A 220,505-nucleotide genomic window follows, 5' to 3' on the forward strand; every position below is an offset into this window, starting at 1 on the left:
TTAAACACATGTAATTTATTACGTAGTGTGATTAATAACGGGAGCCTAAGGGTTCCCATTTTTTACTATTACTATTAAAACAGTTATCAAAACTAAATGTGTTTCATCATGTATTAATTTAAAAAAACAGTTTATTTTTCTATTTAACGGTATTCACATTTTAAATTTAGAATTATAGTGTTTTTTACCTTAACCTAAATTTAATGGGTGAAACTCATGGATACGGAAAAGAAGATTCAAAAAACTATTCTAAGGTTATCATTGTGTAGTTTTCTTTTATTTATTAAAGGTAAGTATGAGTATGACTCAATTAATCACTCATGTTAGATAGTCTCTACGGGTTTACCATTTAATTAATGTCAAAAGCTAAAGGTTAGTAAAGAGAAACCTGATTTAGTAGAAACAAAAATAGCAGATAATGAAAAATAATGAATGTGCTACGAGCTAATTTTTAGAATGACACCATTATATTATGGCGTCATTCTAATTGAATATAGACGTTATTTTAATGAGTCAAAACTGGTCATTAAATTCCGATAGTCAGGTATATGGTTAGAGAATAGAGTACCTAAACCAACAATATCATTTCTCCAGTCCCTATGAAGTTCACAAGCCGCACCAAACCAGCTCATCATCTGAGCCCCTGCTTGGGACATTCTATCCCACGCAGCGTCTCGAGTGATTGGATTAAATGTGCCTGAAGCATCAGTGATAACAAACACTTCATATCCTTCCTCTAAGGCGGAGAGTGCAGGAAAGGCCACGCAAACTTCAGTAACAACACCAGCGATAATTAATTGTTTTTTTCCAGTTGCCTTCACGGCTTTTACAAAATCTTCATTATCCCAAGCATTGATTTGACCCGGTCTAGCAATATAGGGTGCATCAGGAAACATTTCCTTTAATTCAGGAACTAGCGGTCCGTTTGGACCATTTTCAAATGAAGTAGTGAGAATGGTGGGAAGATTAAAATATTTAGCTGAATCAGCTAAGGCTAATACGTTGTTTTTGAATTTATCAGGATCTTGGTCACGAACAAGGGAAAGCAGCCCAGCTTGATGATCTACGAGTAAAACAGCAGCATTATCTTTATCGAGTCGATTGTATTTAAAGCTCATGTTAATTCTCCTAATTACCAGCGTTGAAATAGAATATCAATCTTAATTAGCCCTGATTGATATTTATACATACTAGCGGAAGAAATTTAGAATAATAGCGAATAAAGGCAATCAAAGGATCCAAATAAATTGAATGACTTTTCCCTACAGACTAAATAATTAGCCTGAGCTCAATCGAACATCTACCTCAATAAGCTGCTTAGTGTGGCTTTTTAATGGATTAAAATATTCCAAAAAAATAAAAAAAGCCTTAACAGCAACAGCGGTTAAGGCAAAAAGGTTACAAAACCTCACATTTCCATTTGTACACAGCAGTTTCCATCTACACACTGAGTAATCAGTGCGGGATAAATATATTCAAGATTAATTTAGTTGTAAAACTGTTATTAATGGTAATTTAAATCACCAAAACAGGTAAGTGGTGAAAGTTCTCATTCAGACTCAACGTAACTGATTGGATTTATTATATATGCTACCTCATATTCCTCGCGCGTGCTGTAAGTACGGTTGAGGTAAGATAACCACTGGTCGTAGTGACCACTGGCTCTCTCATATGAACACAGGGAAGGAGTCTTACACGCTAGGTAAAAGCCGTCATGGCGTGAGTTTTATCCGTGTTCATATTGTTCCAAATGTATGTACCACACAATGATGATAGATGGGTTTTATAGAAACTGGTTATATGTATTTAATTACAATATAACTCGGAGTGTATAATGACTAGAGTTTCATTATCTAAGAATTCACCTAATGCCTATAATAAGTTGATTGAGATTAGTAATAATATTGATGAGCAAGCAATATCATTAGGATTAGATGTCGGTTTTATTCATTTGCTTAAATTGAGAATATCTCAAATTAACGGATGCGCATTTTGCGTGAGACTTCATACTCAAGATGCACAAAAGTGTGATGTTAGTATTGATAAAATCGCACTGGTTACAGTGTGGGAAGAAGCTGGTTATTTCTCACAAAAAGAAAAAGCGGCGTTCTTATTGGCTGAATCAGTCAATATGATCCATGCTGGGCATATACCTACCGAAATTTATGAAAAAGCCGCAGAATATTGGAGTGAGGAGCAGCTAGCATTAATCGAATGGTTATCTATTATCATTGGTTCTTTTAATCGTATTGCCATTGCTAGCCGCTATAGTGTGAAGCCATAATAATGTTTAGTTTTTAAACTCGGATGGCTGCCAGTGTGCAGCCTTTTTTAATAATAAAAATACTTAATCTATACACTCTAGCCCTTATTATTTCATTTATTAGGTAGATTTATAAAGGCTAGTCAATTTCCGATGGTTTTGACTTTTTATGTCAAGAATATTAGGAATAAAACTTGTAGCTAAATTATCGCATAGGCTTTCATTTCGGTAGGGCATTCTGCATGGATGAAATTATTAAGACGTAATTTTCATATTATCTAAAGATTATCCTAATACGAAATTTTCAAGGAAAAGATATACGTATAAGTACGTATTTTGATTTAGTATCAGATTGAAAATGACGCTGGAAGTTAGTTTGATAAATGTTAAGATGATAAAGAATATTTATAGTAAAAATAATAATGTAAACAAAAATTAGAAAAACAGCTTTAAACTTCAGAACACAGCAAATGAGCATATTGAGGTATAAGAATTATATGAATAACAAATGCATAGTTTCAATTATTCAATTCGCGCTATTTTCTGCCTCTTTCCAGTCACTGGCATTTCAAAAAGATGAGTATAATCCAATTGTATTTAATTTTGCTCAACTCTATGATTTTAATCCAGTTAAAGGTAATGTTAAAGAGTTAAATACGATGGTTTACAATGATGATGAAACCATTAATTATCAGTCAACTTTAAATATTGGTCGTGATGGTTGTGTTGATAGTTTTTCTTTCAGTCAAAAGAAAGATGAGCATTTAAATAGCATAGATAACTGGCTTTTAGTCAAACGCGAAAAAAACAAATTAGTGGGCTCAGATGCTAATGGTCCAGTCGAAATGGAAGTTGCAGCAAATTGTTTGATTGTTTCAAGAGCTGATAGTAATGGTAAGTTAATATACCAGTATAACAATGATGGAATCATCATAGGTTCGATGAATGCTGAGCCGAGAGTTCAATACAGTAAAAATACATACAATAAGAATAAACTGCCTGAGACTATAAAATATTATAAAGATAATGTTGTATTCTCTGAAACTATTCTTAGCTATGGAAACGATATTACAAAGCCATTTGACCTTCAAATGGAAATAAAAGCATTAGGTTTACCTATTCTATTTGTTGACTCCAAGTGTGATTATGACAAGCAAAACATTGCCCATAGGTGCAATTTTATACTTACGGTAGTATCTAATGGAAAAATGATGAAGTTACCGAAAAGAAGCACAACGGAAGCAGTATTTTACTAGTTGGAATCGACGAGAAAAATGAATAGAACAAAGAAAATCTTAATATGTGGGGAAATCGCCCCTTAAATTTATAAGGGGCAGTGATATTATGCTTTTGGATCTGGGCCAAAACGGTTATCGCCTTTAGTACCGTCTAAGCACATAAAAACGAGTAATACAATTCCACCAAAAGGAATGAAAGCTATCAGATACCACCAGCCTGATTTTTCAGTGTCATGCAAACGGCGTACAGAAACAGCAATAGATGGAACGATAGTGGCTAGTGCATAAATTCCCAGTAAAATTCCTACAATAATTCCTAAACCACCTACTTCACCCGTCGTGTAATCAATAGATGAAAACATTAATGAGTATAACACCATAATAATAATGGTATTGATTAAAGTGAACATCCAATATTCTTGACGTCTAGCGCGTCCTTCGAAATTAGCATAGTTATTTTTGATGACTTCTAAATACCAATTCATGTTTATTCCTTAACGAAGATTTGAGTTGTGAGTATAGGTAGAGTTTAAATTTGTGTAAATCAGCATTATCTGTATATTTCAACCTAACAGTAAGAAAACTCTCAATAAATCATTTTTTTATTAACTAGAACTACCTATTGAAAAATGCATATTTTCAAAACTTTACATTAATTTTAGCAGCTAATTCTGTTTTATTAAAAGATTATGCTGATTTTTTTTGTGAAAAATTCCCCTGTAAGAAGGAATAAAAATAGTGTAATCCTCGATTTGAGAAACAAACATAAATTAGGATGGTTGCGAGAAATAATAGGCTAAAACCCACAGCAATATGTAACCAAGTAAAATAGAACTCAATTCCTTCCGTTGGGATAACACCATTTTTGCTAACGAACATCCAATTACTAATGATGATCTGTGTAAAAACCAGAAACAGGATCAGACAGTGTGTTAATTGAACAACAGAGTTTGATAAAGACTAAAGAACTGCCAGATAGATTTAAGTAATTTCATATAATTCAATAAAATAATTAAGTTTTCTATGTTTTATCCCTTCTGTTTATGAGCTTCAACAGATTTATTGTAGTAATAGAAATTAGCTGAGTTAGCTTGTGAAAGGTAAGTGAGAAGAATTATTAGTTAATAGTGTTTAGATGGTTGAAAACGGGAGGAACGACCCGAATATAGTGTCAATAAATGAAGAAAAATATCTTACCAAAGGTTAATTATGGACAAAATAGCATTTGTAGAACGAGCATTAAACTCAGTTTTGGGTGAAAAGCTGGGGGATTTAGAGGTCATAAAACAATATTTCTCATCGGATTATGTACAAGTCGTTGATGGGAAGCAAATTGACTTTACTCTGTTTTATGCCCATATGAGAGCGTTAAAGGAAGCGACAGAAAATATCTCTATTGAAATAAAATCTATTGCGGAAGGTAAAAATTGCGTTCATACACAGCATATTGCTAGAGCGGTGAAAAAAGATGGCTCTACGAGTGAATTTGAAGTATTTGCTTGCTTTCAATTAATGAATGGAAAGATTATTCGTTGTGAGGAACTGACAAGAATGCTTGCAGGTTCAAAACATGATAATGATCTAGGCTCAAGAACATAAAAGAATACAGGTTCAATCAAAATAAAAAAATGCCGCTAATTAGCGGCATAGTGTAGAAATTCAATCATGCAGGATAGGTCAATTGCATGCCTGTTCCAACTTCTTGGACAGGTGCATGTCTGGACAAATGAATTTTAGCCGCCAAATCAGTACAATGACATGGGTGAATATGTAATAAATTCTGTTTTTTAAAATATTCGCTAGTCTGGTTTAGCAATTCATCAGAGGCTTTTTGTAAATGAAAACCGCCGATAACAGTCACTATTTTATCTATTTTAGTCACTCGCTTTGCATGTTCGACAATATTACAGATCCCTGAGTGTGAACACCCTGTAATAACGATTAACCCTTCAGAGGTTTTTATCGCTAGGGCGCTGTCATCGAGAACATAATCGTCAACACTATTGTTGTTATCATCAATTGTTTTTCCTACAGGCTCTTTTCCTTCAAAAGTGTTATCTCTCGGAATTTCACCTAAAAAAATGACATTCTCAGAGAGATAATAAGCTTCTTTAGTTTCAATTGTGTCAAAGTAGGCAGTTAGAACATTCTTGGGGGTATTCGCACCAATGACTTTGGAGTGATAACTTTTTGGTTGTAATGCATCTGGATGATAAATTAATTTTTTGGTTTGCTGTGATTCAACATTTCGACGATCTAAATACTGAATAAGGTGGTTAATGCCCCAAGTATGGTCATTGTGGCCATGGGAAAGAACAAGATCAGTAATTTGAGCAAGGTCGATATTTAAGATATTGGCATTATCGATGAAGACATCTGAATAGCCAGTATCAAATAGGATTTTCTTACCATCAACTTCAATGTGATAACAAACGGCGGGCTCGCCACAGAAATAGCTATCAATTAATGTGTTGTTATCAACCAGTACAGAAATTTTTATTGTCATTTTTATCTCTTAAGTTAGTTCTTAATCGAGGTAGTTATATCAGAATAAAAGCAAAAAATATTCAATGATGGATAAACATTGGGAACGTGAAAGATTAGGCGTTTAAATATGTGATCGAAGAAGGTATGTTTGCGAAAGTGATCTAGCTAGTGTGAAGGATTTAGAGTGATAATAAGTAAAAATACAATTGATAATGTAGAGTTTGCCATGTTTGCTTTATTAATAAAATGCTTGTTTGGCGCATTAGCCGTGTTGATTATTGCGGTATTATCACGCAGCAAAGTTTACTATATTGCTGGATTAGTGCCATTATTTCCCACTTTTGCTTTGATTGCTCATGTCATTGTGGTCCAAGAACAGGGCGTTGAAGCATTAAGAAAAACTGCACTATTTGGCTTGTGGTCGTTAATTCCATATGCCATGTACTTAGTCACCGTTTATGTATTTGCAACAAAATTAACCCCTTGGATTTGCTTAAGTTTAGCCACTTTAGTTTGGGTGATTACAGCAGCTGTTTTAGTTTATTTTTGGCAGATGACTCAGTAAATAGGGTAAGGCTGACGCTTTTCAGGTGTTAATTAAATAAAAAGTGCGATTCTTGACATTTAAATCTAAATACAATGATTATGTGTTTAATTTACACTCGAATTATTTTTTAGACAATTTATAATAATAGTCAGTGTTTCCCAATCAGTCATTTATAGAGAAAAATGTTACTAAGAGTCCTAGTATTATTACTAGTTGCTGGTTGTTCCTACATAGCGGGTGTGATGACAGAAGTTTCTTCAAATACTGAGATGGACGCCGAGAGTAAAGTTAAAAGCGCCGTTGAAGATTTTCTTATCTATCCTTCTACAGCAACATATAAAAATGTTAAGTATCATGTCCTGAATCAAAATGAGGAGGGGGATGAGACGGGATATTATTGTGGCGAGGTTTTTGGTTTTGAAGATGGTTTACCTTATGGATATAAACGATTTATTGTTCGCTTACATAAAAATGCAGAAGGTAAAACAATAGTATCCATCCCATTAGTTGAAAAAGTTGATGATATTGTACCTGTTGAGCAATTTGATCCTATTTGGGAGCGATATTGTAATCGGTAACAAATCAAAGAGGGCGGGTTAATTTTTTAGTATTTAACCTGCCTCTTCATTTTATGGTTTCATGGCTAACGTCGCTAGGAATGTAGGCAAAAAATTGTCGATAACAAAGCGAGGATTTGGCTGCCAGTCCTCTTGAAAACCTGTAATAGTAAAGCCTGCTTGTATTTGCCCACCAATTAAATCAGTGAGTGAATGACCAAAAACAAATGCCTCTTGCTTCTCTTGTTTTGCCGCTATCTGTTCTGAGGATAGATTATCTAATTCAGAAAATGGCATGGTGTAGCGAGGTTTAATAATGGTGTTTTCTTCTGGACGCTTTTCTCTATCATCAATAAAAACCACTGGATTGAAAAAGCTTGAAAGTAAACGACCTTGCGGTTTAAGCACGCGAAAACATTCCTGCCAGACAGGATTTACATCAGGAATATATAAGTTTGAAATAGGATGAAAAATAATATCAAACATATTATCTGCAAACACAGTGAGATTGCGCATATCTCCTTGTACAACATTCAATTCTAAATTATCCCGTTCAGCAACCATCTTATCTTGTTCTAATTGTTTCACGGATAAATCAAAAACAGTCACAATCGCACCTGCAGCAGCTAGAACTGGCGCTTGCTGACCACCAGCCGAGGCTAAACAAAGAATGTGTTTTCCTTTTACGTCACCAAGCCAAGTTTTATTCAGAGGGGAGGGTGTTAGATGGATTTGCCAGTTTCCCTTTTTTGCTTTTTCAATTGTTTTTGAATCAACAGGAATAGACCATGCTTGTTGCGATATTGCTTGTTTATCCCAAGCTTGTTGATTAGCGGTAATATAATCCGTCATAAATTGTACCTTTAAATACATTAATTGGTGTTATTGTAATCATGAAAAGATTAAAGTAAATCAAAATGTACTAATAAATACACTTTTATGTGTGGGAATAAATGCAATCTATGTGTGGCAGTGCTAGAAAATAGGGCGTGAATTTAATTAGATTGATTTAGGAAGGTGATTGAAATCATAGTGGGTTATTCGCATAATATGGGTCTATTCGAACTTTCAATTGGTTCATCATGTTAGCAAAATTTTATCCTGTCATATTATTGGTTATATCCAATGTATTTATGATGTTCGCTTGGTATGGGCATCTAAAATTTACTAATAAGCCTTTGTATATCGTTATTTTTGTCAGTTGGCTAATTGCATTTGTAGAATACTGTTTTGCAGTGCCAGCGAATCGCCTTGGTCATCAGTATTACAGTGCTGCTGAGTTAAAAACGATGCAGGAAGTGATTACATTATGTGTGTTTGTTGGATTCTCAGTGCTTTATTTGGGGGAAAGCCTGACAATTAATCACATTATTGGCTTCATCCTCATTTTTGCAGGGGCATTCTTTATTTTTAAAGGACCTTTTTAATTCAAAGCATCTTCTCAGAGTAGAAGATGCTTTGTCGATAAGTTAAGTGCTCTCTACACCCAGCCTTTTTGGCGAAATTCTTTCAGCACTGCTACGAATTGTTCCATTTCTTGTGGCGTTCCTAGTGTTAAGCGATTCCAGCCAACAACAGGTGGAAATTCTCTACCGACCATGATATTGGCATCTTGCATGTGTTGCTTATAAGCTTTTACATCACCTTTTACTTTATGGAAAATAAAGTTAGCTTGTGATGGTGCATATTCCAAGCCTAATTCATTCAACGCCGTTTCTACGATTTTTCGTGAAAGATTGTTGGATTGCAGGCTGTATTCGAGGAATTTATGATCTTTTAATGAGGCAATTGCAGCTGCTGCCCCTGCTGTATTGGTATTATCAATGGAGATAAATTCATCCACAGAAGCGATAACGTCAGGAGCTGCAATACCATAGCCTACACGCAGACCAGCTAATGCATAAATTTTTGAGAAAGTGCGCGTCACAATCAGATTTTTTTGTCCTGCCTTTACCAACTCAATCGCACTGATAAATTGAGGGTCTTGAACAAACTCTGCATAGGCTTCATCGACAATAAAGAATTGTTTATCTGACTCTTTTTTCATCCAACTATCAAGATGGCTATGAGGTGTGATCATTGCCGTTGGGTTATTTGGGTTACAAATATAGATAATGGAGAGACCATCGAAGCTATTTGCCAGCTGTTCCATTTTTACCAGGTCAAAACTGAGATCCGATTTTAGTGGAACTTTCGTGATTTCAACACCCAATGGTAGCGCATAGAGCTCAGCATAGTTAAAGGTTGGATCCGGCGTGACGAGCTGAATTTTTATGTTCTGTTTTCTTGCTTTATTCGCCAGCATAGCAACCGCTGCTTGAATGGTTTCTGATGAACCATTTCCTAAGGTGACGTTTTTACCTTCTAAACCATGTAGCGTACCGACGTTATTAATAAGTTCGGAACGTGCTGCATCAGGGTAACGGAATGCGCCAGGTAAAGCGTCAATGACAGCTTTTTGAGCGCTCGGTGACATTCCTAACGAATTTTCATTAAAGTTTAATAATAAAGGATGTTGAATACTCGGCGCTGCTAATGTCGCCGTTTTTGCACTTGCTTGATTTAAAACGGAATTTAGTGCTAGTCCACCTGCGATAAGTGAACTTGATCTTAAAAATGAACGACGATCCATAGTGTGTCCCTGAAATATATTTTTAAAGTCTAATTAGATTACTCGAAATAATTCAATTGTAAATAAATATATAGTTGAAGTGATTTTTTATTCACTGTGTTATGGGTATGTAAAGTTAAATTATTTTGGGTGGATTAATGATTCGCATATAATGAATTGATATTTATAGTAAATTTAGGTTATTGCTAAATTAGCCGTAAAAAAGCAATGATTGCATATTGAATTGATATGGTTGTATATTAATGTATATAATGATGGTCAATCATAGAGAGATAATAATGAAATTATTTATGTTTTATGTTGGTGGGAATGCTGGAAAATCAAACATTGAAGTACATGATGTACAGTTTGCTGCAGTCGATAAACCGGAAGAGGCTTGGCCACTATTACGAGATGCTTGGTTTGGTGATAAAGATAAAATTCATGTGGATGGGTATGCAGATGTAAATTGGGTTGATGGATTCGACATCAGTTTGAGCAAAGAGTCATCAGGTAGTGAGTATAAACTCTATTTTATCAATGTCGGAGGGTACACTTTATCAACACTTGCAGAATTGCATGAATTTGATTTGTTTGTGGCGAAAACGGCACAAGAGGCAAAACAAAAAGCCATTAGCCAATTATTAGTGGGGAGTCAGCAGCAACATAAAGACAATTTAAAAGATGTTGATGACTGTCTATTATTACAAAAAGTCGGTGAGTATTATATTCATTTAACTAAGAATGAAAATGGAAAAAAACCTTCGCCATTATGGCAAGGGTATTTACCGATAGGGACAAATAGCTGATTGATATTTAATAGCCAGTATATCGTAGATTTACTGGCTATATTTATTCAATGCCTTTTTATTGATTTTCTTGGGTGTTTACATTAGGCGTAATTTCAATTACCGCGACTTTTACCATATAGGTTTTATTATTTTCTCCTTTAGGGAGCTCGGCTGTAATTTTCTTTAAAGCCTCTTCTGGCTGTGCTGTTTGAACGGATGTCGAAAACTGCACCATACCTTGATTACGACCCATATACTGACCCCGATAGTGAGTGTCACAAGGACGGTCATACTGTGTTTGGTTCTGTCCATTACACCATGGTCCGTTAGCGTTGGCGCTACGATGAAATCCATTACCATGATAGGCAAATGTTGAGAAACTAATGGCTAATAAACTTCCAACTAGAATAAGTGATTTTAAATTTTTCATTGTGCTTCTCCTCTATATTTAATTCTAGTTTGTCATCAAGGGTTTTGATTTCAATTCAATTTACTTAAATATAGGGATGTTTCATATTTAGGACACAGTTATTCATTATTTCTTCACGATGATAAAAATTTGTTAAATAGGTAATGAAATATGAATTTATTTTTGCTTTTTAAAGGCTGCTTTTTATAAAATATAAATTTAAAAATGTAAAATCAATTAATTTTAATGACAAAAAACGTATAGAGCTTTTTGTGCGACATTGATCTCAGAGTGCTTATTATCAATAAAACAAAAGTGTTAACATAATGGTGTGTGCTAATCGCTGTAAGATAAGAAGGATTTAAGCGTGAAACGTATAAAAAGTAAGCTACTGATCGTTATTCTACTCGCCCTTGGGGCATTTGCTTATCAATTTTACACAACGATCGGTGATAGCGATGTCACTAAACAAGCTGAAAAGTTGATTGAAAGTAAGCTTGGTTCTACTGAACCATTGGTTTTTGAGAATGTAAACATCGTTCTAAAAAGTGAATTTAAAGAAGGCGAAAGTTATCGTGTTTGTGGTTCTTATCAAATCGCGAATCAAAGTGATAAATTGCCGTTTGTTGCCAGTGTTAATGTTCAGAATGGTAAATTTACAGAACATAACCAATTGATTACGAGTGATACACCAGAATTACGTGCAGCGATTGTAACATTGTGTGAAAAATCACAGTGATGCCTTATTTCACGCATTTCATGATTAAGGCGGCTATGTGTTTACCTGATTTTTCCCATAAAAAAAGCCAGTATAAATACTGGCTGCTATAAATTAGCAAAAGCAATGTAAATGAAAATTCGTTATATACATTATCATATAACGGTAAAAAGAAAAGGGCTTTTGGGCAAAGTTGGTTAGCATAATCGCTAACTATGATCTTGATCAGTATTTGAAATTAACCAGAAAGGTTTTTGGGGAGTACCAGCCTGATGAAAATGGCAGGCTGGTAAATAAAACGACGGAAATTAAGCCTTTAACCAATGACCGTGATGGAAGACATCTTCAACCAATTCATGCAAAACAATGTGTGCTTCTTTATCATCATGGAAACCTTTAGTGTCAAAGGTTGTTGCACCACTGTCATGTGTGATAACAAGGTTGCTACCAGGGTAGACTTCTAAAACCCTAGCGTGCAATTCAGCGGCAAATGCGTCATAGGATTTTTCGGCGAGTGTTGAAACGAGATCGTCAGAAACTTTAATGTGGATTTCCATATATTACCCTTTGATGTAAAAAGCAAATTAGCGATAAGTGTATTGTCATCATAAAATATTAGCAATAATCTTATTATGATGATACCAAAAAGATTATTTTGTGTGGGAATCTATCTAAAATGGCAAGTCTAAATAAGTGATTAAGCTAAAATAAAAGTTAATTTATACTTAATTTTTATCTCCCAAGTCTATTCGCTAAAATAATAAATATCCGAACTTAATTAACGATTTAATTTAAAAAACGCTTAATTTTATTTTTTTAAATATATTTTCATGTAATTAACATTTATTTTTTTTGATTAAAAAAAGATAAAGTTGGTTAAAAAATACCTTAATTTTAATCATATGATTAAAATTAAGTCTGACATCGTTGCGTTATCATTAATTCATTGATTTTAAATATTAAATTACTCATATATTTTGTATTGGTTAGCTTTTTTTACATCAGTATTAAGTCTTTCATAGAATCTGCACTAGAAAAAAATTTACAGAGAAAGCAAAAAAAATATAATCCATGGGTCTTGTTTAATAACATGGATTATACATGCTGAACCATTCATGGTTTGCGTTTTTATGTGTTTAATTACTTAAATGATATGGAGCTAAATAACTAACCGACTAATTACGTAATTAGTGGATACAATAAAAGGAGCATAATTTGATAGTATATATAAACTCAATCAGTAATTTTATTTGGACCTCAATATTAATTTATTTATTACTTGGCGCTGGATTATATTTTACAATACGATCTAAATTTATTCAGTTTAGACATTTTGGTCACATGTTTGGAGTGCTTAAAAATAGTACCCGTTCAGACAGCTCAGGTATTTCTTCATTTCAAGCATTGTGTACAAGTTTAGCCGCTCGAGTCGGTACTGGAAACTTAACGGGTGTTGCTATCGCTATTACAGCAGGTGGTCCAGGCGCCATATTTTGGATGTGGGTTGTTGCACTCTTAGGTATGGCAACGTCATTCATTGAATGTACATTAGCACAGCTCTATAAAACGAAAGATGATCAAGGCAATTATCGTGGCGGACCCTCTTATTATATGCAGAAGGGCTTAAAACAACGCTGGATGGGGGTCTTATTCTCTATTTTCTTAATCATTGCATTTGGTTTGGTTTTTAATGCAGTACAAGCGAACTCAATCGCACAAGCAACTGCTGTGGCATTTGATTTTAACCCACTCTATGTTGGAATTGCTTTAGTGATTCTCAGTGGCACCATTATTTTTGGTGGATTAAGATCAATTGCCAAAGTCGCTGAATTTGTTGTACCCATTATGGCGATTGCTTACTTACTGCTCGCATTTTGGGTGGTCGGGCAAAATATTGAGCGCTTACCCGATGTCTTTATGTTAATTTTCCGCAGTGCATTTGGCTTGCAAGAGGCCGCTGGTGGTGCACTCGGTTATGGGATTGCCCAAGCCATGACTCAAGGGATCCAACGTGGATTATTTTCGAATGAAGCCGGTATGGGATCTGCACCGAATGCAGCCGCATCTGCCTCACCTTATCCTCCGCATCCAGCTTCACAAGGCTATGTTCAAATGCTAGGCGTATTCCTTGATACCATTGTAATTTGCAGTGCAACCGCGATTATTATTTTAGCGTCGGGGGTATTAGATGGACCTGTAGATAAAATCAATGGCATTGAGTTGACTCAGATGGCGTTATCTTCCGCGGTCGGCAGTTGGGGAAGCATCTTTATTGCTATCGCAATATTCTTCTTCGCCTTCACCTCAATTATTGCCAATTATGCGTATGCAGAAAGCAATATGATTTTCTTGGAAAATAACCACACCGCAGGACTGTTTCTTTTCCGTTTAGCGACATTAGGAATGGTGATGTTTGGCGCATTAGGTGAGATGCCCCTTATTTGGAAACTTGCCGATGTTTCAATGGGCTTAATGGCGATCACCAACCTGATTGCAATTTTGTTGTTGTCAGGTGTCGCGTTCAAATTGGCAAAAGACTATAACCAACAATTGAGCGCAGGGAAGGTTCCAACATTTGATATTAATGATCATCCTGAACTGAAGAAACAGCTTAACGATGGTATTTGGGAAAAAGAGTCAGTTAAGCAATGGGTTAAGCATCAAGCTCATTAATTGATGATTAAACATAGGTATAAACGTAAAAGTGCCTGGGTGTATTCCTAGGCACTTTTTTATTGAAATAAAGGGTGGATAAATATAAAAAACTTGCTTTATTGCTCTCAAAGCGTAAGGTTTTGAAGGAAAATTGTCATCGATATAAATGCGAAATAAGGTGTTGATTAGGAAGATGAAACTCGGGCGACATGCAGCAACCTTTTATGGGGTAGTCTCTATTTTATTGTGGAGTACCATGGTAGGGCTTGTGCGTAGTACAAGCGAAAACTTTGGTCCCATTGGCGGTGCCGCATTGATTTATTCCATTGGTAGCCTTGTTTTAGTGGCTGTGATGGGGTTACCGAAAATTCACCTTTTTCCTAAACGCTATTTGTTCTGGGGCGCATTTTTATTTGTGAGTTATGAAATCTGCTTTATTTTAGCATTAGGGCTTGCAAATAACCGTCAACAAGCGATTGAACTCGGGATGGTCAATTATTTGTGGCCGAGCTTTACGATAGCCTTAGCCGTCTTATTTAACCGGCAACGTTTTAGCGTATTGTTGATTATTGGCTTAATTTTGGCATTCGTGGGACTGCTGTGGGTAATCTCTGGGGACCAACCATTATCGTTGAACGCGATTTTATCGAATATTCAAAGTAACCCTCTTAGCTATGCCTTAGCGTTTATTGGCGCTTTGTTATGGGCGTTTTATAGTAACATCACGAAACGCATGTCGAATGGCTGCAATGGAATGGTATTGTTTTTTATTATGACATCCATTGGGCTATGGATGCTGTTTATATTCTCGACGCCTGCGCCATTTAATATCAGTGTGAACAGTGTCAGCTTACTGCTCGTTACGGCGATTGCAACTGGTGGTGCAAATGCGCTCTGGACCGTTGCAATTATCAAAGGTAACGTGGCTTTTCTTGGTACGCTTTCTTACTTTACGCCGGTGATCTCTACAGCTTTTTCGTCGATGTTATTGAGTACGGCGTTAACATTAGGTTTCTGGCAAGGGGTTTTGATGGTGACGATAGGATCAATAACCTGTTTTATCGCCACAAGACGATGATTTAATTTTGGGCACTAACCTTTTTGCAAGCTAGCTTATTGGGTGCATAGTGCACGCCAATAGCGGCAAAAATGAAAATAATACCCAGTAGCTGCACGCTTATTTGTTCTGGCAAGCCATGTTGCACAATGTCAATCACCACACTGGAAAGCACCTGACCACTTATCGCAAAAATAGTGGTGAGTGTTGCGCCCAGTAATGGCAGTATATAGCTGTTAATCATCACAAAACATGCCCCAATGACACCGCCAGCAAATGCCATAAGCGGAATATTCTCGTAACCAATTTTAAATGGTATTTGTGCGAACCACATGATAATACTCAGAAATAAAAAGCCCACAACATGATTAATAAGGGAAGCATAAAAGGCATTACTGACTTGAGATAGGCATCCATTAAGGCTGCGGCTCAGGATAATACACATGCCATTAGACAGTGCAATCATAATAAAAAACAGTAACATATATTTATCTTCCCATAATGATCAATGTTGAGCCAAGCAGTAGAAATAACACCGTGAGATAATCCTTCTTGGCTATTTTTCGCTGGGCTAATCCTAAAAGTCCCATATGATCAATCAGTAATCCTGTCACGATTTGCCCTGTTAGCATCAATACAATTGAGCCTGAAAGTGAAAGTGGGCTATTGACAGTGATAGCCGCGAGTAACACCGTAAAGGCACCGGGGATCCCGCCGAGATAACTCCAGTGAGGTATTTTTTTAGCTGGCTTTCCTTTACCAAATCGTTTTTTCACGACCAACCAAATCAATACAGCAACCATACTGCCGATTCCATGGGTTAGCCAAGAGGCTTGTAACGGCGAGGTAAACGTAGACAAATAACTGTTGCTCATGATCATCAATGTCAGTAATACACCTGAAAATACAGCAACTAGAGAAAGCACAATATCTTTTTTCATTTTCATTAATACAGGACGAGTGATTGGCAAAGTATAGGGATTGTCAGCATGAAGAAAAACCGCTATAAAAGAAAAACTCTGTTTCCTAAGGATTGACAATGACTGGCGTGGATTATGCATTACTGCCCATTTTTATCGCGATTGTAGAGCAAGGCAGTTTAACTAAAGCTGCAGATTCCCTGCATATGACAAAGTCGGCAATCAGTAAAAAATTAATGGCGTTAGAGGCAAGTACGGGGATCCGCCTGATTACTCGCTCGACTCGACATTTACAACTGACAGAAGCTGGAGAGCTTTATTATGCTTACTTAAAAAAGGCTCATCGGGCTATTGATGACGGTAACGCAGCACTTTCCCGTTACAGTGGTGCGGTAGATGGAACCTTAAAAATCAGTGCGCCAACCGTTTTTGGTCATCTTCATCTGACGGCTCTGCTACCTGAATTTCTGAAATGTTGGCCGCAATTGAATGCTGAGCTCGTATTTGACGATAAGCTGGTGGATTTAGTCGGAGAGGGGTTTGATATGGCAATCCGAATAGGCGAATTAAAGGATTCCTCATTAGTCTCGCGAACCTTATCCCCCTGTCACAGTGTCTTGTGTGCTTCCCCCATATGGTTAGAAGAACATGGCAGCCCCCAGAACCTTGACGAATTAGCAGGACATAATTGCCTTTTATACAGTTATTATCAGGCGGGGCAAACATGGTTATTTACGCATCAGGGGAAAATGGTTCGATTTACACCCACAGGAAATTTCCGCGCAAATAATAGCTTAGCGTTGCACCAAGCTGCTTTACAAGGATTAGGTGTTTGCCAACTACCTCAATTTATTGCCGCGCCCGACATCTTGGCTGGGCGATTAATAACGGTACTACCGGAATACCATTTACCGCAGCATCATATTTATGCAGTTTATCCAAACCGAGAGTTTTTGCCTAAAAAGGTGTCAGCCTTTCTTGATTTTCTACAAGAAAAGTTGGGAAAAACAAGTGGCTATCAGAGACGGTATGAGCTGAATTTATCGCAAGGTAAGAAAGGTGATGAAAACGCCTAATGTCAGCAGCATCCTAACATTAGGCGGTTAACAATAAGCGTTAAGCTAAGTTTTGTTCAGCAATAGGCTCATCTTTAGCCATAAATTTACCGATAAACATCGAGAGAATAAACGCAATAATACCTGGAATTAACCAGCCCATACCTTGTTCAAATAGTGGTAAATAGGCAATGAGATGCGCTTTTACCGCAACACTGAGCAGTTCCATATTATTGAGCGTATCAAGCAAACTCATTAGGACCACGACTGCAACAGTGATGCCGTATGTAACGCGTGGTGAAGCCATAAATTTACGCGCAAATTGCAAAAATACGATGGTAATGGATGATGGGTAGATCATCAATAATGCAGGGATAGTGACACGTAATAAGGTATCGAGACCAAACGTCGACACAATGGTGGTTAGCATGGTGAAAAAGACCACCCAAAAACGGTATCCTAAACGGTGATGGAATGTGGCGAAATAATCCGCACATGCGCTGGTTACACCCACTAAAGTGGTCATACTGGCCAGCAAGACAATCCCACACATAATCCAAGTACCAACGGCACCAAATAATACATCAACATAACGAGAGAAAATTTGTCCACCGTTGGTTGCGGTATTGGCGACTTGCTCACTGGTTGCCCCTAAATAGAATAGGCAGATGTATAGAGCGGCGAGTAAGCTTACTGAAATCAATCCCGCTTTAATCGTAATTGTGGCAACTTGACGAGGTTCGGTGATTTGCTTAGAGGCTAGAGCGCGAGCGACAATTCCCCCAAATGCCATCGCAGAAAGCACGTCCATGGTTTGGTAACCATCGATCACCCCGCCAAAGAATGCAAATTCTGCATATTGCTTAACTGGTGCATTCATTTCAGAAAGTGGGTCAAGGACGACAGCGATACCCACAACGACTAATAAAACCAGTAGAGCAGGAGTCATAAACTTACCAATCGCGCTGATCATTGTGCCTTGTTTTAGCATAAAGAACATCGAGGTAAAGTTAAAAACCAATGCGAAGGTGAGATGTGAAAACGTATTTTTTTCAGCAAAACCTAATGGTAGGAAGCCCATTTCAAATGCGGTATTGGTGACCCTCGGCATGGCGAAGGTGGAACCCACAATTAAATAAAGTGCAACCCAGAAGATCACGGCGACCCATTTGGGTAAGTCAACGGAGAGTTTTTCCCCTCGACCTTTTACGGCAACGGTAACGAGGGTTAAGAATGGCAACAAAACACCCGTGATCAGAAACCCTAATGAAGTATTAAACCAGTCTGTCCCCGATTGATACCCTGCCATAGGCGGAAAGATGATGTTTCCCGCGCCTAAAAATAAGGCGAATACCATCATGCCCAGAATTAACATATCTTTAGTTGAAAACATTTAACTACCTGTTAGTGATGTCAGTTTTATTGTATTTGTCTATAGGTGACAATTTTTTGAAAGACGCAGATAGTATCAAATTTGGAAGAGTAAGTAAGGCAAAGGATAAAATAGTTCTGAAGGGGGGATAGAGAATGGATATGCCAAAAAGCTAATGTAGAGGCATATCCAGCAGAATTGTATTTTTGTGTAGGGATTTGAGCTTTAAATGAGTAATTATTTAGACAATAAATTTATTTAATGCCACAGCAACACCATCACAATCGTTGGTTGATGTGACAAATTTCACTATTTCACGAATATGTGGTGCTGCATTTCCCATTGCTACCGAAACACTCGAATATTGTAGCATCGTGACATCATTATTCTGGTCACCGATGCTCATCACTTTATCTGGGGTTAAGGCGAGTTTGTCACACAGCACCTTCAGCGCAGAACCTTTACTGGCATCTTTATTCGAAATTTCGAGGAAATAGGGACTAGTTTTGATTAACGAATAATTTTCAAAGGTATTCTCAGGAATGTAACTGATACCCACATCGAGTTTTTCTGGGTGATCAATCATCATGATTTTGGTGAAACTGAGTGAGCTTTCCATTTCGTTCACGGGACAATACACCAGTGGAGTATTGGTAATGTAAGCGTCATGAATGGTGTAACGACTAATGTGGCGATTGGCGGTAAACATCGTGTTATCTGCAAGTGCATGCATATGGACACCAACGTTACTCGCTAGCTCTGCAAAATATTGATAATCTGCGAAATCCAGCAGGTTTTCATATAAATGGCTGCCATCATTGGCTTGGTGGATAACACTACCATTGTTACTGATACAGTAGTTATTGGCGGTGTCTAAACCAAGTTCTTGAAGGTAAGGCTGAATACCAGAATAGGGGCGACCCGAGGCGAGGACAATTCGAACACCTTGTTCATGGGCACGCGTAATGGCTTCTTTGACTACAGGGGAAATTTGGTGCTGCGAATTGAGTAATGTGCCATCTAAATCAATGGCGACCAGTTTGATTGACATCAACGCCTCCTAAAATAGAACTTTTACACGTACCTTACTCTGATTATCGAGAATGTAAATTATCGAAGAGGGCAATAAATAGATTGCTCAGTAAATAGGATGAGAATGCTCATGTTTTATCGCATTAAAGCTAAGGGCGGTTAATGCGCGTAAAACAAATTCACTCGTCATCCGTCGTGAGATGCAGCGGTTCTTTGATGTCCAATTGAATTTGGTCATTCTGCCGAAAATCAAACGGAGTAATGCCGTACTCTTTGCGGAACATGTAGGTAAAGTGAGATTGGGAACCAAATCCAAAATCTAACGCGATATCAAAAATACTTTGGCTGCTATTTCGTAATAAATTTACTGCGCCAGCGAGTCGGCGTTGGCGAATATATTTACCTAAGGAGATCCCAGTGACTTCCTTAAAGATTTTTTGCATGTGCCAAAGGGAATACCCTGAATAGGCCGCGAGCTCTTCCAAATGGATGACTCTGCCTAAATGCTCTTCGATCCATTTACTTAGAGCATTAACAAGTGCTACGTGGTTATCTTGTGCCATCTCAAATTCATTCTTATTTTACGGTAACCGAAGTATACACAACTTCATTTCACCATGACAAAGGTTGGTTGTGCGGTATAACAGATTTGTGTATGAAAAACAGGCAATCCTAGCAAGTTATTTATCAATAGCTGCAAAAATGAACAATTGTTTTCTTGAAAACGATGAATTGCCCATTTTACACAAACTAATCATCGTAATATTGATTAATATTGGCAGATTAAGTGACTACTAAGAACCCCTATATTTATGCGAAATATGCTATTAATCATCATCATTGTGACCATTTGTGCTTTTTTATACCTACTGGCGATGAATAATCTCTGCGATCAAGGTGGTGATGACTTTCAGCTTGGGATCTGCCGAGTGACAGCTTTGTTACCATTTTGAGTTTGCATTTTAGAACGTCTTACTAGATATTAGTTTGTTATTATTTGGAAACATCGTAAGACAGGCAGAAAGCCAGCTTCACAGTGGTGTAATTGCGGGTGGAGTTCATGCAAAAATTCAAATAAACTTGCGTGATTATCACAACTGTGGACGATAACAAAAGCTAGAGGACGAAAAGGTAAAGATATGGCGCAACAGACGCTCAAGCGCGGATTGAAAAACAGGCATATTCAGTTAATTGCCTTAGGGGGCGCTGTCGGTACAGGGCTATTTTTAGGGATAGCAACCACGATTCAAATGGCAGGGCCGTCAGTTTTACTCGGGTATGCACTGTGTGGTTTTATCGCATTTCTGATCATGCGCCAGTTAGGTGAAATGATTGTTCAAGAGCCTGTTGCAGGGTCGTTTAGCCATTTTGCATTTAAATATTGGGGTGGTTTTGCTGGGTTCCTTTCGGGGTGGAACTACTGGGTCATGTTTATTCTCGTCGGAATGACTGAACTGACCGCCGCAGGTAAATATATGCAGCACTGGTGGCCTGAGTTACCTATTTGGGTTTCAGCGCTGGTATTTTTCATTGCTGTGAATGCCATTAACCTCATTAACGTTCGTTCTTACGGTGAAACTGAATTCTGGTTTGCATTGATAAAAGTGGTTGCTGTCATTGCGATGATTCTATTTGGTTGCTACCTACTCTTTAGTGGTCACGGTGGTCCCCAAGCTAAAGTTAGCAACTTGTGGGAATACGGTGGCTTTTTTGCAAAAGGGTATAATGGACTATTAGTTGCTCTAGCAATTATTATGTTCTCATTTGGTGGATTAGAATTAGTGGGCATCACTGCGGCAGAAGCGGAAGACCCAGACAAGAGTATTCCAAAAGCTATCAACCAAGTGGTTTATCGTATTTTAATTTTCTATATTGGTTCATTGGCGGTGTTGTTGGCACTTTACCCATGGGTACAATTGGATGGTAAAACCAGCCCGTTTGTCTTGATTTTCCATGAGTTGGGCGATTTGCTAGTCGCAAATGCGTTGAACGTGGTTATTTTGATTGCTGCACTGTCTGTGTATAACAGTGGCGCATATTGTACAAGCCGTATGCTGTACGGTTTAGCTCAACAAGGCAATGCCCCTCGATTTATGGCACAAGTGAACAAAGGCGGCGTACCTGTGATGGCGTTGATTGTTTCGGGGATTGCGACGTCTGGTGGTATTCTGATTAACTTTGTGATGGAAGGCAAAGCATTTGAATTGCTAATGTCCTTAGTGGTCACAACGTTAGTGCTCAACTGGATTATGATTTGTGTGTCTAACCTGAAGTTTAGAGCCGCAATGAATAAACAGGGCATTGAAACCAAGTTTAAGAGTATTTGGTACCCATTTGGTAATTACCTGTGCTTAGCATTCTTGTCTCTGATCTTAATTATTATTCTGACAATGGATGGGCTGCGTGTGTCGGTGCTGATTATGCCACTATGGATTGCAGTCCTGTGGGTAGGCTACCAATTCTCCGGCGCTAAAAAGCAAGGCATCGAAAGTAAAGTGTCATAACCTATTTGGTTAATCAAAGAGAATAAAAAAACCGGTGATATTGAATCTACCGGTTTTTTTTGCGCTGCTTTTGGTGGTTAAATGAATCGTAGAAGCGAGTGGTTTACCACTGCCAGCGTAACCATGCAAATAGCACGTTACCATTATTGTAAGTCCCAGGAATGTAGGTAGCTTGAACAGACAGTTTGTCATATTCAATTGAGACTAACGGCAGCGGTGCAGGAAGCGGAATATAACTGTACTCTTCACGAGCGGTAATCCCTAACGTGAAACCAGCCCCCATACGGAAGCCATCCATATCACCGGGGATCCACATTTTTTGGAAACCATATCCGACAATCGGTTCGACTTTATTATGAGAATCCATAAATGCCATTGCGTACAGTGCATGCCAATCATTATCTTCATCATAACGATATTTACCAATACCAAAACCCCATGGCTCTTCATTATAGGTATTGGTTTTTTCTTTATCGTACATAAAACGGTTATGCCAAGTAAAGAACGGGATATACAGCTCATACTTGTCAGAATCCCATGTGGTACTGACATTATTGGTGAATTTATCCCATAGACCAACTGACTGTTCTTCAGCCAATGCAGGTGATGACATGCAGATTGAAGCACCCAAAATTGCTGACGCGCTTACAACCAACTGTATGTTTTTATTAACTCTCATTGTAGATCCAATCTAGTTATATCTGATAAATAAGTAATGGTAGCCATTGACAATGATCACATCATTATCGCAATTGTAATAATTCTATTATCAATTATTTTAATAAAGATAAGCTAAATAAGACAGCAATAAATAGTTAAATTAGGATAATGACTATTGGGCGTGCAATTAGGTGCGTAAAATCAATTTGCTAAATCGATAAGTTTGATTAAATGGATTAACGTAATTCAATGATTAATTTAGTAAAATAAAAATTTGCATTTAAATGACAATTAATCGCATTTAATTTTTAAGTTTAATGGATCATTCACTAGTAATTGGCATGGCATATGAGACAATCCATTTTAAGTGATTATTTTTTTAACTTAATGATTTTAATTAAGTTAAAAAAATAAAATAAACGTAATATTACTAAGGTGAATTATCTTTCTGACGACAAAGGAGGGCATTAATGAGAGTGAATGCGTTAACGATTGCAGGAACGGACCCATCAGGCGGAGCGGGTATTCAGGCTGACCTTAAAGCCTTTTCCGCACTCGGTGCATATGGAACCAGTGTGATGACTGCGCTGGTGGCACAAAATACGCGAGGCGTTCAATCTGTTCATAATATCCCTCCTGAGTTTGTTGCTGCTCAATTGGAATCTGTTTTAAGTGATGTGCGTATAGATGCAGCCAAGATTGGTATGCTATCAAATCGCGATAATGTACATGTCGTTGCTGAAGCTTTGAAAAAAACACCTGTTCCCTATGTTGTGCTGGACACCGTGATGGTTGCGAAAAGTGGTGATCCACTTTTATTACCGGATGCTGTAGAGACGTTAAGGTTGCAACTATTGCCGTTAGTTTCATTGATTACCCCCAATTTACCGGAAGCGGCTGTGTTACTGGATGAACCCATGGCACAAACTGAGCAACAAATGCGTGATCAAGGGAAACGGTTATTACAGTTAGGCTGCCAATGTGTATTAATGAAAGGCGGTCACTTGATTGATACTGAAAGCCCTGATTGGCTGATCACGCCTGAAGGAGAATGGCGTTTCACTTCGCCACGTATTAACACTAAAAATACTCATGGCACAGGGTGTACATTATCGGCGGCATTGGCTGCATTACGACCACGTTATGCTGATTGGCAACAAACAGTCATTGAAGCTAAAGCTTATTTACAGGGCGCCCTTGAACAAGCAGACAGCTTAGAGGTTGGGAGTGGTTTCGGACCCGTGCACCATTTTTATCGGTGGTGGTAAGGATATTAGGGGCTAGAAAAAAGAAATGGCTAGCTCAAGGGAGATTGAGCCAGCCAAGGAGGTGGTTCCTAGTCTTAATTTATGACTTTCTAGTTCTTCGTTTTCGAGAGTGACTATACGATATAGAATAACCAATTGATGTGATCTGTTGCATAAAATTGGATATTGAGTGCATTTTTTAGTGAGACTGTCAATAACGAGAATGATTCTCAACTAAAACAAAGCACAAAATGAGCGTTTTTTACACAAAAACATAAGAAAAAGCCCACCGTCATCGACCATGGGCTTTTATTCAGAAAACGTGGTGAGTGGATAGCAAGCTACACTACCCGAAAATTACGCTTTTTCGACTTGAGCTTGATGAGGATCACGGGTTGTCGTTCCCGCCAAATTACGGATTAACAAACCAAAATTAACATCCACATCTTCAGGAATTGGTAGGTAAACCACATGCCCATTACCTGGCGCAACATCCACGGATTCGCCTTTGCGGTTGGTCAATGAATCCAGCGTAAAGACAATATTACCCGCGGGTGTCATGAGCTCTAAGCTATCACCGACGCTAAATTTATTTTTAACATCGACTTCCGCTAAGCCATTCACGCGGTTACCCGTAAATTCACCCACAAATTGCTGAGTATCTGAAACAGAATAACCATACTCATAAGTTTGGTAAGCATCATGGGTATGGCGGCGTAAGAAACCTTCGGTATAGCCACGGTGTGCTAACCCTTCAAGCGTAGAGAGCAGGCTCGGGTCAAATGGTTTACCTGCAACAGCATCATCAATAGCGCGACGATACACTTGGGCTGTACGTGCACAATAATAGAATGACTTAGTACGACCTTCGATTTTCAGTGAGTGAACACCCATCTTAGTCAGTGTCTCGACGTGCTCAATAGCGCGTAAGTCCTTGGAGTTCATGATATACGTACCATGCTCATCCTCAAAGGCGGTCATGTATTCGCCTGGGCGCATCGTTTCTTCAATCATGTACACTTTATCAGTTGGCGCACCTTCACCCAGTGTAGGTGCAACATTTTTCACTGGGATAGGCTCATGCATATGCACGATGTTGCCCACGTCGTCTTCTTTACCTTCTTGGACTTTATATTCCCAACGGCATGCATTGGTGCAGGTTCCTTGGTTCGGGTCGCGTTTATTAATATAGCCAGAAAGCAGGCATCGCCCTGAATATGCCATACACAGTGCACCGTGTACAAAGACTTCAAGCTCAATTTCAGGGACTTGCTGGCGGATCTCTGCAATTTCTTCCAAGGAGAGCTCGCGAGATAAAATGACGCGGGTTAATCCCATTTGTTTCCAGAATTTGACGGAAGCCCAGTTGACGGCGTTTGCTTGAACCGATAAGTGAATATCCATATCTGGGAATGCTTCACGCACCATCATGATAAGTCCTGGGTCGGACATAATGAGTGCATCGGGTCCCATTTCGATCACGGGGGTCAGGTCGCGAATAAACGTTTTTAGCTTGGCGTTATGCGGGGCAATGTTGACGACCACATAGAATTTTTTACCAAGTTCGTGGGCTTCGTTGATCCCTTTAGCGAGATTCTCATGGTTAAATTCGTTATTGCGCACACGTAGGCTGTAGCGAGGTTGACCGGCATATACCGCATCGGCACCGTAAGCAAACGCATAACGCATGTTCTTCAAGGAACCTGCTGGGGATAATAATTCTGGTGTAAACATGTTAGTTCTCAGTCTGATGTCAGGTCAGCACCATGCCGGATGGCATGGTGTAAAAATTCGAGGGTGGGGATTTTAACGCTAAATGCGGGGAATGCCAAATTTCCCTTGTAAAAAATATGGTTATAATTTTGTTACAAGGGAATGGCTTGAATTAGATATCGTCCCAGCGATAGCCTAAACCGTAGATAGAGCGAATAAATGTTTTTTCGTTATCTAATGATTCCAGCTTACGGCGTAAATTTTTAACGTGGCTATCAATGGTTCTGTCGGTGACCACGCGATGGTCGTCATACAAAATGTCCAGTAATTGATCCCGAGAAAACACCGTACCTGCGTTATCTGACAAAAACTTTAGCAGACGAAATTCTGCGGGGGTCAATTCCAGTAATTTATCCCCATAACGAACTTGGAAGGCATTTTCATCGATAACCAGCTGCGTCTCTTGGCTTCCCGCAGAAGAAGGGACTCTTTGGCAACGACGCAAAATCGTTTTTACGCGGGCAACCACTTCTCGCGGGCTAAAGGGCTTACAAACATAGTCATCGGCACCAATTTCTAACCCTAATAAACGGTCAATTTCTTCCGTTTTGGCTGTCACCATAATCACGGGGACGTCACTGAATTGACGCAGTTCACGACAGACCGAAATACCATCGAGTCCCGGTAACATCAAATCTAATAAAATCAGGTCAGGAAAGTGCTTTTGCACATAAGGGATGACTTCATCGCCGCGCATCAGCAAGGCGGGAACATAGCCAGCAGCTTGCAAATAATCAAACAGTAGCTGCCCAAGTTTGGGTTCATCTTCAACAATCAGAACATGGGCGCTATTGGCTCCCAATAAAGGGGATTCAGGCAAAGACACTATTGCTCCTCCTGCGTCGCAATGGGAAGTTGAATGGTTATCTTCACGCCACCGAGTGGGGATGGTGCCGCAGAAATAGTCCCGTTATGGGCCTCGACAATATTATAGCAAATCGCCAGCCCCAAACCTGAGCCACCACTCGCACGGTTACGAGAAACTTCCACACGGTAAAATCGTTCAAACAGACGCTGGCATTGTTCAACACTTAATCCCGGCGCGCTATCTTCCCACGTGATCACTAATTGTTGCTCATGTTGGCTCACGTTGACGGCAATTTTACCGTGAGGATCGGTATAGCGCAGGCTGTTTTCCATCAAATTATAAAACAGCTGGTTGATACGATCAGGATCAGCGAATAGATGGGAATGGGCTGAAAACTGAGTTTCTAACGCCAGCTGCCTATCCTCCAAGCGCCATTTAGCTTGCCCTAAATTCATCTCAATAATGGGAATAATATCGATGGATTGCATGCGATATACCAAGGAACCGCGATCGGATAAGGAGAGCTGGTGTAGGTCATTGACAAGCTTAATCAGCGTCTGTGTTTCATTGAGTAATGAGTTTATGGTTTCTGGAGTCGCTTGGCGAACACCATCCTGCACGGCTTCAAGTTCACCACGTAAGACGGATAGTGGGGTGCGTAGTTCATGGGAGATATCGGCCATATAATCACGGCGCATCTGCTCATTTTTTTCGAGTGTGGAAGCTAGGTGATTAAAATCCTTGGCGAGCTGTCCCAATTCATCTTGACCAACCTCTGAAACCCGCGCACTGAAATCGCCTTTTGCTAATTGGTGAGTGCCTTCCAATAACCGCTTGATGGGCTTTAAGAATCCGCGAGCCAAAAAGAGGGTAACTAACAGTGCAACAAATAGCGATAATCCTGCAATTAGCCAGCTAATATGCATCTGTTGAGTATCGAAACGCTGGTCTAACTGATTACTGATGCCACTTTCATAGCTGGCAATCAGCCAGCCTACCGTTGTCCCTTGGCTAGTTTTTACGGGAACTCGGATCACTTGCTCTGGAGGCCGTTCTCGCCCCCAAATAAGGTTGTCTTTAGCATCAAAAACCCAAAACATTCCGCGCATACGCTTATGTCCATGCCCTGGACCTGGACCTGGACCTGGACCTGGACCTGGACTCTGATGTTGGTTATCAACATTGCGTAAAATACGGAAAAACATGCGCTCATCACTCGCAAGAAATCGCCAACTTCCCTCTTCCTCATATTGTTCAGCGAGTGCGGAGGAAAGTAGCTCAGCACGTTGTTGGTCATTCTCTTTGATATAGTCAATAAAGCCGTGCTGAAATCCCATACGCACCCCTTGGTGCATTATTACAACCAGCAGCAAACAGGTGGCAAAAATCGCGATGAACAAACGGGTACTGAGGCTGGTAAGTTTAAGCTTCATGGGTTTTCTCCTGCACAGAATGCGCTGAACGTGAGAAACGCTGTCTTAGGCTATCGAAACTGAGGTACACCACGGGGGTTGTAAATAGGGTCAACAGCTGGCTCATGATTAACCCGCCCACGATGGCGATCCCCAAGGGCTGACGTAGTTCTGCGCCGTCACCGGTGCCTAACATCAAGGGGAGTGCACCAAAAATCGCTGCAAGCGTGGTCATGACGATAGGGCGAAAACGCAATAGGCTAGCGCGTAAGATGGCTTCGCGAGCGGATAAGTGGGCGTTACGTTGTGCTTGGAGCGCGAAGTCCACCATGATAATGGCATTTTTCATGACAATCCCAATGAGTAACATAATCCCAATTAAAGCAATCAAGCTAAATGGCGTATCAAACAATTCAAGGGCTAATAATGCCCCCACGCCTGCGGAAGGCAGGGTGGAAAGAATCGTAAGCGGGTGAATATAGCTTTCATACAAAATACCCAATACCAAATAGACGGTGACAATTGCTGCTAAAATTAAAAATAACTGTGATTTTAACGTTTCTTGGAATACCTGAGCGGTTCCGGCAAAAGTGCCTCGTACGGTAGAGGGGACACCCAGTGATGTCATGGTTTTTTCTACGGCATCAATTGCATCATTTAAGGTATAGCCATCCGCTACGTTAAACGAGATGGTGGACGCGGCAGATAATCCTTGGTGATTCACACTCAGCGGCGCATTGGCGGGTTGCCAGCGTGCAAAATAGGAAAGGGGAATGGCGTCTCCCTGTTTGTTGACCACAAACATTTTATCCAGTGAGCTCACGTCTTGTGTATATTCGGGTGCCACTTCCATCACCACTTTATATTGGTTCATCGCTTCATAGATAGTGGAGATCTGTCGCTGACCAAAGGCATTGTTGAGCAGATTGTTCGCATCACGCACATCGATCCCCAGTTGCGCCATCAAATCGCGGTCATAGGTTAATGCCATCTCCGCGCCTTTATCTTCTTTATCGGAGTTCACATCGGTTAACTGAGGTAAATCCCCTAGAGCTCGGCGAATAGCGGGCTCCCATGAACGTAATGCATCCAGCTCATCGGCTAACAGGGTAAATTGATAGCTAGCTTCGGATTGACGTCCTCCCACGCGGATATCTTGCACGGGCATCATAAATAAGTTGGCACCGGGTTCTTTCGCCAGTTTCATGCGCAAGCGGTTAATCACGCTGTTAGCACTCTCTTTGCGCTCATCCAGTGGCTTTAAGGAGATAAACATAGAGCCACTGTTGACGCGGCTGCCGCCCGTAAATCCAGTGACGCTATCCACGGCAGGATCCGCTTTTACTTGCTGCATAAAGCTCGTCATTTTTTGCTTCATTGACTGGAATGAGATGCTTTGGTCTGCACGGACAAAACCCAGTAACCGCCCAGTATCTTGTTCTGGGAAAAAGGCTTTAGGAATTGAAATATACAGATAAACATTTAAACCAATAGTTGCAATTAATACGGCTAATACACTGCGTCGATGAGAAAGCACCCAATTTAACGTGACGCCGTAACTTTCTTGTAGCCGAATAAGCACTCGACCAAAGCCTTGGCGCTTAGCATTAACTTTATCACCTCTCTTTTTCAGTAAATGTGCACACATCATCGGGGTTAATGTGAGGGAAATGACCAATGAAATCCCAATAGCGGTCGAGAGTGTGATGGCGAATTCCCGGAATAAGCGCCCGACTAGCCCGTCCATCAGGAGTAAAGGAATAAACACGGCGACTAAAGAAATACTCATGGAGACAACGGTAAAACCCACTTCAGAAACCCCTTTAATGGCGGCAATAAAGGGCTTGCGACCATTTTCGATATGCCGTGAAATGTTCTCCAAGACCACAATGGCATCGTCCACCACAAAGCCGGTTGCAACGGTCAGCGCCATGAGTGATAGGTTATTGAGGCTAAATCCGCATAAATACATTGCAGTAAATGTGCCTATTAGCGAAACAGGCACGGCAATAGCCGGAATAAGCGTGGCACGACCAGAGCGTAAAAAGAGCAGCACGACGAGAATAACAAGCGCGATCGCAATCATTAATGCCCTTTCTACTTCCGCAAGGGAGGCTTTAATGGTCGGCGTTCTATCTTGTGCGACTTGAAGATCGATGGCGGCAGGGATCATGTCCTTAAATTCAGGTATTTCTTCACGAATGCGTTTTACAGTCTCAATGATATTGGCACCCGCTTCTCGACGAATAATAATGAGGATCGCAGGTTCACCACTGGACATTCCCGCAGCTCGTACGTTTTGTACCGAATCTTTTACCGTTGCCACATCACTGAGTTTAACGGCATTACCGTTACTGTAATGGACAATAATCGGGCGATAATCTGCTGCTTTTTTCAGTTCATCATTGGTCTGAACTTGGTATCGGTTATCTGGGTTATTGATATAACCTTGGGGTTGACGCACATTGGCGCTACTGATTGCAGAGCGGACTGCATCCAGAGAAACCCCTTGATTGAATAATGCCGTGGGGTTGAGTTCCACTCGTACTGCGGGCAGGGAGCCACCACCCACAGTCACTTCACTGACACCTTCAATTTGTGCAATACGTTGTGCTAAGCGTGTCGATGCCACATCGTACATTTCCCCAGTGCTTAGGGTATTTGATGTGAGCGTTAAAATCATAATGGGGGCATCAGACGGGTTCGATTTATAGTAACGCGGGCGGCTTGGCATGCCGCTAGGTAATAGGTTTTGCGCTGCATTCAATGCAGCTTGTACTTCACGGGCGGCATTATTGATATCTTTTGTGAGATCGAACTCTAAGGTGATAGTGGTACTCCCTAACGAGCTGCTGGATGTCATCTCATTTAAGCCTGCGATACTGCCGAGTGAACGCTCAAGTGGGGTCGCAATCGAGGATGCCATTGTTTCTGGTGATGCACCGGGAAGTGACGCTGACACTCTTATTACTGGGTAGTCGACCTGTGGCAGGGGCGCCACAGGTAAAAATAGAAAGCTCAATGCACCGCATAAGGTAATGGCAACACTGATTAAGGTGGTTGCCACCGGACGGCTGATGAATAAAGCAAAGAAGCGTTTCATTAAGACTCCTGTGCCTTGCGCTCACGACGATTAAAGCGATGGGCTAAGCGGTCAAACATCAGGTAGATCACTGGGGTGGTGAAGAGCGTCAAAATTTGGCTCATGATCAGTCCACCGACCATACAGACTCCCAACGGTTGGCGTAATTCCGCACCCACACCCGTGCTTAACATTAACGGTAATGCACCTAATAAGGCAGCCATCGTGGTCATCAAGATTGGACGAAAACGCAGTAAACAGGCCTGATAAATCGCATCATATGGGGATAAACCTTGTTCACGCTCAGCAGCAAGCGCAAAGTCAATCATCATAATGGCGTTCTTTTTCACAATTCCGATCAGCAAAATAATACCGATGATGGCTATTACATCTAGCTCATTTCCTGCCATCATTAAGGCAAGTAGCGCCCCGACTCCAGCGGTTGGCAGAGTGGATAATATAGTGATTGGATGAATAAAGCTTTCATACAGAATGCCCAACACGATATACATGGCGATGATCGCGGCAAAAATAAGCCAAACTGTGCTACTCAATGCCGCTTCAAAGGCGAGTGTTGCCCCTTGGAATTGCGTGGTGATGGATTTTGGCATGGCAATGTTTTTTTCTGCCAGCTTAACCGCGTTAACTGCGGACTCTAATGAAGAGCCCTCTGCGACATCGAAAGAAAACGTGACAGAAGGGAACTGATCAAGGTGATTGATGGCGAGAGGGCCATAACCTTCTTGAATATTCACTAAGGTGTTGAGCGGCACCATGGCGCCATCCGTCCCTTTCAGGCGAATATCATTAAGTGCATCCATTCCATCACGGGTTTGGGTGTTATGCTCTAAAATAACGCGATACTGATTCGCTTGGGTATAGATAGTCGAGATCATGCGCTGACCAAAGGCGTTATACAGGGCATTATCGATATTTGACATCGTAATGCCAAAACGACTTGCGGTATCACGATCCACATTCACATAGGCGACTAACCCTTTGTCTTGCCAGTCACTACTGACATCCACAAGTTCGGGTTGTTGATTGAGCGCTTCAATTAACTTTGGTACCCAAGTGCTGAGCTCATCGAGGGAGCCGGCTTGCAGTGTAAATTGATACGGAGTACGAGAAACTTGCGTATCAATGGTTAAATCTTGCGAAGGTTGCAGATAGAGGTTCACACCCGCAACATTGCTAGTGGCTTGCTGTAGACGGGGAATAATGGTGGGTACTCGGTCATCACGTTCATCAAGGGGCTTCAATGTGATTTGAATACGGGCATTATTTAGCGTGGCATTATTGCCATCGATTCCCACATAGGTGGTGACGTTTTCAACGGCAGGGTCGGACAGAATAATTCCCGCCACTTCTTGCTGTTTTTTCGACATAGCCGCAAATGAAATGGATTGGCGACTCTCAATAGTGCCCTGAATAATACCGCTATCTTGCAGTGGGAAGAAACCTTTCGGGATCCACATATACAGCAGCACAGTCAGCACCAAGGTTCCTAGTGCGACACACAGTGTTAGCCATTGGTGGTTAAGAACGCGTTTTAACCATACTCCATAGCCCGCAATCATCCATTCAAAAAAGTGCTCGCAGGCGATTTCAAAACGGTTATGTTTATGCTGGGATTCTGGCTTGAGTAAGCGAGCACACATCATTGGGGTGAGTGTGAGGGATACCACGGCAGAGATCAAAATCGCCACCGCCAAGGTGATCGCAAATTCACGGAATAGACGCCCGACAATGTCTCCCATAAACAGCAGTGGGATCAGCACGGCAACCAATGAAAACGTCAGCGAAATAATGGTGAAGCCGATTTCTCCGGCGCCTTTTAATGCCGCAACGACAGGCTTATCGCCTTGTTCAAGATAACGGGAGATATTTTCAATCACCACGATGGCATCATCGACGACAAATCCCGTTGCGATGGTGAGTGCCATTAACGTCAGGTTATTGACAGAGAAACCACAGAAATACATCACCGCAAAGGTGCCGACGAGGGATAGCGGTACGGCAATACCGGGGATCAATGTCGCGATACCATTGCGCAGGAACAGGTAAATCACCATGACTACAAGGGCGATGGCAAGCATCAATTCAAATTGAACATCATTCACGGAGGCGCGTATCGTACTGGTGCGGTCCGTTAAAATATCCACGTTGACGGAGGCTGGCAGACTTTCAATGAGCTCAGGCAGTAAGGCACGAATGGTGTCTGTGGTGCTAATGACGTTAGCGCCGGGCTGGCGCTGAACATTGATGACAATCGCTTGCTGGCTATTTGCCCATGCACCGAGGTAAGCGTTTTCTGCTCCTTGTTCGATAGTTGCAATATCACCAAGACGTACAGGCGCGCCATTTTGGAATGCCACAATCAGCTTGCGATAATCATCAAGCGACTTCATTTGGTCATTGGCAGATAAAGTTACCGCACGAGTTGGACCATCAAAGCTCCCTTTTGCGGAGTTGACGTTAGCGTTATTAATCGCGGTACGAATCGTTTCGCTATCTAGCCCTTTAGCCGCCATGGCTTGGGGATTAAGATTCACGCGGACAGCAGGGCGCTGCCCACCGGCTAAGGTAACCAAACCGACACCCGTTACTTGAGATATTTTCTGCGCAACGCGAGTTTCAATAATATCTTGTACTTGAGTCAGCGGCATGGCATCGGAGGTGACGGCTAACGTTAAGACAGGGGGATCCGCAGGATTCACTTTATTGTAAATCGGTGGATACGGTAAATCAGAGGGTAATAAGCTGGTGGCAGAGTTAATTGCCGCTTGGACTTCTTGCTCTGCAACATCTAAAGGGAGCGAGAGCTGGAACATGAGCGTGATCACCGACGCGCCACCAGAGCTGCGTGATGACATTTGCTGTAAGCCAGACATTTGACCAAATTGTGTTTCCAACGGAGCGGTGATCGCCGATGTCATGACGTCAGGGCTGGCCCCCGGATACAGAGTGACGACTTGGATTGTTGGATAGTCAACTTCGGGCAATGCAGAAACAGGTAAAAAACGGTAGCCGATGATCCCTGCCAGTAAGATTGCCACCATAAATAATGTGGTCGCCACTGGACGCAGAATAAAGAGGCGAGACGGACCTCCGCCTTTAAGGGATTCAGGCTGCATTAGGCTTTCTCCGCACTATTGCGAGGTTTTCTCTCTACGGAAGCGGACTTTTTCTCGATGGATGACGCATTAACAACCTCCACCTTCGCGCCATCCGTGAGCTTATCAACCCCATCGGTGATGACTTTGGTATTGGCGGATAACCCACTTTCAATGACCACTTGCTGACTGTCTTGAATACCTACGGTGACAAGATGCTTCGCGACGGTACCTTCATCATTCAGAACCCAAACGTAGTGCCCTTCATTCCCCATTTGCAGGGCGGCGGTTGGGATAACGACTGCATTTTGTAACGTTTCTACTTGCATTTTGACGTTGACAAATTGGTTCGGAAACAGCTTTTGCTCTTCGTTGGTAAAGCGTGCTTTAATTTTGAGTGTGCCTGTTGCGGGGTCAATTTGGTTGTCGGTACTCAGTAATTCCCCTTGGGCAATCATAGCAATATTGTTGCGATCCCACGCTTCAATCAGCACTTTTTTACCCGCAGCTTGTGCTTGCTGTATGGCGGGAATATCGCCTTCAGGTAAGGCGAATAGAACGTCGGCAGGTTGTGTTTGGGTGATCACGACAATAGGGGTGGAAGTACCCGAAGAGATAAAGTTACCAACATCAACCTGTTTTAAACCCACCCGTCCAGCAATAGGGGCAGTGATTTTGCTGTAAGTCAGCTGCAGTTTGGCATTGTCGACGGCAGCTTGGTCAACTTTAATACTGCCTTCTGCCTGTAAAACCGTGGCACGTTGATTATCCAGCTCTTGTTGCGAAATGACTTTAGTACCTGCGAGTTTTTGGTAGCGAGTGAGATCTAAACGGGCATTGGCTAAGGCGGCTTTATCTTTTGCCAACTGACCTTCTGCTTGAGCGAGTTGAACCTCGAAAGGGCGAGGGTCAATTTGTGCTAATAAATCACCGGCTTTAACGGATTGGCCTTCAGTGAAGTAGATGTGCATTAACTGACCTTCAACGCGGCTGGTCACCGTCACCATGTTGGCGGCTTGCACGGTTCCTAAACCGGATAAGAAACGCGGAACGACTTTTTCTTGTGCCGTAGCAAACTGCACTGGGGCTAAGGGACGAGACGGTCTTCCACCTGCTTTTTTCGCTTGTCCACTCGGTGTTGCACTCGCTGTTGTTGGTACTTCATTTTGATTATTTTTATGGTAGACATACCACGTTGTACCAGCTACTGCGATTATCGCAACAAACAGGGCAGATCGAGTCCAAATTGTACGGCGTTTCTGTGTCGTCATGGTGGGTCATTCGCTTAACTCAAAAGAGTGGGTAAAATCCGTCAGGCTATAGGCTAAAAAACTAACGAAAAAGAGTTAGTTAGACATAATAATAGTTTAACTTGATAGGTACAAAGAAAAATGGAGGAATTATGAATAAGTGTCAATTTATGTACGTCCTGAGTATGCGTATATCTACTTGCCGTGACGTACCTATTTAATCAGCGTTAGTGCTAAATAAGTTTAGGACATAATACAATATAAACAAAAATCATTCTTCAGCTAATAATTCAATGAATTACCTGAGCTAAATTTGATTAAGAAATGAGTTGATCAAGCGTATATAAATAAAAAATTAGCGCAGTTAGCGTCGGGATTATAAAGTGAATTGGCTCACAGCAGAAAGAGTCAATAATCGTAGCTAATAAGTAATTACATTAAAAGGAATTTAATAGATGAACTTATCGAATACCACTGATTTATTTGAGCGGGTCTCTGAATCTGAGTTTGCATTGTCTGAGCCTTGTCTTAGCCCAAAATTTGAACAAGAAATAACGCTCGAGATGAAGATCAAAAAATTGGTTGATGGGGTACAACCTTTTGACCCGCTAGTTAAAGGTTATTTCGGAGCTCCACAATCTAAGTTTGCATTGTCTGAGCCTTGTCTTGGCCCAGACATTGAACAAGAAATAACGCTCGAGATGAAGGTGAAACAATTGGTTGATGAGGCACAATCTTTTGATCCGCTAGTCACAGATTGTTTCGGGTCATCACAAGCTGAAATGGTCGCTTCTGCTTTAAGCAGTTTTCCTCAGGCAGATATTATGACCTCAAATACTGTTGGGGATATTAATATCAAATATGGCTATGGCATGCCAATTGTGGGACACCATCCAATTATTTAGATAAAAACTGTACTCAGTACACTATGTGATTATTAATAATAAAAGCCACCATTAAGGTGGCTTTTATTGGTTTAGACTAATCGATAACTATTGAATTGTACTGGTATTTAAAACCGGTGCTTTCTCATTTTGCTGTGTTTCATTTGCACTCCAACCTTTCCATGACAGTGGAATAAAGGCTACCGCTACGGCTAATAATGAAACGCCTGCTACATAGTATGCTGGTGCCATGTGAGATTGTTGTAACCATGCACCCGTTAAGATTGGGGTTAATCCACCAAATACGGCATAAGCCAAGTTATAGGCGAATGATAAGCCGGAGAAACGAATTTCTGGTGGGAACGCACGAGTACTGATAATTGGCGTTGTTGCAATTGCACCCACAAAGAAGCCCATTAATGCATAGTTAAACGTTAAGGTACTCGCAGAAATATCGGATGATAAAGTCGAGTAGAAATAGATAGCTGTGACCGCTAATCCACCCCAAGATAACGTCATTGAGGTACGCGTTCCTGCTTTATCCCCTAACCAACCCCAGAAAATGCAGCCTAAAGTTAACGTTAATGTTGCCGCACAGTTGGCTTGCAAAGCCATGTTACGGTCAATGCCATAAATACCTTTTAACACCACGTCAGGCGTCATCAAGATGGTGACAACGATAGCGGTAGACAGTGACCACGTCAGTGCAGCGGTGATCATGCAAGCTTGTTTATGGGATTTAACCACGGTTTTTACTGGCAATTCTTTGGTTAACGCTTTTTTAGCCACCATCTCTTTGAAAATAGGCGTTTCTTGTAAGAAACGACGCAGATACACAGAGATAAAACCAAAAATACCGCCTAAAATAAATGGAATACGCCAAGCAAAATCATGCACTTCTTGAGTGGTATAAGAGCGTTCAATGATAATGGCAACGATAGATCCCAGTAAAATCCCACCGGTGATCCCGGAAGTTAACGTGCCAACACCTAATCCATAACGTTGTTTTGGGGTATGTTCGGCAATGAACACCCACGCACCCGGCATTTCACCACCGATAGCCGCACCTTGCATGATGCGCATTAATAACAGTAACAGTGGTGCAGCGGCACCAATGGTTTCAAATGTAGGCAAGAAACCAATAATAAATGTTGGGAAGGCCATTAAGAAAATACTTAAAGTAAACATTTTCTTACGACCGATTTTGTCGCCAAAGTGAGCCATGATAATACCGCCCAATGGGCGAGCAAGGTAACCTGCAGCAAACAGACCCAGTGTCGCCATTAGTGCGAGAAATTCATTATCACCCGGGAAAAAGAGTTGGGAAATAATTTTCGCGTAAAAGACGAAAATAACGAAATCATAAAATTCTAATGTGCCACCTAATGAGGATAAGCCCAATGTTTTATAATCTTCTTTGCCCAACGGTCTAGCCGCGGGCTGGCTGGTTGTTTGCGATGTCATAATTCTGTCCTTCTAAATACACAACATTTCAATATTAGCGCGATGGGGTTATTTGTAATAATAGGTACGTTAAATAGCGAAGTAATTAATATTATTTAGCAAAGGATAAGAGAGATAAAACGAGGGAAAATAAACCTAGGTAATACTCTGTATCTCTAACGTGCCTTCATTTATAGCAGAAAGTTTCATATTCTGTAAACTGCCACCCTTAAAACAAGCATAAGATTCTATTTAGTTTCCAAAGGTTGAATATGTATTCCGAGTGATAATCAAATGTCACGATATGATATTAATAAAATAATAATTACAGACGATTGTATATTTGAAGCGAAAAAATAAGGACAAAAAAAGCAATAAATAAAAGAACAGGGATCTATTTGGTAAGAAATTAATTAATATTAATAAATCTTATCAGTAAAAGAATATAATTATTTAACAGGGGATAAGGCTATTTATATAAATAATACACGTCTGTTTGAGTTGTTTCAGATTCGTGTTTTGGTGTATTTGAGAGGTTTTTAGAAAAAAAATGGATTTTTATAAACCCGCATACTTTTCATAAGGGGAAGTATGCGGGCTAGGTTATCAGACTAAGAACAGGGTGGCTAAACCTAAGAAAATAAAGAAACCACCAGTATCAGTAATTGCAGTGATCATGACGCTAGAGCCGATAGCAGGGTCTTTACCCATCTTAATCATAATCAACGGGATAAGAACGCCCATGATAGCAGCCATGAGTAGGTTCAGTATCATCGCAAGCGTCATGACGGCACCCATGGCGAGATCGCCGTAGAGTAAGTAGGTGACAACACCCATGATCCCCCCCCAGACAATACCGTTAATCAAGGCAACGCCAAGCTCTCTAAGCATTAGGAAAGAGAAGCTACCGTTTTGGATTTGGTGTAAGGCAATTGCCCGCACAATCATGGTAATAGTCTGGTTCCCGGTGTTACCACCGATACCTGCCACGATTGGCATCAAAGTGGCTAGGGCAACGAGCTGTGAAATAGTATCTTCAAATACGCCGATCACACGAGAAGCGACGAAAGCGGTACAGAGGTTAATGGCTAACCAAGTCCAACGTGTTTTAACCGCTTGACCCACAGGGGCGAATACGTCTTCTTCAGGACTCAACCCCCCCATACGGCGAATGCTGTTGTCATTTTCTTCGCTAATATTATCAACGATATCTTCAACCGTGAGTCGCCCCATAAGTAACCCATTACTGTCGACGACGGCAGCGGAAATTAAGTCGTAACGTTCGAACGCGCTTGCGGCGTCTTCACCTTTTTCATCGGGCAAAAAGGTGACGGTATCCGTTTTCATGACATCAGCAACAATACGTTCTGGTGCTTGAATCAAAATGGTGGTTAGCGGCAATTCACCTTGTAGGTAATTGTCTTTGTCGACAACGAAAATTTTATCTGTCGCTTCAGGTATTTTTCCACGTTGACGGAGATAGCGTTGTACTGTTTTTAGTGTGACATTGGAACGGACGGTGACGAATTCGAAATCCATCATCTGCCCAACGCTGTCTTTAGCATATTGCAGAACTTCGCGAATACGGCTTCGTAAGCTTGGATCTAAATAGGTCAGTAGGCGGCGCATGGTATCGCGCGGCAAATGTTCGGCGATATAAGCTTGTTCATCGACATGTAAACCCGCTACTGCTCGCAGCAGCTCTCGGTCTGACATATCTTTAATTAGGCTATCCCAGACTGACACCGACGCTTCAACTAACACTTCACCACGTTCGTTATTGTCAACTAAGCGCCATAGAGCGAGACGCTCATCGTAAGGCAGCATCTCAAGAATATCGGCGATATCAGCGGTGTGGAGATCAATGAGCAGTTCTTTGACAGCACTAATTTTTTCACTAAATGCTTTATCATCCATACTGACGTGTTGGTCTTTCTCGATAAGAGCATGGACAAACTCTTCGTCTTCCATGAATAACGTCAGTATTTGCTGGCGGATATACGCCAGTCTTTGTGAATGCGGATTGATTATTGTTGCCGCATCAGTTGAAAAAGCAGTTTGTGACATGTTAATCCTTAAACCATTCGGCGCCGAAGCGCTTTAAATTAATTCGCCTGCGAGGTGACGAAACATCTACCCAGTATTGTCGCTGATCCCGAAAAAATATCAAATCGGTTCATATTTCGAATAAGAAGAACAAAACAATACTGACCGCAAATCGCTATTTATTTGTTTCTATTTTTCTTAGTGGTAAAACGTTATGGCTCATTTTCTGCGCAAATAGTGAGTTTCCAGCCCGGAACCTCTTCCCAATAGGCACTTTCTTTTTCAAGATCAAGCAACATTAACGCGTTGTGTGCGAGATACTGTGCGGGTAAAAAAAGTGTCCAATGTCCATCGTCAGTTTCAATGCGCATAGACGATGGGGTTGTCGTTGATTGGCGCTGATTATTCAATAGGATGGATAAGCGCAAAATCTGAATCAACGGCATAAATTGTTTGCGTTTAAACAGGTTAAACTTTGGAATTTCATCGTACTTGATAGCGCGGCGATGGTTGCGTACTAATGTGGATAATAGCAACTGTTGTTCTTGGCTAAATCCCGGTAAATTGGTGTTTTGTAAGATATACGCGGAGTGGCGGTGCATCCCACTATGGTTAATGCTTAATCCCACCTCATGCAGCATAACCGCCCAAATTAAAATAGATTCTAATTGCGGGTTGGCTTGTTTGGGGTTCTGCTGGCGCCACTGATAATACAGCTCTTCCATGGTTTTCAAAACCCGTCGGGCTTGTTCTCGATCAATATTATAGTGCTCAGCAAGGCTGAGTGCAGTACGCTGCCGAATATCTTGGTGCCGAAAGCGACCCTCCATTTCATAGAGTACACCTTCACGTAAGGCACCATCAGAAAGACGTAATTCCTTGATTTCTAAAGAATCAAAAACAGCAATTAAAATGGCTAAGCCGGGTACAAATACTTGTTTTCTATCAGAAGAAAGACCTGGGATCTCTAATGAACGGAACGTTTTGTACTTCAGAGCCATCTGTTTGATTTTTTCGAGGCGCTCACGGGTAATGATACCGTCACGCTCCCCCATTTCCATAATGACCGCATGGGCAGCTTTGATAGTACCGGATGCCCCCATTGCCACGTCCCAAACCTGTTTCTTAAATAGTGTCGCGGTACTTTCAAGTTTTAAGCAGGCGGCTAAATAAGCGCGATTGAAATTTTCGGGTGAAATGGTTTCGTTTGGAAAATACTGACGCGCAAAACTAACGCAGCCCATGCGACGGCTTTCAATTAAAATCGGCTCAAACTTTTCGCCGATCACTAGCTCCGTTGAACCACCGCCAATATCGATGACTAATTTGCGACCTTTTTCTGGTTGGGTGTGTTCAACGCCCATGAAAATCAGGCGCGCTTCTTCTTGCCCTGAAATGATCTCAATAGGATAAGGCATGATAGCTTTGGCGCGGCGTAAAAATTCTTCAACGTTGGTGGCGACCCGTAGTGAATGGGTGCCGACAATGCAGACGTTCTCTGGCGTAAAACCTTGTAAACGCTCGGCAAATAACGATAGGCACGCCAGCCCTCGCTCCATGGCTTCTTCACTGAGTTCATTAGTATCACTCAGTCCATCCGCGAGGTGAACGCGTTTTTTTAAGCGGGTTAAAACTTGTAATGCCCCATTGACGATACGCGCAATAACCATGTGAAAGCTGTTTGAACCCAAGTCAATCGCCGCAATTTCTTGCGGTCTTGGCGTAGATGAATTAGCAATTGGCATAGTATCAAGCTCTTGTTTCAGGCATTTCGAGTGCTTTTAAAAATTCGTAGACAGCTAATTGAGCGCGAATTTTGCGCTTATTGCCGCGAGGAACATAATGATTACTGAGTTCTTTGTCAACAAAACGGGCTTTGACGGTATCGCTGAACTGTAATTCGAGGATGTCTAAGACTAACTGTTTCAGGCGCGGGTCCACTAAACGGACGGCGACCTCGATACGGTAGTCAATGTTGCGTGTCATCCAATCTGCTGAGGAGATAAACACTTTTTCATCTCCTGCGTTGGTAAAGACATAGACGCGGTCGTGCTCTAAGAAACGATCGACCACACTGGTGACTTGGATGTTTTCGCTATAGCCTTGTTGCCCTGAAACGAGGGAGCACATACCCCGAACTAGCAAGCGAATTTTCACGCCGGCATTAGAGGCATCGTACAGTTTGTCGGTCAGTTCTTTATCCACCAGATTGTTGATTTTTAGTGTAATGCCGCTAGGTAAACCCGCGAGTGCATTGGCAATCTCTTGGTCGATTAATTCGGTAATCTTGGTTCGAGTATTCTGTGGAGAGACCATCAAATTATCGAAAGTCACCGGACGATACGGGTTTTCAATAAAACTAAACACGCGGCGCACTTCATTGGTGATTTGCTCATTGCAGGTGAGTAATGAGTAGTCGGTGTAGAGGCGAGCCGTTTTTTCGTTAAAGTTACCAGTACCGATATGGGCATAACGAACAATTTGCCCTTCTTCCATGCGGGAGATAATAAATAGCTTAGCGTGAATTTTCAGTCCCGGCGCGGAGAAAATAACATGGACACCCGCTTCAGTGAGGCGTTTTGCCCAGTGAATATTGGCAGCTTCATCAAAACGTGCTTGCAGCTCCACGACCACGGTCACTTTTTTACCATTGTGGGCTGCGTGGATCACGGAGTCGATAATGCGAGAGTCTTTTGCGACACGGTAAATATTGATTTTGATGGATAACACATTCGGGTCAAACGATGCTTGGCGCAACAGTTCTAATGTATGCTCGAACGTGTAATACGGGTAGTAGAGCAACACATCGCGCTCGCGAATGGCATCAAATCCGTTACGGAAATTATCAAACCAGCGATGGCGAAGGCGGGGTAATGGTTTGTTGAGAAGGTTTTTATTTCCTTCATTTGGGAAGTTAATAAAATCCTTAAAATTATGGTAACGACCACCAGCAATCACCGAGTCATCACTCGATAATCCCAATTTTTCTCGTAACAAGGCGACCATTTCATCGGGCATATCACGTTGATACACAAAGCGAACCGGTTCTGCAGTTAAGCGCTGCTTCAAGGTCGATGACATGATTTCCAGCAGACTGGATTCCATTTCCGTAGCGATATCATATTCCGCATCACGGGTCATTTTCATGGAATAGGCGTTGAGTTTATCGTAATCAAAAAAGCCTTTGAAAATTTCATCAAGGGTATAACGCAGGATATTATCAATGAGGATCATTGATTTACGGCGCTTCGGCATTTCTGGTGGTAGATTCACAAAGCGCGGTACTTTATCGGAAGGAATTTCTAATAAGGCATATTGCACTTCAGTCCCATTAATAATTTCAACGGCGAGGTAAGTGTAATCGTCTTTGAGAAACTCGACCAAGTTAGTATCACGATTGATTAAAATTGGTGTGATATGTTGACGTAGATTCTGCCGAAAGTATTGGCGTAACCAGATTTGCTGACGAGGCGAAATTTGACGTTCGTTAATTAAGAAAATTTGGTTGCGCGCCATTTCAAGCAGTAGCTCATTATAAAGTACGTCAAACTCTTGCTCTTGCTTAGCAACTTTGGACTGAATGCGTTTGAGAAGATGGCGTGCGCCACTGGCTGAGCCGCGTTCTTCATTGATCAAAATACGGCGCTTAACATCTGCAAAACGAACTTTATAGAATTCATCTAAGTTATTGGAGTAAATGCCCAAAAAACGCATTCGTTCAATCAAAGGGTTACGCTTATCTGCGGCCTCTTGGAGAACTCGTTCGTTAAAAGAGAGCCAGCTGAGCTCTTTTTCATGATAGAGACGTTCTTGGGACATTGTTGCTCCGTATTCGACTGGTTAATGCTGATAAAAACTAATTATCACCGTTGACTTCTATCGCAGCGCTGTGATGGCAGCTTACGCGTTTTCAGACTGCTGTTTCATGGCGAAATATTGGTGCTGGAACACACACATACGGATTGCGGTGTGGTAGCGACCATTCACGAAAAACTCATCAATAAGCTCGCCTTCTGTGTGGAAACCAAGTTTATTATAAATATGGATAGCTTTGACATTTTCTTTATCTACAATCAGATAAAGTTTGTATAAATTTAGCACTGAAAAGGCGTAGTCCATTGCCAGTTTTGCCGCGCGACTTGCATACCCTTTGCCTTGGTGGCGGGGTGCAATGATAATCTGGAATTCAGAACGACGGTGAACATAATCAATTTCAACCAACTCGACTAAACCCACTTTTTCACTGTCATATTCGACAATAAAGCGGCGCTCGGATTGGTCATGAATATGTTTATCGTAAAGATCACTGAGTTCAACGAATGCCTCATAAGGCTCTTCGAACCAATAACGCATAATGTTGGCATTATTGTCCAGCTGGTGGATGAACGCTAAGTCTTCACGCTCAAGTGGGCGCAACTTAAACAGATGAGCTTGCCCGGTCGTCATAAAACACCTCGATTGTTGTTAATTATAAAACTATTTATGGCGAAAGTATCAATTAGAAAATTAATTACTTAGCGCTGTTATAAGGATACCACTTATTTGCAATAAAATAATGACAGAAAGCAGGGGGCGGGAGAGTTTGTCGAAGATTAGTTCGTTTAAGTGAAAATGGTTAGTAGTAGGTTGGTGATCGGTTGAAGACACAATACAGGGCAGAGATTATCTCCACCCAAAAATTGTACTCGCTTGGATTTGAATCTGGATGGCGGTGATGAACATCTAGTTTGGTGGGCTGCTTTGCGCCAAAAGCAGACATAATTCATTATTCATGCATTGAGTCTTAGTGTATCGTCACGTAAGTTAAAAACTCCATTAGGTTATAAGTGTTTTTTCATAAACATCGCAAATTAATAATAAAGATATGAAAGACTTATCTTTAAAAATAGGTTATGAACATAAAAATAATATTTACCATAATGTATATTTACATCATGGTGAAATAGCTTGCTAGAAAGGACTCTAATCGTAAAAATACAAAAGGAATACATCATGCTCAAAGATAACTTTAATGAATTGCAGATTTTTTTTGCTGTTGCGAGGGAGAGAAGCTTTACCAAAGCTGCGGCTAAACTGGGCGTTTCTCAATCCGCTTTGAGCCATGCAGTAAAAGCATTGGAAGAACGTTTAAATGCACGGCTCTTAACACGCACCACACGCAGTGTCGCGGCAACAGAAATGGGGGAAAAGATTATCGCTTGTCTTGAACCTCGACTGGCTGACCTTAATCACGAGTTAGAGGCAATCATTCAGCTTAATGGTGCCGCATCTGGCAATATCCGCCTTTCAACGGGGGAGCATGCAGCACGCAGTCTTCTTTGTCCCAAACTCAAACCATTTCTACGTGCATACCCTGAGATTAATGTCGAATTGGTGGTTGATAATGGGTTTGTTAATATTGTCGATGAAGGTTTTGATGCAGGGATACGTCTAGGGGAAAGTGTTGATAAGGACATGGTCGCCGTTAAGATTGGCCCTGATATGCGACTAGCGATTGTTGGTTCACCGGGATATTTCGATTCTCAAGGCATACCACGAACACCTCATGATTTACAGCATCATCGTTGCATCAATATGCGACTGCCTACTGCGGGGGGATTGTATCATTGGGAATTTGAGAAAGAAGGAAAATCGTTACGCGTTAGAGTGGAAGGACAGCTCACCTTTAATCTATTATCAGAGCGAATTGATGTGGCGCTGTCTGGGTTTGGTATTGCTTGTGTCCCCGAGGATACCATCCAAGAGTCTGTCAAATCAGGAAAGCTGATCCACGTTTTAAGTGATTGGAGCCCCGCTTTTTCAGGCTATTATCTTTATTATCCAAGTCGAAAGCAGCACCCTCCCGCGTTTGCATTATTGATTGATGCACTGCGTTACAGTGAGAAATAGAGGCTGGTAGTATGAGATAAATGTATTGATGCCTACCAGCCTAAGATAAGTTTATCGATTAATTAGTGCTTGCAACGCAGCAGGATAGCGTTCTCCAACAATTTTAACTGTTTCCAGCGCATGGGCAATTTTTTGCAAATCGTTATTCGTGAGTATGACATCGACAGCATTTAAATTTTCCTCTAAACGATGCAGTTTAGTTGTGCCAGGAATAGGAACAATCCACGGTTTTTGTGCCAATAACCAAGCCAGTGCAATTTGTGCTGACGTCACGCCTTTCTGGCTAGCGAGGTCAGCTAACAAAGTAACCAGTTGTGCATTCGCCTCTAACGCTTCTGTGTTGAAACGTGGGACTTTGCTACGAAAGTCATCATCGTTAAATGTGGTATTTGCATTAATTTCCCCAGTTAAAAAACCTTTTCCTAATGGGCTAAAGGGCACAAATCCAATACCTAATTCTTCAAGCACAGGTAATATTTCATCTTCAGGTTCACGCCACCAAAGTGAATACTCGCTTTGCAGTGCGGTGACAGGCTGAATGGCATGTGCCCGGCGAATTGTTTGAGCGCTGGCTTCAGAGAGACCAAAGTGCTTTACTTTACCTTCCGCAATCAAATCTTTTATTGTGCCTGCAACATCTTCAATAGGTATATCTGGGTCAACACGGTGTTGATATAGAAGGTCAATAACGTCAGTTTTGAGCCGACGTAATGAACCTTCGACCGCTTCACGAATATGCTCTGGGCGGCTATTTAAAAGCTGCTGTTTGTTTTCATTACTGCAGTTGAAACCAAATTTTGTTGCAATAACTACGCTATCTCGAAAGGGTTTTAATGCTTCACCAACCACTTCCTCATTCAAGAATGGCCCATAGACTTCTGCGGTATCAAAAAAAGTGACCCCACGTTCGACGGCTGTACGCAGCAATTCAATGGCTTGACGTTTATCTGTGGCTGGACCATAACCGTGACTTAGCCCCATGCAACCTAATCCAAGCGCAGAAACTTCAAGTTTAGAATTACCAAGAAAACGTTTTTTCATGATTTATGTCCTGATCATTAATTAGACTGTTTGCTTAACTAAACATCTAGCTTGCGACCAGCGAGCCATTCAACCATTGCAGGGTCGCGGTGTGAGAAAAATGCACTTGTTGCCGTATCCATTGCTGCGATTTGTGTCATTTCATTATCGGTTAGAGTGAAATCGAGAATGTTTATATTTTCTGCCATTCTGGTTTTACGAACTGATTTAGCCAGTGACACAATGCCTCGTTGAAATAACCAGCGCAGAACAACTTGTCCAACACTTTTGCCGTATTTTTCACCGATAGCGGTGAGTTGAGGATGCTGAAATAATCCATTTCTACCTTCAGCAAAAGGCGCCCAAGCCTCTGGTTGGATATTTTTACTCTGCATCCATGGCACTGCATGTAGTTGCTGATTGAATGGGTTAACTTCAACTTGATTGACCGCTGGAATAACTTTATTGAATGCAATAAGGTCAGCTAATCTATCTGGATGAAAATTGCTGACACCAATTGCCCGAATTTTTCCAGCTTGATAAAGTTCTTCCATTGCTCGCCACGCACCGTGGACATCGCCATAAGGTTGGTGGATAAGGTAAAGATCAACATAGTCGAGTTGCAGGCGACTTAATGAACGTTGAAATTGGGCTTTTGCCCCTTCGTAGCTAGTATCCTGTAGCCACAACTTCGTCGTAATAAATAAATCTTCTCGTGCTATTTGGCTCTGTTTTAATGCATTCCCGACTTGAGTTTCATTTTGATAGGATGCAGCGGTATCTATTAAACGATAACCGGTTTCAAGCGCGTCAATAACGGCGCGTTCACACTCGTCCGCATCTGTCATCTGAAAGACACCGAAGCCTAACAATGGCATTTCAACCCCATTGTTTAATTTGACCGTTTGCATAATGCACTCCTTTTTATTTTCGTTGGAATAAAGCATAGCGTAGATTTATTGATTAGATTAGAGGCTATAATCTTCTAGAGCTTATGAGCTCGATTCATAAATAATGATTCTTGTTCACAATAAGAGTGAATTATTGTAGATTTTTTTGTTCAATAAATTGGCTAATTAAACAATAAGTCGCTCACTATTTCAGACCTGCCACGCAATCAGAGGCAGGATTAATTTTCCAGATACTCTAATCAGATGGCAATGTTGGTGTCGACTGATTCTACTTTGAGGACTCGAATATGAGCTTCTTTTACCAATTGATAGCGAGAAGTCTTAATGACCAGCTTGTCTCTATGGAAGACTACGCCGATAAGGTTGTTCTCGTCGTCAATACAGCCAGCCATTGCGGTTTTACACCACAATACAGCTGACTTGAAGCACTCTACAAAAAATATGCTGCTCAGGGTTTGGTGGTGCTTGGCTTCCCTTGTAACCAGTTTGGGAAACAGGAGCCTAGCAGCGCTGACGACATTGCACAGACCAGCTACATTAACTATGGCGTGAGTTTCCCGATAGTGGAAGTCAACAGAGCCACCGCACATCCAGTATTTCGCTACCTAATTAACGCATTTAAAGCTTATTTACCTTTATGATTGCGTTAGCCCTCAAAGAAACCTACTGCACAAATATCTATTCTGACTGCATCCACCGATTGAACTCACAGCTCAAAACGGACGGTATATCTCCTTATTCATTCAAACTGCAGGTTCGTCGGCAGCATTCAGCTCGCCGGGTTACATACTGATGTATGTTCCTTGTCTATCTTTCCTTGCCACCTTTCTGCATATTGAATGACATTGGGTATAAAGAGCAGGACATTCCGGCATAAACTCTGAAGGCAGGCTTAATACGGTTTCATCCCGAGCTGTTTTGAAAGCTATAGGGTATATGGTATCGTACGCGTCAGAAATACCTTTAAGAGAGCCCGTCACGGTGGAAAAAAAGAAAACCTTCCCGCAGCAGAAAAGCGGCTTGCACCCGCGTAACCGTCATCGCTCGCGCTATGATTTCCCGGCCCTGATCGCCAGTTGCCCTGCACTGGAGCCGTTCGTCAAACCGAACGCCTGGGGCGACATCTCGGTAGATTTTGCCGATCCTACAGCGGTTAAAATGCTCAACCGTGCGTTGCTGCAACATTTTTATGGCATCGAACACTGGGACATTCCCGCCGGTTATCTATGCCCACCGATCCCCGGTCGTGCCGACTATTTACACCATCTTGCTGACTTGCTGGCGACCAGCAACGGCGGTGAGATCCCTCGTGGTAAAGGCGTGGCTATCCTTGATGTGGGCGTTGGTGCCAACTGTATTTATCCGATCATTGGTCTGCGTGAATACGGCTGGCGTTTTACCGGTTCGGAGGTTGAACCAGTATCACTGAATGCGGCCAAAATGATCGTGGAGATGAATCCGACGCTGAGAAACGGCGTGCGTCTGCGTTTGCAAAAACAACCTGAATCTATTTTGAACGGCATCATCGGCGTGGCGGAGAAATTTGATGCCACACTGTGTAATCCACCGTTCCATAGCTCTGAACAGGAAGCACAAGCCAGCACCCGCCGCAAACTGCACAAGTTGGGTAAAGGTGAGGTAGCCGACACGCCGGTACAGAACTTTGGTGGCAAAAATAACGAGCTATGGTGTGAAGGCGGTGAAGAAGCCTTTGTACGTAAAATGGTAGAGGAGAGCGTTAGTCTAGCGCAAAACTGCCTATGGTTTACCTCGTTGATTTCTAAAAGCACGACACTGCCTTCGATTTATCATGCATTGAATCTGGTGGGTGCGGCCGAAGTCCGTACCATTGAAATGGCGCAGGGGCAAAAAATCAGTCGCTTCGTGGCCTGGACTTTCCACGACGCGCAACAGCAGGCCGCCTGGGCGGAAAAACGCTGGCGTTAATTTCCCTGGTGCCGATTATTTAACCGGCACCGATAAAACTTCGCATTTCCCTTTCAATTTCTGCATGCTGATGGTGATGAGGCAGCTCGGGTTGATCGAGTTAAAGATAGCTTACCGATGAAACGTGGAGGTCAGCCAGAAGAGGTTGCTCTGGTTATCGCGTGGTTGCTGTCTGATGAGGCATCTTACGTCACGGAAAGTTTTATCGATTTGGCAGGTGGGAAATAAAACGTTTATTGTGGATGGTTGGGTTTGAGTTATTCGCACAGACCTGCCAACCAAGTCTGCGCGAGTGTATTTAAATCTACCTAACAGCGTATTAATTTGCGCGATAACCCGTTGCTGGTAATGGTTGCCCATCTAATACAGCTTTGCCCTCTTGCATCATCAGCCGTTCGGAAACAAACCATTCAATGACTTGAGGATAAATCAGGTGCTCTTGCAGTTTAACGCGTTCAACCAAATCGTCTTCCGTATCTTGTGCGAAGACCGGAATATGACCTTGTAGAATAATCGGTCCGCCATCGAGCTCTTCGGTGACAAAATGCACGGAAGTACCGTGTTCTTTGTCGCCGTTTTCAAGCGCGCGTCGATGGGTATGTAGCCCCGGGTATTTAGGCAGTAAAGAAGGGTGGATATTCAGCATTTTCCCTGTGAAATGTTTCACAAAATCAGGGGTTAAAATACGCATAAACCCAGCTAAGACGACTAAATCAGGTTGGTATTGTTCGATAGTATCCAAGAGTGCTGCATCGTAGGCTTGACGGTCTGTGATTGTTTTTGAGCTAACACAAAGGGCTGGAATCCCAGCCTCTTGTGCACGAATCAGACCGTATGCATCACTTTTATTACTGATAACAGCGGCAATTTGACCATCAATTTGATGGTGTTGGCAGGCGTCAATAATCGACTGCAAATTGCTGCCACTACCTGAAATCAAAACGACGATTTTCTTCATTAGCGAATAACAACCTGCTCTTCACCCGCAGGTAATGCGCCAATTGTTCCTATCTGCCAAGCATTTTCACCTAATGCTGTTAGCAATTTTAATGCGGACTCAACTTCAGTCTGTGGTAGGGCGATGATGATGCCGACGCCGCAGTTAAATGTACGATACATTTCATGCGTCGTGACATCGCCCGCTTGTTGCAGCCATTCGAATACTGCAGGCCATTCCCAGCTGTTGCCATCAATGATAGCTTGGGTGTTATCCGGTAAAACGCGTGGGATATTTTCCCAGAAGCCGCCACCCGTAATATGCGCAATGGCATGAATGTCGTTTTTAGCAATTAATTCTAAAACGTTTTTAACGTAAATGCGTGTAGGCTCTAACAAGTGGTCGGCGAGAGATTTGCCTGCTAATAGCGTGTTCTCTGGATTGGTTTTGCTGACTTCTAGAATTTTACGAACTAACGAGTAACCGTTAGAGTGAGGACCGCTTGAAGCTAAAGCGATAAGCGCATCGCCAGCACTGACTTTAGAACCATCAATAATTTCAGAGCGTTCTACTACCCCGACGCAGAAACCTGCAACATCGTAATCTTCGCCATGATACATGCCTGGCATTTCAGCGGTTTCACCACCGACTAATGCACAGCCAGACTGCTTACAACCTTCGGCAATACCAGTAATGACGCTAGCGGCAGTATCAACATCTAATTTACCAGTCGCATAGTAGTCTAAGAAAAACAGTGGCTCAGCACCTTGGACAATCAGGTCATTGACGCACATCGCGACTAAATCGATACCGATGGATTCATGACGTTTTAAATCCATCGCGAGGCGTAGTTTGGTTCCCACACCGTCAGTGCCGGATACTAAGACAGGCTCACGGTATTTTTGTGGTAGGGCACACAGTGCGCCGAACCCTCCCAATCCTCCCATTACTTCTGGACGGCGAGTCTCTTTCACCACACCTTTGATACGTTCAACCAATGCGTTACCTGCATCAATATCAACACCGGCATCTTTATAGCTGAGAGAGGTTTTATCAGTCACTACGGCCCCCAAGGCAATTGCATTTTGGAAAAGATAACTTCATTTGCCGATATTCTATCAGGCTCCGCAAACGTTTGCGATAGCTTTCTGACTGAAATATTTGAGGCAATAAATTGTGATATCGTGATGCAAAGCGCATGAATTTATTCACGGTCTACATGCTAAAAAATATTATGTGTATACTAATTCAACAAAGAGTAAGTGATTGATGTTTATTTGACCTGAATCAAGATGATTCTAGTGGCATTGAGGGAAAAAAGCGGTATAATCCCGCGATTTTTTTGTCCGGTGACGTTTTAAAAAAGTAGGAGAAACCCATGAAGATCGTTGAGGTAAAACACCCTCTCGTTAAACATAAACTCGGCCTGATGCGAGATCATGATATAAGCACTAAGCGCTTTCGTGAACTGGCCTCAGAGGTTGGTAGCCTACTGACTTATGAAGCGACCGCTGACCTAGAAACTGAAAAAGTAACAATTGATGGTTGGTGTGGTCCTGTAGAAATTGAACAAATTAAAGGTAAAAAAATCACTGTAGTACCAATTCTGCGTGCAGGTATTGGTATGATGAACGGTGTATTGGAAAGCATCCCAAGCGCACGTATCAGTGTAGTGGGCATTTACCGTGATGAAGAAACGTTACAACCTGTCCCATATTTCCAAAAATTAGTTTCTAACATTGATGAGCGTATGGCGCTGATTGTTGACCCAATGTTAGCAACCGGTGGTTCTATGATTGCAACCATCGATCTTCTGAAAAAATCCGGTTGTAACTCAATTAAAGTTTTAGTTTTAGTTGCTGCACCAGAAGGTATTGCTGCATTAGAAGCGGCGCACCCAGATGTCGAATTGTACACGGCTTCAATTGACCAACATTTAAATGATGAAGGTTACATTGTTCCGGGTCTCGGAGATGCGGGCGATAAGATATTTGGTACTAAATAATAATGAAGCCGACTGAAGAGTCGGCTTTTTTTTGATAAAAAAAATAATATTGATGACGCAAAGAGGATGAAGAACATGACACGCCGCACGATAAGTGTTGAAGAAAGACCACCATTACTACAAACCATTCCATTAAGCTTTCAACATTTGTTTGCCATGTTTGGGGCAACGGTTATTGTTCCTATTTTATTTGGCGTGAACCCAGCGACGATTTTATTATTCAACGGGATTGGGACGCTGCTGTATTTATTTATCTGTAAAGGTAAAATTCCTGCATATTTAGGGTCGAGCTTTGCTTTTATTTCTCCTGTTTTAATCCTATTACCACTCGGTTATGAGTTAGCACTTGGCGGATTCATTATCTGCGGGGTGCTATTTTGTATTGTGGCACTGATTGTTAAGGTTGCAGGGCGTGGTTGGATCAATGTGATGTTCCCGCCTGCCGCAATGGGGGCAATTGTTGCGGTTATTGGGTTAGAATTAGCGCAAACAGCCGCTAGCATGGCAGGTTTGTTGCCAAAAGATGGTGCTGTGGTTGATTCAAACACATTAATCATTTCGATTACGACATTATCAATCACTATCTTATGTGCCGTGGTTTTCCGTGGATTCTTATCCATTATCCCAATCCTAATCGGTTTCTTAGCGGGTTATGCACTCTCTTACTTTATGGGGATTGTTGACTTTACACCGGTTATCGAAGCGCCATGGTTTGCTATTCCTACATTCTATACACCGCGCTTTGAGTGGTTTGCGATTTTAACCATTTTACCAGCGGCTTTAGTGGTGATTGCAGAACACGTTGGGCACTTAGTTGTGACAGCAAATATTGTTGAACGCGATTTAATGAAAAACCCAGGTTTACATCGTTCTATGTTCGCAAACGGTATCTCTACCGTGCTGTCAGGTTTCTTCGGTTCTACGCCGAATACCACTTACGGTGAAAACATCGGGGTAATGGCGATTACTAAGGTATACAGTACGTGGGTCATCGGTGGCGCGGCAATTATCGCTATCTTACTCTCTTGCGTGGGCAAATTAGCCGCAGCAATTCAATTAGTGCCAGTACCTGTTATGGGTGGTGTTTCACTGTTACTGTATGGGGTGATCGGTGCATCGGGTATTCGCGTTCTGATCGACTCTAAAGTGGATTATAACAAACCACAAAACCTGATTTTAACCTCAGTGATTTTAATCATCGGTGTGAGTGGTGCGGTGATCCATATTGGACAAGCTGAACTGAAAGGTATGGCGTTGGCGACTATCGTGGGTATTTTTATGGCACTATTATTCCGCTTTATTACGTTTGTTCGCCCAGAAAAACAATTTGTGACTTCAGAAGTCAAAGTATTAGACGAAAATAAAAAATAAGTCAGAACTAAGATAAATAGATTGCCGGAGTGGCTAAAGCTCCGGCAATTAACCGTCAGGCTGTTCATCTCTTCTTGTTATTTATGATAAACTCAATGGCGTTAATTGAATTGCACAATCAGAGGCGCTTCTGAACACACCATCTCAACTCTCACTGCCACTTTATCTTCCTGATGATGAAACTTTCGCGAGTTTTTATGCAGGAGAAAATGAGGGATTACTTTCCGCGTTAAAAACGGCGATTAACCAGCCTCATGGTAGTTATATCTATTACTGGTCAAGAGAAGGGGGCGGTAAGAGTCACTTACTGCACGCTGCGTGTGCTGAATTATCCGAACAAGGAGTAGCAGTCGGCTATGTCCCTTTGGATAAACGAGCGTATTTTGTCCCTGATGTACTTGAAGGTATGGAACACCTTTCGCTTGTGTGTATTGATAATATTCAATGCATTGCGGGTGATGAAGAGTGGGAAATGGCCATATTCAATTTGTATAACCGAATATTAGAAATTGGTCGAACTTGCCTGCTGATCACCGGGGACCGCCCACCACGTCAAATCGATTTAAAACTACCTGACTTAGCTTCCCGTCTTGATTGGGGGCAAATTTATAAACTGCATCCTTTAAGTGATGAAGATAAAATCTGTGCGCTTCAATTACGTGCGAGTATTCGTGGGTTTGAATTGCCTGAGGATGTCTGTCGGTTTGTATTAAAACGGTTAGATAGAAAGATGGGCACCTTGTTTGATATCTTAAATAAGCTGGATCATGCCTCGATTGTTGCTCAGCGTAAAATGACCATTCCTTTCGTTAAAGATATTCTCAAATTATAGAAAGTTGGCAGCCAATCGACTGCCAACTTATTGTCTGCCAAATAGCCTACTTATAAAATGTCTAACACTTGTTCAGGTGGACGACCCAACTTTGCTTTTTTACCTTTGATGACAATAGGGCGCTCAATGAGTTTTGGGTTGTCATGCATAGCCTGAATTAGTTGTGCTTGCGTTAAGCTATCATCCGATAATTTTAACGCTTTGTAGATATCTTCTTTGGTGCGCATTAACTGGCGAGCATCACTGAATCCGAGCATCTTCAGGAGCTTTTCAATGTCGGCAACGGAAGGTGGAGTGGTTAAATACTCCACAACGATTGGCGTGATACCTTTTTCTTGCAATAAACCCAGTGTTTCACGGCTCTTAGAGCAGCGTGGGTTATGATAAATTTTAACTGAATCCGTCATTATTTTAACTCCTTACGGTTTTGCGTTGCTGTCGCGCTCTTTTAATCGAGTGAGTTCATCGATTCGCGCATCAAAACGTTGTTGCTCATAGCTGCCTAAGCGGCTTCTACGGCTTGCTTCACTTAAATAGTTGATGGCGGTGTCATAATTCCCGCGTAGTGCCATGCCTTCCGCATAGGCTGCCAATTCAGCATTACGATCGCCGAGTTTCGCTGACGCTTCCGCGAGAAGATCCCAGCCAATCGGGTCATCTGGATAATCGAACGTGTATTTATTCAATAACTTCGTTGCATCTTGATACTGCCCGTTATTGACGTACGCATTTGCTAGATTGACAATAAATACGGTATTTTTCGGTGATTTTTTCAGCGCATCTTGTAGGCGTGAAATCGCTTTGCCCTTTTGACCTTGTTCAATGTCGATATCCGTCATGGAATCGATAAACCACGGATTATCCGGTTGTTTGGCGAGTAATTCTGAAATAATCACGCCAGCGTCGCTGTATTTTTTATCTTGGGATAACAGCAAGGCTTTACCATACTTAGCGGCTAATTGCTCTTGGGCATTACCCTTACTGTAATTTTCTATGATTTGGTCTAGCGCATTTCGTTGATCTACGGGGCTGTACATAGACAAAATACGTACGCGCGCTAGCATAAAGTCTAATGAAGATGGCGCGTGTACTTTCGGATATTGGTTAGAACGGTTACGGGCATCAGCTAAACGGCTATCCGGTAGGGGGTGAGTCAGCAAAATTTCAGGTGGTTTAGACATATAGCGAGTTTGGTCTGACATGATCTGCATGAAATCAGCCATTGCATGTGGATCAAACCCTGCGCGACGTAGCGTTTGCAAACCAATACGGTCAGCTTCTTGTTCATTGGCTTGTGTAAAGCTGATCATGCCTTGCTGCATCCCTGCGAATGTGCCCGTTAATGCCGCAAAGCCTGCTTGAGGGTTAGCCATGACCAGCAACAAGGAGCCTATAGTACCAGCGATTGCCAGCGGTGTTGTGGCTTTTTGGTCTTCCATCATTCGCGCAAGATGGCGCTGAGTGACGTGAGAAATTTCATGCGCCATGACGGAGGCTAGTTGGCTCTCATTTTGGCTATAACGAAATAGGGCGGAGTGGAGAACAACGTTACCACCAAAATAGGCGTAAGCATTAATATTCGGGTTATTCACCAGATAAAAATGAAATGGGGTTTTGACAGAGTCAGCATGAGTGACTAAACGCTGTCCTAACTTATTAACATACTGAGTTAATAATGGGTCATAAATCAGAGGGGTACTGGCGCGTATCTGTCGAGTGATAGCATCACCCATAATAATTTCTTGGTTAATGCTGAGTGTTCCACCGGCGGTTGTGCCGATATCTGGCAAGCTGTCCTCGACAGCACTATAAGCAGGTAATACAGCACCGTGGATCAGTGCGGACATCAGTATAGCGAGCAGTGGATATTTCAATTTTTTAGTCATCATGCATATCTTCACTTATTACCTACGGAAAACGCGAATTAATTGGGTGATATGATATCAAAAGCTATCGTAAAATCTGTTATTCGGTATAATTTTCTTTAATTTAGGAACTGTCTTTGTTTTACATTCCCAGGAGCCAATGAATGTTAGAAATGTTTTTACAATGGTACCGTCGGCGCTTTGCTGACCCGCAAGCTGTTGCTTTGTTTAGTTTGCTGGTTATCGGCTTTCTGGTCATCTTTTTCTTCAGCAGTATACTGGCTCCATTGTTAGTCGCAATTGTCTTGGCGTATTTACTTGAATGGCCAACGCATTTACTTCAACGATTAGGGCTTTCCCGAGTATTAGCGGTTAGCATCATTTTGACCTTATTTGCTGGAATAAGTGCCATGGTGATCTTAATTATTGCACCGACGGCATGGCAGCAAGGCATCAACTTAGTGGCGGACTTACCCAACATGGTCAATCGCTTTAGTGAATTCGCCCGTCGATTACCTGAACAATATCCTGCGTTGGTTGATGCTGGCATTATCGATATGATGGCAGATAACGTGCGTAGCCGATTATCCGTTGTTGCGGATTCCGTGGTTAAAGCCTCGGTCGCTTCACTGATTGGTATTTTCACGCTGGCGGTGTATTTGGTTCTAGTGCCATTAATGATGTTTTTCTTATTAAAAGATAAAGAAAAAATCACAAAAAGCTTTTTAAAATTATTGCCTAAAAATCGTTTATTAGTCAGTAAAGTTTGGTTGGAAATGAACCAACAAATTACCAACTATTTGCGCGGAAAAGTCACTGAAATGGTGATTGTTGGCGTGTTTACCTATATTGGATTTGCGTATTTTGATTTGCGCTATTCCGTTCTATTATCTGTATTGGTCGGGGTTTCCGTACTGATCCCTTATATTGGCGCGGTAGTCGCTACGATTCCTGTGGTGCTGGTGGCATTATTCCAGTGGGGCATTGGAACCGAATTTTGGTCTCTGTTTATTGTCTATTTGGTGATCCAAGGGTTAGACAGCAATATTGTCGTGCCACTTCTGTACTCTGAAGCGGTGAACTTGCACCCACTCGTCATCATTTTATCGGTGGTTATTTTTGGTGGACTATGGGGATTCTGGGGCGTATTTTTTGCTATCCCACTCGCAACCTTAATTAAAGCGGTAATTAATGCGTGGCCGCAAGATCTGAATGATGCTGAGATGCAAGACAAACGGGAAGAGCAGTAACGAAAAAGGGTTGCTTAATAATAAGCAACCCTTTTAGTAATTAGGTATTAGCGTTGATGTACGCTAATACAATTTCGTGGTGATTACTGGTTTTAAAATTGTCAAAAACATGTTCGATGGTGCCATTTGCATCCACAAGGAAACTAATGCGGTGGATACCATCATAGGTTTTCCCCATAAATTGCTTTTCGCCCCACACACCAAATTGTTCACAAACTTGATGATCTTCATCGGATAACAGTGTGAAGTTTAATAACTCTTTTTCAGCGAAACGAGCCAATTTTTCTGGTTTGTCTGTACTAATACCTAAAACTTCGACACCTTTTGCTTTTAGTGTATCCATCTCATCACGCAGTCCACATGCTTGAACTGTACAGCCTGGTGTCATCGCTTTAGGATAAAAGTAAACTAATACGCGTTGACCCTGGAAATCAGAAAGATTGATGATTTCACCATCTTGGTCAGGAAGGCTAAATTGAGGAGCCTTATCACCGGCTTTCAATGGGTTCATTACATATATCTCCGTTAACTCTGCATTTTGGGATTGTTAACAATACTGATGTTGCCTTTGGCATTTAGCATTGTACATAGTTGTTGAAATTTATTCTTTATAATTATGCCATTATCATTCAATGGGTCATGAGCTGTAATTTGAATTTCCAATTGAGCCGGTTGTGTTTCAGTCGCAGGCTGAGTTTTGGACGTTAATTCCGCAATATTACACTGTTGAGTGGTAAATAAATTGGTAAATTGCTCAATAATCCGCGGGGCATCATCCACGGTGACATTCACTGTGACAGTAGAAGGATAGTACGTTGTTTGTACACTGTGTGTGCGCTTCATGACGATCAGTAAATCCAGCTCAGCCCCTTTAGCGGGTAAAATCGCTTCTAGGAGCGTGATAGCGTTCCAACTGCCGGATAACATCATGATAAACGTAAATTCCTCGCCAAACATGGCGAGTCGACTATCCTCAATATTACAATCACATTCACTGACAAGACGCGTAATTGTATTCACAATGCCCGGACGATCTGTTCCCAGCGCAGTAATAACAAGAAATTGCGGTTCAGTCTTAGGCAAAGTATCTTCCTTATTTTGACTAAATTTAGGTCAATAATATTGACTCATGATGGTGGTAAGGAAACCATAAAATTGTGAATCTGCCAAGTGGGGCGATTCACTCTTGCGACAAATATGGCTGAATTATTACTTCTATTTAAGTTAATGTCGTCGGCATTAACAAAATTCATTAAAATCTTGCGTTTGGGTGGTTTTCTTCTGTGAAATGAAAAAGTAACATGGAAACTCATCTATTTAGGGGGTATGGCGATGGCTAATCAAAACGTAAACTACAAAGACTTTTTACAAGGCAGTATTGTTGCGGTGATCACACCGATGGACTCAGCGGGTAACGTTGATAGAAAAAGCTTAAAACAGCTGGTGGATTACCATGTTGCCAATAAAACCTCTGCGATTGTGTCTGTCGGAACAACAGGGGAATCAGCAACATTAAGCCATAAAGAGCACGTTGATGTAGTGAAAGCGACACTTGAGTTAGCTGATGGTCGAATTCCTATTATTGCGGGAACGGGCGCAAATGCGACCGCAGAAGCGATTTCGCTAACAAATGAGTTTGAAAACAGTGGTGTAGTTGCGTGCCTGACGGTAACACCTTATTATAATAGACCGTCACAAGAAGGGTTATATCAACACTTTAAAGCAATTTCAGAAAACACCAGCTTGCCACAAGTGCTCTATAATGTACCATCACGCACTGGGTGTGATTTATTACCTGAAACTGTGGGGCGCTTAGCGAAATTGGCGAATATTGTGGCAATTAAAGAGGCCACAGGGAACTTAGCACGGGTTCACCAAATCAAAGAGCTGGTTGATGATCACTTTGTTCTGCTTTCCGGCGATGATGCTACCGCGCTTGATTTTATGCAACTCGGTGGAAAGGGCGTTATTTCGGTCACGTCCAACGTCGCGGCTGCGCAGATGGTAAAAATGTGTGACTTAGCGCTTGCGGGCAAATATACTGAGGCCCGTGAATTGAATAAACAGCTGATGGGTCTTCATCATCAGTTATTTGTTGAGCCGAATCCAATCCCTGCGAAATGGGCTTGTCATCGTCTAGGTCTTATTGCGGATGATACTTTACGGTTACCAATGACACCGTTAACAGTATCTGGACAGCAAAAGGTTGAGGATGCCTTGAAACTCGCGGGTTTACTGTAAAATTTAGGGAATTTTAATGGCAACATTATTGCAAAAATCGAAGGTTATGAAGGTTGCTGGCCTGTCACTTGTCGTGTTACTGGCAGCCTGCTCCAGCGATCAGCGCTATAAACGTCAGGTTAGTGGTGATGAGGAATATCTTAATGCTGCGCCATTGAAAGTATTAAATGCGCCACAAGGGATCACATTACCAGCGACTAACGGTGAATATGATATTCCTAAAACGACCTCAACAGGTGCAGTTGGGAAAGCGCTAGATATTCGCCCACCGGTACTGACGATTTCACAATTAGCGGGCTCACGTACTGAAAACAGTGCAAATGCCAGCCGTTTGTTGCTAGATAATACTCCTGAAAATAATGCGTTATGGTCACAAGTGACCATGATTTTAGAACAACGTGGTATTCCTGTTACCACGAAAAATGATGGTTCTCGTTCTATCGAAACGGATTGGGTTAAGTGGGATCGTGCGGATGAGAACGTCCCATTAGAAAGCCGCCATAAAGTGACTGTTCAGCCTGAAAATGGGATGATTGCACTCACTGTAACTAACTTAGGCTTACGCCAAGGAAATGAAACCGTTACGGATGCTGCTGAAATTCAGCGTTATAACAAGCTGTTATTAAACGATTTAACGGATGCGCTGTACACCTTGCGTGATACATCAAGCAAAAATAGTCTGCAAAGCGCATACGGTATCATTGACGTTCAGTCGGGCAGCGATGATACAGGCTTACCAGTTGTTATCGTTCGTGCACCATATGATGCTGTCTGGGAGCGTTTACCGCACGCGTTAGAAAGCGTGGGCATGAAAGTGGGTGACCGTAGCCGTTCAGCCGGATCTGTCATGGTGACGTACAAAGGTCTAAGCAGTTCTGAATGGCAAGCGCTGGGTATTGACGATCCATCTGTGCCAGAAAATGACTATAAAGTCCAAGTGGGTGACTTGAATAACCGTAGTAGCTTACAGTTTATCAACACTAAAGGCGTACCATTAACTCAGAAACAAAATGATGAAATGGTTGCTGCACTAAAAGCTGCTTTCAGTAAAACACAGATGAAAAAATAAGTTTACATAGATAACTTATTTGTTTTATCAAGTGAAAACGCCGTCCTTTGGGATGGCGTTTTTTTTCAGGTAAAAACGTGATTTCAACGTAATAAAACCGCTTAATAGTCACTCTAACGGTGAATGTATTAGAGGTTATTTTTCGGATATACTTCAGTCAATGAAGGCTAATAATGAGGGAAAAGTCGTGGATAATAACGCATCTAAACCAACGACCAAGAGTGATAGTACTTCGATGCCAAGACAAATATCAGGGGCTGAATTTAATTATAAATTACGCAGTACCGAAAATAACCAGAGCCATACGGAAAGCTTTATTCGAGATGGCGTTGTGGACTTTGATTTACCCGGCTATGTTATTCCTAAGGGATATCGGTTAGTTAAGTCACTCAAAAAAGAACAATATCGATTATTATCGATGGAGGGAATACCAGAAACAGTTTACTTGCTCGAGCTGAGATTCCGCACGGATATTGTCTTTGGTGAAACCACATGCACTCAAATTAAAGTTTGGCGCACTATATCTCATCTACATCGGAATAATATTGGAGATTTACCTCGAATATTTTTCATTCATTTACTCGACAATCATAGCATCATGGTAACAGATGAAGAACATACTCGTGATGGACAGCGCTTCTGGGAAATCATGATTTCTTGGGCATTTTATCAAGGCTATTATATTTATGCTTCCGATGGCACGCTTGAAGACCGACCACTAACACAAATCCATACTGAGGCTAAGTTCTTTAGTCAGTGGATTAATCAACTTTGGGGTAGAGATATCGACGTATATACCCACAAACTGATAATTATCAGTAAACATTCATTACTTTAACTACCCACCTACGCATTTATCCACCCTAAAATTCTCGTTGAAACAAATGGACAAAAAATCAGTATTTACGGCTAAGTAATCGTTTGCGTATGCGTGAGAATTTTATTATCATAATTAGCAGTTAATCATAAAATATTGAATATCAGTTAGTTAGCAATATCATGATTATTTTTTGATAACTGACTGAATCAGAGCAGAAAATTAACAATGAACCCGCCATTTTTAGCGGTTTATTCTTCTGTTACTTATCTGAATCTGCTGTGCAGGTTGATTTCTATTGAGTGTATTCACATCCCTGGAGTGTTTAAGATGCAAAAGAAAGCTGAGTTGTATCGTGGCAAGGCAAAAACGGTCTATACCACAGAGGATCCAGATTTACTAATTCTGGAGTTCCGCAATGATACATCAGCACTCGATGGCGAGCGTATCGAACAGTTTGACCGCAAAGGTATGGTCAATAATAAATTTAACCATTTTATTATGACTAAATTGCAAGAAGCCGGTATTCCTACCCAAATGGAAGCCCTGTTATCTGACACCGAAGCGTTGGTTAAAAAACTGGATATGGTGCCGGTTGAATGCGTTATTCGTAACCGTGCGGCAGGATCGCTGGTCAAGCGCCTTGGGGTAGAAGAAGGGATGATTTTAAACCCGCCTCTGTTCGATTTATTCCTGAAAGATGACGCTAAACATGACCCAATGGTGAACGAATCTTACTGCGAAACGTTTGGTTGGGTGAGCAAAGAAAACTTAGCGAAAATGCGCGAACTTAGCTACAAAGCGAACGATGTTTTAAGCAAAATTTTTGCGGACGCAGGTTTGATCTTAGTCGACTTTAAATTGGAGTTCGGTTTATTCAAAGGTGAAGTTGTGCTGGGTGATGAATTCTCTCCAGACGGTAGCCGTTTGTGGGATAAAGAAACCCTGAATAAAATGGACAAAGACCGTTTTCGTCAAAGCCTTGGTGGCTTGATTGAAGCTTACGAAGAAGTGGCTCGCCGTATTGGAGTTAAGCTTGACTAAGTATTCAACCGCGTATTAAGCGAATAGAGGATAGCCTGCAAATTGCAGGCTATTTTTTTACGTGTACATTATGACTGAATTTGTGCCATAAATTGCTGGACCCAAGAGATGGGATGGTTTTGGGGCGGTATATTTAATTGCTGGCTCAGGGCGTGTAAGGAGGGGGAAGGTAACGCTGAATTAGGTTGTAACTCGTGATGGCGTAATACGGTATCAATCTTGCCATCCGCGACTAAGTGACCCTGAGACAAATGCAAGGCACGTTCAAAGTAGCGCGCAGCAAAATCTAAATCATGGCTGATAGTGACAACGGTGGTGCCAAGCTGCTTTTGAAAATCTAGCCACTGTTCAAAATAGCCGAGCCACTGGGCGTCGAAATCTCGGCTAGGTTCATCTAACAACAATAGTTTAGGTGCGACAGCGGTTAAACACGCAACAGCGACCATTCGTCGTTGGGCTGAATGCAAGTCTAGAGGGTGTTTATCAGCGACATCGGTTAAATGACATAAATCTAAAGCGTGTTCTAACTTTTCCGTGATGTCAGATTGATTGAGTTTTTTACGGCGTAACCCAAACAAAATTTCATCTTTTACGGTGCTGTGAAAAATCTGTTTTTCCGCCTCTTGGAATAAAATTCCAATGTGCTGTGCCCGCTCGATCGCACGTAATGAAGATATGGGGTGTTGATTGAAATTGACCTCCCCATGAGAAGGCGATAACAGTCCTGCCATTAAGCGTAATAACGTGGATTTTCCTGCACCATTGTCACCGACGAGAGCGACCCATTCACCAGCATGGATTGCGAATGACAGCTCGGCAATAGCTGGCGCGGTTTTAGGTGCCCATTGAAAGCTTAAGTTATTGATTTGCAGCATAGCAAGCCTCGATGCCTTGAATGAGTTGCTGTTCTTTGCATGGAACTTCCGATTGCCAAATACCATTTTCTATTAATTTACCCAACACTCGCCATGCATCTGGCATATTGATGGTATTTTGCGCGGGTAGAAATACGGAGTTAATATCCCCTTGAGCGGTGATTTTACCTTGCTCAAGTAGTGAAAAATCATCACAAAAATGCAAGGCAGGCAGTAAGTGGCGCTCCAATAGAATGACACTACAACCAGTTTTTTCACTGTAGTTTTTGAGTTGTGCTAATAGTCGATAGGTAGCTGCGGGCGTGAGACGACTAAATGCTTCATCTAATAGCAACAGCTGGGGAGACATAGCGAGGGCACTGGCTAGAACGACTCGTTGAGCTTCGCCTCCAGACAGTGTCGCAGGATGACGATCACGCAAATCCTGGCTGAATGTCAAATCCAAAGCTTGTTCAACGCGGCGAACAATTTCCTCAGGAGACAACCCCAAATTTTCAGGACCAAATGCCACTTCTTGTGCAACAGTAAAAGAGCATCCTGATAGCTGTAATTGAGGTGATTGCTGAACTAACTGACGATCGACTGATAACTCAACTAATGATTGTTTTCCTAATCGCTGAGAAAGCACTTGCCCATCACCGATTAATTTGCCAATCAATTGATCAGGAAACCAGCCCGCTAACAGTTGCGCAAATGTGGTTTTTCCGCTGCCATTACCGCCCAGAATACAATGCCAATGTCCTTGAGGTAAGGCTAAGTGAATAGCATCAAGAATAGGCTCTTCACTACCTTGTGGGATAAAGGACAGTTGCTGTAAATCTACCACCATAATGCAAAGGCTCCTTCAATGACGATTAATAGCAACAAAACGAGGCGCCAGATATATTGGCTTCGGCTATCCATAGGTTTATGTAAAGTAGTGCGATGACGAGTATAACGAAAACCACGCATATCGAGTGCAGCACTGCGCACAGTCAGTTCGCTGAGTGTCTGGCTAACCAGTGGAAATAAGAGGGCGGGCAATGATGTCATACGTTGCCAAAAGTGACCATCTAATGGGACACCCCGAGCAAGCTGCGCTTCTCGAATGCTCGCAAGTTGTTGGCGAAACTGTTCAGCCAGTAAGAGTGGACCGGCGAGCACATAAGCAAAACTCGCAGGAAGACGGCTTGCAAACAACGCACGAATAAATTGTTCTGTGGAGACATATTGCAACCATAATTGGGATGCACTAATGATGGCTAGCAGGCGTAGCCATAAAGCCATGGCACTTTGTTGCTGAGAGATAAGTGGTGGTGAACCCGTTAATAATTGGCTTAACCAGCCTCCATGAATTAACCAAAGTCCTGCTGCCATCGGCAGCATAACCCATGCGATAAATTTCCAACGGTGATACGACGCGGACCGTAGAATGACGGCGGCAAATGGAGCGAAAGCAACAAAGACCAAGCCCCAGCCGAGTGGTAGCATCAATGTGCTAGCGCTAAACCAGAGCCATAAGGTTAATGAGGTAAAAGGATGCATCCTGACCCCTAGCGTACTTTAGCCATATTTGGGAAAGTGCGCTGAACGCGCTCTGGTAAACGACGAACAAGCATCCAAGCGACAATGGCAGAGATTATCTTATCGGCAATATTGGCACCTAAGACGGTAATGGCGACCGATTCTAATAAGTTTTCACCAACGGCGTGGAAATAGGCGACAAAAAAGTCTGCACCACTACCAGTCGTACCCGCAAATAAGTAAGTGCGGATAGGCACGGCAACAATCATTAGTGCAAAAGTGATGACTACACCCGATAAAATCACACGTGGTAGGGTACGAAAACCACCGGCTCGGGCGAGTAAGCCTGCGCTTAAGCCAATCATCATTGCCACAGGGGCAAATGCCGCGGCGATAGGACCACTTAATAATCCCCACAGTAAGTTCGTTGCTAAACCGCTAAATAAGGCAGCCCAAGGACCCGCGAGAAGCGCGCAGATAATCGTTCCAATAGAATCTAAAAAGATAGGCAGCTTTAACATAGAACTTAGCTGTCCAACGACCATATTGATTGCAATGGAGAAAACAATTAGCGCCAGTGTGCGGCTTGAAATCATTGACGAGTTTGCCATGAAATAAATATCCCTTAGAAGTTGAAAATTAACGCCATAATAAAAATCAAGACAGAATGATAGTTAACGCGAAGTGATGACCAATTCTTCATACCCTGAAAGCGTGCAATGCTCACGGGTAAATGTATTATTTTCTAATTCGCCAATAATTAATTCGAGGGTGGTTCTGACGGTGCAGCCGGGCATCATATGCCCACCACGCATATGTCCATTTTCATCGGAGACTGCAAGATGGAGATGCTCACCTTGAGCATCTAGTGTCCCGATAAGCGATACAATTTCAAATTTACCGGATGTCAGATGAGTATCTTCTTGCCCAGCAAAGCGCAGTGCAACATCGGTTAAACTACCGACACAGCCTGCAATAAATGCAGCTTGTAGCTGGTGGTGCTTTACCTGTTGTTGCAATGTGAGAATAACATCATCCCCTGGGCGTAAGCGTAGAGCGATAAAACGCGCATTTGAGTAAGTTGCTAAAGAATGAGACATAGCAAAGATCCTTGCGAATCATGTTGATAGATTTTGGTAATCTATTATACGAATTGATAAATGGCTGTCTGGGAAAGGCGATTTTTTCTGGGTTTTTTAGTGAAACACACTGCATCTTGAAAAAGATTGATAGAGAAGGTCGGGAAAAACAGAAAAAAATGGAAGTAGAGTCCCAAATATTCTAATTATTTGGCTTAAGCTTTCATCTGGTTTGCAAGGCTGAGCAAAAAACAGTGTTGTTTTTAAGGTAAACTGTTTTTCAGATAAACGATGGAAAATAGTGCTGAGCGATGAAGGAATGTTTGCCTCTTCAGCGCGAGATCAATAACATACATACTTTATGGATGCAGTGAAAGTGGAATACTGCAACGTATTTATTTTACAGGGGAAAATCTATGAGCCAAGTTGATCCAACACTGATCATTTTGCTGGTACTGGCAGGGCTAGGTATTATCAGCCATAACATGACGGTGACGTTAGCCATGCTGTTTCTGTTGGTTGTACGGATCACGCCACTGAATAATTTCTTTCCTTGGGTAGAAAAATACGGATTAACTATTGGTATTTTAATATTGACAATAGGGGTAATGGCGCCGATTGCCAGTGGGAAGATCTCCGCAAATGATGTATTAGGCTCATTTTTGAATTGGAAATCACTCTTAGCAATAGTGATTGGCGTGTTGGTTTCTTGGTTAGGGAGCCGTGGGGTGGCACTCATGGGAAGCCAACCTTCAACTGTTGCAGGATTATTAGTCGGTACGGTGATTGGTGTGGCACTATTCCGCGGGGTTCCTGTCGGACCGTTGATTGCGGCTGGAATTCTCTCATTATTGGTTGGTAAATCGTAGCGCGACTTATGCAAAAATCATTACAGGCAATTGTTGAACAGCTACAAACTGTGGGTTATCGCCGTTTGCTGGTGATATCAGGTGAGAGTGAATGGATCTCGAATGAACTTCAGCAAATTCAAAGTTATTTAGCGGGAGATTGGCTGTGTATTTCATCAGAGTTACCCAATAATATCCTACCGGAAAAAGCGCAATTATTGCTGGGACGTGAATTCACCCATGGCATCTTTGATGCACGTAAAGGTCTGCACAGCGAAGCCCTTGCTATCTTAGCGGGAACATTAAAAGCGGGTAGTTTATTGGTGCTCTGTACTCCGCCACAGTCAACGTGGGCAAGTCAAAATGATGCGGATAGTGAGCGTTGGAATGAGCACTTTGGTGAAATCCCTACTCCCAATTTTGTCCGTCATTTACAGCGAACATTTTTGAATTGTCCCGAAGTGTTAGTTGTGGAGCAAAACCAGCCACGTTTCTTGAATTTGCTACCCGATCACCCCAAATGGTTTCCACCTTTAGGTCAACCGACTCAACAGCAACTCAATGCCCTGAAACAATTAATGTCCGCTAATTGCGGTGTTTGGGGATTGATCGCACCTCGAGGAAGAGGAAAATCGACAGTTGCAGGGATGCTGATAAAACAGTGGCAGGGAAAGTGCTGGTGTTGTGCACCGGCGAAAGTTTCCACCCGTGTGGTCGCTGAGTATGCGGAACATGAACTTGAATTTTGGGCACCAGATGTGCTTTTACACTATTGCGAATTTGGTCAAACGATTGATGCAGATTGGTTGATTATTGATGAAGCCGCCGCAATTCCAACGCACATGCTACGAAAAATTATCGCCTATTTTCCGCGGGTTTTAATGACGACGACAGTCGAAGGGTATGAAGGAACTGGGCGTGGATTTGTGATGAAATTTTGCGATAGCCTTGAGAATTTTACTGAGTTATCGCTAACTCAGCCGATTCGATTTGCGCAGGATGATCCGCTCGAAAAAGTGATTAATCAGAGTCTTTTGTTAGGTGAGGTGGAATCCCCTCATATTATCGATGCACCAGCGATTACACAGTTGTTGAGCCAACAACAACTTGCGGATGATCCTAAGTTGCTGAAGGGGTTTTATGGTTTATTAACGGCGGCACATTATCGAACGTCACCTCTGGATCTACGACGATTATTGGATGCTCAGCATCAACATTTTGCGATGATAAGCCAAGATAATCAGTATGTTATGGGAGCTGTTTGGTTGGTGGATGAAGGAGGGTTAGAGACGCATTTAAGCTGGCAAATTTGGGCTGGATTACGGCGTCCTCGGGGAAATTTAGTAGCGCAATCTCTTGCTGCGCATAGTTATTTTCCTGAAGCATCGAGGTTGCGTTCTCGGCGTGTGATGAGGATCGCAGTGCAAACCCGATATCGCCGCCAAAAAATCGGGCAACGCTTATTAGCATTACAAGTGGAACGCGGTGTTCAGGATGGTTTGGATTTTCTTTCGGTGAGTTTTGGTTTGACGCCTGACTTATTGGCATTTTGGCAATCAGCGGGATTCCATCTTTTACGTATAGGGCGCCATATTGAGGCAAGTAGTGGCTGTTATACTGCAATGGCGATATTGCCGTTATCTACGGAAGCTCGGGCAATCTGCCATCTGGGGCAACATCGCTTACAGCGAGATCTGTTTTGGCGTGATGATCTCGATGAATTTAATCTGAAAAGCACATCTGAGCAGCTACTTGATGCTGGGGATTGGCTAGAATTAGTCGGCTTTAGCCATTATAGCCGCTCGCTTGCGGCGAGTGAGGCGTCACTACAGCGCTTTTTAGCTGTTTTTCAGCAACAACATTCGCATGAAATGGTGAATACTGCTCTTGGATATTACTTCCTGCAAGGGCTATCCATCGAGCAGGCAGCAAAGCGGCTAGGTTTAGCAGGGCGAAAACAGTGGCTAAAACGTGCAAGAATGGAAATTGCCCAATGGTTGAATGATTATTACGCTGAACAGACGCGCGGATTAAAACAGCAAATTAGCGTTTTTTGTCCTTAGGCCAGTCGTCGTCTTCATCGTCCCACAGGTGATTATTATCTTGGTGAGGTGGAATTTTAGGTTTGTCGTCTAAATATTTTTTGGGGTCGAGTCGCATCATTTCTTTAACTGAATTCCAAATGACGCCAACCAATAAAAGTAGAATGATCCACCAATAATCGGCTAACCAATGCATATTTGCCTTCTTATATTAATCATAATAATGTGTAGCGCAGCCAACGTTGCTAATTAGCTAGCTTAAGTGGGGTTATTTAACCATGTTTTTTGTTTTAACGGGAGAGCCGGAATGAATATAAAGAAGATCATATTCATTACAGTAGGGTGGATTGCCGTTGGCTTAGCCTTTTTAGGCGCAATTTTACCTGTGATGCCAACAACGTGTTTTTTATTACTGGCAGCATGGTGTTTTTCTCGTTCATCCCCACGTTTTCATAATTGGCTATTGTATCGCTCATGGTTTGGCGGTTATTTACGTCACTGGCAGACTTATCGGGCATTACCTAAAGGTGTAAAACCGAAAGCGATGACGCTCATCGTCCTGACATTTGCATTTTCGATTTGGGTGGTCAGTTATGGGTGGTTAAAAATCGGGCTATTCGTGGGAATGTGTTGGTTGCTGATTTTTATGTACCGTTTACCTGTGGTGGATGCTACGGAAACTCAGCAGAGTAAGACTGAGTTATAAAGTGGAAAAATGTCACTCAGTAAGGCACCGAGTGACAATAAACATTAATCCGGCACTTTAATATAGCGGTTAAACACATATTCAAGGTTAGCGAGTAACCAGTTTTTCCCGCTAATATCTTCCTCAGTGAGTACCTGTTTGATAATGTCTGGCGTTAATAGTTGCTCTGCTTCATGGGACAATGGCCAGTAACTAATGTGCCAAGGTTCTTCTGCTACACCGGCATCTGTAGCAGTAAAAGGGCGATAGAAATCAAACGTTGCCATATTATCGGTGAGCCAATCATTTAACTCAGCGAAATACCCACCTTCTTGGTATTCCCACGGTTCCAATTGCAATGTTTGTCCAGCGGGGATCCGTAGCGGATCGTAAACATCAATTTCAGTTCCCCAATGATGGCGGCTAGCACCGGGCAACGCAGACCAATGCAAAATCGCTTCACACAGCTGCCCTTCAGTTAAGGTCGAAATGTCTAGCGGTTGGCTGTGTGTATCGAGAACGGGACGTTGACCTGCAAATTTTTCATTCCAAATCACCTGTTGACGAGCAAAGTCGCGAAATGCGCTGGCAGATTGTAACTTGAATCCTGCGCGTGCCGCAGCTTGTTGCATAGCAAGAAAGGCTTTAGTGGTATTAAATTGCAGTCGATGATGACCGCCTAATGTGACTAAATGGTCGGTGGAACGCCCTGTAAGCATCTCGATGGTGATCATAGTAGTAGTAACTCCATGATGCGCTCATAAATGACAGCAAGCTGTTGTAAATCCTCGATGCTAACGCACTCATCCACTTTATGGATGGTGGCATTCAGTGGACCCAATTCAATCACATGGGTACCCATTTGCGCAATAAAACGCCCGTCAGATGTACCGCCGCTGGTGGATAGTGTGGTTTCACGCCCTGTAACTTCATGGATAGCTTGGACGGTTGCACTCACTAATTCACTGTCACCTGTTAAGAAAGGCTGACCGGATAAGAACCATTCTAAGCGATAAGCCAGACCATGGCGCTCAAGCATGTCAGTGACGCGTTCACGGATTATGGTGTCAGTCAATTCCGTACTAAAGCGGAAGTTGAATTGTACCTTTAGCTCTCCAGGGATCACGTTATCTGCACCCGTACCCGCATTAATATTGGCAATTTGCATGCTGGTGGCAGGGAAGTATTGGTTACCGTCATCCCATTTTGTTGTGACTAATTCTTGAAGAAAGTTTGTTGCGCGATGCACGGGGTTGTCTGCAAGGTGTGGGTAAGCGACGTGCCCTTGTGTGCCTAAAATGGTTAAGTGGGCGGTGATAGAGCCTCGACGACCATTTTTAATGATATCGCCAAGCGCAGATTGGCTCGACGGTTCCCCTACTAAGCAGTAATCGACGGATTCATGGCGAGCTTGTAATGTTTCAACGACTTTAACAGTTCCGTGGGTCGCTTTAGCCTCTTCATCAGAGGTAATCAAAAATGCGAGACGTCCCGTATGAGTCGGATATTTTTCGACAAAGCGCTCAGCGGCCACGACCATCGCGGCAATAGAGCCTTTCATATCAGCGGCGCCACGCCCATATAAATGCTGATTGATAATGGTTGGCGTGAATGGCGGCGTCTGCCACTTGCTATGATCGCCAGCAGGGACAACATCTGTGTGTCCAGCAAACGCAAGTGTTTTACCTGCGTTGCCGCGATGAGCCCAAAAATTAAGCGTATCGCCAAATGGCATTTTTTCGACAGTAAAACCGATGTTATTCAAACGTTCAATCAGTAAATCTTGGCAACCTTGGTCATCAGGGCTGATTGATGGGCGTGCAATAAGTTGTTGTGCAAGTTCGATGACAGGGCTGTTCATTGAGTCACCTTTTATCGTGTGAATGATTGGTAGTCGTCAGCATTGAATCCGACAAGGTAACGGTGGTCTGCGGAGACAAGGATAGGGCGCTTGATCATTGCTGGTTCAGCGAGTAGTACTTTCTTGGCGCTGTCTGCATCAATAACGGCATTTTTTTCTTCATCACTCAGTTTACGCCAAGTGGTACCTCGTTTGTTCACAAGCGTTTCCCAATCGATATGCTGTAAAAATGTGGAGAGAAGCTCATCTGTAATGCCATCAACGCGATAGTCATGGAATTGGTAGCCGATTGCATTATCGTCTAAGTAACGGCGTGCTTTTTTAATGGTATCGCAGTTTTTAATCCCATACATGGTATAAGGGGGCACAGGGGTATTGGACATATGATTTTCCTCTGATGGCGAACTATGTTATGCCATACATAATGCGGGAAAATACAATTGTGGTCTACCCCCTTGAATCGAAAAGATTTATTAATATTAAAAGCGATTTAATAATAACTAAAGCGGAGTTAATATTCATGATTTTATAAATGGATAATAAAATAATTAATTTAGATAACTTACATCAATTAAATTAAATCATGTTGAATTATTTTGAGCGCATGTATATTAAACTGGCTTCTAAGCGAGAACGAACCCGTAATTTTTTCAGAACATTTCGAATGTGAACTTTAACGGTTTCCTCTGAAATAAATAATAACTGAGAAATTTCTTTATTTTTTAATCCAGCGGCCATTTCATGCAATATTTCACATTCACGCCGGGTTAATGTGGATAGTGGGTCTTTAGTTTGATGTCGAGTGATAAGATGTTGATAAACTTTTTCGCTGAATACATGATGCCCCTCCATCGCTTTTTTTATGCTATTGAGTAACATATCTAGCTCGCTATTTTTTAGTAGGTAACCTTGAGCACCGGCATCAATGGCAGAGTAGATATCCGTTTTCATTGTTGAGAAGGAAAGTACAAGGAGGTAGCTATTAATGCAATGTTTGCGCAGTAATCGGATAGTCTCGAATGTTTTATTACCCTGTAAGATAGTGTCGATCAGTATCATATTGGGCTGTTTAGTGGTGGCAATGTTTAAGGCTTCTTTGCTATTTGTAACTTCAGCTGAAATTTCAAATTCAGCTTTTGATGTTAATAAGTGGGATAATCCAAAGCGAAAAATAGGATGTTCATCGATAATCATAACCGTATGATTAGACATAGTGGGTTCCTTTTTTATGTCTTACAACTTATTCGATTAACTAGATTTAATATAGTTAAAATATAATATATTTAAGTTTGCATGAAATCATCATTCTTAATTGATGAGTCAATTGGCTTTATAAAAACATGAATAATGGAAGCGAAATTTATGGAGCTTAATATATTTTAGGTCAAATAGAAGCGAGCTTTGGAATAATACATTAATTTCAAAAAAATAATAACTAAGATTGAAAAAAATTAAAGGTATTTAAAAAATGATATGAATAAAAATAATAACAATATTGTGTATATCTAAAAATACACCATTGTCATTTTGTGGTAAATCCGTGTAGATTTCTTGTAACTGAAAGATTTTTCTGGAAATCATAGGCACGATCATGATTTGCTAACAAGATGTGTTTATACTGTGAAGGCTCTTACCTTACCAAATTTTGAAAGGACTTGATGATGGATGATAAATTAAAACAAAGTGCTCTCGATTTTCATGAGTTTCCTCATCCTGGGAAAATTACTGTCACACCAACCAAACCATTAGTAACCCAACGCGACCTCGCATTAGCCTACTCTCCAGGGGTAGCCGTGCCGTGCTTGGAAATTGCGGATGATCCACTGAAAGCGTACCGCTATACAGCAAAAGGTAACCTTGTAGGGGTTATCTCTAACGGTACAGCAGTACTGGGTTTAGGGAATATCGGTGCATTGGCCGGTAAGCCTGTTATGGAAGGGAAAGGCGTTTTATTTAAGAAATTCTCGGGCGTTGATGTTTTCGATATTGAAGTGGATGAAACCGATCCAGACAAACTCATCGATATTATTGCGTCGTTAGAACCGACCTTTGGCGGTATCAACCTCGAAGATATTAAAGCACCAGAGTGTTTTTATATTGAGCAAAAATTACGTGAACGCATGAATATTCCTGTGTTCCATGATGACCAACACGGTACCGCGATTATCTGTACGGCAGCGGTGATCAATGGTCTGCGTATTGTGAAAAAAGAAATTGGCGATGTTCGTTTAGTGGTATCCGGTGCGGGTGCGGCCTCGATTGCCTGCATGAACTTATTAGTTGCATTAGGATTAAAACGTGAAAACATCACCGTTTGTGACTCAAAAGGGGTCATTTATAAAGGTCGTGATGAGCGAATGGATGCGACTAAAGCTGCTTATGCCATTGAAGATAATGGACAGCGTACATTAGCGGATGCGATTCCTGACGCGGATATTTTCCTCGGTTGTTCTGGTCCTCGACTATTAACACCAGAAATGGTTAAAACCATGGCAAAAGACCCGCTGATTTTAGCCTTGGCAAACCCTGAACCTGAGATTTTGCCACCACTGGCGAAAGAAGTTCGCCCTGATGCGATTATCTGCACGGGACGTTCAGACTACCCGAACCAAGTTAACAACGTGCTGTGTTTCCCATTCATCTTCCGTGGTGCTTTGGATGTGGGTGCGACCACCATTAACGAAGAGATGAAACTGGCGTGTGTATATGCTATTGCGGACTTAGCGCTGGCGGAGCAAAGCGAAGAAGTGGCTTCAGCATATGGCAACCAAGATCTGTTTTTCGGTCCAGAATACATTATTCCTAAGCCGTTTGACCCACGTCTGATTGTCAAAATTGCGCCAGCCGTTGCGAAAGCGGCGATGGAATCGGGTGTAGCAACGCGTCCAATTACGGATATGGATGCATATGTTGAAAAATTGAATCAGTTTGTGCATAAAACAAACTTATTTATGAAGCCTATTTTCTCTCAAGCGAAAAAAGAGTTAAAACGCATTGTTTTAGCGGAAGGGGAAGAAGAGCGTGTTTTACATGCAACTCAAGAGTTAGTTTCTCTTGGTTTAGCTTTCCCAATTCTGGTTGGGCGTCCAAGCGTGATTGAGATGCGTATCCAAAAACTAGGATTACATATCGAGCTGGGCAAAGACTTTGAAGTGGTCAACAACGAAAATGACCCACGCTTTAAAGAATACTGGCAAGAATATTATCAGATCATGAAGCGTCGTGGCATCTCCCAAGAAATGGCGCGTCGTGCCTTGATTGCGAACCCAACCATTATCGGCGGTATCATGGTACTGCGAGGTGAAGCAGATGGCATGATCTGTGGTTCAATCGGTAGCTACAGTGAACATTACCAAGTGGTTAAAGACCTGTTTGGTTTCCGTGAGGGGGCTCACGCTGCGGGCGCAATGAACGCTTTGTTATTACCAACGGGTAATACGTTCATTGCCGACACCTATGTGAACGAAGACCCAACCCCTGAAGAGTTAGCGGAAATCACGTTAATGGCGGCGGATACTGTTCGTCGATTTGGTATTGAGCCAAAAGTTGCGTTGTTATCCCGTTCAAGTTTTGGGTCTTCAGATTGCTCATCGGCACAGAAAATGCGTGATACGCTAGCGTTAGTGAGAGCCCGTGAACCAAACTTAGAAATTGATGGTGAAATGCATGCAGATGCGGCATTAATTGAATCAATTCGTAAAGATGTGATGCCAGATAGCCCATTGAAAGGTTCTGCAAACTTATTAATTATGCCAAACATGGAAGCTGCACGTATTAGTTATAACTTACTGCGCGTGACCAGCTCTGATGGTGTGACGGTAGGCCCAGTATTAATGGGTGTTGCTAAACCCGTCCATGTTTTAACGCCAATTGCCTCAGTTCGCCGCATAGTGAACATGGTGGCATTAGCAGCAGTGGAAGCTCAAACAAACCCACTGTAATTATTGCATTGATAATAATTTATCGAATGATTGATTAATTATCGAGTTCCCCAGAAAGACTTCCATTCTTGTTAATGGGAGTCTTTTTTATTTGAAAATGATTATCATTATCTGTATTTTGAATGACTTCAAAGTCACTATATGGAAAAGATAATGATATCAGCACGTTCTTTGAATTATTTAACGAAAAAGTCATCACTCCTGAGCTTAGGAATGCTTTTCGTTTTGAGTTTCACACAGCTAGGATGTACCTCTCAAACGCCAAAACCTGCCACACAGTTGGATCCTCAATTAACTCAAGTTGGTAAAATCATTGATTTGGATTCCGGTAAATCCATCACACCACAGCAATTAATCCAACAACTTGCGGCATCCCCACGGGTCATTGTTGGGGAAAAACACGATAATATTTATCATCATCAAATTGAGCAGTGGGTGGCACAAGAAATGCAACAGATACGCCCGCAAGGGGCGGTATTGCTAGAGATGCTTACTCCCAATCAACAAAGTAAGGTCGCCAATGTCCAGAAACAAATGCAAGGCAATCCTTATATTCGAGACGAAAAATTACAAGAAGTGTTGCATTGGAATACAGGTTGGCCATGGGCACAATATGGGAATTTAGTGAAGTATTTGTTAGCTCAGCCATACCCAGTGTTAGTGGCAAATATTAATCGAGATGCCGTTATGGAAGCTTACAATAACCCGCCTAAGCTGACAGGAAAGCACTCAACACAACCCGTTATTCAAGCATTAATCAATGAAACCATTAAACGCTCACACAATGGTGAATTGGATGATATTCAATCTAACAAAATGATGAATATCCAACAGCTAAGAGATAGGGCAATGGCTCAAGGGTTATTGGATGCACCTGCTCCAGCGGTTCTTTTTGCTGGGGGATATCATGCAACACGAGCAATTGGTGTTCCATTACATGTACTCGACCTTGCACCTAATGAACCATTGAAAGTATTGATTATTTCTGAGGTAGGTGAAGAAATCGACAACCTACATGCGGATTATGTGTGGTATACGCCGAAATAATCACCAATAGTCACTAATATGATGATTTAAAATCGTTAATTTTGTGAAGTAATCATCATATTTATTTACAAATAATTTCCATTTGCATTCGTTATTAATTATCATTTGCAACTCTATAAAAGCACGTAAGATGAATATGAGCACAATAACGTTTGAAAGTGGGTATGTCAGTAGAACCACCAAAATGGGCGGATGGCTGGCTTTAGCAGTCGTTTTACACGTTGCTATTGTGGGGATTTTTATTTGGACAACGCATAATGAACGATGGGAAGACTCACTGCCGCCACCGTCTGTGGTGATGGAGTTGTCTATCGAAGCTCAAGCTAAACAGTTAACGGAAGTGAATATTGGAAAAACGCAAGAGCTTGCCGTCGCGAGTGAATCTCACAAGACACCATCGGAAGATATCGCGATCCCTGCTTTGCCCGTTAATGAACAAGCTGAAGTGCAACTCATTAAGGCTGAAGCCAAAAAAACGAAGCCTGAGCTGAAAAAACAGAAACAGGAACAGAAGCAAGTTAAAAAAGTGCAAACCACCGATTCGAAAGCCAGCGATGCACCTGCGACCAGTGATGCCGCCGCACCGGTACTAAGTCAAAAAATTGCAGCGGAACTGAATAGCCAATCAGATGCAAATGATAGCCTTCAGAAGCAATGGGAAGCCATCGTGCTGGGAAAATTGAATAAATATAAGCGCTACCCAGAAGATGCGAGCAAACGCAATCGTATCGGCAAACCTGTGGTGATGTTTACGGTGGATAGCCAAGGCTTTTTACTTGATAGCAGTTTAGTGGGCTCATCAGGTACGCGCTCTTTAGACAAAGAAGCCCTGCAAGTTTTATCGCGTGCCGCGCCGTTACCCGAGCCTCCGACGAAGATATTAAACAATGGGCGGATAACTGTCAGGTTACCTATTGATTTTACACTTAATGATAAATAGATTGGATTCACTATGCATAATAGAATCACCACATTTTGCGTGGTCACACTACTAGGGTTATATGCAGCCAGCAGCGCTGCGGAGGATAAAATGCTAGCACCAATAGCGAAAAAACAGCCCCATGTTATGACAATTCATGGTGACGAACGTGTCGATAACTATTATTGGTTAAGAGATGATAACCGTGAAGCTCCAGAAATTATTGAATATTTGAATCAAGAAAATGCCTATACCGCGCAACAACTTGAGCGGGGTGAGCCATTAAAACAACAAATTTACGATGAATTATTATCCCGAGTGAAGCAGGATGATGAATCTGTACCCTACAACTACAATGGTTATACGTACCGCTCTCGTGTCGTGGCAGGGAAAAATTACTCAATCTATGAAAGACGCCCAATTAATAGCAACGACGAATGGACAGTATTAGTTGATGGTAACCAACGCGCAGAAGGCGTTGAATATTACCGGATGGGGGCATTAGCGATATCACCGGATAATACAACGATTGCGATTGCGGAAGACCGCCAAGGTCGTAACGATTATGCTGTCTCATTTCGTAAAATTGATGACTCCACGTGGCAAGAAAATGTGCTGACAAATACGTCAGGCAATATCGTTTGGGCGAATGATAATCACACGTTGTTTTACGTCAACAAAGACAAAAAAACATTGCTGCCTTATCAAGTAGTTAAGCATCAATATGGGACTTTGCAATCGGCTGATAAGCTCGTGTATGAAGAGAAAGATGATACTTACTACGTTAGCTTAGCGAAATCGACTTCCAAAGATTATATTTTAATTGGGATTACCAGTACTGAAACGTCTGAATACCGTCTTCTTGATGCAAATCAGCCGCAGCATGATGCAATAGTTCTACAACCACGTAAAACGGGTGTGGAATATTATCCTGACCATTTTAATGGAAAATTTTATATTCGCTCAAATCATCAGCATCCATTATTTGGTTTGTACATTGCAGATAATGCGGCAGCTCCGTGGGTCAGTTATATTGCGCCGCGTGACAATGTTGATCTTGAGGATTTTGCCTTATTCAATAATTGGCTAGTCATTGAAGAACGTCAAAATGGTCTCGTTAATATTCGCCAAATTAGCTGGTTAACTCAAAAAGAGCATGCTGTCAGTTTTGAGGATCCCGCTTATATGGCGTGGATTGGCAATAACCCTGAGCCAGATACCGATAAATTACGCTACGGCTACTCCTCGATGACGACACCTTCTTCTGTGTATGAAATTAATATGCTAACGCAAGAGAAACAGCTATTAAAACAAGAAGAAGTAAAAGACTTCAACAAAGAAAATTACCAAAGTGAACGAATTTGGATTACGGCGCGAGATGGTGTGAAAGTTCCTGTTTCATTGGTTTATCGCAAAGATAGCTTCAAACAGGGTAAAAACCCGCTGTTAGTCTATGGCTACGGAGCGTATGGATACGGCATCGACCCATCATTTAGTTCTTCTCGATTGTCCTTGCTTGATCGCGGATTTGTGTATGCTATCGCCCATATTCGTGGCGGCGGCGATCTGGGTAAAAATTGGTACATTCAAGGTAAAACCGTCCATAAAATGAATACCTTTACGGACTTTATTGATGTTACCCACGCATTATTGGCGCAAGGTTATGGGAAAAAAGGTCATGTCTATGCCATGGGAGGCAGTGCCGGTGGTCTATTAATGGGGGCTGTTGTTAATATGGCACCTGACCTATATGAAGGCGTAGTATCTTCCGTACCATTTGTTGATGTGGTCACCACCATGCTTGACCCTTCAATTCCACTGACAACAGGGGAATATGACGAGTGGGGTAATCCTGAAAATGAAGAGGATTACTGGCGAATTAAAGCCTATAGCCCGTATGACAATATTGAAGCGCAGCATTACCCTCATATTCTAGTCACTACAGGGTTGCATGACTCACAAGTGCAGTACTGGGAACCTGCTAAATGGGTTGCGAAATTACGCGATCTTAAACAGGGCAATTCACTATTGTTATTAGAAACCAATATGAATGCAGGGCATGGCGGAAAATCAGGTCGTTTTAATGCATTAGATGATATTGCAAGGGAATACAGTTTTATTCTGATGTTAGAAAACAAAGAAACATATTTTCCAGAGTATAAATAATAAGTAGCCAATATAAGGTTATCTAGGATTAGTTGTATGGTTATTAAAACCGACAACTAATCCTATTCGCAGAAATGACATTTATTCTGCGTTTGCAATGTGAGCGACTGTTTTATTAGTACGTTTACAGGAATGGTTTAATGAATAATAAAATAATAATCATGGTAGCTGGGACTATTTCCACTGGCTTCCAAGGGTTCGCTTTGGCTGAAAATACACAGCAGACAAATCAGCAGCAGGATGATGTGGTTAATTTTAGCCAATTAAAAGTCTCTGGCGCACAAAAACAAACGCCGCTGGTGAAAGCATTAGAAAAACCAGGGGCATATAGCGCGGTAGGTACTGAAAATAAACTTCAGTCTATGGATAAAATTATCCGCTCTATGCCGGGAACTTACACTCAAATGGACGCAAGCCAAGGTACCATCAATGTGAATATCCGTGGTCTCAGTGGCTTTGGCCGCGTGAATATGATGGTGGATGGCGTCACGCAAAGCTACTACGGAATATCACCCAGTAAATATACTCACGGGATGCAGCCAAGTAATGATTTTGGCTCACTGATTGACCCTAACTTTATTGTGTCTGTTGAGGTAGAGAAAGGGCAACTCAACGGCAGTAATAGTGTCAACGCCTTAGCGGGTAGTGCAAATTTCCGAACCTTATCCATTGATGACGTTATTTTTAAGGATAATTTATGGGGAGTGCGCAGTAAGGGGAGTTGGGGTGATAATGGGCTCGGATATAATGGGATGGTTTCTGTTGCAGGAAAATCCTTATTAAACGATGGCGAAGGGTATTTCGGTGGTTTAATTGCAGTGAGTGGACATAATATTCCTGGAAGTTATAAAAACGGGGATGGTTTTGATACAGATGAATTTGCAACAGACCCGACATTTAAACAAAAACCGCAATCTCAATTAACCAAATTAAAGTATAAACCGAATGATAGCCATGAAGTCGAATTCAGTGGTCGATTTTTACAAAATAAGCTAACCAGCCGTAAGATTAATAGCGAAGATTATTATCTGAAATATAAATACACGCCAATCAATGAATTGATAGATGTTGAGGTGCTCGCCAGTCATGGGTTTAACACGCAAAAATTCCAAGGCGAACCTATTGGTGGTGCATTAAAGGATGCGGAGTCAGAAAATAAATCAGACAGTATTAATATTTCCAATACTAGCCGTTTTTCTTATGGTGAGATGGATTTCAAATGGCAGCTTGGTTCGAAGCTAATGAAAACTAAGTACCAAAAAATCACGCAGCCAGTGGAAGATCCAAATACGGTTATTTATAACCCATTTTCTCCGAGCGGTACGCAAGATATTGCGAGTTTGTATACCCAATTTGAAGCGCAGTATGATATTTATACGGCTACCTTTGACCTCAATTACCTTAATTATCGAGTTAAGGGGTATAAACCCGCTTGTGATGAAACGGAAAAATGCTTCCCTCAAGAAGCGAGTACATTAAATCTACGGGAAAGTGGCATTAACCCCGGAGTGTTGGTTTCCGCCCAAATTATTCCTGAATTTCAACCTTTTGTGAGTTATGCGCACTCAATGAGAGCACCAAACTCTCAGGAAGCTTTTTTCTCTCAAAATGGTGGTCAGAGTATGAATCCATTCCTAAAAGGAGAAAAGTCGCAAACTTGGCAGGTAGGTTTTAATAGTTTTAAGCCAGACTTAATTGTAGAAGGTGATCAGTTCAACCTGAAAGCGCTGTGGTTCCATACACATATCAAAGACTACATCACGAGTAAGTCTTTCCTGTTATGTCGTGCAAATTCTCAGGAAGAGTTTGATTGGTGTTTAATTAATGATGATGTGTGGGATAAAGAAAATCCGGATATTTTCCAACGCGCAGATATGTATGTGAACGATCCTCGCGATGTTAATTTACGGGGTTATGAGCTACAAGCAAACTACGATGCAGGGGTATTTTACTCCATGGTTTCTTACACCCAAGAGTCTGGCAAACAACCAGTGTCAATCAACAGTACATCGGTATTTAGTGCAGGGGACTTTACCCAATTACCTGAATATTATGTGACTTTAGATTCTGGCGTGCGTTTATTTGATGAAAAACTGACGCTCGGCTCAGCCATTACATGGACGGGACCTTCTAAGCGCATTAGCCCAATTCCGGATGGAGATATAAATGGGGATGCGATGACTGAAAAATATGAGAAGCAACCTACTATTGTTGATCTATATGCAGATTATGAAATCAATAAAAACTTCAAGTTAATGATGGCGATTAATAACCTCACAAACGAAAATTACACAGATGTATTAAACCGTGCTAATTCAGGTGCTGTAATGGAGGAACGAGGTCGCAATAATGAAACGGGAAGGGGACGTAGTTATATGATTGGTGGGCAAGTGCGTTTTTAACTAAGCAGTAAAATAATTAAGGCGTTTAGTCTTTTTAGTCTTACACACTAACGACGATTGATAGACACGCGCTTTAAACGCCATTCAATATTGGATACCCTTCTCGCAGTTTATCTCCTTGGATTTATTACAATAAGGTAATAAATCCAAGGAGAACCATAATGAAAATAACCAATAAAATTAATGTGCTCGAATTGCTCTCTCCTGAGATGCAAAAAGTGATTGCCTATTATGCGCAGAAAGATCCTGTTGAGCCCAATGATGGAAGTTATGAGGCTCAGCGGCTTGCTTATATTGAGGATCGGCGTTATTGGAATGCGAATTCACCAGAATTATTTAGCATAAAAAACAATCTTGTCCCAACAGACAAAGGTGACGTTGTCACGCGAATTTATCACCCTATAGAAAAGACGCCTGCCACACTGTTTTACTTGCACGGTGGTGGATTTATTCTCGGTAATCTCGATACGCATGATCGTATTATGCGCTTACTGGCACTGTACACAGGTTGTACGGTGATTGGCATCGATTATACACTTTCTCCAGAGGCGCATTATCCCCAAGCCATAGAAGAGGCGGTCGCGGTGTGTCAATTCTATTATCAGCACGCTGAGAAATTCACGCTCAATATGAACCATATTGGATTCGCAGGAGACTCAGCAGGCGCAATGCTAGCGCTTGCCACTGTATTATGGTTACGGGATAAACACATTTACTGTGGTGATATTTGTGCAGTGTTGCTGTGGTATGGATTATATGGGTTACACGACTCGCGTAGTCGTCGCCTGTATGGGGGAGAATGGGACGGGTTAAGGCGAGAAGATCTCCAAGAATATGATAATGCTTATTTAACCGCTTTAGGTAGTCGCGAAGAGCCTTACTATTGTTTATTTAATAATGACCTAACACAAGGTATACCGCCTTGTTTCATTGCAAGTGCTCAATATGACCCATTAATTGATGATAGCGAAACATTATTTCAAACGTTTCAAGCACATAAAGTCCCATATGAATATAAAATGTATTCAGGGACATTACATGCTTTTTTACATTACTCTCGTATTATGCCAACCGCGGATAGTGCGATTCGGGATGGTGCCATATATTTTATAAAACAGCTATTTGGTTGATTTTTTCGTGCGAACCTTTTGAATGTTGGTGACTTGGCTTTCCACCCACCCATCATTCAAGCGTGTTTTGAGTTGTTGACCCAATTTCACTTGGCTGGTCTTTTTCAACACGGTGCCTTCGGGAGTTTCACTGATACTAAAACCGCGGGCGAGTGTGGCGAGAGGACTAACCGCCTCCATTTTTGAGCATGCGACAGCGAAACGTTGGCGGTAGCGGGTAACTAAGTGGGTCAACATATTTTGCAAATGATACTGAGTTTGCTGCAATTGGCGCTGTTGACGCTGTAATTGAGGACGTAAGTCATTTTGCATAAGTCGACGCTGGTTTTTATCAAACTTGAAGGTTGATGATTGTAGTTGACGATTGATGGCATTTGTTAGTTTTTGGCGTAGAGCAGAAATTTGATTTTGTTGCCGAGCAAGACGTAGTTGAGGGTGTTGTTGTTGCAAGCGATGCTGCAAGCGTGCAAAACGTTGTTGCTGAGCCGCTAAGTAATAATCCATCGCCATTTCGAGATGTTGCTGTCCTGATTTTAGCTGGCGCAGCATTTCAGTTTGATTACGACTGACAAGCTCTGCTGCTGCGGAGGGTGTAGGCGCTCGAACATCAGCAACATAATCCGCAATAGTGACGTCAGTTTCATGACCAACGGCGCTAATAATCGGTAATCGGCTATTAAAAATGGCTCTCGCAACGATCTCTTCGTTAAATGCCCATAAATCTTCCAGAGAACCACCACCACGACCGACAATTAACACATCGCACTCATGACGTAAGTTCGCCAGTTCGATAGCTCTGGCGATTTGTGCTGGCGCTAAATCCCCTTGAACCGCGGTTGGGTAAATCACCACTGGGAGGGACGGGTCGCGACGATGAAGAATATTCAAAATATCATGTAAAGCCGCACCGGTTGCAGAGGTGATGATACCCACCCGTTTTGCCGGGGACGGTAACGCTTGTTTGTGGATAACATCAAACAAGCCTTGAGCATTGAGTGTTTGTTTGAGTAGCTCAAAGCGCTGTTGCAGAAGACCTTCACCCGCAGGTTGCATGCTTTCGATAATCAGTTGGTAATCACCGCGTGGTTCATACAGTGTAACGGCCGCACGAACCAAAACTTGTTGCCCATTTTGCGGGCGAAAGGTGACGCGGGTATTTTGTCCACGAAACATTGCCGCGCGAACTTGTGCACGATCATCTTTGAGAGTCAGGTACCAATGTCCTGAACTGGGCTGCGAAAAATTGGAAATTTCGGCAGTTAACCAAATTCGGCCCATTTGAGTATCAAGAAGTTCTCTTACCGTTTGGTTGAGCTTGCTGACGGAATAAATTGCGCTATTTTGTTGAGTCGACATGTGAGCTAGATCAAATTTTAAAACAATGACTTAATTGATTGATACTAACGCAGCCGACGGACTTATCAAGTTTTTTTTGAAAAAAGTGCTGGAAGCAACCGATTACGGTGTGTATAATGCCGCGGCAATATTTTATACCTTTCATAACGCTGCCTGGTGGGATATTGCCTATGTTACGCATTAAAAAAGAAGCACTAACTTTCGACGATGTTTTACTCGTTCCTGCACACTCAACTGTACTGCCAAACACGGCAGATCTGTCCACTCAACTGACTGCAAAAATCCGCCTGAATATTCCTATGCTCTCCGCAGCGATGGATACTGTCACCGAATCTGATCTGGCTATCGCACTGGCTCAAGAAGGTGGTATTGGTTTTATCCATAAAAACATGTCCATTGAGCGCCAAGCTGAAGAAGTTCGTCGCGTGAAGAAACACGAAAGCGGCGTGGTTACCGATCCTGTCACTGTTACCCCTGAAACCACGATCCGTGAAGTGCAAGAATTGGCCGAACGTAATGGTTTTGCGGGTTATCCTGTTGTCTCTAAAGATAATTCTTTAGTCGGTATTATTACAGGTCGTGACGTGCGTTTCGTGACAGATTTGGACCAACCAGTTACCGCAGTGATGACACCAAAAGAGCGCTTAGTGACGGTAAAAGAAGGCGAAGCACGCGAAGTTGTATTACAAAAAATGCATGAGCAACGTGTTGAAAAAGCCTTAGTGATCGACGATAGCTTCCATCTGTTAGGTATGATCACCGTTAAAGATTTCCAAAAAGCAGAACGTAAACCAAATGCATGTAAAGACGAACAAGGTCGCTTACGTGTCGGTGCGGCTGTAGGTGCAGGTCCAGGCAACGAAGAGCGCGTTGATGCCTTGGTTGCTGCGGGTGTGGATGTCCTGCTGATTGACTCTTCACACGGTCATTCTGAAGGCGTTTTACAACGCATTCGTGAAACACGTCAAAAATACCCTGATTTACAAATTATCGGTGGTAACGTTGCAACGGCTGAAGGTGCGAAAGCGTTGGCTGATGCTGGCGTTAGCGCAGTAAAAGTGGGTATTGGTCCAGGTTCAATCTGTACGACTCGTATCGTAACCGGTGTTGGTGTGCCTCAAATCACTGCGATCGCTGAAGCGGCGGGCGCATTAGAAGGTACTGGTATTCCGGTTATTGCAGATGGCGGTATCCGTTTCTCTGGTGATATTTCTAAGGCTATCGCAGCGGGCGCAGCATGTGTCATGGTGGGTTCCATGTTCGCAGGTACCGAAGAATCTCCGGGCGAAACAATTTTGTTCCAAGGTCGTACCTATAAAGCATACCGTGGAATGGGCTCTCTGGGCGCGATGTCTAAAGGTTCTTCTGACCGTTATTTCCAATCAGATAACGCAGCCGACAAACTGGTACCAGAAGGCATCGAAGGTCGTGTGGCATACAAAGGTCGCCTAAAAGAGATCATTCACCAACAAATGGGCGGTTTACGTTCATGTATGGGTCTGACAGGCTGCGGTACTATCGATATGCTGAGAACAAAAGCTGAATTCGTTCGTATCAGTGGTGCGGGTATTCAAGAAAGTCACGTTCATGATGTGACTATCACGAAAGAGTCTCCTAACTATCGTTTAGGGCAGTAATTACCCTTTAAAACGGTAAGTAAAAAGTTTCAGGGTGGCGCGATATCGTGGTAGCGCCACCGCCTTTTATTTTGACTTGAATTGTTGGAATTCTCCTCAAATGACTACAAATATCCATAAGCATCGCATTCTTATCCTTGACTTTGGCTCTCAGTACACTCAGCTGATTGCTCGTCGTATCCGTGAAATTGGCGTCTACTGTGAACTGTGGGCATGGGACGTCACGGAAGAACAAATTAGAGAGTTCAACCCTAACGGCATTATCTTGTCTGGTGGTCCAGAAAGTACCACTGAAGCAGACAGCCCACGTGCACCAGAGTATGTTTTTAATGCAGGCGTTCCTGTATTAGGTATCTGCTATGGCATGCAAACCATGTCTATGCAATTAGGTGGTGCCGTTGAGGTGTCTGGTGAGCGCGAATTTGGTTACGCAAACGTTGAAATTCTTGAAGATTGCGACCTGTTCCGTGATATCCAAGATGCAATTAACGAAGATGGTAAGCCAGTTTTAGATGTATGGATGAGCCACGGCGACAAAGTGACTGCAATCCCATCAAGCTTTAAAACGATTGCCAGCACGCCTAGCTGCCCATATGCCATCATGGCAGATGTTGAAAAGCGTTTCTATGGTGTTCAGTTCCATCCTGAAGTAACCCATACACACCAAGGTTTGAATATTTTAAAACGTTTCGTGTTGGATCTGTGCCAATGTGAAGCGCTGTGGACTTCAGCGGCAATTATCGAAGATACCGTTGCTCGCTTAAAAGAACAAATCGGTGATGACCACGTTCTGTTAGCGCTGTCTGGTGGTGTGGACTCTTCTGTCACTGCGCTGCTATTACACCGCGCTATCGGTAAGCGTTTAACTTGCGTATTCGTGGATAACGGTTTATTACGTTTAAACGAAGCTGAGCAAGTCATGGAAATGTTCCAAGGTAAATTTGACCTGAACATTATTCATGCAAAAGCAGAAGACCGCTTTATGAATGCTCTAGCAGGTATTTCTGATCCTGAGGAAAAGCGTAAGAAGATTGGTCACGTATTTATCGAAGTGTTCGATGAAGAGTCTTCTAAGCTTAAAAATATCAAATGGTTGGCTCAAGGTACTATCTACCCAGATATTATCGAATCTGCGGCTTCAGCAACGGGTAAAGCGCACGTTATTAAATCTCACCATAACGTAGGTGGCTTACCGGAAGATATGAAGCTGGGTCTGGTTGAGCCGCTAAAAGAGCTGTTCAAAGACGAAGTACGTAAAATTGGTCTGGAGTTAGGTCTGCCATACGACATGCTGTATCGTCACCCATTCCCAGGTCCAGGTTTAGGTGTTCGTGTTCTGGGCGAAGTGAAGAAAGAGTACTGTGACTTACTGCGTCGTGCAGATGCTATCTTTATCGAAGAGCTGCACAAAGCGGATCTGTACAATAAAGTGAGCCAAGCATTCACGGTATTCTTACCAGTGCGCTCTGTTGGCGTAATGGGTGATGGCCGTAAGTATGACTGGGTTGTTTCTCTGCGTGCAGTTGAAACCATCGACTTTATGACTGCTCATTGGGCACACCTGCCATATGATTTCTTAGGTCGTGTTTCTAACCGTATTATCAATGAAGTGAATGGCATTTCCCGCGTAGTGTATGATATCAGCGGCAAGCCACCAGCAACCATTGAGTGGGAATAATCCCCCAATAAGAATCAGCTGGCACTGGCTGGCAAAATAACTATCTAAGCCCATGTAAAAGTGGGCTTTTTTGCTTTTGTAGCTTGTCGTATCTGGCATTGATTAGCAGCGTCAAGCACAAGTTGAATGGGGTATTAAAGTTGGTATTATCGGATGCAGATGCCATGAACACTGACTGATACCATGCAATAGTTTTTGATCCTCTCATGGTATTAAAAATAAGTAATTGTTTGTTTTTAAAGAAATTAAATCATAGTTTCCTACGGCTGTTTTTGCATGGTATCAAAACGTTAAAAAAGGATAAAAATGAATGCTGACTGATACCAAACTGAGAAATTTAAAACCGAAAGAAAAGCTCTATAAAGTGAATGACAGAGATGGGCTATATGTCGCTGTAACGCCTGCAGGCTCTGTCTCTTTTCGCTATAACTATGCCATTAATGGCAGACAGGAAACGGTGACTTTTGGTCGTTATGGTATTGGCGGGATCACTTTAGCTGAAGCCAGAGAGCGGCTAGGGGAAGCTAAAAGAATGGTGACAGATGGTAAGTCCCCAGCTAAAGAAAAAGCCAGAGATAAAGCGAGAATTAAAGGTGCTGAAACATTTGGTGCATGGGCTGAAAAATGGCTTCGTGGCTATCAGATGGCTGATTCTACACGGGATATGCGGCGATCAGTTTATACCAGGGAACTCAAGGGTAAATTTGGCAACCAGAAGTTAAATGAAATCACATACGAAGACTTACGGGCGATCACTGACACTATTGTTGAACGTGGTGCACCAGCGACTGCTGTTCATACACGAGAAATCGTACTTCAGGTTTATCGCTGGGCGATTGAACGGGGTCAGAAGGTAGAAAATCCAGCAGATTTAGTGAGGCCTGCAAGTATTGCTAAATTTGAACCCAGAGATCGCTCGTTAACGCCAGGTGAAATTGGTTTGATGTATCGCTATCTTGAGAAGGTTGGGACAACGCCCTCAATTCGGGTAGCTGTAAAACTGCTATTGTTAACAATGGTACGTAAAAGTGAGTTAACGAACGCCACCTGGAGTGAAATTAATTTCAGTGAAGCAATTTGGATAATCCCAAAAGAGCGAATGAAACGTCGCAATCCGCATTTGGTTTTTTTATCGCGTCAGGTAATGGATATTTTAGTTGCCTTAAAAACTTTTGCAGGCGGTTCTGATTTTATTCTACCATCGCGCTATGATTCAGATGCGCCAATGAGTAGTGCAACAATGAATCGGGTACTGGATCTTACCTATAAAGCTGCGCAAAAAGACGGGCACGACCTTGCTAAATTTGGACCTCACGATTTACGCAGAACAGCGAGTACATTGTTGCATGAAGCTGGCTATAACTCGGATTGGATAGAGAAATGCCTGGCACATGAACAGAAAGGGGTTAGGGCAGTGTACAATAAGGCAGAGTACCGTGAGCAGCGCACTGCGATGTTGCAGGATTGGGCTGATATGATAGATGAGTGGAGCTCAGATAGTTCAAATCGGTATGTTAATTAATCAATTTTTCAGTAAGGGATTTATATGAGTAGCCGTGGTATTTTTTCTTTATTATCTTCAAATCAAGCATATCAAAATGCAGAAAAAGAATGGCATATAGAATTGGATTTTTACTATAAATATTGGTATGACTTAGTGGCAAGACCAACAGATATGCTTGAACATGTAGATACAAAACGCTCTATAGTTAGTTTTCTTAAAAATTTAAAAAATGAAATTGAAGAAAAACTAGAAAAGAGATTTGTTTACTTTATATGTTCTAGAGAAAGGGTGAGGTTTAATATAAAAAAGAAATCATCATATAATCCGTTTACGGGAAATAAAAAAATTCATATTTTAATTGGCGAGAAAGAATATAAAAAAAACATAAAGTGTAAGTTTTTTGATGAAGAAACAAAAAAGCATTATAATCCTGAGATTTATTTAAGAGATAAGTATATAACAATTAAGTTTTTAAATGGTAATTCATGTACTATGACAATCCATGACTTTTTAGAAGCGACAAATATTAATCTTGGTATTGATAGTAAAGTCGAATACGTAGGTTTTACTAAAAATCCAGATACAAGGCCTACTAATGGAGCTCATTCTGGATTGAACGATGTTATCTATAATGTTATAGATGAGAAAAAAGATTCATTTATATATTTTAATATTTTTAAAGTCTACTCAAAGGCAGATAATTCAACACATAATTTAAACTTTGTTTTTGCTAACTCCATGATAGATGAAGTAAATGTTGATATGGAAGGAAGTATACTAGAAAAATGTTTTATTCTTTATTTTAATTCGGATAATCAATATAGGAATAAGAATAAAGAATATGATGAGCTTAGAAGTAGTTTGGTTAAATTAGCCAAGGAGAATAAAATAAATTCTATTAACATACACTATGCTCTTTCTGACAATAATGAATATGAAGTTTTTTCTTCATCTAAAGTACAACCTAATCATGAACATTTTTTCACAATAAAAAATGGAATTGATGGATTGAGCATTGAAAAGAGATAAGGATACAGTGGTAATATATGACTTCACATTACCACTTAACTTTATAATTATTAAAAATAATTCTCATATGGTTATAGCTGAGAAATACTATTACCATTGGTAATGGTTAAATTCTATTTTCATACATTTTTTTTGCTTCTATAGCTACATCTAATCTTCGATGTATTAACGAGACCATTGATAGTATATCTAATGCATCAATTTCATTAATTTTCCAAGTTATTTTTGGGGCGTGAGCTGTTGTATTTCGAAATGTACCAAATAAGCCTACAAGTAAATTAATAAAACCTTTTTGCTCACTTTTTTCACTATCAGTTTGAAGTGAATTTAAAGCTAAATAAGGTATCCCCTTGAAGAGTGGAAATTTAAATCAAGTCCAGAAGACAACTTTTAAGGGAATAAATTATGAAAATCACTATCTCATGTTGTTTCTTAATTATATTAGGGTTATTTCCTGATATCGCGTTGGCACAAGAATTAAGTAGTAGTGGCGTGATGAATGATGTTCTCAATCGTTTTCATAGCGCAGCCTCAACCTGGGCTCCAACAATAGAAGGTGCTGCCAGTCGGTTATTTTGGACACTAGTAACCATTTCTATGGTGTGGACGTTTGGCATGATGGCGCTACGTAAAGCGGATATTGGTGAGTTCTTTGCTGAATTGGTTCGTTTTACTATTTTCACTGGTTTCTATTGGTGGCTACTCTCGAATGCAACGCACGGAATGAATATAGCAGGTTCAATAGTGGATTCATTGCAACAGTTGGGAGCGGAGGCGGGAGGGCTAAGTAGCAGTAAATTAGGTCCTTCCAGCATTTTAGATATGGGCTTTGAATTATATGACAGAACTGTTGAAGCAACTTCAGAATTAAGCTGGAAAGAGTTTGCCACTGCTTTAATGATGGAACTAATGGCACTAGCGGTACTGGTTGTGTTAGCCATTATTTCAGTGAATTTATTATTACTGTTAGCTGCCAGTTGGATTTTATTATACGCAGGCGTGTTTTTCCTTGGTTTTGGCGGTTCCAGATGGACTTCTGACATGGCGATCAACTATTACAAATCCATTCTTGGTATAGCCGCACAGCTATTGTCTATGGTTCTTATTGTCGCTATTGGTAAGCAATTTTTGCTGGATTATCACAATAAAATCAGTGAGAACATGGCAAGTCAGGAATTAGCCGTGATGTTAGTTATTTCTCTTTGCTTACTGTTTTTAGTGAACAAGGTTCCACCGATGATTTCAGGTTTAGTTTCTGGCGGTAATATCGGAACGATGGGGATTGGTTCATTCGGTGCAGGAGCCGCGATGGGGACAGTAATGACAGCAGCAAGTATGGGTGCTGCGGGGATGAAAATAGCAGGTGGTGCGATAGCAAGCGGGGCTGCTAATGCGACTAGTGGTATCAGTGCGATAAAGGCGGCTTTTGAGCAAGCACAAAGTAGCATGGCAGATGGAACAATGCCAAGTGGAGGAAGTAAGACAACACAAAATAGAAGTGGTGGGTCTAATACTGATTCAGGAGATTCACCTTTCAGTAAGGCCGGTGGTTTCGATAGCACGGATAGATCTTCTGTAAGCACCCAAAACCGTACTAAGGATGTAGATTCATCAATTCGTGATGATATGGCAGGGACAAATGCTGATAGGACCGAGTTTTCCGATAATGCTTTGTCAGGAAGTGATAAACACAGCATGAATCAATCAATGACTGATAATGATGAGGTTAACGACTTTGTTAATCGTAACAAATCAGATAAATAAGAGGCATTGAACATGAAACAGAGTAGCTTCTTGGTCGCATTCGATTTACTTGACCAGAATGCGGATTTAAATGCAAAAGTTTCTTATGAGCCGATTGATGTTGTGCTCGCGGAAGAAAAAGTAGATGCAACAGAAGAAATAGCTAATTTCATTAAAAAGCGTGAAATTAAAGCTAAACATGAGCAGTTTTGTAGTGAAATAGCGAGTAATGTGTTTGATGGGAAATCGGAAGATAGCCCATTTTCAATAGCCGCAGGGCTTATTAGCTAGTGTTTTTAAAGCACGCAGGCCAGTGATGGTGCACTGACCTGCATTTTCACAAACCACCTGGATATGAGGTGATATATGACAGCTCCACATAATACAGAAGTTCAAAGAACAATTCATCACGTAGCGAGCGAACTGGCAACGCTAGAGTTTATAAATCAAGATGCTGCACGCGAGATCTCACAAGTTGCCGAAGCGGTTGCCAACATGTTTACGGTGCTTTATTACCAGGCAGAAACTGGAGATGCAACAAAACAGGATTTTCAGGAAGCACAGGCTAAGCTTCAGGAAGTGTTGTTAACATTATGATTTGTCGATTTAAAGGCGGTAATTAGCCGCCTTTAAATCTGTTGAAGTAGTTAATTCTGTCGAAAATATTGATTTTTTCTTCTGGAGTTATGTTTCCAGCTTTTTCCGAGCTTATAAGTCATTGTTGGATAGTCATCCCGGGGAGTGGCCAGTTGCTTTCCTCTAGCAGAGCGTAGTCTTAACGGGTAATCTTTATACTCAAATTTGTGTAAAAAGTAGTAACCTTTCTCTTGTTTGGTACTGAAATTTTTGTGTATCCAACTGCGAAGGAAAGGGTAGTATTTCCATTCCCTTTTTATTCCAAAATAAGTTTCAGGGTTCTGATACTGCAATTTTATCTTTTTCATAGTGCTCCTAGGTTTCTTTAAGCTACCTAGAAGTGATCTTTTGCGTAGTAGTTCATATATCTTTTATCTTATTCACATTCTCATGAATGTAAACATTGTATTGTTTGAAGGAGGTGCGTATATAAATTCTTTTAGAAAGAATATTTTTCATAAATAGCTTTATTGATTTCCTTAGGGGAGTTTGTATGGCTTAATGTGTTTAATCTTATTTTTGTTCTTTTCATTTCTTATGCAGGATACTTACACTTCCATTTATGCTTATGTATTCGTGTCTAATTTTTAAATCAGACACGAATGGTCATTACGTTTCGTAAAACTTATTTATCTGCCAACTCTAATATTCTGTTAAACGGCTTACAATGTTCCTCGGACTTAGTACTGCACGTTAAAAACCCAAATGACTTCTTTGGAAGAGATTGATATCTGGCAACAAGATTAATTTTATTTATTTCGTTTTCATCTTTAAATTTTACATATGTGCCTGAATAGGATAAATGGTCATATAGATTAGATAAAGCAAGCTCATCGAGCAATAAATCTGTTATAATCGATTTATCTCGTTGATTTATCTTTGTTGTGCTACCAAAAAAAGCATTGTCACCAATATCTCTCCCATTAACAACATTAACTACTATCTGATTCCCTAATGTTACTTGTAGTTCCTCTTCTATTTTTCGAATAGCATCTTTGGTATAGAGAACAGTGCAAATATTAAGTGTTTCAAGCTCTAAAAATATATTAAATAGATTTGTATGATCTTCTTTAGTCAAATTAAAGTAGTTATCGCTTGGTCGGCTGCCTTCACCTTTTAAATAGAACTTTAAAGCTCTAATCACTTGAGACCCAGTAAGGACAAGATCTGTAATTAGGGTTACTTGCTTTGAGCTCTTGGTGAGAGAACGTGGTGTGAATGTGGCAACTTCTCTACCAATATCATTGTCTCGATAGAGGATTCTATGTGTGCCGTTGAAATCAGAAACTTCTTTGATCAAAAAGAGATTGCTGTTTGGCAAATCTAGTTCTTTTACTTTATCTCTAAACGACATTATCTCACTTTCTAACATGTATTCATGTGACCTAATCAGATTAATTAATGGCTGATGAAATTTTTGTGGCAGGTGGTGTAGCCAGTTTTTTAGTCTATTTTCCGCTTCTTGTATTGAAATGTCATTATGATGCCTAATTACAACTGAAGCATCATCGAAACCGCTTAATGAGGTTATATTTCCCTCCAACAACGTAATAGAAGGGTAGCTATGTTCAAACTTTTCCTCATTTATTATAACGTTGTAACGCTCTCGGAGAGTTGTATACATAACACTTAAACAATTTGCCAGTGAAATAATGTATACCGTTTCATCATTTTGGTAAGCGTAAATATGCTCAGATCCATTTATCAGAGCGAGATGTTTTATTTCGCATGATACGATCTCTTTCATTTTGGGGTTTATTATCAGTACATTCGTGAACGCATAACTTTGATTATCTATCTTTACGGTTCTTGATGAAGAGAAAGCGTTGGCTTGAGATAGTTTGAAATCTTTGAGTGTGATACTTTGTTTTTCAAGTTGGCTGTTGGAAATTAGTTCTTCAATTATCTTTGAGTAATTTAAGATATCTTCATGTAGATGAAAAGGTATAGTAATTAAAAGTTTTTTATTAATCTGAGAAATCGACTGCTGAATAGAAAATAACACAGATTGAAGATCTGAGTCGTCTATAGGCATGCTTTTTTCAACTATAAATATATGTTGACTCTTCACTTCATTATGAAAAGATGAATACTGTTTTGAAAATTTTTCAAGTCGAGATATTGAATCTAGATCTGAAAAATATATATAAAGAGACGTTGCTATTGCGACATCAAAGAAAAAATCAGAACTATCATATGCTTCATTTGTCATTTGAGAATAAAACTTAAGAAGGAATTGTACCTTATCAATATCAAGATCTAAGTTGTTAATATATTTTTCCTTTAAGTTCTTTATGGCAGTGTCACTTTTAGAGGTGTAAGACAAAAAGGAGGTAATGAAATTATCTATTGAATTTTCATATGAAGCGACAATTCCATGTTCATCATATGTTATAATTTTTGAATGATAACAGAACTCCTTGGAAAAAACTGAGACTGCATCTGATGTCATTACCCTATCAGGGCAGAACACACTAGGAATAGGCTCTCCGTCTTTTATAGTCTTAAGAAATTTGGTTAAGAGCTCAAGCCTAATATTTATTTCAACACTATTTATATAGTGACCAAATGTTGTTAACTTTTCTCTATCATAATCGACTATGATTTCAGAAAATCCGTTACTGTGCTCTAAGTCATCTTTATTAGAAGTAAACAATGAGCTAGGCTTTCTTATGAGAATTTTGTTATCTTTACGAAGAGTCGTTGTGTTATTTTCGATTATATTCCGTTCAAACCACTTTTTGTTTCCTTCAGGAAAAATGGAAACTCCATCATTGTCTATCAACCAATTATAGAATGTTGATTTTGTCTTGAGTTTTTTTAATTGGCTTGCAATCGTATCATTGTTCCATTCCCTATTTTCTATTGATAAATAGACTAATAGTGCATTATGATACTTTTCGAACACCTTTTTATCATCAGTAAGCCCTCTAAAAATATTGCCATCTACTATTGAGGAAATTATCCAGTTTGCTGTGGCGTTATTTATGTCAATTTTATCCAATTTATCCAACCAGTTTGAAAAAGGGAAATTATCGTTAGAACCAGCTAGTTCATTAAATGAAAATGCACAATATTTCCACATGGACTCAATTAGACTTGTGGAATGGCTCTCTGTAGAGACTGAGAATAAACAAAGTAGATAATAAAATTTCTTAGTTGTCATTGGATCTAAGATAGGTTTGTCAGTAATTGAGGTGGAGAAAGTGCTGTTTTTTTCTTCTACTGACATTTTCGCAAAGAATAAAGAAGCTATTTTTTTTAGGTCAACTTCGTTTTCATTGAAACAGAAAGCATAAATAACTTTGATAAAATCTTTTAACGATTTGATATTGTTTAAATATAGGTTCAAATGCAATATTAAATCATTTGTTGCGTTGACTTTACTATGGTCAGATATAGATCTTATTGCTGAAATGTAATGCTGTGGTAAAATATTAGTTACTTTCACATTTATGTTAAAGTTTGTAATCAAATAGGCTATATGCTCATGGACAATTCTTGAGTATGTAAGTTTAGGCTCAATTGTTTCAATGAGTTGCTTCAGCTTATTTCTATTGCTCTTATTTGTTTCAATTGCGTTTATAATACACGATGTCAATACTTCAGACTGTAATGTATCAAAGTTTTTTATTTCATGAATAATTTCCCATCCCTCATTCAACTCAAACAAAAAGTTAAATAAATTTTTGAATAAGCTTCCTCTTCCAATACGTTTTTCAAGGGCTGGAATAATCTGCTCTGTCTTGATACTATTTAATTCATCTACGCCATCAAGGTGTGAAAAAATGAACGATAGGTCTTCCTGACAAGAATCAGACTGAATAAGTGTTACAAACTCACTAATAGCATTATTTTTTTGTTTTTCACTGGATGTAATAAATGATTTTGATACTTGATCAACGGCATATTTAGATTGAGATCTATAATTATCAAATTTGTCTTGAAATGAAGATATCTTCGAAACTACCGTTTTTTCACTATTGAGAGTCAGATTTAAGAGTTCTAATTCACTACAAAGCTCATTTCGGAGTTTCTCTGCTTCATCTTTTGATTTTGTAATAAAAAATATGTCATCAACATATCTTTCATACAATATTATTTCATTTTTTGCTAATTTTTTTTTAAAGCTTATGTCTATTTCAGATAAGTAAAGTTCTGCAAAAAAACGGGCATAGGCTGGCCCTTGAGGTAATCCTTTATTATCACCAACAATTTCCTGTGTCATATTGAAAATGGCAGTTAAGCATTCTATGTACCTTTTGTTTGTTTCAGGCCTCATTGACTCTATTTTATCTTTTATCACAGAGTTACCATCACCTAGTAATAGCCTTTTAAGTCTGTCATGTGAAATGTTGTCATAAAAGCCTTTTATATCTGTTTTAACAATATAAAAATCCTTATACACTTCATTTTCAATGGCATCTGTGATGTTAGAAATGAATTTCAACCATAGGTATAGCCATGGTTTAAATATATATCCTCCGTTAAACCCTTTGTTAATCTGATATCCATGAGAATTATTATCTGTTTTAATATCAAAGTAGTATGCAATTTGCTTAAGAATACAAGAAGTAATTACTCTCGCACTTGAGTTTAATGTAATAAGTTCACGAGTTTTTCCTTCCTCATTCCTTACATGTTTATAGTAGTCCCAGTTTTTTGAGCCTTTTATAAACTCATCCATCTCTGTTAGGAATTCGCTATTATCTTTTGAAGAAAGCTCTTCAACTACTATCTTGGCTTGAACTTCATCATTCAGGAATAGATAGTTAAGCTCAGCAATTCTTGTAATTTCTATGTCATTATTTGAAAATTCAAAATTAGCTTCTGTATATTCAAGAAATTTAGGAATACAATTTTTAAGTAGTTCCTCAATTGAAAGCGTACCATTGAATTTACAAGATAGTGTGCTTTCTATTTTATCTTGGGTAGGGAAGTTAAAATTCTTTAGAACTTGTATTGCTGATTTAGTTATATTTTCATTATAATTATTTTGCTTGCTAAATATTTCGTGCAAAATAATATTGCTTAAATCTGGTTCGCCTTTACATTCTAGGTTGCACAACAAACCTACTATTAATACCCGCTCTTTGTGTGTCAGATTTTTTCCGTGTTCAATTTTTTGAGATAGCTTTTTAAGTGGTTCTACCTCATTCCATAAATCCAATAGATCTTGTAGATTGAATGCATTTTTTTGAACTTTAATGCTTTTTATTCTGTTTGTCTGGATATTTTCTGGTTCATAGTTGTCAAAAAAAGTCCCAAGTGATTTCTCTAATGCAGTTCTGCTGGTTGAGGTATGTTCTTCTAAAATACTTATGTTATCAGCTAGCATTGCGTCAGATAATATACTGACTTTCTGGACGTTATTAATTTCAGCTAAGTTACGCAAAAGGTAAGAGTAGCAACCAGATTTTTTGTGCTTAGATAACGGTATTTTTACACCAAGTCCAACACCTCCTGTTGGTGTTGCCGAATGGGGGAATAGATCAACACCAATTAAACTGCTATCAAAATTTAAACCAGCATCTTGTAAGATCGCCTGTTGTATATCATATCCAGTTTTGTATTTTACTGCTTCATCAAAAGTAATCCAGATATGGAAACCTCGGTTCCCTGAATATTCAAGAAGGAATGGAATTCCACGCTGTTCGAGTGTTTGGTAAAAGATATTAACTGCTCTCTTTAGTTCTTTATCTCCTTGAGAAGCTAAGCCTGAATCGATACATGACTTCAAAATATCAAAATCGAAGCATATCCATTTTATTGTTAAATCATTGTTTTTTTGGTATATTGCTATTGATTTTTGATCGAGTAGGACTTGCTTAATAAGTTCAGGGGTGACAACTCCTGCTTTTTTTCTGTATGTACCATCATCTTGCTGGTCTACATGATGACTTTGGTCAGTAGCCAATAGATCTGTAATTAATTCTCCATATCTTTCGTACATTTTTATTGGCTCCGCTGGTTCAATATTTTATTAGCTTTGATTGGTGATACTCTGATATACATGTGACATCTCATGTGCAAACAACATCATACACATTCATTACTATTACTGAAATATAAGTGAGTTGGTTGTTCATACAAGTGTATCCGATCTTAAAATAAGTTCGAGTAAAAATACTAACTGATTACTAATTGAATTCATTTAAATGTGGACCCCATAAAAAATAATACTTTGTTTTAAAATGATTTTTTCTATGAACGACTTTATTGGTAAAGGCAGGATCGTGATAGTCTGCCTCTTTTACGATTGATGCCTTTAACCTTTCAGCTGTCGAATAGGTAGGTGAAGTCTAATGACTTTGTTCATAATGAAGCAGGATCGTTTCTGGTATTGTTGCATCACTTAGAACAACAATATGATTTTTGGGTGAGATTTGTGTTGTAAGAACGCTGAATTGACTCAGTTCAGGTTGAGTCAAGAGCAACTGAGACAGTTTCAGTTAATAAGAAACCAATAAAATCCCATACGTGGTATTTTTCTTGGTATTAAGATGTGGTGACTTTTAAAGTGTTTGATATCTAATGATAAAATTATTCTATTAATATTAGAGTGGGAATGATTTAGCTATTATCGATAGCGATTTTTAGAAATCATTAATGTTAAAGGCATCAGTTACTTACTGGTGCCTTTTTGTTTTTTTAAATATAAAACAGTTTTATTAACTAAGCTGGTCAAATATCCAGCCTCAAATTTTTACTTATCTCATCAGCCAATGTCGTCGGAACTTCCCACTCCTTGGCGAGATCATTCCATTGTGAAACTGCATCGATAGTTTCATCGATAATATTATCGATTTTTTGTTTGTTAAATGCTGGGCTGAGCTTGATTAAAGAATAAAAATCGTCGCGGCTAAAATCATCTCTTTTCCCATTTAAACTCATCCAATGGCTATTTACCCACTTGCTGCCAGGCTTATAACTATAAGCAAGATCGTATGCAGGCGCTAAAATCCATTTATTATCTTTAAGCATAAATGCAAAGTTTTTCGAATGGTCATCATGATTACGAGCGATAATATTAAATGCCATACGCCTCAATAATTGGTAAGCGTCATTTGCAGATAATCTCAGTTCGCGCGCTATACCAAATAGTTCTGCATAAGAAAATGAGCCTGGCTTTTTATAATCCACATGGGCTAGCCCGTTTAAGGTTTGTACATGAATTTTTTGATTACCAATGCGATCAAAACGCTGAGTAATAAAATGCCGTCTAGCACCTTCATCTAATAAATGGCAGGGCATCATATCTACACCGCTCTGTCTTGCCATCAGGTGATAAACATATTCCATTGCCCCGTAGCCTAGGGGATCTCCAAACGTTTCTTGGTTTTTATTATGCTCACTGACGCCATCAAATTTCATTAAATAATGCGTGAAGTTATCCGGAATATCAGATTGACCTGATCGAACTTGGGTAAAGTCTTGGTTAAAGGCAAGCACAGCCTTAGGTCTTGCTCCACCTGCACTCATTCCGACAGAAAGTAGTTCAATCATGGCAGCCGAATCTTCTTGGTGATTACGATTTAATTCCAAATGAAAATCGCCACGTAAATCGAGAACCTCCTGTGCGATAGCAACAAGAGATTCAATCTGAATGTCGGATTGCTTATTACCGGAATGAAGTTTTGTAGCAGGGATGTACTCTAGTGCGCCCATTCCGCGTTTTCCCGTGTATTGCAGGCGCTGCAAAGGTGTAATGCTGTCAACGGATTTACCTTGGCTCGAAACCCAAGCATTCATGACTGCGTTACCAAAATCATCGGGCAGAGAATCGGCAATTAACCCTGGTAGCCCTTTGAATGTCTGATAATCGAGCTCAGGAAAACGATAAATATGCGGAGATAAAGGCATCTTTAACGGAGAAAGCTGGATGCCTTTTTTAATAAATTCAGGAGTGTATTCAAACGCGCCAAGACCCGTAGAGGAATCAAAGCTTAATGCACCAATACTGTCACTTTGGTAGCACACTTCGATGACTTCCATTACCATTCTAATTCTTCCTCTTCAATATCAGTACGTTGTCCAGATGCACGTTGACGTTTTTTTCCTTGTAGCTTCATCAGCTGAATAGGGGATATTGGCTGTGGAGGTAAAAATAAATCTAATTGTTCAGTTAGGTTGAGTGCCATCATGATGGCAATAAACATTTCTAGCTGGGCATGACCTTTTTCTGCGGCCATGATTGTTTTGCGTGAGACACCAACAAATTGCGCTAATTCAGCTTGGGTTAAATTTTGATTGAGTCTCGCTTGCTTTAGACGTTCACCTATTTGCTCTGCATAAGCTAAAGCGGATTTTATCTTGGTCATAATGTCCCCCAATTTGGACATAGTATGCAATATTACACTTTAATGTATCAAATATAGGACTTTATAATGCACTAGTCAAATGTGTTATTAAGTCCTATATTATGGACCTAATGTGTTTTTATCGCCTTAAAGTCCATAAATTGGGACTTTGCTATGTTTTTATTATTTTCATTTTGGATGGAACGCTCACGGGGAGATGATGGCCGATAAAATCAAAATAGACGTATAGAAAATAACTAAAAATTCATAAAATGTGATTTTTTATTCAAAATATCCCAATTATCACTTGTTCAATTAATTCAGCTTGTTATTATCAGCAGCCTATATACATAGAAGGTATATGTTCACTCCCCGTAATCATAATAATAAAGGTGAGGGGAAACTCACTGAACCATGGCTAAGGATAAAAACGTGTCATTTCGTCTTAGATATCTTGCTCTTTTGCCTTTGCTGGTTGCGACAGCCTGCCAGCAACCCGCGAAAACCAACATCATTGAAACCTCATCAGCACAAGTTCAACCCGCGATCATTAATAATTCGTGGATAGAAATTTCGCACAGTGCGTTGGATTACAATATCAAGAAAGTGCAAACATTATTGGGTGATAAAGCGGGGTTGTGCGCTGTTTTAAAAGGGGATGCCTATGGGCATGATTTGACACTCGTCACACCAGTGATGATTGAGAATAATGTCCAATGCATTGGATTAACGAGTAATACAGAGTTTAAGCAGGTTCGTGATTTAGGCTTTAAAGGTCGTTTAATGCGAGTGCGTAACGCCACCGAGAAAGAAATGGCTCAAGCGACGGAATTTCATGTAGAAGAACTCATTGGTAACTTGGATATGGCGCAGCGCTTAAATGCGATTGGGGCGAAACAAAACACCATTATTCCTATTCATCTTGCATTGAATTCAGCCGGTATGTCGCGCAATGGATTAGAGGTTAGCAATGCTGAGGGATTACAACAAGCTAAGCTAATTTCGCAGTTACCAAATTTAAAGATTGTCGGGATTATGTCGCATTACCCAGAAGAAGATGAAGCGCAAATTAGACAGGATCTGGCTAAGTTTAAAAAACAGTCTCAACAAGTGTTAAAGATGACAGGGCTAAAGCGTGAGGACGTGACACTGCATGTGGCGAATACTTATGCAACATTAACGGTACCGGAATCGTGGTTAGATATGGTACGTGTTGGTGGCATTTTTTATGGTGACACTGTTGCGACCAAAGATTACAAACGTGTCATGACGTTTAAATCAAATATTGCGGCTGTTAATCATTATCCGAAAGGAAATACAGTGGGTTATGATAGAACTTACACTTTGAAGCGTGACTCAGTGTTAGCCAATATACCTGTCGGCTATGCGGATGGATATCGTCGTGTCTTCAGTAATGCTGGCCATGTATTGATTAATGGTCAACGTGTGCCGGTTCTTGGGAAAACATCCATGAATACCGTAATGGTAGACATTACTGACCTTAAAAATGTTCAGCCAGGGGATGAGGTTGTCTTTTTTGGTAAACAAGGCAATGGAGAAATTACCGCTGAGGAAGTTGAAGAGATTAGCGGTGCTTTGTTTACAGAAATGTCCATTTTGTGGGGAGCCACAAACAAGCGGATTCTTGTGAATTAAGGCATTTTATCTGAACTTAAACCCGTCCATGTGGCGGGTTTTTTTATGTATATGGAGGTATCAGAATAATTGCAATTTACTATGACGATCCGATAAGTGCGGTTTAACAGAATTGTTATCGAATCATGAGTAGGGATATGTTAGCTTGGAGATAACCTTTTCAATCTGAATAATGTCAGAAGGCAAATAGAAGAATTAGAAGGATATTCTATGTATCAAGTTGATTTACATGCTCATACTATCGCCAGCACCCATGCATTTAGCACTGTTAATGAATACTTTGCAGAAGCCGCCGCTCGTGGCATGAAACTATTTGCGATTACTGACCATGGCCCAGAGATGCAAGATGCTCCACATGAGTGGCACTTTGGGAATATGCCAATATTGCCACGCATTGTGGGCGGTGTTGGTTTGCTCTATGGGATTGAAGCAAATATTAAGAATAAGTTAGGTGAGACAGACTGCAATGAAAAGATAGCTCGTCACCTAGATATTATATTAGCGGGTTTCCATGAGCCTGTTTTAGAACCACAAAGTTTAGAAGAGAATACTGAAGCGATGATCGCCACTATTCGTAGCGGAAAAGTGCAAATTATTACTCATCCTGGTAATCCCAAATATCCTATTGATATTAAAGCCGTTGCCCAAGCAGCCAAAGAGTGCAACGTGGCACTAGAGATGAACAACTCCTCTTTCTTGCATTCAAGAGCGGGTAGTAAGAAAAACTGCATAGAAATTGCTAAAGCGGTGAAAGAAGCAGGTGGTTGGGTTGCATTAGGCTCAGATTCTCATCATGTTAGCTATTTAGGGCGTTTTGATGAAGTGATTGAAATGCTGAAATCGATCGATTTTCCGGAATCTCGAATTTTGAATACCACGCCACGTCGTGTTTTAGACTTTTTAGAAGCTCATGGGCGTAAGCCTATTCCTGAGTTTGCCCATTTTTAATTTTAAAATTTAAATTATCCGTTTAAAAGCCATTCAAGATTGAATGGCTTTTTTACTTGAAGTAAGCAAAAAAAGTTCTCTTTAGATAAAAATAAAAGTCAGTACATCTTAAAAAAAGAAACTTTATTAAATTAGTAAGATAAAAAGTGAGTTTTTAAAATAAAAACGAAGAAAAAATAGATATCAAATAAATTGGAATGAAGATGATCTTTAAAACCAAAAAATTAACATCAAGATTATCTTTAATTTATCTATTTGATATTTATTAATAAATTAACTTCGCAGTAAATCAAATAAAGATTGAAAATTAACCTATGAAAGTAAATGGAATATCAACAAAATTAAAATATTTATTCATTAAAATAACCTATAAAAAATTTAAGAATCTTTAATATTCTCCTATTGCGAAATGATCTACAGATATGATTTATTAGTGTGGCAAGAACATCCTTGCTTAATAAATTAATCTTAAGGTACTTAGTATGAAAAAGTTATTAGCAATCGCAACTGTATTGTCATTAGCTGTTTCTGGTGCTGCATTAGCAAATACAACAACTAAAACTGAGCCAGTAGCGCCAATTGCTGCCGCTCATCACTCAGCGAAAGCTCATCACGCAAAAGTGAAAACTGAGAAAAAAGTGAGTGCAACTAAAGATAAAAGTGCCGAAAAAGCCATTTAAATTTTTAGCTACACCAAAATATAAGTTTTATATCAATGACTCGTTAGTTTGAATTTAAATAAGGCGTTCAAAATGAAAAAATTATTAGCAATCGCGACTGTTCTGTCATTAACTGTTTCTGGTGCCGCACTAGCAAATACCACTGCGAAAACTGAACATGTAAACCATGGTGTGAAAACTCACGAAGTTGCCAAAGCAGAACACAGTAAAAAAGAACTTAAAAAGAGTGAAGTCAAACAAACTGGTGAAGTAAAAGCGCCAGAAGCGACTAAAGCAGGTAAATAAGTTCGCTTTACTCCTCTAGATTACGTCACGGTGCCATGGGGGTATAATTCCATGGCGCTGCTTGACCGCTTATATGGTATACTGCGCATTATTTTTAAATCAGTGTAACCGTATGAATTATCAATGTCCCCTGTGTTTTAAACCTCTCAATTTAATTAACAGTAGCTATCGTTGTGAAGCAAACCACCAGTTTGATTGCGCCAAAGAGGGTTATGTTAATTTACTTCCAGTGCAACATAAGCGTTCGAAAGATCCGGGCGATAGTTTAGAGATGATGGTATCGCGCCGACAATTTTTAGATGCCGGGCATTATCAACCTATGCGCGATAAAGTCGCGGAAAAACTTGCACAATATTTACCTGAAAATAGCCAAAGCATACTCGATATTGGGTGTGGGGAAGGGTATTACACTGATTATTTTTTACAGTCATTGTTAGCGGCATCCAAGCCCATCAACATGTATGGGCTCGATGTTTCGAAGGTCGCGATCCGTTTTGCTGCTAAGCGGTACAAATCAGTCAATTTTTGTGTCGCATCGAGTCATCGTTTACCTTTTGCTGATGCCAGCATCTGTGGAATTATTCGTATTTACGCACCCTGTAAAGCACAAGAGCTCAGTCGCGTATTAATGTCTATGGGCATCTTAATTACCGTGACGCCCGCAGCAGAACATCTGCAAGAATTAAAAGCCTTGATTTATGATGAAGTGAAATTACATCCGGCAAAAGAGGAAGATCTTCCTGATTTCAAACTGATTGATGAAACGCGTTTAAATTACGCGATGAGTTTGGCTGGAGAAGAGGCATTTGCATTACTTGAGATGACGCCATTTGCATGGAGAGCGTCTGAAGAAGTGAAACAGCAATTAAAACAATCAGAAATTAAAGCGTATACCGCAGATTTTTTGATTCGAGTTTATCAATATCAACCATAAACTCACGGTGAAACTTTTGAACGATCCCCCTGAACAAGTCAGGGGGATATCGAATATTACGGTGCGTACATAAACAATTCGAGATGTTCAAAAAGGATATTGAAGCCAATCGCGATAAGTACCAAACCACCTAATATTTCTGCTTTTTTTCCTAGTAGTGGACCCACGTAACGTCCAATCATCATACCGATCGTCGCCATAATCATGGTGGTTAAACCAATGGTCATTGCTGTATGGACAATATCGACTTGTAAGAAAGCTAAACCTAAACCAATCGCCATTGCATCGAGGCTGGTGGCTATCGCGGATAACACAAGGTTTCCTGCACTATGACTTGATGGTTTATCGCAGCAGTCTTCATCTTTCGTCGTCAGACTTTGCCAGATCATACGACCGCCAAGGATGAATAGTAGGGCAAAGGCAATCCAGTGATCCCAACGGATCACATACTGGCTAGCTAAAATACCGATTCCCCAGCCAATGATTGGCGTAATGGCTTCGATAAAACCAAAGATAAATCCAGTACGGAGAATTTCACGAAAACGGGGTTTATGGAGTACTGCACCTTTGCAGATAGCGACAGCAAAAGCATCCATGGATAGTGCGAAGGCGAGGATGAGAGTGGCGTAAAAGCTCATAACAATAATCTCGGTTGGGTGTTTCCATATACACATAAATTACCCCCAACCAAAAGGCGTATTTATGTGTCTATGGTCTTGCCAACCAATAAATGGCATCCGCACCACGTTTAAAAACAAACGAGTATGTTGATACGGATTTTCTGGAAAGAATATATTTCCAGAACAGGCTACTCCCCAATGACGTGGGACGAAAGATATCATAGATTTTAATAAAGGCAAAATATTAATTATTAATAATGATTTCTGCAAATGATAATAATTTTCATTTTCGATATTAACAAAATTAAGGTTAATTAAACATTTAATTAACCTTAATATTTATACCAATATATAAAGTAGTTATTTGTGATTAATGAAGAAATCATAAATCTTTTGTAAATCATCAAGATGGTTGACTTGAACATGGATTTTCTTTTGCTCCAATCCAATCATTAAAATACCATCTTCAGATAAATTCATTGTTTTAATTCGCTCATATAAAATAAATGTATTGGCGAAATAAAAACCGGTTTGTTTAAAAAATACTTTCGGACGACGAATAAAGGCTAAATAAATAGCCATAAAAATAGTAATCATTAATAAATAAGTGGTTAATAAATTACCATGTCGAGCAATGTTTGTATAAATGACGATGCAAATGAGAACAATAAAAATGATGGCATCGGCTCTGTGTTTACGTTTTAAGTTAACTTTTAATAGAGTTTTGCCCTTCAGAATTCCTTGGATAAATTCATCATAGATTGCGTATACAAGCATGATCAAAATGATAATAGCTAAAATTGCATCATTTAAGGTCATTTGAGTACCCATGACTAAGTGGACGAGCTATCAAGCTTAAAAGTAAAAAAGGGAGGCTGCAACCTCCCTTTCTTGATATTGAATAGAAATTATGGCGCTAAGAAGTTTAACCAAGCACCAAGGATACCTAAACCGAAGAAGCCGATAATAATCCATAAAGCGTTCACTTTACGGCGTAACAGCCACATACAGGCGAAGGTAAGTAACAGAGGCACCAAGCCAGGCATTAATTGGTCAAGGATCATCTGAACGGTAGTGATGTCTTCAACACCTGTAGTTTGGTTTTTGATCCGCGAAACTTCGAGTGGAATATTGACATGAGTCCATTTATTGACCAATGCCCCCATAACGAACAGACCGAGAATTGACGCCCCCTCCGTCAGTTTTTGCAGGAACCCACCACCAATATCCTGAACAATATCAATCCCTTTTTTATAGCCATAGGCAACACCATAGTAAAGTGTCAGCAAACGGACTAAGTTAAAAAGAACAAAGAATAGCAGCGGCCCTAATAGGCTACCTGTCATTGCGATACCCGCACCCAATGCAGCAAACACGGGACGCACGGTTCCCCAGAAAATAGGGTCACCGACACCCGCTAATGGTCCCATCAAACCGACTTTAATACCGTTGATAGCACCGTCATCGATATCTGCACCGTTAGCGCGTTCTTCTTCCATAGCCATTGTGACACCTAAAATAGGCGCGGCAACGTAAGGATGAGTATTAAAAAACTCTAGGTGACGTTTAATCGCTTGTTTACGATCATCATTGTTGTCTGGATACAAACGACGAATAACAGGAACCATTGAATAGCAAAAGCCTAAGGCTTGCATACGTTCAAAGTTCCATGAACCTTGTAATAAGTTAGAGCGTAGAAATACGCCGCGAATATCGCTTTGAGTTAACCGCTTTTCGGTTGGTTTTGTGATATCGACCATTATTGCATTCCTCCTAGTCCAGCTCATTGTCGAGGTTGTTATTGCTGTTTTGTGTGACAACAACCTGAGATTTGTTGTATTTAGGGCTGAGTTGGATATATAGGATAGCCATCACAGTTCCAATCACACCAAGCGCAACAAGGTTAAAGTTAGTGAATGCTGCAGTGACGAAACCTAAATAGAAGAACGGCATGAGGTAGCCAGCGCGCATCATGTTAATAACCATCGCATAACCCACAACAACAATCATACCACCCGCAATATTCAGACCGTCAGTAACAACCTGAGGGATGGAATCCAGCATCTGTTGTACTTCTGATGTCCCGACTGAGACAGCAACAATGAGAGCCGGAATGGCGATACGCATTGCTTGAAGTAATAATGCAGAAATATGAATAAAGCCAATCGCGGATAAATTACCATTGAGCGCAGCACGGTCAGCAGCATGTTGGAATGCAACAGTAACTGTACGTACAATAATGGTGAGGACTTGACCCGCAGCAGCTAATGGTATCGCGATTGCAATACCCGCGCCGATACTTTGACCACCTGCGATAACCAGAATGGTTGAAATGATGGAGGCTAATGCTGCATCAGGGGCAACCGCCGCACCGATGTTCATCCAACCTAACGCGATCATTTCCAGCGTACCACCGATAATAATACCGGTTTTCATATCACCCAGAACAATACCAATAAGCGTACAGGCAATGAGAGGGCGGTGGAACTGGAATTCATCGAGGATTGATCCCATACCGGCGATACAAGCCACAACGAAGACCATTACTATTTGAACAACGGTAAGTTCCATTGTTTAATCTCCTGTAACCAACAAGTTTTTAAGACTGTTTTTGAGTAACGGTTCAATATGAACTAATTTCTAAAACATTATTTTTTGAGTTTATTAATTAAATCCATCATGTGGACTTTACTGTCTGAAGCAACTTTACGGACTTCTAACTCAATATTTTTGTCATTCAAATACTTAAATGCATCGATATCTTTTTGGTTAATTGATACGGCATTGGTGACCATGGTTTTTCCTTCGGTATAAGCCATTCCACCGATATTGACCGAGTCAATTTCAACGCCTTGTTCAACAATGCGTTGTACGTCTGTTGGATTAGTAAATAACAGCATGACACGCTCACCCGAGTATTTCGGGTTGTTGTAAACGCGGACACATTTATCTACGTCAACAACGTGGGCGGTGACACCAGGAGGGGCAACTTGCTTCAGTAGCGTGGAACGTACAGTGTCTTTTGCCACTTCGTCACTGACCACGATAATGCGTTTAACTCGCATCTCTTTGGTCCAGCGCGTCGCGACTTGACCGTGGATTAAACGGTCATCAACACGGGCTAAAGCAATGATCATATGTTCACCTGGACCGGCAATAACAGGTTGTGGAGCAGGTGTGTTGACGGCTTTAGGTGCGGATGCTTCTGCAACAACTTCTTTAAACTTGAATGGACGGATGCCACCGCGACCTGTTTCGAGTGCGACAGTGATCAGCTCATCCATGGATGGGTTATCATCGCGGCACATGAAGGTCTCGACGAGCATTGGGACATTTACGCCTGTAATGATTTCGTAATTGTCATGCTCATTGGCAATGCGTGTAGCAGCATTAAATGGACTACCTCCCCACGTATCAACAAGAAATAGCACACCAGCTGAGGTATCAAGAGTGGTCAGCTTTTGTGTGTATTTATCGAATAGCGTGTCAGCATTTTCCCCAGGGACAAAGTCAATAAACGAGACGTTTTCTTGCTCGCCTATTAACATCTCGGTGGTTCGGAGTAGCTGTTCGGCAGCAACTCCGTGGGTACCAATCATAATAGCTATACTCACTATTTTTCCCTCTTAACAGATAAATCGAAACATCATTGACGATAGAATAGAAGTTAGAAACCGAACTTCTTCTCTATGTGTTTCCCCTGCACCTTAAATAGTAGCTGAATAAATTCAAACTAAGTGGCTAGCTAATAATTAGTTAAGTGCAATTATTAGCTGAATGGTCAGTCCAATCATATCACTAGGATTAATCTAAAAAACTTGTTTCGCGTCAGAAAAATAAAAACCGATCCAAATATTACTGATAAATAAACCTATAAATCTGAAAATATAATATTATTCAGATAATAAATCTTTATTTTGTTCAACCAGTGATACATTGCTTTGTTATCGGTAACAAAAAAGAGACTTTTTTAGAGGGTAATTGTTAGAATTGAATGAATAGTGAGCAAATTTAGTCTGAGGGATAGAATCTTCAGTAATAAAAGGACGAAAGTATAGATTCAAAAATAAGAGAAAAGGCGATAAAAACAGACAAAGCAAAACAACCATAAACGATAAAAATCGAAAGCTGAAACGAGCAAAGCTGATAGAGAGAGACAGAATGGTGGTAGGGAGTCGTAAGGGCAATTAACTTAATTAAATAAATTAAATAAGGGGGAGGTAAAGTGAGGAAAAATTTCCCTCTTCATGATGCATAATACGCCATGAAGAGGGAGGGTCTACGTACTAATAATTAATCACATTGGACTTTGATTGCTAAACCACCGCGAGAGGTTTCACGGTACTTCGCATTCATATCTTTACCGGTTTCGTACATAGTTTCGATGACTTTATCCAGTGAAACGCGAGGTTCGCTGGTTCGGCGTAAAGCCATTCGTGCTGCGTTAACAGCTTTAACAGAAGCGATGGCATTACGTTCGATACAAGGTACTTGAACTTGTCCTGCAACAGGATCACAGGTTAAACCTAAATTATGTTCCATACCAATTTCGGCAGCAATACACACTTGTTCTGGGCTTGCGCCAAATAATTCGGCGAGACCAGCTGCTGCCATAGAACACGCCACACCAACTTCACCTTGGCAACCGACTTCAGCGCCGGAGATAGAAGCATTCATTTTGTAGAGAATACCAATTGCACCGGAGGCTAAGAAATAACGCAAATACAGTTCAGGGGTGACAGGTTCAATACTGTGGTTATAGTAAGCCAGCACTGCCGGAACAATACCACAAGCACCATTAGTTGGTGCAGTCACGACGCGCCCACCCGCTGCGTTTTCTTCGTTAACGGCTAATGCATACATGTTGATCAAATCAACGATGTTCATGGGGTCGTTCGACAGTTTGCTAGCAGAGGTAACTAAACGGTTAAGTGCTGGCGCACGGCGTGGTACACGCAGTGGACCCGGTAGAATGCCTTCGGTGTTAAGACCGCGTTCAATACACGCTTGCATGGTTTTCCATACATCAGCAAAGTAAGCATCAATTTCTTCACGTGGATGTAAATCCAACTCGTTTTTCATCATCAAGCTAGAAATGGACAAACCTGATTCTTTACATTTTAGCAGTAACTCAGCAGCCGAGTTGAATGGATAAGAAACGGGTTTGCTGTCTAATGCCGTTTGACCAAAATGCTCTTCATCAACAATGAAACCACCACCGATGGAATAGTAGGTTTTGGTATAAATTTCTTTATCGCCAGCGAAGGCGTGGATAGTCATTCCGTTTTCATGTAACGGTAAGTTATCTTGACGGAAATTCATGCCACCTTCACGTGGAAATTCAACAGTACGGGTACCATTTGCTAATGGTAACTTTTCTGTTTCTTCCACATTTTTGATAAAAGATGGGATTGATTCGATGTCAACGGTAGCAGGAAGGTTACCTGCTAAACCCATAATAATGGCGATATCGGTATGGTGACCTTTACCTGTTAAGGATAAAGAGCCATAAACGTCTACTGCGACACGGGTGACGGATGGTAATAATTGCTTATTGACCAAATCATCGACAAATTCTTTCCCAGCTTTCATCGGACCAACTGTATGAGAGCTTGAAGGGCCAATGCCCACTTTAAACATGTCGAAAACGCTTATCACGCAGGACTCCTTAAACAAAAGATGAAGATATAGTGATTTATTTTAAAGGGCGCTACTTTACTGTTATTTCGTAGTGTTAACCAGTAAGTTTAAAGTATTTTTTGAAATAAGGTAGTTACATAAGGTGGATTGGTTATAAATAGCACTAATTGTATTTTAGGCAATGGAAAAATAATTGAATAAAAGGATTATTCGCTGTGAAAATTAATCCAGCTGTAAGGCAAGTTGGTGCAGGATGGATGCTGTTAAACCCCAAACTAAATGGTTGTTATACCAGTAAAAAAAGACACGTTTCTCACGACCAGAGCGATTGATATCCACATATTTATGTTTCTGTAGAGATAGCGCATCAAACAGCGGGATCTCAAAGATAGACGAAACCTCGCTTGGATTCGCTTGATAGCGAATATTATCGGGCACGAGTCCAACAATCGGGGTTACTTGATAACCGCCAATGCTGGTAATCGGAGCGAGCTGCCCTAAAACTTGCACTTTTTCAGGCGGCATGGCGACCTCTTCGTAGGCTTCTCGTAGCGCCGTGGCAATTAAATTTGAATCTTCAGGGTCACGTGAACCACCGGGGAAGGCGACTTGCCCTGCATGAGAACGCAAGAGAGGCGAGCGCTGAGTTAGTAACAATGTTGGATTGGATTTGTTGATAATCGGCAAGAGCACAGCAGCCGCTTTACCCGCCGATGTGGCGGGTTGGCGTGAGAGGGGAAGTGTCAATTGAAAACGGTTAATAAAGCTATTCAGCTCAGTCATCGTTATCCAGTTTTCCTAGTATTGGCAAAATTAAACGTAATTTGTCAAAAGTCTCTTGATACTCTTTATCAGCTTGACTGTCAGCAACAATTCCACCGCCTGCCCAGCAATAAATCTGTTTTTTATCAGTAAGTAGGGTACGGATTGTAATATTCGTATCCATATTGCCACAGAAACTAATATAGCCTATTGCACCACAATATCCATGTCGACGATTCGGTTCAAGCTCTTCAATAATCTGCATAGCACGAATTTTGGGTGCTCCCGTAATTGAACCGCCAGGGAAACATGCGCGAAGTAAATCGGTAGCTTGGTATTGAGTCTCTAATGTCGCCGTAATCGTGCTGACAAGATGATGAACGGCAGGGAATGGCTCTACTTTAAAGAGTTCAGGCACGCGCACAGTACCGGGTTTTGCGACGCGTCCAATGTCATTACGTAGTAAGTCTACAATCATCAAGTTTTCAGCACGATCTTTCGATGAGTTTGCTAACTTTTCAGCTTGGAGCTGATCTTCTTCTGGAGAATCAAGTCGAGGTAATGTTCCTTTAATGGGGCGTGTTTGAATCTCACCTTTTTCTAATAGAATAAAGCGTTCAGGTGAAATGCTGATAATAGCATTATCAGGCAAGCGAATGAACGAGGAGAATGGCGCGCGGTTATGTTGATTCAGCGTTAGAAAAGCATCCCATTCATTACCTTTATATTTAGCTTTAAAGCGCTGTGCAAGGTTGATTTGGTAGCAATCACCTTCGCGTAAGTATTGGTGAATTCGGGCAATATTTTCATGGTATTGCTCTTCAGTCATGTTGGCATGCCACGGCGATGTTAGTGCAAAGGGCGCTTTACGTGACGTTTTCTGCGCCTGCAACCAGGCTAACCGCTGCTCGACATCTTGATGACTAAACAACGTCACACATTGTTCATGATGGTCGACAATTAAACCCCATAAATAAATACCGACTGCCATATCAGGAAACCTCAGTTCAGTTGTGGCGAGTTCAGGCAATTTTTCGATGCGGCGACCGAGATCATAACTCCAAATACCCATAGCGCCACCTTGGAATGGCAAGTGCTCATCCATGCATTTTGCTTCGGGGTATTGATCAATTTGCTGTTGTAAAAGGGCGAAAGGGTCCTGTTCCGAATATTGTATGGGTTGGTTTTGTATTTGAATTTCGGTTTGAGGACCACGGGTTAGTAGGGTTGCGACCGGATCGGCGACAATCATATCATAGCGATTGTGTGAGTGCTCAGCCTGACCTGAGTGGAGTAGCATTGCCCACGGTTGGTGTGATAACGGTGCAAAATAATCTAATGCCGCATTTGGGCTGTAAGGAAGTTGTATTTTATTAATAGCCATATCAATCAATTAATATCGGATTCTACAGTGAATGATGCCAGATTACCATATAATCTTACCTTATTAAGGTAAGAGCTGTTAAAATTTGCTGAAAATCCTAATGTATAAAATAAGTCCACAATTTAAAGAGGTTGATGATGTTTTCAGGTATGCCAGCACTTTCCCATGAAGAGCAACAAGAAGCCGTTGAGCGTATTCACCAATTGATGGCAGATGGCATGAGTAGTGGAGAGGCGATTGCGCTGGTAGCGCACGAAATCAGAGAAAAATACCAAGATAAAGAGCAAATTGTTGCTCGATTCGATGATGAAAATTAATAATCGGTAAACATACTATTAACATTTAAAAATATTTCTGATAAATTCATATCGGTTAAGTCATTTTGCTCATAGGTTTTATTTTAGCAACTACACTGTATGGATAACGTCAGTATATATGCGTGGCGTTGTTAACCTTGATGCAGTTTTGGTGAGTAAAATGGATCTCAATTTCACCTACATCTCGTGGGTGCCGGAGGATGGTATGAATATTAATAAAAAAATGGCAGTTGTTTTAGGCGGTTGTGCGCTTGTATTAAGTTCGTTTGCGTTCAGTGCTAACAAGGAAGAAGGTAAAGCTGCGGCATTTGTGAGTTGTGGTAATCTCACTGAACCACAAATTGCAGCTCAAGTTAAAAATGACTTTATGAACAACAGATTACCACGTTGGGCAGATGAAAAAGCGGCGGTAGGTAAAAAAGCAGTTGCTTGGATTAATGACAATGAAGTGACTAAAACTGAAGAGGGTTACATACTTCCTTTAGTGGTCAGAGGCTCAAAATCTGATTTGCACTACCGTGTTACAGTTAATTGCAAAAACGACACGATTACGTATAACACCAGCAATTAATTTGCAGGTTTAGCGAACGAAAAAGGAGAATTGAATTCTCCTTTTTTTGTTTTAGCGATTTCTTGGCTCATATGGCATACGAGCAAAATTCATCGATAATTGGCGATAATAAACCAGTCTTTCCCGAAAGTAATCCCGCAGATGTTCTGGCTGTTCACGTTCGACGGCTTCAGGAATAATAGGAATATTATAGCGCTCCTTGAAGGCAACACCGGAAGCAAGAAGGTCAACGTTGATTTTATCCATCTCGTCTTTGGGGAGGATGGCAAGATTGTGGCTCATTTTAAATCCTAACAGTTAACAACATCAGCCGTAATTGTAGCAATTGAAGTACAGAAAATCTTGATAAAATAAAGATATCACCAATGAATAATATCAAATTCAAACTCGATAATAGTCGCCAATTAGGATTATGACGGTAATGAAAAGCTAATGCGATTGATTCGTGTTATTTTTACTAAAAATCATTGTTAATCAATAAATTAAATTTTATGGAAAGAATGTTTTATGAATTCATTTATTATGTTACTGTGCAGTATAACTTCTTAAAATCATCATCATTAAGGTAGAACTATGTTAAAAGCTGACATGATTGAAGCGCTAAATAAACAACTGAATCTTGAATTCTTCTCTGCCAACCTGTACTTACAGATGAGTGCTTGGTGTAGCGATAAAGGTTTTGAAGGCGCAGCTGCATTCTTAAAAGCACACTCGCAAGAAGAGATGGAACATATGCAGCGTTTATTTAATTACCTTAGCGATACAGGTGCATTACCTCGCTTAGGTGCGATTGCTGCTCCACCAGAAAATTTTGACTCTATCGCTGATGTATTCAACAAAACCTATGAACATGAGCAGTTGATTACTTCAGAAATCAATAAATTAGCGCATTTGGCGATGACGACCCAAGATTATTCAACATTTAACTTCCTGCAATGGTATGTGGCAGAGCAGCATGAAGAAGAGAAACTGTTCAAATCTGTGCTTGATAAACTGGGCATGGTGGGTGAATCAGGTAAATCTCTATTCTTACTGGATAAAGATCTGAAAGGTTTAGCGGCAGCAGCGCACGTTTAATCTATTTCCTTATTTTATGTTTCAAGCGCCATCTCAGTAATGAATGGCGCTTGTTTTATTTTTGCGAGTGAGTTTTATTCTCGTTTTGTGTCAAAGTTCACAAGCTGGCTGAGAAAATCTGCTTTTATCGCTGCGCATCGTATTATTTTCCGTATAATGATTGGCAATATATCTAAATTCACCTGCAAATTAAGAGGTTACTATGCCAATCAACCAGATAAAATCATCTTGGCGTAAATTAAGCGCGGTCGCTGTACTGTTCTTAGGAATGTCATTTCAACAAGCCTTCGCGCATGCCCATCTGAAAAATCAATTACCCGCTGAGGGCGCCGCTCTAGAGCAAGCCCCTGAAGCAATCACGCTGAATTTTTCTGAAGGCATTGAAGTTAACTTTACTAAAGTTAATGTGACCGATGAAAATAAACAAACTATCAAAACAGGTAAAGCTGCTTTAGATCCTAGCAACAATACCAAAGTCATTATTCCTGTCGAAAGTAAGCTAGCTGCGGGTAAATATGATGTTCAATGGAGTGTTGTCTCTGTTGATGGACATAAAACAAAAGGGAACTATAGCTTCACTGTGAAATAATATGTCACTAGAAGCATTTTATACCTTAACGCGATTTGCTCACTTTATCGCCGCAATGTTGATGTGTGGAATGTCAATGTTTGCGGTGATAGTTTGTCGCGGGCAATTTCGCGAATTGTTACAAACTGCACTGAAGAAAAGTATTATCTTTAGCGCAGTTATCACGATTATTACCACATTTTGCTGGATGATTGCTCAATCAGGTTTGATGGGCGATGGCTGGGAAGATGCGCTGGATATGACTATTTGGCAAGGTGTACTCGGCACAACGTTTGGACAAATCTGGCGTTGGGAAATCCTCTGTGCGGTTGGCTTATTGGCGGTGCTATTTATACGCCCAATTACGCTAAAGCTTTATCTTATCCTTATTTTTTCCATTATTATCCTTGGTTTGCATGCATTAATTGGACATGCTGCAATGCATGATGGGGGATTAGGTGTGTTTCACCAGATCAACCAATTTATTCATCTGATTAGTTGTGCATATTGGTTTGGCGGGTTGTGGCCATTTCTGATTTGTATTCAATTCTTGCGCAGTAAAGATAAACTTAAAACGGGATTAGACCAGCAAATTGTGATTTCAATGAAGCGTTACTCACAATTAGGGCATCTTGCGGTTATTTGCGTCCTTGTCACAGGAATTATCAATAGTGTGATTTTATTGCCTGATTGGCCATTCTCGTCAGTGTTGTCCGAATATCAATCTTGGCTATGGCTAAAAATTGTATTAGTTGGATTGATGGTATTGTTAGCACTAACCAATCGTTATTGGGTGGTTCCCCGTCTTCAGCAGCAAGGGCGTATCAGCTATTTGATTATGAATAGTTGGGCTGAATTATTGCTAGGAACTATCGCTATTCTTGCGGTGTCTATTTTTGCTACCTACCAACCTGTATAATAGCTTCCTATGTATATAACCCTCGTTTGACAAGGTTACTTTAGATGAAATCCAAATTACTAGTTTGTGCATTATTACTGAGTGGAGCATTCAGTACTGCAGTTGCTGCACCATTGGCGACAGTGAGTAAAAAACAGTTTGGCGATGATTGGCCACTAAAACGTGAAGAAGTGATGTTAGAGTGCCGAGCTAATGGAGCCTTGGTTGTGATTAATCCCGCTACATTAATGCAGCATCCGCTAAATGATATTGCGACTGCACAAATGGAGAAAAAACAGATTCAAGCACAGCCGATCGATGTACTACTCACACCGATTGAAACCTCGAAATCTGTTGAAGAGAGAGTATTACCGCTAAAACAAGCAGCAGAAAAGTTGTGTGAAAATAAATAAGATGTTGAGACTTTTTAGCTGAAAGATCAAGGGAATGGCGATTGAAAGGTTTTACTGATTGCTCTGATAGATTTAACTTATCATGCAAATAGTTCAATCTTGGAAAATTAAGCAATAAATTGTGTTAAAAATATGTGAAATAATTGCTAATTTAAGTGGTAAGAACGTAAGCTGAACGCTAGTATTAGGGAGTACTTTGTTACGTCTCAATGGCAATTTTAGCGCACGGCTCTGCCAGAGCCATTTCCCAAGGCCCGGTAATCGGAATCTACCAGGCCTCTTTTTTTTGTGTTATTTCCCATCTGATATTTTGACTTAGCCCCTTCGCACTCATTAAGCAATTCTCATCAGCCAGTGATGATTTTCTTTATCGTAACGTTGGCGATAGAGCAAAACAGGCTTTTCATTCAGTGTCGCAGGGATACTTGTATGTTCGTCCCAGCCATCTAATTGCATGCAGAATTCAGAATCAGAATCACAAGGAATACTCACGGTATCGCTACGCTTGTCCGCCATTACTGCATCATTGATTTCATAGGAAGAGATTTTCAATTTAACTATGCTCATAACATTTCCTCTTTACTCTTTATTTTAACAATAAAAAATCAGCCCAACGAAATTAAGCATAGTATAAATGGAATTCATTTCCAAAATATTTTTTTATGAATGGAAGATAAAAAAGGCGTCCTGCTGAAAAATAGGACGCCTTGTTAGGGATTATTTTTTGGGGATAGGGGTTCCCCAGTCTAACCAGTCCGCTGGTGGCTCTAATTTCAGAATGAAATGCTGATCAGGTTTAGCTTTAGGTGCGAGTGGCACTGTTGGCGGGGTTGCCAGCGAGATTCCACCACGAACAAACTGTTTGAATGTGCCGCTTTTCACCACGCCGCCCGTTAAGCCAAAGGCGAGGTTGTAACCTGAAGATAACCAGAACTGGGTATTATCACGGATCAGATATTGGTATTCTTTACCTATACGCGTTGCAACATAAACGCGATCGGAAAGCTCTCCCAAATAAAGCCCGGTGACGGTTCCGATCTCTAATCCTCTAAACAGAATTGGCGTTCCTACCTGAATAGAACCCGCTTCACTGGCATCAAGGATAATGGTGAGACCATCGAGATAACGGGAATCTGTAATGTTGGCAGTTTGCAATTCAAATTGGAAACGGCTCTTATTACTGCGCCCTGGCTCTGCACTAATATAAGGTTGGATCAGTGTATCAAGATTATTGACCCCAGAAGGTGAAAGCTCGGGGGTAACAATGGCAAAACGGCTGCCAATTTTGGTGAAGTTTTCCACATATTCTGGGTATAAAATAGCTTTTGCTTTCACTTCGCGGTTATCAGCTGAGAGCTGCAATGATTCGATTTGACCAATGTTAATCCCCAAATAACGGATAGGCATTCCTTCTGATAATTTAGAGGCATCAAAGGTGGTTAGCGTCACAGCACTACCAATGGCTTTCGCGGCAGTTTCTGATGGATAGAGAGTGTGTTGGCGTGAAGTATCCAAAGAGCCAGATTGGATATTGTCAAAGCTAATAGCACCACTAAATGCACGACTGAGCGGGGAGGCTTGAACGGTTAAACCACCTGCATTTAACTGAACTTTGGCGCCACCTTCTGCCCAAAATACACTTTGTGGTGTGAGTAAGTTGCGATATTGCGCGGAGATATAGACATTCACCGCAAAACCATCATTATTTGGCTTAATCGAGACGATTTTACCCACTTCAAATTGTCGATATAACACGACGGAACCTTGTTGGATATCAGGTAGCGTATTGGTGTTCAACGTAATCGTCGTTGGTAGGGTTGAGCCTAAAACACCTGCTTTGGCATTCTCATCCGTACGGTATAAAGGAAATGATTCGGGTAAGGTATCTTTGCCTTTCCCTGGAATAATATGTAAGCCACCATCTAACCATTCTTGTGGCGTAGCGCCTTGGAATTGCACGCCATTCATACCCAGTTGTACATCGACACGGCTATTGGCAACAAACTTACTGTCTTGTTTAACCAAATGTTTAAATTCATTGAAAATGGAAATTTGGAACTGAACATTATCGTCAGTTAAGTGACGTTGTAACACTTCACCAATTTTGATCCCGCGGTATACAACGGGTTGACCTACGTTAACTCCAAATGTATCCAAGGCGGTTAGGGTGAGTTGTAAATCTAGGTTACCTTGCTGATCTAGCGGTTTGACATCGTCTTTACTGGCTTGTAATACGTACTGTTGTCCCGTTTGTGCCGGCAGACTGTTTTCAGGGGAATCAAATGCTACAGCACCATTGATGACCGCCGAAAGGCTTTCCATTTTGATGCTGGCACCTGAATTGAGATCAAATCCGCCTTCAATACCGGAAATATTCCAAAATTGGCTATCTGAGCGTACAAGGTTAACGTAGCGTTTTTTAATAATAACGGCGATTGAGACGCCTTTATTTTCAGGTAATAAGGAGTAATCGGAAATATAACCGACAGGCACTTTACGATAATAAACCGGAGAGTTTTCGTTCAACGCCCCTAAATCTTTTGCGGTGAGATAAATCAGTAATTCACCTTCATTTAAGTTGCGCAGAGGCGGCGTATCAAGTGCGATAAACTGAGATTTAGGTGAGCCTGTACCGGGTTGCATACCAATGTAGTTCCCGCCAACTAGGGCATCTAACCCCGATACACCAGCTAAAGAAGCTTTGGGTGTGACCAGCCAAAAACGTGTTCCACTGGTGAGCGCGGAACGCATATCTTTATTGACATTCGCGGTGACAAGGACACTTTTCATGTCACCACTGATGGACACTGTTTGCACCATTCCGACATCGACACCTTGGTAGCGGATTGGTGTTCGCCCAGCAACAACCCCAGAAGCGGAAGAAAATTGAATGGTAATTTGTGTACCGCGTTCGACCCATTGTTGGAACAGTAGCCAGCCTGCGATCATAATCGCGATGATGGGAAGCAGCCAAAAGGGTGAAATGGTTGTCCTTTTACGACGGACAGCCTCCGAAACTTCATCAGAAGTTTCATTTTGATGGTTTTGATTTTCCATAAGAATCCCAAATTAATCGACTGTCTAACCACTCAACAGCAAGGATAGTTAAAATAACCGCAGTACCAAAATATAAAGCCGCTGGTCCCATGGTGAGCGACATCAGCATATCTCGGTTAACCAATGTCATCATTAAGGCGATGACGAATAAATCTAACATCGACCAGCGCCCGATCCATGAAACGAATTTGAGTAACTTCATACGTAGAATAGGGTCGGTGTGGCTTTTAAACTGAATTGAAAATAACAGTAATATCATGATGATTATTTTTACAAAGGGCACCAAAATACTGGCAATAAAGACGATAATGGCAATCGGCCAGTTTCCAGAATCAATTAAGGAAACCACACCTGAGTAAATTGTGTCTTCTAACCGCCGCCCATTTAAATAAAAGATTGAAATAGGCAGTAGGTTAGCAGGGATCAGCAACACCATGGCAGCAATCAGTGCTGCCCATGTTTTTTGTAGGCTGAGAGGTTCACGATGATGAAGTGGGCGATGACAGCGCTGACATTTCCCTTTTTTATTCGGTTCTCCAGTAAAATGGCAAGCTAGACATGTTTTGGCGCGGGGAGAATCCGCTTGTTCCTCCAAAGGATACAGCCGCCGCCACAACTCATCGAGATTGATGTGGATTAAAATAAGGATACTAATCACGGACATGATGCTGAATGCAATCAGTCCATGTCCCATATAGACCGTCGCGTAATCCTTCATTTTAATTGCTGCAATACCGAGCCCAACTAAATAGACATCCAGCATGACCCATTCTTTGAGGTGTTTCATCATCAATAAAATAGGGCGCATGTTCATCGCTAAATAACGGGCTAAGACGAGAGATAAAATCGAAATAGGTAGTAGCAATGGGGCCGCTATCGCACAAAAAGCGACAATACTGGCAGTAAACGGATCACCTTGTTCACTCATTAGGCGAACACCATCAAGTACATTGGCATTAATTTGTATCCCAAATAGATGAATAGAAATTAGAGGTTGCCAAAAAGCGATGGGAGCAAGGAGCAATAAAGTAATAGATAATAGCGCGAGACGACGGAGCGACCATGAGCGACCATCATTAAGTTGACTAGAACATCTTGGGCAAACAATGACCTGCTGAGGTTGAAAAGGCGGAGTCACTATTTTTTGGTTGCAATGGCAGCAACGTTGCAAATTCATGGCAGTATGATTAATGTGGGTCATATATATTCATTGTATGAATTAATTTGCTTGTAATCTAGTGTAAAAAAATTTACGTAAAAGTGACAACTTGCTAACCTACGGTCTACGCTTACTAAGATTTTTTACTTGTTTAGGTATAACTGAAAATAAATATGGATAAAAAGAAGTATTATCACGAACTTTCAGATAGTTTATCTGCACTTCTCGCTGGAGAGTATGATTTAATTGCGAGTTTGGCAAATAGTAGTGCGTTATTATTTGAACGTTTATCAGGTATCAATTGGGTCGGTTTTTACTTGAGTGATGGAAATGAACTGATTCTTGGTCCATTCCAAGGTAAAGTTGCTTGCGTTCGAATCGCATTCGATAAAGGCGTTTGTGGTACTGCATTTTCACAAGAGCGAGTTCAGCGTGTCGAAGATGTGCATGCTTTCCCTGGTCATATCGCTTGTGATGCCGCAAGTAACTCAGAAATCGTCTTTCCATTGAACGTAAATGGCAAGGTAATTGGGGTTTTAGACATAGATAGCCCAAATATCGGCCAATTCGATCAAGAGGATGAAAAAGGGCTTCAATACCTTACAGACCAGTTATGCCAACACTTGGCTATGTGTTCTATACCAAAATATTATTAAATATTGGTATGTAAAATTAATAGGAACGTGGCAATTGTCAGCAACACGATTATAATGTCCGCTTGTTCATGCCCGTGAGGTTGGCAAAATCGTTGTTATCAGGAAATTTCATGGAAAATCAACCTAAGTTGAATAGTAGTAAAGAAGTTATCGCATTTTTAGCAGAGCGTTTTCCACGCTGTTTTATCGCTGAAGGCGAAGCACGTCCGCTGAAAGTCGGAATTTTTCAAGATATCGTAGGGAACTTAACCGAAGAAGACGGTATTAGTAAAACGCAATTACGTTCTGCGTTACGCATGTATACCTCTAGCTGGCGTTATCTTTACGGTGTTAAAGAAGGCGCAAAACGTGTTGACTTAAATGGAGATGACTGCGGTGAGTTAGATGCAGAGCACATTGCCCATGCGCGTCAACAATTAGCTGAAGCGAAAGCGAGAGTTCAAGCCCAACGCGCAGAGCAACAAAAAACGCAAAAGCGTCCTGCTGCGAAAAAGCCTAGTGACAAAGCGCCTCGTCAAAATGATGCGAATAATAAAGAAAACGCATCTCGTCGCCGTCCATCAGACAAAAAAGAGCGTCCACAAACTGTCGCTCCGAAAAAACCTCGTAGCAATCCTGTCGAAGAGAACTTGAAATCAGTTACTGATATCAACACACTGAAAGTCGGTCAGACTCTGAAAGTGAAAGTGGGTAGCAGTATGATGGATGCCTCTGTGCTAGAAATTGCCAAAGATGGTGTTAGGGTTCAATTGCCATCTGGTTTGGCAATGATTGTGCGCGCGGAACATTTAAAGTTCTGATACGGAGGTCACTCAGGTCATGAACAAATTACTTCAAGTTGCATTTGTCGTTAGTCTCGCGACTTTTGGCACTGCAATTGCTAATACTCAGGCAGTGACTCCGGTCACTGCTGCTCAGTTACCTCTTTTAAAGCAGAATACTCAGCACGGTACAGTGAGTGAAAGGGTAACATCGCGTTTTACTCGTTCTCACTATCGTCAATTCGATTTAGACAAAGAGTTTTCTGGGAAAATATTTGACCGTTATCTCAATATGATTGATTACGGTCACAATGTTTTACTTCAATCCGACGTCGAACAGTATGCAAAAGATAAAGCAAAAACTGGCGAATGGCTTGAAGATGGCAAGCTAGATAAGTTCTATGACCTGTATAACCTTTCTCAGCAACGTCGCTTTGAACGTTTCAAATATGCACTCGCGCGTTTAGATCAGCCTATTGATTTAAACGCGACGGATTCTATTGAAGTTGATCGTACTAAAGCACCTTGGCCGAAAGACAAAGAAGAACTCGACCGTTTATGGGATCAAAAAGTCCGTTATGACTGGTTGAGTTTGAAATTGACAGGCAAAGATGACAAAGAGATCAAAGAAAAACTGACTAAGCGTTACAATTTTGCATTGAAACGCTTAGCTCAGGCGCAAAGTGAAGACGTATTCCAACTGATTATGAATGCGTTTGCACGCGAAATTGATCCTCATACCAGTTATTTATCACCACGTAGTACTGAACAATTTAACTCAGAAATGAGTTTATCTCTTGAAGGGATTGGTGCGGTGCTGCAACAAGATGATGAAAATACAACGATCAATTCTTTAGTAGCAGGTGGTCCTGCTGCGAAGAGCAAAGAACTGAAAGTTGGCGATAAAATTATTGGCGTTGGACAAGTTGGTAAACCTATCGTTGATGTCGTTGGCTGGCGTTTAGATGATGTAGTTGCATTGATAAAAGGTCCAAAAGGCAGCCAAGTTCGTTTAGAGGTCGTTTCGGATACGAAAGGGGCTAAACCACGTATCGTGACGATTGTTCGCGAGCAAATTCGATTAGAAGATAGAGCGGTTAAATTAACAATCAAACAGCAAGGCAAAGAGAAAGTTGGGGTATTGGATATCCCTGGTTTCTATGTTGGTTTGACCAATGATGTTAAAACTGAACTGCAAAAAATGGCGAAAGAGAATGTTACAGCTCTGGTGATTGATCTGCGCGGTAACGGCGGTGGAGCACTCACTGAGGCGGTATCGTTATCTGGTCTGTTTATTAATAAAGGACCTGTGGTTCAGGTTCGTGATAATAATGGTCAAGTTCGTCAAGATGCAGATGATGATGATGTTATCTATTATAAAGGTCCATTAGTGGTTTTGGTTGACCGCTTTAGTGCCTCTGCCTCTGAAATTTTCGCAGCAGCAATGCAGGATTATGGTCGCGCTTTAATCGTAGGTGAACCGACCTTTGGTAAAGGTACAGTGCAACAGCATAGAAGCTTAAGTCGTGTTTATGACCAAATGCTTAAACCTGAATGGCCATCATTAGGTTCAGTGCAATATACTATCCAAAAATTCTATCGTGTGAATGGTGGAAGTACTCAGCGTGAAGGGGTAACTCCAGATGTGGTCATGCCAACAGGGCAAGATCCAGCAGAAACAGGTGAAAGCTTTGAAGATAACGCGTTGCCTTGGGATAGCATTCCAGCCGCAAATTATACGCAATCTGGGGATATCAAAGCTGATTTATCACCAATTAAAACTAAACACTTAGCACGTATTAGCGTCGATCCAGAGTTTAAATATATCGATGAAGATATTGCACGTTATAAATCATTAAAAGCAACTAAAAATCTGATTTCATTGAATTATGCTCAGCGTCAGAAAGAGGATGATGAAATTGAAGCGACGAAACTAAAACGCATTAATGAGCGTAATGCGAAGCTTGGTAAGCCGCTATTGAAATCAATTGATGATTTACCGAAAGATTATGAAGCACCAGATCCGTATTTAGATGAAACGGTGAAGATGGCAATAGATCTTTCGAATCAAAACACTAAGATGCTTTCTAGTGCTAAACAGTAAATAAAAATTGCCTACTATAGAGCCAGCGTAAGCTGGCTTTTTTATTTCAAAAAATAAGATTAACAAATTGATTTAATTTACTTTTTATATAAAACAAATTTCCTCTTACTTTTTTAAATGAACTAAACCTAAATTTTTTTCAAAAAATAATTGGGTTTTCTTTCGCTTTTTCAAAAATATCCTACACTTCAGTTAGTAATATCCCTTATTAATGAGGCAATACAATGCGTAAATTATCTGTAGGTTTATTAACTGTCATGGCGGTCATGATGTCGTCAATGGGTTCTGCAAATGCAAGTAACTACCCTTGTTCAGGCGCTAAAGGTGGAATAGCTCGTTGTGATGGCGGGCAATTTATCTGTAATGACGGAACAACCAGTCGTTCAGAGCAAGTCTGTACAACTGAGCTAAAAAACTCAATCAATAAAAGTGCTGGTATTGGTGCGGGTATTGGAGCGGGTGTGGTGAAGCAATCTAGCAAACCATCTGCGGTAGATTCTATCAAAGAGACAGGTGACAACATGAGTAAAACTGCAAAAGATAAAGCATCAAAAGCCACTGATAAGGCAAAAACAGCTGAAAAAGAGACGTCTAAAGCTGTGAAAGATAAAGCGAAAGCTACCGAGAAAGAAACCTCTAAAGCTGTAAAAGAGAAAGCGGATAAAGCGAAAGCTGCTGAGAAAGAAACCTCTAAAGCTGTAAAAGAGAAAGCAGATAAAGCAAAAGCTGCGGATAAAGAATCTGCCAAAGCAGTAAAAGAAAAAGCAGATAAAGCGAAAGCTAAAGAAAAGGAAACATCTAAAGCGGTGAAGGAAAAAGCCGACAAAGCTAAAGCAACGGAGAAAGACAAAACCAAAGCAGCAAAAGATAAAGCTGATAAAGCAAAAGCTGATAAAGCAAAAGCTGATAAAGCAAAAGCCGATAAAGCTAAAGCCGATAAAGCTAAAGCCGATAAAGCAAAAGCTGCAGCAAAAACAACCGCGAAAGTCTCTAAAGGCAAACCAACTAAAGGTAAAGTGAGCTGATCATTTCCTTTTAGTCCTTGCCGTTTCCATGAAAATGCCGTTTACTAAAACGGCATTTTTTATTCCCGAGTGTAAAGATATGTTATTTTGTGACTTTTTCCTGTTAATGGGCTTGAAATGGTGTGAAAAAACCTTATTTATAAAGTAAATTTGTCGTAATGTTTGTTTTTACCAAGGAACCTATAAAAATGATGAGAATTGCTTTATTCTTGCTCACAAACTTAGCCGTTATGTTTGTGTTCGGGATAATTTTAAGTTTAACCGGGATACGTGGAAGTAGTGCACAGGGGCTGCTGATTATGGCGGCATTGTTCGGTTTTGGTGGTGCGTTTGTATCACTACTGATGTCCAAATGGATGGCGCTGAAGTCTGTTGGTGGTGAAGTTATTGAGCACCCACGTAACGAAATGGAACAGTGGTTAGTTAACACTGTTAGCCGTCAATCTCAACAAGTTGGTATTAAAATGCCACAAGTGGCAATTTACCACGCACCGGATATTAATGCATTTGCAACAGGCGCACGTCGTGATGCTTCTTTAGTTGCGGTAAGTACTGGTTTATTAGAAAACATGAGCCGCGATGAAGCCGAAGCGGTTATTGCTCATGAAATCAGCCATGTGGCAAATGGTGATATGGTTACCATGACGTTGCTACAAGGCGTCGTGAATACGTTTGTTATCTTTATTTCACGTATTTTGGCGCAAGTTGCGGCTGGCTTCATGTCAAACAACAATGACAGCGAAAGTGAAAGCAGCAATGGCAACCCAATGGTTTACTTTGCCGTGTCAATGGTATTAGAGATCGTGTTTGGTATCTTAGCGAGCATTATTACTATGTGGTTCTCTCGCTACCGTGAATTCCATGCGGATGCAGGCTCTGCCAAATTAGTGGGTAGAGAGAAAATGATTGCTGCGTTGCAGCGCCTGAAAACGAGCTATGAGCCGCAAGAAGAAGGGCGTTTAATGGCATTTTGTATTAATGGTCGCGGAAAGGCATTCAGCGAACTATTTTTATCTCACCCACCATTAGACAAACGTATTGAAGCATTACGTTCAGGGCAATACCTGAAATAGTCGTACAGCGAGTTTATGCTATCAATGTAAAAGGGAAACGTTATGTTTCCCTTTTTTATTACCTACCAAAGACTCACCGCCGAAGAATTTTATTTATCATTTTATCTAACTATTCCTGCAAATTGTGCCAGCAAGATTTAGAATCAAGGCAGGAAAAGCATGGCGCATTTTATGCTGTAAACACTCAAATCAGCATACCAAAAAAACCGATGTCAACTGATTGAAAAGCGTTAAACGAACAGTTTAAAGTTTGCGTATATTTTCGAGGTGTTGGTGCTTATTTACTGTCATTATGTCGAATAAATAGACTAAATACTTCTTTGTGATTATTTAAATAGAGATAAGTGAAACAAATCCCGTACACTTTATTTGTATTAAGTCCTATGCATGGGGAAGATTAATATTCTGCATAATGTTGATTATTTATGGTTAACTAAAATCAACATGATAGGATTAATGAATTCCAATTATTTTTTGTTATCAACAACTATATTTTATATAGTTTTATTATTCATTATTGTAACTATTACTTTTTTAAAAATTAAAAAATCATTGCATAAGTATGCAGTTATAATTGTTTGTAATTTATTTATCTATTGTGATATGGTGCAAAAGCATCCTTTTTATTCAAGGTGAATGCCGTATTATCATAAGGTTGTTTCCTTTGGTTTAAATTCTTTTTTCACACATGCAAGATGTATATTCAATATTTATGCATATCCAGCGTGGCGATTTTACGCGCAAAAAGAATGTTAATCAGCATTGTCATTTATAGTTGATAAATACTTCATTTTATTTTGAATAAAAAGCACATCGTTCTGCGTGTATTTCAGATTTGAAATAACTCGCCATAAAATAATAAATGATAGGAAACCAACATGCACAATGACTTTTTAACACACGAAACTGAGATGCTGAATTTATTGAAGCAAGTCGTTAATATCGAGTCAGGTTCATACGATAAAGAGGGTGTTGATAACCATGCCGCATTTTGGTGCGAACGCTATCAATCAATGGGCTTTGAGGTTGAAGTTATTCCAAATGAAAAATTAGGGAATAACTACCGTATTTATTATCCATCTACCACGCCTGAAATTTTAATTTTACTGCATCTTGATACAGTTTTTCCAAAAGGTACTGTTGCGGAAAGACCATTCAGTATTGAGGGCGATAGAGCTTATGGGCCGGGTGTTATCGACATGAAAGGCAGCCATGTTATGGTGCATCAGGTCATTAAGCAGCTCTATGCAACACAAGATGAGCGTTATAAAAAAATTGAAGTTCTGCTGAACTGTGACGAAGAAATTGGCTCAATTTCATCACGCACTGTAATTGAGCAATGCGCAAAGGGCAAACGCTATGCCTTAGTGATGGAACCCGCTCGCGCAAATGGCGCCATTGTAAGTGCACGTCGTGGTGTAGGAACTTATGTTCTGACGATTCAAGGAAAAGCATCCCACTCAGGAATTGCACCAGAAGCTGGAATTAGTGCAATTCAAGAGCTGGCCTACAAAATCCAGAGCTTACATGCTCTGTCTCAGCATGATAAAGGCTTATCGGTCAATGTGGGGCTGATCTCGGGTGGAACATCTGTGAATACGGTTGCGCCAAATGCCCGTGCAGAGATTGATGTGCGGATCTCTTCAGAGCAGCAAGGTGTTGAGATTGATAAAAAAGTCCGCGAAGTTTGTAGCCAACCTGTACTAGAGGGTATCCAGCTTTCTCTGACGGGGGGAATTAACCGTCCTCCGATGGCAAAAACGGTAGAAAGTGCTGAGCTCATCGACATCATCAAACAAGAAGCCAATAAATTAGCAATTACACTGGAAGATGTTTCTACTGGTGGTGGCTCTGATGCTTCATTTACAGCGGGAGTTGGAACACCAACAGTGGATGGTTTGGGACCGATCGGTGGCTATCAACATAGTGACAAAGAATATCTTGAGATCCCTTCTTTAACTGAGCGCGCACAGTTATTTTTTAATGTATTAACGCGTATTACGCAGTAATCATGACCCACAAAATAAATAATAATCCAACAGGATAAGTCTATGGCAACAACATCAACAACATCAACAACATCAACAACACCACAAAAAAAACGTTCTGATGGGATAAACCCATATGTATTGCTCTTTTTCATCTTAGTAGCGGCAGCCATTGCGACATGGATTGTGCCAGCTGGTCAATACGCATCAGAAACTAAAGTTATCACAACCATCAAAGATGGGGTCGAGACTCAAGTTAAGAGCTCTTATACCATTCCTGGGAGTTATGAACGTTTACCGGAACAGCACGGCGTATTGCCAGGGCAAGTCTTTACTTCTATCGCCGATGGATTAGTTAAAGCCGCGCCCATTATTTTCTTGATTATCTTTACTGGGGGCGCTTTACATCTGCTTGAAACGACTGGGGCCATTAATAAAGTCCTGAGTAATATTTCACGCAGTAAAAAACTCAATGACTTTTTATTAATCACGATTTTCTTTGTTGTTTTCTCGATTCTAGGCACCACAGGTATTGTTGTGAACTCAATTATTGCCTTCGTCCCTATAGGGTTATTGGTGGCAAAATCAGTCGGGATGGATGACAAGTTTGGTGCGGCGATTGTTTACGTTGCTGCATATTCCGGTTTTAACGCATCCGTTATGGCTCCGATGACAGTTGGTTTATCTCAAGGGTTAGCGGATGTTCCCCTGTTATCGGCATTTGGCTTCCGTACGGTTGTATATATTAGCTTTGTGATCGCAGGGATTATCTTCTTAACTCTGTATGCTAAAAAATGCCGTCGTCAGGGGATGGTTCGCCCTGACGTTGAAATCGATGACAGTCAATTTGAGACGTCAAAAATTTCTTTACGCCACGTTATCACCTTATCTTACGCCGCATTTTGTTTAATTGGCTTCATTTTTGGTGCCATTGAATGGAGCTGGGGTGAAAAAGAGATGATGGCAATGTTTATCATCTTAGGTGTCGGCGTGGGTGTATTGAATAGAATGTCGGCGAACGATATTGCGACAGGTTTCCTGAAAGGCTGCGCAGGTATGGTTGGCGGCGCATTTATTGTCGGTATGGCGAGAGCGATTGCGATTGTACTTGCTGACGGTATGATCTTAGACACGATTGTAAATTCGATTATCTCTTTGATGGACGGATTACCAAAAACGTTATCTGCACTTTCAATGTTTGGTACTGCGGCGATTATGCACTTCTTTATCTCTTCAGGATCGGGTGAAGCAGCAGTTTTAGTACCTATTTTCACCCCAATGGGGGATTTGTTAGAAATTACTCGCCAAACTACCGTACAGACCGTACTAATGGGTGAGGGGGTTGTAAACTGTATTAACCCAACATCTGGTATTTTGATGGCCGTATTGGCGACATCGAAGATTCCTTATACCAAGTGGTTGAAGTTTATTTGGCCTCTGGTTTTAACATGGGTCATTATTTCTATTATTTCGATCGTGTATGCAGTGGTGACAAATTTAGGTCCGATTTAAGAGGGACCAAGTTTAGTCATCAAGATAGACAGGATATAAACCAAAGCGCTACTCGAAAGAGTGGCGTTTTTTTTGAGTAATGGGTAAGTTTGAGCAAAAAAAGCCCCCTTCGTAGGGACTTGAAGGGGGAGCTAAATGAATAAAGAATGGTTTAATTCGGAATCAAAGATAAAGGATCCGAATAAGCAAAACTTAGTTTTTTGTGCACTTTAGGAGACCATTCTTATTTAATGGGCTGAATCGCATTTATCGCTAAATGCCTATTGACGATAACCTGTCTTAATTTGTTCTAAGATATTTTTGTAGGTCTCAGCTTGATTCTCATCTTCCATTGAAGCGACTTCGCGCTGCATTTTGATCAGAATCTTACCCGCATCAGCTTGACCGATAGCTTTAAGCATGTGAGTAACAAGATTTTTTAAACAGGTTACTTCGTCAGCTAAAGAGTTTACATCGGGCTCAGTTGGAAAATGGGTTTTCATTTAGGAATTCCTGTAAGAATAAAAAGTAATTTGCAGATTGTAGCATAGAAGAAATGATTCTGTCGCTTTTCAAACAGGTATGAAAATAAGAGAGAAATAATAGTTCTTCTATAAGAAAAGAGTCTGAAAACGATAGTTTTCAATCCTTTAAAGATGAATGACGAGTGTGATATTATTCACAAAAATGAACTGAAGGCTATTATTGGTCTTAATTATCTTCAACAGGATGTCGTAAACCATGTCTCAGGTTTCTCGAAGCACTGCATGGATCCGTGTATTGGCGCTCTCCGTTGCAGCTTTTGTCTTTAATACCACCGAATTTGTTCCTGTCGCATTACTGAGTGATATCGCAGAAAGTTTTCATATGACAGTGGCTCATACAGGGCTAATGATCACGATTTATGCGTGGGTTGTCGCAGTGATGTCCCTTCCTTTGATGCTAATGACGGGAAAATTTGAACGGCGAAAGTTATTGGGGTGCATATTTGTTATCTTTATTCTTAGTCATATTCTGTGTGGGATCGCATGGAATTTTGAAGTGTTGATTGTTGCACGTATTGGTATTGCATTATCCCATGCTGTGTTTTGGTCTATCACCGCATCATTGGCAATCCGAGTCGCTCCTGCGGGCAAAAAAGCGCAAGCATTGGGTTTACTTGCAACGGGAACAGCCTTAGCGACTGTTTTGGGGCTACCACTAGGCCGTGTTATCGGGCAATGGATGGGCTGGCGAGTAACATTCTTGTGTATCGGCGTGTTGGCATTATTAACGATGATTGCGTTATTGCGATTTTTACCGCGTTTACCGAGTGAACATTCAGGGTCTTTAAAAAGCTTACCGATTATTTTTAAACGCCCAGCTTTAATTGGGGTGTTTGTCCTGATCACGGTCGTGATTACGGCGCATTTTACTGCCTACAGTTATATTGAACCATTTGTGCGTGATGTCGCCTTACAGAGTCAAAATTTTGCCACTGTATTATTGTTAATCTTTGGCGGTGCGGGCATTTTCGGTAGTGTATTGTTTAGTCGATACAGTAGCCGTTTTACACTGACATTTTTACCTGCATCGATTATTTTGATTACACTCTGTTTAGCACTATTTATGCCATTAAGTGGTGATGTTTGGACACTTATAGGTATTTGTGTACTTTGGGGAATTGCGATTATGTGTATCAGCCTTGGCATCCAAGTTAAAGTCCTTGATTTAGCGCCGGATGCAACGGATGTGGCAATGTCAATTTTCTCGGGGTTATATAATATCGGTATTGGCGCAGGCGCGTTATTGGGCAATCAAGTTATTACCCACATGGGAATGACTAATATTGGTTACGTAGGCGCAATTATTAGTATCTTAGCTCTCGCTTGGTGCTTGTTTATCTACTTACGTTATACGTCAGCATTCAAAGAAAAACAGTTAGTGCCTGCCAATCATTAAGTCTTCTTTATTCATCAGCACTATACTAATTAAAGGTTAGTATGGTGCTTTTTAGTGTGCTAAATTTCTGCCAAATATTAGGTTAATCAATAAATAAAGGTGAATTATGAAAGGATTGGGCTTTTTACTAATGTCCATTATTGCAGAGGTTATTGCGACGACGACACTAAAAGCATCAGATGGTTTTAGCCGTTTTTGGCCATCCTTAGTGGTAGTCATTGGTTATGCCATCTCTTTTTGGGGGCTTTCTCAGGTTGTGAAGGTGATGCCGCTGGGGATTGCCTATGCCATTTGGTCCGGTCTTGGGATTGTGTTGGTTTCTGTGGCTGCCATCTATATTTATAACCAAAAACTCGATTTACCCGCAATTATTGGTATGCTATTAATTATAACTGGTGTTTTAGTCATCAACCTGTTTTCTAAGAGTGGCACCCATTAAGGGAACTGAGACAGCGCTGATACTGTTGGAGAAAGAAAATGAAAAGGAAAGGTCAATCGCTGTTAAAAACAGTGATGGCAATGGGATCCGTTACGGCGTTAGCCGTTTTGCTTTCAGCGTGCGGTAGCTCGGAAAACAGTAAGATGACAAGAGCAGAAACCGCCGGTTCTCAATATGCACAGCAAGTTGTGAATTTAGGACCAGGTGCGCAAGAAGCCTGCACTTCTGCGGGTGGATTACCTTCATTGAATTTAGAATTAAATGGTGAAAAAACCCCCGTTTGCCAGTTTGCTAATGGGCGGCGTTGCACGGTATCGGTCATCCGAAATGGAGCCTGCATTTAAAACTTGAGACGCCCATCAAATAAAATTGATGGGCGAAAAGAAAGGTTATTTTTTACTTGGGAAGAATAGGCTGATAGCGACAATCACGCCAACTAAGATATAGGCAACAAAAATACCCACTAACCATTGCGGCATATCTAAGCCTAAGAATGCCCATTGTCTTACTGCACAATCACCTGTTGCTTCAAACACAGAAGGAACCCATTCTTGCAGTGGCAACCAATCTGGGAAATTCACGAAGAAGTCACAAGATGCAAAAGGCGACGGATAAAGTTGCAGCATGGTGTGTTCCCATGACAGGTCTAGCCCACGCCAACCGGCATACAGCCAAATCACAATTGCAATCACTTTAACAACGGTGCTTTTAGGTGCTATCGCCCCAATTAAACCCGCTGCAATAATTCCCATCAATGCAACGCGCTCATAGATGCACATTACGCATGGTTGTAGCTTCATAATATGCTGGAAGTACAGTGCTGCACATTCAAGCATAAAAGCTGTGAATGCCATGAGTAGCCAAGCTGACCGTCCTTGAGAACAGTAATTAAAAAATCTGAACATAATTAATTCCCTTCATTAATAATTGGCTTATTCTGCCTCTATCTGGGTGATAAAAAAAGCAGCAAAATCAGATTAGAATAAGATTAGCTTAGTTTTTACGTTTTATTACAAAAAAAGCCGCATAAGTATGCGGCTTTGAGTCAACAAAAAGGGTTATCAAAATTCATTAGCGAGGGATGGTAACTAAACCAATACTTTCCATCCAATCGGTTAGTGGGATTAACCACAGCTCAACCCCAAGCAAACCAACGACCGTCATCACGATAGTAAATGGCAGCGCCATCCATACCATGCGTCCATAAGAAAGGCGGATCAGTGGGGAAAGGGCTGAAGTTAGCAGGAACAGGAATGCGGCTTGCCCGTTTGGTGTTGCGACCGACGGTAAGTTTGTTCCGGTGTTAATCGCCACGGCTAAGTGCTGATATTGCTCGGCTGAAATTAACCCTGCATTTGCTGCTTTTAAGGCTTCAGTGATATATACCGTTCCAACAAACACATTATCGGAGACGGCTGAAAGTAATCCATTAAATAAATAGAATAGTGAGAGTTGTGACGATTCAGAGGATTGCAGTACATACTGAATAAATGGTGTGAAGAGTTGCTGGTCAATGATCACCGCAACAACACTAAAAAATACCGTGAGCAGAGCAGTAAATGGCAATGCCTCTTCAAACGCTTTGCCGAGAGCATGTTCTTCAGTGATCCCGCAGAATGTCGTGGCAAGGATAATTACGGAAAGACCAATGAGCCCTACTTCAGCAAGGTGAAATGCTAATGCGACAATCAACCAAATCCCGATAAGACCTTGCACAATCAGCTGTGCTTGTTCTTTCTTGCTACGTTTTGCACTCATCTTTTTATCATGATCGGTTAATACTTGGCGTACGGAATCTGGTAATTCAGCGCCATAACCAAATATTTTAAACTTCTCGACGAGGAAACAAACCATCAAACCACAGAAGAAAACAGGGATGGTGACTGGTGCCATACGTAGGTAGAAAGTAATAAAGTCCCACTCAACATGTTTGGCGATGATCAGGTTTTGTGGCTCACCGACCATAGTCATTACCCCGCCAAGGGCTGTACCGATACCTGCATGCATCATTAAGCTGCGTAAAAATGAACGAAACTGTTCTAACGTGTGTTTTTTCTCAGCAGTATCAATGAAGGCATCGTTTTGTAGATCGGTATTGCTAGGCTGGCTAGAGGCATATTGATGGTAAATAGCGTAGAAGCCAATAGAAACGCTAATGACCACAGCGATAACCGTTAGGGCATCTAAGAAAGCGGATAAAAACGCACTTGCTAAGCAAAATGACAACGCTAAAATTCGTTTAGAACGGACGTTTATTAACAGCTTCGTGAAGACAAATAGTAGAAGTTGCTTCATAAAGTAGATGCCAGCCACCATAAAGATTAGCAATAGAATCACTTCAAGATTATTGCTAATTTCATGGGATATTTGAGCTGGGCTAGTCATGCCAATGAGTACGGCTTCAATGGCTAACAACCCCCCAGGTTGAAGCGGGTAGCATTTTAGCGCCATCGCTAACGTGAAAATAAATTCGATGACGAGCAGCCAACCAGCGATGAATGGGTTAACAAAGTAGAAAACAATTGGGTTTATTATTAAGAACAAAATGATAGCAAGTTTGTACCAATCTGGAGAATTTCCCAAAAAATTCTTCAAAAATGCTCTTCTTAAACTAAAATCCATTATGACTTTTAATCCTCTTTAGCGAGTGTTGTGTGATAGCGTGTTACATACTACTCTTATCTTTTATAGAATTTAAGCTTATTTGCTAATAGATAATACATTAATTATATAGGGTTTTTACGATTTACCTACGGTTTATTAGAAAGCTAACTATCTCAGATTGTGACAATCTGGTATGATTTCTAGCAGTCCGTCTAAAAATGTTTGGAATAATAAAAATATGGTTATTAAAGCTCAAAGTCCGGCAGGTTTTGCGGAAGAGTACATTATTGAGAGTATTTGGAACAATCGTTTTCCTCCAGGATCTATTTTACCCGCGGAGCGTGAGCTATCTGAATTAATAGGCGTAACGCGCACTACATTACGTGAAGTTTTACAACGTTTGGCTCGTGACGGTTGGTTAACTATTCAGCATGGTAAGCCAACCAAAGTAAATAACTACTGGGAAACCTCAGGGTTAAATATCCTTGAAACCCTCGCGAAGTTAGACCATGACCGAGTACCTCAGTTAATTGATAACTTGCTAGCAGTACGTACAAATATCGCTGCTATTTTTATTCGAACCGCATTTCGCAATGATCCAGAAGCCGCATTGGAAGTGTTAGCTGGTAAAGACAAAGTTGAAGATAGTTCAGATGCTTTTAGCGATCTGGATTATAACATTTTCCGAGGTCTGGCATTTGCGTCAGGTAACCCAATTTACGGCTTAATCATTAATGGACTAAGAGGGTTGTATACGCGCGTCGGACGCTATTATTTCTCGAATCCAGAAGCTCGCCGTTTAGCGTTAAGTTTTTATCAGCAATTAAGTCATTTATGCCGCGAGCAAGCTTATGATCGTGTCATGGAGTGTGTCAGAAACTACGGTAAAGACAGTGGGATTATTTGGCATAACATGCAAAGCAATATGCCATCAGACCTTGCTAATAATATTTAGCCCACAACGTTTGCTCAATCAGAAGCCAGTGCTTTAGCGCTGGCTTTTTTGTTGCTATTAATTGTTAATATGAGTTAATAAAAATAGAGTTTTACTGAGCCTCATTTATCTTCCCAGCAAAGCCGCGTTCTCAACTTGTTACGCCTCTTCGTTTAACCTATTGAATTTATTCCAGATAGAAAATATCAATCATACGAACTGTTTTAGTTGAATAATCCACAAAATCACCATTTATTGGTATTAAATGAATAGGGTATAGATTTGGATAAATTGGCATAGAAAATATTATTTTCAAATTAAAGCAGAAAATGTTGAATTTTGTTTTTTTTGACTACTGGTTTTTAAATTAAATAATTAAATTTCAATTATTTATGATTTTAACTGGATTCTTGGTATTTTTATAACTGAAATAATTCGCCACATTATAAATTTAAAAGCCACTGAATCAGCTTTATTGTCTTTTTTGTTAAAAATGTTAATCAACTGTATTGGAAAATAAAAACTAGAATATTATGCTAATAACAAATCCATTTTGTTCTCTTGAGGGGCTCTATGAAAGTTCTCGTTTTGGGTGCTGGCGTTATTGGTGTTACCACTGCGTGGTATCTCGCACAAGAAGGGCATGAAGTCTGTGTTATTGATAGGCAGAACGATGTTGCAGAAGAAACTAGCGCAGGTAATGCAGGGCAAATCTCACCGGGTTATGCAACACCGTGGGGTGCGCCAGGGATCCCTCTTAAAGCTGTAAAATGGATGTTTGAAAAACATGCGCCTTTGGCCATTAGACCTGACGGCAGCCTGTTCCAATTACGCTGGATGTGGCAAATGCTGAAAAATTGCGACATGCAGCACTACACTATGAATAAAAGCCGTATGGTCCGGATTGCTGAATACAGCCGTGATTGTATTCGCCAACTAAGGGCAGACACCGGAATTGGTTATGAGGGGCGTCAAGGCGGCACTTTGCAGCTATTTAGAACGGCAAAACAGTTTGAGAACGCAGCAAATGATATTGCGGTTTTACAGCAAGAGGGTGTGCCCTACGAATTGCTTACCGCAGAACAGTTAGTCACCGCAGAACCCGCGTTAGAATTTGTGAAACATAAACTCACTGGGGGCTTGCGCCTACCTAATGATGAAACAGGGGATTGCCAGCAATTCACTAAAAAATTGGCAAAAATGGCAGAACAAGCCGGAGTTACTTTCCGCTTTGGATGCCATGTTGAACAGATTTTAACAGATGGCAAACGAATCAGCGGTATTAAGGTTAACGGTGAGATTTTGCTGGCAGATCAATACGTGGTTGCTATGGGGTCATATTCGACTCAGATGTTACAGCAGTTGGTAAAAATCCCTGTATATCCACTGAAAGGTTATTCACTGACGATGCCTATCATTGATGAATTACGCGCGCCAGTTTCTACTGTGTTGGATGAAACCTATAAAATTGCGGTTACACGATTTGACCAGCGTATTCGTGTTGGAGGAATGGCTGAGGTTGTTGGGTTTAATCTTGATGTCCTACAAAAACGCTGTGAAACATTGAAAATGGTTGTGCAAGATTTATATCAAGGCGGTGGAGATATTAGCCAAGCACAATTTTGGACAGGATTACGACCAATGACACCAGATGGTACTCCAATTGTTGGACCAACAGAATTCAGTAATTTATATCTGAATACGGGGCATGGAACCTTAGGTTGGACAATGGCTTGCGGCTCTGGCAAATTGTTGGCTGATTTAATTTCAGGGAATACGCCTGACATCGCTGCGGATGATTTGTCTGTGTTCAGGTATACCGATGGTTTTAATACAAAATTAGTCCATACGGGTCATTTATCGCCTGCGCGTTAATTGAGCAATTTAAAATGTCAATAATAAGGAATAGCAATGCCACGCCCAATTCGTGCAATTATTCATCCTCATAATTTAGAACATAATTTAGCCGTTATACGTCAGAAAATTGGTCAGGCTAAGATCTGGTCGGTAATGAAGGCCGATGGTTATGGTCATGGTATAAAACGAATATGGCGTGGGCTTAAAGCATCAGACGGTTTTGCTGTTCTGGATCTGCATGAAGCGGTTTTATTGCGAAAAGAAGGGTGGCAAGGTCCTATTCTGCTGCTAGAAGGTTTTTTCCAAGCCGCAGACTTAGTGGTTATTGACCAGTATCAGCTGACTACCAGTGTGCACAGCCGTTGGCAGCTAGCTGCAATTGAGCAAGCGACATTGAGCCAGCCAATCTCTGTGTACATTAAACTGAATAGTGGAATGAATCGCCTAGGATTCTCTGTGAGTGAATATTCCGATATTGTGGATCAGCTGACGCACATGGCAAATGTGGCGAACGTAACTTTAATGAGCCATTTTGCCAATTCAGATTTACCCGGTGGAACTCAAGCCCCATTGGAAAAAATTCAACATTTCTCATCGTTATCGTTACCCACTTGCATTGCAAATTCTGGTGCGGTGTTATGGCATCAAAATACACATTATGATTGGGTGCGAGCCGGTATTGTGCTGTATGGGGCATCACCAAGCGGTAAGTGGGCAGATATTGCCGCATATCATTTAAAAGCGGCAATGACCTTACAATCTGAAATTATCGCGATACACCATATCGAGGCGGGTCAATCTATTGGTTATGGTAGTAAGTTCACCTCAGAAAAACCAATGCGTATTGCAACGGTTGCCTGCGGTTATGCGGATGGATATCCACGCCATGCACCGACAGGCACGCCTGTTTGGTGTCAGGGGCGACGTTGTGAACTCTTAGGTGCTGTTTCCATGGACATGCTGACTATCGATATTAGTGATTGCCCTGAAGTAACAATTGGCACTCCCGTAGAACTATGGGGTGAGAATTTACCCGTTGATGATGTGGCACAATCTGCGGGTACAATTGGTTACGAATTATTATGCGCACTAGCACGTCGTGTACCCATTGATTTTTAATGAATAAGTATCACTTTTCATTTGCTTAGCTTATATTCATTGCTGAGAAAGATAGACAATGAATGCAATTTAGCTTTAAATGTGAACCATCTCACTAACGTAGGGGATACTCCTGCGTTATTCATCGTTTATTATTAACTTCATTTGAATAATTTGGGTTTAATTTAATATGTCTAAAACAGTTAAAATGACCACACTTGCCATTGCGTTAAGTGCGATTTCAAGCGCTGCTTTTGCTGGAACTTGGTCTGTTGGTGGTTCCGTATTAGCGCAAGCAACGCCTTATAAAGGCATCAAAACTAGCGATTACATTACGCCAGTTCCCGTTGTGAATTATGAGAGTGAAAATTTCTACTTCCGCACATTAGCTGTAGGTTACTACTTGTGGAATGATAAAGAAGACCAACTTTCTTTAGATGCATATTACTATCCGCATTTCTTTAAGCCAAAAGATAATGATAATGCAGATATGCGTAAGCTAGATCGTCGTCGTGACACTGTGATGGGTGGTTTCACCTACAGACATAACGCGGATTGGGGAACATTACGTTTCAATGGTTCTCTCGATATGTTATGGGAAAGCGAAGGCATGCGTGCTGAAGCAGCTTATCTATACGCATTTAAAGGCGATAACTGGTCACTAACCCCAGGGATTGGTATTAAATGGGATAGTGCGAAGTTAAACCGTTATGAGTTTGGAGTGACCTCGAAAGAGTCCGCAAAAAGCGGTTTAGAGCGTTACCAGCCAAACTCAAGTTGGACACCTTATGTTGAATTATCAGCTAACTATCGCATGACTGACAGCTGGTCATTATTTGCGCTAGGACGTGTTGATAAGCTGTCTAACGAAGTGAAAGATAGCCCGATGGTGAACAAATCCTATTCTGGTATTGTGTGGAGTGGTGTGACTTACACCTTCTAATTTATACGCTGGAATAGAATGAAAAACCCCAAAATGGCTAGGCTGTTTTGGGGTTTTATTTTTGCATGTATTCTTACAATTATTTTACGCGTGGTTATTCTTGCTGTGGCTGCGGTTTATTTTCGCGGCATACCATCACGAGAGAAAGGCGAGAAGGGCTTTGCGCTTCAGATTTCATTGGCATATGAATGCGAGCCGTTTCCACACAAACCATCTGTTTGTAACCATTATTAGGCATATCCTGCATGCTGCAAGATAGCTCCGCCCAAGGGTTCCAGCACACAACATCGCTGTGATGATAATGGTGCAACTCAATAGTGCGATTCCAGCCATCATCACGCAATAAACTGTACTCTTCGGGTTCAGTATAAATGCGGTCGGTGTGCTTATTGAATTTCAGTGGTTCAGAAATGTAAGCTTCTCTATCTGCTACTTTATCAATGTAATGTCCACCGAGACCATACACAGTGGCTTTTTGAATATCACTAATATTGAAGTAACTGTGCAATGCCGCTGTCGCTTCAAAATCCCCATAGCTTTCTAGTTCAAGTTCACAGGTTTCACCAAGCTTCATGCGCAGTATCAGTGTAAACTCATGCGGCCATAGTTTACGAGTGTATTCATTGTCGGTCAGAGTGAATGTGAGGATCACGCCACAATCATGTTCGTTATGGGCGGTAAATTGCCAAGGTAAAATACGGGCAAAACCATGGCTAGGGCTATTCACTGGACCAAACCATGGCCAGCAAATAGGAATACCGCCACGAATGGCAATCCCTTCTTTAAACGCACTTTCCGGACTTAACCAAAGGCAGGGTTTTTGACCTGCGGGTTGCCAGTCAATTAAGTGGGCACCTTGTAGGCTGACCGCACCACGTACTTTGGGGTGTGAAACTACGATGAGTGGCAACTCACCAAGTTGGCGTTGGGTAATATAAGGAGAAAGCTGTTTGATAACAGGTAAAGCAAAAATTTTATCATGCATTGTCTTGCGCCTGTGGTTGTTGGTCCATCATCACGACCTAAATCAGCGACTATAAATAGAACAGCGCCTATAAATAGGGCAGTAACTAGAAATAACAATATAACAAACTCACGATACTGCAAGTTGCATTGAGTGAAGCGGGAGACGCAGCTTGGAGTATATTGAGCTGGGCTTTAATTTTGCGTGTACGAAGGATACAAAAGAGCCGCCAAAAGGCGGCTCAGTCACACTAATTGCGTAACAACTCTTATTTAGAGATGTGAGCGATCAGGTCTAAAACTTTGTTAGAGTAGCCAGTTTCGTTGTCATACCAAGAAACCAGTTTCACAAAGTTGTCGTTCAGTGCGATACCTGCTTTAGCATCGAATACTGAAGTCAGTTTTTCGCCGTTGAAATCGGTAGATACAACGTCATCTTCGGTGTAACCCAGAACGCCTTTCAGTTCGCCTTCAGCTGCTTCTTTGATAGCATCACAGATTTGAGCGTAAGTTGCTGGTTTTGCCAGACGTGCAGTCAGGTCAACAACAGAAACGTTAGGAGTTGGAACACGGAAAGACATACCAGTCAGTTTACCGTTCAGCTCAGGGATAACTTTACCTACAGCTTTAGCAGCACCTGTTGAAGATGGGATGATGTTCTGAGAAGCACCACGACCACCACGCCAGTCTTTGTGTGAAGGACCATCAACAGTTTTTTGAGTCGCTGTTGTTGCGTGAACAGTGGTCATCAGACCTTCAACGATACCAAATTTGTCGTTGATAACTTTAGCCAGTGGAGCTAAGCAGTTAGTTGTGCAAGATGCGTTAGAAACGATTTCTTGACCTGCGTAAGCTTTGTGGTTAACGCCCATAACGAACATTGGAGTGTCATCTTTAGAAGGACCAGTTAACACAACTTTCTTCGCGCCTGCTTGGATGTGTTTACGAGCAGTTTCGTCAGTCAGGAAGATACCTGTTGCTTCAGCAACAACATCAACACCGACTTCGTTCCATTTCAGGTTCGCAGGATCTTTCTCTGCTGTAACACGGATTTTTTTACCGTTAACAACTAAGTGACCATCTTTAACTTCAACAGTACCGTTGAAACGACCGTGAGTTGAGTCGTATTTCAACATGTATGCCATGTACTCTGCATCGAGCAGGTCGTTGATAGCAACGATTTCGATGTCAGAACGCTCTTGTGCAGCACGGAAAACGATACGGCCGATACGACCAAAACCATTAATACCTACTTTGATAGTCATAGTATTTCCACCAGCTATTTTATTTCGTGAATTAAGATGTACTTAAAGTTACCAAAACCTTGCCAGCCGTCAAGCGGAATCGTGTCAATTATTGAAAAAAATCAATTCTGAAACCACTATCTGCATATTTGTCAGTCACTTCAGCAGCAAATACAGCCGCACGTATTATCGGGATTGTTCAGCATAATGAAACCATCCTTCAGTGATATATGTGAGACTCATCACAAATCAAACCGTAAAGTTCTAACCTTAATAGTCTAGAATAGTTTTTCACTGAACGTTGTTAAGTTTTTGTTGCTTGAAATAGGGGCATGCTGACTTCAGCAAGCGCCTTTTTGAAAAAGAGTAGGTAATCGATGTCGAATAAAGATAAGCAAACTATTGATTTGTCAAAGCTTAACCAAGTCCAACTGTATGTGACGCAGGAAGCTGGTACAGAGCCGCCATTTAGTGGTCAATTATTGCATAACCGTAAAGATGGCGTGTATGAATGTCTCTGTTGTGGCACACCTTTATTCCTTTCTGAGACAAAATTTGATGCTGGCTGTGGTTGGCCGAGCTTCTTTCAACCGATAGATGAAAGTTTGATAAAATTTATCGAAGATTTCTCCCACGGAATGCATCGTATTGAAGTGCGTTGTGGTCATTGTAACGCCCACCTTGGCCATGTATTTCCTGATGGACCTCAACCCACTGGGCAGCGTTACTGCATTAATTCAGCATCACTGAGCTTTACAGATGACAAAACGGGCGAAAAGACCGTTGGGTAGGTTGCTGAAGCTTGCTGAAGCACGAGTTATCACTCGGAAGTAACGATTCAGCTAAAGAGATATAATTAAAATAATCTTCATTATCACTTTATTCGTTTTATGAGGCGTAACGTGAGCGTAGAAATGGATACACAACAAATAGAACAACTACTGTCTGTGATGACCCCTGAAATTTATCAGCGCTTAGTGACGGCTGTCGAATTAGGTAAATGGCCTGATGGCGTACCGTTGACACCTGAGCAGAAAGAAAACACATTGCAGATGGTCATGTTATGGCAATCTCGCCATAATCATGATGCGGAACATATGACTGTTGGCACAGATGGTCAAATTACAATGAAGAGTAAGCAAGAATTAAAATCCCTGTTTCAAGGGGATAGATTGGCAACGTTGAAACCGCAAGAAAACGACTAAGCGTATAATATCGCCCCATGAATGATGGGGCGGTAATTGAGAATGACAACGATAAAACGGCTTAAGCTTAAAATGATAAGCTCATCAACTTGGCGCCCGCATTTTGCATTTCTGCTAAGGCGAGTTCACTATCTTCTGGGGCTAAATTCACACCACGACAACCGTCAACTAAAACATCCACGCAGTAGCCTAATTTCAGTGCATCTAACACCGTAAATTTAACGCAATAGTCGGTCGCAATTCCCATAACGGTTAAATGGCGAATTCCCTGTTGTTGGAGCCATGGATGCAGCTCCGTTTGACTGATACGGTCGTTATCGAAAAAAGCACTGTAACTATCCACTTGCGGGTTTTCGCCTTTAGTGAAGACTTTTTGGATAGCGTGGATATTAAGTTGAGCATGAAAATCAGCGCCATGAGAACCTTGTATGCAGTGTTCAGGCCACCAAACTTGCGGTAATCCATTTAATTCACCCAGTGTACCGACAGGGTGCCCAGAGTTAACGGCAAAACTCAGATGATCTTCAGGATGCCAATCTTGGCTGGCGATCACCGTCGTTCCTTGCGCTTGGCAAGTATCAATCATACGATTTGCTGTTTCAATGACCTGTTCACTTTGTTGAACCGCAAGTGCACCACCAGTGCAAAAATCATTTTGTAAATCGACTAACAGTAACGCTGATTTCATCATTTCTCTCAGTAGGTTATGGCTTACTCATCGGCGTAGCTTAACTCTCCACGCAAGTTATTTTGCATTAATTCGCGAATAAGCTCAGTGGTATAATCTTGGCTTAGTAAATAATGTAATTTACTCAATGCGGCTTCAAAAGTCATATCAAAACCACTAATCACTCCAGATTCTGCTAACGCATGTCCGGTAGCATAACCTTCCATATTCACGCGACCTGAAATACATTGAGTGAGATTAACCACAATAATGCCGCGTGACGTCGCTTCACGGAGGATCCGCAAGAGTTCAGGTTGTTGCGGTGCATTGCCAACACCATAAGAACGTAAAATAAGCGCTTTTACAGGTTGTTGAAGAATGTTACGTACGATTTCAATCGATAACCCTGGATATAATGTGACAACACCTATCGGCTGTGGAGTAATACGATGAGTTTTGAGTTCACCAATACCAATTGGAGCAGGGCAAGTATTGAAAGTACGGATGTGGATCCCTGCTTCCATCAAAGGTGAACAGTTTGGTGATGTAAACGCTTCAAAACCATCAGCATGTGCTTTTACGGTGCGGTTACCGCGATACAATTTATTATTGAAGAATAAACCGACTTCATTAATAGGATAGTTTGCCGCTAAATAAAGTGCATTGAGTAGATTGGTTTGCCCGTCGGAACGTAGTGCTTCGAGTGGAATTTGTGACCCTGTCACGATGATCGGTTTCTTAAGATTTTCGAACATGAATGAAAGCGCAGAGGCAGTAAATGCCATGGTATCCGTACCATGTAGAATCACAAACCCATCATATTTATCATAATTTTCGCTGATGTCATCGGCGATATTCTGCCAGTCTTCGGGGGTGATGTCCGAAGAGTCGATTAATGGTTGATGCTCCCGGATCGTAAATGTTGGCATTTCAGGGCGATGGAATTCGGGCATTTGCGCTAGCTGGGCTTGTAAGTGACCTGAAACGGGAATATAACCTTGCGGAGAGTGGCGCATACCGATGGTGCCACCCGTATAAACGACATAAATCGATTTCTTCTGCATTTTGTTACCTGACGATGACAGATGAAGTTCTGTGTGTGAATAATTTGGATTATAAGGATTTTGGCTTATTTGCCGGAGATAATCTATGGATAAAACAATATATTGCAGATTGTTGTGATGGCAAGAACGCTTTACGCTAGGTATTTTCCCTTTAAGGTATCCCCTCTATGATGACCATAGAGGGGGCGACAGTTAGTTAATTTCCGCGCAGTTTAAACAAAAAGCATAACGATTTTGCGGATCATTCATTTTCAAGAAAAACTGTGCCTGGCGGCGGATATCCGTCACCGCGGCTGGCGGTAGGAAAGCTTGCAATGCGTCAGGCATCATGACTTGAACATTGTTAGTCACTTCAAGGATTAATTGATCCATAAAGGAGAGTTCAGGCTGCATCCAATCCAATTCAACTGATTTCACTTGCGCTAGTTCAGCTGCTTTTGCGACAGCATCATCAAAATCACCTAATTGGTCAACTAAACCTATTTTTAGTGCGTCTTTCCCAATCCAAACGCGACCTTGAGCAATTTTATCTATCTCTTCTGGCGTTTTATGGCGTGATTGAGCGACTAAGCCGATGAAGGTTTGATAGCCGTTTTCGATAGTAATTTGCATCATATCAGCAAATTGTGGGCTGATCCCTTTAGTGACAGAAACGCCCGCCAATGGTGAAGTTGAGACGCCATCGGTGTAAACACCGATAGATTCGAGTGAATTCTCAAAGGTGTTGATCACGCCAAAAATACCAATGGAGCCTGTTAGCGTGCTTGGGCTGGCAATAATGTAGTCCGCAGGCGTTGAGATCCAATAACCGCCGGATGCAGCCATACCCCCCATAGAAACCACAACAGGTTTTTTCGCCGCACGGGCTGCGGCTAATTCATTACGAATTAAGTCAGAGGCGCTGACGCTTCCACCTGGGCTATTGACCCGTAATACGATAGCTTTGATATTGTCGTTTAATCGCGCATCACGAATTTGGGCAGCAAGGGTTTCTCCACCAGCAATACCGGGTGTTTGTGGTCCATCCATGATGGCACCTTGTACCACAATCACTGCGATATTACCTTCGCTGTTGCTGGTATCGGCGATTTGGGTGGAATAATCATAAATGCTGATACCATTGAACGTTTTATCGTCTTTATTCCAACCAAATTGGTTGGAGAACACGTTCTCAGCTTGCTCTCGGGTGTAGATCTTATCCACCAATTTTTGTTGTAAGGCATACTGTGCGGTATCACCTTTCACGAGGCGGAGTTGGGCAATTAGCTTATCGGCACCCGGGAAAATGTGTTCTGCCTGGGTTTTGCGGTTTTGTGCGATTGATCCTAAATAATTATCCCATAGAGTGATTAGCCAGAGCAGGTTTGCTTCTCGGGCCTCAGGGGACATATTATCGCGCATCATCGGCTCTACCGCAGATTTATAGGTACCGACACGGAAGATATGGCTACTGACTTTCAGTTTTTCTAATAACGACTTGTAATACAGTGTATCGGTTGAGAAACCGTAAATGCCCACTGTACCATGGGGTGCGAGGTAAATTTCATCGGCGAAGCTTGCTAAATAATATTGAGCTTGGGTGTAGCTGTCGCCCATGGCATAGACGGATTTTCCGGAGGCTTTAAATTCTTCAATGGCTTTACCAATGTATGCCATAGAGGGTTGATCTGCGCTGACCAAATTATCTAAACGCAATATTAAACCTGTAATGCGGTCATCGTTGGCAGCGGTACGAATAGTGTCGACGATATCAAACAGCGAGTTTTCTTGCATGAGGTTATTAGAGCTACCTAATAATTCACGACTCATACGACCAAAAGGATCAGGCGATGAAACTTGGTCAACAACGATACCTTGAAGATCAACGACCAGTGCACCAAAATAGTTTTTCTCTGGCTTACTGTCCGTTTGCAATAGAGAATAGGCACCGATCACTAAAAATAACAACACGAAGAAAATTGCGTTGAAAATAAATTGTCGAATGAAATTAATGATTCGCCAGCTAAACTTAAAGACTGTGGCGAAAATATCCCAGAGTTGTCGCATTTTTTCTCCAGTGTGAGGATATCAATCAAGGTTGGCGGCATAAAATGGCACGCGAATGATTTAGAATATCATTTATTTGATGGTTGATTAATAGATAGATTAATCAATAGATTTAATCCTATACAGTATCAAACGATGACAGATACCAAATAATGTAATACAGGATTATTCATAACAAAACCATTGCGAGCGTTGTACAATAGCCTGATGGTATTTCTATTTTGCTGTGCACTACATCAGCTTACTCTTAATCGGAGATCAATATGGATGCATTAACCCTTTTGTTGAACCGTCGTTCAGCTTCACGTTTAACCTCACCTGCGCCGCAAGGCGAACAACTCGAAAATATTCTTGCCGCTGGGATGAGAGCACCGGATCATGGCGCGTTAAAGCCATGGCATTTTGTTGTGATGCAAGATGAAGGAATTGCCCGCTTTAGTCAGTTGCTCGAAAAAGCCGCAGTGGAAGGTAAACTTGGGGCAGAAGTGGAAGAAAAAGCGCGCAATGCACCATTTCGTGCACCTCTTATCATTACTGTCATTGCAAAAGTAAAAGATCACCCAAAAGTCCCTCAGTGGGAACAAATTGTTGCAGCAAGCTGCACGGTTCAAGCAATGCAGATGGCGGCGTTAGCACAAGGGTTTGGCGGTATCTGGCGTTCAGGTTCATGGACAGAAGATGCGATTGTGCGGGAAGGGTTAGGCTGTGAAGAGAATGACCATATTGTCGGCTTTCTTTACTTAGGAACGCCAGAATTAAAGGCACCTGCAAAAGCTCAGCAACCTGATATGACAGGTTTTGTGACATATTTCTAAAGAGATAGACAATGACAGAAAAAATTAGATTGACCCAATACAGTCACGGTGCAGGCTGTGGATGTAAAATCGCACCTAAAGTATTAGAACAAATTTTGCATACTGAGCAAGCTAAATTCCATGATCCCCATTTATTAGTGGGCAATGAAACCAAAGATGACGCGGCGGTTTATGACTTAGGTAATGGCATTGGTATTATCAGTACCACAGATTTCTTTATGCCAATCGTGGATAACCCATTTGAATTTGGACGCATTGCGGCGACTAATGCGATCAGTGATATTTTTGCGATGGGCGGAAAGCCGATTATGGCGATTGCCATTCTAGGTTGGCCTATTGCAAAATTGCCACCTGAAGTGGCGCGTGAAGTGATTGAAGGTGGGCGTGCAGCATGTGCTGATGCGGGTATTTCATTAGCTGGCGGTCATTCCATTGATGCACCGGAACCTATTTTTGGTTTGGCGGTAACTGGGGTGGTAAATACAGATTATGTGAAGAAAAACAGTGCAGCGAGTGCAGATTGCGAATTGTTTTTAACTAAACCGCTTGGTATTGGCGTGTTGACCACCGCAGAGAAAAAAGGGGCTTTGGCACCCGAGCATGAGCATCTTGCTGCGGAAACTATGTGTCAGATGAATAAATTCGGCGCGGTTGTTGCACCATTAGACGGTGTGACTGCAATGACGGATGTGACCGGTTTTGGTTTACTTGGGCATTTAAGTGAAATTTGTGAAGGTTCAGGCGTTCGAGCTCAAATTGCCTTCAGTCAGGTGCCAAAATTAGCGGATGTTGAGAAATATATTGAAGCGGGCTGTGTACCGGGTGGTACTCAACGTAACTTTGATAGCTACGGTCACTTGATTGGTCCAATGAGCGACATGCAACGCAAATTGTTGTGTGATCCTCAAACCTCAGGTGGTTTGCTCATCGCAATTAAACCATCGGAAGTTACTAAAATTAAAGACATTGCACAGCAGCAAGGTGTTTTGTTACAGTCTATCGGGAAATTATTACCCCCACAGGACAATGTGCCTTTAATTGAAGTGATAGATTAATCTATGCGTTTGTTTATTGCGGAAAAGCCCAGCCTTGCACGGGCAATTGCGGATGTACTGCCAAAACCCCATCGTAAAGGGGATGGCTTTATTCAATGTGGTGATGATCAAATGGTCACATGGTGCATTGGACATCTTTTAGAACAAGCAGAGCCGGACGCTTATGATCCGCGCTATGCCCGTTGGAATTTGCAAGACTTGCCCATTATTCCTGAAAAATGGCAGTTGAAGCCTCGTTCCGCAGTAACCAAGCAACTAAATACTATCGATGCTCTCTTGAAGCAAGCGAGCGTCGTTGTTCATGCCGGAGACCCTGATCGAGAAGGGCAGCTGCTGGTGGATGAAGTCTTGGATTATTTCAAACTTGATCCGGAAAAGCGTAAAAATGTAAAACGTTGCTTAATTAACGATTTAAACCCTCAAGCTGTTGAGCGTGCTATCGACCGCTTGCGTGAAAACCGTGAATTTATTCCGTTATGCGTCTCTGCATTAGCCCGTGCTCGTGCTGATTGGCTGTATGGGATCAATATGACCCGTGCATATACGTTGTTGGGGCAACGAGGTGGCTATCAAGGTGTGCTTTCTGTTGGACGTGTTCAAACACCCGTCTTAGGTTTAGTCGTTAGACGTGATGAAGAAATAGAAAACTTTATTCCAAAAGATTTTTTTGAAGTCAAAGCACATATTGTGACACCGAAAGATGAGCGTTTTGTGGCAATTTGGCAGCCGAGTGAATCTTGCATCGATTTTCAAGATGAAGAAGGGCGTCTCATCCACCGTCCGTTAGCGGAACATGTGATTTCGCGTATTGAAGGAAAGCCGGCAATTGTCACGCAATATCAGGACAAAAAAGAGTCTGAAATTGCGCCGTTACCGTTTTCTTTATCCGCATTACAAATTGAAGCTGCCAAAAAATATGGACTGAGTGCTCAAGAGGTCCTCGATATTTGCCAAAAACTGTATGAAACCCATAAACTTATCACATATCCACGTTCAGATAGTCGCTATCTGCCTGATGAGCATTTTGCTGGGCGCCATGCCGTATTGAATGCAATTGCTGTACACCAACCCGAATTAACGGAGTTCGAATTACCTGAACTCGATAAGAAAAACCGTTGCTGGGATGACAAAAAAGTGGATGCGCACCATGCGATTATTCCAACAGCAAAAACGGCGGCGGTGCGTTTAACTGAAAATGAAAGCAATGTTTATCAACTGATTGCTCGTCAGTACATTATTCAATTTATGGCTGATGCGGTTTATCGCAAATGTACTATCGATTTAGATATCGAAAATGGCAAGTTCAATGCGAAAGCCCGTTTTCTTGCCGAAGCGGGTTGGCGTGTGGTATTAGGCAGCAAAGAACGTGATGCAGAAAACGATGGGATGCCATTGCCAATTGTGAAGAAAGGCGATGATCTTTTATGCGAAAAAGGGGAAGTGGTCGAACGACAGACCCAACCTCCACGACCATTTACGGATGCAACCTTATTATCCGCCATGACAGGTATTGCGCGTTTTGTACAAGATAAAGCATTAAAAAAAGTATTGCGTGAAACCGATGGTTTAGGGACCGAAGCGACCCGTGCAGGCATTATCGATCTACTCTTTAAGCGCCAGTTTCTCTTTAAAAAAGGGCGCTATATCCATGCTTCTCCCGCTGGGCGAGCGTTGATCCACGTTTTACCAGATATGGCGACACTACCTGATATGACTGCTCATTGGGAATCAAGACTCACGCAGATCAGTGAAAAGCAAACGCGCTATGATGATTTTATGCAACCGTTAAGCCAAACATTGATTAATTTGATTCAGCAAGCGAGACAATATACCAATCTTCGTGCATTTCGAGAACTACCGCCTCCGCCCAATGCAAAAGGAATGAAAAAGAGCTTGAAAAAAGCCTCTGGTGCCAGTAAAGCAAATAAATCTGCCTCATCAAAATAAGTGTTATCAGACAATTCGTGTTTATCGCTAAAAGAGTTTGAAAAAGCGTTTTAGTAGTGACAAGGAGATGTTCCAAAAGCGCTTGTTAACCATAACTTTTTGTCATCGTTCAATTTGAACCCATCAAGGCAGCATATAGGTTCTATTTGTGCAGGGGCATTCATTCTTCATGCGTTAAATCTATTACCCAAACGACAAGCCACAACTCATCGAGATGCAGAGGCGGCATTAAGCGCATTATCAGTAGAATTTATGGCGCAGCCATTTGTTTGTCATGGAAAGGTGGCGACAGCGGGAGGCTGCTTATCTGCACTTTATCTCGTGGGATGGTTAATCGATTTTAGCTTACACCAAGGACTGATGTAAAAAACGGTCAAGTGCAAAGCATAATGTAAAAAGCTTTTAGGACAAAATCGTGCTGCCCTAAAAGCGAATAATTTTGTCGAGCTTATTTAGTCAGATCAAATTCAGCCCAAACAGGTGCATGGTCAGACGGTTTTTCCATTCCACGAATGTCGTAATCGATACCAGTGGCACGACAACGGCTTGCGAGCTTTTTAGACGCTAACAGAAGGTCAATACGCAGTCCTCGGTTATCATCAAAACCCTTGGAGCGATAATCAAACCAAGAATAACAGTCAGTGGTATCAGGATGCTGTTCACGGTAAGTGTCTACAAGCCCCCAACCCAGTAATCTCTCTAACCATTCACGCTCTTCAGGTAAGAATGAGCATTTACCTGTCTTTAACCAGCGTTTGCGGTTGACATCGCCAATACCAATATCTAGATCGGTTGGGCTGATATTCATATCACCCATGATGAGTAGTTGAGAATCTGCAGTTTGCGTTGATGTCACATAATCTTGTAGATCACGGTAAAATTTTTCTTTTGCTGGAAATTTGGTTGGGTGATCACGGCTTTCTCCTTGAGGGAAGTAGCCATTCACGACAGTGAGGATACCTTCATTAGTTTGGATATCCGCCATGATAATACGGCGCTGAGCTTCTTCATCGTCAGTAGGGAAGCCTTTTCTGACGGCGATTGGCTCATTTTTTAACAGTAATGCCACACCGTAGTGGGCTTTTTGTCCGTGATAATAAACATGGTAGCCTAATTTACTGACTTCCTCGTAAGGGAACATATCGTCATGGACTTTCGTCTCTTGTAACCCGATCACTTCAGGTTGATGCTTTTCGATAATCGCTTCCAGTTGATGAGGACGTGCTCTTAGACCATTAATGTTGAACGAAATAAATTTCATGGTTACTTATCACCCATTGCTTTAAATATGATTGAAGAGATTCTAGCAGAAGCTAACAATAGTGTAACTATTAAATATTTTTTGTTTATATAATTGCCCATAATTTATTAGTGAATTTTAATTTTTGATAATAATATATCTATAGATGCTAATTAAAAAATGTTTGTTAGTTTTATAATTAACTACCTAAAAGTTCATTTAAAGTCAGTTGGTTATTTATATTTTAATGTGATTTAATGGTGGGGCAATAAAAAATAATCAAATGAAACAGTATAATATATTGCTTTGCTATGTTGGAAAATATAAAAATACTTTTATGAAATATTGTTAACCATCAAATGAAAAAATTTATTTAAATTTTTATTTGGTGTTCGAGATTATGGGTTAATCAACATATTGTTATTTAAAAATAATTATGTTGGTTTACATTTCAATAAATAGAATGGGGTCATAGATATGTTCTTTTCAAGAAAATTAGAGGCGTTTATGGCAGTTGTTGAGAATGGCTCGCTAAGCAAGGCTGCAAGGGTGATGAACCGCACGACACCCCCCATCGCAAAATCCATAAAAGACTTTGAAACGAGTTTGGGTAAACGGCTTTTTAAAAGAGAAAAATTTGGAATGACATTAACTAAGGATGGCCAAGAACTTTATAATGATCTCAGAGATCTTTACCTACAGGAAAAAGAAATAACAAAGAAACACTTTTCTGGTTACATCGTTAATGAAGCCAATATTTATTATGACTGGGGGAAGGAAAATCATTTAATTAATTTGTATCAAGCCGCACATAAAAATAATGTTCAGGTTAATATATTAAGATTTAACTATGATGAGGTAGATGAAATTGTCGACTATGATGGAAATACTTTAATTTTAAGTTCTGAATTAGTTATCAGTGAAAGATTTTCATTGCAAAAAAAATAGAGAATGCGCCGTTAGGTATTTATTGCAGAAAAGAGTTATATGAAAAATTCAATCATGACGTAGTGGTATTGCTTCAACAAAGTACTTGGTTATGCGATCCGTCATTTTACAAGAGCTCACTAATGAGTGATTTGTTGGCAAAAGTTGAGACTGCTGAAAGTAAATCCAGTATCCGACAGATGGACAATATTGGATGTTGCCAAAGTTTTATTCAAGATGGGGATTTTCTTGGAATCATTGACCACTATCCTGAGGATGAATTGATCGACAGATCACTGATTTATGTGTCACTAAACGGGATTTTGGATAAAAGTGATTGTTACATTTACAAATCAAAGTCACATTCAAGTGTGTTAAATCGATTTATTGGTGTTGTAGATAAACTTGGAAAAGAGACTGCTTAGATGGTGGTGGGAGAAGGATTCGAACCTTCGAAGTCTGTGACGGCAGATTTACAGTCTGCTCCCTTTGGCCGCTTGGGTATCCCACCAGATTTTGAATTGCTGTAATCGTTCACAGCGGGCGGCATCATATCAAATGACGCGCCCCTGTAAAGTATTAATTGAAAAAAAATGTCTGAATGCTGGATTTTTAATCTTAACGCGTGATAAATCAACAAATTAATGCAATTAATAACTGAAATGCTCTGTTATAAAATAATTGTCCGATTACCGTAAACAAAGACACGTTGTGCGAGAACCCAGTATAAGGCATGGCTCAGCACGTTTTTTTCAACATCACGACCAGCGCGCATCATATCATCCGCAGTGAAAGTATGATCTACGTTGATAACGTTTTGCGTGATGATAGGGCCTTCATCTAAATTATCATTCACAAAGTGGGCTGTCGCCCCAATGATTTTCACACCGCGCTCATAGGCTTGGTGATAAGGACGTGCACCAATGAATGCTGGTAAGAATGAATGATGAATATTAATAATTTGGTTTGGATAGCGCTGAACGAAGGCAGGTGTTAGTACACGCATATATTTTGCCAGTACAACATAGTCAGGTTGGTACTGATCAATCTGAGCGGTTAATTTCTCGTCATGTTGATCACGAGTTAATCCTTCGTGGCTGATATGATGGAAAGGAATGCCAAATTGTTCGACAAGATTTTTTAGCGTGTCGTGGTTGCCAATAACGGCGGCAATTTCCACATCTAACCCATCATAAGCACTCTTCATGAGGAGATCCCCAAGACAGTGAGCTTCTTTGGTAACCATAACGACAATGCGGCGGCGTCCCGCAGAGTTTAATTCACGCTTAGAACCTTCTGGCAACGCATCATCTAAATCTGCTAGCAATGTTTCGTCGTTAAAAATGCCTTCCAGTTCCGTTCTCATAAAAAAACGACCAGTGCGGTGATCGACAAATTCATTATTTTGGATAATGTTAAGCTGGTGTTTGTAGCAGATATTGGTAATTTTAGCGATTAATCCCTTAGCATCAGGGCAAATAGTTCTGAGAATTTTTTTCTGTACGTTTTTGTGTTGCATGGAACTGCCTAATCCTTAACTAACAAAAGTCCAATAATTTAGACTCATCGTAATATGTGCAAAGAATATGCGAATTGATAAACAGAGAATTAATAACTATCGCAGCACTTCTTGAATTTTTTTCCTGAGCCGCATGGGCAGTTATCATTACGCCCAACTTTTGGTGTTATTCCATCAATGTAATACCACTGTGCATCAATGCGAAGAAAACGGGAACGTTCGTGAATAAGCTGTTTATGATCAGCTTTTTCATCAATAAAGCAAGCCGAAAATTCGACATAAGCTTCGTCAGGATTTTTAGCATGAGAAGAACTAATGACACGCAGTCCTAGCCATTCAGTTTGTTCAAAATTTTCTACGGTAGCATCGCGCCACTCTTGTGCTTGGCAATCTGGGTGCCATGTTTTAATGAGGTAATCTGCATCTCGGTGAACATAAGCACTGTATCGTGAGCGCATTAATTGCTCTGGAGTTTCAGCAATAGTCTGCCCAGATATCAGCGGAGAGCAGCATTGGTCAAACGGCAGAGGATGACCGCAACTACAATTATTTTTTAAAGATTGGTTCATTCTTTTCTCGATAAAATAACTATACTTAAAAAATATAGTCGTTAATGATTTTGCGATATGACTATTGTTGTCACAATATATGACTTATTAAACCAGGGTAGTCGTGGTAGGTATGATATGAAAAATAGAAAAATACTCATAGTTGAAGATGAAAAAATTTTTTGTACTATTCTTCGTGAATACCTCGAAAGTTTAGAAACCGACGTCTATATCGCGGATAATGGTGCGCTTGCACTTGAACTGATCACGCAACAGCAGGTGAAACCTGATGTGATTTTATGTGACCTAAATATGCCCATCATGAACGGGGAAGCGTTTATGGCAGAACTGGTAGAACGCAATATTAATGTGCCAGTGATTGTCATATCAGCAACGACGGATTTTACTCAATTGGATCGCATGTTTCGCCTTGGAGCGAAAGATGCACTATTGAAGCCGATAAAAAATCTTGATGAAGTCAAAGTGACGATCCATGCGGCGTTGTATCCTGAACAATATGATCCCGAAGCATTGATTGAGAATGAAATACAAAATATTTCGAATATTCTAAATAATGACAAGCTGGATATGTTGGCCATTTTAAAACAATTGCAACCTCCCGTTGTACAGGTCATTAATGGCTATAAGATAAACTATAGACAATTAAATGAAGCGAATCGTTTTGGTTTACTGTTGGATATTGCAGCAATATCAGAAGAACAAATTGGCTTTTATTGTATCGATATAGAGCGTTCTCCGCATGAAGGTATCATGGCGGCTTTTTTAATTAGAGTGGTATTTAATGATTTGCTCAAGAGCGCAGTAAATAACCGAGATAAAAAATTGCCTCAAATTGATAACATTATTAACCAAATAAATCATCTACTTGAAGAGTCAGGTTTTTCAGGTCAGTTTCCTTTGCTGCTTGGTTACTTTAATACTAAGTCCAAAAGTGTGATTTTGGCGAGTGCAGGGCTCGAAGCTGATATTACCACGGGGAATGAGCACTACCACTTAGCGCGCAACATTCCATTGGGCACCTTGAAAACATACCATTCAAATCGATTAGATTTTCAAGGTGAGAATTGGAGATGCCTTATTCATAATTCGAATCAAAAAATTAAGCTGATGTTTAATCCTGATGCTCAGAAATAATGCATGTATTTAATGAATATGGGTTCTATTTATCTTAAATGGGGCTATCTCTATTTATTCAATAATGAATCCTGATATACTGGCGCGCACTAAAAACGCGCCAGTATAGTTTATTGACAAGATAAATGGTGCTTATTAAATTTTCGGAGTTCTCAAGATGATCAAACGCAAGGTGCGTAAAGCGGTAATCCCTGTAGCGGGTTTAGGAACACGGATGCTTCCTGCAACGAAAGCGATCCCGAAAGAGATGTTACCTGTTGTGGATAAGCCTTTAATCCAATATGTAGTTAATGAGTGTATTGCTGCTGGGATTAATGAAATTGTGTTAGTAACACACTCATCTAAAAATTCTATTGAAAACCACTTCGATACGAGCTTTGAACTTGAAGCTATCTTAGAAGCGCGTGTGAAACGCCAACTGTTGGATGAGGTTAAGTCTATTTGTCCAAGCCATGTGACGATTATGCAAACGCGCCAAGGTATTGCTAAAGGTTTGGGACATGCGATTCTATGTGCTAAGCCATTAGTGGGTAACGAACCTTTTGCCGTCATTCTTCCTGACGTTATTTTAGATCGCTACAGCACCGATTTAACGAAGTTCAATCTTAAAGAGATGTTAGAACATTATGAAACAACAGGAGCTAGCCAAATTTTAGTTGAGCCAGTACCAGAAGAAGATGTTTCTAACTATGGGATTGTGGATTGTAATGGTGTGACATTACAACCAGGCGATAGTAAACCTATTTCTCGTATGGTTGAAAAACCTAAGCGTGATGAAGCGCCATCAAATTTATCAATTGTAGGGCGTTATGTATTATCTGAAAAAATTTGGGATGCATTGGCAAAAACTGCCCCAGGTGCTGGCGACGAAATTCAATTAACAGATGCCATCGCTTTAATGATGGAAAATAAAGAACCTGTTGAAGCTTACCACTTATGTGGTAAAAGCCATGACTGCGGAAATAAATTAGGTTACATGAAAGCCTTCGTAGAATATGGCATGCAACACGATACGTTAGGAAATGATTTTTCCGCATGGATTCAAGAGTTAGCCGCTAATTTAGATACTACTGCGAAATCTAATTAATAGATAAACTCCCTTTATGCGTATAAAAAGCTAACCAAAATGGTTAGCTTTTTTTATACAAATCTATAAAGGGAGTATTCGGATTTTAAGTGTCATTAAATGTCAGTGATATAATATAAATCTATAACACCTGTGTCGCGTGTGAATTAATTAGCGTAAGACCTATCAAGGTGAGTTCAAGAATTTTATCTGATGAGATTACGTAACTTTACTTTAACGCTATATTTTATTTTGTACTATTATTTTTGATTAGCGCTGGATGAAGAAAAACGGATTAGGAAAGATGAAGGATGGATAATATTGGAGTTGTTATAAATAAAAACACCCTTATAAAAAGGGTGTTTAGAATTTGAAAGGTTGTTAATCTTAGATTAAGAAATCGTCTAAAGATTTACCTTGTTCTTCGATTGCAACTTTAATTACTGCTGGAGTACGACCTTGGCCTGTCCAAGTTTTAGTTTCGCCGTTCTCATCAACATATTTATATTTTGCTGGACGAGCTGCACGTTTAGCGCGGGTGCTAGTGCTTTTACCTGAATCCATAGTTTGCAGAAGGTCATTTAAATCTACGCCTTGTTCTAAAATCATTTCGCGAACTTTTTCGAGTTTACGATTACGTTCTTCGACTTCAGCGCGAGCTTGGCTTTCTTCTTCACGACGCTCATCAACAACGACGGTTAATTTTTCCAGCATTTCTTCTAAAGATTCTAAAGTAACTTCACGTGCTTGAGCACGAAGAGTACGGATGTTATTTAAGGCTTTTAATGATTCGCTCATTTTCCTGGTCTCAATTTTATATGTTGGCATGTGTACAGTAATAATAGAGTGCTATTTTAAATTCTGCAATAGCTAAATTACTTTCGTAGTTTAAAAGTTATCTTTAACGAATGCAATTTTTTTACAAAAGAATTATAAAAATTTTCGTTGCTATAAATTTCGCTATTATCAATAACGGAACTAATGAAAAAAGGTAATTAGGAAATGCCAATAAAATTTATATTAATAGGCTCATGATAAGCATTACCTTTTGTTTGGGGATGTATCAATGGATGTCTTTAACGTAAATTTTCTTTTTTTGACATAATAAAGTTAGCAATATGTGCCAATGGCTATACCAAGGAAAGTTAATATCAGTTTGAGATTAATTGTCTAGCACACAAAAAGAATGTGACTTAAAGTCACTAATTTAACATAGTGATGGGCGGAAATTCATACACTTACTTATCAGCATAGAGTTTCAGTTAATCTTAAAATGCCTTTATGCTAAAATATTCTGAAACATTATTTTTAGGAAACCGCCCAATGGCACAGCTCTACTTCTATTATTCTGCAATGAATGCAGGTAAATCGACTTCATTATTACAATCTTCCTATAACTACCACGAACGTGGAATGCGTACTTTGATTTTTACCGCTGAAATTGATAATCGTTTTAGTCATGGCAAGGTGTCTTCTCGGATAGGGTTATCTGCAGATGCGTTATTATTTTCGCCTATAACGGATATGGCGGAAATTATCAAAAATGAAAATAGTGTTCAGAAAGTACATTGTGTGCTTATTGACGAATGCCAATTTTTGACAAAACAGCAAGTAGAACAATTATGTGATGTAGTCGATAATTTAGACATTCCAGTACTTTGCTATGGTTTGCGTACGGATTTTTCTGGGGAATTGTTTGCAGGAAGTCAGTATTTATTAGCGTGGGCAGATAAATTAGTTGAGTTAAAAACCGTCTGTTATTGTGGGCGTAAGGCAAATAAAGTTTTACGCATTGGTGGTGATGGTATACCAGTATATGAAGGAGCACAGGTGGATATTGGTGGAAATGAAAAGTATATCTCAGTCTGTCGCAAACATTACTCCGATGCTATCAAACAAGCTCAATTAATGAATAGTGGAGCGATAGAGAAAACACCGTTTAACTTCAAATAAATGAAGATTAAGATTAATTAGGCATATAGTTTACAAATAGGAATATCAGGTTATTAAGACATTTTTGTCAAATAAGGTAAATAAATTAATAAAATACTCAATCTACTTGTAGTTAAAAATGGTTCGTAACAAAAAAAAAGTTTAAAACGGATTGAATAAAATTTGATAAGCCTCATGTTTTTAACATGGGGCTTTTTAGTGGATTAATTTTATACATGAACACATTATCCTATAATCAAAAAATGCAAATGTGCTTAAATGGTAGCGCGTAATGAAATTTAACATCTCAAATCTTAAAAACGACAAGTTTTTATTATTGTTTCTTTGCTTTGGAATACGCCTACGGTAATAGGAATATAAGGTAGGGTTGATTATATGCTCGTGGCAGTGAAACGAAGACTAATGAAAAGAGCATTGACGGGAATAAAATCGACTGCTTTTGTTCATAAGGTGACAACGAGATTATAACGTCTAGCCATTTCTTCATGTTTCCATTTCGCTAGGGGAAGCTAAGGTAACTGTGAATGTCCTCTCTGTACTATCTTTCCTCATCGATACGCTGTTGTCACGGGCTAGTGGATGTAGTTGAGTTAGCTATCATTCATCGCTTTTTATCCAGGCTGAACGCGTTTAATGCCTTATTCAGTGACAATAGCTGGTAGGTAAGTGAACTCGTCGGAAAGCCCACCAAAATCATTAATCATTTGCCATTGAGCTTGGAAAATATTTCCTTGAATATTGGGTATTTCTATATCACTAAATGGTACCAATATCAGGCTTTTATTATAGTTTTTCTGGTTATATTTAATATTTACAACAGTTAGATAGTAAGGTGTTGGATTATTAAATTACCACATTTTTTGTTGTTGGTGAAGAGTCACTCGCTGGAAAATATGGCTATTGGGAGCACTGAGATGACTAGGTCGATAAAATACTTTAATGATGATGTTGGTGACAAACGTGGGTTTAGTCTTATTTGCTCGCTCTCGAAGGTGTTTTTCTGCTGGAATAGCGCGTGTATTTAAAAAGAAAAGAGATTCTCTATCGGCTGGTAATTCACTGTTATTTTTTAATAATACGCGAGCGCTAGACTGATTGTTTGCTTCTAATCGAAATAAGTAGGGGGTAACCAAAAAATAAGGTGACTTCGTACCTTCAATTTGTTCAGTCACGGTAGCCTGAATGAAATAGGGGATTGAATCCCCATTAATCACCGTGAATGTGGTGGAGGGGTGATCACTGTTTAATATTAATCTTGTTGGTTCCAGACGTAAGCCCACGCTGTAGGCTGAAAAGCTCAAGCACAGTAAAATTAAATAGGTAAAATCAGCCAGTTTTTTCATATCAATTTATGTCGTCCCGAGAAAAGAAAAGGTCATGGTTGATTGAAAAGAGTTCATTTATAGACTCATGTTTTTCTGGATGGGACTTAACATAAATATAAAAGGTTTTATGAAATTGATCCTTATTGGTGCTTTACTAAGCATTTCAACTGTTTTCAATAAAGTGACTCAAGTTAGCTGATACCGCAGCGTGGTTATATTTCGGAAATACATATACCAAGGTTTATATTTGGGTTATCAATAAGTCTGATGAGATCAACCTAATTTATAGGTGATATTCTAACGACGGTATTGTGGAGTAAACGAATGCTGCAATGAGAGAAGACGACTGCTTAGACAAATAATAGTAAGGTGGTTAGGGCGGTTATTTTATCATATATCCATCTTTGGGATGTTTGAATAAAGATAAAGGCTCCAAAAGCGTTAGGGGGATCCTAAATCTTTTGAAGCCTTTTTATCGATTAATGGCTATACCATTAGAATGCTAACTATTTTTTCGTGCTTTTCTTTTCTGCTTTAGGTGCAGCAAGTTCTGCGCCTTTTTCAGTAAATTCACGTCCGTAGTAAGAATCCAGTAACAGTTGTTTGATTTCAGAGATCAGCGGGTAACGTGGGTTAGCTCCAGTACATTGGTCATCAAACGCATCTTCAGACAATTTGTCTAAATGAGCTAAGAAGTCCGCTTCGGCAACACCAGCTTCACGAATAGATTTAGGAATACCTAAATCCGCTTTCATCTCTTCTAGCCAAGCAAGTAGACGTTCAATTTTCTCACCTGTACGGTCGCCTGCTTTGGTCAATCCTAAGTGATCAGCAATCTCAGCATATTGACGACGAGCTTGAGGGCGATCGTATTGGCTGAATGCTGTTTGCTTAGTTGGGTTATCATTTGCGTTGAAACGAATAACGTTACAAATCAATAGGGCATTAGCTAAACCATGTGGAATATGGAATTCAGACCCCAATTTATGTGCCATGGAGTGACAAACTCCTAAGAAGGCGTTGGCAAATGCAATACCCGCTAATGTTGCTGCATTATGAACCCGCTCTCTTGCTACAGGGTTTTTTGCCCCTTCATGGTAGCTTGCTGGCAGATAATCTTTTAACAGGCTTAGTGCTTTTAATGCTTGACCGTCAGAGAATTCATTCGCCAGTACAGAAACATAAGATTCCAGAGCATGAGTCACGGCATCTAACCCACCAAATGCAGTTAGCGATTTAGGCATGTTCATGACTAAGTTTGCATCAACAATCGCCATATTTGGTGTTAATGCGTAGTCCGCTAATGGGTATTTTTGACCTGTTTTATCATCAGTCACAACGGCAAATGGTGTAACTTCAGAACCTGTACCTGACGTGGTTGTAATCGCCACTAATTTTGCTTTTACGCCCATTTTCGGGAATTTATGAATACGTTTACGGATATCCATAAAGCGTAACGCTAATTCTTCAAAGTGAGTTTCTGGGTGCTCGTACATGACCCACATAATCTTAGCGGCATCCATTGGGGAACCACCACCTAACGCGATGATCACATCCGGTTGGAATGCTTGCATTTGAGCGGCGCCTTTACGTACAACAGACAAGGTAGGATCCGCTTCTACTTCAAAGAAAACATCCGTTTCAATATGGTGTTTTTTCAGCACATCAACAATTTCATCGACATAACCATTATTGAATAAATAGCCATCGGTGACGATAAAGGCGCGTTTTGCACCATCAGTGGCTATCTCTTCTAAAGCAATAGGAAGACATCCACGGCGGAAATAGATTGAATTAGGGAGTTTATGCCACAACATATTTTCAGCTCTTTTTGCCACGGTTTTCTTGTTGATTAAGTGTTTTGGTCCTACGTTTTCGGAGATAGAGTTACCTCCCCAAGAACCACAACCCAAGGTTAAGGATGGTGCTAACTTAAAGTTATACAGGTCACCGATACCGCCTTGAGATGCTGGGGTATTAATCAAAATACGCGCCGTTTTCATTTTTTCGCCAAAATAGCTTACTCGAGCATGTTGGTTATCTTGGTCAGTGTAGAGGCAAGAGGTATGACCAATACCGCCCATTTCAACTAATTGTTCTGCTTTTTCCACTGCATCTTCAAAGTTTTTAGCACGATACATTGCTAAAAGTGGAGAAAGTTTTTCATGGGCAAAAGGCTCTGATTCATCAATGAGTTTTACCTCACCAATCAGAATTTTGGTGGTTTCAGGAACGACAATACCTGCCATTTCTGCAATTTTAAATGCTGGTTGACCCACGATTGCTGCATTTAGGTTACCATCTTTTAAAATAATATTTTGGACAGCTTTGAGTTCTTTACCTTGTAGTAGGTAACCGCCATGGGTAGCAAAGCGCTCACGAACTTGATCATAAACTGCATCAACCACGACAACTGACTGCTCAGATGCGCAAATTACACCATTATCAAAAGTTTTTGACATCAAGATAGACGCAACGGCACGTTTGATATCGGCGGTTTCATCGATAACAACAGGGGTGTTACCTGCGCCTACACCAATAGCGGGTTTACCTGAGCTGTATGCCGCTTTCACCATGCCCGGACCACCGGTTGCTAAGATTAGGTTAATATCAGGGTGATGCATTAATGCGTTAGACAGCTCGACTGATGGGGAATCAATCCAACCGATGATATCTTTTGGTGCACCAGCTTCAATTGCTGCATTTAATACGATTTCTGCCGCACGGTTAGTCGCAATTTTAGCGCGCGGATGTGGAGAAAAAATAATCGCATTACGAGTTTTTAAGCTAATTAAAGATTTAAAAATGGCAGTAGACGTTGGGTTTGTTGTTGGGACAATACCGCAGATAATGCCAATAGGTTCAGCGATAGTAATGGTGCCAAAGGTTGGGTCTTCAGACAGAATGCCACAGGTTTTTTCGTCTTTATACGCGTTATAGATATACTCAGAAGCGAAGTGGTTTTTAATCACTTTATCTTCCACAATACCCATACCTGATTCTTCAACGGCTAGTTTAGCTAATGGAATTCGAGCATCAGCCGCAGCGAGAGCCGCAGCGCGGAAAATACGGTCGATTTTTTCTTGAGAGAAGCTGGCAAATTCACGTTGAGCTTTTTTGACACGAGCAACGAGTTCATTGAGTTCGGTAACATTAGTTACGGACATATAGATTACTCCTGATAAAGTTAAAATTTTTAAGCCAATGAGCAAAGCATCTAAAAAAAGCTGTTGTAACAAGACCACCTAAAACAACAGTATAGATAAACTTAACAATAATGCGTTTCACTCATGCTAATTGGCTTATAAATCTCAGATAAATAGCTCAAAAAGTAAAAATTAACTGATTCATAATAACGTTTATTAGTTAAGAACAGATTAACAAAAAGGGGAATTAATAAAGTGATCTAAATCACAAAATATGCAAGCTGACTCCTTTCAGCATGGCATTTTTACGTTTTAGTAGAAATTGCAAAAAAAGGATTAATGAATCGCTAAAAATGGGTGAATAAAACGTCGATTTTTGAGTGGTGAGACAACCTGCAATAAATAATTCTATTAAGATGCACAAAATTGTTCTTTAACTAAGGATTTTAGTCATTTCAGTGATAAAATTAATTCAGGTAAGCGTTTCTTGTTTAAGAATTTTATGAGGGTATTAATGGGTGAGCGCAACATTACTTGATTTATCAGGCTATATTAAATTTTTTATTGGTCTATTTGCGTTAGTAAACCCGGTTGGTATCCTACCTGTGTTTATTAGTATGACAAACTACCAAACTATCGCGAGCCGTAATCGAACAAATACAATAGCCAACTCATCAGTGGCAATTATTTTATGTACGTCTTTACTGGTTGGTGACTCAATATTACAGCTGTTTGGCATCTCAATTGATTCGTTCCGTATCGCGGGGGGAATACTAATTGTTACTATCGCTTTATCGATGATCAGCGGTAAAATTGGTGAAGATAAACAAAACAAACAAGAAAAAACCGAAACAGCAGTGCGCGATAGCATTGGTGTGGTTCCATTAGCTCTTCCATTAATGGCGGGACCCGGTGCGATCAGCTCATGTATCGTGTGGTCTTCACGATGGACAGGGTGGCAAAATTTTATTGGATTAGCGTTAACCAGTATTTTATTTGCTTTCTGTTGTTGGTTGCTGTTCCGTTCGGCATCTTTATTGGTTCGTTATTTAGGGCAGACAGGTATTAACGTCGTCACCCGTATTATGGGGTTATTATTAATGTCATTAGGTATCGAAATTGCTGTAACGGGTGTGAAAGCAATATTTCCAGGTCTTTTATAACTCATTGTATTTAGCCGTCTATCGGGACGGCTATTCCTACCTCTCTTTTATTACACATCATCATCTCATCTCATCTCATCTCAATCGACAATATCCATTTAATTTTTTTGAGTTACTCAAGATGTTCGAAATAGTTCCTCTGCACGATAAATATAAAATGTGATTATGTGTCGCACTTTTTGCAAATATAGGAATAAAAAGTAAGGAAATGTGAGCTGCGTAAATTTATTCACTATTCTCATTGGAGATTGTTAATGATATGTTTGGATTATTGTCATTGCAGGTCTTAAGTATTATTTAAGGTGTTTTTTTATCTAATTGTTTTTATTGTTTTATTTTCATTGTTACGTACATTTCAGTTATTCTGATGATGATTTAATGCTCGAAATGTTAAGTGTATGTGATTTTTTGCGGCTTTTTTTTATATGCCTTTTGTATAAATTAAAGTCAGTAAGGGCGTTTTTGGGAGGTTAAAGTAAAAAAGTTATTAGCAAACAATGGCTAAAAGCCTTTATGAGTCAATAACGAAAGGCTAAAAAAACACCATTCGACTTAATGTTGAAAATTTAATTATGAAATGGAGAAGGCGCAACGATGAAATTAACATCCAGACACTGTTTACTTTCTTGTCTCATTATCTCATCTACTGTTTTTGCTCAAGCGTTACCTACCTCAAATAAATCACCACAAACGATTACCATAAACAATGGTTCTGAAGTTGCTTCTCTTGATCCTCATAAAGTTGAAGGGGTGCCGGAAGGTAATATTATTCTTAATTTGTTAGAAGGGCTGGTTTACGAGGATATTGAAGGTAAAGCGGTTCCTGGTATGGCGAGCAGTTGGCAGAATGAAAATTACACCGTATGGACATTCACTATACGCGATGATGCCAAATGGAGTGATGGAACACCTGTTGTCGCAGAGGATTTTGTATATAGCTGGCAGCGACTAGCGGACCCGAAAACGGGATCACCTTATTCCAGTTATTTACAAAATGCTTATATCGAAAACTCAGAAGCGATTTTAAAAGGGCTGAAACCGAAAGAATCATTGGGTGTTAAAGCTATTGATGATAAACATTTGCAGGTAACACTCAGCCATCCAGTCCCTTACTTTATCGATATGCTTTCACATACCTCAATGAAGCCAGTTAACCGTAAAGCAATTGAAAAATATGGTGATAAATGGACACAACCCGGTTTCTTTATTAGCAATGGGGCATACATTTTGGATGAATGGACAGTCAATGAGCGAATTATTCTTAAGCGTAATCCACTGTATTGGAATAATGCAAAAACGCAGATTGACCAAGCTACTTTTTTAGCTATCACGTCTGAAGTCAGTGATAACAACCGCTATCGCAGCGGTGAAATCGACATTAGTAACTCTGCCATTCCGCCTACGTTGTTTAAAAAAATGAAGGCAGAGAAACCTAACGAGCTGTATGTTCGTCCATATCTGTGTACGTTTTACTATGAAATTAATAACCAGAAAGCTCCCTTTACCGACCCACGAGTGCGTGAAGCGATTAAATTAGGTTTAGACAGAGAAACGATCACAAATAAAATCATCGACCAAGGACAGGTCGTCGCTTATGGGTTTACACCGACATTTATTCATAATGGTCATTTCGCCATACCTGAATGGGCGAAACTTTCGGCGGAACAGCGTTACCAACGAGCCAAAGACCTGCTCGCTGAGGCTGGATACACGGCGAAAAATCCCCTTAAATTTACTCTACTGTACAACACATCAGATCAAAATAAGCAGCAAGCTATTGTTGCCGCATCGATGTGGCAAAAAAATATTGGTGCTCAAGTCACATTGCAAAACCAAGAATGGAAAACCAGCTTACAAAACCGCCATGAAGGAAACTATGAAGTTGCTAGAGCAACATGGTGTGCTGATTACAACGAGCCTTCTGCATTTTTGAATTCATTACTGTCGGATAACAGTAACAATACGGCTGCATACAAAAACAAAGCTTATGATCAATTGCTATTAGAGGCTTTGACTGCACCAGATGACCAATCTCGTCAAAAAATTTATCAACAAGCAGAGTCCTTGCTAGACAAAGACTCTGCGCTGGTTCCCGTTTATTACCGCGTGAGTACAAGAATGATCAAGCCCACAATTGGAGGATTTAAAGGAGGAGACCCTCTTGATCATATGGATGTTAAGCGGTTATATATAAATTCTACTAATCAATAATTTTGTAATAAACAAAATAACTGTTTACTGACTCAGTAATCGGATGCATCAACAACACAACCAAAACAAGAGTATGGGAGTAACCAAAATAATGAGCAAATTACTGAATAAGACCTTTGTTGCTTTAAGCGTTGCTGCTGGGTTAATGGCAGGGACGATGGCGACAAGTTATGCTGCAGTTGTTCCTGCTGGCGTGGAGCTAGCCGATAAACAAGTTATCGTACGTAATAATGGCTCCGAGCCACAATCCCTTGACCCGCACAAAATTGAAGGGGTGCCTGAATCCCATTTAGCAAGGGACCTATTGGAAGGGATTACGATTGTTGGACCTGAAGGGGAAACATTACCTGGCTCCGCGATTAGCTGGGAAAATAAAGATTTCAAAGAGTGGACCTTTAAAATTCGCGATGGCGCTAAATGGTCAAATGGTGACCCTGTCACGGCTGAGGATTTTGTTTATAGCTGGCGCCGACTCGCAGATCCAGACACCGCGTCTCCTTACGCTAGCTATCTGCAATATGCCCACGTACAGAATGTGGATGATGTTATTGCCGGTAAGAAAAAACCAGAAGAATTAGGCGTTAAAGCGTTAGATGATAAAACGTTGGTGCTAACATTAAGCGAAGCCGTACCGTATATTCCTAAATTACTTTCTCACCCATCAATGTCGCCAGTGAATAAAAAAGTCGTTGAAAAATTTGGGGCTAAATGGACTCAACCGGGTAATTTTGTGGGTAACGGTGCCTATAAATTGAAAGATTGGACCGTTAACGAACGTATTGTTTTAGAGCGTAGTCCAACCTATTGGGATAATGCACATACAGTCATTGACCAAGTCACCTTCTTACCAATTTCATCGGAAGTTACGGACGTAAACCGTTATCGTAGCGGCGAAATTGATATGACGTATACCAATTTACCTATCGAACAATTTAAAAACATTCAACAAACAATGCAGAAGGATTTACGTGTAAGTCCATATTTATGTACTTACTATTACGAAATTAATAATGAGAAACCGCCATTTAATGATCCTCGCGTTAGAGAAGCATTAAAACTGTCAATGGACAGAGATACTATCGCTAATAAAATCAAGGGAATGGGTGATATTCCTGCCTATGGTTTTACACCACCATTTACCAATGGTATGAAAGCTGAAAAACCAGATTGGTACACTAACATGACGCAAGAACAGCGTAATGAAAAGGCGAAACAGTTGCTTGAAGAGGCGGGTTATAATAAGTCAAACCCATTGAAATTTAACTTGTTATATAACACATCAGATTTACATAAACGTATTGCTATTGCCGCATCATCCATGTGGAAGAAAAATATTGGTGCAGAGGTTAAACTCGAAAACCAAGAGTGGAAAACTTTCTTAGATAGCCGTCACCAAGGTGCTTATGATGTCGCACGTGCAGGTTGGTGTGCAGACTATAACGAACCGTCATCCTTCTTAAATATGCTGCTTTCTTACAGCAGTAATAACACCGTACATTATAAAAACAAAGATTTTGATGCCGCGATGAAAAAGACGCTTCAAGTAAAAACAGATGACGAGCGTGCTGATTTATACAAACAAGCAGAACAGATTGTTGACAAAGATTCTGCGATAGTCCCTCTCTACTATTATGTTAACACCCGATTAGTGAAACCTTATGTGGGTGGATATACGGGTAAAGATCCATTAGATAACTTACATACTAAAGATCTGTATATCATCAAACACTAATTACAACAGGCTGGCTCCGCGTGAGCCAGCCATTAGCCTAAATGGCAACAGAAGTAGGAAAGGGCAATGTTTAAATTTATTTTACGTCGTTTGCTTGAAGCAATTCCGACTTTATTTATTCTCATTACCATCTCATTTTTCATGATGCGACTCGCGCCAGGAAGTCCGTTTACGGGTGAGCGAAAATTACCTCCTGAAGTTATGGCGAATATTGAGGCGAAATATCACCTGAATGATCCCATGTATAAGCAATACTTCAATTATTTAATCCAACTTTCACAAGGGGATTTCGGTCCTTCCTTTAAGTACAAAGACTACAGTGTGAATGAGCTAGTCGCGAAAGCCTTTCCTGTATCTGCAAAACTCGGTGCAACGGCGTTTGTGGTTGCGGTGTTATTTGGTATTACAGCGGGGGTCATTGCGGCTTTAAATCAAAATACTAAATGGGACTTTACAGTCATGGGATTCGCCATGACGGGGGTTGTCATCCCAAGCTTCGTTGTGGCACCTCTTTTGGTGCTGATTTTTGCCATTCATTTGAAATGGCTCCCCGGTGGGGGTTGGGATGGCGGTAATGTGACACATATGATATTGCCAATGGTGGCGCTCTCTTTGGCATATATTGCCAGTATTTCACGTATTACTCGTGGTTCGATGATTGAAATCATGCATTCAAACTTTATTCGTACTGCGCGCGCAAAAGGGTTACCACTACGTACCATTATTTTCCGACATGCCTTAAAACCGGCGTTGTTGCCTGTGCTTTCTTATATGGGACCGGCTTTTGTCGGGATAATCACAGGTTCAATGGTCATTGAAACCATTTTCGGTTTACCTGGTATTGGCCAGCTATTCGTGAATGGGGCTTTAAATCGTGATTACTCGTTGGTGCTCAGCTTGACTATTTTAGTTGGGGTTTTAACCATTGCCTTTAATGCCATTGTCGATGTGTTATACGCTGTCATCGACCCGAAAATTCGTTACTAAGCCGGAGAAACACTATGTTATTAAACAACAAAAATAGTGAAGCTCTGGAAAATTTTTCTGAGCAACTGGATATTGAAGGGCGCAGCCTCTGGCAAGATGCAAGACGGCGTTTTATGCATAACCGTGCGGCGATTGTCAGCTTATGTGTCCTATTTTGTATCACCTTGTTTGTGATTTTTGCCCCTATGTTATCGCCATTTCTGTATGACGATACGGATTGGGAGATGATGTCCACAGCACCCGATTGGGCTACAGGGCATTATTTCGGAACGGATGCTTCAGGTCGTGATTTACTTGTACGTGTGGCAATTGGTGGACGAATTTCATTGATGGTCGGCGTTGCAGCGGCATTGGTGGCGGTTGTCGTGGGAACATTGTATGGGTCGTTAGCGGGTTATGTGGGTGGTAAAGTCGACTCCATCATGATGCGCTTATTGGAAATTTTAAACTCCTTCCCATTTATGTTCTTCGTTATTTTGTTGGTCACCTTATTTGGTACCAATATCCTGCTGATTTTCGTCGCAATTGGTATGGTGTCATGGCTGGATATGGCGCGTATCGTTCGCGGACAAACATTGGGATTAAAGCGCAAAGAATTTATTGAGGCAGCGCTAGTGTGTGGAGTGAGTACGAGGCATATTATTCTTCGCCATATCGTCCCCAACGTATTGGGCGTGGTTGTGGTTTATGCTTCTTTGCTCGTACCAAGTATGATTTTGTTTGAGTCCTTCTTAAGTTTCCTTGGTTTAGGAACTCAAGAGCCACTCAGTAGTTGGGGAGCCTTGCTCAGTGATGGGGCAAACTCAATGGAAGTAACACCGTGGTTGCTGTTGATCCCTGCTGGATTCTTAGTTATCACGCTGTTTTGTTTTAACTTTATCGGCGATGGCTTACGTGATGCCCTCGACCCGAAAGATCGCTAAGGGGCTTATTATGGAAAACTCAACACGCAGAAGCCCTTTATTATCGGTGCATGATTTGAACGTCACATTCGCAACTCAAGATGGGAATGTGACAGCGGTTAACAAACTCAACTTTGAATTGAGTGCGGGAGAAACGCTGGGTATTGTGGGTGAATCTGGTTCAGGTAAATCGCAGACAGCGTTCGCACTCATGGGGTTACTGGCAAAAAATGGTCGAGTGGGTGGCTCAGCCATGTTTAATGGTCGTGAGATTTTAAATCTCAAGGAAAAAGAGCTTAATCGCATGCGTGCGGAAGAGATTTCAATGATCTTCCAAGACCCAATGACATCGCTTAATCCTTATTTGAAGATTGGTACTCAGCTTTCTGAAGTCTTAATGTTACATAAGGGACTGAGTAAAAAAGGGGCATTTGAAGAGTCAGTTCGTATGCTTGATGCCGTAAAAATGCCTGAAGCGCGTAAACGTATGAATATGTATCCACATGAATTTTCAGGTGGTATGCGCCAGCGCGTGATGATTGCGATGGCACTCTTGTGCCAGCCAAAACTGCTCATTGCTGATGAGCCAACCACTGCATTGGATGTAACTGTACAAGCGCAAATCATGACATTACTGAATGAGCTAAAACAGGAATTTGATACGGCGATCATTTTAATCACTCACGATTTGGGTGTTGTCGCGGGTGTGTGTGATAAGGTTTTGGTGATGTACGCAGGGCGTACCATGGAATATGGCAGCGCTCGGGATATTTTCTACCAACCCTCCCATCCATATTCACTCGGTTTATTAGCCGCCGTGCCTCGCTTAGACGGTGATGATGATAACTTGGCAACCATTCCGGGCAATCCACCAAATCTTTTACGCTTACCGAAAGGCTGTCCATTCTCACCGCGTTGCCAATATGCGAATCAACACTGTGTAGAGGAAGAGCCTCGATTATCCAGTTTTGCCCAATCTCGTTTGCGTGCCTGCTTTAAGCCTGTGGAGGAATTAGTATGACCAACCAAGAAAATAGGCAGGTGCTGTTGGAAGTGAACGATCTCAAAGTGCATTTTTCTATCAGGGATAAACAACAGTGGTTTTGGCAACCCGATAAAAGCTTAAAGGCCGTCGATGGCGTGACATTACGTTTGTATGAAGGGGAAACCCTTGGTGTTGTTGGCGAATCTGGTTGTGGTAAATCGACTTTCGCTCGTGCTCTGATCGGCTTAGTAAAATCCACTAGCGGCACCGTAACATGGCTTGGGCAAAATTTGCTGACCATGAACGATAAGCAATGGCGCAATGTACGCAGCGATATTCAGATGATATTTCAAGATCCGTTGGCATCCCTTAACCCACGGATGACTATCGGAGATATTATTGCGGAGCCATTAAAAACGTATCATCCTAAGATGTCACAGGCTGAAATCACTGAAAAAGTGAAGAAAATGATGATGCGGGTAGGGTTATTACCAAACCTGATTAACCGTTACCCTCATGAGTTTTCCGGTGGGCAATGTCAGCGAATCGGTATTGCGCGCGCACTGATATTAGAACCTAAACTGGTTATTTGTGATGAGCCCGTATCTGCATTGGATGTGTCAATTCAAGCGCAGGTGGTTAACTTACTGCAAGAACTTCAGCGAGAAATGAAACTCTCATTGATCTTTATCGCTCACGATTTGGCGGTAGTTAAGCATATTTCAGACCGAGTTTTGGTGATGTATTTAGGGCATGCTGTGGAATTGGGGACGTATGACGAGGTGTATAACAACCCACTGCATCCTTATACGCGTGCATTGATGTCAGCGGTACCCGTTCCTGATCCTGATAAGGAAAAAAACAAGCAAATTGAGCTACTTGATGGAGAGTTACCTTCACCGATTAATCCACCGTCGGGCTGTGTATTTAGAACTCGTTGCCCAAGTGCTGATGCAGAATGTGCGAAAACACGTCCATTATTAGAAGGGAGCTTTAAGCATGCGGTATCATGCTTGAAAATTGATCCTCTATAATTGGTGATATCCACGTTTTCAAGGCTCCCTTTAGATGAATAAAGCGGAGCCTTTTTTATGGGGGACAATTTTCAGAGTTTTCAATCATCGTTGTCTCTTAAAATAATGTGTTATATATGATATTAAAATCAATACGATGCAATCTATAGGATATTGACGCTTAATGAACCACCTTTCGCCGCCGTTACAACAATTACAACAAACATGGCAGAACATTAATCAGTGCTATGCGGATGATCAAATTCAACGTATCAAACAGAAACTCCCTCTCGCCCAACAAGTTGATATAGATGAGGCATTGTTCGGTGCAGATAGCCACAATTATCAGCTCAATCCACCCTTAGATATTGAGCGGATAGAGCAGTGGCAGCATCGGATGGCGGTACAATTACCACATGAGTATGTGACATTTATGACTCAGTTAGGTAATGGCGGTGCAGGACCGTATTATGGCATTGAACGCTTTGAGGACAGCGAGAGTCGCTATGATTCAGTTGCGTTGCCTTCGGTACTTAGCCCAACGATGAGCGATGAAGAGTGGCAAACATTGACCCAAATGGCGGATGATTGCACTGACGAAGAGTACGATTCACGAGAAAGTTTACTTCATCAAGGGCTATTTTATCTGGGAACTTGCGGTTGTACTTATGACATTCTGTTGGTGGTCACTGGCGAACATGCTGGGCGATTAATCTATACCCATGATTGGTGCGATTCTCCAACCGCGTATTTTTTCGTATATGAAAATCATTTTCTTGATTGGTATGAGCGCTGGTTAGATGAGGTTATTCAACAATACGATACTGGCTGGTTTGGGCACCGAATGGGGGGCAATGAGGTTTATTTATTTGACTTATTTACCCTTAGCGGTGATGAAAAAAATAAATTAGCGGCGTTAGAAGGGCTGAAAAAGTTACCCGCATTATCAGAGGAAGGTATTGAACAACTGACGGCAATCCTGAATATAGATGCATGCAGGATTTATCAGACTAAGGCATTGGAAGTGTTAGCGAAATACTCAGCCACGGTATCATCTGATTATTTAATGAAGGCGATTGAAAGTCACGAGCCAGCGCGTATTAATCTCGGTTTACAGTTGATTTTTTGGTACCAAAAAGGGAATTTAGCTAAATTTAAATCGACAATATTAGTGAGATTAGCAGAGACCCAACATGTTGATACCGTGCGATTTGTGGGATATATCCTTAAAGAGTTACAGGCTGTGAAGGTCGAGAACTTCGAACATTTATTCCAACATACAGAATGCAGTGTCGTGATAAACGCATTATATGCAGCGTCTCATGATACAAATTTCAGTCAGAAGGTGTCTAAGTATTTTGAGTATATGGTGTCCGACAATAGCGAAGTTGCGTTAACGGCAATTCAATCTGTTGCTCGATCATCGCAATTTGCAGACGGTGTTGAAGCCTTTATCTGCGCAGCATGGGAAAAATACCCAGTAGATAAGAGCGATTATATTCGCAATAACTTACGTCACTATATGAAGAAGTATAATTTGCAGTTGGATTTGGCAGAATAAAACAGGGGGAATATTCCCCCTGTTTACCCGTTATTTTTTCCATTCAATATGTTGGAAAGGGTGTTTTGGATTTCGACTGATCAGAATTCGTGCAAAAATATCATCAATGTCATCTTCAGGATTTTTAGCCAGCCCAATCACGATTTCGCTCATTTGCGTTAAAGGGAGCCCTTGAGTCGCCAGAATATGCCAATCTTGGCTAAACGGAACAATTTCAGCAGCCCCGCAGTCTTCAAACTGTAATGCGAAAATAACTTGATCCGCAGGCTCCAAATTCTCCATTGCGCCTTCAAGGAAAAGGTCATAGGCAATTTCAATGATTTCATCTTCATCGATTAGGTTAATATTTGAATTTTGACTCATGACGTTTTCCTAACGGTCAATACTATATAAGCATCAAACTATAATAGTGGGCTAAAGAAGTAGCATAGGCGCTCAATGACACGATTCCAGAATGGGCGTTGTTCCCATTCTTCAATATCTAAACGTGTGGAGCGAGCCATGTAATCATACTGAACCAGCGTGAGATCGCTACCAAAACTTTTATCGTCAATGACCACGGTAATTTCAAAGTTCAGCCATAAACTGCGCATATCTAAGTTGACTGATCCCACTAAACTTAGCTCGCCATCGACACAGACACTTTTGGTATGCAGTAATCCATCTTCAAACTGGTAGATCTTCACGCCCGCTTCCAATAATTCTGTATAGAAAGAACGACTAGCCCAGCGAACTAAGAAAGAATCATTGTGACGTGGCATGATGATACTGACATCAACTCCGCGCATGGCAGCGGTACAAATCGCATGCAGTAAGTCATCACTTGGCACAAAATACGGCGTTGTCATGATCAACTGTTTACGTGCCGAGAACATGGCGGTCATCAATGATTGCTGTATTAACTCTTCAGGAAAACCGGGACCTGACGCAATCATTTGGGTAGTGTGACCATTATCTTGCTCAAATGGCATGATATTGGTATCGGGTGGCGGAGGTAAAATTCGTTGCCCTGTTTCCATTTCCCAGTCAAAGGCATACACAATCCCTAATGTGGTACTGACAGGACCTTCCATGCGCACTAAAATATCGACCCATTCACCAACGCCTACATCTTGTTTAAAGTAACGAGGGTCGACCATATTCATACTGCCGGTGTAGGAAATATAGTTATCAATGACCACAATTTTGCGGTGTTGACGTAAGTCCATTCGACGCAGGAAAAAACGCATTAGGTTAACTTTCAGGGATTCGACAAATTGAATGCCAGCAGCCCGCATTTTATCCGGATAATCGCTGCGGAAAAAATGCCAGCTGCCTGCAGAGTCCACCATAATACGGCATTTAACACCACGCTTCGCTGCATTGAGTAATGCTTCAGTGACTTCATCCACTAACCCGCCAGGTTGCCAGATATAAAACACCATTTCGATTGTATGCTGAGCATTGTTGATATCGTTAGCTATCGCACGTAACGAATCTTCGCTGGTGGTCAGTAATTGAATGCGATTACCTTTAACGCCAGCAATGCCTTGGCGCTTTTCACACAGCTGAAATAATGGTTCTGCAACGGGGCTATTATCGGTGGCAAAGATATGCTTGGAGAGACGCAAGTTTTCTAACCAAGTGGCAACCGATGGCCACATTTGATGGGCTTTATCGATGCGACGTCGACCTAAATGAAGCTCACCAAATGCTGCGTAGGCGATGATACCAACCAACGGCAGGATATAAATGATCAGTAACCATGTCATCGCTGAAGTGACGGGGCGACGTGTCACAAGGATACGTATGGTCACCCCTGCAACAATTAACCAATAGAGGAAAAAAAGTAACCAACTCATTAAGGTGTAGACGGTTGCCATAATGGATAACAAGCCTCACTGACAAAGAGAAAAAGAGTCGAAAAAAGAAAATATGTCTTATTAAATATAGACTAAGAATAAACATACCAGAATTTGCTAAAAGTTCTGAATAAAAACTGAGTTAAATAAATAAAAGTGCAATTAATGGTAAGTTCTCTAGAACGGGATCATGATTAAACTGACCATTTTCGTATTTTTGCGGATAACTTCTTCTTGGTTCTCGCAAACAAAGGCATATAATATTTCGTCGTTATGACCATCCACCTGATAAGGATTAAAAAATGAGACGCAGTAGGCAAGAAGTGGGGCGCTGGAGAATGTTAAGACAGGTCGTTCGCCGCCGCCGCCGTTGGTTAGAAAGACACTCTCGCCGTAACATGAAAATTTATGCTATTCGTAAAATGGATATCTATCGACGTCGCCATTCTCTGTTATTTACTCAGTGGATTGAGTAAGGGTATTCACGTTTATACTCACATTTTTCACTTTGTTCGCTAAACCTTATTGAATATGATTGCTATTTGCATTTAAACTATTGCTCATATTCAATAAGTAAACTGGTGTAGGGTAAAAATTGCATATGCGTGGTATCAGACTGTTAGTCATCGTTGCTATCTCATTATTAATTCATGCGGGCTTAGCTATGGCATGGATTTTTAATCAACCGAAATTTCCTCAGCCTGAGGAGCCTATCTCGATAGCGATGCTTTCCTTTGCTGAACCTGCTTCAACTCCGCCTGTAGAAACACAGTCAGAACCTGAGCCTGTGGTAGAGCCTGAACCTATCATTGAACCTGAGCCTGTAGTGGAACCTGCAATTGTCTTACCGCAGAAAAAGCCGGTAGTGAAAAAGAAACCTGAACCAAAGAAAGAACCTAAAAAAGAACCGAAAAAAATTCAGGAGCCTGTAAAGCCTGTTGAAAAACAGCTCGCAATGAATAAAACCCCCGCTACCAACACGGATATCCTATCAAAAGACACCGTAAATACGCGTGGAGCCGAGACCACAGCCAAAAATAATGCGCCAGTATCTAGCCAGTCCTCTGGGAGTCGAGGTCCAAAAGCATTAAGCAAACAAGCGCCAGATTACCCTGATCGTGCTCGTCGCCTTGGAAAAAATGGCTATGTAAAAGTGCGTTATGATATTGATGATGATGGGCGAGTCCAAAATATTGAGTTTGTCGAAGCGTCGCCAAAAGGGTTGTTTGAGCGTGATGTAAAACGCGCGATGAACCGTTGGAAATATGAAAAATTACCTGCAAAAGGTTATACCACCGAGATCTACTTCAAAGTGGATGGAACGGTTAGCCAAGTATAGAAAAGCAAACACACTAAATATGTAAGAGTAAAAATAAAAAAGCGCTTCATATGAAGCGCTTTTTTGATATTCGAATGATTAAGCCTGAGGTTGTGAACTTTCTAATTCAAAGTGTTGTTTGTCTTCAGGTAATGCGCGTGGGGTATTGTCATCATTCACGGCTACATAAGTAAATACAGCATCAGTCGCTTGATAACGCTGACCAACTGGATGGGTTGCCACTTTTTTTACCCACACTTCGATATTGATTGTCACCGAACTTTTTCCGGTTTTTAAACAGCGAGCATAACAGCAAACGACATCACCAACAGCAACGGGTTTTTGAAATTTAATACCATTGACTGCCACTGTGACTACGCGACCAAGAGCAATTTCTTTTGCTAAAATCGCGCCGCCAATATCCATTTGAGACATTAGCCAGCCACCAAAAATATCGCCATTCGCATTGGTATCTGATGGCATTGCCAAAGTACGTAAAACGAGCTCACCGTTAGGTAATTGCATATCAAACTCTTTAGTAAAGGGAATTAAACACTATGATTTTGTTGCTCATTTATAGCAAACAAATATAAGTATAGTAAACCGCTAGAGTACATCCAGTCACAGATAATTGTAACAAATCGCTGTGATAGGCATAAAAAAGCTGCGAAAGTGCGCAGCTTATTTATTTTTATATTATTTTAGAGAAATAAATTACTCTTTTGGCTTCTCTATTTGGGGCTCTTTAGTCATGTGTTTGAAAATATACACGACACTCAGAACCGTAAAAATTAAGGTACTAGCAGTGAGTCCAAACACTTTAAAATTCACCCAAACGTCTTGCGCCATCCAAAATGCGACATAGATATTGATACCGGCACAAGCGATGAAGAAGATTGCCCAAGCGGTGTTCAGTTTCAGCCAATAACTATCAGCTAATTTAATTTCCTGATTACTTCCCAGCATTCTTTGGATAATGGGCTTTTTGGTAAACCATTGGCTAATTAATAATGCTAAAGCGAATAAACCATAAATAATAGTGACTTTCCATTTAATGAAGGCATCACTATGGAAAATTAAGGTTAAAGCCGCAAACGCCATAACAATGACACAAGTAATTTTAGCGACTTTTTCGACTTTCTTATAAATAAGATAAGTTGCCAGTAGAGCGAGGGGTGTTGTCACCATTAAGGCACCACTAGCGTAAAAAATATCGTATCTTTTATAGACAATAAAAAAGATAACCAAAGGAATAAAATCAATAAGTTGTTTCATAACAGTGGATTCGGATCCTTAACGTGAACATAGTCAACTTAAACACAATGACGTAGTTTAACTGATTTTGCGAAGATTGTTAAAAGTTTGCTCTCTTTTACCAAGAATTAGGGCTGTCATCCAACCAGATTTGCACTATTTTACGCTTATTTGACTTAGTTCTAGATAAACTTTAATAGTTCGGATATAAATAGTCTACACAATAAATTAACTGATTAATTTTTAGAGAATTTTTCTCCATGATAAAGGCGCGATTATTTAATTTAATGCCCGGTTTGCAAGCCTTTAGCCAGTACCAATTGGCTAATTTAGGACCGGATGTGAAAGCGGGGCTATCGGTCGCTGCGGTGGCGCTGCCTGTTGCAATAGCCTATGCGGAGCTTATGGGGATCAACGCTATTGTTGGTTTATACGCCTGTATTTTACCTATGCTGATGTATGCGTTATTTGGGACATCGAAACAGTTAATTATCGGTCCTGATGCGGCGACGTGCGCCGTGATCGCGGCAGCCGTTGCGCCATTGGCTATGGGAGATGAAAATACTCGCTGGCAGCTAATTATTGTGATGAGTTTAATGACGGGAATTTGGTGCCTGATTGCGGCGCGGTTTCGTCTGGGAATGTTTGCTGACTTCTTGTCAGGTCCCATTCTTCAAGGATTATTAAATGGGGTAGCTCTGACCATTATTGTAAGCCAATTAGGCAAAATATTTGGTATCGATTCACTGCCGTCAGGGTTTATCGAACGTTTAGTCGCACTACCTCTCGCACTGTCTGAAACGCATATTCCAACACTGATTGTGGCAGTGTTAACGTTGTCTATCACGATACTGATTAAGCGAGTACGCAGTAAGTGGCCCTCCTTATTAATTGCAATGGTATTAGCAACAGGTGCCAGTATTGTCTTCAATTTAGAACAATATGGCATTAGCACTGTCGGTAATCTGGGGGAGGGCTTGCCCTCTATTGCAGCACCCGATTTTAATCCTGGGTTATTGCGGGATTTAGTCACACCATCCTTAAACTTGGCGGTCATTAGCTTTGTGAGTTTTATGATGACGGCTCGCAGTTTTGCCAGTAAAAATGGGTATACCGTTGATGCCGACCAAGAACTGCGAGCATTGGGTATGGCGAATATTGCATCGGCATTATCTCAAGGATTTGCGGTCAGCGCAGCCAGTAGTCGAACCGCAGTAAACGACATGATGGGAGGCAAAACCCAAATGGTGTCTGTGGTTGCGGCATTAACCATCTTGGTTGTATTACTGTTTTCTATGGACGTATTAGGATATATCCCGATGCCCGCATTAGGGATGGTGCTGGTGGTATCCACGTTTTCACTGATTAGTTTTCGCAGCATTTATGCTATGCGTAAACGGAACCGACAAGCCTTTTTCTTATGCGTTTTCACACTTTGCGCGGTGCTTGTGGTCGGCTTGATCAGCGGCGTGGGCTTTGCCGTGTTATTAGGTTTGCTGCAATTTTTGCGGGTGATATTCCGCCCAACAGATCAATTATTAGGGGTCGATGAACAGGGTATGTTGCATTCTATGAACCCTGATAATGATATTCAGGCGGTTGAAGGGGTTCTGATTTATCGTTTTAACTCACCGTTGACCTATTTCAATGTGAACTATTTTAAAGATCGCTTAAACAAGCATATCGATAGCCAGCGTAAACGTCCGGCGTGGGTCATTGTGGACGCCGCCGTTAGCTTCACCCATAACGACGTGAGCGTCTTCTCTGCATTGAATGAACTCGTCACGGCATTAAAAGCCAAAGGCGTTACGCTCGTATTGGCAGGGCGGCGGACATCGCTAAATCGCTGGTTATCTCAAAATAAAATTAATCGTTCAGATGATGATTTATTGGTAGTACCGGATATCTATTTTGCTATTCGCTTGATTCAAAGTAAGCAGCATATTCAGCAAAAAAGTGTGGATGAGCGAAACGAAGAGAAAAATCAGTCAATATAGCGGAAAAAAGGGCGTATCAGATACGCCCTTTTTCATCAATTAGCCTATGTGAGCTTAGGCATTCTTGGTGCTCAGCATGTATAAACGGAAAAAGTAAATTAAAGCAAAAGCCGCAATGATATTGTTAAATAAGAACGAAATACCATTGACCACGATATGATTCAGTTGCAGGCTGCTTAACAGCATACTGACCAGCATTTGGCTTGCCATCCAGATTAAAATCATTGGGGCAGCAATACGCCAATTCGCAAATGCCAGCTTCCAACTTTTCCCCATTGCATTAAATGGATTCACTTTTTCATTCATTAGAATCGCGGGCGCGAGAGAAAAACCGATCGCTAAAATCAGACCAGGAAGCACCATTAAAGTGATACCCAGTTGGATAAGCAAAGAGCAGATGATCAACAACAGGAACATGGCAGGAGCTTTAGGTAACGATGACACTAACGCTTGGGTTCCGTTGACGGCTTCACCGCGAGATAAATTGGCAATATAAGAAAGTACGCCACACATGAGCACTAAGCTGCCCAGTGCCACGGAGAGAATTAAGCCTAGTGAGACTCTTAGGATACTGCTTTTTTCAGCTTCTGGCAGGGTGAGTACCCAGTTTTGTAGTCCTGCGTTACCCGCCTCAAGGAGTTGGTTTTGCGCTTCCAGTAATACGCCGATCATCCGTTCATTAGGAATTAACATTGCGTAGACAATCACGCTGATTACCGTGGCGATTATCACAATGGTGAAAAGGCCATTCAACTGGTTTTTAAAAAAGTTGATGCTGTCACGAAAGAGTGAGTTGGCCGAAATGGACATGTAACTGCTCCTATCTACAAACGGAATAAAAATTTGACGGTGATTGTAACCGAGTATCGTGCGTATAGGTAGAGAAAGATAAGAAAAGTCTGGGAGTTAGCCTAATCAGTAGAGGTGCTCAATAAATACGCGTATTAAGAATAATAAAGAATAAAATCCAAAAGATGTATTTTAAATATATTTTTAAAAGTGAGTTTAACTAGCAATAAATATAAAATCATTTTTTATTTTAATAGTTATTTAACGAAAATTGATTCAAATCAAAATAGAAAAAAATAGTAATGGAATAATAAACTCAGATTTATTGCGAAATATATAAATTAGCAAAAGATGTGATCTTGATTTGAATATCTAATTCGAGAATAGGCTATATTTTTGCTAAATAATAAACATAGGAATGGGATGACAATGAAAAAACTCACTGCGCTTGTCTTAGCTGCTGCAACTTTAGCTCCAGCTGTTTCATTTGCACATGAAGCTGGCGACTTTTTATTCCGTGCAGGAACTGCAACGGTAAGACCAAATGCGAACTCTGAAGATGTATTAGGTTTAGGCAAATTTGATGCAAATAATAATACTCAATTAGGTTTAACTTTCGGTTATATGATCACCGATAATATTGGTGTGGAATTATTAGCAGCAACTCCGTTTGAACATAAAGTTAGTTTAGGCGATTTGGGTACAATTGCATCTGTAAAACATTTACCACCAACACTGATGGCGCAGTACTATTTTGGTAGCAAAGAAGATAAACTGCGTCCTTATTTAGGTGCAGGTCTGAACTATACTTTCTTCTTTGATGAGAAATTTAATAGTAAAGGTAAAAACTTTGGTCCAGGATTAAGTGATTTAGACCTATCTAGCTCATGGGGCTTTGCAGCACAAGCGGGGATGGACTATAACCTGACTGACAACTGGATGTTAAACGCCTCGTTATGGTGGATGAATATCGAAACGGACGTTAAGTTTAAAGCGGGTGGCGAACAACAAAAAATCGATACTCGTTTAGACCCATTCGTATTTATGTTTGGTGTGGGTTACCGTTTCTAATTTCTTAAGGACATAAGCAAGATTATTCTTGCTGACTAATGGATTAGAAAGCAGTAAAGAAATCCGGGAATATACTTCCCGGATTTTTCGTTTTTAGAAAATAAAATAATAATCTGGAATGTTAAATTAATTCTATTTTATTTAACATTAAATTTACATTGCTGGGGTTTTAATATATCAATGCAGATATTTCATTCAAAATTTAAATATCAAAATACGTATTTAAACTTAAATTAAAGTTAATGATTTTATCTCTATATTTGAAATGTTTTCTGTGATGTGACATTTGACTAAAAATCAAAATCAATTAATCGATATTAAGAATAAAAAAACCACCCAATAATGGATGGCTTCACAAAGTCTAGATAGAAATAAATGATGGGAATTATTTCTGTGTAGCAGCTTTCATATTAGTGACAAACGTCGTTAATTTACTGAGCATCTCTTGTGGCTGCTGCAAATTATTTTCAATAATTTTGACGACAGCGGAACCGGATATTGCGCCAGCTGCACCATTACGAATCGCTTCAGCTACTTGTTCCGGTTCTGAAATACCAAATCCTTGAAGTGCAGGCGCCGCACCATATTGAGAGAGCTTATCGATTAAATGGGTTAATGGCATTTGAGCACGTTGCTCTGTTCCGGTGACTCCCGCTCGAGAAAGCAAATAAGTATAGCCTTGACTGTGTTTGCCAATTTCCTGTAGCAGGGCGTCATCACCATTTGGTGGGCAGATAAAGATAGGCGCAATACCGTGGGCTATCGCAGATTCACGGAAAGGCTTTGATTCACGCATTGGCACATCCGCAACTAAAACGGAATCTACACCTGACTGCTGACAACGTTGATAGAAAGAGTCAATACCATTAGTGAACACTAAGTTGGCATACACTAATAAGCCAATTGGCATATCCGGATGTTTAGCACGAATACGTGCTAATAATTCAAAACACAGCGTTGGTGTGATATCACTTTTAAATGCCCGTAAATTCGCATTTTGAATAGTGGGACCGTCGGCTAAAGGATCAGAGAACGGAATGCCTATCTCTAAGGCATCCGCACCGCCAGCGATGAGTGCATCAATAATTTTTAACGAGAGCTCAGCATCAGGGTCACCTAATGTGACAAAGGGAACGAAAGCACCTTGATTTTTTTGGTCTAAACGCTGAAAAAGTTGGGTATAACGCGTCATTAGATTTCCCCTCTGCTGGTCAAAATATCATGTACTGTAAAAATGTCTTTATCACCACGACCGGATAAATTGACAATTAACAACTGCTCTTTATTCGGATTTTGTTCTGCCATTTTGAGCGCGTAAGCTAGCGCATGGGAAGATTCCAACGCAGGAATAATGCCTTCTTTACGTGACAGCAACTTAAAGGCATTCAGCGCTTCATCATCCGTGATTGAAACGTATTCTGCTCGACCAATACTGTTTAAGTGAGCGTGTTGAGGACCCACTGACGGGAAATCTAATCCCGCAGAAATTGAATAAGACTCTTCAATTTGACCTTCAGAGGTTTGCATCATGGGGGACTTCATTCCAAAGTAAATCCCAACGCGACCGTGTTTCAAAGGAGCACCGTGTTGCCCTGATTCAATGCCATGGCCGGCGGGCTCAACACCAATTAACCCGACATTTTCTTCAGGAATAAAGGAGGCAAACATGCCGATAGCATTGGAACCGCCACCGATACAGGCGATCACCGCATCGGGCAAACGACCTTCCTTGTCTAAGATCTGTTGTTTGGCTTCATCACCAATCATCCGTTGGAATTCACGTACAATGGTTGGATAGGGATGAGGACCCGCCGCAGTCCCTAATAAATAGTGTGCGGTTTCATAGCTACCAGACCAGTCTCTTAATGCTTCATTACAGGCATCTTTTAAGGTCGCAGAGCCGCTATGGACTGGGATCACTTCCGCACCCATTAATTTCATCCGAAATACGTTAGGAGACTGACGTTCAACATCTTTCGCACCCATGTAAATACGACATTTCATATTCAATAATGCACAAGCAAGGGCGGTAGCAACACCATGTTGCCCAGCACCCGTTTCGGCAATAATTTCATTTTTGCCCATGCGTTTTGCCAGTAAGGCTTGCCCTAAAACTTGGTTAGTTTTGTGGGCGCCCCCGTGAAGGAGGTCTTCACGCTTTAAATAGAGTTTGGTTTTTGTTCCCGCAGTCAGATTACGGCACAGGGTTAACGCAGTTGGACGACCCGCATAATTTTTGAGTAGGTCATGAAATTCCGTTAAGAATGCAGGATCATTTTGGGCATCAATAAAGGCATCTTCCAACTGGTTTAATGCAGGGATCAGGATTTCTGGGACATATTGCCCACCAAACTCACCGAAATAGGGGTCTAATTTGCTCATTATTTATTATCCATTTTAAAATTGTGTGTTCTGTATTGATGAATGTGTTTTTGGCTAAAGTGCTATACGGGCATTCTTCAATACATCAAAGACTTGGTTTAGTTTATGTTCGGATTTAATACCCGGCTCAATCTCAATACCTGAGTTAAAATCAAGCCCATTACAAACGAGTTGTGCCGCTTGCTGGCAATTATCTGGGTTGAGTCCACCAGCAATCATCAGCTTATGTGAGCTATTGACGGGGATATTTGACCAATCAAAGGTTTTACCTGTACCACCTGCACCATTATCTAATAGCAAGATATCGACTAAAGTTGGGTCATAATCAATAACTTGATTATCTGCCATGTTAAGTGCTTTCCAAATATGACAGTGCGCGGGCAAGATTTCACGGAGCTGGGCAATGTAAGCATTGTCTTCGTTACCGTGAAGCTGAACAGCGTGAAGTGCTAGCTGTTGTGCAATATGTGATACAAAATCAACGGATTGATCGCGAAAAACACCCACATATTTAAGCGGGGTTGAGTGAATAATCTGCTTTGCTTGTGACAATGTCACTTTACGGGGTGATTTTTCCGCAAAAATCAATCCACCAAAATTAGCACCAGCAGCAAAAGCCGCTTTAGCATCTTGCTCTCGGGTTAAACCACAGACTTTATGTTCGCCAACTAATAAATTACGCAGTGCTTGTGGTAAATCTGCCTGTTCCATCAAGGCACTGCCAATTAAGAATCCATTTGCGACATCGACAAGGCTTTGAATATGTTGATGTTGTAAAATGCCCGATTCACTGATCACCACCGTACCCGCAGGTAAGCGCGGAGCTAGCTGACGAGTGCGATTGAGGTCAATGGACATATCACGTAGGTCACGGTTATTGATCCCGACAACTTTGGCTCTCAACTTGATAGCGCGCTGCAATTCACCTTCATTACTGATTTCAGTGAGTACGCCCATATTGAGTTGGTGCGCCACATCTGCTAATGCAGTGTATTGCTCATCGTCCAATACCGATAGCATAAGTAAGATAGCATCTGCTTGGTAATAGCGAGCAAGGTATATCTGATAAGGGTCGACAATAAAATCTTTGCACAGAACAGGTTGTTTCACGGTATTGCTGACGATAGTCAGATAATCCATTTTACCTTGGAAATATTTTTCATCGGTAAGAACAGAAATTGCAGAAGCATAAGGAGCATACATGCTGGCAATGACCGCAGGATCGAAATCTTCACGGATCACTCCTTTTGATGGCGATGCTTTTTTACACTCTAAAATAAAGACAGGGCGTTTAGCTTGTAATGCCGCATAAAAACCACGTTGCGCAGGTTGCACTTCAGATTGGAAACTCGCCAGTGGTTGGTGCAATTTGCGTTCAACCAAGTAGGTCAGTTTGTCATCTACAATCTTCTGTAATACAGTGCCTTTCATTTTAGTGCTCCCTTGCAGCTAGTGCCAGAACGCGGTCAAATGCTTTGCCGCTACGAATAATATTGAGTGCGTGCTCGCTGTTTTCTTTTAAATCTTCGTAACCATTAATACGTAATAACATCGCGACATTGGCAGCAACAGCGGCTTCATGAGCGGCTTGACCATGTCCTTGTAATAATTGAGTTAACAGAAAACGATTCTCATCGGGCGTACCGCCTTCTAAATCTTTTAGTTGATAGGGTGTTAAGCCAAAATCGTCAGCTGTTAAGATATATTGCTGCACTTCGCCATTTTTTAGTTCGGCTACGTGGGTTGGCGCATGAAGAGAAACTTCATCCATCCCTCCACTATGTACCACAGCTGCACGAGTAAACCCAAGCATTTGCATGGTTTTTGCAACGGGCTCAACCAGTGAATCTTGATACACGCCAACTAAAGCGAGCGGTGGACGCGCAGGGTTGATTAATGGACCCAGTACATTAAATAGGGTGCGCGTCTTTAACTGAGTGCGAACCGGCGCAGCATGACGGAATCCACTGTGATATTGTGGCGCAAATAAAAAGCATAAACCTAATTCATCTAAGGCATCACGAGCACTCTGAGCACTTAAATCTAATGCAATTCCAAATGCAGCAAGTAAATCAGAGGAACCAGAACGACTTGAAACGCTACGGTTACCGTGTTTTGCCACTTTGATCCCACATTCGGCAGCCACAAAAGCGCTGGCGGTTGAAATGTTAATGCTGTTTGCTCCATCACCACCGGTCCCGACAATATCGCTAAATTGATAATCAGGGCGTGGGAATGGCTGCGCGTTTTCCAAGCATGCCAGTGCGGCACCTGCAATTTCTTGAGGTTGTTCACCGCGCATTTTCATGCTGATCAGCACCGCGGCAAGTTGGGGCTCCGTGAGCTCACCTTGAATGATGGCGTTAAAGAGGTATTGGCTCTCTTGTTGAGTTAACGCTTGCGCCTTAAATAATTTATCGTAAATGTTTTGCATGATTGGCTCTCTGTGTCCCATTAGTGCGAATGTGTTGTTGTTTTGTTGGGGGAAGAAAGCGCCCATACCACGGTGTTTTCTAATAACAACTTACCTTGCGTGGTTAAGATGGATTCAGGGTGAAACTGGAATCCACACACTCGCTGCTCATCATTGCGCACGGCCATAACCATACCGTTGGACTGTGCACAAATGGTTAATGATTCAGGAACTTGGCTACCTACTAAAGAGTGATAACGCGCCACTGAAATTGGGTTATCTAAATCAGCAAACATCGCTTGACCATCATGGGTCGCCATTGAGGCTTTACCATGTAATATTTCTCCCGCTGGAGAAACAACGCCGCCATACGCTTCAACAATGGCTTGATGCCCTAAGCAAATACCAATCACCGGAATTTTTCCTAACGCAGATTTAAGCACTTCAGGCATACAACCGGCTTCACTGGGTTTTCCTGGTCCGGGAGAAAGCACCAAAATCGGGTCATTCAATTGTGTCAGTACGGATAAAACATGTTCTGCACTGACGGTGTTACGGTAGATCACGACCTGATGACCACTGGCACGTAATTGGTCGACCAAGTTGTAAGTAAAAGAGTCAACATTATCGAGTAGTAAGATGTTAGCCATTAGAATAACTCCTCAACTTGGTGGGCTTGAGCAATCGCGCGGATCACTGCACGTGCCTTATTACGCGTTTCGTCGGCTTCACCTTGCGGGGAGGAGTCGAGTACCACACCACCGCCGGCTTGCACTGTCGCAATACCATTTTCAACATACGCTGAGCGAATAACGATACAGGTATCAAAATCCCCTTTGCCGTTGAAGTACCCGACAGCGCCACCGTAGGAGCCGCGACGTTCTTTTTCACATTCGGCAATCAATTGCATGGCTTTGACTTTTGGCGCACCAGTTAGTGTTCCCATATTCATACAGGCTTGATAGGCATGAAATACATCTAAATCACGACGTAAAGTGCCCACAACATGAGAGACTAGGTGCATCACAAAAGAGTAGCGATCGACTTTGGTCAAATTGGCGACATAACGGCTACCCGCTTCGCAAATGCGTGCTAAATCATTACGAGCCAAGTCTACGAGCATGATGTGTTCCGCGAGCTCTTTTTCATCCGTGCGCATTGCTAATTCGATGCGACTATCTAAATCCAAGTCGATATTCCCTTGCGCATTACGTCCACGAGGACGAGTCCCTGCGATAGGGTAGATTTCGACAACACGACTTTGTTGGCTGTATTTCAATGCACTTTCAGGTGATGCGCCAAACAGCGTAAAGTCGTTGTCTTGCATAAAAAACATATAAGGGCTTGGGTTTTGTGCTTTGAGTTTTTGATAGGCAATCAAGGGTTGTGCACATGGCATACTAAATTTACGCGATGGCACAACTTGGAAGATATCCCCACGATAAATCGCCTCTTTTAGTGTATTCACCACCTTGCCATACTCTGTATCGTCTTTATTGATAGTGACGCTGAACTTAGTGGGTTCCCCCAAAGGCAAGGTGGGTAAGTAAGGTCGGCAAGCCACGATAATGTCATTATGACGTTGTTGTACTTGTGCTACTGCTTGTACATTTGCAGTAAAAAATAAGCTTTTCAAACGTGCCGCTTGGTTCTGATGGTCGATCACTAAATAGTGTTCAGCGACAAAAAAGCAGAAATCAGGGCACTGGTTAGTCGCTGTTACTTCAGGTAATTCTTCAAAATTTGCGACTAAATCGTAGGCGAATAACCCACCCATGAAGAGAATTTCAGGCTTGGTGTAGTAGGCTTGTGCCAGTGCAGGCAATGTCCGTAATACATCTAAGCAGGATGCGCTTTTTAAGCGGCTATCTTCATCTAATTGACTTTCTGGTTGCGCAAAAACTACGGTCAAATGCTCTGTTGTTAAATCACAACGAAGGGCTTGCTCTGTTAACTGCTCACTGATTAATGGCAGAAGTGCTTGCCCATTTTGGGTTAATGCTTCAATTTCGACACGTTGACCAAATGCTCGGATACGTAATGCGCTGTCGACGATTAACAAACTTTGTAAATTGGCTTTGTTGTTGACTTCCGCCGACTCTAACAACATGGTAGCGGGTTTATTCTGGCACAGATGATTAAATAGCAACGTTGGGTCTGGTTGATAGTTAATTGGGCTATCCAGATAATTAAAATGTGCTAATGTGGTGTTTTGTTTGTTCATTTTGCTGCCTTAAGCTAATTTCAGACATAAAAAAACCCGCTGGTTGAGGGCGGGTTCGGCACTGAGGCATTAACAATTTATGCGCGTGCGGCTTCCGCCCAATTTGGGAAGTCGCGCCACCAACGATTTGATAAATTGAATAAAGTCATACATGCCTCACTGGATAAACAAATTGGTTTTAAATGTTTTTTGGATGTAACTAATCTTGCGTACTAGTAAACTGGATCATGAGGTTTGTGTCAATAGTTGTTTGTATTTATTTTTAATTTTCGTTAAGTCGAAGAAGGGAGAAGGTAACATCATGTCGCAAGATTCGACGCCAATAGTGACTCGCTATGACTTACATAGCCATACGAATGCATCAGATGGGGATTTAACGCCCGCTGAGTTAGTCGAACGTGCGATAGTAATGGGTGTGAATGTCTTATCAATTACGGATCATGATACTTGTGATGGGGTGATTGCCGCCAGGGCATATCTTGCAGAAAATCCGCGTCCATTAACACTAGTTAATGGCGTTGAAATATCCACCCTGTGGGAAAATATTGAAATTCATATTGTTGGGCTAAATTTTTCACCGAGTGAGCCTGCAATGGCGACGTTGTTGGAGCAGCAATCACAGCGTCGTTTAGAACGTGGTATTGAAATGGGACGACGTTTGCAAAAAGCAGGAATTGATGATGCATGGGAGAATGCACAAGCACTTTCAGGTGGTGGACAGGTAACTCGGGCGCATTTTGCGCAATATATTGTCAAAACTGGCAAAGAGAAAACGATTAATAATGTGTTCAAGCGCTACCTTGCGAAAGGAAAGACTGGTTATGTACCAGCTCAGTGGTGCAGCATTCAAGAGGCCGTCGACGCGATTCATCGCGCGGGTGGTGTTGCGGTATTAGCCCATCCATCAAAATATCAACTTTCCAATAAGTGGTTAAGACGGCTGATCGACCATTTTAAAGCTTACCAAGGGGATGCGATGGAGATATCCCACTGTCAGCAGCCAGCGAATGAGAAGCAATTTTTAGGGGAATTAGCGCAAGGCGCCGAATTGAAAACGTCTGTCGGCTCTGATTTTCATCGACCGTGTTCGTGGATTGAACTAGGACGCAATCTATGGCTCCCTAATGATAATCATGCGGTTTGGACGCTGTGGGATCAGATAAAAACCGCTTAGTTTATGAGAATATAACCTAATTTATTGATGGATCACGGTTTGGGTGTAAAATACTCTGCAATATAAATTATTTTATTGAACCGCAATATTATTTGATAAAGGTAATATTGTGGTTGTTATGTTTTGCAAATAGATAGTGCCATTTTTAGGTCGTTCACCGGATGATGCTGTCGATACTCAACTATAGAGGTCACTATGAGCCAGTTTTTCTATATCCATCCGGACAACCCTCAGGCAAGGCTGATTAGCCAAAGCGTTGAAATCCTGAATAAAGGCGGCGTTGTGGTTTACCCGACAGATTCAGGTTATGCCATTGGTTGTCGTTTAGAAGAAAAAAATGCCCTAGAACGTATTTGCCGTATCCGTAAATTGGATTCAAATCATAACTTTACGTTAATGTGTCGTGATTTATCTGAGCTTTCTAACTATGCGCATGTAGATAACACCGTATTTCGTTTAATTAAGAACAATACACCGGGTAACTACACGTTTATTTTGAAAGCGACGAAAGAAGTACCGCGCCGTTTAATGAATGAAAAACGTAAAACAATTGGTTTACGTGTTCCTTCAAATCCAATTGCGCGTGATCTGTTGGAAGCCGTAGGGGAACCATTAATGTCCACCAGCTTGATTTTACCGGGAGATGATTTTACGCAATCTGATCCTGAAGAGATCCGCGATTTACTGGATAAACAAGTGGACTTAGTGATCCATGGCGGCTACATCGGTCAAAAACCAACGACGGTTATTGATTTTACGGATGACACACCGGTTGTTGCTCGCGTTGGAACCGGTGACCCAAGCCCCTTTGAGTAAGCTTATTTGCCAAGAAGATTAGTAATAGGGGATCAGGATAAACCTGTGTATAATGCGCAGGTTTTCAAATTCATCACTTTTTGCCTATTGAGCGAGAAGTTATTTGACGCCTGTGAAGGCGACAGCTGAGGATCTCATGAGTTCTAAACCGCAACAAACTGAAAAGTTACAAAAAATCCTTGCCCGTTCAGGGCATGGTTCCCGCCGAGAAATCGAAGGATTACTTAAAGAAGGTCGCATTAGTGTTGATGGTAAAATGGCAACACTGGGTGACCGTGTTGAAGTTAAAGCGACAACAAAAATTCGTTTAGATGGTCGCCTTTTAGCGATTAAAGAGCCAGAAAAAGAAATCTGCCGTGTCATGGCATACTACAAACCAGAAGGGGAATTGTGTACTCGTCATGACCCTGAAGGACGTCCAACAGTATTTAATCGTTTACCAAGATTGACTGGCGCTCGCTGGATAGCGGTAGGTCGTCTTGATGTGAATACCAGTGGTTTACTGTTATTCACGACGGATGGCGAATTAGCTAACCGTTTAATGCACCCAAGCCGTGAAGTCGAACGTGAGTATGCGGTACGTGTATTTGGTGAAATCACGGACGCAAAAATTCGTCAGTTAACTACGGGTGTTCAATTAGAAGATGGTCCTGCATCGTTTAAAACGGTGTCATACCGTGGTGGTGAAGGAATGAACCAGTGGTATAACGTCACGTTAACGGAAGGTCGTAACCGTGAAGTTCGCCGCTTATGGGAATCTGTTGGTGTTCAAGTCAGCCGGCTGATCCGTGTTCGTTACGGGGATATTGACCTCCCTAAAGGTTTACCGCGTGGTGGTTGGACGGAGTTAGGTTTAGAGCAAACTAACTATTTAAGAGAGTTAGTTGAGCTGGATGTTGAAACAGAAAGTAAAGTGTCTGTTGAGCGCGATCAGCGCCGCATCAAAGCGAACCAAATTCGTCGTGCAGTGAAGCGTCATACTCAAGTTGCATCACGCCCAGCGGCGAAACGCCAATCTTCGCGTCCAACAGCAAAACGTCGTACTCGAATCTAATTTGTACTGCGTTATTTAGCAGATTTTAAAGAGGTTATGGTATGCGCCATAACCTTTTTTTATTTCATTTAGATTGAAATTCTGAAATTATCCGCTAATTTTTGATACTCAATTTTTCATTCTCACATTATCTATTTCAATGTTTTTCCAATTAATAGAAATAAAATAACAAGAGAGTAAATAAATTATCAATCCAGTCCTTTTATGATTAGTAAAGGGTAAAATAAAATACACTGAGCAATTTTGCTTATTACTTTTACTTCTTTGTTATTTTAGTATTTAAAACTTAAAATACTCAAGCTAAGAGTTTATAAGGTGCTTGTCACATTGTGACACTTTCATATTGTGTAAGTTGTATATTTAATCTATTTTTATCATGATGAAATAAATAAAAGGTTTTAATATTTATGTTATGTACAAAGTCGGCGAAATATGCGGCAGTCTTGAGTTTTGGCATAACAAGTTGCGATGTATATCAACCACATACCTCTGAAAATGGGCGCTTCTTCTTCAGTAATGAATCGTTAGATAATTACTCATTTTTTATTGATAATAAACTGATAGTGATCCCTAGAGAATCCGTGGGAAGTTTATATTTGAAACAAGGCTTACATTCCATGACGATGGAGCAAGGTAAACATATTTATTTTATGGTTTACCCTGGTAATAAAGGGGGAATATTAAATCCTCAGAAGCATATTTATTATTCCTATAGCTTTGTCTATGGGAATAATGGAATTCCGTCGATACATGATCAGATAGTGCAAGAATTAAAGGTTGGCGATTATCGAGTAAAAGGAAGAGTTCAGAGCAGTGATGATATCATTATTGATAATAACGTATTCAACTGTGATTATCCTATTGGTACACGGATCCCAGACGAATTAAATTCATTGACCAACGTAAGTAAAATAAAAACAAAGTGTTTTTCATATTTAGAATTCATTAATGCAATTTCCAGTGATGATAAACAAATAAAACAGGTTTCGGTACGTGAAGATAAATCTGTACAACAGGATACAGTGAGCCTGATGTTTGACTATCCTGTGATACTTCCGGTTTTTGACGATCAAAACATTCAGCAGTATGCAGAGAAAGTGAATGCTATTATCCACGCTTATCGGCGTTCAGACGACCCGACAACGAAGCAAGATTTTTATAATCAATATCGTCTCGAGGTATCGAGTATGGCTGAAATTTATAGTCAGTGGGATACTGAGGACCATTGTTTAGAAGAGCGACAAAAATATGTGTTATTTTTGTCGCAAACTGCAGCTATATTCAGCGCGGGTGTTTTAAAACTTCATGATATGCCTTAATTCGCTGTCACTAACTATTACCAATCAATGCCTTTTTGCGCCTTAATCCCTGCGTCAAACGCATGTTTAATGGGGCGCATCTCCGTCACGGTATCAGCGAATTCCAGTAATTCACGGTGACAACCTCGGCCTGTAATGATGACCGACTGATTTTCGGGGCGGCAGCTCAGCGCATTCATGACCTCAGCAAGTGGGAGATAATGGTAACTTACCATATAAGTAAGCTCATCAAGAATCACTAAGTCATACTGTGGGTCTTGCAGTAATTGAAGGGCGTGCAGCCATGTTTCGAGACAAGCTTGTGTATCCGTATGCTTGTTCTGAGTTTCCCATGTGAAACCCGTCGACATGACATAAAAAGGAACCCCGAGGGGTTCCAAAAGATTTCGTTCGCCATTGTCCCAGCTGCCTTTAATAAACTGGACAACCGCGACTTTTTTGCCATGACCGACCGCACGACACGCTGTACCAAAGGCAGCCGTCGTTTTTCCTTTACCGTTGCCTGTGAAGACAATCAGGATCCCTCGTTCTAATTGTGCGGCATCTATACGTTCATCCACTTTTTGTTTCAAACGTTGTTGACGTTCTTCGTGTCGGTCTTGGCTCATGGTTTACTCCGCTTTAATCGGCTTTAAATTTGGTTGAGCATCTACACTTGTTCCCGTTTGGTCGACGCTATCATCACCCATTAAGTATAGATAAGTTGGCATAATATCGGCGGGCGTTTTTAACGTCATTGGATCCTCTCCTGGTGCTGCACCAGCGCGCATTGCGGTGCGCGTGCGTCCTGGATTGATGCAGTTTACACGTAAACCGGTGCCTTGATATTCATCAGCTAAGACTTGCATTAAACCTTCCGTTGCAAATTTAGAAACGGCATAGACGCCCCAATTTGCACGACCTTGTTTGCCGACACTAGAACTGGTGAATATAAGAGATGCATGAGGCGCTTTCTCTAATAAAGGTAATAGAGCTTGAGTTAGCATAAACCCAGCATTCACATTGACTTGCATAACGTCATGCCACAGCTGAGCGGGTTGTTCACTTATTGGAGCGATATTCCCCAGTAATCCTGCGCTGTGTAATACGCCATCTAAATAAGGATGTTGTTTAGCAATATCGTCTGCGATGGCTTGGCAATCGTCGGGTGTCGCAGTCAGTAAATCAATAAGGTAGCTTTCTGATGTTGAACCAGTGACGTCTTGAATTTCTTGTTTAATTGCGGCTAATTTTTGCGGGTTTCTACCCAATAAAATGACGGATGCGCCAAAGCGTGCATAAGTTAATGCTGCTTCTTGACCAATCCCATCAGTAGCGCCGGTGATTAAGATAGTTTTACCATTTAAAAGATCTTGTCTAGGCTGATAATGAAGCATAATTTTTCCTATCGTCATGATTCGCGTTGAGGGTTATCATCGCGTAAATTGCGCGGGAGGGCAATTTACCACATTTGTTTAACGTCTGTGGTTATTGATAACAATTTTTTTACTGGTTGTTTTTGAACAATCATGCGATCATTTTTTATTAGTGTTAAATACGAGAAGGATCAACCTGTGGAGTATTTCTCTTTGTATGGACTGTTTTTAGCAAAAGTGGTGACGATTGTGGTTGCCATTGTGGTTATTGCTGTATTTGTATTTGGTGTCGGAATGAGACGCCAAGGAAGTAAAGGTGCATTAAAAATTACAGATTTAGGTGAGAGCTACCGCGAACGCCAACGCCAAATGCAACAAATCAAAATGAATGATTCTGAGCAAAAAGCGTGGACAAAGGCATTTAAAAAACAGGAAAAAGCGAAAGCGAAAAGTGAAAAATCAGGGGCAAAAGTAGGGCAAACTGCCGTCAAAAAGCCTTGCTTATATGTCTTAGACTTTAAAGGCAGCATGGATGCTCGTGAAGTTAGCTCTTTACGTGAAGAAATCAGTGCAATTCTGGCAGTTGCGGAACCTCAAGATGAAGTTTTACTGCGTTTAGAAAGCCCAGGTGGATTAGTCCATGGTTACGGTTTAGCGGCATCTCAATTAATGAGATTGAAAGAGAAAAATATTCCACTTACTGTTGCGGTTGATAAAGTCGCGGCGAGTGGCGGTTATATGATGGCGTGTATCGCAAATAAAATTGTTGTAGCACCGTTTTCTATTATTGGTTCGATCGGTGTTGTCGCGCAGGTACCTAATATTCACCGTTTACTGAAAAAACATGATGTAGACGTAGAGTTACACACTGCGGGGGAATACAAGCGTACATTGACGATGCTGGGTGAAAACACCGAGCAAGGGCGCAAGAAGTTTGTTGAGGATTTGAACTCAACGCATGAGCTGTTCAAAGATTTTGTTCATCAAAATCGTCCATCTCTTGATATTGCTGCTGTTGCAACAGGGGAATACTGGTATGGAACTCAAGCGCTAGAAAAAGGTTTGGTGGATCAGATTGGGGTGAGTGATGACCTGATCATTGATGCAATTGAAACCAAAGAAATCGTTAGCATCCGTTTTGTTATGAGTAAAAAAATGGTAGAGCGTTTTACCAGTAGTGCGGCTGAAAGTGCGGATAAGCTATTATTACGCTGGTGGCAGCGAGGTCAAAAACCGCTATTATAAAAATAACGGTTATAAAATGTATGTTATAAAGAGAAATAACATTCATTGAATATTGACGACGTAATGTTCAATTTGAACTACCCTTAAAAATACCGGCCAATAAAGCCGGTATTTTTTTATTACTGTTCAGACTCAAGCAGTCGATACTGTTCAGAAAATACGTGTGCTAAATGCTTATACATGTTAAAAGCCGCAGGGCTTTTTAGGGTTGGAATGCCATTTTCATCAAGGAAGAACTCCCCTTTGAAGACCAAAACATCGCGATGTTGCTCGACATTATCCACGAACATGCCGTCGAGGTATTCATCGTGGTTTTTAATGATTTCGTTGGCTTTTTCAAGTAGTTCTTGCTTTGAAATAGTTTGAATCTCAGTGTTCATAGAATGCCTCTCTTGAAAAAATAATTGGTTGCTTCTAGCATTTTATCAGGTAGAGTGTGTGTTTTTCAATGCGGCTAAACCGCATTATGTGGTTAAAATCAGTCAACTAGAGCAATTTGTATGCTTTATAAAATAATGTGGCTGGTGGATAAAATTCGTTTCGTTACAAATTATTGTACGAAAAAATATTGATATATTGTGATTCTGTCGCAATATAAAAAAGAGATTCTCATTTTGCGCATTTGAATAGAAAAATGCGCCTTCTTTGATAGTAGGTAAAGGTAAATATGGGTAAAGCTCTTGTTATAGTGGAGTCCCCGGCAAAAGCCAAAACGATCAATAAGTATCTTGGCAGTGGCTACGTTGTAAAAAGCAGCGTCGGCCATATTCGTGATCTGCCGAAAAGCGGCTCTGGCTCACAATCCGGCTCACCAAAGAGTACAGGCTCATCTACCGATAAAGCAAAGACCGACAAAACGAAAAAAGTTAAGAAGGATCCTCAAGATGCGTTAGTTAAACGTATGGGGATCGACCCTTATCATGGTTGGAAGGCAAATTACCAAATTTTGCCGGGTAAGGAAAAGGTCGTTTCTGAATTAAAAGCGTTAGCCGCAGATGCTGACCACGTCTACCTCGCGACGGACCTTGACCGCGAAGGAGAAGCAATTGCGTGGCATTTACGCGAAGTGATCGGTGGTGATGACTCTCGTTTTAGTCGTGTTGTGTTTAACGAAATCACTAAAAATGCGATTACTCAAGCATTTGAAAGCCCAGGTGAATTGAATATCGACCGTGTTAATGCTCAGCAAGCACGTCGCTTTATGGACCGTGTCGTTGGTTACATGGTGTCTCCATTATTATGGAAAAAAGTGGCACGTGGATTATCAGCTGGGCGTGTACAGTCTGTTGCAGTGAGACTGATTGTTGAACGCGAACGAGAAATTAAAGCTTTTGTTCCTGAAGAATATTGGGAACTGCATGCGGATTTAGCGGATAAAAGCGCCGTTAATTTACGCTTAGAAGTGACTTCTCAGTCAGGAAAATCATTTAAACCTGTTAATAAAGTACAAACAGAAGCTGCGGTTAAATTACTGGAAAAAGCACGTTATCAAGTGATTGATCGTGAAGATAAACCGACATCCAGTAAACCCAGCGCGCCATTCATCACATCCACGCTGCAACAAGCGGCGAGCACTCGCTTAAGCTTTGGTGTGAAGAAAACCATGATGATGGCTCAGCGTTTGTATGAAGCAGGTTATATTACCTATATGCGTACTGACTCAACCAACTTGAGCCAAGACGCAGTAAATATGGTTCGCGGTTATATTTCTGACAACTTTGGTGCGCAATACTTACCAAAAGACGCGAACGTTTATACCAGTAAAGATAATTCCCAAGAAGCGCACGAAGCTATTCGTCCATCCAATGTTGATGTGTTGCCAGACTCACTAAAAGACATGGAAAACGATGCAAAACGTTTATACCAGTTGATTTGGAATCAATTTGTGGCTTGTCAAATGACACCTGCAAAATACGACTCAACAACATTAACGGTGAAAGCGGGCGATTTCGAATTAAAAGCGAAAGGTCGCACTTTACGTTTTGATGGTTGGACGAGAGTCATGCCAGCACTGCGTAAAAATGACGAAGATAAAACTTTACCTGCGATCCCAGTAGGCACTGAGTTATCGTTGGTAGAATTGTTGCCAAGTCAACACTTTACGAAGCCACCAGCGCGCTTTAGTGAAGCATCTTTAGTTAAAGAATTAGAAAAACGTGGGATTGGTCGCCCGTCAACATATGCGGCTATCATTTCGACGATCCAAGATCGTGGCTACGTGAAAGTAGAAAACCGCCGGTTCTATGCGGAAAAAATGGGTGAGATCGTCACGGATCGTTTGGAAGAAAACTTCAACGATTTGATGAACTATGACTTTACTGCCCGCATGGAAAATCAGTTAGACCATGTTGCGAATCATGAAGCCGAGTGGAAAGCGGTTCTGGATGAATTCTTCTCTGACTTTAGCAAGCAATTAGATGTTGCTGAAAAAGACCCTGAAGAAGGGGGAATGCGTACCAATCCAATGGTTATCACGTCGATTGTTTGCCCTGACTGTGAACGCCATATGGGAATTCGTACCGCATCAACAGGGGTGTTCTTAGGTTGCTCCGGCTATGCACTGCCGCCAAAAGAGCGCTGTAAGAAAACCATTAATCTGATCCCTGAAGATGAAGTTCTTAACATCCTTGAAGGCGATGATGCCGAAACCAACGCCTTAAGAGCAAAACGTCGTTGTCCAAAATGTGGCACCGCGATGGATAGCTACTTAATCGATAATGGTCGTAAACTCCATGTTTGTGGTAATAACCCAGCATGTGAAGGCTATGAAATCGAAGAGGGCGAGTTCCGCATCAAAGGTTACGATGGTCCGGTGATCGAATGCGACAAATGCGGTTCTGAAATGCACCTGAAAATGGGGCGTTTTGGTAAATACATGGGTTGTACCAACGAAGAGTGTAAAAATACTCGCAAGATCTTAAAAAGTGGTGAAATTGCACCGCCTAAAGAAGATCCAGTACCGTTACCAGAACTGCCATGTGAAAAATCAGATGCTTATTTCGTGCTACGTGATGGCGCTGCCGGTGTTTTCCTTGCGGCCAATACGTTCCCGAAATCAAGGGAAACTCGCGCACCATTAGTGGCAGAACTGCAACGATTTAAAGACAGACTACCAGAAAAATTGGCGTATTTAGCGGAAGCACCAGCGCAAGACGAAGAAGGTAACCCAACAGTGGTTCGCTTTAGCCGTAAAACGAAACAGCAATATGTTTCGTCAGAGAAAGACGGTAAGGCAACAGGTTGGAGTGCTTTTTATGTGGATGGTGTTTGGAAAGCCAAAGAATAGTTTTTTATTCTTCATACTTTGCACAGTAGCGGCGCTGGCAGCACTCGCTAACCCTAGTCACATACTTGTGTATGCTCCTAGGGATTAGCTCAATTGCCGCCTTGTTCTAAGGCGAACTATTTAGAATAATAGTTTGGAATTCGGTAACGAAGTTCAGAATCAAAGCTAAATCCAAATCTGCAATCATATAAAAGAGCCCTCTGGGCTCTTTTTTTTGTTCATAACTCGATAGCTCTCACATAACAAAAGCAGTAATCGCCCATTTTTATTCATTTATTATGCTAACGTTTAACTTAAGGATAATACACAGCGTGAATGACTGGAGGCGGTATGAAGTTCAAATTATGTTTGTTAGCAACATTATTCACAGCCAGCGCGGCATATGCAGCACAAACCACGGTAGAGCTAAAAGAAGCAACAGCCAAAGGTGATGGTAAAGCCATTGGCGAAGTAGTGATTTCTGAAACCGAATACGGATTACTCTTCACTCCAAAACTCTCTGGATTACAAGCGGGAGGCGTGCATGGCTTCCATGTGCATGAAAACCCAAGTTGCGACCCAGGGGAAAAAGAGGGCAAAACAGTTCCAGCATTAAAAGCAGGTGGGCATTTAGACCCCGCGAAAACAGGCGTACACAAAGGACCTTATGATAAAACAGGTCATCTTGGAGATTTACCGGGCTTAGTGGTTGATAGCCAAGGCAATGCAACCTACAGCGTCCTTGCACCAAAATTAAAATCCTTGAAGGATATCCAGAACCGAGCATTAATGGTGCACGCAGGTGGGGATAATTATTCAGATCATCCAGAGGTGTTAGGCGGTGGGGGGGCTAGAATGGCCTGCGGCATCATTCCTTCGTCATAATTTGCGTGATAACTGCGTTGGCATCACTTGGCTACTCGGGTCACATACTTTTGTATGCTCCCCGAGATACCCGCGCTCGCCGCCTTGTTCTAACGCAAATTATTTAGAAGGAAGGCTCTGAGTTATCATTCTCGTTATTTAGAATGTATGACGGTATAACACCATCATAAAAAAAGGCGCTGGTTAGCGCCTTTATCTTATAAAACACCAAAAACCATCACCAAATCTTAATGCGTTTTTCTGGTGCGAGGTACAGGGCATTATCCTTATCAACGCCGAAAGTGGTATACCAGTCATCGATATTACGGACAACACCATTGGCGCGGAACTGATTTGGGCTGTGAGGATCGGTGAGGATCTTATTGCGTTCAGATTCCTTATTCGACAACTCTTGCCATGTTCTTGCCCACGAAATAAAGAAACGTTGTAGACCCGTCATACCATCAATAATCGGAGGCTCGCCATTTGGGTAGTTCTCTTTAGAAAATTGTTTATAGGCACTTAGTGCAATGTTTAAGCCGCCTAAATCCCCAATATTTTCGCCGAGAGTTAATTCACCATTCACTTTCTGCCCATCGACAGCAAAGCCATTATACTGATCCACCAATTTGGACGTTTTCTCTTTAAAGTGCTCTTTAGCACTGTCACTCCACCAGTTGCGTAGCTGACCGGTTCCGTCATATAAGCTACCTTGGTCATCAAAGCCATGCCCCATTTCATGACCAATTACGGCACCAATGGCACCATAGTTATAAGCAGGATCGACATTTGGGTCGAAGAATGGTGCTTGTAAAATGGCAGCAGGGAACACTATTTCATTCTGTACCGGATTAAAATAAGCATTAATGGTCTGCGGAGTCATGCCCCATTCCCACTTACGTACAGGCTGTCCAATTTTGCTCATGGCATCATTATACGACCATGCTTCCACTTGCTTATAGTTGTCCATCAATGTGTTGGGTTTCAAATTGATTGAACTGAAGTCATTCCATTTATCCGGATAGCCCACTTTGACAGTGAACTGCTCTAATTTTTTCAGCGCTTCTTGGCGTGTCGGTTCATCCATCCAATCATTATCTTTTAGGCGTGCATTGAAGGTTCCCCGTACATAGCTCACCAAATCTTGGATTTTCTCTTTTGACTGTGGGTTGAAATATTTCTCCACATAGATCTGTCCAAGAGGTTCACCTTGCAATGCGTTGACAGTTTGCAGTGCACGTTCTTGGCGAGTTCGTTGTTTCTCAACGCCATTCAGTTTTTTCGAGTAAAAATCGAATCGAGCATCGGATAGGGTTTTGTTTAAATAACTCGCGTGGTCATTCACATACTGGAATGTCAGGTAATCTTTCAAGATAGAAACGGGGGTTTTGGCAAAAATTTGTGCCGTTTTTTCTACTGCGGTGTCATTTTCAACGACCACTTTAGCCAGTTGTTGGTCAGTTAATTTCCAGTGCTGAATAAAGCTATCCCACGCAAAACCATCGGTGAATTTCTTCATTTCGGCTAAGGTCATTGGGTGGTAATTTTTGATGGTATCGCGTCGTGCTTCAGGACTCCAATGGACTTCAGCAATCGATTTTTCGAGGTTAAAGATCTGTTGTGCTTTTTTCTTAACATCTTTTTCGCCCGCTAATTTCAAAATAGTCGCAATATAGGCAATATAGTTTTTGCGGATTTCTTTCATTTGCGGCGTGTCGTCAAGGTAGTAATTACGGTTAGGTAACCCAAGTCCACCTTGTCCAAGATACAAAATATAGGTATCTGGCGCCTTCGCGTCTAAATCGACCCAATAAGACAAGACGGAGGTATAACCTGGCAGTGTCATTAGTCGGCTAATATCGTTATGATCTTTCGCTTGAGCAATGGCTGCTAAATCTGCCTTTATCGGTGTTAATCCTGCTTTTTCAATACTGGCTTCATCAAGGTAGCTTAAATATAAATTACGAATATTTTTCTGATTATGATTCAAGCTGCTTTCTGGGGCTTGCTTCAATTCATCAATGATGGATTGCGTTTGTTTTTCGGTACTTAAATACAAATCCACGAAGGAGTTAATTCGAGGCATGCCGGTTGGGATCTTGGCGTTATTAATCCAATCATGATTCACGTATTGATAGAAATCATTACCCGGCACAATTGAATCGGATAACACAATTTTTTGCTGACCGTAAGATAGCTCTTTCGCTAATAAGTGAGGCGCAAAGGATAGGGTTGATAAACCGACCATCATGGCTAAAACTTTTATACGCATCTAGATAACCTCTCTGTAGTCTAAATAGGATGCTCACCGCAAAATGGGAATAAAATTCGCATGCTAATTATTCAAGCATAGTCGAAGAAAAAAATAATCTGACTTTGCAATACCTTACTTGGGACTGCCTTTTTTTATCAGTGAGATGAAATATTATCATCATACTGTTTATTCTGATTAGTTTGATGTTATATTGGTTATATATATATTAAACAATATTACTTTTTGTTATATGTAATGTTTTTTAGCTATAGCAAAAACGATTTTCTGTGAGAGGTGGGGCAAATATGAAGTTACAACAGCTGCGATATATTGTTGAAGTCGTTAACCATGATCTGAATGTTTCATCGACGGCGGAAGGGCTATTTACTTCCCAACCAGGGATCAGTAAGCAAGTCAGAATGCTAGAAGATGAATTGGGTATTCAAATATTTGCACGTAGCGGAAAGCATTTAACGCATGTCACCCCCGCAGGTGAAGAGGTTGTTCGTATTTCCCGAGAAGTACTTTCCAAGATTGAAGCTATTCGTTCGGTTGCGGGTGAACATACCATCCCCGATCGCGGTAGCTTAAAGATTGCCACCACCCATACCCAAGCACGTTATGCCTTACCTCCAGTCATTAAAACCTTTATAGAACGTTATCCTCATGTGTCTTTGCATATGCAACAGGGTTCGCCAACGCAAATAGCGGAAGAGGTTTGCAAAGGTAATAGTGATTTTGCTATTGCGACAGAAGCACTCCATCTGTATAGCGATCTGATCATGCTGCCATGCTACCACTGGAACCGTTGTGTCATCGTGCCAACAGGGCATCCTTTAACAGAGAAAAAGAATGTCACGATTGAAGATATTGCCGAATACCAAATTGTCACGTATACCCATGGTTTTACAGGGCGTTCGGAGCTGGATGTCGCTTTCCAAAAAGTAGGATTAGAGCCGAAAATCATTTTCACTGCTACGGATGCGGATGTGATTAAAACTTATGTGAAGCTCGGTTTAGGGATTGGAATTATCGCCAGCATGGCGGTTGATCCTGAAGTGGATAAAGACTTAGTGGTGATTGATATGCGCGATAAGTTTAGCTATAGCACCACGAAGATTGGTTTTAAACGCACCAGTTTCTTACGTAGTTACATGTATGATTTTATTTGGCGTTTTGCTCCACATTTGACTCGCGATGTGGTTGATAAAGCGATTGCTTTACGTAATAACGAAGATATTGAAGAGTTTTTCAAAGAGATTGAGCTACCGATCTTATAATTGGCACAAAATCTATAAAGGAATTGATTATGAGGACTATGATTAATAATACTGCGTAAAAAAATAAGGTGATAAAAACGCCAAGGAGGAGTTATGTCGTTGAGTTTGAAAGCAAACAGTGCAGCAACGCTGAATGTCGGTAACAAACAGTATAATTACTTCAGTCTTGCCCTTGCCGAAAAACAGTTGGGTAGCGGGGCAAGATTACCTAAGTCCCTCAAAGTTCTTCTCGAAAATTTGTTGCGTCATATCGACGGTAAATCCGTCGTTGACGCCGATCTCCAAGCCATCATTGATTGGCAAAAAAATGCCCATGCAGATAGAGAAATTGCTTATCGTCCAGCACGAGTGCTGATGCAAGATTTTACGGGTGTTCCTGCGGTCGTTGACCTTGCTGCGATGCGTGAGGCAGTTAAATCGTTAGGTGGCAATGTTAATCAAGTGAACCCGTTATCTCCTGTCGATTTAGTCATTGACCACTCCGTGATGGTTGATGAGTTTGGTAATACCCAAGCGTTTGATGACAACGTTGAAATTGAAATGAAACGCAACCATGAACGTTACCTCTTTTTACGCTGGGGGCAAAAAGCCTTCAACCGTTTTAGAGTGGTGCCGCCGGGAACGGGGATCTGTCACCAAGTTAACCTTGAATACCTCGGTAAAGCGATTTGGCATGAAGAGGTTGACGGTAAATTAATGGCCTATCCGGACACGCTGGTCGGGACAGACTCTCACACCACCATGATCAACGGTCTTGGCGTATTAGGTTGGGGTGTTGGTGGGATTGAGGCAGAAGCCGCGATGCTTGGTCAGCCCGTTTCTATGCTGATCCCAGACGTTGTAGGCTTTAAACTAACTGGAAAATTGGCAGAAGGGATCACGGCGACTGACTTAGTATTAACTGTGACTCAAATGCTGCGAAAACAGGGTGTTGTGGGTAAATTTGTCGAATTCTACGGTGATGGTTTGGCGGATTTACCGTTAGCTGACCGAGCAACTATCGCCAATATGGCGCCAGAATATGGTGCTACGTGTGGTTTCTTCCCAATTGATGAAATCACATTGTCATACATGAAACTCACCGGACGCCAAGATGATGAAATTGCGCTGGTGGAAGCCTATAGTAAACAACAAGGTTTATGGCGTCATCAGGGGGATGAGCCAATATTCACCAGTACATTAGCGCTAGACATGGGGACGGTAGAATCTAGCCTTGCAGGTCCTAAGCGTCCTCAAGACCGTGTTGAGCTGAGCCAAGTACCAAACGCATTCCAAAGCGCTGTGGATTTAGAGCTCAATAAACAGGATAAACATGCACATCCGCGGGTTAATTATCAAGAGCACGAATTTGATCTGACTGATGGCGCAGTTGTGATTGCGGCTATCACATCATGTACTAACACGTCTAACCCGAGCGTTTTAATGGCGGCAGGGTTGCTGGCGAAAAAAGCCGTAGAAAAAGGGTTGATGCGCCAACCGTGGGTTAAATCTTCTTTGGCTCCAGGTTCTAAAGTGGTGACTGATTACCTCAAATTGGCAGGATTAACCCCTTATCTTGATCAATTAGGTTTTAACCTTGTGGGCTATGGCTGTACAACCTGTATTGGTAACTCTGGTCCATTACCTGCGCCTATTGAGGAGGCAATTAAACAGTCTGATTTGACGGTCGGTGCAGTGCTTTCAGGTAACCGTAACTTTGAAGGACGTATCCATCCGCTCGTTAAAACTAACTGGTTAGCATCACCACCATTGGTGGTTGCCTATGCGCTTGCGGGTAATATGCACGTTAACTTAAAAACTGATCCATTAGGGATGGATAAACAAGGACAGCCTGTCTATCTAAAAGACATTTGGCCATCCAGCGCGGAAATTGCCAGTGCAGTTGAGAAAGTCAAAACGGATATGTTCCATAAGGAATATAATGCGGTATTTGAAGGGGATGAAGCATGGCGAGCGCTGAATGTGGAAAGCTCTTCAACGTATCACTGGCAAGGGGATTCGACCTATATCCGCCACCCGCCATTTTTTGAAAATATGCCCGCCCAGCCTAAACCTGTTGCTGATATTCATGGTGCGAGCATTCTCGCAATTCTTGGGGATTCGGTGACAACAGACCATATTTCTCCAGCGGGAAATATTAAGAAGGACAGTCCTGCTGGGCACTACTTGCAGGATCATGGTGTTGCGGTAGCAGACTTCAACTCTTATGGTTCCCGTCGTGGTAACCATGAAGTGATGATGCGAGGAACCTTTGCCAACATCCGTATTCGTAATGAAATGGTACCCGGTGTTGAAGGTGGCTATACCGTGCATATTCCAACGGGTAAACAAATGGCTATTTTTGATGCCGCGATGCTATACCAGCAAGAGAAGCGTCCATTAGCTATTATTGCAGGTAAAGAATACGGGTCAGGCTCTAGTCGAGATTGGGCTGCAAAAGGCACTAATCTGCTGGGGGTTCGCGTAGTAATAGCTGAATCTTATGAACGTATTCACCGTTCTAACTTAATTGGAATGGGGGTGATCCCATTAGAATTTACCGGCGGTGAAACGCGCAAAAGTTTAGGCTTAAAAGGTGACGAACGTATTGACGTGGTAGGGCTTCAATCTTTAAGTCCGAGCCAAGATCTTAAGGTGACAATTACGTATGGCAATGGTGAGGTGAAAGAGATTAAAACTCGCTGCCGGATTGATACGGCGACCGAAATGGAATATTACCGACATGGTGGGATCTTACATTATGTGATCCGCCAAATGCTCAATTAGTATTCGTTTATAACGCCTGCGATTGTTATCGCGGGCGTTTTTTCTTTATTAATGCTTAATATTGTTATTTCTCAAGTTTTTTAGCCAGCTTCTCAGCTATTGTGGTAGTCAGTATTCAGAAAAAGTTCAGTAGTTTGATGGAATGATGTGACCGCATTTATCGAAAATAGCGTAAAGGAAATTAATATGGCGATTATCAATGAAACTGATTTTTTCAAGGGTGCATTGTGGGCAGCAGACATTTTATTAAGCACGACATATTGTGCCGGTGCTAATGATGAAGTTCGTGACATTTTAGAACATATTCCGAACCTATATTCCGTTGTAATGAGAACGCCAGAAACCGAAGTTCATGATTTAAGATTATATGCAGATAAAGAATTCCCATTAGGTCTAAATGCGGAATACACCGCAATTTCTATTGCACCGTTAAAAGATTTTTTTGATATTTTGCCTGTTACTGAGCATGAGCTTGATTGTGAAGCGATGGATATTGAAACGTGGGGCGTGGTGGCAGACCTTACGAATGGTAAAAAAGATCTCCTGATTGCTGGGTTGTTATCTCCAGAAACGGCGCAAATGTATGCAGATCGTTTATCTGAGCAGCTCGCTTTTCAACAAAAGAAGGCGAGTTAATCAGCAAATTGTCGAATAATTAAGCTAAAATGAACAAAAACGCCAATGCTGTGTTTATATCCAGTATCGGCGTTTTTTCTATCTAAATAATAAATTATAAGATTTTATTTTCTGCTAATTGCAGTGCGAAATAGGTAAAGATTAAGTCAGCACCTGCACGTTTGATAGCACCTAAGCTTTCCAGTGTCACGCGTGTTTCATCAATTGCTCCCGCTTGGGCTGCAAATTTGATCATGGCGTATTCACCGCTGACTTGGTAAGCCCCGATCGGTAATTGAGTGCATTCGCGTAGGTCTCGGATGATATCCAAATAGGCACCTGCCGGTTTCACCATGAGTGCATCTGCACCTTCTTGCATATCGATGAGAGACTCATGTAGCGCTTCGCGGCGGTTCATTGGGTTCATTTGGTAAGTTTTACGATCACCTTTTAAGCATGAACCCGCTGCGTCACGGAATGGACCATACAGGGCAGAGGCGAATTTAGTAGAATAAGACATGATTGCGGTATCTGTAAATCCAGCCGCATCCAGCGCATGGCGGATAGCGGCAACTTGCCCATCCATTGCTGCGGATGGCGCAATAAAATCAGCACCTGCACGTGCCGCAGCAACCGCTTGTAGACCCAAATTATGGATAGTCTGATCGTTATCAACAACGTCACCATGCATCACACCGCAATGCCCATGAGAAGTATATTCACAGAAACAGGTGTCTGACATTACAATCATTTCTGGGACTGTCTCTTTACAGATGCGAGACATACGTGCCACCAGGCCATTTTCTTGCCATGCATCGCTACCATTTTCATCTAAGTGATGGGAAACGCCAAATGTCATCACAGATTTAATGCCCGCTTTGGCAATACGCTCAATTTCATGCGCTAAACGTTTCTCTGGGATACGAACTACGCCTGGCATACTGGCGATAGGGGCGTAATCGTCTAAACCTTCTTCAACAAAGATAGGTAAACATAAATCATTAATGGAGAGATGGGTTTCTTGGAATAGGTCGCGGAATTGTTCACTTTTACGCAGTCTTCTCATGCGTTGGATGGAATGCAGGTTATTCACACTATCTCCTTGGTAGACGAAAAATAGACATTTCCCATTCGGATTATTATGTGGGAATGTTCCACTCTCATTTTTCGATGTATTAAATAATGAATGGTATTAAATTGCGAACAGTATAAACCTTATAAAAAGAATGTGAATATAACATCCGTCAAATGTTATGGATTCAAGTATTATGGTAACAATGGGAATTAAGACAAGATAATAGGAAGAGCGCGGAACACTCTTCCTGATTGAGATAGATTAATTATTGGTGCTTAAATAACATATGACCCATTTTTTGTGCTTTTACATCTAAATAATGTTCGTTGCTAGGATTTCGTCCAACAATTAATGGCACACGCTCAACCACATTGATGCCAGCTTCACGCATAATGTCGATTTTTTTCGGGTTATTTGTCAGTAAACGGACTTCATTTATCCCCAATAATTTATACATATCAGAGCACAGGGTAAAATCACGTTCATCGGCTTTAAACCCTAATTTTAGGTTAGCTTCAACGGTATCTAAACCTTGGTCTTGCAACGCATATGCACGGATTTTGTTCAGTAATCCTATGTTGCGGCCTTCTTGGCGGTGATACAGGAGCACCCCTCGACCTTCTTCACTAATTTGCTTGAGCGCAGCTTCTAACTGAAAACCACAGTCACAACGTAAACTAAATAATGCATCGCCAGTTAAGCATTCGGAATGAATTCGACTGAGTATTGGCGTTGCGCCTGAAATATCACCAAAAATGAGAGCAACATGGTCATGACCGGTTGCGATTTCCTCAAACCCTACCATTAGGAATTCACCGAAAGGGGTAGGTAGTTTGGCTTCGGCAATACGTTTTAGCTGCATATTTTCTTTCATTAGTTAAAGTAACTCTTGCTGAATTAAACACGTAAATCGATATAGTTACTAAAGTTAAATATATCGATGCTATATGACGTTTGCATATAGAGTCCGGCATTCTTTGCACACAGCCGACGCTGTACTACTATAACAGAGATATTACAAGGTCATGCGAAATTTGTTTATTAGGGAATAATTTAAAACTTAAGGATCATTCTAGATGAGAAAGAGTGCTTATATTATTGCAATAAGTGTTATTTTTTTGCTATTACCGCCGATAGCTATGATAGTGACAGGCTGGCACTGGTCGCCAGAACAGCAACCGTCGATGAAATGGCTTCTTTGGCTAACGGATAGCGCAGGGCTACCGTATAGCTATATTACCTTCGTGTTCTTAACGTTATTAACGCTGGTGGTATTTCGTCATCAACGAAGCCAATGGCTGAAACTGTTGGTCATCATTTTGCTCTGTATTCTTGGTGCGCAAGGTGTTAAATCTTTGATGAAAAGTTCTTTTCAAGAACCAAGACCTTATGTGATGTGGCTGGAGAAGACTGCCCAAATCCCTCATCAAGTCTTCTATAATTTAAAACGTGGGGAACGCGCGGATTTAATCAAGAATAGCGTGAAGTCGAATTCTCTGATTCCGAAATGGCAACGTCAGCATTGGCAAGTAGAAACGGGCTATTCTTTCCCTTCTGGCCATATGTTATTTGCGGCCGCTTGGGCGTTATTATTAATGGCACTGTTCTGGCAACAGCGTCAGTATATATTGGGGATCGGGTTATTGTGTTGGGCTGAAGGGATTGGACTCAGTCGGATGTTACTCGGTATGCATTGGCCAATAGATATTATTACGTCGACACTTATTAGTGCACTTTTTGCGCTTTTAGGCTGTTGGATATATCAATCTCGGTTATTCGAGAAATGAATTTCACGCCGATCGAGTTATCCTGATGAAAAAGGGCGGTTTTTAGTGCGATTGGAATGGCGAAGTTAATAATTTACTTTGTCTGAATGCGCTGAAAATGCTACCTTATCAGCGATATGTTTTGGAACGATAAGAACTGATAACGGGAAAAAATGTGAAATACTTTCTGATTTTATTACTAGCGGTCGCTGTTTTTATTGTGTCGATTACGCTAGGTTCAAGCAATGATCAGGTTATTACATTTAACTACCTGATTGCAAAAGGGGATTTTTCGTTATCCTCGTTACTTGCAACCTTGTTTGGTGTCGGTTTTGTGCTGGGGTGGCTGGTGTGTGCGGTGTTTTATTTGCGTACCATTGTTAGCCTTAAGAATGCACGTCGTAAAATTAGACGTTTAGAATCACAATTGGGTGCTGGAGAGAAGACCATTTCTGACTCAACCGAATTAGTGACAGCTCAGAACAAGGAATAATCCTCAATGTTCGAGTTGCTTTTTCTGTTGCTACCTGTTGCCGCTGCCTACGGCTGGTACATGGGGCGCAGAAGTGCTCAGCAAGATAAGCAGCAGCACGCTAATCGCTTGTCACGTGACTATGTGACAGGCGTGAACTTCCTATTATCAAATCAACAAGATAAAGCGGTTGATTTGTTCCTCGAAATGCTAAAAACAGAAGATAGCTCCGCGTTTGAAGCTCATCTGACGTTAGGTAATTTATTCCGTTCTCGCGGTGAAGTCGAGCGAGCTATTCGTATTCACCAGTCGCTGGTGGAAAGTGCCGCACTCTCATTTGAACAACGCTTGTTAGCAACTCAGCAGCTGGGTCGTGATTATATGACCGCGGGTGTGTATGACCGTGCTGAAAATATGTTTCAACAGCTTACTGATGAAGTGGATTTTAAGCAGAGCGCGTTGCAATCATTATTGTCGATTTATCAATTAACCAGTGATTGGGGTAAAGCCATTGAAACGGCGACAAAATTGGTAAAATTAGGCTCAGAAGAGTTACGTGAGCAAATTGCCCATTTCTACTGTGAATTAGCCACTCAAGAATTGGCGAGTGATGATATTGACGAAGCTCTAAGCTTGCTAAATAAAGGTGAGCAGGCTGATAAAAATTGCGCACGAGTTTCGATTATGAAAGGGCGCATTTTTATTGAGCAAGGTAACTATGAGAAAGCCATTGCAGCATTAGTGCAGGTTTATCATCAAGACAGAGAATTGGTATCTGAAACATTGCCATTACTGTATGAATGTTATCGACATACAGGGCTGGCCGACGGCTGGGAAGCCTATTTACGACAATGTGTTGATGGAAATACTGGGGCTATTGCCGAGTTATATCTCGCCGATATTATCGTTGAAAAGCAAAACCACGAAGCCGCGGCGAGTTACATCAATGACCAAATTCAGCGTCATCCAACTATGCGTTTATTCTACCGTTTGATGGATTACCATCTGGCGGAAGCGGAAGAAGGTCGAGCGAAAGAGAGCTTGATCTTACTGCGTAAAATGGTGGGTGAACAAATTCGAACCAAACCTGATTATCGTTGCCACAAATGTGGTTTTACCTCCCGTTCGCTCTATTGGCACTGTCCATCTTGTCGCTCTTGGGACACCATTAAGCCGATTCGTGGACTGGATGGTCAGTGACAGTGTCACTTTTAATTTCTGATAATATTCAATAAAGGCTATGAAATGAACTCCTCAACTGAGAACCTCGTTCGCGTTAACACTGACTCGCCTATCATTGTCGCTCTGGATTATGAAAGTTCTGATGCAGCGCTCGCATTTGTTGATAGGATTGACCCGCGCGATTGTCGCTTAAAAGTGGGCAAAGAGATGTTCACGTTTAATGGTCCTCAATTTGTAAAGTCACTCCATGACCGTGGTTTTGATGTTTTTCTGGATCTTAAATTCCACGATATTCCCAATACCGTCGCTCGAGCGGTTTCAGCGGCAGCAGAAATGGGAGTTTGGATGGTCAACGTCCATGCCAGCGGTGGCGCTCGTATGATGGAAGCTGCTCGTCAAGCCCTTGAGAGCTATGGTAAAGACGCGCCTTTACTTACAGCCGTAACAGTATTAACCAGTATGGATGCTTCTGATCTTGCTGGCGTTGGAATCAACTTAACCCCTGCAGAACACGCAGAACGTTTAGCGATCCTAACCAAGCAGTGTGGTCTTGATGGTGTAGTCTGTTCGGCACATGAAGCCAAAGCACTGAAAGCAGTGTGCGGTCAAGAATTCAAGCTGGTGACTCCAGGTATTCGCCCTGTTGGGAGTGATGTGGGGGATCAGCGCCGTATTATGACGCCTCAACAGGCGCTCGAGGCGGGTGTGGACTACATGGTAATAGGACGCCCAATCACTCGTAGTGACGATCCTGCACTGACTTTAAAACAGATCAACCAATCAATCAGGGATATCGCATGAGTGACGCTAACAGCCGTTTAGTGTATAGCACAGACGTTGGACGCATTGAGGAAGAAAAGCCGAAAGCGGTGCGACCAAAAGGTGATGGCATCGTGCGTATTCGCCGTGAAACCTCGGGCCGTAAAGGTAAAGGGGTCTGTGTTGTCACAGGGCTAGATCTTGATGATGCGGAACTGGCAAAACTCGCAGCAGAATTAAAGAAAAAATGTGGTTGCGGTGGCGCGGTCAAAGACGGTGACATTGAAATTCAAGGTGATAAACGCGACTTACTAAAACAGTTACTTGAAGCAAAAGGCTACCAAGTCAAATTGGCGGGTGGTTGAACCAAAATAAAATGGGGGAAATTTCCCCCATTTATCATCATACTGTGTGTCAGAATTACTTCTTAACTTGATGTCCAATAATCCCACCGATAGCTGCGCCACCTACAGTACCTAGTGCGCTTCCATCCGTTAATATTGCGCCTCCAACAGCACCGACAGTCGCTCCAATCGCTGTGTTTTTATTCTGTTTTGACATATTTGAACAAGCACTGAGACCCAGTGCCACCGTTGCGATAATGACAAAAGAGAGGATGCGTTTCATGATGTTTACTCCAATCTATTTTTTATAATGATAATTACGTATCAGCATATAGCCAAATTAAAATATCACGAAAAACGAATAGACGGATCGGAATAATCAGAAATAAATGTTAAGAATCGCCAGATATTTAACATTAAATGCTAACTCATTCATTTTGAATGTAATTTGAACAAATAAAAAAGACCATTACCGCAAGATAATGGTCTCAATGGAAAATGAAAGGATATCTTACGCCGCTGGGCGAGCAACGATATTGCGAGTTTCCATGCGTACTTCTGCGATATTCACATCAATAATATCGTTTAATTGATAGGCTTTTTCGCCTTTGATCAATACACTGCCTGTTTCTTGGCTGCATTGAATCTCATCACGAACACTGTGTAAGAATGGCGCAGGGATAAAGGCAACAGCGCCGTTATCGACTAAACGTACGCGCACACCACCACGGGTAATATCAATAATTTCAGCGGGGAATTTGGTCTCAGTGCCTTCAAATGGTTTTAGGTAACGAGAGTATAACCAGTCGCCAACATCACGTTCAGCCATGCGGTTAGCACGGCGGCGTTCTGCTAATTTTATTGATAGTTCTTCACTTGGTTTTGCTGGCGTTGGCGCGCCTGCGATAATCGATTTCAACAAACGGTGGTTGACGATATCGGTGTATTTACGAATTGGCGATGTCCATGTTGCATATGCTTCGAAGCCCAGACCAAAGTGTGGACCTGGGTCTGCTTTCACTTCAGCAAAGGTTTGGAAGCGGCGAATGCGGCTGTCTAAGAATTGGGTTGGCTGCGAATCTAATAGGCGACGCAATTCACGGAAGCCTTCAAGCGTTAATAGCGCTTCACCATTGGCTTCGATGCCATTATCTTTCAGCGTTTGAACGACTTGTTCGATCTGCAACGGTTCAAAGCCCATATGGACGTTAAATACACCAAAACCTAATTTGTTTTTCAGGACGTTAGCGGCACATAAGTTAGCGGTGATCATCGCTTCTTCAACAATGCGGTTTGCAGTACGACGGCTTTCTGAAACGATCTCGACCACGTTACCATTTTCATCTAAAACAAAACGGTAATCCGGTCTGTCTTTGAACACTAATGCATTATCATGACGCCATTGCAGGCGTTTATCCGCCATTTCTTTTAATAGTCTGATTTGTTGTGTATCGGCATCAGATTGTGGCTTCCATGATCCCGTTTCTTCTAACCAATCAGATACTTCATCGTAGACAAGCTTAGTTTTTGATTCGACCCATGCACTGAAGAATTCGATATTGCTATCAATAGCACCATCTTGCAGGATTTGCGTAACGCAAACCAAAGCAGGGCGACGGGCATTTGGTCGCAGAGAGCACAAGTCATCAGAAAGTTGGCGAGGCAACATTGGAATATTGAAGCCAGGCAGGTAATTGGTGAATGAGCGAGCTAAAGCGAGTTTGTCTAATTCACTTCCTTCCTTGATATAGCTGGTTGGATCTGCGATAGCGATATACAGCTTCAGGTTACCTTCAGCCGTTTTTTCGATATACAGTGCATCATCCATATCTTCGGTGCTTGCGCTATCGATAGTGACAAAGTGTAGATGAGTTAAATCAACACGTTCTAAACCTTCGTCATCACGCTCACTGTCCACCATTGCCGGTTCTGCACGGTCTAATTGGTGACGGCGTAACGTTACCCACCACGGTGCGAAATGGTCGTCACCGTAGGTAATATATTCTGTAATTTCAGCATAGAAGCCTTTGTCACCCTTTAGTGGATGACGGCGCATTTCGGCAACGACCCAGTCACCTTGCTTGAATTCATGGGTAATACCGTTGATTGGTCGGCATGAAATGGCATCTTTTAACAGCGGATGGTCAGGGATGACAAACAGGCGATTATCGTTATCTTTTTTCTGAATTTTACCGACAAAACGGTTGAGAAATGGTTCGATTAATTCTTCAGGTTCAGCGAACTCGCGGTCTTTATCCGTATGAACGGCGGCAGAAATTCTATCTCCGTGCATCACTTTTTTCATTTGCGGAGGCGGAATAAAATAGCTTTTTTGTCCATCGACTTCTAAAAAGCCAAATCCTTTTTCTGTGCTTTTAACCAGACCTTCGACGCGAGGTGTTTTGGCATGCAACGTCTGTTTGAGTTGCGCTAGTAATGGGTTGTCTTGAAACATACTTACCGTTTATTTGATGTTGAGTTTGGCTCTATTGTTGCGTAAGACAAAGTCTTAGAGCAAGAAAAAAATGCGAATGACTTTATAACGATGTGGAAATTCGCATCTTAGGCTAACTTGATTAATTTTCAGGGTAAACTTTATCTTTAAACTCGCAAAGATCCTCAATAATACACGATCCACAGCGAGGTTTGCGTGCGATGCATGTGTAACGACCGTGCAAAATAAACCAGTGATGACAATCAACTTTAAATTCAGCAGGGACCACTTTGAGTAACTTTTCTTCGACCTCAACAACATCTTTGCCTGGGGCGAATTTGGTTCGGTTACACACGCGGAAAATATGGGTATCGACGGCAATCGTTGGCCAGCCAAATGCCGTATTGAGTACCACATTGGCGGTTTTACGTCCTACACCGGGTAAGGCTTCTAACGCTTCTCGGTTCTCGGGAACTTGGCTCTGATGTTTTTCGATCAGAATTTGGCAAGTTTTATAGACGCTTTCCGCTTTAGTGTTAAACAATCCGATGGTTTTTATATACTCTTTAATGCCATCGACCCCAAGAGCAACCATTTGTTCTGGTGTATTGGCAACGGGATATAATTTTGCGGTCGCCTTATTCACACTGACATCGGTGGCTTGTGCAGAAAGCAACACCGAAATTAGCAACTCAAAAGGGGAGCTAAATTCTAGCTCCGTTGTGGGATGTGGATTGTTATCGCGCAGGCGAGTGAGAATTTCGATTCGTTTAGTTTTATTCATTGCTCACAAAGCTTCAAATTTAGGAGATATTTGTGCCACAACCTTGTTCTTTTTGGTATTCACGTAGAGGTTGTTGACCTGATTTTAGCGCCGCGCGCTTTTTCATTTTTTCATCAATAAGGTATTTACCCGCCAACATTAATGCTAAGCCAATAAATGCACCCGGTGGCAGCATAGCGAGTAAAAAAGGTGAGTCAAGGTGTAAGACTTCAATACGTAGTGACTTAGCCCATGAACCTAATAGCAGATCAGCACCATTGAATAAGGTTCCGTTACCTAAAATTTCGCGCATTGCGCCAAGTACAAACAATGCCGCTGTCGCACCTAACCCCATGGCGAGTCCATCCATAGCAGATAACGGTACTGGATTACGTGAAGCATACGCTTCGGCGCGCCCAATCACGATGCAGTTTGTCACGATCAGTGGGATAAAGATCCCCAGAGACTCATATAAACCAAACGCATAGGCGTTGATCAGCATTTGTACTGCACTTACTACTGAGGCGATAATCATTACGTAGATAGGTATGCGAATCTCAGCAGGAACCCAACGGCGAAAAGCAGAGACTGCCACGTTGGTACAAACCAGAACGAGGGTTGTTGCAAGCCCAAGCCCCAGTGCGTTAGTTGCTGTCGATGATACAGCCAGTAATGGGCATAAACCCAGTAGTTGTACTAAAGCAGAGTTATTTTTCCATAACCCTTGTGCAAATAACTCTTTGGTTTCGCTACTCATTATTCATCCCCACAAATTGGGTAATTTGCTAATTCTTCAGGTACCGTTTGAATAAATGCGGCGGTACGTTTTGTGGCATTGACAACTGCACGAGGGGTAATCGTTGCCCCTGTAAATTGGTCAAAATCGCCACCGTCTTTTTTCACTGCCCAATGAGGATCTTGGGCAGATTCCAATTTCTTGCCTGTAAAATGGGTGATCCAATCGGATATTCGGGTTTCAATTTTATCCCCAAGCCCTGGCGTTTCATGATGCTCTGTAACGCGTACGCCCAAAACTTTGCCATTAAAATCAGCACCAACCAATAAATGGATGGCACCAGAATAACCATCTGGTGCGGTACTTTCTAATGCCGCAGCAACAGGTTGACCATCCTTACGGGCAATATACAGATGTCGAGGGAGTTTATTTCCCAGTATAGCTTCATTGGTGACCAGATAGCACTCTTTGGCGAGATCATTGTCATATAAGGATTCAGGCACCACTTGGTCGAGCAATTTTTTCTGAACAAGGGCAGCTTGCTCGGCAATGATGTCTTTGGTTAGCGTATAAACTGCAGCACTGAGCGCAGTGGTTCCCGCAGCAAACAGAGCCAAGATTGTGCCATGACGGCGCATCGTATTTAACATGGAGGCTCCTTACTTATGTCCATACGCACGTGGCTGCGTATAGTGGTCAATTAATGGCACGGTAATATTCGCAAGCAAGACAGCAAATGCGACGGCGTCAGGGTATCCACCATAAACACGGATCACCCACACTAAGAACCCGATTAATACCCCAAAAATTATGCGTCCTTTTGGTGTTGTTGACGCTGTGACTGGGTCGGTGGCAATAAAGAACGCGCCAAGCATCGTCGCACCTGATAATAATTGGATTAATGGTGGTGAATAACGGCTATCGTCGATTAGCCAGCTAACCACAGCGAGCAGGGCAAGTGTTCCAATAAATGCCACGGGAATATGCCAGCTGATGATCCGGCGGCTGAGCATAATTAATCCGCCAGCCAGATAGGCAAGGTTCACCCACTGCCAACCGATACCGGCTAAAGAGCCTTGTAAAATTGGTTGCTGTAGTACATCGGAAATGGAGTGGGTGAGTAAGCCCGTTTTAAAGCTATCAAGCGGTGTTGCTTGGCTCATCCCATCAATACCGGTACGTAATTGATCCAGCGTTATTCCCGTCGAGGTATGCCCGCTAAAGATCACCATCAAACTATCAAAACCTGAAATATGCAGTTGTTGCAATTCCTGAGGCGGCAACCAGTTGGTCATTTGCACTGGGAATGAAATCAGTAATACCACATAACCGACCATAGCAGGGTTAAATGGGTTTTGCCCTAAACCACCATAGCACTGCTTAGCAATAATGATGGCAAAGATAGTACCAAGAACAATCAGCCACCAAGGGGATAGTGGCGGTAAGCTCACACCGAGCAATAACGCGGTCACAATGGCCGAGTTATCTTTTAGTACAGGTAAAACAGGCTGTTTCCGCAAATGGATTGAAACGGCTTCTGTTAAGGCTGCCGTCACCATTGCAATAGCAATCTGATATAAGGTGCCGATACCAAAAAAATAGGTTTGCACGGCAATGCCCGGAATGGCCGCCAACAGAACCCAAAACATGACCTGACTCGTGCTTTGGTTATCATGAGTAAATGGGGCGCTAGCAATTTTTAAACGGCGTGTTTTGCTATCAAGCGGTCTAAATTTCATGTGGTTATCACTTACTCTGTGGTTGTTTGTTCATTTGGTTGTTGAGAAACAGATGATTGCGCGGCTTTCTTAGCTTTAACTCTAGCAATCGCTGCGGCAAC

Annotated in this window: 196 protein-coding genes, 1 tRNA gene, 6 pseudogenes, 1 riboswitch and 1 other annotated feature; of the genes and pseudogenes, 105 read left to right on the forward strand and 98 right to left on the reverse strand. The window is 41.2% G+C overall.

Annotated elements, in window-relative coordinates; genetic code table 11:
* Positions 1 to 500 precede the first annotated feature (500 nt).
* Positions 501 to 1,118, reverse strand: coding sequence for an isochorismate family cysteine hydrolase YcaC (ycaC, locus tag PR766_RS11450; protein WP_006658954.1), 618 nt, complete (start codon positions 1,116 to 1,118; stop codon positions 501 to 503).
* A gap of 716 nt (positions 1,119 to 1,834) precedes the next feature.
* Here ycaC and PR766_RS11455 point away from each other — a divergent pair.
* Positions 1,835 to 2,284, forward strand: coding sequence for a carboxymuconolactone decarboxylase family protein (locus PR766_RS11455; protein ID WP_006658953.1), 450 nt, complete (start codon positions 1,835 to 1,837; stop codon positions 2,282 to 2,284).
* A gap of 476 nt (positions 2,285 to 2,760) precedes the next feature.
* The gene (locus PR766_RS11460; protein ID WP_036965888.1) at positions 2,761 to 3,519 is read left to right on the forward strand and encodes a YnfC family lipoprotein; all 759 of its coding nucleotides are present in this window, start codon (positions 2,761 to 2,763) and stop codon (positions 3,517 to 3,519) included.
* A gap of 86 nt (positions 3,520 to 3,605) precedes the next feature.
* Here PR766_RS11460 and PR766_RS11465 read toward each other — a convergent pair whose 3' ends face one another.
* Positions 3,606 to 3,986 (reverse strand): DUF805 domain-containing protein, encoded by a 381-nt coding sequence (locus PR766_RS11465; protein ID WP_006658950.1) that lies wholly within the window; start codon positions 3,984 to 3,986, stop codon positions 3,606 to 3,608.
* Positions 3,987 to 4,710: 724 nt separating this feature from the next.
* On the opposite strand from PR766_RS11465, the gene PR766_RS11470 reads away from it, so the two are divergent.
* Positions 4,711 to 5,100 carry a nuclear transport factor 2 family protein gene (locus tag PR766_RS11470; protein WP_006658948.1) on the forward strand — a complete coding sequence of 130 codons (390 nt, stop codon included), beginning with the start codon at positions 4,711 to 4,713 and terminating at the stop codon, positions 5,098 to 5,100.
* A 64-nt stretch (positions 5,101 to 5,164) separates the two neighbouring features.
* Here the strand turns inward: PR766_RS11470 and PR766_RS11475 are convergent, their stop codons facing one another.
* Positions 5,165 to 6,007 (reverse strand): MBL fold metallo-hydrolase, encoded by an 843-nt coding sequence (locus tag PR766_RS11475; RefSeq protein WP_006658947.1) that lies wholly within the window; start codon positions 6,005 to 6,007, stop codon positions 5,165 to 5,167.
* Between the two features lie 207 nt (positions 6,008 to 6,214).
* Between PR766_RS11475 and PR766_RS11480 the strand changes: the two genes are divergently transcribed.
* Entirely contained in the window at positions 6,215 to 6,553 is a 339-nt protein-coding gene (locus tag PR766_RS11480; RefSeq protein ID WP_036961450.1) for a GlpM family protein, read from the forward strand.
* A 224-nt stretch (positions 6,554 to 6,777) separates the two neighbouring features.
* Complete coding sequence (locus PR766_RS11485) at positions 6,778 to 7,113, forward strand: hypothetical protein (protein ID WP_224063590.1); 336 nt, start codon at positions 6,778 to 6,780, stop codon at positions 7,111 to 7,113.
* Between the two features lie 51 nt (positions 7,114 to 7,164).
* Here the strand turns inward: PR766_RS11485 and PR766_RS11490 are convergent, their stop codons facing one another.
* Positions 7,165 to 7,944 (reverse strand): class I SAM-dependent methyltransferase, encoded by a 780-nt coding sequence (locus tag PR766_RS11490; RefSeq protein ID WP_006661576.1) that lies wholly within the window; start codon positions 7,942 to 7,944, stop codon positions 7,165 to 7,167.
* A 230-nt stretch (positions 7,945 to 8,174) separates the two neighbouring features.
* On the opposite strand from PR766_RS11490, the gene PR766_RS11495 reads away from it, so the two are divergent.
* The gene (locus PR766_RS11495) at positions 8,175 to 8,519 is read left to right on the forward strand and encodes a DMT family protein (protein WP_006658943.1); all 345 of its coding nucleotides are present in this window, start codon (positions 8,175 to 8,177) and stop codon (positions 8,517 to 8,519) included.
* A gap of 53 nt (positions 8,520 to 8,572) precedes the next feature.
* Here the strand turns inward: PR766_RS11495 and PR766_RS11500 are convergent, their stop codons facing one another.
* The gene (locus PR766_RS11500; protein WP_006658942.1) at positions 8,573 to 9,724 is read right to left on the reverse strand and encodes a pyridoxal phosphate-dependent aminotransferase; all 1,152 of its coding nucleotides are present in this window, start codon (positions 9,722 to 9,724) and stop codon (positions 8,573 to 8,575) included.
* A 278-nt stretch (positions 9,725 to 10,002) separates the two neighbouring features.
* Here PR766_RS11500 and PR766_RS11505 point away from each other — a divergent pair, with 278 nt between their 5' ends.
* A complete protein-coding gene (locus tag PR766_RS11505) occupies positions 10,003 to 10,512 on the forward strand; it encodes a DUF1543 domain-containing protein (protein WP_006661577.1) in 510 nt (169 codons plus the stop codon).
* A gap of 58 nt (positions 10,513 to 10,570) precedes the next feature.
* Here the strand turns inward: PR766_RS11505 and PR766_RS11510 are convergent, their stop codons facing one another.
* Entirely contained in the window at positions 10,571 to 10,924 is a 354-nt protein-coding gene (locus PR766_RS11510; RefSeq protein WP_154636542.1) for a hypothetical protein, read from the reverse strand.
* Between the two features lie 346 nt (positions 10,925 to 11,270).
* Between PR766_RS11510 and PR766_RS11515 the strand changes: the two genes are divergently transcribed.
* The gene (locus PR766_RS11515; protein WP_006661578.1) at positions 11,271 to 11,642 is read left to right on the forward strand and encodes a hypothetical protein; all 372 of its coding nucleotides are present in this window, start codon (positions 11,271 to 11,273) and stop codon (positions 11,640 to 11,642) included.
* Between the two features lie 287 nt (positions 11,643 to 11,929).
* Here PR766_RS11515 and PR766_RS11520 read toward each other — a convergent pair whose 3' ends face one another.
* Entirely contained in the window at positions 11,930 to 12,178 is a 249-nt protein-coding gene (locus PR766_RS11520; RefSeq protein WP_006658938.1) for a DinI-like family protein, read from the reverse strand.
* A gap of 658 nt (positions 12,179 to 12,836) precedes the next feature.
* On the opposite strand from PR766_RS11520, the gene PR766_RS11525 reads away from it, so the two are divergent.
* Entirely contained in the window at positions 12,837 to 14,294 is a 1,458-nt protein-coding gene (locus PR766_RS11525; protein WP_036979442.1) for an alanine/glycine:cation symporter family protein, read from the forward strand.
* A 175-nt stretch (positions 14,295 to 14,469) separates the two neighbouring features.
* Positions 14,470 to 15,354 carry an aromatic amino acid DMT transporter YddG gene (yddG, locus tag PR766_RS11530; protein ID WP_006661580.1) on the forward strand — a complete coding sequence of 295 codons (885 nt, stop codon included), beginning with the start codon at positions 14,470 to 14,472 and terminating at the stop codon, positions 15,352 to 15,354.
* A 1-nt stretch (position 15,355) separates the two neighbouring features.
* Here the strand turns inward: yddG and PR766_RS11535 are convergent, their stop codons facing one another.
* The gene (locus PR766_RS11535) at positions 15,356 to 15,817 is read right to left on the reverse strand and encodes a DMT family transporter (RefSeq protein WP_154636543.1); all 462 of its coding nucleotides are present in this window, start codon (positions 15,815 to 15,817) and stop codon (positions 15,356 to 15,358) included.
* Between the two features lie 4 nt (positions 15,818 to 15,821).
* A complete protein-coding gene (locus tag PR766_RS11540; RefSeq protein WP_006661581.1) occupies positions 15,822 to 16,274 on the reverse strand; it encodes a DMT family transporter in 453 nt (150 codons plus the stop codon).
* 98 nt (positions 16,275 to 16,372) lie between these two features.
* Between PR766_RS11540 and PR766_RS11545 the strand changes: the two genes are divergently transcribed.
* Positions 16,373 to 17,329 (forward strand): LysR family transcriptional regulator, encoded by a 957-nt coding sequence (locus PR766_RS11545; protein WP_036961367.1) that lies wholly within the window; start codon positions 16,373 to 16,375, stop codon positions 17,327 to 17,329.
* A gap of 40 nt (positions 17,330 to 17,369) precedes the next feature.
* Here the strand turns inward: PR766_RS11545 and brnQ are convergent, their stop codons facing one another.
* The 3 genes from brnQ to PR766_RS11560 form a co-directional block, all read right to left on the reverse strand.
* Complete coding sequence (gene brnQ, locus PR766_RS11550; RefSeq protein WP_006661583.1) at positions 17,370 to 18,701, reverse strand: branched-chain amino acid transport system II carrier protein; 1,332 nt, start codon at positions 18,699 to 18,701, stop codon at positions 17,370 to 17,372.
* A 220-nt stretch (positions 18,702 to 18,921) separates the two neighbouring features.
* The gene (gene yidA, locus PR766_RS11555; protein WP_006658931.1) at positions 18,922 to 19,731 is read right to left on the reverse strand and encodes a sugar-phosphatase; all 810 of its coding nucleotides are present in this window, start codon (positions 19,729 to 19,731) and stop codon (positions 18,922 to 18,924) included.
* Between the two features lie 160 nt (positions 19,732 to 19,891).
* Positions 19,892 to 20,275, reverse strand: a complete 384-nt coding sequence (locus PR766_RS11560) for a helix-turn-helix domain-containing protein (protein ID WP_006658930.1) — start codon at positions 20,273 to 20,275, stop codon at positions 19,892 to 19,894.
* A gap of 258 nt (positions 20,276 to 20,533) precedes the next feature.
* Between PR766_RS11560 and mgrB the strand changes: the two genes are divergently transcribed.
* Entirely contained in the window at positions 20,534 to 20,665 is a 132-nt protein-coding gene (gene mgrB / locus PR766_RS11565) for a PhoP/PhoQ regulator MgrB (RefSeq protein ID WP_006658928.1), read from the forward strand.
* Between the two features lie 186 nt (positions 20,666 to 20,851).
* Complete coding sequence (locus PR766_RS11570; protein WP_006658927.1) at positions 20,852 to 22,216, forward strand: amino acid permease; 1,365 nt, start codon at positions 20,852 to 20,854, stop codon at positions 22,214 to 22,216.
* 103 nt (positions 22,217 to 22,319) lie between these two features.
* Here the strand turns inward: PR766_RS11570 and pagP are convergent, their stop codons facing one another.
* Complete coding sequence (gene pagP, locus PR766_RS11575; RefSeq protein WP_006658925.1) at positions 22,320 to 22,895, reverse strand: lipid IV(A) palmitoyltransferase PagP; 576 nt, start codon at positions 22,893 to 22,895, stop codon at positions 22,320 to 22,322.
* 451 nt (positions 22,896 to 23,346) lie between these two features.
* Here pagP and thiD point away from each other — a divergent pair, with 451 nt between their 5' ends.
* The gene (thiD, locus tag PR766_RS11580) at positions 23,347 to 24,144 is read left to right on the forward strand and encodes a bifunctional hydroxymethylpyrimidine kinase/phosphomethylpyrimidine kinase (RefSeq protein WP_154636544.1); all 798 of its coding nucleotides are present in this window, start codon (positions 23,347 to 23,349) and stop codon (positions 24,142 to 24,144) included.
* Between the two features lie 336 nt (positions 24,145 to 24,480).
* On the opposite strand, the gene trhP is transcribed toward thiD, so the two are convergent.
* The 6 genes from trhP to PR766_RS11610 all read right to left on the reverse strand — a co-directional run bounded on the left by trhP (position 24,481) and on the right by PR766_RS11610 (position 35,585).
* The gene (gene trhP, locus PR766_RS11585) at positions 24,481 to 25,857 is read right to left on the reverse strand and encodes a prephenate-dependent tRNA uridine(34) hydroxylase TrhP (RefSeq protein ID WP_154636545.1); all 1,377 of its coding nucleotides are present in this window, start codon (positions 25,855 to 25,857) and stop codon (positions 24,481 to 24,483) included.
* A gap of 151 nt (positions 25,858 to 26,008) precedes the next feature.
* A complete protein-coding gene (baeR, locus tag PR766_RS11590; RefSeq protein WP_230086851.1) occupies positions 26,009 to 26,722 on the reverse strand; it encodes a two-component system response regulator BaeR in 714 nt (237 codons plus the stop codon).
* Positions 26,722 to 28,137 (reverse strand): two-component system sensor histidine kinase BaeS, encoded by a 1,416-nt coding sequence (gene baeS, locus PR766_RS11595; RefSeq protein ID WP_154636546.1) that lies wholly within the window; start codon positions 28,135 to 28,137, stop codon positions 26,722 to 26,724. The genes baeR and baeS overlap by 1 nt, the downstream gene beginning before the upstream one ends.
* On the reverse strand, positions 28,127 to 31,219 hold the full coding sequence (mdtC, locus tag PR766_RS11600) for a multidrug efflux RND transporter permease subunit MdtC (protein ID WP_154636547.1): 3,093 nt from the start codon (positions 31,217 to 31,219) through the stop codon (positions 28,127 to 28,129). The genes baeS and mdtC overlap by 11 nt, the downstream gene beginning before the upstream one ends.
* Positions 31,219 to 34,335 (reverse strand): MdtB/MuxB family multidrug efflux RND transporter permease subunit, encoded by a 3,117-nt coding sequence (locus tag PR766_RS11605; protein ID WP_036961383.1) that lies wholly within the window; start codon positions 34,333 to 34,335, stop codon positions 31,219 to 31,221. Before PR766_RS11605 ends, mdtC begins: the two co-directional genes overlap by 1 nt.
* Positions 34,335 to 35,585, reverse strand: a complete 1,251-nt coding sequence (locus PR766_RS11610) for an MdtA/MuxA family multidrug efflux RND transporter periplasmic adaptor subunit (protein ID WP_036979435.1) — start codon at positions 35,583 to 35,585, stop codon at positions 34,335 to 34,337. The genes PR766_RS11605 and PR766_RS11610 overlap by 1 nt, the downstream gene beginning before the upstream one ends.
* A 434-nt stretch (positions 35,586 to 36,019) precedes the next feature.
* Here PR766_RS11610 and PR766_RS11615 point away from each other — a divergent pair, with 434 nt between their 5' ends.
* Positions 36,020 to 36,469 (forward strand): hypothetical protein, encoded by a 450-nt coding sequence (locus PR766_RS11615; protein ID WP_036979434.1) that lies wholly within the window; start codon positions 36,020 to 36,022, stop codon positions 36,467 to 36,469.
* Between the two features lie 87 nt (positions 36,470 to 36,556).
* Here PR766_RS11615 and PR766_RS11620 read toward each other — a convergent pair whose 3' ends face one another.
* The 5 genes and pseudogenes from PR766_RS11620 to speG form a co-directional block, all read right to left on the reverse strand.
* Positions 36,557 to 37,912, reverse strand: a complete 1,356-nt coding sequence (locus PR766_RS11620) for an MFS transporter (RefSeq protein ID WP_154636548.1) — start codon at positions 37,910 to 37,912, stop codon at positions 36,557 to 36,559.
* Between the two features lie 585 nt (positions 37,913 to 38,497).
* A pseudogene (mgtE, locus tag PR766_RS11625) lies at positions 38,498 to 39,778 on the reverse strand (magnesium transporter); the annotation flags it as partial.
* Between the two features lie 371 nt (positions 39,779 to 40,149).
* Positions 40,150 to 41,682, reverse strand: a complete 1,533-nt coding sequence (gene ppx / locus PR766_RS11630) for an exopolyphosphatase (protein WP_036961393.1) — start codon at positions 41,680 to 41,682, stop codon at positions 40,150 to 40,152.
* A 4-nt stretch (positions 41,683 to 41,686) separates the two neighbouring features.
* A complete protein-coding gene (gene ppk1 / locus PR766_RS11635; protein ID WP_036975609.1) occupies positions 41,687 to 43,756 on the reverse strand; it encodes a polyphosphate kinase 1 in 2,070 nt (689 codons plus the stop codon).
* Positions 43,757 to 43,837: 81 nt separating this feature from the next.
* Positions 43,838 to 44,383 carry a spermidine N1-acetyltransferase gene (gene speG, locus PR766_RS11640; protein WP_006658911.1) on the reverse strand — a complete coding sequence of 182 codons (546 nt, stop codon included), beginning with the start codon at positions 44,381 to 44,383 and terminating at the stop codon, positions 43,838 to 43,840.
* A gap of 546 nt (positions 44,384 to 44,929) precedes the next feature.
* On the opposite strand from speG, the gene PR766_RS11645 reads away from it, so the two are divergent.
* Complete coding sequence (locus PR766_RS11645) at positions 44,930 to 45,826, forward strand: LysR family transcriptional regulator (RefSeq protein ID WP_154636549.1); 897 nt, start codon at positions 44,930 to 44,932, stop codon at positions 45,824 to 45,826.
* A gap of 51 nt (positions 45,827 to 45,877) precedes the next feature.
* Here the strand turns inward: PR766_RS11645 and PR766_RS11650 are convergent, their stop codons facing one another.
* Both PR766_RS11650 and PR766_RS11655 read right to left on the reverse strand, forming a co-directional pair.
* Positions 45,878 to 46,867 carry an aldo/keto reductase gene (locus PR766_RS11650; RefSeq protein ID WP_036961397.1) on the reverse strand — a complete coding sequence of 330 codons (990 nt, stop codon included), beginning with the start codon at positions 46,865 to 46,867 and terminating at the stop codon, positions 45,878 to 45,880.
* A gap of 38 nt (positions 46,868 to 46,905) precedes the next feature.
* Entirely contained in the window at positions 46,906 to 47,757 is an 852-nt protein-coding gene (locus PR766_RS11655; protein ID WP_154600972.1) for an aldo/keto reductase, read from the reverse strand.
* Positions 47,758 to 48,044: 287 nt separating this feature from the next.
* Between PR766_RS11655 and PR766_RS11660 the strand changes: the two are divergent.
* The 3 genes and pseudogenes from PR766_RS11660 to PR766_RS11670 all read left to right on the forward strand — a co-directional run.
* Positions 48,045 to 48,365 (forward strand): annotated as a pseudogene (locus PR766_RS11660) (glutathione peroxidase); the annotation flags it as partial.
* A 373-nt stretch (positions 48,366 to 48,738) separates the two neighbouring features.
* Positions 48,739 to 49,704, forward strand: a complete 966-nt coding sequence (gene rlmF / locus PR766_RS11665; RefSeq protein WP_230086852.1) for a 23S rRNA (adenine(1618)-N(6))-methyltransferase RlmF — start codon at positions 48,739 to 48,741, stop codon at positions 49,702 to 49,704.
* Positions 49,705 to 49,764: 60 nt separating this feature from the next.
* Positions 49,765 to 49,932, forward strand: a pseudogene (locus PR766_RS11670) (SDR family oxidoreductase); the annotation flags it as partial.
* Between the two features lie 91 nt (positions 49,933 to 50,023).
* Here the strand turns inward: PR766_RS11670 and purN are convergent.
* Positions 50,024 to 50,662: a phosphoribosylglycinamide formyltransferase gene (gene purN / locus PR766_RS11675; RefSeq protein ID WP_006658902.1), complete on the reverse strand. Its 639-nt coding sequence runs from the start codon at positions 50,660 to 50,662 to the stop codon at positions 50,024 to 50,026.
* The gene (gene purM, locus PR766_RS11680) at positions 50,662 to 51,702 is read right to left on the reverse strand and encodes a phosphoribosylformylglycinamidine cyclo-ligase (RefSeq protein ID WP_036965858.1); all 1,041 of its coding nucleotides are present in this window, start codon (positions 51,700 to 51,702) and stop codon (positions 50,662 to 50,664) included. The genes purN and purM overlap by 1 nt, the downstream gene beginning before the upstream one ends.
* Positions 51,703 to 52,019: 317 nt before the next feature.
* Here purM and upp point away from each other — a divergent pair, with 317 nt between their 5' ends.
* The 3 genes from upp to hda all read left to right on the forward strand — a co-directional run bounded on the left by upp (position 52,020) and on the right by hda (position 54,849).
* Positions 52,020 to 52,646 (forward strand): uracil phosphoribosyltransferase, encoded by a 627-nt coding sequence (gene upp / locus PR766_RS11685; RefSeq protein WP_006658899.1) that lies wholly within the window; start codon positions 52,020 to 52,022, stop codon positions 52,644 to 52,646.
* Positions 52,647 to 52,721: 75 nt separating this feature from the next.
* Positions 52,722 to 54,017 (forward strand): uracil permease, encoded by a 1,296-nt coding sequence (gene uraA / locus PR766_RS11690; protein WP_006661602.1) that lies wholly within the window; start codon positions 52,722 to 52,724, stop codon positions 54,015 to 54,017.
* Between the two features lie 109 nt (positions 54,018 to 54,126).
* Positions 54,127 to 54,849 carry a DnaA inactivator Hda gene (hda, locus tag PR766_RS11695; RefSeq protein WP_036961411.1) on the forward strand — a complete coding sequence of 241 codons (723 nt, stop codon included), beginning with the start codon at positions 54,127 to 54,129 and terminating at the stop codon, positions 54,847 to 54,849.
* 50 nt (positions 54,850 to 54,899) lie between these two features.
* On the opposite strand, the gene arsC is transcribed toward hda, so the two are convergent.
* Both arsC and PR766_RS11705 read right to left on the reverse strand, forming a co-directional pair.
* A complete protein-coding gene (arsC, locus tag PR766_RS11700) occupies positions 54,900 to 55,256 on the reverse strand; it encodes an arsenate reductase (glutaredoxin) (RefSeq protein WP_006661603.1) in 357 nt (118 codons plus the stop codon).
* A gap of 12 nt (positions 55,257 to 55,268) precedes the next feature.
* Positions 55,269 to 56,735 (reverse strand): beta-barrel assembly-enhancing protease, encoded by a 1,467-nt coding sequence (locus PR766_RS11705; protein WP_154636658.1) that lies wholly within the window; start codon positions 56,733 to 56,735, stop codon positions 55,269 to 55,271.
* Positions 56,736 to 56,878: 143 nt separating this feature from the next.
* Here PR766_RS11705 and PR766_RS11710 point away from each other — a divergent pair, with 143 nt between their 5' ends.
* A complete protein-coding gene (locus PR766_RS11710) occupies positions 56,879 to 57,964 on the forward strand; it encodes an AI-2E family transporter (RefSeq protein WP_006658894.1) in 1,086 nt (361 codons plus the stop codon).
* A 40-nt stretch (positions 57,965 to 58,004) separates the two neighbouring features.
* Here PR766_RS11710 and bcp read toward each other — a convergent pair whose 3' ends face one another.
* Both bcp and PR766_RS11720 read right to left on the reverse strand, forming a co-directional pair.
* Positions 58,005 to 58,475: a thioredoxin-dependent thiol peroxidase gene (gene bcp / locus PR766_RS11715; RefSeq protein WP_006658893.1), complete on the reverse strand. Its 471-nt coding sequence runs from the start codon at positions 58,473 to 58,475 to the stop codon at positions 58,005 to 58,007.
* 14 nt (positions 58,476 to 58,489) lie between these two features.
* Positions 58,490 to 59,047: a glycine cleavage system transcriptional repressor gene (locus PR766_RS11720; RefSeq protein ID WP_006658892.1), complete on the reverse strand. Its 558-nt coding sequence runs from the start codon at positions 59,045 to 59,047 to the stop codon at positions 58,490 to 58,492.
* A gap of 249 nt (positions 59,048 to 59,296) precedes the next feature.
* Here PR766_RS11720 and dapA point away from each other — a divergent pair, with 249 nt between their 5' ends.
* The 4 genes from dapA (at position 59,297) to purC (ending at position 63,135) form a co-directional block, all read left to right on the forward strand.
* Positions 59,297 to 60,205, forward strand: coding sequence for a 4-hydroxy-tetrahydrodipicolinate synthase (gene dapA, locus PR766_RS11725; protein WP_006661605.1), 909 nt, complete (start codon positions 59,297 to 59,299; stop codon positions 60,203 to 60,205).
* Positions 60,206 to 60,221: 16 nt separating this feature from the next.
* Entirely contained in the window at positions 60,222 to 61,274 is a 1,053-nt protein-coding gene (gene bamC / locus PR766_RS11730; RefSeq protein ID WP_006661606.1) for an outer membrane protein assembly factor BamC, read from the forward strand.
* Positions 61,275 to 61,434: 160 nt separating this feature from the next.
* Positions 61,435 to 62,112, forward strand: coding sequence for a hypothetical protein (locus tag PR766_RS11735; protein WP_154632178.1), 678 nt, complete (start codon positions 61,435 to 61,437; stop codon positions 62,110 to 62,112).
* Positions 62,113 to 62,421: 309 nt separating this feature from the next.
* Complete coding sequence (gene purC, locus PR766_RS11740; RefSeq protein WP_154636551.1) at positions 62,422 to 63,135, forward strand: phosphoribosylaminoimidazolesuccinocarboxamide synthase; 714 nt, start codon at positions 62,422 to 62,424, stop codon at positions 63,133 to 63,135.
* 68 nt (positions 63,136 to 63,203) lie between these two features.
* On the opposite strand, the gene PR766_RS11745 is transcribed toward purC, so the two are convergent.
* The 5 genes from PR766_RS11745 to PR766_RS11765 form a co-directional block, all read right to left on the reverse strand.
* Positions 63,204 to 64,010, reverse strand: a complete 807-nt coding sequence (locus PR766_RS11745) for an energy-coupling factor ABC transporter ATP-binding protein (RefSeq protein WP_036979430.1) — start codon at positions 64,008 to 64,010, stop codon at positions 63,204 to 63,206.
* A complete protein-coding gene (locus PR766_RS11750; RefSeq protein WP_154636552.1) occupies positions 63,994 to 64,839 on the reverse strand; it encodes an energy-coupling factor ABC transporter ATP-binding protein in 846 nt (281 codons plus the stop codon). The genes PR766_RS11745 and PR766_RS11750 overlap by 17 nt, the downstream gene beginning before the upstream one ends.
* Positions 64,830 to 65,534 carry an energy-coupling factor transporter transmembrane component T gene (locus PR766_RS11755; protein WP_036979429.1) on the reverse strand — a complete coding sequence of 235 codons (705 nt, stop codon included), beginning with the start codon at positions 65,532 to 65,534 and terminating at the stop codon, positions 64,830 to 64,832. Before PR766_RS11755 ends, PR766_RS11750 begins: the two co-directional genes overlap by 10 nt.
* A gap of 8 nt (positions 65,535 to 65,542) precedes the next feature.
* Positions 65,543 to 66,124, reverse strand: a complete 582-nt coding sequence (locus PR766_RS11760) for a membrane protein (RefSeq protein WP_036961425.1) — start codon at positions 66,122 to 66,124, stop codon at positions 65,543 to 65,545.
* Between the two features lie 63 nt (positions 66,125 to 66,187).
* Positions 66,188 to 66,613 (reverse strand): PPC domain-containing DNA-binding protein, encoded by a 426-nt coding sequence (locus tag PR766_RS11765; RefSeq protein WP_006658883.1) that lies wholly within the window; start codon positions 66,611 to 66,613, stop codon positions 66,188 to 66,190.
* A gap of 395 nt (positions 66,614 to 67,008) precedes the next feature.
* On the opposite strand from PR766_RS11765, the gene PR766_RS11770 reads away from it, so the two are divergent.
* Both PR766_RS11770 and PR766_RS11775 read left to right on the forward strand, forming a co-directional pair.
* Positions 67,009 to 67,461: a DUF441 domain-containing protein gene (locus tag PR766_RS11770; RefSeq protein WP_006658881.1), complete on the forward strand. Its 453-nt coding sequence runs from the start codon at positions 67,009 to 67,011 to the stop codon at positions 67,459 to 67,461.
* Between the two features lie 8 nt (positions 67,462 to 67,469).
* Positions 67,470 to 69,503 (forward strand): tRNA(Met) cytidine acetyltransferase TmcA, encoded by a 2,034-nt coding sequence (locus PR766_RS11775; protein WP_154636553.1) that lies wholly within the window; start codon positions 67,470 to 67,472, stop codon positions 69,501 to 69,503.
* On the opposite strand, the gene PR766_RS11780 is transcribed toward PR766_RS11775, so the two are convergent.
* A complete protein-coding gene (locus PR766_RS11780; RefSeq protein WP_006658879.1) occupies positions 69,484 to 69,678 on the reverse strand; it encodes a YpfN family protein in 195 nt (64 codons plus the stop codon). The two genes, PR766_RS11775 and PR766_RS11780, sit on opposite strands and share 20 nt — an antisense overlap.
* Before the next feature lie 111 nt (positions 69,679 to 69,789).
* On the opposite strand from PR766_RS11780, the gene PR766_RS11785 reads away from it, so the two are divergent.
* A complete protein-coding gene (locus PR766_RS11785) occupies positions 69,790 to 70,188 on the forward strand; it encodes a DUF454 family protein (RefSeq protein WP_006658878.1) in 399 nt (132 codons plus the stop codon).
* A gap of 44 nt (positions 70,189 to 70,232) precedes the next feature.
* Here the strand turns inward: PR766_RS11785 and PR766_RS11790 are convergent, their stop codons facing one another.
* From PR766_RS11790 to PR766_RS11805, 4 genes are all read right to left on the reverse strand, one after another.
* Positions 70,233 to 70,901: a M15 family metallopeptidase gene (locus tag PR766_RS11790; RefSeq protein ID WP_006658877.1), complete on the reverse strand. Its 669-nt coding sequence runs from the start codon at positions 70,899 to 70,901 to the stop codon at positions 70,233 to 70,235.
* Complete coding sequence (gene dapE, locus PR766_RS11795; RefSeq protein ID WP_154636554.1) at positions 70,898 to 72,028, reverse strand: succinyl-diaminopimelate desuccinylase; 1,131 nt, start codon at positions 72,026 to 72,028, stop codon at positions 70,898 to 70,900. Before dapE ends, PR766_RS11790 begins: the two co-directional genes overlap by 4 nt.
* Before the next feature lie 11 nt (positions 72,029 to 72,039).
* The gene (locus PR766_RS11800) at positions 72,040 to 72,411 is read right to left on the reverse strand and encodes an ArsC family reductase (RefSeq protein WP_006661614.1); all 372 of its coding nucleotides are present in this window, start codon (positions 72,409 to 72,411) and stop codon (positions 72,040 to 72,042) included.
* A 208-nt stretch (positions 72,412 to 72,619) separates the two neighbouring features.
* Positions 72,620 to 73,240 (reverse strand): LuxR C-terminal-related transcriptional regulator, encoded by a 621-nt coding sequence (locus PR766_RS11805; protein WP_006661615.1) that lies wholly within the window; start codon positions 73,238 to 73,240, stop codon positions 72,620 to 72,622.
* A 449-nt stretch (positions 73,241 to 73,689) separates the two neighbouring features.
* Here PR766_RS11805 and maeB point away from each other — a divergent pair, with 449 nt between their 5' ends.
* The 6 genes from maeB (at position 73,690) to aes (ending at position 83,633) form a co-directional block, all read left to right on the forward strand.
* Entirely contained in the window at positions 73,690 to 75,969 is a 2,280-nt protein-coding gene (maeB, locus tag PR766_RS11810) for an NADP-dependent oxaloacetate-decarboxylating malate dehydrogenase (protein WP_006661616.1), read from the forward strand.
* Positions 75,970 to 76,122: 153 nt separating this feature from the next.
* Positions 76,123 to 77,016, forward strand: a complete 894-nt coding sequence (locus PR766_RS11815; protein ID WP_230086853.1) for a ChaN family lipoprotein — start codon at positions 76,123 to 76,125, stop codon at positions 77,014 to 77,016.
* Positions 77,017 to 77,152: 136 nt separating this feature from the next.
* Positions 77,153 to 77,956: an energy transducer TonB family protein gene (locus tag PR766_RS11820; protein ID WP_154636556.1), complete on the forward strand. Its 804-nt coding sequence runs from the start codon at positions 77,153 to 77,155 to the stop codon at positions 77,954 to 77,956.
* 12 nt (positions 77,957 to 77,968) lie between these two features.
* Entirely contained in the window at positions 77,969 to 80,101 is a 2,133-nt protein-coding gene (locus PR766_RS11825; RefSeq protein ID WP_154636557.1) for a S9 family peptidase, read from the forward strand.
* Positions 80,102 to 80,241: 140 nt separating this feature from the next.
* Complete coding sequence (locus tag PR766_RS11830) at positions 80,242 to 82,503, forward strand: TonB-dependent receptor domain-containing protein (protein WP_006658869.1); 2,262 nt, start codon at positions 80,242 to 80,244, stop codon at positions 82,501 to 82,503.
* A gap of 161 nt (positions 82,504 to 82,664) precedes the next feature.
* Positions 82,665 to 83,633, forward strand: coding sequence for an acetyl esterase (gene aes, locus PR766_RS11835; RefSeq protein ID WP_154636558.1), 969 nt, complete (start codon positions 82,665 to 82,667; stop codon positions 83,631 to 83,633).
* Here the strand turns inward: aes and xseA are convergent.
* Entirely contained in the window at positions 83,622 to 84,989 is a 1,368-nt protein-coding gene (gene xseA / locus PR766_RS11840) for an exodeoxyribonuclease VII large subunit (RefSeq protein ID WP_154636559.1), read from the reverse strand. The genes aes and xseA overlap by 12 nt on opposite strands.
* Before the next feature lie 170 nt (positions 84,990 to 85,159).
* On the opposite strand from xseA, the gene guaB reads away from it, so the two are divergent.
* The 4 genes from guaB to PR766_RS11860 all read left to right on the forward strand — a co-directional run bounded on the left by guaB (position 85,160) and on the right by PR766_RS11860 (position 90,837).
* Complete coding sequence (gene guaB, locus PR766_RS11845; RefSeq protein WP_006658865.1) at positions 85,160 to 86,626, forward strand: IMP dehydrogenase; 1,467 nt, start codon at positions 85,160 to 85,162, stop codon at positions 86,624 to 86,626.
* Between the two features lie 100 nt (positions 86,627 to 86,726).
* The gene (gene guaA, locus PR766_RS11850) at positions 86,727 to 88,304 is read left to right on the forward strand and encodes a glutamine-hydrolyzing GMP synthase (RefSeq protein ID WP_006661621.1); all 1,578 of its coding nucleotides are present in this window, start codon (positions 86,727 to 86,729) and stop codon (positions 88,302 to 88,304) included.
* Positions 88,305 to 88,614: 310 nt separating this feature from the next.
* The gene (locus PR766_RS11855; RefSeq protein ID WP_154636560.1) at positions 88,615 to 89,826 is read left to right on the forward strand and encodes a tyrosine-type recombinase/integrase; all 1,212 of its coding nucleotides are present in this window, start codon (positions 88,615 to 88,617) and stop codon (positions 89,824 to 89,826) included.
* Between the two features lie 24 nt (positions 89,827 to 89,850).
* Positions 89,851 to 90,837, forward strand: coding sequence for a hypothetical protein (locus PR766_RS11860; RefSeq protein WP_154636561.1), 987 nt, complete (start codon positions 89,851 to 89,853; stop codon positions 90,835 to 90,837).
* Between the two features lie 106 nt (positions 90,838 to 90,943).
* Here the strand turns inward: PR766_RS11860 and PR766_RS11865 are convergent, their stop codons facing one another.
* Entirely contained in the window at positions 90,944 to 91,183 is a 240-nt protein-coding gene (locus tag PR766_RS11865) for a TIGR02391 family protein (RefSeq protein ID WP_230086866.1), read from the reverse strand.
* A 59-nt stretch (positions 91,184 to 91,242) separates the two neighbouring features.
* Here PR766_RS11865 and trbL point away from each other — a divergent pair, with 59 nt between their 5' ends.
* From trbL to PR766_RS11880, 3 genes are all read left to right on the forward strand, one after another.
* Entirely contained in the window at positions 91,243 to 92,601 is a 1,359-nt protein-coding gene (trbL, locus tag PR766_RS11870; protein WP_154636562.1) for a P-type conjugative transfer protein TrbL, read from the forward strand.
* A 12-nt stretch (positions 92,602 to 92,613) separates the two neighbouring features.
* Entirely contained in the window at positions 92,614 to 92,871 is a 258-nt protein-coding gene (locus PR766_RS11875; RefSeq protein WP_154636563.1) for a hypothetical protein, read from the forward strand.
* Positions 92,872 to 92,946: 75 nt separating this feature from the next.
* Positions 92,947 to 93,177 (forward strand): type I toxin-antitoxin system ptaRNA1 family toxin, encoded by a 231-nt coding sequence (locus PR766_RS11880; protein WP_154636564.1) that lies wholly within the window; start codon positions 92,947 to 92,949, stop codon positions 93,175 to 93,177.
* A gap of 50 nt (positions 93,178 to 93,227) precedes the next feature.
* On the opposite strand, the gene PR766_RS11885 is transcribed toward PR766_RS11880, so the two are convergent.
* The 4 genes from PR766_RS11885 to PR766_RS11900 all read right to left on the reverse strand — a co-directional run bounded on the left by PR766_RS11885 (position 93,228) and on the right by PR766_RS11900 (position 101,537).
* On the reverse strand, positions 93,228 to 93,524 hold the full coding sequence (locus PR766_RS11885) for a hypothetical protein (protein ID WP_154636565.1): 297 nt from the start codon (positions 93,522 to 93,524) through the stop codon (positions 93,228 to 93,230).
* A gap of 317 nt (positions 93,525 to 93,841) precedes the next feature.
* Positions 93,842 to 99,169: a TOTE conflict system archaeo-eukaryotic primase domain-containing protein gene (locus PR766_RS11890; protein ID WP_154636566.1), complete on the reverse strand. Its 5,328-nt coding sequence runs from the start codon at positions 99,167 to 99,169 to the stop codon at positions 93,842 to 93,844.
* Positions 99,170 to 99,900: 731 nt separating this feature from the next.
* The gene (locus PR766_RS11895) at positions 99,901 to 101,217 is read right to left on the reverse strand and encodes a type II toxin-antitoxin system HipA family toxin (protein ID WP_154636567.1); all 1,317 of its coding nucleotides are present in this window, start codon (positions 101,215 to 101,217) and stop codon (positions 99,901 to 99,903) included.
* A complete protein-coding gene (locus tag PR766_RS11900; protein WP_006661622.1) occupies positions 101,211 to 101,537 on the reverse strand; it encodes a helix-turn-helix transcriptional regulator in 327 nt (108 codons plus the stop codon). Before PR766_RS11900 ends, PR766_RS11895 begins: the two co-directional genes overlap by 7 nt.
* 411 nt (positions 101,538 to 101,948) lie before the next feature.
* Between PR766_RS11900 and alr (PR766_RS11905) the strand changes: the two genes are divergently transcribed.
* The 5 genes from alr (PR766_RS11905) to rlmA all read left to right on the forward strand — a co-directional run bounded on the left by alr (PR766_RS11905) (position 101,949) and on the right by rlmA (position 106,019).
* Entirely contained in the window at positions 101,949 to 103,172 is a 1,224-nt protein-coding gene (alr, locus tag PR766_RS11905) for an alanine racemase (protein WP_230086867.1), read from the forward strand.
* 210 nt (positions 103,173 to 103,382) lie between these two features.
* Positions 103,383 to 104,120, forward strand: a complete 738-nt coding sequence (locus PR766_RS11910) for a phosphatase (protein WP_036983048.1) — start codon at positions 103,383 to 103,385, stop codon at positions 104,118 to 104,120.
* A gap of 482 nt (positions 104,121 to 104,602) precedes the next feature.
* Entirely contained in the window at positions 104,603 to 104,800 is a 198-nt protein-coding gene (locus PR766_RS11915) for a hypothetical protein (protein ID WP_006658806.1), read from the forward strand.
* Positions 104,801 to 104,872: 72 nt separating this feature from the next.
* A complete protein-coding gene (locus PR766_RS11920) occupies positions 104,873 to 105,085 on the forward strand; it encodes a hypothetical protein (protein ID WP_006661626.1) in 213 nt (70 codons plus the stop codon).
* 112 nt (positions 105,086 to 105,197) lie between these two features.
* Complete coding sequence (gene rlmA, locus PR766_RS11925; RefSeq protein ID WP_154636569.1) at positions 105,198 to 106,019, forward strand: 23S rRNA (guanine(745)-N(1))-methyltransferase; 822 nt, start codon at positions 105,198 to 105,200, stop codon at positions 106,017 to 106,019.
* A gap of 56 nt (positions 106,020 to 106,075) precedes the next feature.
* Here the strand turns inward: rlmA and mntP are convergent, their stop codons facing one another.
* From mntP to pabB, 8 genes are all read right to left on the reverse strand, one after another.
* The gene (gene mntP / locus PR766_RS11930; protein ID WP_006661628.1) at positions 106,076 to 106,657 is read right to left on the reverse strand and encodes a manganese efflux pump MntP; all 582 of its coding nucleotides are present in this window, start codon (positions 106,655 to 106,657) and stop codon (positions 106,076 to 106,078) included.
* Between the two features lie 6 nt (positions 106,658 to 106,663).
* Positions 106,664 to 106,848, reverse strand: a riboswitch (yybP-ykoY riboswitch).
* A gap of 151 nt (positions 106,849 to 106,999) precedes the next feature.
* Positions 107,000 to 107,458: a DUF986 family protein gene (locus tag PR766_RS11935; RefSeq protein WP_006661629.1), complete on the reverse strand. Its 459-nt coding sequence runs from the start codon at positions 107,456 to 107,458 to the stop codon at positions 107,000 to 107,002.
* Positions 107,459 to 107,547: 89 nt separating this feature from the next.
* Positions 107,548 to 108,399, reverse strand: a complete 852-nt coding sequence (locus PR766_RS11940; protein WP_006661630.1) for a PTS mannose transporter subunit IID — start codon at positions 108,397 to 108,399, stop codon at positions 107,548 to 107,550.
* Positions 108,400 to 108,412: 13 nt separating this feature from the next.
* The gene (locus PR766_RS11945; RefSeq protein ID WP_006658800.1) at positions 108,413 to 109,210 is read right to left on the reverse strand and encodes a PTS mannose/fructose/sorbose transporter subunit IIC; all 798 of its coding nucleotides are present in this window, start codon (positions 109,208 to 109,210) and stop codon (positions 108,413 to 108,415) included.
* A gap of 77 nt (positions 109,211 to 109,287) precedes the next feature.
* Entirely contained in the window at positions 109,288 to 110,253 is a 966-nt protein-coding gene (gene manX / locus PR766_RS11950; protein WP_230086854.1) for a PTS mannose transporter subunit IIAB, read from the reverse strand.
* 679 nt (positions 110,254 to 110,932) lie between these two features.
* Complete coding sequence (locus tag PR766_RS11955) at positions 110,933 to 112,297, reverse strand: L-serine ammonia-lyase (RefSeq protein ID WP_036979421.1); 1,365 nt, start codon at positions 112,295 to 112,297, stop codon at positions 110,933 to 110,935.
* Between the two features lie 204 nt (positions 112,298 to 112,501).
* Entirely contained in the window at positions 112,502 to 113,062 is a 561-nt protein-coding gene (locus tag PR766_RS11960; RefSeq protein WP_006658797.1) for a CoA pyrophosphatase, read from the reverse strand.
* A complete protein-coding gene (gene pabB / locus PR766_RS11965; protein ID WP_154636571.1) occupies positions 113,055 to 114,425 on the reverse strand; it encodes an aminodeoxychorismate synthase component 1 in 1,371 nt (456 codons plus the stop codon). Before pabB ends, PR766_RS11960 begins: the two co-directional genes overlap by 8 nt.
* Positions 114,426 to 114,562: 137 nt before the next feature.
* Between pabB and PR766_RS11970 the strand changes: the two genes are divergently transcribed.
* Positions 114,563 to 114,742, forward strand: coding sequence for a YoaH family protein (locus tag PR766_RS11970; RefSeq protein ID WP_006661634.1), 180 nt, complete (start codon positions 114,563 to 114,565; stop codon positions 114,740 to 114,742).
* A gap of 160 nt (positions 114,743 to 114,902) precedes the next feature.
* The gene (gene yebF, locus PR766_RS11975; RefSeq protein ID WP_224050249.1) at positions 114,903 to 115,313 is read left to right on the forward strand and encodes a protein YebF; all 411 of its coding nucleotides are present in this window, start codon (positions 114,903 to 114,905) and stop codon (positions 115,311 to 115,313) included.
* A 51-nt stretch (positions 115,314 to 115,364) separates the two neighbouring features.
* Here yebF and PR766_RS11980 read toward each other — a convergent pair whose 3' ends face one another.
* Complete coding sequence (locus PR766_RS11980) at positions 115,365 to 115,595, reverse strand: DNA polymerase III subunit theta (RefSeq protein WP_006658793.1); 231 nt, start codon at positions 115,593 to 115,595, stop codon at positions 115,365 to 115,367.
* A 291-nt stretch (positions 115,596 to 115,886) separates the two neighbouring features.
* Between PR766_RS11980 and ftnA the strand changes: the two genes are divergently transcribed.
* The 4 genes from ftnA (at position 115,887) to PR766_RS12000 (ending at position 118,269) form a co-directional block, all read left to right on the forward strand.
* Complete coding sequence (gene ftnA, locus PR766_RS11985) at positions 115,887 to 116,390, forward strand: non-heme ferritin (protein WP_006658792.1); 504 nt, start codon at positions 115,887 to 115,889, stop codon at positions 116,388 to 116,390.
* A gap of 202 nt (positions 116,391 to 116,592) precedes the next feature.
* Positions 116,593 to 116,979 (forward strand): copper homeostasis periplasmic binding protein CopC, encoded by a 387-nt coding sequence (gene copC, locus PR766_RS11990; protein WP_154636572.1) that lies wholly within the window; start codon positions 116,593 to 116,595, stop codon positions 116,977 to 116,979.
* A 1-nt stretch (position 116,980) separates the two neighbouring features.
* Positions 116,981 to 117,877 (forward strand): copper homeostasis membrane protein CopD, encoded by an 897-nt coding sequence (gene copD, locus PR766_RS11995; RefSeq protein WP_006658790.1) that lies wholly within the window; start codon positions 116,981 to 116,983, stop codon positions 117,875 to 117,877.
* 44 nt (positions 117,878 to 117,921) lie between these two features.
* Positions 117,922 to 118,269, forward strand: a complete 348-nt coding sequence (locus PR766_RS12000) for a DUF2511 domain-containing protein (RefSeq protein WP_006658789.1) — start codon at positions 117,922 to 117,924, stop codon at positions 118,267 to 118,269.
* Between the two features lie 333 nt (positions 118,270 to 118,602).
* Here PR766_RS12000 and PR766_RS12005 read toward each other — a convergent pair whose 3' ends face one another.
* From PR766_RS12005 to yebS, 3 genes are all read right to left on the reverse strand, one after another.
* The gene (locus PR766_RS12005; RefSeq protein ID WP_006658787.1) at positions 118,603 to 118,836 is read right to left on the reverse strand and encodes a DUF1480 family protein; all 234 of its coding nucleotides are present in this window, start codon (positions 118,834 to 118,836) and stop codon (positions 118,603 to 118,605) included.
* Positions 118,837 to 118,986: 150 nt separating this feature from the next.
* The gene (locus PR766_RS12010; RefSeq protein WP_006661639.1) at positions 118,987 to 121,326 is read right to left on the reverse strand and encodes a PqiB family protein; all 2,340 of its coding nucleotides are present in this window, start codon (positions 121,324 to 121,326) and stop codon (positions 118,987 to 118,989) included.
* Positions 121,301 to 122,527, reverse strand: a complete 1,227-nt coding sequence (yebS, locus tag PR766_RS12015) for a membrane integrity lipid transport subunit YebS (protein WP_154636573.1) — start codon at positions 122,525 to 122,527, stop codon at positions 121,301 to 121,303. The genes PR766_RS12010 and yebS overlap by 26 nt, the downstream gene beginning before the upstream one ends.
* Before the next feature lie 131 nt (positions 122,528 to 122,658).
* On the opposite strand from yebS, the gene PR766_RS12020 reads away from it, so the two are divergent.
* The 7 genes from PR766_RS12020 (at position 122,659) to PR766_RS12050 (ending at position 131,604) form a co-directional block, all read left to right on the forward strand.
* Positions 122,659 to 123,141, forward strand: coding sequence for a GAF domain-containing protein (locus tag PR766_RS12020; RefSeq protein WP_006658784.1), 483 nt, complete (start codon positions 122,659 to 122,661; stop codon positions 123,139 to 123,141).
* A gap of 110 nt (positions 123,142 to 123,251) precedes the next feature.
* Positions 123,252 to 123,941, forward strand: a complete 690-nt coding sequence (proQ, locus tag PR766_RS12025; RefSeq protein WP_154636574.1) for an RNA chaperone ProQ — start codon at positions 123,252 to 123,254, stop codon at positions 123,939 to 123,941.
* 19 nt (positions 123,942 to 123,960) lie between these two features.
* Positions 123,961 to 126,006 carry a carboxy terminal-processing peptidase gene (gene prc, locus PR766_RS12030; RefSeq protein ID WP_154636575.1) on the forward strand — a complete coding sequence of 682 codons (2,046 nt, stop codon included), beginning with the start codon at positions 123,961 to 123,963 and terminating at the stop codon, positions 126,004 to 126,006.
* A gap of 224 nt (positions 126,007 to 126,230) precedes the next feature.
* The gene (locus PR766_RS12035) at positions 126,231 to 127,031 is read left to right on the forward strand and encodes a cell envelope biogenesis protein TolA (protein ID WP_154636576.1); all 801 of its coding nucleotides are present in this window, start codon (positions 126,231 to 126,233) and stop codon (positions 127,029 to 127,031) included.
* A gap of 188 nt (positions 127,032 to 127,219) precedes the next feature.
* Positions 127,220 to 128,104: a protease HtpX gene (gene htpX, locus PR766_RS12040; protein WP_006661643.1), complete on the forward strand. Its 885-nt coding sequence runs from the start codon at positions 127,220 to 127,222 to the stop codon at positions 128,102 to 128,104.
* 878 nt (positions 128,105 to 128,982) lie between these two features.
* Positions 128,983 to 130,113 carry a M20 family metallopeptidase gene (locus tag PR766_RS12045; protein ID WP_006661644.1) on the forward strand — a complete coding sequence of 377 codons (1,131 nt, stop codon included), beginning with the start codon at positions 128,983 to 128,985 and terminating at the stop codon, positions 130,111 to 130,113.
* A gap of 42 nt (positions 130,114 to 130,155) precedes the next feature.
* A complete protein-coding gene (locus PR766_RS12050; protein WP_154636577.1) occupies positions 130,156 to 131,604 on the forward strand; it encodes a YfcC family protein in 1,449 nt (482 codons plus the stop codon).
* A 260-nt stretch (positions 131,605 to 131,864) separates the two neighbouring features.
* Here PR766_RS12050 and PR766_RS12055 read toward each other — a convergent pair whose 3' ends face one another.
* A complete protein-coding gene (locus tag PR766_RS12055) occupies positions 131,865 to 132,086 on the reverse strand; it encodes a DUF2594 family protein (protein ID WP_006658775.1) in 222 nt (73 codons plus the stop codon).
* Between the two features lie 238 nt (positions 132,087 to 132,324).
* On the opposite strand from PR766_RS12055, the gene PR766_RS12060 reads away from it, so the two are divergent.
* From PR766_RS12060 to PR766_RS12070, 3 genes are all read left to right on the forward strand, one after another.
* Entirely contained in the window at positions 132,325 to 133,524 is a 1,200-nt protein-coding gene (locus PR766_RS12060) for a sugar transporter (protein ID WP_036975657.1), read from the forward strand.
* Between the two features lie 106 nt (positions 133,525 to 133,630).
* Complete coding sequence (locus tag PR766_RS12065; RefSeq protein WP_006658773.1) at positions 133,631 to 133,963, forward strand: DMT family transporter; 333 nt, start codon at positions 133,631 to 133,633, stop codon at positions 133,961 to 133,963.
* A gap of 38 nt (positions 133,964 to 134,001) precedes the next feature.
* Complete coding sequence (locus PR766_RS12070; RefSeq protein WP_006661647.1) at positions 134,002 to 134,307, forward strand: DUF333 domain-containing protein; 306 nt, start codon at positions 134,002 to 134,004, stop codon at positions 134,305 to 134,307.
* 45 nt (positions 134,308 to 134,352) lie between these two features.
* On the opposite strand, the gene dsbB is transcribed toward PR766_RS12070, so the two are convergent.
* Together dsbB and nhaB are read right to left on the reverse strand one after the other, a co-directional pair.
* Positions 134,353 to 134,868, reverse strand: coding sequence for a disulfide bond formation protein DsbB (dsbB, locus tag PR766_RS12075; RefSeq protein WP_006661648.1), 516 nt, complete (start codon positions 134,866 to 134,868; stop codon positions 134,353 to 134,355).
* Positions 134,869 to 135,034: 166 nt separating this feature from the next.
* Positions 135,035 to 136,585, reverse strand: a complete 1,551-nt coding sequence (nhaB, locus tag PR766_RS12080) for a sodium/proton antiporter NhaB (protein WP_006661649.1) — start codon at positions 136,583 to 136,585, stop codon at positions 135,035 to 135,037.
* Between the two features lie 220 nt (positions 136,586 to 136,805).
* Here nhaB and fadR point away from each other — a divergent pair, with 220 nt between their 5' ends.
* From fadR to PR766_RS12100, 4 genes are all read left to right on the forward strand, one after another.
* Positions 136,806 to 137,522 carry a fatty acid metabolism transcriptional regulator FadR gene (fadR, locus tag PR766_RS12085; RefSeq protein WP_006661650.1) on the forward strand — a complete coding sequence of 239 codons (717 nt, stop codon included), beginning with the start codon at positions 136,806 to 136,808 and terminating at the stop codon, positions 137,520 to 137,522.
* 552 nt (positions 137,523 to 138,074) lie between these two features.
* Entirely contained in the window at positions 138,075 to 139,376 is a 1,302-nt protein-coding gene (locus PR766_RS12090; protein WP_006661651.1) for a D-amino acid dehydrogenase, read from the forward strand.
* Between the two features lie 36 nt (positions 139,377 to 139,412).
* Complete coding sequence (gene alr, locus PR766_RS12095; protein ID WP_036963793.1) at positions 139,413 to 140,477, forward strand: alanine racemase; 1,065 nt, start codon at positions 139,413 to 139,415, stop codon at positions 140,475 to 140,477.
* A gap of 169 nt (positions 140,478 to 140,646) precedes the next feature.
* Positions 140,647 to 141,399: a MipA/OmpV family protein gene (locus PR766_RS12100; RefSeq protein ID WP_006661653.1), complete on the forward strand. Its 753-nt coding sequence runs from the start codon at positions 140,647 to 140,649 to the stop codon at positions 141,397 to 141,399.
* Between the two features lie 94 nt (positions 141,400 to 141,493).
* Here PR766_RS12100 and PR766_RS12105 read toward each other — a convergent pair whose 3' ends face one another.
* Both PR766_RS12105 and gapA read right to left on the reverse strand, forming a co-directional pair.
* A complete protein-coding gene (locus PR766_RS12105; protein WP_006661654.1) occupies positions 141,494 to 142,384 on the reverse strand; it encodes a D-hexose-6-phosphate mutarotase in 891 nt (296 codons plus the stop codon).
* 247 nt (positions 142,385 to 142,631) lie between these two features.
* Positions 142,632 to 143,627 carry a glyceraldehyde-3-phosphate dehydrogenase gene (gapA, locus tag PR766_RS12110; protein WP_006658762.1) on the reverse strand — a complete coding sequence of 332 codons (996 nt, stop codon included), beginning with the start codon at positions 143,625 to 143,627 and terminating at the stop codon, positions 142,632 to 142,634.
* A gap of 356 nt (positions 143,628 to 143,983) precedes the next feature.
* Here gapA and msrB point away from each other — a divergent pair, with 356 nt between their 5' ends.
* Both msrB and PR766_RS12120 read left to right on the forward strand, forming a co-directional pair.
* Positions 143,984 to 144,397, forward strand: coding sequence for a peptide-methionine (R)-S-oxide reductase MsrB (msrB, locus tag PR766_RS12115; protein WP_006658761.1), 414 nt, complete (start codon positions 143,984 to 143,986; stop codon positions 144,395 to 144,397).
* 123 nt (positions 144,398 to 144,520) lie between these two features.
* Positions 144,521 to 144,811: a YeaC family protein gene (locus tag PR766_RS12120; RefSeq protein ID WP_006661655.1), complete on the forward strand. Its 291-nt coding sequence runs from the start codon at positions 144,521 to 144,523 to the stop codon at positions 144,809 to 144,811.
* A gap of 67 nt (positions 144,812 to 144,878) precedes the next feature.
* On the opposite strand, the gene pncA is transcribed toward PR766_RS12120, so the two are convergent.
* The 3 genes from pncA to sppA form a co-directional block, all read right to left on the reverse strand.
* Complete coding sequence (gene pncA, locus PR766_RS12125; protein WP_036965810.1) at positions 144,879 to 145,499, reverse strand: bifunctional nicotinamidase/pyrazinamidase; 621 nt, start codon at positions 145,497 to 145,499, stop codon at positions 144,879 to 144,881.
* Positions 145,500 to 145,522: 23 nt separating this feature from the next.
* Positions 145,523 to 146,542 (reverse strand): asparaginase, encoded by a 1,020-nt coding sequence (ansA, locus tag PR766_RS12130; RefSeq protein ID WP_006658758.1) that lies wholly within the window; start codon positions 146,540 to 146,542, stop codon positions 145,523 to 145,525.
* A gap of 192 nt (positions 146,543 to 146,734) precedes the next feature.
* The gene (sppA, locus tag PR766_RS12135; protein WP_154636578.1) at positions 146,735 to 148,588 is read right to left on the reverse strand and encodes a signal peptide peptidase SppA; all 1,854 of its coding nucleotides are present in this window, start codon (positions 148,586 to 148,588) and stop codon (positions 146,735 to 146,737) included.
* 263 nt (positions 148,589 to 148,851) lie between these two features.
* Here sppA and PR766_RS12140 point away from each other — a divergent pair, with 263 nt between their 5' ends.
* The 4 genes from PR766_RS12140 to PR766_RS12155 all read left to right on the forward strand — a co-directional run bounded on the left by PR766_RS12140 (position 148,852) and on the right by PR766_RS12155 (position 152,771).
* A complete protein-coding gene (locus PR766_RS12140) occupies positions 148,852 to 149,403 on the forward strand; it encodes an NAD(P)H nitroreductase (protein WP_036965808.1) in 552 nt (183 codons plus the stop codon).
* Positions 149,404 to 149,414: 11 nt separating this feature from the next.
* On the forward strand, positions 149,415 to 150,458 hold the full coding sequence (selD, locus tag PR766_RS12145; RefSeq protein WP_006661658.1) for a selenide, water dikinase SelD: 1,044 nt from the start codon (positions 149,415 to 149,417) through the stop codon (positions 150,456 to 150,458).
* A gap of 3 nt (positions 150,459 to 150,461) precedes the next feature.
* On the forward strand, positions 150,462 to 152,405 hold the full coding sequence (locus tag PR766_RS12150; RefSeq protein ID WP_036963785.1) for a DNA topoisomerase III: 1,944 nt from the start codon (positions 150,462 to 150,464) through the stop codon (positions 152,403 to 152,405).
* Positions 152,406 to 152,504: 99 nt separating this feature from the next.
* Complete coding sequence (locus PR766_RS12155; protein ID WP_051420239.1) at positions 152,505 to 152,771, forward strand: DJ-1/PfpI family protein; 267 nt, start codon at positions 152,505 to 152,507, stop codon at positions 152,769 to 152,771.
* Positions 152,772 to 152,853: 82 nt separating this feature from the next.
* Here PR766_RS12155 and xthA read toward each other — a convergent pair whose 3' ends face one another.
* On the reverse strand, positions 152,854 to 153,666 hold the full coding sequence (gene xthA, locus PR766_RS12160; RefSeq protein ID WP_036963783.1) for an exodeoxyribonuclease III: 813 nt from the start codon (positions 153,664 to 153,666) through the stop codon (positions 152,854 to 152,856).
* Between the two features lie 456 nt (positions 153,667 to 154,122).
* Here xthA and PR766_RS12165 point away from each other — a divergent pair.
* A pseudogene (locus tag PR766_RS12165) lies at positions 154,123 to 154,997 on the forward strand (LysR family transcriptional regulator).
* A gap of 1 nt (position 154,998) precedes the next feature.
* On the opposite strand, the gene PR766_RS12170 reads toward PR766_RS12165, so the two are convergent.
* From PR766_RS12170 to PR766_RS12180, 3 genes are all read right to left on the reverse strand, one after another.
* A tRNA-Tyr gene (locus PR766_RS12170) sits at positions 154,999 to 155,083 on the reverse strand.
* A 159-nt stretch (positions 155,084 to 155,242) separates the two neighbouring features.
* Positions 155,243 to 156,091: a formyltetrahydrofolate deformylase gene (purU, locus tag PR766_RS12175; RefSeq protein WP_006658749.1), complete on the reverse strand. Its 849-nt coding sequence runs from the start codon at positions 156,089 to 156,091 to the stop codon at positions 155,243 to 155,245.
* A gap of 89 nt (positions 156,092 to 156,180) precedes the next feature.
* Positions 156,181 to 156,660, reverse strand: a complete 480-nt coding sequence (locus PR766_RS12180) for a YchJ family protein (RefSeq protein WP_154636579.1) — start codon at positions 156,658 to 156,660, stop codon at positions 156,181 to 156,183.
* Between the two features lie 117 nt (positions 156,661 to 156,777).
* On the opposite strand from PR766_RS12180, the gene rssB reads away from it, so the two are divergent.
* Together rssB and galU are read left to right on the forward strand one after the other, a co-directional pair.
* Positions 156,778 to 157,794: a two-component system response regulator RssB gene (gene rssB / locus PR766_RS12185; protein WP_154636580.1), complete on the forward strand. Its 1,017-nt coding sequence runs from the start codon at positions 156,778 to 156,780 to the stop codon at positions 157,792 to 157,794.
* 157 nt (positions 157,795 to 157,951) lie between these two features.
* Positions 157,952 to 158,881, forward strand: a complete 930-nt coding sequence (galU, locus tag PR766_RS12190) for a UTP--glucose-1-phosphate uridylyltransferase GalU (protein WP_006658746.1) — start codon at positions 157,952 to 157,954, stop codon at positions 158,879 to 158,881.
* Between the two features lie 366 nt (positions 158,882 to 159,247).
* Here the strand turns inward: galU and hns are convergent, their stop codons facing one another.
* Entirely contained in the window at positions 159,248 to 159,658 is a 411-nt protein-coding gene (gene hns, locus PR766_RS12195; protein ID WP_006661675.1) for a histone-like nucleoid-structuring protein H-NS, read from the reverse strand.
* 525 nt (positions 159,659 to 160,183) lie between these two features.
* Between hns and PR766_RS12200 the strand changes: the two genes are divergently transcribed.
* Positions 160,184 to 160,813, forward strand: coding sequence for a thymidine kinase (locus PR766_RS12200; protein WP_006661676.1), 630 nt, complete (start codon positions 160,184 to 160,186; stop codon positions 160,811 to 160,813).
* Between the two features lie 638 nt (positions 160,814 to 161,451).
* On the opposite strand, the pseudogene PR766_RS12205 reads toward PR766_RS12200, so the two are convergent.
* The 3 genes and pseudogenes from PR766_RS12205 to adhE all read right to left on the reverse strand — a co-directional run.
* Positions 161,452 to 161,646 (reverse strand): annotated as a pseudogene (locus PR766_RS12205) (fimbrial biogenesis chaperone); the annotation flags it as partial.
* Between the two features lie 15 nt (positions 161,647 to 161,661).
* Positions 161,662 to 162,156 carry a fimbrial biogenesis chaperone gene (locus PR766_RS12210; RefSeq protein ID WP_230086855.1) on the reverse strand — a complete coding sequence of 165 codons (495 nt, stop codon included), beginning with the start codon at positions 162,154 to 162,156 and terminating at the stop codon, positions 161,662 to 161,664.
* A 488-nt stretch (positions 162,157 to 162,644) separates the two neighbouring features.
* Positions 162,645 to 165,305, reverse strand: coding sequence for a bifunctional acetaldehyde-CoA/alcohol dehydrogenase (adhE, locus tag PR766_RS12215; RefSeq protein ID WP_154636581.1), 2,661 nt, complete (start codon positions 165,303 to 165,305; stop codon positions 162,645 to 162,647).
* Positions 165,306 to 165,802: 497 nt separating this feature from the next.
* On the opposite strand from adhE, the gene PR766_RS12220 reads away from it, so the two are divergent.
* The 8 genes from PR766_RS12220 (at position 165,803) to PR766_RS12255 (ending at position 175,838) form a co-directional block, all read left to right on the forward strand.
* Complete coding sequence (locus PR766_RS12220) at positions 165,803 to 166,447, forward strand: YchE family NAAT transporter (RefSeq protein WP_006658741.1); 645 nt, start codon at positions 165,803 to 165,805, stop codon at positions 166,445 to 166,447.
* 594 nt (positions 166,448 to 167,041) lie between these two features.
* A complete protein-coding gene (locus tag PR766_RS12225; RefSeq protein WP_154636582.1) occupies positions 167,042 to 168,658 on the forward strand; it encodes an ABC transporter substrate-binding protein in 1,617 nt (538 codons plus the stop codon).
* A 91-nt stretch (positions 168,659 to 168,749) separates the two neighbouring features.
* The gene (gene oppA / locus PR766_RS12230) at positions 168,750 to 170,390 is read left to right on the forward strand and encodes an oligopeptide ABC transporter substrate-binding protein OppA (protein WP_006661680.1); all 1,641 of its coding nucleotides are present in this window, start codon (positions 168,750 to 168,752) and stop codon (positions 170,388 to 170,390) included.
* 66 nt (positions 170,391 to 170,456) lie between these two features.
* Positions 170,457 to 171,377 (forward strand): oligopeptide ABC transporter permease OppB, encoded by a 921-nt coding sequence (gene oppB / locus PR766_RS12235; RefSeq protein ID WP_006658738.1) that lies wholly within the window; start codon positions 170,457 to 170,459, stop codon positions 171,375 to 171,377.
* A gap of 14 nt (positions 171,378 to 171,391) precedes the next feature.
* The gene (gene oppC / locus PR766_RS12240; protein ID WP_006658736.1) at positions 171,392 to 172,300 is read left to right on the forward strand and encodes an oligopeptide ABC transporter permease OppC; all 909 of its coding nucleotides are present in this window, start codon (positions 171,392 to 171,394) and stop codon (positions 172,298 to 172,300) included.
* Positions 172,301 to 172,310: 10 nt separating this feature from the next.
* Positions 172,311 to 173,300 (forward strand): ABC transporter ATP-binding protein, encoded by a 990-nt coding sequence (locus PR766_RS12245; RefSeq protein WP_036963771.1) that lies wholly within the window; start codon positions 172,311 to 172,313, stop codon positions 173,298 to 173,300.
* On the forward strand, positions 173,297 to 174,298 hold the full coding sequence (gene oppF, locus PR766_RS12250) for a murein tripeptide/oligopeptide ABC transporter ATP binding protein OppF (protein WP_006658733.1): 1,002 nt from the start codon (positions 173,297 to 173,299) through the stop codon (positions 174,296 to 174,298). The genes PR766_RS12245 and oppF overlap by 4 nt, the downstream gene beginning before the upstream one ends.
* Positions 174,299 to 174,461: 163 nt before the next feature.
* The gene (locus PR766_RS12255; RefSeq protein ID WP_154636583.1) at positions 174,462 to 175,838 is read left to right on the forward strand and encodes an SMI1/KNR4 family protein; all 1,377 of its coding nucleotides are present in this window, start codon (positions 174,462 to 174,464) and stop codon (positions 175,836 to 175,838) included.
* A gap of 30 nt (positions 175,839 to 175,868) precedes the next feature.
* On the opposite strand, the gene PR766_RS12260 is transcribed toward PR766_RS12255, so the two are convergent.
* Entirely contained in the window at positions 175,869 to 176,201 is a 333-nt protein-coding gene (locus PR766_RS12260) for an HI1450 family dsDNA-mimic protein (RefSeq protein WP_006658731.1), read from the reverse strand.
* 38 nt (positions 176,202 to 176,239) lie between these two features.
* Positions 176,240 to 177,700, reverse strand: a complete 1,461-nt coding sequence (gene cls, locus PR766_RS12265; RefSeq protein ID WP_154636584.1) for a cardiolipin synthase — start codon at positions 177,698 to 177,700, stop codon at positions 176,240 to 176,242.
* 281 nt (positions 177,701 to 177,981) lie between these two features.
* Between cls and PR766_RS12270 the strand changes: the two genes are divergently transcribed.
* Together PR766_RS12270 and PR766_RS12275 are read left to right on the forward strand one after the other, a co-directional pair.
* Positions 177,982 to 178,155, forward strand: a complete 174-nt coding sequence (locus PR766_RS12270) for a YciY family protein (RefSeq protein ID WP_006658729.1) — start codon at positions 177,982 to 177,984, stop codon at positions 178,153 to 178,155.
* A 125-nt stretch (positions 178,156 to 178,280) separates the two neighbouring features.
* Positions 178,281 to 179,018 (forward strand): TonB family protein, encoded by a 738-nt coding sequence (locus tag PR766_RS12275; protein WP_006658728.1) that lies wholly within the window; start codon positions 178,281 to 178,283, stop codon positions 179,016 to 179,018.
* A gap of 78 nt (positions 179,019 to 179,096) precedes the next feature.
* Here the strand turns inward: PR766_RS12275 and yciA are convergent, their stop codons facing one another.
* The gene (yciA, locus tag PR766_RS12280; RefSeq protein WP_006658727.1) at positions 179,097 to 179,522 is read right to left on the reverse strand and encodes an acyl-CoA thioester hydrolase YciA; all 426 of its coding nucleotides are present in this window, start codon (positions 179,520 to 179,522) and stop codon (positions 179,097 to 179,099) included.
* A gap of 189 nt (positions 179,523 to 179,711) precedes the next feature.
* Positions 179,712 to 180,272, reverse strand: coding sequence for a septation protein A (locus PR766_RS12285; RefSeq protein WP_006661683.1), 561 nt, complete (start codon positions 180,270 to 180,272; stop codon positions 179,712 to 179,714).
* A 239-nt stretch (positions 180,273 to 180,511) separates the two neighbouring features.
* Here PR766_RS12285 and PR766_RS12290 point away from each other — a divergent pair, with 239 nt between their 5' ends.
* The gene (locus tag PR766_RS12290) at positions 180,512 to 182,248 is read left to right on the forward strand and encodes a SulP family inorganic anion transporter (RefSeq protein ID WP_036975673.1); all 1,737 of its coding nucleotides are present in this window, start codon (positions 180,512 to 180,514) and stop codon (positions 182,246 to 182,248) included.
* Between the two features lie 54 nt (positions 182,249 to 182,302).
* Here PR766_RS12290 and PR766_RS12295 read toward each other — a convergent pair whose 3' ends face one another.
* A complete protein-coding gene (locus tag PR766_RS12295; protein ID WP_006658724.1) occupies positions 182,303 to 183,058 on the reverse strand; it encodes a YciC family protein in 756 nt (251 codons plus the stop codon).
* Between the two features lie 408 nt (positions 183,059 to 183,466).
* Between PR766_RS12295 and ompW the strand changes: the two genes are divergently transcribed.
* On the forward strand, positions 183,467 to 184,108 hold the full coding sequence (ompW, locus tag PR766_RS12300; RefSeq protein ID WP_154601015.1) for an outer membrane protein OmpW: 642 nt from the start codon (positions 183,467 to 183,469) through the stop codon (positions 184,106 to 184,108).
* 385 nt (positions 184,109 to 184,493) lie between these two features.
* Here ompW and trpA read toward each other — a convergent pair whose 3' ends face one another.
* The 5 genes and pseudogenes from trpA to PR766_RS12325 form a co-directional block, all read right to left on the reverse strand.
* Positions 184,494 to 185,300 (reverse strand): tryptophan synthase subunit alpha, encoded by an 807-nt coding sequence (trpA, locus tag PR766_RS12305; protein WP_006658722.1) that lies wholly within the window; start codon positions 185,298 to 185,300, stop codon positions 184,494 to 184,496.
* The gene (gene trpB, locus PR766_RS12310) at positions 185,300 to 186,490 is read right to left on the reverse strand and encodes a tryptophan synthase subunit beta (RefSeq protein ID WP_006658721.1); all 1,191 of its coding nucleotides are present in this window, start codon (positions 186,488 to 186,490) and stop codon (positions 185,300 to 185,302) included. Before trpB ends, trpA begins: the two co-directional genes overlap by 1 nt.
* 54 nt (positions 186,491 to 186,544) lie before the next feature.
* The gene (gene trpCF / locus PR766_RS12315) at positions 186,545 to 187,921 is read right to left on the reverse strand and encodes a bifunctional indole-3-glycerol-phosphate synthase TrpC/phosphoribosylanthranilate isomerase TrpF (RefSeq protein ID WP_154636585.1); all 1,377 of its coding nucleotides are present in this window, start codon (positions 187,919 to 187,921) and stop codon (positions 186,545 to 186,547) included.
* A gap of 1 nt (position 187,922) precedes the next feature.
* Positions 187,923 to 189,553: pseudogene (gene trpD / locus PR766_RS12320) on the reverse strand (bifunctional anthranilate synthase glutamate amidotransferase component TrpG/anthranilate phosphoribosyltransferase TrpD).
* Positions 189,553 to 191,127, reverse strand: a complete 1,575-nt coding sequence (locus PR766_RS12325) for an anthranilate synthase component 1 (RefSeq protein WP_006658717.1) — start codon at positions 191,125 to 191,127, stop codon at positions 189,553 to 189,555. Before PR766_RS12325 ends, trpD begins: the two are co-directional and overlap by 1 nt.
* Positions 191,128 to 191,153: 26 nt before the next feature.
* Positions 191,154 to 191,255: a sequence feature (Trp leader region), on the reverse strand.
* Between the two features lie 173 nt (positions 191,256 to 191,428).
* Between PR766_RS12325 and rnm the strand changes: the two genes are divergently transcribed.
* The 4 genes from rnm to PR766_RS12345 all read left to right on the forward strand — a co-directional run bounded on the left by rnm (position 191,429) and on the right by PR766_RS12345 (position 195,490).
* Entirely contained in the window at positions 191,429 to 192,301 is an 873-nt protein-coding gene (rnm, locus tag PR766_RS12330; protein WP_154636587.1) for an RNase RNM, read from the forward strand.
* Positions 192,302 to 192,496: 195 nt separating this feature from the next.
* On the forward strand, positions 192,497 to 193,117 hold the full coding sequence (locus tag PR766_RS12335) for an L-threonylcarbamoyladenylate synthase (protein WP_006658715.1): 621 nt from the start codon (positions 192,497 to 192,499) through the stop codon (positions 193,115 to 193,117).
* 136 nt (positions 193,118 to 193,253) lie between these two features.
* Positions 193,254 to 194,171 carry a 23S rRNA pseudouridine(2605) synthase RluB gene (gene rluB / locus PR766_RS12340; RefSeq protein ID WP_036963755.1) on the forward strand — a complete coding sequence of 306 codons (918 nt, stop codon included), beginning with the start codon at positions 193,254 to 193,256 and terminating at the stop codon, positions 194,169 to 194,171.
* 407 nt (positions 194,172 to 194,578) lie between these two features.
* Positions 194,579 to 195,490, forward strand: a complete 912-nt coding sequence (locus PR766_RS12345; protein ID WP_036963754.1) for a hypothetical protein — start codon at positions 194,579 to 194,581, stop codon at positions 195,488 to 195,490.
* 17 nt (positions 195,491 to 195,507) lie between these two features.
* Here the strand turns inward: PR766_RS12345 and cobO are convergent, their stop codons facing one another.
* Positions 195,508 to 196,098, reverse strand: a complete 591-nt coding sequence (gene cobO / locus PR766_RS12350; RefSeq protein WP_154636588.1) for a cob(I)yrinic acid a,c-diamide adenosyltransferase — start codon at positions 196,096 to 196,098, stop codon at positions 195,508 to 195,510.
* Positions 196,099 to 196,101: 3 nt separating this feature from the next.
* Positions 196,102 to 196,866 carry a YciK family oxidoreductase gene (locus tag PR766_RS12355; protein ID WP_036965783.1) on the reverse strand — a complete coding sequence of 255 codons (765 nt, stop codon included), beginning with the start codon at positions 196,864 to 196,866 and terminating at the stop codon, positions 196,102 to 196,104.
* Positions 196,867 to 197,043: 177 nt separating this feature from the next.
* Between PR766_RS12355 and sohB the strand changes: the two genes are divergently transcribed.
* Positions 197,044 to 198,090 carry a protease SohB gene (gene sohB, locus PR766_RS12360; protein WP_230086856.1) on the forward strand — a complete coding sequence of 349 codons (1,047 nt, stop codon included), beginning with the start codon at positions 197,044 to 197,046 and terminating at the stop codon, positions 198,088 to 198,090.
* 119 nt (positions 198,091 to 198,209) lie between these two features.
* Here sohB and PR766_RS12365 read toward each other — a convergent pair whose 3' ends face one another.
* Complete coding sequence (locus tag PR766_RS12365; protein ID WP_006658707.1) at positions 198,210 to 198,470, reverse strand: DUF2498 family protein; 261 nt, start codon at positions 198,468 to 198,470, stop codon at positions 198,210 to 198,212.
* Positions 198,471 to 198,757: 287 nt separating this feature from the next.
* Between PR766_RS12365 and topA the strand changes: the two genes are divergently transcribed.
* Entirely contained in the window at positions 198,758 to 201,376 is a 2,619-nt protein-coding gene (topA, locus tag PR766_RS12370) for a type I DNA topoisomerase (RefSeq protein WP_036963747.1), read from the forward strand.
* 330 nt (positions 201,377 to 201,706) lie between these two features.
* On the forward strand, positions 201,707 to 202,240 hold the full coding sequence (gene sodC / locus PR766_RS12375; protein WP_006661697.1) for a superoxide dismutase family protein: 534 nt from the start codon (positions 201,707 to 201,709) through the stop codon (positions 202,238 to 202,240).
* Positions 202,241 to 202,457: 217 nt separating this feature from the next.
* Here sodC and PR766_RS12380 read toward each other — a convergent pair whose 3' ends face one another.
* Positions 202,458 to 204,491, reverse strand: coding sequence for a M13 family metallopeptidase (locus PR766_RS12380; protein WP_036965779.1), 2,034 nt, complete (start codon positions 204,489 to 204,491; stop codon positions 202,458 to 202,460).
* A gap of 287 nt (positions 204,492 to 204,778) precedes the next feature.
* Here PR766_RS12380 and cysB point away from each other — a divergent pair, with 287 nt between their 5' ends.
* The 3 genes from cysB to PR766_RS12395 all read left to right on the forward strand — a co-directional run bounded on the left by cysB (position 204,779) and on the right by PR766_RS12395 (position 209,155).
* Positions 204,779 to 205,753: an HTH-type transcriptional regulator CysB gene (cysB, locus tag PR766_RS12385; protein ID WP_006659759.1), complete on the forward strand. Its 975-nt coding sequence runs from the start codon at positions 204,779 to 204,781 to the stop codon at positions 205,751 to 205,753.
* Positions 205,754 to 205,846: 93 nt separating this feature from the next.
* Complete coding sequence (gene acnA, locus PR766_RS12390; protein ID WP_154636589.1) at positions 205,847 to 208,519, forward strand: aconitate hydratase AcnA; 2,673 nt, start codon at positions 205,847 to 205,849, stop codon at positions 208,517 to 208,519.
* Positions 208,520 to 208,705: 186 nt separating this feature from the next.
* Positions 208,706 to 209,155, forward strand: a complete 450-nt coding sequence (locus tag PR766_RS12395) for a hypothetical protein (RefSeq protein WP_154636590.1) — start codon at positions 208,706 to 208,708, stop codon at positions 209,153 to 209,155.
* 94 nt (positions 209,156 to 209,249) lie between these two features.
* Here the strand turns inward: PR766_RS12395 and hemB are convergent, their stop codons facing one another.
* Together hemB and ribA are read right to left on the reverse strand one after the other, a co-directional pair.
* Positions 209,250 to 210,227, reverse strand: coding sequence for a porphobilinogen synthase (hemB, locus tag PR766_RS12400; protein ID WP_006661699.1), 978 nt, complete (start codon positions 210,225 to 210,227; stop codon positions 209,250 to 209,252).
* Between the two features lie 247 nt (positions 210,228 to 210,474).
* Positions 210,475 to 211,071 carry a GTP cyclohydrolase II gene (ribA, locus tag PR766_RS12405; RefSeq protein WP_006661700.1) on the reverse strand — a complete coding sequence of 199 codons (597 nt, stop codon included), beginning with the start codon at positions 211,069 to 211,071 and terminating at the stop codon, positions 210,475 to 210,477.
* Between the two features lie 214 nt (positions 211,072 to 211,285).
* Between ribA and PR766_RS12410 the strand changes: the two genes are divergently transcribed.
* The 5 genes from PR766_RS12410 to yciH all read left to right on the forward strand — a co-directional run bounded on the left by PR766_RS12410 (position 211,286) and on the right by yciH (position 214,753).
* Positions 211,286 to 211,996, forward strand: coding sequence for a phosphatase PAP2 family protein (locus tag PR766_RS12410; protein WP_006659764.1), 711 nt, complete (start codon positions 211,286 to 211,288; stop codon positions 211,994 to 211,996).
* A 154-nt stretch (positions 211,997 to 212,150) separates the two neighbouring features.
* Positions 212,151 to 212,468 (forward strand): LapA family protein, encoded by a 318-nt coding sequence (locus PR766_RS12415; RefSeq protein ID WP_006659765.1) that lies wholly within the window; start codon positions 212,151 to 212,153, stop codon positions 212,466 to 212,468.
* A gap of 6 nt (positions 212,469 to 212,474) precedes the next feature.
* A complete protein-coding gene (lapB, locus tag PR766_RS12420) occupies positions 212,475 to 213,647 on the forward strand; it encodes a lipopolysaccharide assembly protein LapB (RefSeq protein WP_006659766.1) in 1,173 nt (390 codons plus the stop codon).
* Positions 213,648 to 213,692: 45 nt separating this feature from the next.
* The gene (pyrF, locus tag PR766_RS12425) at positions 213,693 to 214,430 is read left to right on the forward strand and encodes an orotidine-5'-phosphate decarboxylase (protein WP_154636591.1); all 738 of its coding nucleotides are present in this window, start codon (positions 213,693 to 213,695) and stop codon (positions 214,428 to 214,430) included.
* Positions 214,427 to 214,753 (forward strand): stress response translation initiation inhibitor YciH, encoded by a 327-nt coding sequence (gene yciH / locus PR766_RS12430; RefSeq protein WP_006659768.1) that lies wholly within the window; start codon positions 214,427 to 214,429, stop codon positions 214,751 to 214,753. The genes pyrF and yciH overlap by 4 nt, the downstream gene beginning before the upstream one ends.
* 55 nt (positions 214,754 to 214,808) lie before the next feature.
* Here yciH and osmB read toward each other — a convergent pair whose 3' ends face one another.
* From osmB to rsxD, 6 genes are all read right to left on the reverse strand, one after another.
* A complete protein-coding gene (gene osmB, locus PR766_RS12435) occupies positions 214,809 to 215,015 on the reverse strand; it encodes an osmotically-inducible lipoprotein OsmB (protein ID WP_006659769.1) in 207 nt (68 codons plus the stop codon).
* A gap of 228 nt (positions 215,016 to 215,243) precedes the next feature.
* Positions 215,244 to 217,187, reverse strand: a complete 1,944-nt coding sequence (locus PR766_RS12440) for an exoribonuclease II (RefSeq protein ID WP_006661702.1) — start codon at positions 217,185 to 217,187, stop codon at positions 215,244 to 215,246.
* Positions 217,188 to 217,308: 121 nt separating this feature from the next.
* Positions 217,309 to 217,950, reverse strand: coding sequence for an endonuclease III (gene nth, locus PR766_RS12445; RefSeq protein WP_006659771.1), 642 nt, complete (start codon positions 217,948 to 217,950; stop codon positions 217,309 to 217,311).
* Between the two features lie 19 nt (positions 217,951 to 217,969).
* Entirely contained in the window at positions 217,970 to 218,686 is a 717-nt protein-coding gene (locus tag PR766_RS12450) for an electron transport complex subunit E (RefSeq protein ID WP_006659772.1), read from the reverse strand.
* Positions 218,686 to 219,315 (reverse strand): electron transport complex subunit RsxG, encoded by a 630-nt coding sequence (gene rsxG, locus PR766_RS12455; RefSeq protein WP_006661704.1) that lies wholly within the window; start codon positions 219,313 to 219,315, stop codon positions 218,686 to 218,688. Before rsxG ends, PR766_RS12450 begins: the two co-directional genes overlap by 1 nt.
* A gap of 9 nt (positions 219,316 to 219,324) precedes the next feature.
* Complete coding sequence (rsxD, locus tag PR766_RS12460; protein ID WP_006659774.1) at positions 219,325 to 220,404, reverse strand: electron transport complex subunit RsxD; 1,080 nt, start codon at positions 220,402 to 220,404, stop codon at positions 219,325 to 219,327.
* Positions 220,405 to 220,505 lie beyond the last annotated feature (101 nt).

Origin of the sequence: Providencia sp. PROV208 (assembly GCF_028479465.1) — a bacterium.
Lineage (GTDB): Bacteria > Pseudomonadota > Gammaproteobacteria > Enterobacterales > Enterobacteriaceae > Providencia > Providencia alcalifaciens.

Bases quoted from the DNA above. Each gene is read 5' to 3' on its own strand.
- mdtC (WP_154636547.1), bottom strand. From the start codon at position 31,219: ATGAAACGCTTCTTTGCTTTATTCATCAGCCGTCCGGTGGCAACCACC.
- galU (WP_006658746.1), top strand. From the start codon at position 157,952: ATGATCAAACGCAAGGTGCGTAAAGCGGTAATCCCTGTAGCGGGTTTA.
- PR766_RS12345 (WP_036963754.1), top strand. From the start codon at position 194,579: ATGTTATGTACAAAGTCGGCGAAATATGCGGCAGTCTTGAGTTTTGGC.
- PR766_RS11780 (WP_006658879.1), bottom strand. From the start codon at position 69,678: ATGCATTGGTTAGCCGATTATTGGTGGATCATTCTACTTTTATTGGTT.
- PR766_RS11915 (WP_006658806.1), top strand. From the start codon at position 104,603: ATGAAAAAGTTATTAGCAATCGCAACTGTATTGTCATTAGCTGTTTCT.
- adhE (WP_154636581.1), bottom strand. From the start codon at position 165,305: ATGTCCGTAACTAATGTTACCGAACTCAATGAACTCGTTGCTCGTGTC.
- PR766_RS11545 (WP_036961367.1), top strand. From the start codon at position 16,373: ATGACTGGCGTGGATTATGCATTACTGCCCATTTTTATCGCGATTGTA.
- PR766_RS11535 (WP_154636543.1), bottom strand. From the start codon at position 15,817: ATGTTACTGTTTTTTATTATGATTGCACTGTCTAATGGCATGTGTATT.
- copC (WP_154636572.1), top strand. From the start codon at position 116,593: ATGCCAATCAACCAGATAAAATCATCTTGGCGTAAATTAAGCGCGGTC.
- nhaB (WP_006661649.1), bottom strand. From the start codon at position 136,585: ATGGATTTTAGTTTAAGAAGAGCATTTTTGAAGAATTTTTTGGGAAAT.
- selD (WP_006661658.1), top strand. From the start codon at position 149,415: ATGACAGAAAAAATTAGATTGACCCAATACAGTCACGGTGCAGGCTGT.
- speG (WP_006658911.1), bottom strand. From the start codon at position 44,383: ATGACGACCGGGCAAGCTCATCTGTTTAAGTTGCGCCCACTTGAGCGT.
- PR766_RS12270 (WP_006658729.1), top strand. From the start codon at position 177,982: ATGAGACGCAGTAGGCAAGAAGTGGGGCGCTGGAGAATGTTAAGACAG.
- maeB (WP_006661616.1), top strand. From the start codon at position 73,690: ATGGATGATAAATTAAAACAAAGTGCTCTCGATTTTCATGAGTTTCCT.
- PR766_RS11560 (WP_006658930.1), bottom strand. From the start codon at position 20,275: ATGGCACAAGATAACCACGTAGCACTTGTTAATGCTCTAAGTAAATGG.
- PR766_RS12100 (WP_006661653.1), top strand. From the start codon at position 140,647: ATGTCTAAAACAGTTAAAATGACCACACTTGCCATTGCGTTAAGTGCG.
- ompW (WP_154601015.1), top strand. From the start codon at position 183,467: ATGAAAAAACTCACTGCGCTTGTCTTAGCTGCTGCAACTTTAGCTCCA.
- purC (WP_154636551.1), top strand. From the start codon at position 62,422: ATGCAAAAGAAAGCTGAGTTGTATCGTGGCAAGGCAAAAACGGTCTAT.
- fadR (WP_006661650.1), top strand. From the start codon at position 136,806: ATGGTTATTAAAGCTCAAAGTCCGGCAGGTTTTGCGGAAGAGTACATT.
- PR766_RS12290 (WP_036975673.1), top strand. From the start codon at position 180,512: ATGATAAAGGCGCGATTATTTAATTTAATGCCCGGTTTGCAAGCCTTT.
- ribA (WP_006661700.1), bottom strand. From the start codon at position 211,071: ATGCAGCTAAAACGTATTGCCGAAGCCAAACTACCTACCCCTTTCGGT.
- PR766_RS11750 (WP_154636552.1), bottom strand. From the start codon at position 64,839: ATGGTGGTAGATTTACAGCAACTGTCCTTTATCCCACAAGGTAGTGAA.
- PR766_RS11885 (WP_154636565.1), bottom strand. From the start codon at position 93,524: ATGAAAAAGATAAAATTGCAGTATCAGAACCCTGAAACTTATTTTGGA.
- PR766_RS12065 (WP_006658773.1), top strand. From the start codon at position 133,631: ATGAAAGGATTGGGCTTTTTACTAATGTCCATTATTGCAGAGGTTATT.
- rluB (WP_036963755.1), top strand. From the start codon at position 193,254: ATGAGTTCTAAACCGCAACAAACTGAAAAGTTACAAAAAATCCTTGCC.
- PR766_RS11815 (WP_230086853.1), top strand. From the start codon at position 76,123: ATGATATCAGCACGTTCTTTGAATTATTTAACGAAAAAGTCATCACTC.
- yciA (WP_006658727.1), bottom strand. From the start codon at position 179,522: ATGCAATTACCTAACGGTGAGCTCGTTTTACGTACTTTGGCAATGCCA.
- cobO (WP_154636588.1), bottom strand. From the start codon at position 196,098: ATGAGCCAAGACCGACACGAAGAACGTCAACAACGTTTGAAACAAAAA.
- dapE (WP_154636554.1), bottom strand. From the start codon at position 72,028: ATGAACAGCCCTGTCATCGAACTTGCACAACAACTTATTGCACGCCCA.
- uraA (WP_006661602.1), top strand. From the start codon at position 52,722: ATGACACGCCGCACGATAAGTGTTGAAGAAAGACCACCATTACTACAA.
- trhP (WP_154636545.1), bottom strand. From the start codon at position 25,857: ATGTTTACACCAGAATTATTATCCCCAGCAGGTTCCTTGAAGAACATG.
- sodC (WP_006661697.1), top strand. From the start codon at position 201,707: ATGAAGTTCAAATTATGTTTGTTAGCAACATTATTCACAGCCAGCGCG.
- PR766_RS12150 (WP_036963785.1), top strand. From the start codon at position 150,462: ATGCGTTTGTTTATTGCGGAAAAGCCCAGCCTTGCACGGGCAATTGCG.
- rlmA (WP_154636569.1), top strand. From the start codon at position 105,198: ATGAATTATCAATGTCCCCTGTGTTTTAAACCTCTCAATTTAATTAAC.
- PR766_RS11505 (WP_006661577.1), top strand. From the start codon at position 10,003: ATGAAATTATTTATGTTTTATGTTGGTGGGAATGCTGGAAAATCAAAC.
- PR766_RS11475 (WP_006658947.1), bottom strand. From the start codon at position 6,007: ATGACAATAAAAATTTCTGTACTGGTTGATAACAACACATTAATTGAT.
- guaB (WP_006658865.1), top strand. From the start codon at position 85,160: ATGTTACGCATTAAAAAAGAAGCACTAACTTTCGACGATGTTTTACTC.
- yddG (WP_006661580.1), top strand. From the start codon at position 14,470: ATGAAACTCGGGCGACATGCAGCAACCTTTTATGGGGTAGTCTCTATT.
- purU (WP_006658749.1), bottom strand. From the start codon at position 156,091: ATGCAACACAAAAACGTACAGAAAAAAATTCTCAGAACTATTTGCCCT.
- PR766_RS11540 (WP_006661581.1), bottom strand. From the start codon at position 16,274: ATGAAAAAAGATATTGTGCTTTCTCTAGTTGCTGTATTTTCAGGTGTA.
- PR766_RS12105 (WP_006661654.1), bottom strand. From the start codon at position 142,384: ATGCATGATAAAATTTTTGCTTTACCTGTTATCAAACAGCTTTCTCCT.
- osmB (WP_006659769.1), bottom strand. From the start codon at position 215,015: ATGAAACGCATCCTCTCTTTTGTCATTATCGCAACGGTGGCACTGGGT.
- pabB (WP_154636571.1), bottom strand. From the start codon at position 114,425: ATGGCTATTAATAAAATACAACTTCCTTACAGCCCAAATGCGGCATTA.
- PR766_RS11820 (WP_154636556.1), top strand. From the start codon at position 77,153: ATGAGCACAATAACGTTTGAAAGTGGGTATGTCAGTAGAACCACCAAA.
- oppC (WP_006658736.1), top strand. From the start codon at position 171,392: ATGTTATTAAACAACAAAAATAGTGAAGCTCTGGAAAATTTTTCTGAG.
- PR766_RS11620 (WP_154636548.1), bottom strand. From the start codon at position 37,912: ATGACATCGCAAACAACCAGCCAGCCCGCGGCTAGACCGTTGGGCAAA.
- PR766_RS11800 (WP_006661614.1), bottom strand. From the start codon at position 72,411: ATGTCCAATACCCCTGTGCCCCCTTATACCATGTATGGGATTAAAAAC.
- PR766_RS12000 (WP_006658789.1), top strand. From the start codon at position 117,922: ATGAAATCCAAATTACTAGTTTGTGCATTATTACTGAGTGGAGCATTC.
- PR766_RS11785 (WP_006658878.1), top strand. From the start codon at position 69,790: ATGAATATAAAGAAGATCATATTCATTACAGTAGGGTGGATTGCCGTT.
- PR766_RS11655 (WP_154600972.1), bottom strand. From the start codon at position 47,757: ATGCAAACGGTCAAATTAAACAATGGGGTTGAAATGCCATTGTTAGGC.
- gapA (WP_006658762.1), bottom strand. From the start codon at position 143,627: ATGACTATCAAAGTAGGTATTAATGGTTTTGGTCGTATCGGCCGTATC.
- PR766_RS11520 (WP_006658938.1), bottom strand. From the start codon at position 12,178: ATGGAAATCCACATTAAAGTTTCTGACGATCTCGTTTCAACACTCGCC.
- dsbB (WP_006661648.1), bottom strand. From the start codon at position 134,868: ATGTTCAGATTTTTTAATTACTGTTCTCAAGGACGGTCAGCTTGGCTA.
- aes (WP_154636558.1), top strand. From the start codon at position 82,665: ATGAAAATAACCAATAAAATTAATGTGCTCGAATTGCTCTCTCCTGAG.
- PR766_RS12020 (WP_006658784.1), top strand. From the start codon at position 122,659: ATGGATAAAAAGAAGTATTATCACGAACTTTCAGATAGTTTATCTGCA.
- rnm (WP_154636587.1), top strand. From the start codon at position 191,429: ATGTCGCAAGATTCGACGCCAATAGTGACTCGCTATGACTTACATAGC.
- PR766_RS12090 (WP_006661651.1), top strand. From the start codon at position 138,075: ATGAAAGTTCTCGTTTTGGGTGCTGGCGTTATTGGTGTTACCACTGCG.
- msrB (WP_006658761.1), top strand. From the start codon at position 143,984: ATGTCGAATAAAGATAAGCAAACTATTGATTTGTCAAAGCTTAACCAA.
- PR766_RS11500 (WP_006658942.1), bottom strand. From the start codon at position 9,724: ATGGATCGTCGTTCATTTTTAAGATCAAGTTCACTTATCGCAGGTGGA.
- cls (WP_154636584.1), bottom strand. From the start codon at position 177,700: ATGGCAACCGTCTACACCTTAATGAGTTGGTTACTTTTTTTCCTCTAT.
- PR766_RS11460 (WP_036965888.1), top strand. From the start codon at position 2,761: ATGAATAACAAATGCATAGTTTCAATTATTCAATTCGCGCTATTTTCT.
- ansA (WP_006658758.1), bottom strand. From the start codon at position 146,542: ATGCAGAAGAAATCGATTTATGTCGTTTATACGGGTGGCACCATCGGT.
- sppA (WP_154636578.1), bottom strand. From the start codon at position 148,588: ATGCGACAACTCTGGGATATTTTCGCCACAGTCTTTAAGTTTAGCTGG.
- PR766_RS12210 (WP_230086855.1), bottom strand. From the start codon at position 162,156: ATGAAAAAACTGGCTGATTTTACCTATTTAATTTTACTGTGCTTGAGC.
- PR766_RS11615 (WP_036979434.1), top strand. From the start codon at position 36,020: ATGAACTTATCGAATACCACTGATTTATTTGAGCGGGTCTCTGAATCT.
- rsxD (WP_006659774.1), bottom strand. From the start codon at position 220,404: ATGAAATTTAGACCGCTTGATAGCAAAACACGCCGTTTAAAAATTGCT.
- PR766_RS12140 (WP_036965808.1), top strand. From the start codon at position 148,852: ATGGATGCATTAACCCTTTTGTTGAACCGTCGTTCAGCTTCACGTTTA.
- xthA (WP_036963783.1), bottom strand. From the start codon at position 153,666: ATGAAATTTATTTCGTTCAACATTAATGGTCTAAGAGCACGTCCTCAT.
- PR766_RS11650 (WP_036961397.1), bottom strand. From the start codon at position 46,867: ATGAAAAAACGTTTTCTTGGTAATTCTAAACTTGAAGTTTCTGCGCTT.
- upp (WP_006658899.1), top strand. From the start codon at position 52,020: ATGAAGATCGTTGAGGTAAAACACCCTCTCGTTAAACATAAACTCGGC.
- PR766_RS11735 (WP_154632178.1), top strand. From the start codon at position 61,435: ATGAAGGCTAATAATGAGGGAAAAGTCGTGGATAATAACGCATCTAAA.
- PR766_RS12055 (WP_006658775.1), bottom strand. From the start codon at position 132,086: ATGAAAACCCATTTTCCAACTGAGCCCGATGTAAACTCTTTAGCTGAC.
- trbL (WP_154636562.1), top strand. From the start codon at position 91,243: ATGAAAATCACTATCTCATGTTGTTTCTTAATTATATTAGGGTTATTT.
- PR766_RS11490 (WP_006661576.1), bottom strand. From the start codon at position 7,944: ATGACGGATTATATTACCGCTAATCAACAAGCTTGGGATAAACAAGCA.
- PR766_RS11890 (WP_154636566.1), bottom strand. From the start codon at position 99,169: ATGTACGAAAGATATGGAGAATTAATTACAGATCTATTGGCTACTGAC.
- PR766_RS11605 (WP_036961383.1), bottom strand. From the start codon at position 34,335: ATGCAGCCTGAATCCCTTAAAGGCGGAGGTCCGTCTCGCCTCTTTATT.
- PR766_RS12335 (WP_006658715.1), top strand. From the start codon at position 192,497: ATGAGCCAGTTTTTCTATATCCATCCGGACAACCCTCAGGCAAGGCTG.
- mntP (WP_006661628.1), bottom strand. From the start codon at position 106,657: ATGAGCTTTTACGCCACTCTCATCCTCGCCTTCGCACTATCCATGGAT.
- PR766_RS11980 (WP_006658793.1), bottom strand. From the start codon at position 115,595: ATGAGCCACAATCTTGCCATCCTCCCCAAAGACGAGATGGATAAAATC.
- PR766_RS11855 (WP_154636560.1), top strand. From the start codon at position 88,615: ATGCTGACTGATACCAAACTGAGAAATTTAAAACCGAAAGAAAAGCTC.
- PR766_RS12255 (WP_154636583.1), top strand. From the start codon at position 174,462: ATGAACCACCTTTCGCCGCCGTTACAACAATTACAACAAACATGGCAG.
- rssB (WP_154636580.1), top strand. From the start codon at position 156,778: ATGAAAAATAGAAAAATACTCATAGTTGAAGATGAAAAAATTTTTTGT.
- PR766_RS11480 (WP_036961450.1), top strand. From the start codon at position 6,215: ATGTTTGCTTTATTAATAAAATGCTTGTTTGGCGCATTAGCCGTGTTG.
- trpCF (WP_154636585.1), bottom strand. From the start codon at position 187,921: ATGAAAGGCACTGTATTACAGAAGATTGTAGATGACAAACTGACCTAC.
- PR766_RS11805 (WP_006661615.1), bottom strand. From the start codon at position 73,240: ATGTCTAATCATACGGTTATGATTATCGATGAACATCCTATTTTTCGC.
- xseA (WP_154636559.1), bottom strand. From the start codon at position 84,989: ATGTCGACTCAACAAAATAGCGCAATTTATTCCGTCAGCAAGCTCAAC.
- PR766_RS11760 (WP_036961425.1), bottom strand. From the start codon at position 66,124: ATGGCAAACTCGTCAATGATTTCAAGCCGCACACTGGCGCTAATTGTT.
- PR766_RS11465 (WP_006658950.1), bottom strand. From the start codon at position 3,986: ATGAATTGGTATTTAGAAGTCATCAAAAATAACTATGCTAATTTCGAA.
- PR766_RS12450 (WP_006659772.1), bottom strand. From the start codon at position 218,686: ATGAGTAGCGAAACCAAAGAGTTATTTGCACAAGGGTTATGGAAAAAT.
- guaA (WP_006661621.1), top strand. From the start codon at position 86,727: ATGACTACAAATATCCATAAGCATCGCATTCTTATCCTTGACTTTGGC.
- PR766_RS11920 (WP_006661626.1), top strand. From the start codon at position 104,873: ATGAAAAAATTATTAGCAATCGCGACTGTTCTGTCATTAACTGTTTCT.
- purN (WP_006658902.1), bottom strand. From the start codon at position 50,662: ATGAAGAAAATCGTCGTTTTGATTTCAGGTAGTGGCAGCAATTTGCAG.
- PR766_RS11765 (WP_006658883.1), bottom strand. From the start codon at position 66,613: ATGTCTCATTCTTTAGCAACTTACTCAAATGCGCGTTTTATCGCTCTA.
- PR766_RS11945 (WP_006658800.1), bottom strand. From the start codon at position 109,210: ATGGAACTTACCGTTGTTCAAATAGTAATGGTCTTCGTTGTGGCTTGT.
- PR766_RS11455 (WP_006658953.1), top strand. From the start codon at position 1,835: ATGACTAGAGTTTCATTATCTAAGAATTCACCTAATGCCTATAATAAG.
- PR766_RS11830 (WP_006658869.1), top strand. From the start codon at position 80,242: ATGAATAATAAAATAATAATCATGGTAGCTGGGACTATTTCCACTGGC.
- lapB (WP_006659766.1), top strand. From the start codon at position 212,475: ATGTTCGAGTTGCTTTTTCTGTTGCTACCTGTTGCCGCTGCCTACGGC.
- oppB (WP_006658738.1), top strand. From the start codon at position 170,457: ATGTTTAAATTTATTTTACGTCGTTTGCTTGAAGCAATTCCGACTTTA.
- PR766_RS12060 (WP_036975657.1), top strand. From the start codon at position 132,325: ATGTCTCAGGTTTCTCGAAGCACTGCATGGATCCGTGTATTGGCGCTC.
- hns (WP_006661675.1), bottom strand. From the start codon at position 159,658: ATGAGCGAATCATTAAAAGCCTTAAATAACATCCGTACTCTTCGTGCT.
- nth (WP_006659771.1), bottom strand. From the start codon at position 217,950: ATGAATAAAACTAAACGAATCGAAATTCTCACTCGCCTGCGCGATAAC.
- acnA (WP_154636589.1), top strand. From the start codon at position 205,847: ATGTCGTTGAGTTTGAAAGCAAACAGTGCAGCAACGCTGAATGTCGGT.
- PR766_RS12180 (WP_154636579.1), bottom strand. From the start codon at position 156,660: ATGAACCAATCTTTAAAAAATAATTGTAGTTGCGGTCATCCTCTGCCG.
- pyrF (WP_154636591.1), top strand. From the start codon at position 213,693: ATGAACTCCTCAACTGAGAACCTCGTTCGCGTTAACACTGACTCGCCT.
- PR766_RS11860 (WP_154636561.1), top strand. From the start codon at position 89,851: ATGAGTAGCCGTGGTATTTTTTCTTTATTATCTTCAAATCAAGCATAT.
- PR766_RS12295 (WP_006658724.1), bottom strand. From the start codon at position 183,058: ATGTCCATTTCGGCCAACTCACTCTTTCGTGACAGCATCAACTTTTTT.
- PR766_RS12200 (WP_006661676.1), top strand. From the start codon at position 160,184: ATGGCACAGCTCTACTTCTATTATTCTGCAATGAATGCAGGTAAATCG.
- PR766_RS11790 (WP_006658877.1), bottom strand. From the start codon at position 70,901: ATGATCACCATCGAGATGCTTACAGGGCGTTCCACCGACCATTTAGTC.
- PR766_RS11970 (WP_006661634.1), top strand. From the start codon at position 114,563: ATGTTTTCAGGTATGCCAGCACTTTCCCATGAAGAGCAACAAGAAGCC.
- PR766_RS11910 (WP_036983048.1), top strand. From the start codon at position 103,383: ATGTATCAAGTTGATTTACATGCTCATACTATCGCCAGCACCCATGCA.
- dapA (WP_006661605.1), top strand. From the start codon at position 59,297: ATGGCTAATCAAAACGTAAACTACAAAGACTTTTTACAAGGCAGTATT.
- pncA (WP_036965810.1), bottom strand. From the start codon at position 145,499: ATGAAATCAGCGTTACTGTTAGTCGATTTACAAAATGATTTTTGCACT.
- PR766_RS12050 (WP_154636577.1), top strand. From the start codon at position 130,156: ATGGCAACAACATCAACAACATCAACAACATCAACAACACCACAAAAA.
- yidA (WP_006658931.1), bottom strand. From the start codon at position 19,731: ATGTCAATCAAACTGGTCGCCATTGATTTAGATGGCACATTACTCAAT.
- trpA (WP_006658722.1), bottom strand. From the start codon at position 185,300: ATGACGCGTTATACCCAACTTTTTCAGCGTTTAGACCAAAAAAATCAA.
- yebS (WP_154636573.1), bottom strand. From the start codon at position 122,527: ATGACCCACATTAATCATACTGCCATGAATTTGCAACGTTGCTGCCAT.
- PR766_RS11645 (WP_154636549.1), top strand. From the start codon at position 44,930: ATGCTCAAAGATAACTTTAATGAATTGCAGATTTTTTTTGCTGTTGCG.
- PR766_RS11755 (WP_036979429.1), bottom strand. From the start codon at position 65,534: ATGCATCCTTTTACCTCATTAACCTTATGGCTCTGGTTTAGCGCTAGC.
- arsC (WP_006661603.1), bottom strand. From the start codon at position 55,256: ATGACGGATTCAGTTAAAATTTATCATAACCCACGCTGCTCTAAGAGC.
- mgrB (WP_006658928.1), top strand. From the start codon at position 20,534: ATGCTATTAATCATCATCATTGTGACCATTTGTGCTTTTTTATACCTA.
- proQ (WP_154636574.1), top strand. From the start codon at position 123,252: ATGGAAAATCAACCTAAGTTGAATAGTAGTAAAGAAGTTATCGCATTT.
- PR766_RS11940 (WP_006661630.1), bottom strand. From the start codon at position 108,399: ATGGTCGATATCACAAAACCAACCGAAAAGCGGTTAACTCAAAGCGAT.
- PR766_RS12245 (WP_036963771.1), top strand. From the start codon at position 172,311: ATGGAAAACTCAACACGCAGAAGCCCTTTATTATCGGTGCATGATTTG.
- thiD (WP_154636544.1), top strand. From the start codon at position 23,347: ATGAGAGTGAATGCGTTAACGATTGCAGGAACGGACCCATCAGGCGGA.
- ppk1 (WP_036975609.1), bottom strand. From the start codon at position 43,756: ATGTCCCAAGAACGTCTCTATCATGAAAAAGAGCTCAGCTGGCTCTCT.
- PR766_RS12355 (WP_036965783.1), bottom strand. From the start codon at position 196,866: ATGCTTCATTATCAGCCTAGACAAGATCTTTTAAATGGTAAAACTATC.
- PR766_RS11510 (WP_154636542.1), bottom strand. From the start codon at position 10,924: ATGAAAAATTTAAAATCACTTATTCTAGTTGGAAGTTTATTAGCCATT.
- PR766_RS11570 (WP_006658927.1), top strand. From the start codon at position 20,852: ATGGCGCAACAGACGCTCAAGCGCGGATTGAAAAACAGGCATATTCAG.
- baeS (WP_154636546.1), bottom strand. From the start codon at position 28,137: ATGAAGCTTAAACTTACCAGCCTCAGTACCCGTTTGTTCATCGCGATT.
- PR766_RS11470 (WP_006658948.1), top strand. From the start codon at position 4,711: ATGGACAAAATAGCATTTGTAGAACGAGCATTAAACTCAGTTTTGGGT.
- PR766_RS11825 (WP_154636557.1), top strand. From the start codon at position 77,969: ATGCATAATAGAATCACCACATTTTGCGTGGTCACACTACTAGGGTTA.
- PR766_RS11705 (WP_154636658.1), bottom strand. From the start codon at position 56,735: ATGACTAAAAAATTGAAATATCCACTGCTCGCTATACTGATGTCCGCA.
- PR766_RS12045 (WP_006661644.1), top strand. From the start codon at position 128,983: ATGCACAATGACTTTTTAACACACGAAACTGAGATGCTGAATTTATTG.
- PR766_RS12395 (WP_154636590.1), top strand. From the start codon at position 208,706: ATGGCGATTATCAATGAAACTGATTTTTTCAAGGGTGCATTGTGGGCA.
- yciH (WP_006659768.1), top strand. From the start codon at position 214,427: ATGAGTGACGCTAACAGCCGTTTAGTGTATAGCACAGACGTTGGACGC.
- PR766_RS11710 (WP_006658894.1), top strand. From the start codon at position 56,879: ATGTTAGAAATGTTTTTACAATGGTACCGTCGGCGCTTTGCTGACCCG.
- PR766_RS11935 (WP_006661629.1), bottom strand. From the start codon at position 107,458: ATGACCTTAAATGATGCAATTTTAGCTATTATCATTTTGATCATGCTT.
- yebF (WP_224050249.1), top strand. From the start codon at position 114,903: ATGGATCTCAATTTCACCTACATCTCGTGGGTGCCGGAGGATGGTATG.
- cysB (WP_006659759.1), top strand. From the start codon at position 204,779: ATGAAGTTACAACAGCTGCGATATATTGTTGAAGTCGTTAACCATGAT.
- ftnA (WP_006658792.1), top strand. From the start codon at position 115,887: ATGTTAAAAGCTGACATGATTGAAGCGCTAAATAAACAACTGAATCTT.
- PR766_RS12325 (WP_006658717.1), bottom strand. From the start codon at position 191,127: ATGAACAAACAAAACACCACATTAGCACATTTTAATTATCTGGATAGC.
- PR766_RS11900 (WP_006661622.1), bottom strand. From the start codon at position 101,537: ATGACCAAGATAAAATCCGCTTTAGCTTATGCAGAGCAAATAGGTGAA.
- htpX (WP_006661643.1), top strand. From the start codon at position 127,220: ATGATGAGAATTGCTTTATTCTTGCTCACAAACTTAGCCGTTATGTTT.
- PR766_RS11770 (WP_006658881.1), top strand. From the start codon at position 67,009: ATGAGCCAAGTTGATCCAACACTGATCATTTTGCTGGTACTGGCAGGG.
- PR766_RS12260 (WP_006658731.1), bottom strand. From the start codon at position 176,201: ATGAGTCAAAATTCAAATATTAACCTAATCGATGAAGATGAAATCATT.
- copD (WP_006658790.1), top strand. From the start codon at position 116,981: ATGTCACTAGAAGCATTTTATACCTTAACGCGATTTGCTCACTTTATC.
- PR766_RS11495 (WP_006658943.1), top strand. From the start codon at position 8,175: ATGTTAGCAAAATTTTATCCTGTCATATTATTGGTTATATCCAATGTA.
- bamC (WP_006661606.1), top strand. From the start codon at position 60,222: ATGGCAACATTATTGCAAAAATCGAAGGTTATGAAGGTTGCTGGCCTG.
- trpB (WP_006658721.1), bottom strand. From the start codon at position 186,490: ATGAGCAAATTAGACCCCTATTTCGGTGAGTTTGGTGGGCAATATGTC.
- topA (WP_036963747.1), top strand. From the start codon at position 198,758: ATGGGTAAAGCTCTTGTTATAGTGGAGTCCCCGGCAAAAGCCAAAACG.
- PR766_RS11775 (WP_154636553.1), top strand. From the start codon at position 67,470: ATGCAAAAATCATTACAGGCAATTGTTGAACAGCTACAAACTGTGGGT.
- oppF (WP_006658733.1), top strand. From the start codon at position 173,297: ATGACCAACCAAGAAAATAGGCAGGTGCTGTTGGAAGTGAACGATCTC.
- PR766_RS12035 (WP_154636576.1), top strand. From the start codon at position 126,231: ATGCGTAAATTATCTGTAGGTTTATTAACTGTCATGGCGGTCATGATG.
- PR766_RS11880 (WP_154636564.1), top strand. From the start codon at position 92,947: ATGACAGCTCCACATAATACAGAAGTTCAAAGAACAATTCATCACGTA.
- PR766_RS11745 (WP_036979430.1), bottom strand. From the start codon at position 64,010: ATGCTGCAAATCAATAACTTAAGCTTTCAATGGGCACCTAAAACCGCG.
- PR766_RS12410 (WP_006659764.1), top strand. From the start codon at position 211,286: ATGAGAAAGAGTGCTTATATTATTGCAATAAGTGTTATTTTTTTGCTA.
- PR766_RS12120 (WP_006661655.1), top strand. From the start codon at position 144,521: ATGGATACACAACAAATAGAACAACTACTGTCTGTGATGACCCCTGAA.
- PR766_RS12010 (WP_006661639.1), bottom strand. From the start codon at position 121,326: ATGGAAAATCAAAACCATCAAAATGAAACTTCTGATGAAGTTTCGGAG.
- PR766_RS11895 (WP_154636567.1), bottom strand. From the start codon at position 101,217: ATGGTAATGGAAGTCATCGAAGTGTGCTACCAAAGTGACAGTATTGGT.
- ppx (WP_036961393.1), bottom strand. From the start codon at position 41,682: ATGCCAATTGCTAATTCATCTACGCCAAGACCGCAAGAAATTGCGGCG.
- PR766_RS12365 (WP_006658707.1), bottom strand. From the start codon at position 198,470: ATGAACACTGAGATTCAAACTATTTCAAAGCAAGAACTACTTGAAAAA.
- alr (WP_036963793.1), top strand. From the start codon at position 139,413: ATGCCACGCCCAATTCGTGCAATTATTCATCCTCATAATTTAGAACAT.
- PR766_RS12275 (WP_006658728.1), top strand. From the start codon at position 178,281: ATGCGTGGTATCAGACTGTTAGTCATCGTTGCTATCTCATTATTAATT.
- PR766_RS12440 (WP_006661702.1), bottom strand. From the start codon at position 217,187: ATGTTTCAAGACAACCCATTACTAGCGCAACTCAAACAGACGTTGCAT.
- oppA (WP_006661680.1), top strand. From the start codon at position 168,750: ATGAGCAAATTACTGAATAAGACCTTTGTTGCTTTAAGCGTTGCTGCT.
- PR766_RS12070 (WP_006661647.1), top strand. From the start codon at position 134,002: ATGAAAAGGAAAGGTCAATCGCTGTTAAAAACAGTGATGGCAATGGGA.
- PR766_RS11960 (WP_006658797.1), bottom strand. From the start codon at position 113,062: ATGACTGAGCTGAATAGCTTTATTAACCGTTTTCAATTGACACTTCCC.
- prc (WP_154636575.1), top strand. From the start codon at position 123,961: ATGAACAAATTACTTCAAGTTGCATTTGTCGTTAGTCTCGCGACTTTT.
- pagP (WP_006658925.1), bottom strand. From the start codon at position 22,895: ATGAGAGTTAATAAAAACATACAGTTGGTTGTAAGCGCGTCAGCAATT.
- PR766_RS11875 (WP_154636563.1), top strand. From the start codon at position 92,614: ATGAAACAGAGTAGCTTCTTGGTCGCATTCGATTTACTTGACCAGAAT.
- brnQ (WP_006661583.1), bottom strand. From the start codon at position 18,701: ATGTTTTCAACTAAAGATATGTTAATTCTGGGCATGATGGTATTCGCC.
- bcp (WP_006658893.1), bottom strand. From the start codon at position 58,475: ATGAACCCATTGAAAGCCGGTGATAAGGCTCCTCAATTTAGCCTTCCT.
- PR766_RS11610 (WP_036979435.1), bottom strand. From the start codon at position 35,585: ATGACGACACAGAAACGCCGTACAATTTGGACTCGATCTGCCCTGTTT.
- PR766_RS12005 (WP_006658787.1), bottom strand. From the start codon at position 118,836: ATGAGCATAGTTAAATTGAAAATCTCTTCCTATGAAATCAATGATGCA.
- PR766_RS12285 (WP_006661683.1), bottom strand. From the start codon at position 180,272: ATGAAACAACTTATTGATTTTATTCCTTTGGTTATCTTTTTTATTGTC.
- PR766_RS11485 (WP_224063590.1), top strand. From the start codon at position 6,778: ATGACAGAAGTTTCTTCAAATACTGAGATGGACGCCGAGAGTAAAGTT.
- PR766_RS12225 (WP_154636582.1), top strand. From the start codon at position 167,042: ATGAAATTAACATCCAGACACTGTTTACTTTCTTGTCTCATTATCTCA.
- PR766_RS12380 (WP_036965779.1), bottom strand. From the start codon at position 204,491: ATGCGTATAAAAGTTTTAGCCATGATGGTCGGTTTATCAACCCTATCC.
- ycaC (WP_006658954.1), bottom strand. From the start codon at position 1,118: ATGAGCTTTAAATACAATCGACTCGATAAAGATAATGCTGCTGTTTTA.
- rsxG (WP_006661704.1), bottom strand. From the start codon at position 219,315: ATGTTAAATACGATGCGCCGTCATGGCACAATCTTGGCTCTGTTTGCT.